The following is a 205,561-nucleotide window of genomic DNA, read 5'->3' on the forward strand; positions in this document are numbered from 1 at the left end:
AGCTCAGCTGGATAGAGTACTCGGCTACGAACCGAGCGGTCGGAGGTTCGAATCCTCCTGCGCCCACCACTTTCATAAATAAGCCGACATTAAGTCGGTTTTTTTGTGCCCGAAATAAAGTGAAATGTAGATTACTACCCAGTAGATACCATCTCTCATTTTATCCTGTGTAGCCGCAGAGCTTGCTAGCGTGAGAAGCACCAGTTTCTATTCCCCCCTTAAAAATATAATTTATAAGATTTTATTCGTTGGCAACGCCAAAAATAAGTAATTTATTCACAAAGAGGTTAAGAGGCGCTGCGCTTTTAGAGATAGTAATAAAGCTAAGCTAAACTAATAAACCCGGGCTTATGTCTTCTCATTTACTTCTCTTTCGCTCCTCTTCGTGTAATAGATCTTTAAGTGGTTCATTGGCCAATAAATTAAATAACTAGAAGCGTTTAGCTCTAAGAAGGTTAAATACGGTCTTTAAGCTTAAAATGAGAGGTGGTATTTTAAAGTAAAACCAGCTCTAATCCTTAAATCCACACCCGAGTTTATTCATTTGTTGTAGACGCTGAGCTTGCTCGCGTGAGAAGCGCCAGCTTCTAATCACTATATCTAAGCCCACTTAACCTTTTCTAAAGCTGCTCTTTAATATTACCTATGTTATTTTAAACGCCTTGTTTAAAAGGATATTGCAGTATGTTTAAAACCCTATTTATTACGTTATTTTTTATTTTTAGCGCCATTTTTATTCCAAGCGTGCAAGCCAACGAAGCTAATAACTCTCTTGTGGTAGGTGCGCAGCAATACGCTAAATATTTTCCGCAATTAAAAAATAAACGTGTAGGGCTAGTAGTCAATCAAACATCAATTATAGGGCAAACTCACTTAGTAGATGCTCTGCTGGCTAAAAGCATAAACATAACTAAAATTTTTGCACCAGAGCATGGCTTTAGGGGCGATCACGATGCGGGCGCACATGTAAAAAATGCCGTTGATAGCAAAACGGGTATTCCGCTTATTTCTATTTACGGTAAAAATAAAAAACCAAGCCAAGCTGTTTTAGCCGATGTTGATGTCATTATTTTTGACATTCAAGATGTGGGAGTGCGCTTTTATACCTACATAAGCTCTATGCACTACATGATGGAAGCTGCTGCAGAGCAGAGGATAGAATTTTTAGTACTCGACAGACCCAACCCAAATATTGCCTACGTTGATGGACCAATATTAGAGCCAGAATTTAAATCGTTTGTAGGCATGCACCCAATTCCTGTATTACACGGCATGACGGTTGGCGAACTTGCCAAAATGATCAAGGGCGAGGGCTGGATCAATAAAGCGCCCGATTTAAAATTAACTGTGATCCCTGTTGATCATTACACTCGCAAAAGTGCTTATAGTTTGCCTGTAAAACCCAGCCCTAATTTACCTAACGATCAGGCGATTGCACTTTACCCATCACTTTGTTTTTTTGAAGCAACGCCTATCAGCATTGGTAGAGGCACCGACTTTGCATTTCAAGTAATTGGCTATTCGCCAGTTGCATTAGGTGATTTTAATTTTACACCGCGCGCAATTAAAGGCGCTGCTTTAAACCCTAAATTTAAAAACCAAACCGTGCAAGGGCTCGATTTAAGGCAAGCAAATATTTCAGGCCTAAATTTAACTTACTTAATAAATGCGTACACGGAGCTTAGTAAAAATAACATCTCGTTTTTTGAGCGCGCTGACTTTATGGATAAACTAGCGGGTACTAATAAATTGCGCTTAGCTATTGAAGCAGGGCAATCAGAAGCGCAAATAAAACAAAGTTGGCAGGCGGGGCTTGTGCAATTTAAAGCGCAAAGAGCGCCTTACTTGTTATATAAATAAGGGCTAAGCATGTTTATTGCTTTTAAAAATCAAAGGTGTAGTTATATAAAAAATGCATTTATAGCGGCGTTAAGCTTTATTGTTGTGGGTTGTAGTACGCCACCTGAGCCTATTAGCTCGGTGCTACCACTTACAAAAAGCCAACTTGTAGAGCTGCCTAGTGCACAAGTGGTTGTAACGTTTCCTGAGGTAAACCCAAGTAGCCGGTTTTATGTAAATAATCGAGGGACGTTTAAAGCTTACAAAGGGCGCGGGCAATTATTAATACAAAACCACAACGCACAAAGCGCCGATATTTATATTAATAATCAAAAGCTCGACGTTAGCCAACTGAGCGCCAACACCTTATACAATTACAGTTTGGCAAAAAATACTCACAATGGTGTTAATACCTTTAAAGTTGAAAATATTCTCCCTGCTGGCGCAAGCTTAACACTGCGTTTTGCATTTCCTACTTTAAGTGATGAACCAAAAAAGCATATAGATTTTACTGAAGTAGACACATTAATTGGACGCGATGTAAAAGCGGGTTTTCCTGGGGCTGTGTTGGCTGTTGTTAAAAATGGTGAGCTAATAAAATTAACCGCTTATGGCGATGCAAAGCAATATCAGCAAAGTGATTTAATGCTACTTCGTCCAGAGCTAATGCAAACTAATACCTTGTTTGATCTTGCCTCAAACACCAAAATATTTGCCACCAACTTTGCACTTATGAAATTAGTAAGCGAAGGGCTGTTAAATATTAATAAACCCGTGCAAAGCTACCTAAGCGAATATAAAGGCGAAGGGCGAGCAAAGCGCACAGTAAAAGACTTACTCACTCATAGCGCCGGATACCCGCCAGTATTTGACTTTCACCGTAAAGATGGCAGCAATGGCGACGCGTTTTATTCGCAAAACAGTAAAACCACCAAACAGCTATTACTTACCAGCGTGCCTTTTAGTAGTAAATCATCTGGGCAGCATGTTTACTCAGATATTGATTACATGATTTTAGGCGTACTCATTGAGCGCATTACAGGGCAGCCCCTTGACGAATACCTAGAGCAGCAAGTGTACGCGCCACTAAAATTAACTAACACGTTATTTAATCCACTTAAAAAAGGCTTTAAGCCGCAGCAATTTGCAGCCACCGAGCTTAGCGGCAACACACGAGACGGGCGCATTAAGTTTGATAATGTTCGAACTGGGGTTTTACAAGGCCAAGTGCATGACGAGCGCGCTTACTATTCTCTTGATGGTGTAGCAGGGCATGCGGGATTATTTAGTAACGCTCACGACTTAGCCGTGCTTTGCCAGCTATTACTAAATAATGGTGGCTACGGCGACCAACAATTATTTAGTGCAAGCGCCTTAGCGCAATTTTTAACGCCGCAATCAAGCGATGAAACCTACGGGCTTGGCTTTAGGCTTGCCGGTAATAACCAAGCAAGGCGTTGGCACTTTGGTCCTTATGCAAGCGCGCAGGCTTATGGCCACACCGGTTGGACAGGCACAGTAACCGTAATAGACCCCGCTTACGACTTGGCTATTGTTTTACTTACTAATGCTCGCCATAGCGCAATTAAAGGCTCGCAAAAACGTTACGAATTTACAGGCAAACAATTTGAAACCGCGCAGTACGGATCGGTGGTCTCGCTTATTTACGAAGCGTTACTAAATCAATAAGCTATCGTATAGGTTAAAACGTACTAACTGTGCCACCTTAAGTGATTTATTTACAGGTGACTTGAGTAAGCCAATCCATTAAGCTAAGCGGTCTATAAAACTAAGCCGGTTTATGTTGTTAGGCTTAACAAATAAGCGTTAAAACGCGTACAAAGCGAGGTTTACTCGCTAATAACTAAGGTTAACTTTTTATGCATTGGTATTCTATTTTACCGCCGCTAATTGCGATTGCTATCGTGTTTTGGCGAAAAGAAGTGATTATGGCACTACTTGTTGCCGTTGCTTCTTCTGAGTTTTTACTCGCCTTTCAGGGCGAAGGTAATAGCTTGTTTGATACTTTTTTAAATACCATTGAACGTATTATTTCGGTTGCTAGTTCGCCAGGTAATACACGCATACTAATATTTAGTATTTTAATTGGTGCATTGCTTGCCTACATTCGCGAATCTGGCGGCGTTGCAGCAACTGTTAATATGCTAATGAACAAAGGCATTGCAAAAAGTAAGCGCCAAGTGGGCTTTTTAACCATGTTTACCGGTATTGCGGTGTTTATAGAATCTAACTTGAGCGTACTTACCTCGGGTATTTTATCGCGTGGCTTGTTCGACAAATTTAAAATGAGCCGAGCGCGTTTAGCGTACATTATTGACAGCACCAGTGCGCCAGTGTGTATTTTAATACTACTTAACGGCTGGGGTGCATTTGTACTTGGTTTGTTAGGTAACTACGAGCTAGGTGAGTCGGCTGTATCGGTATTGTGGGGCAGCGTGGGGTATAACTTTTACGCCATAATTACCCTTGCCATTGTTTTTTATACAATCGCGTTCGATAAAGTGCACGGCCCAATGAAAGAAGCCGAAGAAAAACTAGAGCTTCAAACAACTGACTTAAAAGAAGAAGTAAAAGGCTCTAAAGCGCGTTACATGTTAATCCCGCTTATTACGCTTATTACCAGCATGGTTGGCTTTATGTATTACACCGGAAATGGTGTACTGGCCGAGGGCAGCGGCTCTAAATCAGTATTATATGCAACGGTTTTAGCCATTGTTGTCGCTTACTTTTTAATGATTGGCTCACGTAAATTTACGCATCATCAGTTAGTTGATACCGGTTTTAAAGGTATGGGCGAATTAATGCCGCTAGTCGCCATTGTACTGCTTTCGCTTACACTTGGCGCAAGCTTAAAAGAGCTGGGTACTGGCGTATTTGTAGCGTCACTTGTTGGCGACTACTTACCTATTTACTTAATCGTACCGGTGCTGTTTTTAACTGGCGCGGTAATGTCGTTTACTACAGGTACATCGTGGGGCACGTTTGCTATATTAATCCCAATTGGTGTGCCACTTATTCAAGCGCTAGGTTTACCGCCATCGCTTGTTGTTGGTGCTATTTTGGGTGGTGGTATATTTGGCGATCATTGCTCGCCTATATCCGACACCAGCGCTGTATCGGCTATTGCATCGGGGTGTGACTTACTCACCCACGTTAAAACGCAGCTACCGTACGCCTTATTTGGTGGTGGCCTTACATTTTTAGCGTACTTAGTAACAAGCATAATTGTTTTGTAAAATTTGATTATTTAAATACTCAAAAGCCTGCTTATTGCAGGCTTTTTTGTTTTTAAATTAAGACCGAGCCGAGTAATACCAAGCTTAACGACGCTCTAGATATTAAATAAACTATTTAAATATAGACTTAAGTACCCGTATTTATATTTTTTAGGTTATTGTATAGCATGAGCTTTAAGCTTTTTAATAGCTATAAATTCTTACTTTTTAATACCAATTCGCTTAATTAAGTGATCTATTTTGAGGCTGGAAAAACGTGTTGATAGCTAGGCAAAAAATTTGCTATTTAGTTGTTCTAAATGAGAATTTTTTAACGCCGGTAGCGACATGTTTAGCCCCGTAAAATGATTAAGTATTATTGCGGATTGGTATAACTCATATAAGGCTGTAAATCCACACTATGTTTGCAATTGATAATATCATTCTCGTTAGTGCCATTTTAATTTTACTAGGAGTGATCTCGAGCAAGTTATCTGCACGCGTTGGCTTACCAGTGCTGGTGCTATTTTTACTTGTAGGTATGCTCGCAGGTGAAGACGGTATTGCAGGTATTTCGTTTGATAACGCAGAGGCCGCACATGCTCTGGGTACTCTAGCGCTTGCCATTATTCTATTTGATGGCGGCTTACAAACGCCTACCAGTTCAATTAAACAAGTGTGGAAACCCGCGTCTGCTTTAGCAACCGTTGGGGTGTTATTTACCGCAATAATTACAGGCCTTGTGGCCACTTATATTTTAGACTTGCCCATATTACAAGGTGTATTACTTGGCGCCATTGTTGGCTCTACAGATGCCGCAGCAGTGTTTGCGCTCTTACGAAGTGCGGGCATTCACTTAAATAAAAAGCTTAAATCTACGCTTGAAATAGAAAGCGCATCGAACGATCCAATGGCTATTTTTCTAACGGTTGGATTGCTCGAAATGCTTGTTAACGACATGCCAATAGGGCTGGATTTACTACAGTTATTTGCTCAACAAATGGGTGTTGGCGCTATTTGTGGTCTTTTAATTGGTAAGGTATCGGTTTGGTTTATTAATCGAATTAAACTAAATGCATCGGGTTTGTATTTAGTGATGGTAACCGCATTTGGACTGCTTTCTTTTGGCCTTTCAGCAACGCTCGGCGGTAGTGGATTTTTAGCTGTATTTATAACGGGTGTTATTTTAGGTAACAGTAAATTTGTATATAAACGCGGTATTTTTCTGTTTCATGACGGCTTAGCCTGGCTTGGGCAAATAACCATGTTTGTTGTATTAGGACTCCTTATTAACCCGTCGTCGTTGGTTGACGTATGGTTAGAAGGGTTGCTTATTGCACTGGCACTTATTTTTGTTGCTCGCCCATTAGCGGTAGCGCCTATTTTAAAACTGTTTGGTTTTAACAATCGCGAAACCTTGTTTGTATCTTGGGTTGGGCTTAGAGGCTCAGTGCCCATTATTTTAGCTATATTCCCATTACTATTTGGTCTTTCAGGGGCTGAGCTTATTTTTAATGTTGTTTTTTTCGTGGTGTTAATTTCAGCCACGTTACAGGGCTCAACAATGCCGTGGATGGCTAAAAAACTAAACTTAGTAGAGCCACCGCCCGACCTAGCCGCTGCAACACTCGAAATCACAGCGCTAAACGATATTGATATAGAAATTGTAGAATACACCTTAAGTGACGTTTCTCGGGTTTCTGGGCGCAGTTTGTCACATGCGGCACTTCCTGAGAGTGTGGTTGTTGCTATGATCACACGGGGCCCGTCAATCATCCCGCCACGAGGCTCAACTAAGTTAAAAGCAAATGACCACTTATTTGTTGTTTTAAAACCAGATAACAGACCTTTTGTTGATTTAGTTTTTACAGCAACCGATAAAACAAACCATCAAGATAGCCACTTAGCCCACAACGAACTTAAAGTGAAAGGGGTAACGTTGGTAGGCGATATATTTTACTCTTATCACATGCACATAGACGCCCCAGAAGAGATAAGCTTGGAAGAAGTGATTAACCAAAAGCTTTCAGGAGAAGTCAGTAAAGGCGCTATTGTTGTTATTGGCAATGTGCAAATACACGTTATAACAATGGTACATACACGCATAGTTACCATTGGCTTAAAGTACTTAAACAATCCAGAAAAGCGGCTTTTAAAGCAGTAATCATGAACAATGATTTATTTAGCGCTAGGCTCATGTTTATAGCTGCGTAGGTTGGGTTGAGTGACACGAAACCCAACAGATCGTCAATGCAATGGGCATACCCAAAGCTAAGTATGTGTCGTGTTTATTGTAGGCGCCTAGCTTGCTGGCGCGTCGGGCGTTAGCTCGGTGAACTCAGCGGCGATCGTTTTATATTGCACTATGAAAAAAAGATTACTTAAAAGGAATTAAATGAAAGAAATTAAAGAATTCAATTGGAGTAAAGCAACTAAGCCTCCATTAGAAGAATATTTCCCAGCAGATAAATTAGACAGAGCGCGCTATGCTATGTTTCTATCAAAACTTTTGGTTCAAGAGGGTTTTGATGAGAGTCGTACTGAAGCAGAACAGAAGCGAAATTATGTATTAAATTTAAATGCAGAGTGGGGCGCGGGGAAAACATATTTTCTAAAACGTTGGTCACAGGATTTAGCCGTAGATTATCCCATTGTTTATATTGATGCATGGCAGCAGGATTACTCGGACGACCCGTTTTTAACTGTAATTGCCGCAATAATTGAGCAACTAGGTAAACAAGCTTCATTTACTATTAAAATACCTAATAAAGCAGCATCAATATTTAAGGCTGTAGCACCTGCAATAGCGCAAGGGTTAACCAAAAAAATATCAGGCATCGATCTAGCAGAGCTTAATACATTATTATTTTCTGAAGAAGATGAAGAGAGTGAGGACAAAGATTCTGTAAAGCAAAATAGCTCCGAATTTTCACCAGCTATAAAAGCTTTAGCACAAAATTTGATTAAAGATCATGAAGCTAAAAATAAGAGTATTGAAGTAATAAAATCTAAGTTAGCTGATTGGGTAAGTAAGTTTGAAGAGCAGGAAGATAAATCGTTACCCATATTTATTTTTATTGATGAATTAGATCGTTGTCGCCCAAGTTATGCAGTAGAAATGTTAGAGACGATTAAACATATTTTTGATGTTAAAGGTATTGTGTTTGTTGTAGCAACAGATACAGGACAACTCCAACATACAATCAAATCAATATACGGTGAAGGGTTTGACGCTAAGGTTTATTTAGGCCGTTTTTTTAATAGTCGTTACAGTTTAAAGCGTCCTGTTTTAAAGGATTTTTTATTAGTACATAGCGATACGACTAAATTCGAATCTACGTACTTAGAAAGTAAAAAAATTGAGATACTTCCCCGAACAGAAACACCCGAAACCGCTTTAGCTAATATCTCAGTTGTATTAGATGCATTCCAAGTATCTGCAAGAGCAGCTATTCAAATTACTGAGCGTATAACCGCCATTATTGTTCATTTACAAAGTGGTAAAAAAGTAGATGTGCTTGTACTAGCTATTTTGTTTTGTATCCATGAAAAAGACCACCCACTTTATGAAGAGATAATTAGTGGACTATTTCAGCGGAAAGAACCAAATAGTAAGGGTAATATGCAAAATATAAGTCTAAGCAGCTTTTTACAAAAAAATATTTCGGAAGAACATTTTTCGGCCGAGTTAACCTATTTTATTGACCCTGACTCATATACGAAACAACTTTACCATAAAAATTTGGGTACAAAAGTAAATAATTACTACGAAGGTGATTACCCTATTTCACTATCTAAATTTATTGAGAATATTTTTTGCAGTATTTTTGTCTCAGAATCAAATCCTTATAATGTTTGGATTTCTGATAGCGATGACGGTTTAACTGAGTTGCAAAACGCAGAAAAGAACCTAGCTCAGCATTCAATACGAATTTCTCCAGAAGTTACTTTATTATGGCTTAACTATATCTATATCAAAGATGAATACAACAAAATTACCAAAGAGCAATATCGTGATTTTATAGAGCTTTCCTCACCATTAGATTACATGGGAGATAGTTAACTATCTCTGTGCAGCGCGAAGCATCTCTGTGTTCTCGGTGGTAATATTTATCTAAATTACCACCAACCTCAACTGGACCAAACCACCTAAGCCCCACATTGCCTAACCCCAGCACCCGCATGTTTAAGCGCTATAATCTGCCCTTTGCCGTTATGCGCCATAGCCAACATGTCCCCCGTATTTAGATCACTTTCTACCGCATGTTTACCCTTTAAATCACTCAACAGCGAATGCTTAATTTGCACTAGCACCTCGTCATTACAACTGGCTATGTACCAGTCGTTATCTACCTTCACTAGAGTGCCGTATTCTATATGGCGTTGTTGGTGGCGGCGTAAATCGTTAGCTAATTGGCTATCGAGTGCGTATTTTTGCTCTGTAAAGGTGCTTGCGTAGCTACCTGCTTGATTTATTTCGTGTGTTTTAATAATTGAATAGTCGTGAATGTCTATAGTATTAAGCACGGTTTTAGGCGCGTGGTTAATGCCATCGTTATTATCAAAAACAATAAAAGCAAACACACCCAGTGCGCAGGCAAGGCTGGTAAGCTGCAGCGTAAAGCCGAGCTTTTTAGGCTTTGTGTGCGTGGCCTTTTTAAGTAAAGATTTTTGCTGAGCGCTTGTAAGTGTTGTGCGCTCTTTTCGCTCTTTGTAGTGTTGTGTGAGCTTTTGATCAAACGGCTCATTAGGCTTGTTCATTGTTTGCTCCTAATAAACGCTTAAGGTTTTGTTTGGCGTAGCGCAACCTTGTTTTAATGGTCTCAAGGCTGCTTTGCGTTATAAGTTCTATGTCGGCGAGCGAAAAGCCTTCTTGTTGCAAGGTTATGGCTTCGCGCTGTACAAAGCTAAGTTGTTTTAGGGCGGCGTCGAATGCGTCATAACTTATGTTTGAGCTGCCTATAGTTAAGTCTCTTTCGTTTTTATCATTTTGTGCTGCTAAATGCGTATTTTCGTCAAGCTCTACAAAGTGCTGTTGCCTGCGGTATTCGTCAATGAGTGTGTTGCGGGCAAGTTTAAATAACCACGCTTTGGGTGTGGTTTGTGCTTGGTAAAGGTGGCGTTTTTCGATTACTTTTAGCCATGTTTGTTGGCTTACGTCGTATGCTAAATGCGTATTAGATTGCGTAACAAGGTAGTGGTATAAGTCGTTACTGTAGAGGGCAATAAGCTGCTCTAAGTAACGATTGTCGCCACTTTTTGCGTAACTTGCCATGCAGTCCTTGCTTGGCGTTTCAAATAACCATGACTTAATACTTAGTAGCATAGGCGTTTAGTCCGTTAAATAGAGTTCTCTAATTTAAAATCGAGCTGTACAGTTTGACCTGTTTGTAATTGTGCCACACCTTCAATTACTTTGGGGCGATATTTCCAGCGTTTAATGGCTCTTATTGCTTCGCGATCAAAGGTACGTTTTGGCTCGGCGTTAATAACGACTGGGTCGATTACTTCCCCCGTTGGCGAAATACTAAAGCTTAGTTGCACCCAACCTTCAATGCCATCGCGCGCTGCTGTGGTTGGGTATTTAGGGGTTATGCGCACTATGGGAGTTGCATCCCCTGTTGGGCGATTAATGGTGTTGTTAATGTCGCCACCAAAATCGTCAATCGTAACTGGCGTAAAGTCGCTAATTGCCAACACAGGATCCGCTGATGTATCAAGCGGTGGAGCTTTTTGCGGCACTTTAGGCATAGGTGGTGGCGGCTGTATTTTTTGTATATGCCTTACTTTTGAATCCTCAGGCGCTTGAAAAATCTCTACTATAATATCGCCCCCTGGTTTAACCGGTGCGCGTTGCTCGCCACTTATTAAATATTGCATAAACGCAAAAGCTGCAAAGGTCATCGCGGCGCCACCAATAACGGCGGTCGATGTTTTAATAAATATTGGGTTGTTAGGTACTTCAAGTGTGTGCATAAGCCGCTCCAAGTTTTATTGACCACTACTATTAGGGTGTTTTCAAAGCTATAACGGGTGGCAAATCAAAAAGGGGTGAAATAATTTTATAAAAAATGTGGGGTTTAGTTACAATAGCCATTCGCAAATATTAAAACTTAACTTTTTAGGCTGTTATGCAACTCATTGAAATAAATAAAGCGCGTTACCGTAAACATTTAAACCGTGTTATTGCAGGTTGTGGTATTGGTTTGGCTGTAGGCAGCTTGGCTATATCGCAAACGCTGATTGCTTTATTTCCTGATGAAAGTGGTAGCCATTTTCATTGGAACTTAATAGGTGTTGCTATTACTAGCGTTGGGCTTGCATGGTTACTTCATAAATATCGTACACATACGTTTATGACAGAAGTTGTTTATGTGTGGGAGCTTAAAAAAGCACTTAACAAAATAACCCGTAAAATGGCTAAGTTAAAAGCCGCTGGCCGTGAAGGCAATGCCGATGCGTTATTAGCGATTCATTATAGTTATGCGGGCTCTCGGTTATTGTGGCAGCTAGACGATAACCTAATCACTATGGACGATTTAGCCATTAAACAAGCTGAGCTTGAATCTGTTGCAGCGCAACATAATGTAACGCTTAATGTTGAAGATTACGACGCAAGTATTTTAAAACAGTTTTAAAACAGTTTTAAAACATAGGTTTTTAAATTAGTGAGAGGAGCCTTAATGAAAAAAGTACTCATAGTGTGTTTAGGTAATATTTGTCGCTCGCCAACAGCAGAAGCGGTATTAAAAGCCCGAGCTAAAAAGCTAGGTGTTAACGTTAAAGTTGATTCGGCGGGCACTATTGGTTATCACGAAGGTAAAACGCCTGATAGTCGCTCAATGGCTGCAGGGGTGAAGCGCGGTTACAGCTTTAAAGGTATTTTTTCACGTAAAGTACGTACAAGCGACTTTACTGAGTTTGATTTAATTTTAGCGGCCGATACGCAAAATTTAGCTGATTTAAAAGCCCAATGCCCTGAGCATCTACAGTACAAATTAGCGTTGTTTTTAGAGTTTGGTGAACAGAGCGTTAGTGCGATTCCCGATCCTTATTACGGCGGCGATGATGGCTTTGAAAATGTGCTCGATTTAATTGAAGCGGCTAGCGATAAAATACTCGCTAAAATTTAATTCCTATTTTATTACTAAAGCTAAATTTAACGAGCTTTTTGTCGTATTGCACAGTGTTCCTAAAGTAAGTACATTTTATGCTTACTCAAAGGGAGTTTTATGAAAATAAAAATATTACTACTGACTTTATCTATCGCTTCTTGTTCTACTTTTGCTAATGATGTTAGTTTTTCTATTGGGGGTGGCTATCCTTATTTGGTTATTCCTGAGGTGTCTTTATCGGCTAACGACGACACACAACGCTGGTATGCAAACTATAAACTAGGCCTTGATGATGGATTTTCAGCAGGTTTTGAACAAGCAGTAAGCGATAATAAAAAACATGCTTTTGGCGCGCTTGTGGGCGCTATTGGCGCAAGAGATACAGACCAAGAGTGTGAAAGTTCAACAAATGATGTAGCAACTGACTTTGCTAATACGCTAGGTTGTGTAATTGGCGGTATTTTTGATGAAGAAACAACAAACGGCATAGGGCTTACGTACAGCTATAACTTTAACGGGTTGAACAGCGCTGGTTTTAGATTAGAGCTAGATGTGGGCTATGGTAAAGCAAGCGACAGCAACGAAAAAAGAGCTGATGGTGGTATTAGCGTAAGTTACGAATTTTAACTACGTGAGTTTTGTATTTGTTGGTATTAAAAAAGGCGCTTAAAGCGCCTTTTTTAATGAGCCGCTTTTAGTGGCGGTTAATTTTAAAGTCGAGCTGGACCTGAGAAATAGCGCTAACGGGTTTGCCATTTTCAAACTTTGGCGCGTAACGCCATTGCTCAAGCGCTGCTTTGGCTGACTTTTCAAATGCGCTGCCGCCTTCAGAGCTAAGTACTTTTGGGTTTTTTACAAAGCCAGCGGCGTCTACCTCAAACTCCATAATAACGCTACCATCGGTACTAAATCTGGCTTTGTGCACTGGGTATTTAGGATTAACACGATAGAGTGGTGTTTGCTCTTGCGATTCTTTCCATGGCACCATTTGAGCGATAGCGAGGCAATGTTTAGTTGCTTCCTCGCTTTTGCCTTGTTTTTCGTACAGACCTACAAGTTTAGAATGAGCGGTTAGCTCAGCACTGTGATCGTATTTTAAGTTATCGTCAAACGCGGTAACTATGTTGTTTAAGCGCTCAATTGCTCGGTTATATTTTTTACTGCCTTCGGCAAATGCGGCTATTAAAAAATTGGCTTTAATTTGCTCTACCGAGCTACTAGGCAGATTTTCACGGTAGTACTCGTCGGCTTCTTCTAGGTAGTTTTTAGCTTCTCGATATTTTTTAGAGCTATGCTTTTTAGCCAGTAGCGTTGCCGCTTCTAGTTTCATATCGGCTACAAACTTAGGGTTATTTTGTGTTTTAGCTATTTCGATTACTTGTTCTAAAAAGTTAGCTGCTTGATATGCCGATGTTGTGTAGTTGGCTTGGCCAAGTAGTGCATCAAGTGTTTCTATTGATAGTTTACCGTGGTTTGCAGCCAAAATAGTGTGTGCTTCATTATAAAGGGTATAACGCTGTTCGTTTAGCTCATCGCCGTAGCCTTTAATCGCTTTAGCGTAATTAATAGCTAAGTTAGCGGTGTTATCTGAGCTTTCACCATAAACGGTTTTACCTGATGTGTAAGCAAGTTTGGCAGTTTGTAGTACGTTTTCGTCTGCTTCAACTGCTGCTAAATAGCTTTGGTATGCTTGGCTAAATACCGTTTGAGGATCGCTGGCTTGGCTGGCGAGTGCTGTAGTGCTTAAAGTTGTTGCGCTTACAGCAGATAAACTTAAGCCTATAAATAAAGCGAGTTGCTGACGTTTCATAATAATCCCTATCGTTGTTTAAAATACAAAATACCAAACGTGCCTGTAAGTGTCACTGATTAAGGTAAATCAAAGTAAATAACATTGGCTGTTATTTGTATTAATTTATTGCTAACAATCATTGAAAATAACGCCTGTCGTCGCCATATATTTGCCATAAACAGTCTTGTACTACGGTGTATTTATCCTATTTTGTGATATTATCACTTTATTGTCGTGTCGTAGTTATTTAAATATTTGGATTTGTCGTGGCGCAAGTAAGAGCAAGAGTCCAGCTTAATGTTGGCAGAAATAGTGATATCCCTGCAGAAATAATCTCATTTACTGATTTAAAAGATGGCAAAGAACATATTGCTATGGTGTTTAACAACGCTGATACAGAGCAAGATGTACCGCTTATTCGTATGCATTCTGAGTGTTTAACGGGTGATGTATTTTACTCATCGCGTTGCGATTGCGGCGAGCAGCTAAATGAATGTATTGAAATGATGCACGAAAAAGGTGGTATTTTATTGTATTTACGCCAAGAAGGTCGTGGCATTGGTTTATACAACAAAATTGATGCTTACGTATTGCAATCGCAAGGTATGAACACCTACGAAGCTAATAATCATTTAGGCTTTGCTGATGATTTACGTGATTTTTCGGATGCGGTATTAATGCTCAATGCGCTTAATTTAAGCCACGTTAAATTAATGACCAATAATCCTAAAAAGCTTAACGCATTAAAAGACGCCGGTATTAATGTTGACTCGGTTGTGGGCACGCATGCGCACATTAAAGCGGGTGTTGCGGGTAATAAATCGTACCTAGAAACAAAAATTAAGCATGGCGCGCATATGTTAGATATTAAGAAAATTAAAAAACCTTAATCATTTAATTACGTTTCGTCTATTAATACCCCCTCACGCCAAGTTATACTTGGCGTGTTTCGTTTTAAATTAAGAGCAAGTATGTCTACACAATTACGAATTTTTAAAGCCGATGCAGGGCTAAAGTGGTTAAAAGCCGGATGGCTTATTTTTAAAACCCAGCCAGCAACCTTTATTTTTATGCATTTATTTATTGGCATTGTAGGGCTGCTGTCTTTATTTTTACCTTTACTGCAAGTGGTAGCAGCGCTAGCTACGCCATTTTTAACCGCAGGGTTTTATCAAGCGGTGCTTAGTAAGCAGCAGGGCGGAAAAATTATGCTGGCCGATATTCTCAAGCCATTTACGGCAAAAGGGAATCGCTTAGGGTTATTGCGTTTAGCACTTTACCAAATGGGTGCGGGCATTTTAATGGCATTACTTGCTAATGGCTTATTTGCCGATGCAGTGGCTGTTATGAGCCAACCAGGGCTTGATCCAAACGTAGCACTTGAACAAATGCTTGATAGTATTTCGGGCGCAAATGTAATTTTATTTTTTATGGCAATGCTAATTTATTTAACAGCATTTGCGTACGCCGTACCGCTTGTTTATTTTAGTAAAGAAACACGTATTTTAACGGCACTTAAAAAATCGTTAATGGTGTTTTATCATAACATTTTGCCACTTGGCGTTTTTGGCCTTATTTGCGCATTATTTATGGCGCTTTCGATGTTCTTATCGTTCTTACCACTGTTGATTTTAATGCCGATTTGCTACATTAGCTTTTTTGTATCTTATCAAGCCATTTTTATGCCTGTTGTACCACCAAGTGACGACATTAATGTTAAGCCACTTAGCAGTGAAACAAGCGGACGTTTTGACGCTTAATGGATGATAAATTAAAGCAAAAACTAAAAAACTATGTACTTTGGTTACTAGGGCGCCAAGAATATTCGCGTCGTGAGTTAACGCTTAAGCTACAGCAAAAAGAAGCCACAGAAGAGTTTATTGAAACGCTGCTTGATTGGTGCGAAAAGCACAATTTTATCAACGAGCAACGATACTGTGAAGGCTTTGTAAGAAAACACATATTTAAATGCCACGGGCTTAAGCGAATACAAAGCGAAGCTATGGGCAAAGGGATTGATCGTTCGCTACTTGAAATGGTAGTTGAGGAGCTTGAAGTAGATTGGTTTGAGCTTGCGCAGGATGCGTACAATAAAAAATATTCAAATACACCGCCAGATCTCGATTACAAAGATAAAGCTAAGCGCGTGCGCTACTTAATGTATCGGGGTTTTAGCTACGATGAAATTAATTTTGCAATGCAAGCACAGTAAATACAGGTGAGACTTTCAAATGCAGCACATGACTACCGCACAAATTAGGCAACAGTTTTTAGACTTTTTTGCCAGCAAGCAACATCAAGTTGTACCTTCAAGCTCGCTTATACCGGGTAATGATGCCACGTTGTTATTTAACAATGCCGGCATGGTGCAATTTAAAGATGTATTTTTAGGCGCAGAAAGCCGCCCTTATACACGTGCGACTAGCTCGCAGCGTTGTGTACGTGCTGGCGGTAAGCATAACGATTTAGAAAACGTAGGCTACACTGCTCGCCACCATACATTTTTTGAAATGTTAGGTAACTTCAGCTTTGGTGATTACTTTAAGCAAGAAGCTATTAAGTTTGCATGGGAGTTTTTAACTGAAGAAGTAAAACTACCAAAAGAAAAACTTTTAGTAACTATTTACCACGATGACGAAGAAGCATTTGAGTACTGGTCAAAAGACATTGGCTTAAGTGAAGATCGTATTATTCGTATTGCTACCTCAGACAACTTTTGGTCTATGGGCGATACCGGTCCGTGTGGTCCGTGTTCTGAAATATTTTATGACCATGGCGAACACATTTGGGGCGGACCTCCGGGCTCTCCAGAGGAAGACGGCGACCGTTTCATTGAAATTTGGAACTTGGTATTTATGCAGTACAACCGTCAAAGCGACGGTACTATGCTGCCACTGCCTAAGCAATCTGTTGATACGGGAATGGGCCTTGAGCGTATTTCTGCTATTTTGCAGGGTGTGCATTCAAACTACGAAATCGATTTATTCCAAGGCTTAATTGCCGCTGCTGCAAGTGTTACTAACGCGCAAGATATGGACGACAAGTCACTACGCGTAGTGGCGGATCATATTCGTTCGTGTGCGTTTTTAATCTCAGACGGTGTTATGCCATCTAACGAAGGCCGTGGTTATGTACTACGCCGCATTATTCGTCGTGCTGTGCGCCACGGTAATAAGTTAGGTGCACAAGGTTCGTTTTTCTATAAATTAGTTGCTGCGCTAATTGAGCAAATGGGTCAAGCGTATCCTGAGCTTGCTAAGCAACAAGAAATTATCGAAAAAGTATTACGCATTGAAGAAGAACAGTTTGGTAAAACACTTGAGCGTGGCTTAGCTATTTTAGAAGAAAGCTTAAGCGACCTTAAAGGCGATATTATACCAGGCGACTTAGTATTTAAGCTTTATGATACGTACGGTTTTCCAGCTGATTTAACGGCCGATGTTGCGCGTGAGCGCCAGATGACGATTGATCATCAAGGCTTTGAAGAGTGTATGGCTGTACAACGTAAAACAGCGCAACAAGCGGGTAAATTTGGTGCTGATTACAACGAGCAATTAAAATCAGAAAAGCTTACTGAGTTTAAAGGCTACGACAGCACACACCATAGCGCGACAGTGGTTGAAATTTTTGCCGGTGGCGAAGCTGTTCAGTTATTAGAAGATGGTCAACAAGGTATTGTAGTACTAGATCGCACACCGTTTTACGCTGAATCTGGCGGCCAAACGGGTGATACGGGTACTATTACAGTTGCTGGTGGCGAATTTAATGTTACTAATACCACTAAGCTTGGTAATGCTTTTGCTCACCACGGTACTGTACAAGGCCGTATTGGTGTTAACGATAAAGTGGACGCAACTATTGATGATACGCGTCGCGATAGCATTAAGAAAAACCACACAGCTACGCATATTTTACATGAAGCACTACGCCAACTATTAGGTGACCATGTAGGCCAAAAAGGCTCACTTGTTCAGCCTGATCGTTTACGTTTTGACTTTTCACACTTTGAAGCGGTTACTAAAGATGAGCTACGTGAAATTGAGCGCGTAGTTAATGACGAGATTCGTCGTAACTTTGCACTTAATACTGAGCTTATGGCTATTGATGATGCTAAAGCAAAAGGTGCAATGGCGTTATTTGGTGAAAAGTACGATGACGAAGTACGTGTAGTTACTATTGGCGACTACTCTATTGAGCTTTGTGGTGGTACTCACGTTGAGCGCGCTGGTGATATTGGTTTATTCAAAATTGTATCTGAAAGTGGTATTGCCGCAGGCGTACGTCGTATTGAAGCCGTAACTGGTGCAGATGCTGTAGCGTACGTTAGCGAGCAAGAGCAACAACTTAGCGATGTTGCAGCTTTAGTTAAAGGCGATAGCGCATCGGTACTTGAAAAAGTTACTGCGCTTCTTGAAAAATCAAAGAGCTTTGAAAAGCAAATTGCACAACTTAGCGATAAGCTAGCAAGTGCAGCGGGCGCGTCTTTACTTGACTCAATAGTAGAAATTAATGGCGTTAAGCTGTTAGTTGCAAACGTTGAAGGGACTGAATCTAAAGCGCTTCGCGGTATGGTTGATGACCTTAAAAACAAGATTGGCTCAGGTGTTATTGCACTGGGTGTTGCCAGTGGCGACAAAGTAAGCCTAATTGCTGGTGTAACTAAAGACTTAACAGGCAAAGTAAAAGCCGGTGAGTTAGTTAACCACATGGCAGGCCAAGTAGGTGGTAAAGGTGGCGGTCGTCCAGATATGGCACAAGCCGGTGGTAGTGAGCCACAAAACTTGGCTGCTGCACTAGATAGCGTAACAGCTTGGTTAACTGAGCGTACTTAAGCCTAAGTGGCGCTTATTGTTCAAAAATTCGGTGGCACTTCGGTAGGCTCAATAGAGCGAATTGAAGCAGTCGCCGACCTTGTTGTTAAGACCAGACAACAAGGGCATCAAGTGGTTGTGGTGCTCTCGGCTATGTCGGGAGAAACCAACCGCTTAATTAATCTCGCCAAACAAATCGATACTCGCCCGAGTAGCCGTGAACTAGACGTACTTATTAGCACCGGAGAGCAGGTTTCTGTTTCGCTGCTTGCTATGGCTATTATTAAACGTGGTCATTCAGCTGTAAGCTTGTTAGCCGATCAAGTTAATATTCTAACCGATAACATGTTTGGCAAAGCCCGTATTGCAGAGGTTGCAGCTACGCGCTTAAAGCATGAGCTTGAACATAACCGTATTGCTATTATTGCTGGGTTTCAAGGGCGTGATGTTGAGGGCAACATTACAACGCTTGGGCGCGGTGGCACCGATACATCGGCTGTAGAAATAGCAGCGGCTATAAAAGCCGACGAATGCCAGATCTATACAGACGTTGACGGCGTATATACTACAGATCCTCGTGTTGAACCTAACGCGCGCAGAATGAGCCAAGTTACCTTTGCCGAAATGCTGGAGCTGGCAAGTTTAGGGGCGAAAGTTTTGCACATTCGCTCAGTAGAAGCTGCAGGTAGACACAATGTGCCACTTAGGGTGCTTTCGAGCTTTAATCCTGATGAAGGCACATTAATAAGTTTTGAGGAGAACGATATGCCAAGCAAGGTGGTATCGGGGATTGCGTTTAATCGTGACGAATGTTTAATTAAAGTCGATGGTGTGCCAAGCGGTACACAATATCTTTCAAAAATATTGAAACTTTTTGCTGATAATGGCATCGAAATAGATATGATTAATCAAGTTAATCATATCTTTGAAAAAATAGACTATGCTTTTACTGTGCACTCGAATGATTATCTGCAAGCACTTGAATTATTGAGCGAAGATCAAGCTCAACTCAGTGCTCAAAATATAAGCGGATTACCAACAGTCGCTAAAGTGTCTGCTGTTGGAATGGGTATGAAATCGCATTCTGGTGTAGCAAGTTTATTTTTTGATGCATTAGCGCAGGAAAATATTAATGTGGTTTTAGTCTCGACTTCTGAGATCAAAATTTCAGTTTTAATAGATGAAAAGTACCTAGAGTTGGCTGTTCGTGCATTACACAAAGCATTTTTAACAGAAAATGGATAGATTGAGAGTTTTTACTTACTTTTCAGTCTAATTTTCATTAGTATGTTTAAGCGGAATCTTATAATTTTTATTGGAACATGGGAGCAAGAGAATGCTAATACTAACTCGTAGAGTAGGTGAAACCCTAATGATTGGTGACGAAGTAACAGTTACTGTTCTAGGTGTTAAAGGAAATCAAGTTCGAATCGGTGTTAATGCACCAAAAGACGTATCAGTGCATCGTGAAGAGATTTACATGCGCATACAAGCTGAAAAGTCGAACCCTAATCCGGGCAATGCTTAATCAACACGTATACGTAGCTGAGTAATTAACTCAACTAGTCAAAAGCCACTCACTGAGTGGCTTTTTTGTTTATAAAAGCGAGTGTTTCTGGGGTTAATATTTGTTTTGAAATATACTGCATGCCGCTTTTATTTTTAATAATAATACCTTGCTGCGTATCTATTACTTCGCTTATGTCTTGCCAAGTTAGCTGAAAGCTTTTGTAATGATTAGCCGATTTAATACCTTCTTCATCAAAGGTAAGTGTTACTTCTGAGCCTGATGCTCTGCTGAGCATTTGTCTGGTTACCCACCAAGGTCTGCGATAGTAAAAAGCGACGCACTCTAGTACACCTAGCATGATCATAAACGATCCTAAGTAATGATCGTTTAAAACATAAATGCCAAATAAACCAAGCGCAACCAGTAGTACAAGTAAAAAGTACTTAGGTTTGGCGCGTTTACTGTACGGGAGTGACTCATCAAAGCACTCATAAAAGTAGGGTTTATCTAGCGTGTAGGTTGTTGTAAATGCCATATTGCCTTGCTTTAAATATCGTTTTTTTTATTTTAACAAGCTAATCGCTAAATGAGCAGCTTTATAGTCAGCGATTTTATTACAGACACAAAAAAACGGCCCTAAGGCCGTTTTTTAGCGATAAAAGAAGAATTAACAGTTAGTTTCTTCAGCGTTTACGCCTTCTTTAACATTTTCACATGCATCTTCTACTTTGTTTTGCACGTCAGTTACTGCTTCGTCAATACGTTCGCCTGCGTCTTCTGCATGGTTGTCTTCACAACCCATGATGAAAAAACTTGCGAATAGACCGATTAGTGCTGCTTTTACAGTTGTTGAATTCATAATGTAATTCCTTGTAAGTTTTAATTAAATTTTAGTGTGTTAGTTGAATGCTTTATCTACCTGGGCGATTTACCACGTAGTGCACCTGAAACTAATGAAATCACTAAAAGTACTAAAAAGATAAAAAATATAATTTTTGCTATACCAGCTGCGGCACCTGCGATGCCACCAAAACCTAACACTGCAGCGATTAAAGCAATAACTAAAAATGTAATTGTCCAGCGTAACATTGTTTTCTCCTTGGTTATCAAATTTGCTCATAATAACTAATGCCAGTTACATGCCAAAGTTTATTTTTTATTAATATCAATGACTTATGTTTTTTGGTTATGTGTTTAGTTATTTGTTAGTTAGTAACTTTTACGCTTTGTTATGTAAGTTATTCACACTGTTACAAATTGCTGGCAAAAATCTACTGAGAATAAATTTTTTGGTAAGACCAATTAACAATTGGTGCGTGTTTTTGTACTTATTATAAAGTTTGGTGTGTATTTTTATTAAGTTGAATAGTTAATTAACAACTTCTATATAACTATTAGCTATAGTCGTTATTTCCTACGTGTATTGTAGGGCGCATGGTTGCTGGGTTATGGCATGTAAATAAGTTGAGTGTTATGTTGTTTATAGTTTAATTGGTTTTACCAATTTACAAGATGTAGACAAAGCGACTAGTTTTGTTATCATCCAGTGAATAAATATTTAATTAAATCGATTTTTTATTTTCGATATGGGTTTCAAGGGGGAGAAAAATGGATATAGGTGCTCTACTCACAACGGCTGGTAGCTTAATGCTAACTGGTATGGTTGGGGTGTTTGTATTTCTGTCGATATTAATTGGTGCAGTAACGCTTATGTCTAATTTGGTGACGCGCTTTAGCGAACCAGAGGCATCACCAGCTAAATCACCGTCTTTTAAATCTCAAGGTGTGCCTAATGAGCACATCGCTGCTATTAGTGCTGCCATTGCTCAGTACAAATCAAATAACAAATAAGGGGCACACACATGGCTAAATTAAAATTAACAGAATTGGTATTACGCGATGCGCACCAATCATTGCTCGCAACACGTATGCGCTTAGACGATATGCTACCTATTGCTAGCAAGCTAGATGATGCAGGTTATTGGTCTATTGAATCGTGGGGCGGTGCTACATTTGATTCGTGTATTCGTTATTTAGGCGAAGATCCTTGGGAGCGTATTCGTGCGCTTAAAAAAGCGATGCCTAATACTAAACAGCAAATGCTATTACGCGGTCAAAACCTATTGGGTTACCGCCATTACGCTGATGACGTAGTTGAAAAATTTGTAGAACGCGCACACAAAAATGGCGTTGACGTATTTCGTATATTCGATGCAATGAACGATGTACGCAACCTTGAAACAGCGATTAAAGCGGCTATAAAAGTAGGCGCACACGCTCAAGGTACTATTTCGTATACAGTTAGCCCTGTTCATACGCTTGAAATGTGGCTAACTCTTGCTAAGCAATTAGAAGATTTAGGTTGTCACTCAATTTGTATTAAAGATATGGCGGGTTTATTAAAGCCATACGATGCTGAAAAACTAATTAAAGCACTTAAAGAAACTGTATCGGTTCCTATTGCTATGCAGTGCCATGCTACAACGGGTTTAAGTACTGCGACTTATCAAAAAGCGATTGATGCAGGCATTGATATGCTTGATACCGCTATTTCATCTATGAGTATGACTTACGGACACACTGCTACTGAAACTATTGTATCGATAGTTGAAGGTACCGAGCGCGATACTGACCTTGATTTAAATCACCTAGAAGAAATTGCTGCTTACTTTAGAGATGTACGTAAAAAATATGCGGCATTTGAAGGTAGCTTAAAAGGGGTTGATGGTCGTATTTTACTAGCTCAAGTACCTGGTGGCATGCTTACAAACATGGAAAACCAACTTAAAGAGCAAGGCGCGGCAGATAAGCTTAATGAAGTTTTACTTGAGATCCCACGTGTACGTGAAGATCTTGGCTTTTTACCTTTAGTAACACCCACGTCGCAAATTGTAGGTACTCAAGCAGTACTTAACGTGCTTACGGGTGAGCGTTATAAAACAATCACTAAAGAAACTGCTGGCGTATTAAAAGGTGAATATGGCTTAACACCAGCACCAATGAATAAAGAGCTACAAGAGCGTGTGCTTGATGGAGCTGAGGTTATTACTTGTCGCCCTGCAGATAACATTGCACCAGAGCTTGCAACGCTTGAAGCTGAATTATTAAAAGAAGCGCAAGAGCAAGGTTTAACACTTGCTGATGATCAAATTGATGATGTACTAACTTATGCATTGTTTCCACAAGTTGGTTTGAAGTTTATTAAAAACCGCAACAACCCAGATGCATTTGAGCCTATTCCTACCGTTGAAGATAAGAGTAATAAGGCAGCACCAAAATCGGGATCAAATAATAACAGCGTAAAAGCTGAGCAGTACAGCGTAAAAGTAGATGGTAAAGTTTACGACGTAGTAGTGGCGCAAGGTGGTGAACTTAAAGAAGTAACCTTAAAAGACTCTGAGCACATTCCCCAGTCGGCTTCGGTAGCATCAGGCGAAACGCTTAACGCACCTCTAGCCGGTAATATTTTTAAGATTAAAGTAAAAGCTGGGCAAGTTGTTAACGAAGGCGATGTAGTGATTATTATGGAAGCCATGAAAATGGAAACTGAAATACGCGCTACGCATACCGGAACAATTGCTGAAGTGTTAGTTAGTGAAGGCGATGCTGTAACTACCGGCGACGCTATGATTGCATTAGCTTAGGAGTAAATAGAGGATGGACGGTATTTTAAACCTCTGGAATGCGACAGGCATTGCTAACTTTACAATCCCATCGTTAATAATGATTACGGTAGGGTGTTTATTACTGTTTTTAGCGATAGCTAAAGGCTTTGAACCACTATTATTACTACCTATTGGTTTTGGTGCGATTTTAACAAATGTACCAGTGGCAGGATTGTCAGACCCTGGTGGGCTTTTGTACTACGTTTATTATGTGGGTATTGATACGGGGATTTTTCCGTTATTGATATTTATGGGAGTAGGGGCGCTAACCGATTTTAGTGCGCTTATTGCTAATCCACGTATGTTGCTATTAGGTGCGGCTGCACAGTTTGGTATTTTTGCGACTCTGTTTGGTGCGATATTATTAAACTATGTGCCAGGCTTTGAGTTTACTTTACAGGATGCATCGGCTATTGCGATTATAGGTGGAGCAGATGGACCTACTGCAATATTTTTAGCGTCAAAACTGGCACCTGATTTACTTGGTGCAATAGCGGTAGCTGCATACTCATACATGGCACTTGTGCCAATTATTCAGCCGCCAATTATGCGTGCGTTAACAACTCCAGAAGAACGTAAAATAAAAATGCCAGAGCTTCGTAAAGTATCTAAAAAGGAAAAGATTATTTTCCCTCTTATGGTGCTTAGCTTAACGGCTATGTTTTTACCGGCTGCTATACCGCTGGTAGGTATGTTTTGTTTAGGTAACTTAATGCGAGAGTCAGGTGTTGTTGATAGATTAAGTAACAGTGCTCAAAACGAAATCATCAATGTTACAACTATATTTTTAGGCTTAGCTGTAGGCTCAAAGCTTGCTGCAGATAAGTTTTTAACTGTTGAGACGATTGGTATTTTAGTACTTGGCGCACTCGCGTTTGCAATTGGTACGGCATCTGGCGTATTTATGGCAAAAGGACTTAATCGCATATCTAAAACACCTATAAACCCATTAATAGGGGCGGCAGGTGTATCGGCTGTGCCAATGGCGGCACGAGTAGTAAACAAAGTAGGCCTTGAAAGTAATCCTCATAACTTTTTACTTATGCATGCAATGGGACCAAATGTTGCGGGCGTTCTTGGTAGTGCAGTTGCTGCGGGTATTTTATTAGCACTTGTTGGTTAAATTAATTTTAATCCAACCGATTAGCGCAGTTTACTGCGCTTTTTTTTGTTCTTAATTTCTTCGCCGCTAAATGGTTTCTTGTTCAGCGCTTTTTGTTTACAGTAACAGCTCTTCAAAATTTTAAGGATAGTTATCATGCTTCACACACCTTTAGCAAAGCACTTACCTCATGTTAGTAAACTTGTATTCGGATGCATGGGTCTGGGCGGCGGTTGGAATAAAGACGCAATTACTGATGCACATGTTAAGCAAACTCATGAATGTATAGATAATGCTATTGAAGGTGGCATTAACTTTTTTGACCATGCTGATATTTATACTTTTGGTAAAGCTGAGCAGGTTTTTGGTCAAGCATTAAGTGAGCGACCAGAGCTTAGAGAGCACATGTATATTCAATCTAAGTGTGGGATTCGTTTTGAAGATGACTTAGGACCAAAGCGCTATGATTTTTCGGCTAAGTGGATTGAGCAATCAGTTGAAGCATCCTTGAAGCGATTAAATACAGAGTATTTAGACGTACTTATGCTACATCGTCCTGATCCTCTCATGGAAGTTAACGAAATTGCTCGTATATTTAGTTGCTTAAAAGAAAGCGGTAAAGTGCGCAATTTTGCAGTATCTAATATGCAGCAGCACCAAATGAATTTTTTACAGCACGCACTTGATATGCCTATTGTGGCTAATCAAATTGAGGCTAGTTTGCAAAAGCATCAGTTTGTTGATGAAGGTGTATATGCCGGTAACAGTGACGGTAAAGATCTTAATTTTACACCAGGTAGTATTGAGTACTGTCGCCATTTTGAAATTCAAATTCAAAGCTGGGGCAGTTTATGCCAAGGTTTATACAGTGGTAGTGATTTATCAAACGCATCGCAGGCCGATATAAACACCAGTCTTTTAGTTAATAAACTGGCTGCACTTTATGATACTTCTGCTGAGGCGATTGTAATTGCCTGGTTACTTCGCCACCCCGCATCTATTCAGCCTATTATTGGAACAACTAATGCCAAGCGTATTAAAGCCTCTTGTGATGCTGTCAACGTAGAGCTAACTCGTGAGCATTGGTATGCACTTTATGTAAGCGCTAAAGGGCATGAGCTACCATAAGTAGGGCGCTAATATGAATATATTCGTTATTTTAATTGGATTGTTTGTCGCGCTGGCGATACTCATTCCATTACTTGAAAAATATCAAAGTAAAATAGGGCTTGATGGCGCAACCAAATACCGTAAATATATTTGGCCGCTAGTGATGGTATCTTTAGTTATTCAGCTCATTTATGTATTAATGAATTGATGGTTGATAGCGTATACAAAAAAGCCTCTGCAGATTTAACCTGCAAAGGCTTTTTTAATGTTTATTAATAAGCTTTATTTTAGTGCTAACTGTAGCTCGCGATTGCGCTCAAGTTGGGCAATAAAGTTATCTGCAATCGGTTTAAACTTAGCCAGTTCTGAGCGAGGTAATGGCTCTGACTTAGGAAGCTTAACGGTTTTAGGATTACGATGAACGCCATTTACTAAAAACTCATAGTGTAAATGCGCCCCAGTAACACGACCAGTAGAACCTACAGTACCAATTTGTTGGCCCTGTTTAACTTTTTGGCCTGTTTTAACTAGTTTCTTATTTAGGTGTAAGTACTTAGTTACATATTGTGTGCCATGGCTGATAAATACGTAGTTACCGTTGTACTTGCTGTAACCCGCTTTAACTACCTTACCGTTACCTGATGCGACTACTGGTGTGCCAGTGCGTGCTGCAAAGTCGATACCACGGTGCGCTCTAACTTGCCCAGTAACAGGATGAAGTCGCTTAGGATTAAAGCTAGAACTAATATACTTAAAGCTTACAGGTGCACGTAAAAAGGCTTTTTTCATGCTACGCCCTTCAGGCGTATAAAAATTGCCGTCGGTATGGCGAATCGCTGCAAAGCGCTGACCTTGGTTTACAAATTCAGCGGCAATAATTTTACCGGTACCAATAAACTCGCCATCAACATAATGAGATTCGTAAATTAAGCCAAATAAATCGCCTTTACGAATATCATTTGCAAAATCAACATCCCAACCAAATATGTCAGCAAAGTTCATTATTTGGCGCTCGCTTAAACCTGCCGCAATTGCTGAAGTCCAAAAGTTATTAGATATTTCGCCGCCAGCGGTTTTAGTTAGCGTTTCAATTTCTTTACTATCGATAGCTGTATCGTAATTACCTTCGTCGTTTAAGGTAACAAATAAAGTATCTGTTTTTGAAATTACATAACGCAGTTGAGCCAAAGAGCCATCTTCAGCAGTAGCAAAACTGAGTACTTCACCTGGATGAATTTTAGTTAGCTTGCGAGTCTCTGCATTAGTGTTAATTAGTTTATGAAGCGTTTGAGCTGAAAAACCAGCACGCTTAAAGATAATTGCTAAATTGTCGCCATTTTTAACTTTATGATCGACAAAGTCGTATTCTGGTAACTTTTCTGCTGCTTGCTCTGAATTTAGCTCAGTTAATTTTTCGTTGTCATCAACTTTAACTTGTAACTCATAGCGCTTACCAATTTCTAGTGCATTTGCACTATTGTCTTTGGATGCAGTGGCTTTTTCAGAAGGAAGAAAGGCTAAGCCAACAATAGCAGAAACCAAACCTAAAATAAGCAATTTGTGTTTTTTGGGGAGCGTGTGAACCACGTGAACCATAACGTGCCTTTTTCTGCTGTCAAGATAATAAATACGTAATATTGCAGGATATACTTAATAATGTGCGAATACTAGTGTTTTGTAGATTTAAACTACGCTAAAATCAGGGGTAGAAAGCCTTTTTTAACGTCCTATCTAACTAAGACTCAATTCATTTAGTTTAGTTGCCCTAATAACTTAAAAAGTTATTTTAATTAGATAGAAATTTGTTATGTTAGCTACATATATATGTTCGGTTTAAACCTTAATAAAAACCGTGATTACAAGTAACTAGTCGCCCCTTCGTAGGCAGAATTTTGGAGTAATACAAAGTGGATTTACAAACCGCTCTAGCAGAGATAAAACGCGGTGCAGAAGAAATATTAATTGAAGACGAACTAGTTGAAAAACTAAAGTCGGGCAAAAAGCTAAAAATAAAAGCAGGCTTTGATCCTACAGCACCTGATTTACATTTAGGGCACACTGTACTAATTAATAAAATGAAAACCTTTCAGGATCTAGGTCATGAGGTTATTTTCTTAATTGGTGACTTTACTGGCATGATTGGTGACCCAACAGGTAAAAACGTAACGCGTAAACCACTTACTCGCGAAGACGTATTAGCCAATGCTGAAACGTATAAAGAACAAGTATTCAAAATTCTCGACCCTGCTAAAACCACTGTTGCATTTAACTCTACTTGGATGGAAAAGTTAGGCGCTGCAGGTATGATAAAACTTGCTGCAAACCAAACCGTAGCGCGCATGCTTGAACGTGATGACTTTAAAAAGCGTTATGGCAGCGGTCAACCAATTGCAATTCATGAGTTTTTATACCCTCTGGTACAAGGTTGGGATTCGGTTGCACTAGAGTCTGATGTGGAGCTAGGTGGTACTGATCAGCGCTTTAACTTACTAATGGGTCGTGAGCTACAGAAAGTTGAAGGCCAAAGGCCGCAAACAGTATTAATGATGCCATTACTTGAAGGTACTGACGGCGTTCAAAAAATGTCTAAGTCACTTGGTAATTACATTGGTATTACTGATGCGCCAAACGATATGTTTGGTAAAATAATGTCAATTAGTGATGTGCTAATGTGGCGTTATTACGATTTATTAAGCGCGCTTTCTATTGAAGAAATTGCAGCTCAAAAAGAGCGTGTTGAGCAAGGTACTAACCCGCGCGATATTAAAATAGAACTAGCTAAAGAGTTAATTGCTCGTTTTCATAGTGAAGCTGATGCACAAGGTGCACATGATGATTTTATCCAGCGTTTTCAGAAAAAAGCGTTACCAGATGAAATCCCTGAGCTGACAATCACTATTGCAGAAGATACTATTTTAATTGCTAACTTGCTTAAAGAAGCAAATTTAGTAGTTAGTACGTCAGAAGCAATGCGCATGATTAAGCAAGGTGCAGTTAAACTTAACGGTGAAGATAAAATCACTGATACCAAACTTGAAGTAGCGAAAGGTACAACGGCTATTTACCAAGTAGGTAAACGTAAGTTTGCAAACATCACTGTAGCTTAAATACAGTATGAAACTAAAAAACCAGCCTAGGCTGGTTTTTTAGTGCTTGTATTTTGGGTCTGTAAATAGTTACGAGGTAGTCACTAAATAGTCACTAAATCACTTTTAATATTTCAATACTTACAATTACTAACAACCAAAATGCACGGGCCTGATTTAACCTATTAATTATAACGGGCACATCCTCGGGGGTAGGTAGTCTATCAGCACCAATACGCATTTTATTAAAGCGAGTACCCAAATAAACCGCAGGCCCGCCTAGTTGTACTCCAAGTGATGCAGAACATGTACTGAGTAGCCAACCAGTATTAGTTTGATAAAAGTGCCTGCCGTAATGCTTTACGTAGTGCATGCTTTGTTTGCTCGCTCTACTTGCTGCAATGGTTAAAGCCAGCAAGCGCATTGGAATATACTCAATAATAAACAAGAGAATTTTAAGCGGTTTTAAAAAGTAGCTATTTGGGGATATATCACTACGCCAGGCTTGTTGTATTAAAGTAAGTAATCGATAGGCGAGAGCAGCAATAGGGCCAAAGGCTAAAAATATAAATATAACTACGAAATAGTATCGAGCAGTGCGCAGTATTAAACTCTCAATTAATGCTTTGATAATACCAGGAGATGAAAGCCTATTAACTTCACGGGCAAGCAGTGGTTTTAGTAATTCGCGTGCCGTCGATTTTTGATTTTTTTTAGTTAGCTTTGCAATACGGAGCGCTTTTTTATCAATACTCTTACTTTCTAAGCATAAGTATAAAATAAGACCTGCGAGTAATTCAGGGTAAAAAGCAAACTCAAGCAATAACACGACAATAATGAGAATAACACTTAAAATGAGCGTGCTTGCGAGTATAGCTGCTAAATATTGATAGCTTTTAGGTTCTTTGCGTTTGTATATACGCTTGCCAATAGCACTAAAAACCGCGCTTAACGCTGTATTAGGATGATACCAGCTAACAAGAGGAATAAAGCGCTCAGCAAGGAGCGCTAGTATGAAGGCAATAAAGTCCAAGTGGTTTTGAACAATATTGCTAAGCATTTAAAGAGACACTGCAGTTAGCTTTTCTAAAAGTGCGACAACCATTTTAGATGAGTTGATTGATGCTGTTTCTAGGTATTCTTCAAATGATTGTGGTGACTCTTTACCTGCAATATCAGACATTGAGCGAATAACAACAAATGGCGTGTTAAGCGTAAAACACGTTTGTGCAATTGAAGCGCCTTCCATTTCAACGGCAAGCATTGTAGGAAAATCACTGCGTGCTTTATCAATACGTACCGGATCACACATGAAGGTGTCGCCAGTACAAATTAAGCCAACAAGTGTTTTAACATCACTGATTTGTTCGATTGTTTGTTGTGCTGCTTCTACTAATTTTGGGTGAGCTGCAAAGCCTGCTGGCATTTGAGGTACTTGGCCAATTTCGTAGCCAAAAGCAGTAACATCTACATCGTGGTGACGTACTTCTGACGAAATTACTACGTCGCCAACACTTAGTGATGGATCGAATCCACCGGCAGAGCCTGTGTTAATTACGCAATCAGGTTTGAAGTTATCAATCAGTAAGGTGGTTGCAATCGTTGATGCTACTTTACCAATACCAGATTGAACAAGTGTTACTGTGTTACCAGCCAATTCACCAGTATAAAAAGTGAAACCTGCTTTAGTTAAAATTTGTGGGTTTTGCATCGCTTCACGTAAAATTTTAACTTCTGGCTCCATTGCGCCAATAATACCAACATTCATAATGTTTAATTCCTGAGTTTGAATCACTTGATTATACGTGAAGTTAGCAATAAAAAACAAAAAAGCGAGCTTGTTTATGAGCTCGCTTTAAATACTTTTTAGGAGAGTATTTAATTTGGTTTTTAAATTTCAGCTAAAGCAGTTGTTTGTGCTTTAGCTTGAGAAGGTGAAAGTACCGCTGGCTTATGTGAGCGATTACGAACAGGGCGCTGCGTTTGTGTTGCTGCAGGCTTACCAAGTTTAAACATAATTGCATCGCGTACTTCAGAAGGACGGTAGCCCGATTTAACTTTCATACGAATATGTGGAATACCCGCAGACTCTAATGCACCGTTTACAAACCAGTCGCGTTGAGCTTTGTGGCCATCTTTATTGGCATTGTTAACTAGGTCAACAGCCGCAACAATAGTAAGTTTTTCTTTGTCGATTAATACAAAGTCGAGTTGCTTATTTTTAGCTTTAGCTAAAGCAGCACGTTTAGATTTAACTGAAAGACCTTGCTTACAGTCAATAACGTCAATTAACTTAACGCGACTAACAACTTTATATTGATCGCCAACAGCACGCTCGAGAAGATTTAAAAAAGCGCCTTCAACCTGAGTGAAAACAGTTTGCTTGCGGGTAAAAGGATACGGGTTTCCGCCATCGTCATTAAATTTTGACGCAACAACAGAGGCCCCGACAACTAACACTAAGATTAATAATAAAGCGAATTCCATACGGTAACTCCATAACAACAAATTGACACTGCTCAAATAAAGCAATTTACGTGCCTAAAAAGTATGGGTTATAAAATAAATACCGTTTGTTTTAAAAGTAAAACTACGCAGCAATTAAGCTTTGTAGCCACTTTCAATGCCTTTAACCGCAATAGCTACAGCATCGTGTGCATGTAGTGATTCATAATGGTTTATTTGCAGCCAGTAGTCACTGTAATTACCATCCTCCAGCAATGCTTTTATTTTACGTGCGGCATCTTCACAAAACATAAGGTTTTGGCCATTTAAACGGGCAAATTCTTGCTCGTCTTCGCGTTTTACTGCCGCTTGTACAGGCGTTTTAAGTTCAGCTTCAAGGGTATTAATTAGCGTCACAACGTCAAACTCTTGAATATTGCTATCAAGCTTTACTTTTACGTTTGCAATAGAGCGCTGCGAGTGAGGTGTCGCTACAATACCTTGTGTAGTGCCTAGCCACTCGTGGACATCTTTTTGGCTTAAGGTTTCTTGGTTAAACTTTTCGTTAAACGCGTTTTGTATAAGCTGTCGCGCAAGTGCCGCAGAGCATGGGCACGTTGAAGAATAGGTAACATCTACGGTTAGCTCGTAGCTAATAATGTTATTTTCAATTGTACTGGTAAGTACAACTGGGTAGCTTTTCCAGCCCGCTTTACCACTTAATAGTGATTTACGGCGGAGCGGTAATTCAAATTTAAATTCAATTTGTGCTTTATCGCTTAGCCCTTCGTGGCTAGTTATAAAGGTATCGAGTGCTTGCGCTATTGTTTGCGGATTAACTTGCTGCTCGGTTGAAAGCAGGTCAAGTGCCAAAAATAGGCGTGACATATGAATGCCTTTGGCATCTTCTTTATGCAAATTAACAAATGCACGGGCTTTAGCGTTTACCGTTACCGGTGATAAGTCTCGCGATTCAAAAATAAATGGCAGTTCGATTTCGCCCATGCCAACCCAGTCTAATTTACCTGTTTGTAAAGCGGGTGCTGTGTCTGCTATATCTGGCATATTGGTTTGCATGTGCGCTACTCGTATTTGGAGATAATAAAGCGGGGCATTTTACACTAAATAATTTATTGCTGAAATGAAGAGTTGAGGAGAGAAGCAAAATCAAACATGAAAATTTTTGTTTTTATCGCACAACATGGGTAGTGGTAGGATAAAAATGCTAAAATCTGGAAAAATGGTATGTTTGCGCATACGCATTGCCTTCTTTATATATAAGTACACAGCTAAGAGATAAAATTACGTATGACCGATTATTCTTTGAGCCCTTGGGCTCGGGTACTTTCCAGCTTAATAACGCGATTTGGTGAATTTAAAACAGCAGCTATTTGTTACACTTTATTTTTAACTGTATCTCTTATTTTATCGAGCATGTTTTATTATGTTGCGATAGGCGAATTGAACCTTGTTGATATTTTGGCTGTGGTGTTTTTTACTGCTGTAGTTTCTCCTTTAATTATAAGTGTATTACTTAATTCAATTCGTCAATTAGATGCCTCGTATGCTTATTTAGATAGTGCAACCAAACAAGAAAAGCTATTAAACCAAACCTTAAAAGACAACATTAGCCGTTTAAATATTGAAATTGATGAGCGTAAAATGGCGTTTCATGCCAAGCACCGCGCTATCGAAGAGTTGCGCCGAGAAATTGCTGAGCGTAAAAAAACTCAACAAGAACTTGCTCAACAAAGCATGTTGCAACGCTCAATAGTTGATTCATCTCCCGATTTATTTTATTACCGCGATAACAACGGTGTATTTGCAGGCTGTAATAAAATGTTTGAAGAAGTAATGGGTAAATCAAGCAGCGAACTCATTGGTAAAACGGTTGAGCAAATATTTCCGAGTCATTTTTTAGCTGAAGTTTTGGCAACCGACAAAGAGGTAGAGCAGAGCCATAAAGCACTAACTATAGATGTAGGCTATGAAGTGGACGGTGAAACACGTTGGTTTGAGCTGCGTAAATTACCTTTTATAAATGATGACGGTGACTACATTGGTTTATTGGGTTTTGGTCGTGATATCACTAGCCGTAAAGAAGCAGCTCAAGCACTTGAAACTGCCTATAAAGACAAAGGTAAGTTTATTGCTACGCTGAGCCATGAACTACGTACACCATTGAATGGTATTGTTGGTTTAACGCGTATGCTATTAGATACAGAGCTTAATAAGCAACAGCGTAGTTGGGGCAATACTATTTTTTCGAGTGCTGAAACACTCGGTAATATTTTTAACGATATTATTGATTTAGATAAAATAGATAGAGATCAGCTCGATATAGCAACCAACTCTATAAATGTGTCAGACTTTATAAACGATGTAGTTAACTTTGCGGGTTTAATAGCAGAGCAGAAAGAACTTGAATTTGATATTAAGCGCAATGGCATGCTGGATATTTATGCGCAGCTCGATCCAACTCGACTACGCCAAGTTGTTTGGAACTTAATTAACAACGCAGTTAAGTTTACTCAACAAGGAAAAGTAACACTCGAATGTAGCCGAGAAAATCGTGTAGAAGGCCCATGGTTAGTTATTAAGGTATCGGATACTGGTCAAGGTATTCCACCCGAGCAGCTTGCCCATATATTTGATATGTATTACAAAGCACCGGATTTAAAAGGGACTAACGCGATAGGCTCAGGTATTGGTTTAGCTGTAACCAAGGCACTTGTAAGTGCAATGAAAGGGATAATCACAGTCAATAGTACTGAAGGTGAAGGAAGTTGTTTTACAGTGCAAATACCGCTTAGTTTATGTATTGCACCTACAGAGCAAAGTTATGTTGGCCGAGGCTTGTATATTTTACTAGTGGAAGATGTGCCTCTTAACGCCGAAATTGCTACAAACTTATTAGAGCAACGCGGCCATGAAGTTTTATGGGCTGAAACCGGTGAGGATGCACTTTCGTTTGTTGAAACCGAAGATGATCTCGACTTAGTTCTACTTGATATGCAGTTACCAGATATAAACGGTGACGTGGTTGCTAAGCAAATACGTTCAGATAGCCATTTTGATAAATTACCAATAGTTGCTTTAACAGCTAATGTACGTAGTGCTGAAAAAGAGCTTGAGGGTATATCAATACAAGGTGCGTTGGCTAAACCAATTAACACAGTTAAGCTTGATAAAATGCTGGCTGACTTATTTGGCATTAAGCAAAGTGAATGCTCAGAACCACAACTTAAAGTGAGTGAAGAAGCACTTGAAGGTATTGATGCACACCTATTAGATATTGAAACAATAGAAGACTTTGTAAATTCAATGGGTTTGGTCGTATTTAGGCGCAGTAGTCAGTTATTCGAAAAGCTAAGTCCACAATATCAGCAAGAATTACTTACTTCATTAACTGCCGGTGATAGAGAAGAATATGAATCAGTGGCACATAAACTTAAAGGTGCGGCTGGCTCAGTAGGTCTTAATGATGTGCAGCTTCATGCCAAAGTAATGGAGCATGGTGCAATAGATGAATCTGATGAAGTATTAAAGAAGTGGTTAGATGTTCTAGCAGATAAAATAAATGAAGGACAAAAAGCCCTTCATTTATTTTTACAGCAATTAGAGTGAAACTAATTAGCTCTCATTAAGCGTCAATTTTACCAATGAAACGGTAACCTTCACCATGGATGGTGCTGATTAACTCTGACGTTGAGTTATCACTTTCAAAATGCTTACGAATTCGACGAATAGTAACATCAACAGTACGGTCATTTGCACGAAGCTCACGTCCTGTCATGTGTTTAATTAATTGCTCACGGCTAAAGATACGACCTGGAGAATCAAGCATTAAACGAAGTGCTCTGTACTCACCTTTTGGTAAACGCTTAGCGTCGCCATTTGGAGAAGTAAGACAACGGCTATTTTCATCAAGTTCCCAGCCGTTAAATGTAATAACACCATTTGTTTCTAGTGCTGACTCTTCACCGCCTAAAGCAGTACGAGTAATAAGGTTGCGAGCTCTAATAGTTAATTCACGTGGGTTGAATGGCTTAGTAACGTAGTCATCTGCGCCAATTTCAAGACCTAAAATACGGTCAACATCATTGTCACGACCTGTTAGGAATATAAGGCCCACTTTACGCTTTTGGCGTAATTCACGGGCTAAAATAAGACCGTTTTTACCAGGAAGGTTGATATCCATAACTACAAGATTAACGTCATCGTTATTTGTAAGCTTGTCATGCATATCATCGCCATCAATGGCTTCAATAACTTTGTACCCTTCAGCTTCAAATAAACTAACTAGGTTCAGTCGAGTTACGTCTTCATCTTCTACGATTAGAATGACTGGCGTTTGCATTATTAATTAACCTTTTGGAATATTTTATTTATAAAAAACCGGTGACGAATTTATAACCGATTACTAGAGATTATAGGATTATACCCATTTGTTAACAAGGAAAAAACAAATTGGATAAAAATAAAACAGTAGGGTGTCCAAAGTCTACTAAAAAGGGCAGTGCAAAAACTACTGTTTAATTGATATATACGTGGATGTAGCTATTTGAATCATAAAGTCGAAGCCATTTTCCTTTAATAATTGATACATCATTCAATCAAACAAGGTACTTAAAATAATCAGACTAATTCAAAGCAAAACTATATCACTTTCTAACCTTTCATCAATGTATGTGATACAGCAAAGATAAAAAAGTTCATAAATCGCTTAGTAATATTTATTTAATGTAATTAAATAGTATTACACGCTTATCACATGCCTCATTAATGAGGTCATTAAATGCGAATTCAAGGATAAATTTTAAATATATGTACTTTTTAGTGATCTTTATTTAAGGAATAGTAATTATAAAGCGAGCACCGTGTTTTTCTTCAAGATCAAACATAACTCTTCCGCCGAGAGCCTGTGTTACTAAGTTGTATACTAAGTGCATCCCTAGGCCGCTTGCGCCTTGTCCTCGCTTTGAAGTTACAAAAGGGTCAAAAATTCTATTTTTAATATTTTTATCAACGCCTTGACCATTGTCAGAATAAACGATTGTTAATTTTTTCCCTACCAGTTCTACATCAAAGCGAATTTCATTATTTTCTTTACCTATAAATCCATGGATTACCGAGTTCATAAGTAACTGCTGAAACACCTGCTGTAGAGGTTCGGACTTACTATGAATGGCCAAATCGATCGGGCAGTTAATGATAACGACAGGCTTTTTAGGCAGTAACTCAGATTGTATTGATATTAAAACATCGCTAATTAATTTATGCACATTAATGTAGGTATTAACACCGTCGTCTTGAATAACGGCCACTTTTTTAAAATTAGAAATAAGGTCAGCGGCACGATTTAAGTTACGATAAATTAAGTCTAAGTTTTCAATACCTTCATCTATAAATCGTTTTAAGTGGTTAGAGGTTAGTTTTTTATCATTAAAGCTTTGTTGTATATCTGCTAGCTTATCTCGTAGTAATGTAGAACCTGTAATACCAAGCCCTATTGGTGTATTCACTTCATGTGCAACACCTGCCACCATTTGCCCTAAAGACGCCATTTTTTCGTTTTCAACAATTTGTGTTTGATACTGGTGCATTCGCTCAAGGGTTGATAATAGCTCTTGATTTGCCTCTCTGAGAGCAATAGTTCGTTGACTTACTTTTTCTTCAAGACTTTGGTTGAGCTGTTTTATTTCTTGTTTATCTTTTTCGTGGCGCTCAAGCTGCTTTTTGGTACGTGCAAGCATGATATTTAAACTATTTGAAAGAGCGGTTATTTCTTTTACATCGGTTCCTGGCGCGCGTGCATCATAGTTATGATTTTTAGATACATCCTGCAATAGCATGCTTAGCTGTTCTATTGGCTTAGCTATACGTCTTTGAACTTTTATAGCAATAAAGTAAACAACTACCAAAATTAATAGTGTTAATAGCACATCTATTAATATTTTCCTTTCAATATAAGTTTCTAAACTTTCCAGACTTCCTCGCATGTATACATAACCGACCAACTGTTCGTTATCGTAAATAGGGCGGGTTAGTTCAATATTATCGCTCGTAATTCGTGGTGTTTTTAGTTCATCAACACTGTCTATTCTTAGCGGTACTGGAGGCGTTTTTTTTGCATTGAAACTAATAAAAAAAACAGGTTTTTTTGATGCTTTTTCTATTGAATAAATATGTATGTTTTTGACAAGAGGGATGTTTTCAAATGACTTGAGGCGTTTTTCTTCTGTTTTTCTATCATCTTCAGCTACTGATTTACCAGCATCAAAAGCTACAATTTCAGAAAGTATGACGAGTTTATTAATGATTAATTGCTTTTGCTCTTTTACGCTTAAATACGTAGAGATCGAAATAGATAGCGACAAGCAAATAGCTGTAATAAGCATAATTAAGTTAATGAGCGCTTTACGAATGCTACTTTGATGAACTTTTTTAGGCATTATTTCATTATCGCCTGAGTTAATTTTAATTATTTAGAATTTTAGTTTAGCAAAGACAGGAGAAAATGAAGGAAAAAAGCTAAATTAATTCTTATATTTATACGAAGGTTAGCTTGAGTACAGTTGGACTCAAGCGTTTTAAAAAATAATATTAGCTGCTATATACGGCAAATTTGTTATTTTTAAATACAGTTTGGTAGCTTTCAAATTGCGTTTCTAAAATAGGCGGGTACTTTAGAAAGCTGTTAGCTACAATATTCAGCTTTCCTGCTTTAGTTAAATGCTGTTTTGCATTTGCTAAAAATGTCTCTGCTACTGTGTAGTCGGTTGCAATACCCGTATGAAAAGGTGGATTGCTAATAATTAAATCAAACTTACCGGTAATGCTTTTAAGGCCGTCACTTAATATCGCTTCGCCTTTGATGCTGTTAAGCTTTAGGGTTTGCTGTGTTGCGTAAGTTGCCAGTGCACTTACATCACTACACACAAACTCAAGTGCTGGATTATGCAGCCCTAAAAAGGTTGCTATTAAACCTGCGCCACAACCAAAGTCGAGAACTCTACCTTGCTTAATTGTCGGTGCGTTTTCGAGTAGAACTTTCGTTCCCATATCTAAACTACCGTGATTAAACACCCCAGGGACACTAATAGCTGTAAACTCGGTGTCAGCAACATTAACAACAAACTTTTTATGGTAGGTCGTAATATCAAAATTAGGGTGCTGGGTAATCTCAGCAAATGAGTAAAGAACGCAGTGCTTAGCCGAATCTATTTTGTTACTAAACTCTGCTTTGCCAGCTAATTGCTTTTCAATTGATTTAACACCACTTTTATTTTCACCTACCACTAATAGCTCGGCATCATCAGTAATAGCAGCTCGAATATTATCAAGCGCCATTAATAACTCTGGTTTTGATTTAGGATAGTAAAGAATAACTAAATCATAGCCGTTACCAGGTATTGTGTGATTTACGTGGATTTCAACGTCTTTGCTGTTTTTAGCAAACTCACCGTTAGCATGGTTGTAGCTAAATGCAGTTACCTTGCTTTGCGGGTTAAGCTTTTTAAGCTCTGTTAAAAAGCCATCTTGAACAAAGTTGACCACCAAGATAGATTTGCCCGTTAATGCCTCGCTATTACGAAGTAACAGTAAGCTTGGGTTGGTTAGTACGCTCATAAATGGCTTTGCCTTACAGTATGTTTAGTTTTATCAAAAATAAAAGTGAGTGCTTAAAGTTACAAATTACTTAGTACGTTCAAACATTAAATCCCACACGCCATGACCTAGGCGATGTCCGCGCTGCTCAAACTTAGTAAGCGGGCGCAAATCTGGACGTGGAACATAATCGTTAGTTTCTGATTGGTTTTTAAAACCAGGAGCTACATTCATTACTTCAAGCATATGCTCTGCATAGTTTTCCCAATCTGTTGCCATATGAAAAACGCCACCCATTTTAAGTTGGGCTCTTAGTTTTTCAACAAACTCAGTTTGTACAATACGGCGTTTGTGATGGCGCTTTTTATGCCAAGGATCAGGGAAAAACAATTGTAGAGTTGTTAAGCTTTCATTAGGTATACAATCTGCAAGTACTTCAACTGCATCGTGTTCAAAAACACGTAAGTTAGTAATGCCTGCTTCATCGGCATCCATTAAACAAGCACCAACGCCTGGGCGGTGTACTTCAATACCAATAAAGTTTAGGTGAGGGGCATTTGTTGCCATTTCGACAAGCGATTTACCCATACCAAAACCAATTTCTACTACTACATCGTTGTTATTGCCAAAAACTTCGCTCAAATCAAGCATACCGTTTTTATGCTCTAGGCCCATTGTTGGCCAGCATTTTTCGATTGCAGCGGCTTGGCCTTTGGTTAATCGACCTTCGCGTTTTACAAAACTGCGAATGGTGCGGATGTATTTACCTTCTTGCTTAGCTTGCTCAAGGTTAGTGTTGCTTGATTCACTCATATTATTGGCCTGACAAAAACAATGTGTTTAAAAATGGTTGCATATTATCCCTGACCGAGCCCGCAATCACAAGTATTAGCTGGTTTTACACGCCCTATAGCTTGATCTTTTTATTAACTACAATAGACTGAGCCGCCATTGAGCATCAGTAAAAGTACAATATGTTGGATTTAAATAAAGAACAGTCTAATTCGTTTTCTAACCAAGTTGTTGATTGGTATCACCTTCATGGGCGTAAAACACTTCCATGGCAGTTGGGTAAAACACCTTATAAAGTGTGGGTGTCTGAGGTGATGCTCCAGCAAACTCAAGTTATTACTGTTATCCCATATTTTGAAAAATTTATGCAAAGCTTTCCAGATATTATTGCTTTAGCTGATGCTGATGAAGATTTAGTACTGCATCACTGGACCGGCTTAGGGTATTACGCTCGTGCGCGTAACTTACATAAAACAGCTAAAATAGTACGTGACAAGTACCAAGGCGAATTTCCGCAAACGCTTGATGAAGTAATGGATTTACCGGGAATAGGGCGCTCTACTGCCGGAGCTGTTTTATCATTGTCGCTTGGACAGCATCATCCAATTCTAGATGGGAATGTTAAGCGAGTCTTAGCGCGCTACTTTATGATAGAAGGTTGGTACGGTGTTAAAAAAGTCGAAAACCAACTTTGGCATTTATCAGAGCAATTAACACCTAAAAATAATGTCACCGAATTTAATCAAGCTATGATGGATTTAGGAGCGAGTGTTTGCTCACGCAGTCGCTTTGATTGCGAGGCTTGCCCATTAAATTCAGGTTGTGGTGCCTTTAATGCAGGTAAAGTAAAAGAGTTTCCACATTCTAAACCTAAAAAAGCAGTGCCAAAGAAGAGTTGTCATCAGTTAATTGTTCAGTGCGGCGATAAAGTGCTTATGGAAAAACGCCCTAACAGCGGTATTTGGGGAGGACTATTTGGCTTTTTTGAATTTAATGAGTACGAGGAGCTTCAAACGTTTTTAGCTCAGCAAGGATTAGAAGCCGACTTAGTAGAGCTTGAAGCATTTATTCATGTGTTTTCACATTTTGAGCTGAAGATTAATCCGCATGTACTCAATGTTAAGAAAATTCCTGATGTAGTAAATGACAAACAATTAGTGTGGTATCCGCTTGATCAATCAATAGAGGTTGGCCTAGCAGCGCCAACTAAAAAGTTGGTTAAACAAATTACAGCAATAGTATAGAATAGTCCCATATTTAGCGTTAGAGAGAATCAATCATGGCACGTACAGTATTTTGTCAAAAGTTACAAAAAGAAGCCGAAGGGCTTGGCTTTCAGTTATACCCTGGTGAAATTGGTGAAAAGATTTTTAATAACATCTCTAAAGAAGCGTGGGGTCAGTGGCAGCATAAGCAAACAATGCTTATTAACGAAAAGCATTTAAATATGATGGACCCAGAGCACCGCACATTTTTAGAAGAGCAAATGGTTGGCTTTTTGTTTGAAAATAAAGATGTGGAAATTGAAGGTTATCGACCGCCTGAAAAATAATATTTTAAACATAAAAAAAAGGGCTAAATAGCCCTTTTTTTGTGTACGATTATTTAATCACTTAACTCATCTTCTTGCTCAGAAATTTTAATTTGTTCTTTTAAAAATTGAGCTGCCTTAGAGTATTCAATTTCTAACTTATCTCTTAAGTCTATTAATTCATCGGTAGTGAGTTCACCTTTTTTACATTTATCTTCAAATGCACTTGAAAGTTCTGCCACCGTTTGGGCACCAATTGTTTTGGAGATCGATTTTAATTGATGACACCCTTCAATAATCTCATCTAAATCGTTAACCATAACGCCTGAATTAATCCCCTTAATTAGCCCTTGGCTTTGTTCTAAATACATTTTGAAAAAGCGTAACTGTTTAGCTTCGTCACCATTTACATATTTAGCAACTGCTTCCATATCAATAGGTAGCGCCATGGTTTGATGGATAACTACATTTGGGTTTTGGCTTTGCTTATCGCTCCAGCGTTTTAAAGTGTCCTCTAACGCGTTTAGCTCTATAGGTTTGGTAATGAAGTCGTTTATACCTACGGCTAAACAACGCTCTTTTTCGCCTTTAAGTGCGTTTGCTGTTACAGCAATAATGTAAGGCTGCGCATCAATTGATTCTAATAACTCTGCTTCGTTACGGATTTTTTCGACCATATCGTAACCCGACATTTTAGGCATGTGTAAGTCGGTTAAAATAAGTGAGTAATCACCTTTTCTCCACATATCTAAGCCTTCTTCACCGTTGTTTGCTATCTCAACGCCAAAACCTAGTATGTGTAATTGATCGGTTAGCACTTGTTGGTTTAGAAGGTTATCTTCAACAAGTAAAACCAATTTGTTTGATTGACGAGCCTGCTCAACATTTAAATAATTATTAAGTGTTTTGGTTTTTTTAATTTGTTTAGGTGTATGCAAACCTGCAGCTACTAAAATAGACAGCATAAAGTTAGACTTACATAGAGGAGAGGCATTAATATAAAAAATATTATTATGATTTATAGCCGCTTCATCAAGCTTACTTAGTACAACAACTTGTTGGTTATAATCCTCTAATGAATAAAATAAGCGTCTTAGCAGCGCGTTTGTTTTATCCATATTGTCTATGCCATCAGCCACCCAAATAATATCTTGCGAATGTTGATGCTCTTCAATTTCTTCTTCTGTGTGTGCATAAACTATTTTAGCGCCCATAAACGATAAATAACGGTACATTGTTTTTTCACGTTCTAGGTGATTACTAACTACAACAATTTGCTTGCCATTTAATGCACCTTTGTGTGCGTACTTAATTCTACCCGATGTGCTAAACGGCAGTTCAACAGTAAACTCACTGCCAATTCCTGTATGGCTAGTTACATGAATAGTCCCTAGCATAAGCTCAGTTAAGCTTTTACAAATAGAAAGACCTAAACCTGTCCCTCCATATTCTCGGGTAATCGAATTTTCGGCTTGAATAAACGGATTAAATATTTCGCGTAGTTGTGCCTGCGACATGCCTTTACCGTTATCAGTTACGCAAAAGCGTAAGGTAAAGTGATCAGTTGTGTTATGCACCACCTCTACTGATATTTTTACATGACCTTGGGTTTTTTCATCAGTGCTCGTAAATTTAATTGCGTTGCTACACAGGTTATAAAGAACCTGACGTACACGTACGCTATCACCGGTAAGATTTATAGGAATATCTGGTGCTATTGCTAGCTCTAAATCAAGCTCACGTTTTTTAGCAACAGATGAGAGCACACGAGCAACTTCTTCTATGGTATCGGTTACTGAAAAGGGGATAGGGTCAATATTTAGCTTTCCAGCCTCAATTTTAGAGAAATCTAAAATATCATCCAAAATACTCAATAACGAGAACGCTGATTCACGAATAATCGTACTTAAGCGATGCTGAGCACCATCAAGTTCGGTTTGGCGAAGTAAATCAATAGTACCTATAACACCATTCATTGGCGTTCTAATCTCATGACTCATGGTTGCTAAAAACGTTGTTTTAGTCTCGCTTGCTCGCTCTGCTTTTAGTGTTGCTTGCTCAAGCGCTAAAGTACGATTTTGTACTTCGGCCTCTAGACCATTTTGTAATTTATAAAGCTCTTTTTGGGCTGCGTCATTCTCGCTCATTGCAGTTTGTACTTTTTGTAGCAATAAGTTGATGTTTTTTGCTACTACACCTAAACCAATATCAAGTTGTTCATCAACATTACTATTGTAATTAGCATCTTCAGTGATTGTCTGTAACTCTTGAGTAAGAGTGTCAGTACTTTTACGCAAGCGCGTATTAATGTACATATTAAACATTAAAGTAAGTATGAATAATGTAGCAACACTTGCTATCGCAATAATATAAGCAATGACTTGAGAATCTTGAGCGCTCAAAGGAGTGGGTGGTAGGTTTTGCTTAATAATAAGCTCACCAATGGGTTGATCGTTTAACAATAGTAAGTGGTGAAGAATGCCTTGCTCTACTAAATGCTTTTCTGCTTCAATAGAGGCTATAGCAGGCTTACTGCTGCTATACACCAACTGAGTGGCAGATGCTGGATTGAAACGATATAAAGTATATTCAAAGTTATCATCTAATAAAGCCGTTAAATCAAGTAACTGTTTTACTTTACCTTGACCATACATAGTTAATGCATCGACCATAGGTAAGTCTAATCTATCGGCAAGCGTTACGATATTAACAGATGATGCAGGTTGGGCTGTCTTAACTTCAGTTTGTGTATAAAATGAGTGGGCAACAATAGCGAGCGCTGTTACAGCAATATTAATGATTAAAAAAAGTGGCAGTAAGCCTTTTACTGGCGATGAGAATTTACTCTGCATTGATTGTTTCCAATTGATGTGTTTTTACTACGATAAGTCCCTATCGTACGTATCTAAGTTAATCGTAACATTTACAAAAAATAATTCACTACGGTTTTAGTCTGATTTAGTTATATTTATTTATAGTTATAGTCCGATTTGTGGTAAAAATGAACGTTATTAATAAAAAATGTACTGAGTTGTCTGAAAACCGTTCAAACAGTTATAAAGAATAAAAAAAAAGTTGACTTGTAAGGGCAAAACTCGTTTAATACGCCGCACGCCCAGATAGCTCAGTCGGTAGAGATGAGTGGGAATTGCATTAAAAATCCTTTAGATTTTTAATTAGCACTGTTTAAGTGCCTCGATAGCTCAGTTGGTAGAGCAGAGGATTGAAAATCCTCGTGTCCCTGGTTCGATTCCGGGTCGAGGCACCATTTATTAAAGTAGTGGTGTTTAATCAACAATTTAAACATTATTACGCGTGCCTTAGCACATAGTTTTGTGTGCCGACTTAGCTCAGCTGGTAGAGCAACTGACTTGTAATCAGTAGGTCAACCGTTCGACTCGGTTAGTCGGCACCATTTATTTAAAGTAGTTTGAAAAGAAAGCTGTAATCAGTAGTCTGTTCAAATTACCCGTCGACTCAGTTAGTCGGCACCATTTATTAAGTTAAAGGTTAATTTTATTAATCGGTAACTAGCACAGTTTATGTGCCTCGATAGCTCAGTCGGTAGAGCAGAGGATTGAAAATCCTCGTGTCCGTGGTTCGATTCCGCGTCGAGGCACCATTTACTTTAAGTTCTCAATCTTTAAAATTGAACGTGCCTTAGCACACAGTTTTGTGTGCCGACTTAGCTCAGCTGGTAGAGCAACTGACTTGTAATCAGTAGGTCAACCGTTCGACTCGGTTAGTCGGCACCATTTATTTAAGTTAATTGTAAAGTATCACAATTAATTAGCACAGTTTATGTGCCTCGATAGCTCAGTCGGTAGAGCAGAGGATTGAAAATCCTCGTGTCCGTGGTTCGATTCCGCGTCGAGGCACCATTTATTGAAAAGCCTTGCTTATGCAAGGTTTTTTTATTTTAAGTGCTTTATAAAAGTTCTCAATCTTTAAAATTGAACGTGCATTAGCACACAGTTTTGTGTGCCGACTTAGCTCAGCTGGTAGAGCAACTGACTTGTAATCAGTAGGTCAACCGTTCGACTCGGTTAGTCGGCACCATTTATTTTAGGTAACTTGAAGCAACTGACTTGTAATCAGTAGTCTATATAAGTTATCCGTTCGACTCGGTTAGTCGGCACCATTTATTTAAAGCCTCGCTTATAGCGGGGCTTTTTTGTTTTCGATTTTAGAATTAAAAATACCCATAGTTAAAAGCGAAACAACTGGCTTGTAATCAATAGCCTGTACAAGTTATCCGTTTGACTCGGTTAGTCGGCACCATTTATTTAAAAGCCTCGCTTATAGCGGGGCTTTTTTGTATCTGTAATTTATTCAACGTCATTATGGATAAAATGTTCCATATTAATTGGATTGTTTCTCTCTTTTTCTATTGTCGTATTTTTTGCACAATTACCTCACCGAAAAGCAAGTACCTTTGCTTATGTGTTTTCAACCCAAGATAGGGAAAGTTTATGACTCAAGATATTACTCATTACGCAAAAAATAGACAGTCAGCTAAAGCGTACAATCCAACTAAAAAGATCTCTGCTGACAATATTGAAAAAATTAAAGAGTTACTTAGATTCAGCCCTTCAAGTGTTAACTCACAACCTTGGCATTTTATATTAGCGTCTAGTGACGAAGCTAAAGCTAAAATAGCTAAATCAACAGAGCGCTTATTTCCATTTAACAAAAAATCAATTTTAGATGCATCACATGTACTCGTGTTTGCTAGTAAATTAGATATTGAACAAGACTATTTATTACGTGTTTTAAAGCAAGAAGAAAAAGATGGCCGTTTTGTAGCAGACCCAGTCGTGTTTAAAGAGCGTATGCATGGTGGCCGTAATATGTTTATTAACTTGCACAAACAAGATTTTAAAGACGTACAGCATTGGATGGATAAGCAAGTTTATTTAAACCTTGGCGCATTTTTATTGGGTGTATCTACCTTAGGAATTGATGCAACGCCAATGGAAGGAATTGAAGTTAGCGTACTTGATGAAGAATTTGGTTTACGCGAAAAGGGTTATTCAAGCTTAGTTGTTGTGCCTTTGGGATATAGCGATGATAAAAATGACTTTAATGCCACTCTTCCAAAGTCGCGTTTAGAGTATTCAGAAATTTTAACTGAAGTTTAATTTTTACTTACTGCATTGGCTTAACTGATGCAGCGCTAATCTCTTTGGAGTTAATTATGATCACGCAAATAGTTAAATTTAATATTAAAGACGAATATATCAATCAATTCAAAACGCTGCTTGAAGATGACAAGCAAGGCGGGAAAGCCGAAACTGGATTACTAGAAATGCGCTTATATCAGGATAAAAATGCACCAGGAGTATTTTTTGCCTACGAACGTTTTGAAAACCAAAACGCGGTTAATTACCACGGTGCACAGCCTTATACGCAAGCTCTATTGCAAGCATTGCCTAACATTAGCGAGTCTGCACCAGAAGTTATTAACTTAAAAGATACAGCGCCTGCACCTTTGCATGAGCGTAATCTTAAAACGCCAAACTCACAAGACGATATATTTATTATCTTCTTTATATTCAAAATTAAACTGCAGTATAGAGCGCAGCTTTTAACTCAGTTTGAAACTCATATTACACAAACGCGTAGTCAAGAAGAGGGTAACCTTATATTTGATTTATACACTATTGAAGGCCAAGACGACACGTTGGCAGTGTATGAGCATTGGCGCAAAGAATCAGACGTGTGGGATATTCACTTTAATCAACCATACGCAATTCAAACTGGCAAATTAATGCATAAAGCGGTAGTAGGCGACCTCGAGCAATATATGAGCTTTGTAACTGAGCTATAAATTACTTTTTGTAATTTATTAAAACGACTTCCCGTTTAGCAAATAGCAGAAGTAACGCTATTTGCTTTTTTTGGTAGTTAAGCGAAATGCTTAGCTACCTTTTTTATTTTGGAAATACCATGAAACCATTTTTTATCAGCGTTAGCTTTTTAGCCTTATTTACACTTAACTCAGTGGCTTTGGCAGCTCCAACTGAAAATGTAATAGAACAATATGGTTTTCCGCTTGCGTTAGTTAATCAGGTGTATACAGGCGATATTACACCTGCAGAAATGCTAGAAAAAGGTCAATTTGGATTAGGGACTGCCGATAATTTAGATGGTGAGCTTGTTGCGTTCAACGGTGTGGTTTATAAAATAGAAATTGATGGCTCATTAATTAAGGCCCCATCTAATTTAGCAGCGCCTTACATGACAATGTTTAAGTTTAATCCAAAGAAACATATTACTTTAAAAAATGTGAGTTCGTTGGCGCTATTAGACGAGAAACTTAAAGCAACTATGAGCTCTAAAAATAGTTTTTATGCTTATAAAATCACAGGTACATTTAACTCTTTAAAAATGGCATCTGCACAAAGAGTTAAAAACGACAGTGTTCCGCTTATGGAGTATTTAAAAACGCGAGTTATGTACACTAAGCAAAATATTAAAGGTACTTTAGTGGGGTTATATACACCAGACTATTTAGGCAATATTAGTATTCCGGGGATGCATTTTCACTTTGTATCAAACGATTACAAATTAGGTGGCCACTTAGAAGGGATTAGCTTTGATGAAGTGACTGTTGAAATTGAAGAAATAAATAAAATTAATTTAACCCTTCCTCAAGTTGAAAAATTCAGAGCTATCGAATTAAAACAAGCCTCTGTGCCTGCTGCAAACAAGCATAAGTAATAAGTTTAAAATGCATTAAATGCCAATGTTGGTTAAATACCCCATTGGCATTTTTTATTCTAGTGTTAAAAATTCCTGATCATTTACTCACTTTTACCGTATAACTGGCTATTATGTTAGTTCATCGCTAGCTATGTAATGTTATGTAAAGTAGGTTGAGCAAAAGTTGCCAAAGTGCTTGAATTACGTTCATAAATAGCAGTAATTTAGGTTTAATTATGATTTGGCAATGCAAGCCAACCCTATTGGCAATTAGTGTGATGCTGCTTAGCGGCTGTGCGAGTGATTTTAACTCGTCGCAGCGTATGCAAGCCCCTAAGGATATGCCACAGCAATGGCAGCAAGAAGCATCAAGCTCGGTATTAAAAGTACAAGAGCAATGGCTTACACAATTACAAAATCCTACGCTTAACAAATTTGTACAACAAGCACTTAAAAACAACCAACAGCTTTTGCAAACTAGCTACGATGTAGAGATCCAAAAACAACAGCTTATAGTATCGGGCTCTGCACTTTGGCCAAGCCTCGATTTATCAACGCGTACAAGTCGCAGTAAAGACAACCGCCCAGTAAGTTATGACAACGCAAGTTCAGCTAGTTTAAACTTAACTTACGAGGTTGATTTATGGGGTAAGCTTTCTGACTCAAAGCGCGAAGCTAATCTTAACTATTTAGCGCAGCAAGCACGGTTTGAACAGGCTAAACAGCAACTCGTTGCTGATGTAGTAGCAGGTTGGTTTGATGTAGTAAGTGCACAGCAGTTGCTCGATTTATTCAAACGCCGTGAAGCCAACGCACAGCAAAGCTTGGATATTATTGAGTCAGGCTACCGCCAAGGTATAAATGAAGCTCTCGATGTATATTTAGCCCGTAATGAGCTTAATAATGAACGATCTCGCATTGCTACTCAAACGGCGAACCTATCGGCATCAGCACGTGTACTTGAGCGTTTACTAGGTGAATACCCAAAAGGCGCTATTACTGCTAGTAGCGACTTACCCGTTATTAATACCGATATTCCATTGGGCTTACCTTCAGAGCTTATAACACGTAAACCTACGCTGCGAGCAAGTTGGTATGAGCTTCTAGCTACTGACGCTTCATTGGCGTATGCGCACAAACAACGCTTTCCAAGTTTAGACTTAACAGCAAACTTAAGTGATAGCACTGACAGAGTAAGCGACTTGTTTTCTCCATCAAGCCTTGCATGGTCGTTATTGGGAAGTATTTCTGCGCCACTTTTTGAAGGTGGACGCTTAAAAGCGAATGAAGAAATAGCGCGTCTTAATACTCAAAAGCAAGAGCAACTTTATTTGCAAACGCTTTACGATGCATTTGGTGATGTAGAAAATGCCATTTCGCAGCAGCAGTCTCTTAAATCACAATATAGCAGCACCCTCGAAGCGCAAGAAAATGCACTTGCAGCAGAGCAGTTATCGTTTGAGCAATATCAAAGTGGCTTGGTAACTTACACTACCGTGCTTGATGCACAAGATCGCTCTTTCGATGCGCAAAGCTCCTTAATCGAAATTAAAAACCAATTAATAGCTAACAGAATTAACTTACATGTTGCCCTTGGTGGTGATTTTGCAAAGCCCTCAAGTGAACTAAAGAGCAATAACGATGAAAACTAAAACAGCAAAAATTATTATTCCAGCGGTGGTTATTGTTGCCACTATTTTAATTGTTATGTTTATCAAAGGTAATCCGCCAGAGGCCAAACGCTTTGGCTCACCTCCTAAAGTATCAATAAGTGTAGCTGCGCTTGAGCTTAAACCACAAAACTACCAAGTGATGATAGATAGCTACGGTACGGTCAAACCACGTACACAAAGTTTATTAGTTGCTCAGGCATCTGGGCAAATAATTGAAGTAAGCGATGACTTTAGAGAAGGCGGTTTTTTTGAAAAAGGCGATGTCCTTTTAAAGCTAGACGATAGAGATCACCAAGCTGAAGTTAAATCTTCTCAAGCCAATTTATTAACCGCAGAGCAAGGCTTACTGGAAGAGAAAGCGCGTGGGCAACAAGCTATCACAGATTGGAAGCGTCTTGGTGGCTCAAATCAGGCAAGCAGCCTAGTACTGCGTGAACCACAACTAGCCGCAGCAGAAGCTGAAGTTTTATCTGCGCAGGCAGTACTTGAAAAAGCAATGCTTGATTTAGAGCGTACTAAAGTAACGGCGCCATACGCCGGGCGTATACTCAGCCGTAGTGTTGATTTAGGGCAAGTTGTTACTAACAATACCCAGCTTGCCACTATTTACGCAATCGATAGCGTTGAGATTCGTTTACCAATTAAAAATAAAGACCTTCCGTTTGTAAATTTACCAGAACAATATCGCGATGGTGCTAAAAACCAAGCGGGTTCAATTGTAAAATTTACCTCAGACTTAGTGGGCGAGCAAACGTGGCAAGGGCAGCTGGCACGTACTGAAGGTGCCATTGATGAAGGCGCACAACAGCTTTATGTAGTTGCTAAAATTAACGACCCATACAAAGCAACAGCTAATAACCAATACCCAATAAAAATAGGGCAATACATAAAGGCGCAAATTACCGGTAAAACAGTGTCTAACGCACTTATAATCCCTAACAGTACAATCTATCAAGGAACCTACGTTTACATTGTTGAAGAGGGCGTACTTAAGCGTAAAGACATTACACTCGCTTGGCAAAATGCGACACAAGCGATGATTAAATCGGGATTAAACCCAAATGATAAACTCGTCATTACTCCACTTGGGCAAGTAAGTTCTGGGACTCCGGTAAGGATTTTAGGAGAGCAAAGCGCAGAGCAACCTAAAAGCCGCGGAGCTAATGGGCAAGGTAAAGGAAAGCGCCCATCTCCTGAGCAGCTTGAACAAAAAGCGAAAGAGCTGGGTATTAGTGTAGATGAGCTGAAAAAACGTCGTGCAGCAAAGCAAGGAGATAAACCATGATAGCTTGGTTTGCCAAAAACCATGTTGCTGCTAACTTACTGCTAGTAACGTTGTTACTGTCGGGGCTTTTTAGTCTATCGAGTAAAATACCGCTTGAGGTATTTCCTTCATTTGAAACCGACATGATAAGTGTAAACGTGAGCTTGCGTGGTTCAACACCAGAGGACGTAGAGCAAGGCGTAACAATTCGTATAGAAGAAGCCGTGCAAGATTTAGAAGGCATTAAGCAAATATTTAGTCGCTCTTCTGAAGGTTCCGGCTCTGTAACAATAGAGGTTGAAAGCGGTTACGACCCTCGTGAGCTTTTAGCTGATATAAAAAGTCGTGTAGACGCAATTAATACTTTTCCTGCTGATGCCGAAAAGCCGATAGTAGCGCTTGCTGAGCGAATCCGTGAGGTTATAGCGGTTACAGTATCGAGTGACTACGGCGAAAAAGAAACCCGCGAATACGCAGAAACAGTACGCGATCAAATTCTACGTTTACCTAATGTGACGCAGGTAGAGCTAAGTGGCGTGCGTGATTATGAAATTGCTATAGAAGTAAGCCAGGACGTTCTTCGCCAGTACGATTTAAGCCTTGCACAAATATCGAGTGCTATTTCTAACTCAAGTTCAGATATTTCTGCTGGTAACTTAAAAACAGAAGGGGGGGACGTACTTATAAGCTCTAAAGGGCAAGCATATCGTAAAGATGAATTTGCCAATATTGTTGTTAAAAATCAAGCAGACGGCACGATTATTCGTTTAGGCGACATAGCGATAATTAAAGACGACTTTGAAGAAACACCAGTACGTACTCGTTTTAACGGTAAGCAAGCAGCATTTATCGACGTATATCGAATTGGTCCACAAAGTGCAATTACCGTTGCTGACGATGTTAAAAACTATATAAAAGAGCAACAAAGCTCAATACCACAGGGGTTTGAACTGAGCTATTGGGATGATGACTCAGAACTTGTTAAAAGCCGTATTTCGACCCTTACTACCAATGCTTTACAAGGCGGTATTTTAGTACTGGCTTTACTTACTTTGTTTTTACGCCCTGCAATTGCATTTTGGGTATTTATTGGTATTCCGGTTTCGTTTATGGGCGCGTTTATAGCGATGCCTATTTTTGGCGTAACCCTTAATATTATGAGTTTATTTGGCTTTATATTGGTATTGGGGATTGTTGTTGATGACGCCATAGTTACCGGCGAAAACGTTTATACCCACCTAAAAACAGCTAAGTCGGGCGAGCAAGCTGCAATTTTAGGAACTCAAGAAGTAGCAACGCCAGTAACCTTTGGTGTATTAACTACCGTCGCTGCATTTTTGCCTCTTGCCTTTATTGAAGGTGCGCGTGGTGCTTTATTTGCCCAAATACCCGTAGTAGTTATACCTGTATTACTGTTTTCATTAATTGAATCTAAATTTGTACTGCCAGCACATTTAAAATATATAAAACTGCGCCATGAAAAAGGTGAGCCTTCAAAGCTTGATGTTCTTCAACAGCGTTTTGCAGATGGATTTGAAAACGCGATTTTAAAATATTATCAACCCACTTTAAATTTAGCGCTGCGCCATAAATTGGCTTCGGTAAGCTTGTTTATTGGTGTATTTGTTATAATTTTAACCATGATCACCAGCGGTTGGACTAAGTTTGTATTTTTCCCGCGTATACCAAGCGAAACAGTCCGCGTTAACTTAACACTACCAACTGGTACACCGTTTGAAGTAACTAATAAATACGTAATTGACATGTCGCAAAAGGCGCAGCAATTACAAGAAAAATACCGCGACTCAGATACGGGTGAAAGCGTTATTTTAAATATATTAGCCACAACAGGCGGGCGTGGTGGTGTATCTAATTCAGGCTCTGTACGCTTTGAAATTACACCAGCTGAAAAGCGTGAATCAGATATAGGATCACGAGAACTTGCCAGCGAATGGCGCGATTTAATAGGTGTCATCCCAGGCGCTGAAAGTTTAACGTTTAGAGCCGAAATTGGCCGAAGTTCAGACCCAATTGATGTTCAGCTTAGCGGTACTTCGTTGACTATTTTACAAGACGTGGCTGATCATATTAAAACCCGTTTATCGACCTACCCAACAGTATTTGATATTGCTGATAGTATGTCCGACGGTAAAGAAGAGTTACAAATAGAGCTTACACAACAAGGTTTAGCGCTGGGCTTAAATAGAGTTAATGTAGCAGGGCAAGTACGTAACTCGTTCTTTGGCTCGCAGGCACAACGTATTCAGCGAGGCAGGGACGATGTACGTGTAATGGTGCGCCTACCTATAGACGAGCGCCGCTCTGTAGCCGATTTACAAAACATACTTATAAATACACCTGATGGTGGCTCTGTGCCTTTATCGCATGTGGCAACACTTACTGCTGGGCAAAGTCCATCAACTATTAATCGAATAGATCGTTACCGCACATTAAACGTAACAGCAGATATCGAAAAAAATAACACCAACATGACAATACTTCAGGCTGACCTAACGGAGTATTTAGATGAATTAATGCAGCAATATCCTGGAGTAGATTACAAGCTAGAAGGTGAGGCTAAAGAGCAACGAGAGTCGTTTGGTTCGTTGGCTTGGGCACTTGTGTTTGTGTTCTTCATTATATATGCATTACTAGCTATACCGCTCAAATCTTACTTACAGCCAATTATAGTAATGAGTGTAATTCCATTTGGCATGATAGGTGCTGTAGTAGGGCATTGGATTATGGGCATGGACTTAACTATTATGAGCTTACTCGGTATGCTTGCGCTAACCGGGGTGGTAGTAAATGACTCGCTTGTACTAGTTGATTTTATTAATAAAAAGCGCAGTGAAGGTGGAAAAGTTCTCGATGCTATAAAAATTGCAGGTGCATCGCGTTTTCGCCCTGTAATGCTAACTAGTTTAACGACCTTTATTGGCTTAATGCCATTACTGTTTGAAAAAGCGACTCAAGCACAGTTTTTAATACCAATGGCGGTGAGCTTAGGGTTTGGGATTATTTTTGCGACTTTCATTACTCTATTACTAGTACCAATAAACTACATGCTAATGGAGCGTTTTCAAGGTTGGTTTAAATAACCTGAGTTCAGGTTAAATAGTTTTTCAAATAAAACATTGTGATAATTAAAGCTGTAGGTAAGTAATTACCTGCAGTTTTTTTATTTTAAAGGTGCTTGTTTTAATAAGCTAGAATGATTACAGCAATGTTTTGCTTAACTTTGTAGGAATTAACAAAAATTTAGGTTTAACAAGAAAAGAAAGAGTATACGCAGAGCTTAATTTTAAGCTTTAAGAAAGGTGTTCCCCAAGATATGGTACCCGGTTTCAGTCCTGAAACCAGAAGGTCTCAGGGCGGAAATCTGCGGTTTACCGTAGGCTTCTCGGTACATGCCAAGCTTGCACAATAGTAGACGAACAGAAATCCTGGTATAAAATTTATCGGCTCAGGGACTTAACCAAGCTCCGATATCCCAGGGAACAATTTAAGTATATAAGACATAATCCAATCCTTAAACCCCAAACGCAAAAAATTAAACCGTTCGCTTAGTTTTTCCGCACCTTTAACTCGTCATTTACTTTATCGCATGGTTTTTGAGCTTGATCATACAATTAATTGGAGTTGCTTTTTATCGAGTGGTAGCATTGCCTTAACTTGCAAAGCGAAGATTCGATTATGAACGATTTACCCGATTACGAAAAAGCTCAACTGCTTTTAGAAAAAAACGAAATATTTGTATCACCTGCCGAAGCGCATGGTGTGATTAGTGGTTTACTTGCGTGTGGTTTAACCATTGACGACAAAGAATACTTAGGTCTTTTGAGCGATGTGTTTAACGATGGTGAATCGTTTAGTAACGATTTAAAGCAGTTTTTTGGCACTATTTATAAGCAAGTAGTCGCGAGCTTTAATGATGATGAATTTCAGTTTGATTTATTTTTACCAAGCGACGACGAAACACTCATCGATCAGGCTAATGGCCTCGTATCATGGGTAGCAGGTTTTATGCTTGGTTTTGGTTTAAAGCAAAAAGACTACGGTAAGCTATCAAGCGATGTTAAAGAAGTTATTACTGACTTTAGCGAAATCACTCGCCTAGATACCACTTTTGAAGAAACCGAAGAAGACAGCCAAGCGCTGCACGAAGTGATTGAATATGTGCGCGTATCAGCACTACTTTGTTTTGCAGAGCTTGGTAAAGAGCAGAGCACGCAAAGCACTAAAAAAACACTTCATTAGGCATTCACTTTTAAAAAAGTAAAACGGGTTGGTTAACAATGGTTGAAGTACAAAAGTCAGAATTTAAAGCACGCCGCGAGCGTTTACTTGCTCAAATGGATGAAAATAGCGTTGCTATTATTCCCGCTGCAAGCGAAGTGACGCGTAGCCGCGATACCGAATATGCATTTAGACAAGATAGCGACTTTTTTTACTTAACTGGCTTTAACGAACCCGACGCCGTACTCGTACTATGTAACAACAGCGATGCACCCTGTACTTTATTTTGCCTAGATAAAGACAAGCTTGCAGAAATTTGGCATGGCCGCAGAGTTGGCTTTGATAAAGCTAAAAGTGACTACTTGTTTGATCAAGCTTACCCGCTAAGTGAATTGAACGATAAGCTACTGGATATGCTAAATGCAAAAAATGCGATCTATTTTGCACAAGGTGCTTATTCTTCATTTGATACCAAAGTATTTTCGTTACTAGGTACACTTCGAAGTGGCTCTCGAAAAGGACTCAAAGCACCGAGTACTTTAAAAGAAATACGCGGCCTTATTCACGAAATGCGTTTGTTTAAATCGCCAAGTGAGATAGATGTTATGCGAGAAGGCTGTGAAATTAGTGCGCGAGGGCACATGCGTGCCATGCGTTATTCGCATGCGGGTGCCACAGAGTATCAGCTAGAAGCAGAGCTACATCATCATTATGCTATTAATGGCGCTCCACATCCTGCGTACGGCACAATTGTTGGTAGTGGCGACAACGCCAATATTTTACATTACACACAAAATAGCGACGTATTAAAAAATGGCGACCTAGTACTTATAGACTCTGGTTGTGAACTGCAAGGTTATGCCGCCGATATTACCCGTACTTTTCCAGTAAATGGACAATTTAGCGAAGAGCAAGCCGCGCTTTATAATATTGTTCTTAAAGCGCAAGAAGTTGCCTTTGATGAAGTAAAACCAGGTGGTTACATGTCGCATGCTAATAAACGTGCAATGGAAGTAATGACCCAAGGTTTACTCGATTTAGGTATTTTAACCGGCGACTTTGACGAGCTAATGGCAAAAGGCGCGTGTAAAGAATATTACATGCACGGGCTTGGGCATTGGCTTGGTTTAGATGTACATGATGTTGGCGATTACAAAGTAAATAACGTTGAGCGTGCATTTGAACCCGGCATGGTACTCACCATAGAGCCAGGGCTTTATATAAGCGAAGACTCAAGCGCACCGCAAAAATATAAAGGCATTGGTATCCGTATCGAAGATAACTTGCTAGTTACCGAAACCGGCCATGAAAACTTGACCCTAAGCGTGCCTAAAAAAATTAGCGATATAGAAGCACTTATGCAAAGTGCTAAAAACGTATAAAGCTCGGAGAGTAAAGTGGCTAAGCAGTTTGATGTAGTTATTATTGGCGGTGGTTTAGCGGGAGCAAGCTGCGCATTAAGTGTGGCTAAAACTAATCCCGCGTTAAATATTGCCGTTGTAGAAGCGAATCAAGTAACCGGCGACTACCACCCAAGCTTTGACGACAGAAGCATTGCACTTGCTCAGCAATCGGTAGAGTATTTACAAAGCCTCAATTTATTTGAGCAAAATGCCCCTTACACTGCAGCAATCAAAAAAGTGAGCGTGTCTGATAGAGGCCACTTTGGCAAAGCGCACATTAATTGCGACGAATTTGCTAAGCCCTCACTTGGTTACGTAGTAGAAGTAAATCCATTTGGCCGAGCGCTTCACCTACGTTTAACGCAGTCAAATATTACGCTTATGTGCCCCGATAGCGTAACTGCCATTGAGCAAACTTTGCATAGCAATACACTCACTCTACAAAGTGGCGAGCAATTAAATGCAGCACTATTGGTTATTGCTGATGGCGCACAATCACCAACACGCAATTTACTCGGGCTTGGTTTTAATACCCAGCCTTATGAACAAGGCGCTATTATTGCTAATGTAGAAGTGGCTGGTGGGCATAATAATCATGCATTTGAGCGCTTTACACAAAACGGGCCTATGGCGTTATTACCCATGAGCAATAACCGTTATTCGTTAGTATGGTGTATGCGTCAAGATCAGATTGAACAACACATGGCACTTAATGAGCAAGACTTTATAAGTGTACTGCAAAGCGCGTTTGGTTATCGCGGAGGTCAATTTACTAAAGTAGGCATGCGCACGAGTTACCCGCTCGTTTACGGGCAAGTCGAATCTTTAACTGCGCACCGTACAGTGGTTATTGGTAATGCTGCACATGCTATTCATCCTATTGCAGGGCAAGGTTTTAATTTAGGTCTTCGCGACGTACAAGTACTTAGTAATTTAATAGCAAATAGCCAACACGATTTGGGCAGCTATGCGTTTACACGTGAATATTCAAAAAAGCGCAGTGATGATATAAACACCGTAATGAGTTTAACTGATGCATTGGTTAGGCTTTTTTCGAACTCATCGCGAGTGCTCGCATTGGGGCGCAGTATTGGGTTGTTTTCGATGGATTTATTTCCCACATTAAAAGCGCCATTAGCCAAGCAGTTAATGGGGCAAGTTAAACAAGGTAGGCGTTTATGAAGCAAGCACAGGTTTGTATTGTAGGTGGCGGCTGCGTAGGGCTGACACTGGCACTTGGATTGGCAAAAGCCGATATAAGCGTCGTTGTGATTGACGCTACATCAACACAAGCATTACCAACTGACGAATATGGTTTGCGCGTAAGTGCGCTAAGCATTGCAAGTCAAACCTTGCTTGAGCAATTAAACGTATGGCCCGAAATTATCGCACAGCGAGCGTGCGCTTATACACATATGGACGTACGTGATGCCGACAGCTTTGGTAAAATAGCCTTTAACAACGAGCAGCTTGAGCTTGAACATTTAGGCCACATTGTTGAAAACGATATTATTCGCTATGCACTTATAAAAGAGCTAGAGCAGCAACCAAGCGCCACACTAATGTTTGATACCGAGTATCAGCAAATACACCAAAGTGAGTCCGACGTATTTATAACCCTTAAAAGCGGCGAGCCTATTATTGCTAAGCTGCTGGTGGCGGCCGATGGCGCAAATTCGGCTATTCGTAAACAATTTAATATGGCGCTTAGCTTTAAAGATTACGACCACCACGCGCTAGTTGCTACGGTTAAAACCAAAGAGCCACATGCAAACACCGCGCGCCAAGTGTTTTTACCAACAGGGCCACTGGCGTTTTTACCATTAAGCGATGCCAACACCCATTCAATTGTGTGGTCTACCAGCCCAAACCACTGCGATGAACTCCTTGCAATGGACGACAGTGCCTTTAATAAAGCTGTTATGGCTGCAATAGATGGACAATGCGGGCTATGTGAAGTGCAAAGTGCGCGCGCAGCTTTCCCACTTAAAATGCGCTACGCCCAACAATGGGTTTCAGGCAAAGTGGTACTCATTGGCGATGCTGCACATACAATCCACCCACTTGCAGGGCTTGGTATGAACCTAGGCCTAAAAGATGCGGCTTATTTAATTGAGCTTTTAACAAGCGATAGTAAGGAGTTTGCAAGCACCCGCACACTTCGTGATTACGAGCGCACCCGCAAGCTCGACGCACAAAAGCACATAGCCATGATGCAAGGGCTCAAAGAGTTATTTGAAGGCGCAAACCCGGTTAAAAAGCTTATTCGCGGAGTAGGGCTATCACTCGTTGATAACCTAGGCCCAATAAAGCATCTATTCGCCAAAGAAGCGATTGGTAAGTAACGCAGATACCATCTCTTCTAATCAGCCTCAAGCTTTCTTTAAATAGCTTGGGGCTGATATTCAGTTTGATTCTTCACAACACCAAAACAGATATGTGTCAGCTTTCTCATTGCAGCACCAATTGCCTGCATTTTTGTTTTACCTTGCTCCACTAATCGCTTATTTTGGGCTTTTATATCTGGATTATGTTGTACAGCTACTACAGCAGCCATATACAATTTAGCCCTTATATACCCAGGCCCTTCTTTGCTTAAGGTTGTTTTTCCAGCCCGTTTGCCTGACTCATTAAGCTTAGGTATTAAGCCTAAGTAACAAGCTAATTGCTTGGCATTTTTAAACTGTTTACATGCCATCAAGGACACCATCATACGTGATATTACCTCTCCAACACCTTTGATACTTTGAAGCAATTGGCGGTTCTTTTTTAATTGTGGGTGTCTATCAATATGCTCATCAATGTCATTTTTTAGCTTACCCATCTCAGTTTTTAGTACAGCTATCATATCTTCAATTGACTGAGTAACTCGAGTAGATGCACCTGAGAAACCAACAGCTTCATAACGATTTACTTCGCGACGTAAGTCTTGCTCAAGTGCTTCAAGTCTACGCGTCATTACTTTTAACTCTCTCGCTTCAACAGGCTCAGGCTGCCAACTTAAAAGTGAGTGCTGTTGGTCATGACCATAACGAGCAAGCATTGTGGCGTCTGACTTGTCTGTCTTATGGACAAGCCCTAATGAACTTGCGTACTGTTTTGCTTTACCAGGATTTACATGTAATAAAATAAATCCTTGCTCATATAGGAAATACATCAGCGGCTCGCTATAAACACCTGTGGGCTCTGTTGTAATAACAATATCTTGTGCTTCTAAATTTGTATTCTTTATCAACCAGGCAACTAACTCTTGATAGCCCTTCGGGTTATTTTTAAAAATCTTCGTTTTCTTTTTACTTTTGACTAAATCGCGTAGCCAGGAAATATCTAACTTTTCTTTACCCACATCAATGCCAATAAAAGCTTTCATCTCTATCTACTCCCCTTGTACATGCAGCGTCACCCTTAGTTGGGGCGCTAGGATACCATTCAGTTTAATGGAGGTTAGGAAGTCAGGGCTCAATCTACGTCACAGCATTTTCACACTCTGGTTGGGTACGAGCTCACTGTCTTCCCGATGTGACAAGTGCTAGCTAAACACTCATCAAGAAGAGATACAAGGTTGGGTTGAGTGAAGCGAAACCCAACGAAAAAAAGCAGCTAATTATTCGCTTTTACTAAAAAAACCGATGTTTAATTTAAATATCGGTTTTTTATTGGAATAAATTAAGTACTTCCTTTGTATGTTTTTTCGGTAAACTTTGTTATTTTTATATTAAATATAATAAAAAGTTTTTACTAGATTTTAAGGAAGAGATAAATGATAAAAATAACACTCTTATTTTTTTTATTAACTACATCTGTAGTTCATGCAAAAGATAAACCTTGGGAGTCCTACGCCAAACTTCCAATGGTAGAGCAGCCTCAAATATCGCCAAATGGAGAAATGATAGCAACACTTTACAACACTGCTGAAGGTCCTACTATCAGCTTGGCTAAATTTCCTAGCATCGAATTTAATATATTAGCAAGTCTCAAAAAAGATCAAGACAGAGTCGATTTTATTCGTTGGTCAGGTAATAAATATATCATTGTTTCCGCCAGCTACCCTGAATATGTCAATGGTCAATACGTGAGAGTTTCAAGGTTATACGCCATTAATGTTGTAACCAATGAAAGTAAAATGCTAACTACGCGACGTTTTTCTGAATATAGATGGTATAGGTATCAGAGTTTTAGACTCGTTTCCTCACTTAAAAATGAGCCAGATTTCGCGTTAGTGTCAACGTTTGATGAAAAAGATAAAGCTTATTCTGTTTTTAAAGTTGAGTTAGGTGATTCTAGTTTTGATAAAATTCAGAGGAATAAAGAAAATATTGAAAGTTGGTATGCAGACCCTAAGGGAGTTTTACGCTTGGGGATCGCAATTGATAAAAAAGATGATAAGTTTATTGCTTCAATATGGTATCGAGCAAAGAAAGATGAAGCATTAAAAATGATTCATACCCATATTCTGGGCGAAGACAGCACTTTCTCCATCCAAGGCCTTAATGAAGATGGTACAAAAGCTTACGTCCTGTCTGATCGTGTATTACACAGACAAGCCTTATGGTCATATGACATCGAGTCAGGGGAGTTTGAAGAACTTGTTTATAGCAATGACAAATACGATATAAATAATGCAATCGTTAATAGTGAGGGCGATTTTATAGGGGTTGGCTACTATGATGATTTCTACAAAAGCCATTATTTTTCAGAGGTAGACGGTAAGCAAGAGCGTATGGTTACTAATTTATTTGGTGATAAGCAAGCTAGTATTGTTAGCCGCAGTAAAGATAGAACACGAATTCTTGTAAATGTAATAAGTGATTCAGTCAGCCCTACTTATTATTATTTTGATTTAAACACAAAGAAGGGCGGCGCTTGGTTATCTAAATTTCCTTATTTAGCACGTAATAAATTTGTACCAGTGCAAAACTATAGCTTTAAAGCGAGCGATGGAGCTAAAATTTCAGGCTATTTTACAAAACCAGAAGGCATTAAAGCACCTCCGCTAATTGTAATGCCTCACGGAGGACCTCATAGTCGAGACTACAAATACTTTAATCGAGAGCTTCAATATTTAGTTAGTTTAGGTTATGCGGTATTGCAAGTGAACTTCAGAGGCTCAGAAGGTTTTGGTAGTGCCTTTGAAACTGATGGTTATTATCAGTGGGGTAAACGTATGCAACAAGATGTATATGATGCAATGGATTGGGCTACTAAAACTGGATTAACATCAAAAAATAATGCATGTATTTATGGCGCAAGTTATGGTGGTTATGTTGCATTAACAGCTGCATGGCAAGAGCCCGATCGTTTTAAATGCATTATTAGTATTTCTGGAATATCTGATCTAAAAGAGTTGGTTGAAGATGAAGAACGACAAGATGCTTATCTAGGTAATATTGTTGATATGACTGATAGTAAAGCCGTTGATGCATTATCTGAGGTTTCGGCAATCAATATGATTAACCGAATTAAAGCTCCTCTCCTACTTATCCATGGGACAAAAGATACGAGAGTTGACTATCGACAATCAAAATATTTTTATGATAAAGCAAAGCGAAATCTAGATATAAAGTATGTCGAAATTGATGATGGAACACATTTTTTTGATGATCCTGAAAGCTTAAAAGTACAATACAAAGAGGTAACTGAGTTTCTTAAAAAACACTTGTAAGTAAATGAAATGAGCGTTTTTTTAATTCAAAATCTATTCTAAATTTATTAGTTATTACAAAAAACCAATGTTTAATTTAAGCATTGGTTTTTTGTTTTTAAATAGTTTTGTACATATTAAAAGCTGCGCTTTTCACTCGAGCAAGCTCGGCGACTACATGCAAAGTTTAACACTGAGCTTAATTTTACCTGTAGGCGTTTAGCTTGCTGACGCGACGAGCGTAGCTCGTAATTACTATAGTTAGTTAAAAAACGCTTTGCGTTAAATCAATTATAATTTCTTTTGTGCTTCATTCACCATGTCTTGTAGCGCATCAACTAACATTGGGTCTCGCGAGTTTTGTTTAGCAAGCTCTAGTGCGTGTTTCATGCTGGTAACTGCTTCTTTAAACTGTTTGTTAGCAGTGTAGCCTTGCGATAGTCGCATATGGGAGTAAGCAGCATTAGGGTAGTGGGTAGTAAAGTGCTTAAGTGTCGTTATCGCTTTTTTAGTGTTACCAAATTTTTGCTGGCTATGCGCAAATTCTACGTACACATCTTGTGGAATTTTAAGCTCAAATCCGTACTTATCACTCAGTGCTTGATAGTAACCGGTAATAAGCGATACATCAGCAAATCTTCCGTGCTCATCAGTTACTTTAAATATTAGGTCGCCAAATAAGTGAATTAGGCTATCGCTAAGTGCTGGTAGTATGGTGCCCATATGAGAAAAAGTAGGGTAATGCTTATATTCCCATTTTAGCTGCGTAGGCATTTGTTGCTCTAAATTTACTAAAGCATTTAAAACACCTGTATAAAAACGGGCGCCTTCACTCGCTACACTAATAAATAACGATTGGCTGCCTTTAGGGTTTTTAGTGTATTTAATAATATTATTTTTTAACTCTTCATCACTCCACCAACTGTTTGGGCTTATAGCTATGTAGTTATTAAATAACTCAGGCTGATTAACTAAAGTATAAAGCGTTAATGTACCAGCATTAGAGTGACCAATTAAGGTGCTGTAGCCGTTAGTTGAGTAATTACTGTTTATATAAGGCATGAGTTCATCAGACACAAACTTTAAAAACTTGTCGGTTTGTCCTGCGTCAGGCCATTTGTTTTTAACAAAGGTTTGAAACTCTGTTTTAGGCTCGCCTTGTACTTTTGGTAAATAATCGCGAACGCGGTTAGTTGTATCAATACCAACAAGCATGGCATTGGGTATTTGCTCGTAATCTACAAGGGATTTAATAACACCAGATGCTGTATGAAAGTGCTCAACACCATCAAGTAAATAAATAACATAAAGGGGCTGTTCGTCTTTTACAGTGTCAGGTATGAAAATTTTAATGGGCCTGTCTTCGTTGAGTATTTTTGATTGCAGAATGACTTTTTTACCAACGGTTATGTCAGTTGTATTGGTTTTTGCGTGGCTTAAAAATGGTGTACTAAAAGTAAGTATTAATACAAGCGATAGTAAGAGCTTCATAAATATCCTTATTTAATAATGTATTGATTAATAATTGCACGGCTTTAAGCTTGAGTAAATGTTTATATTTTCGGGGTAAACATAAAGCTTAAGCAATTAAAAGCTATCGTTTTTCACGCGAGTAAGCCTGGCTTCTAAAAGAGGTATTACACTCTGCGCTTAACTTTTGCCGTAAATACAAGGCGTGCAGCTTGTTAACGCGATAAGCGAAATGCGTAATTATTACTTTTAAACACTTATCTATAAAAGCTTAAAAACCTGCTTGCTTAATTATCCGTCTAAGCGTAAAATGCGCGCTCATTTCGGCTTTTAAACTATTAATTCCTTGCCTTAAACCGACCGGCCGAAACGGTAGAAGGCTCTATTAACCGTAAGGAATATCCATGCGTCATTACGAAATCGTATTCATGGTTCACCCAGATCAGAGTGAGCAAGTTGCTGGTATGATCGAACGTTATACTGGTTCTATCACTGAAGCTGGTGGTGTTATCCACCGTCTTGAAGATTGGGGCCGTCGTCAATTGGCTTACCCAATTAACAAGCTTCATAAAGCTCACTATGTTCTTATGAACGTTGAAGCACCAACTGAAGTAATCAGCGAGCTAGAAACTACTTTCCGCTACAACGATGCAGTGCTTCGTAACTTAGTTATCCGCACTAAAACTGCTGAAACTGAAGCGTCTCCTCTTGCAAGAGAAGAGAAGAAAGAAGCACCAGCTGCTTAATTGTTTTGAGTCCTAGCATGGCGTTTAACTGGCGGTAAATATAAATGGTTAGCCCTTTTATGAATCAGCTGGTTATATCTGGGGTAGTTTGTAAAACTCCCAAGTTTAGCCAAAGCCCTGCTGGCATCCCGCATTGTATTTTTGTTGTAGAACATAAATCGATGCAAACCGAAGCAGACCTTAACCGTAATAGTTACGTGAGGCTTCAGGTAGTTGCCAGTGGAAAGCAAATGCAACAACAGACTCAACATTTGCACGTTGGGCAGGCATTGCAAGTGAGTGGTTTTTTAAATCGCCACGAAGGTCGTAACGGCCTTAGCCAATTGGTTTTGCATGCTCAGCATATAGAAAGAATTATTTGAGGAATTAATCTCATGGCACGTTATTTCAGACGTCGTAAGTTCTGCCGCTTTAAAGCGGAAGGCGTAAAGCAAATCGATTACAAAGATCTAGCTACTCTTAGAAACTATGTTACAGAAAGTGGCAAAATCGTACCTAGCCGTATTACAGGTACTAGCGCTAAATACCAGCGCCAGCTAGCAACTGCTATTAAGCGTGCTCGCTACTTAGCCCTTCTTCCATACACTGACTTACATAAGTAAGCAGCGGATTAACAGTTTTTAAAAGGTGTAGAAACATGCAAGTTATTCTACTAGATAAGATCGCTAACCTAGGTAGCCTAGGTGAACAGGTTGTAGTTAAATCTGGTTTCGCACGTAACTTCCTTTTCCCTCAAGGTAAGGCAGTTCCTGCGACTAAAGCTAACATTGAAACGTTTGACGCTCGTCGTGCAGAACTTGAAGCGAAAATCGCTGAACAGTTAGTTGCTGCACAAGCACGCGCTGAAAAACTAGAAGCATTAGCAGAAGTTACATTAGTATCTAAAGCTGGTGACGAAGGTAAGTTATTCGGTTCAATCGGTACTCGTGACATCGCTGACGCTATCTCAGCTGTTGGTGTTGAAGTTGCTAAGTCAGAAGTTCGTTTGCCTCTAGGTACTATCCGTGAGACAGGTGAATTTGACGTATCAATTTCAGTTCACTCAGACGTAACGGCTACTATTAAAGTAATCGTAATCGCTGAAGCTTAATTTTTTAATTAAGCGACAAAAGCCGTGCTATTAGCACGGCTTTTTTGTGTCTGTAATTTGGCTAACTTCGTTTATTAGTCACTAGTTAAGGGCACAGTTAAATAATCCCAATCCGCAATAATACTTAATCATTTTGCGGGGCTAAACGTGTCGCTACCTGTGTTAGAAAATTCTCATTTAGAACAACTAAATAGCGAATTTTTTGTCTAGCTATCAACACGTTTTTCCATCCTCAAAATAGATCACTTAATTAAGCGAATTGGTATAAAGCCTCGTACAAGCCCTTTTTTATTCAATTATTTTTCATTCCCTTTAAACCTTTTCGAACTGTTATTACGTCTAACTTATCAATACACTAACTCAATAATAATAATTAAAAGGCGACATCACGGATGTTACACGTTAAACCCGAACAAACGCCTTTATGCGAAGCTACACTTATTGAACGTGTTAAGTCGGGTGAGCAGGCGGCATATACAACGCTTTATGAGTTACATATAAAACGAGTCTACGGTTTATGCTTACGTTTATTAGCCGACCAAGCGCATGCTGAAGATGCAGCGCAAGAAGTGTTTGTACAGGTGTGGCATAAAATAGCGCAATTTGACGGTCGCTCGCAGTTTTCTACTTGGCTTTACAGTGTTGCCAGCAATATTGCGATTAACTACCTACGCAAGCAAAAAAATTGGCTACAAAAAGTTGTGAGCATTGAACACAGCGGTATGGATGAGCAATCAGCTAATGATTGCGAAGGCTTAAATGGCCTTGATAAATTAATAGTAAGGCTTCCTGAGCGTGCACGTATGGTGTTTGTGTTGTTTGCAATTGAAGGTTACAGGCATGAGGAAATAGCCGAACAGTTAGGTATGGCTGTTGGTTCAAGTAAATCGCAATATCATCGTGCTAGGCAGTTATTACAAGAGTGGTATGAAAATGAATAAACCAAATTTTGACGATTACTTAAACAAATCATTAAATACGCTTGATAAAGAGATACCACCACAAAAAGATTTATGGGCAGGAATTGAGCGAGTAATTGTTAATAATAAGCAAAACCCAAAAAATACTGGCACTTGGCCAAAACTAACGGCAATAGCTGCCTGCACATTAGCTACTTTAATTGCTGTAAATATATTTTTTATAGCGCCCGAGCCACAACCCGTAGTGGCTATAAGTGATTACTTTTCGGCGAAAAAAAACAGTTTGTTAGTTGAATACGAAAATAAAGAAGCATTGACCACTAATTGGCAAACACAACTACAAGAATTAGAAGAGGCTGAACAAGCAATAATGCAAGCTCTTGAAAATGAACCACAAAACCAAGCGCTTCTGACAATGTTAGCGCAAATATATCAACAACAACTTGATTTAATTAACAAGGTGCACGCGCCACGTTGGCAGCACATTTAGGAGTACGACATGAAAGCGATTTTATTAGGACTAAGCTTATTTCCATTGGCGGTATTTGCGGGTGAAAAAATAGATAAGCAAATAGACGTACCAAATGGCGGCACTATTTTTATTGAAAACCAACGCGGTGATATACATATTACAGGCTGGGATAAAAACGAATTTAAAGTATCTGGCGAGCTTGATGACAAAGCAGAAGGTTATGAGCTTAAAACAAATGGCGATAAAACTCAGTTTATTGTAAAAATGCCACGTAAATCAAATTGGAGTAATAATGGCGATGGCTCAAGCCTAACCATATTTATGCCTAAAAGCAGCAGTTTAGAGTTTGCTGGCGTTAATGTATCGGTGACTGCGAAAGAGCTAAAAAACGGTGCTGAAGTTGACGTGGTTAATGGCGAAATTACGGTAGATGATATTACTGGCAACATTAAGCTCACCACCGTAAATGGTGATGTGAACGCTGACAACTTAAACGGTAATATTCAATTTGAAACCGTAAATGGCGAAATTAACGATAGAGAATCAAGTGGTGAACTGCGTTTTAGTGCTGTTAATGGCGATATTAAATCAACCTCAAGCGCCAATGATGTGCGCCTTGAAAATGTAAATGGCGATATAAATTTTACGCTATCGTCAATTAAAAACTTACGTATTAACACGGTAAATGGCGAAGCCGAAGTACACATTAAAGAGCTTTTAAAAGGTGGTGATGTACGTTTTGAATCGGTAAGTGGCGATGGTGATTTTTACTTTCCTGACAGCGTATCTGCAAATTTTGAAATTAAAGCCCATGCTAATGGCAAAATCATTAATAAAGTTACTAGTGACAAAGTCAGTAAAGCTAAATATGGCCCAGCCAGTGATTTAGAATTTAGTATCAATGGCGGTAATGCTAATGTTGAAATGGATACCATTAGTGGGCGCATAGAGCTTCGTATTAAATAACGCTCTCACCTTCACGATTACAAAAAGCAGGAAAAGATTTCCTGCTTTTCTATTTGCACAGCCCCTTCAAGTCGATAGAATAGAGCCATTCAATTTTACCACTGTGAAGTTATGGCCAAACCAGATAAGCAAGTCGATACTCTTAAAGTTCCTCCCCATTCAATAGAAGCTGAACAATCTGTTTTAGGTGGCTTAATGCTTGATAACCAAGCTTTTGACCGCGTAGCTGAACTTGTTGTATCACAGGATTTTTATACCCGCACGCACAAGTTAATTTTTGAAGCGATGACGGCACTTGCTGAGATTGGCGATCCGATAGATTTAATCACTATTTCTGAAAGTTTAGAAAAAAATAATAAGCTTGCAGGAATTGGTGGTTTTGCTTATTTAGCTGAAATAGCTAAAAACACGCCAAGCGCTGCTAACATTGACGCTTACGCAAGTATTGTACGCGAACGCGCTGTTGTACGTGAAATGATTGGCGTAGCGAACGAAATTGCAGAAGCGGGTTTTAATACTGAAGGGCGTACTAGTCACGATTTACTTGATTTTGCCGAAAGCAAAGTGTTTAAAATTGCTGAGCAACGAACAAAAAGTAATGAAGGTCCGCAGAGCATTCATAGCATCCTTGAAAAAACCGTTGATAAAATAGAAGAGCTTTATCAATCGCCACAAGATGGTGTAACAGGTGTAAGTACAGGTTATGCCGATCTTGATAAAATGACGACGGGCTTACAGCCATCCGATTTAATTATTGTAGCAGCACGTCCATCGATGGGTAAAACCACCTTTGCGATGAACCTTGCAGAACATGCTGCAATGACTCAAGACAAACCAGTATTAATTTACTCTCTAGAGATGCCTTCTGAGCAAATTATGATGAGGATGCTAGCGTCTCTTGGTCGCATTAACCAAACTAAGGTGCGTACTGGCCAGTTAGATGATGACGATTGGGCACGACTTTCATCAACTATGGGTTTGTTGATGGAAAAAGGCAAAATGTACGTTGATGATGCATCGGGCTTAACACCTACCGATGTGCGCTCACGTGCAAGGCGTATAGCCCGCGACCATGGCGGTATTAGCATGATCATGGTCGATTACTTACAGTTAATGCGTGTACCAAGCCTTGCCGATAACCGAACGCTCGAAATTGCCGAAATCTCGCGTTCACTTAAAGCATTAGCAAAAGAGCTAAAATGTCCGGTTGTTGCGCTTTCACAGCTTAACCGTACGCTAGAGCAACGTGCGGATAAACGCCCAATTAACTCAGATTTACGTGAGTCAGGGTCGATAGAGCAGGATGCCGATTTAATCATGTTTATTTACCGTGATGAAGTGTACAACGAAGACAGTACCGATAAAGGTATTGCCGAAATTATTATAGGTAAACAACGTAACGGCCCAATTGGTAAAGTGCGTTTAACATTCCAAGGTCAATTTTCTCGCTTTGATAATTACGCGGGACCAGCGGTAGATGACGATTACTAATGCGCTTAGCCACTGCTGAAATTAATTTAGCTGCACTTGCGCATAATTTAGCGCAAGTTAAGTGTTTTGCACCTAATAGCAAAGTAATGGCGGTGCTAAAAGCAAATGCTTACGGACATGGTTTAGTAACGATTGCGCAGCATTTAAATGATGCTGACGCATTTGCTGTGGCGCGGATAGATGAAGCGTTAGCTCTGCGAGCGGGGGGCCTAACAAAGCCAATAGTTTTACTCGAAGGCTTCTTTAATAAAGCCGACATACCTATTTTACTTGCTAATAATTTTCAAACTATTATTCACGATGAGTACCAATTAGCCGCGCTTGAAAAAGCAAAGCTTGATGCGCCAATAACATGCTGGTTAAAAGTAAATACAGGTATGCATCGACTAGGTATTGCGCCAGAGCAGTTTGAAGAATTTTATAGCCGTTTACAAAAAACACCTAACGCTAAAAATACTGTTAATCTGATGACCCATTTTTCGTGTGCTGATGATGTTGATAATGCTAAAACGGTTCAACAAATTACGTTATTTGATAACTTAGTGAATGGTATTGACCAAGCGCATTGTTTATCAAATTCAGCGGGTATTATCGCGTGGCCAAATGGACATGGTGATTGGGTACGCCCTGGTCTAATGCTCTATGGTGTATCGCCTATGGCAAATAGTATTGGGCAACAACATAAATTAAAACCAGTTATGCGCTTAACTACGCGCGTAATTGCAGTGCGAAATGTGCCTGCTAATGAGGCGGTCGGGTATGGTGGTCGTTGGAAAAGCGATAAACCAACCAAGTTAGCTGTTGTGGCTATGGGTTATGGCGATGGTTATCCTCGGCACGCTAAAGAGGGGACCCCCGTTATAATTGGCAAGCAGCGTTATGGTATTGTCGGTAGTGTAGCAATGGATATGATTAGTGTAGATATAGGCACTAATGAGCATAATATTAAAGTTGGCGACAGGGTTACTATGTGGGGCCCTGAGCTACCAGTTGAAGAAATAGCACTGTGCGCTGATACTATCCCCTACGAGCTTTTATGTAATATTACACCGCGCGTAAGTTATGAGTATCAGCGTTGACACAGCTATAAAGCTGTATTTACTCTTTTATAAAGTAAATATCGCTAAAGCCCATACGGGCAAATTCTTGGTCGCGAAAGTTACGAACAGAGGCAGACCCTTTTGAGGTCATTTCTATTTGCTGTACCATGCTTAAGTAATTAGTCAGATCAATACCTTCAGCGGCAGCAATTGCTTGATACATGTCGTGGTATTTATCTTTAGCGAAATTAATCTCGCGCGGTTCGTTTTTATATTTGTAGGTTATTCTACGTGCCATATTAAGCTCATTTCAATTGAGTGTTGCAGCGATTTTACACTGTATTTAATAACGGCTCTAGCATTGAATGACTTGTTGTAATCGGTAATTAAAATAAAGAGTCGAAAATGAAATTATCAGTAGAGATCAGTAAATACCCACTTCACCAAGACTATATCCCGTTTATACAAGGGTTTATTGACAGATTAAACGAATACGATGATTTAAAAGTGATTACTAACACGTTATCAACGCAAATTTTTGGTGATTACGATTTAGTAATGCAGGTATTAAATACCGAAATTAAGCGCTCATATGAAGAATTTGGTAAAGCTATTTTTGTATGTAAGTTTCTCTCTGGCGACTTATCGCCTGAATAGCCTATAATACCAACCTGCATAAATATTTGATCAATTTAACGAATTAAATTGCACTATAACGTCGTTAAAAATTTTTATTTAGAACAACTAGATACAAAAATTTTTGCCTAGTTCTAGCGTAATTTTCTTAACGTTAAATAGACCCCGTATATAAGCAGGTTGGTATAACAATCGGCACAACTAAACGGTAACTGCATAATATGGACTTTTTAACACAAACCTTAAGTGGTTTTACAGCAATGTCGCATTGGGAGTATATTGCGGTAGGGTTGTCGATGGCTTATTTATTATTAGCAATAAAAGAAAGCTTATGGTGTTGGCCTGCGGCGTTTTTTAGTACGCTCATTTATACAATAATGTACTGGAATGGTGCATTACTTATGGAGTCATTACTTAATTTTTATTATATGTATATGGCTGTATTTGGATGGGTTGTATGGCGTAAAGGCAAAGCTGCAAATTTAAATATTACATCGTGGTCGATAAACCGCCATGCTGTTTTAATTAGTTTAACAACTATAGCTGCAATAGCTATAGGTTACGTTATGCAAAACTATACTCATGCTGATTTTGCTTATCTTGATAGCTTTACAACGTGCTTTGCAGTAGTAACTACTTACTTAGTTGCTAAAAAAGTCCTCGAAAACTGGCTGTACTGGATTGTTATAGATGCAGCTTCTATGTATTTATATTACGAAAAAGGCTATTACCCAACGCTAGCACTCTTTATATTTTATACCATTATGGCAGCGTGGGGCTTTAAAACCTGGTACGAAGAGTACGAACAAAGCCAAGCTAAGCCTCTAGCACAGCTTTAATCAATGATTGCCCATACTCAGTTAGTAAAAATGTGTAGTGCGTTTATAGAGCCTACAAGCATTGTTTCAAGCGAGCGATTACTTAATGGCTTTAGTAACGATAATTTTTTAATACGTACCGAGCAACAAGGGTATTTATTAAAATGTTATAAAAGTCATTGGCCAAATATTGGCCTTGAAGCGCAGCGCTTTTTAAGTGACTTTAATATATGTCCAGCGCCTATTTGGCTTGATAAAGAAAACGGTCGTGCGGTATTTAATTATATTGAAGGCAAGAGCGCGCAATCGGATATAACGCTTAGCTTTATTAATAAACTTGCTCAAGTGCACAATTACAAAGTGTCTACCGCGCCAATGGATATAGCTAAAGAGCTTCATTTTTATCAAAACACCGGCGTATATACGCAATATAAACTTCAAATAGAGCAGGCACTCAAAGCAGTTACAGCTATGTCATTTAATGCAGGTTTTTGTCATAACGACTTAGTAAAAGACAACATTATTGTAAATGCTTCAGGTATGTATTTAATTGATTTTGAATACGCACAAACTAACGATGTGTATTTTGATTTGGCAGCCCTTGCAGTGAGCTTTAATTTTAATGAGAGCAGTGAAAGTGCATTGTTAAATAACTATAAAAATAGCATCGATAAAACAAAAACGTTTGATCTTTCAATAGATAAGCTGAATTACTATAAGCTGTTTTTTTTAGTGTTATGTATTGGCTGGTACGAAGAGCGCGGCATAACTAATAAATCTGTAATGTTACGCGCGCAGCTAACTAAACTCGTTAATAATACTTTTTATAGATGTTAAAGGCCACCAAAGCGCTCGGCTAGCTCTTTGTATTTAGTTACTTCGGCTGTATCAAATTGTGGTTCGCCATTTTCATCTTCTGATTTAGCAATTAATAAACTCTCTCTAGAAAGACGTTTTACACGCTCTACTTTTACACCTAAAAACTCAGCAACTTGCTCAGTAGACATTAAACTCATCATTATTTCCTCGTATTAAATTAATCCGCACAGCGACAATCGTAGTTTCAATGTTGCTAAACCGTTACTGTTTCTTATTCAATAAGAATAAATAGCGTGTTTTTAAGCCATTGTGAAGTGTTTTATTTAAAAGAGTTTAATTAATAAGCATATAAGCTGATGTTACTGGTATTTATTTAAAGATCTCTTTATCATTGCTGATGCTAAAGCACTGATATCGCGAGTTGGTGTGGAGGCAACAAATGTGCTCTCGTGGTGAAATGGATATCACGTGGCCCTCCGGAGGCTGAGTTGTAGGTTCGATCCCTACCGAGAGCGCCATTTGCTTTTACATCTACTAATATCCCTCTCTATATTATCTAGCTTTTCATTAATTACTTTTGTATATAAAAATGTATTACTGCATAAATTTTGAAATTTTATTGTAAGAACAGCTTTCTAGTTATTTATACAATGCAAAATTGCATTATTCAAAATGTTATCTAACGTTATGTATGCATATACGACGAAATTATAAATGAGGAAAACCGATTCAATGTTAAATAGTCAGTTAGAAATACTCGCTCAAGGTCATACTTATCTTGAAAGTGTAACTAAAGAGGATTATTCGCAAATCGTTGCTCCTAATTTCATTAGTTCAGCTGGGTCACATATGCGCCACATTATCGATCATTACCAATCTTTAATGACGGGTTTTGATATAAATAATATTGATTACGATAGTCGCCTACGCGGCAGTAATATTGAAAGTAACCCCTGCGAAGCGATAAAAAAAATTGCCGAGATAGCATCGTGGATTGAACAGCTAAGTACAGATGATTTTAATAAACCGCTGTTACTTTCAAGCGAAGTATCAATTAAAAGTAAAAATGTACAAACTGTAACAACCTCATTAGCACGAGAGCTTATATTTGTAGGAAGCCATGCAGTACATCACTATGCGATGATTTCACAAATTACCTTTGCACAAAAAGCATCATTCGACCAGAGCTTTGGGTTAGCACCAAGTACAGCCACTTTTTTGAGAGAAAAAAGCCAATCAAAATCACTGCAAAGTTAATATGTGCACTTTAAGTTACTTCTTAACTGATGATGGCTACGAGTTGTTTTTTAATCGTGATGAGCAAAAAACGCGAGAAATGGCAATCGCCCCGAGTAAGCACACAGGTAACGCAATTTACCCGATCGATCCGCAAGGGGGAGGTACTTGGCTTGGTGTATCGCATTGGGGGCAAACATTAGCTTTATTAAACGATTATCAAAGTGTATTTGATATAACTGCCGTAAAGCACAGTAGAGGTCTTTTAATCCCACATTTACTGAGCAACAAAACCCCTGCATTGTCTCAATTACAAAATATGGATTTATCAGGTTATGCGCCTTTTAAATTATGTATTTTTCCGGATAAATTATCCCTAAATAATAGTCACATCGTTTTTGTTCGGTGGGACACAAAACAATTAATCGATTGCCAAGTTGAATCGCTTGCAACGTCATCTGGCGTTGAGCTAGAAACAGTTACACAAAAGCGTAAACAACAATTTAAGCAACTTATTGACGTAAGACATCCCGCAAGTGAGCAGTTTTTAGCATTTCATTACAGCAAAGCCGAGCAAGGCCAATATGGTGTAAATATGCAAAGAGAAGACGCAATGACAGTCAGTATTAGTCATATTAAAGTTGGTAAGACTATACGTTTTAATTATTTTGATAAGCAATCTCAGCTCATCAGTAGCATTAGTTGTTTAAAAGTGGCTGCAGCTTAACTAGGTATTCGTATAGCTATTACATAACTAAAAAAGTCGACGCAATTAATTGCGTCGACTTTTTTGTTGCTTTATTTTTACCTGCTGTATTAATGCAGCAGATAAAATTATGAGTGATTTATATAATCATCTTTTTTATCACCAAGGTAGAGCTTAAGTAGCTTTTCAGGCGCACTTGGTAGGTGCACACTTAAAAGTAATCCTGGGGTGTGATTAAAGTTACTGTCAATTCCCATACAATGAAATTGAGCGCCTAGCTTATGATATTGCTTTAATAAAATCGGTATGTCTTTTTTATCTTCTTCTATTCCCATAACCAATGTTGATACATGATCTATGTTTAACGTGTGATCGCTAATGAAGTCTTCAAACTCAGGGTGAATTTTATTATTAAAAGGCGTATTGGCGTTAACACCTTTTTTATTATTAACCATTGCATGATCAATAATTGCGACAGAACGAGGGTCATAAAGTTTACTTAGTGAAACTGTGCCGTATAAAGTCCTATAACGTGGGTTTTGCGCCATAAACGCACCGATCCCTTTAAATAACAGCAATAAACCATGGTAACTGCCTTGATGTTTTTGAACTATAAACGAGCGACCCATTTCCAAGCACGGCTGTTGTTGATTAATAAAAGAGGGTTTAAAATTAAACATTTGCGATAAGTAAAGGGCGCTCACGTCGCTATTTTTTTGTAATAAATCAGTTTGTCCAATTCGATAAGCACCAATGATCTCTTCATTTTTATGATCAAAAATAAATAAATGCATGTAAGTTGCGTCAAACTTATCGGTATCACATGGCTCGCCGCTTCCTTCGTTTAATGTACGAAAGGTTATTTCTCTAAGGCGTGTTATTTCAGTAACACAATTAGGTATTTGATCTTGATAACCGTAATAAACGGAGTAACTTTTAAAGTCTAATAAGTGCTGCTCGTTTGGTAAGCTAGCAAGTTCACTCGTCATTTTTGTTTTATCAACATCCTGCATAATCGCTTTTAGTTGCATTGATTGGGCATCGTCTTGCCAAGGTGTTACAAAGCGTTCATCGTTTAAATAACAAAGCAGACGCGCAATATCGTTAATGTCGTCAGTTTTCTCAAATTTATTTAATAACTTGGGTGTAAGTAAATTACTAGCACCTAAATTAATGGACCTTTTTTGAATTTTAAGTAATTCACGTATTAGCATTAATAATCTAAATCGGTAGTAAATGCGTCCCAAGTTGTAAAACATAGGGCTATTTTGACCACTAATAAACACAGGTAATAAAGGGGCTTGTGTTTTTAAGGCTAGTTGAGCCGCTAAGCGATTCCATTGTCCGTCGGTTACACGTTGTTTTTTTGATTGAAAAAACGAAACCCTGCCAGCAGGAAAAACCACAAGTAAACCATCGTTATTTACATGTTTAAAACACTGTTTAATTGCACTGGTATTAATGGCTGCTTTTGGCTTTAGCGGATTAGCAAAAATAAAATAGTCTTTAATTTCTGTAAATATTTTTAAACCAACGTTAGCCATTACTTTTGTATCGCTACGATAATGGGTGAGCAATTTTGCAATTATTACGCCCTCAACCATGCCGTAAGGGTGGTTACATACGACTATGCAAGGGCCTTGCTTTGGTATTTTGTTAATAACACCTTGTGCGCCAAGTACATTAATACCCAATACATTTAAAAGCTTTTCACTAAACTCTTGTTTATCCAAACCCGATAAATTATTAGAGAGGTAAATATCTCGCAGTTTATTTATACCCAATAGGCTATCAAGCAGTGGAGCGGCTATTTTTAATATATGACCCAAAGGCGAGGCTGTGTTTATTGCAGCCACACTTAGGTTTGATAAGGGTTGGTTTAGTTTTGTCATATATTAGTACTCTTAAGAATTTAAAGCAGTTGTTATTAAGTGCTGTGTATATTGAGACCGAGGCAAAACAATATTATGTTCAAGAAAGGTTAATAAAGTTCGCTTTTTTATAATGATTAGATAAATTATATAGCTAAATCACATGTTTTTTAGTGGTAAACACTTCAGTGTAGTTGAGAGAAAGCATTTAATTATTAAAAATTAAGATAATCAGAATTACATTACAGCTCTAATAAGGCTGTAAATTATAGTTTTAGTTATATATAACTACTTACAACTCAAAAACTAGACTTTTAGGCTTAATTAATGCTATTTAAGGTACATATTCCTTAATAGAAAAATCCCGCCTTTATGCTAATTACTTTGCCCGTGTCCGAGCTTACTCCTGGTATGTACGTTGATAGCGTTACTAAGCAACATGAAGGGATCAATAGCATAAAAATTAAGACCAGTGGCTTGGTACGCGATAGATCTATTATTAAGCGTTTAGTCTCTGAAGGTGTGCTTGAGCTACTGATTGATTTTACTAAAGGTGATGCGCCAGTTCCTGCCAAATATAAACCTCAAAGCAAACCTAAAACATCTAATAGCCAACAAAAAGCAGAAAAAACACCTATAGCAATCTCAATCGAACAAGAATTTGCTAAAGCGAGTGTAAATTACGATCAGCACGGTCGAAAGCTACAGTCGTTATACGGTGACTTAACATCTGGCCTGAGTGTTAATATAAAAGTGCTTGATGAAATAGCCAGCGAAATAGTCAGCTCAGTTTTTCGTAACGCTAACGCCATGACTATTCTTACTCGTATAAAAGATAAACACAGCTATAACTGGCGGCATATGATCAACTGCGCCATTTTTACCGCTGTATTTGCTAAATACTTAGGGTATGAGCAGGCTGTTGTACAAGAGCTTGCAATGGGGGCGTTACTTCATGATTTAGGCCAAGCTAAATTACCCCAAGGTATATTTTCAAAGCCAACTAAGGTTACTAATAATGAGCTCTTAGCCATTAAAAAGCATGTAGCACAAGGTTTGGGTTTAGTTAAAGGCGAGAAGGGTATAACACCCCTTATGCTTGATATGATAGTAAATCATCATGAACGCTTAGATGGATCTGGTTATCCGCGAGGCCTGCAGGCTGAAAAGTTAAGTCGCCCGGCGCGTATAATGGCAATTGTAGATGTGTACGATGCAATGACTGCCGATAGAATGCATCAAGATGGTGATGAGCCTATTAATGCATTACGTTATTTATTAGCCAATAAACACTTGTTTGATGGTGAGTTAGTGCAGCGGTTTATAAAGTGTTTAGGGGTTCATCCGGTAGGGACTATTGTAAAATTAACGAATGAGCGTTTAGCGCTAGTGCTTGAGGGAAATGTACTTAATCCTATTAAGCCTAAAATTAAGCTATTTTATAACGCTAAGCACAATCATCATGTCACACCAAAAGATATTGATTTAAGTGAGCACACCCAAGAGCTTAAAATACTATCAAGCGTTAAGCCCTTAGATTATCAGATTAATTTGTCTCGCCTGCTAAAAGAGCATTTGTTGAATTAGCCTTACTGCATTGCCTTTTTTTAGTTTGTTTTGCTGAAATAAATGCACCCAAAAAGCAACTTCCCATCAGTGTTAACCATAGCAAAGTGCCTAGCTCTACGTGCAATGCAAAACAACACAGGGCTAAAGAGATCAACGCATTTAACATTGCCCCTAGCCAATAATGGTTTACGGGATTATCGCATTGTCCTGCTTGAGTACAGGCGCAGTAGTTTGCTTTGTAAAAGCAAAACACACTCGCCCCACAAAATATTAGCCCTGTAATAATAAATAAAATGATCACAGTTTCACTTCCTTTGCGATTTTATAATAAGTGTAAGTGGCCGCTAAACCCAAGTCAATCTAAATGATAATTAATTACAGTTAGAGTGTTTGCTCTAATAGCACATTTCTAGTCCGATGAGTTTTAAATTGCCGTTAATTTGTCGTTAAAATGTGGTTAAAAACCGGGTTTTTTGCTGTTTTTTGACACTTTCATAGAGTTTTTTACAAAAAATTAAGGTAGTGTAGCCAAGTTTTAAATCCTAATAACAACACACATAGTACCCAGACGGTCAGTTTGGTTAAGGACTCAACAATGAAATTTTCTAAAACTATTATTGCAGCTTCGCTTGCATTTGTTTCAGCTGATAGCTTTGCAGCTGCGTTTCAATTATCAGAGCAAAATGCATCGGGTTTAGGCCGTGCATACGCTGGTGAAGCTTCTATCGCAGACGATGCGTCTGTAGTTGCACGTAACCCAGCACTAATGACTTTATTTAAAGACAAGCAACTAAGTGTTGCTGCTATTGGCGTAATTCCAGATGTAAGTATTGAAGGCGAAAGTACTAATAACGGTATTAACCCAAGTGCATTAGATGACGACAGCATTGCACCAAGTGCTGTAGTACCTGCTATTTACTTTACTATGCCTTACAACGATAAAGTATCGATTGGTTTTGGCGCATTTTCTAACTTTGGTTTATCTACAGAGTTTAACGACGAATATGTAGCTGGCCAAATTGCTGGCGAAACAGAAATCTTTACTGTTAACCTTAATGCAAGCGTTGCTTATAAAGTAACTGAGCAATTCAGCTTTGGTATTGGTTTAAACGCTATCTATGCTGATGCAACTGTTATTCGTAAAGTGGGTGCTAATGCAAGCGGTATTGATTTTGGTGCTGATGCTGTAAACCTTCAAGGTGATGATACTGGTTTTGGTTTAAATGTTGGTTTAATGTACCAGCTAGATGATAACAGCCGTTTTGGTTTTAACTATCGCAGCGAAACAGACATCACATTTGATGGTGATTTCTCAAACGAGTTACCAGTAGGCGGTACTGGTGGTGCTAAGTTTCCAGGTGCTGTTGATCTAACACTACCAGCTATTGCTGAGTTTTCTGGCTCACATCAGCTAGATGACAAGTTAGGCTTACATTACAGTGTATTATGGACAGGTTGGAGCAGTTTTGAGTCACTAGAAGCACAAGTGACACTACCAACTGGTGATAAGTTTGTTGCGTTTGAAAAGCAAGAGCAGTTTGATGACTCTTTCAGATACTCTGTAGGTGCTGATTACCAATACAACGAAGATTTACTACTTCGTGCCGGTGTAGCATTTGATGAGTCTCCAGTATCGCAAACACACCTTTCGATCTCTATCCCAGATACAGATCGTTTTTGGTTCTCGTTTGGCGGTAATTACACAATTGATCAAAACTCTAACGTTGATCTGGGTGTAAGTATCATCCGTGGAAAAACACAAACGTTCACAGAAGCTGATGACTCGGGCAGCCAATGGGGCTTCGAGTCTAAAGGCCACGCGGTATTACTTGGCGCTCAGTACAACTACAAGTTCTAATATAGAAGTGCTTTGTAGTTAAATGCAAGGCACAAAAAAGCCGCTCACTTATTAAAGTGAGCGGCTTTTTTAATGCCTATTAAATGATGTTAATAGGCATTCTTATGAAAGCTTATAAGCTTTCTATTTTAGTTTTTTGTTCAAGTAACTTAGTTTTAGCATCGCTAAACTCAGCCAGTTTTGCATTTTCTTTAGCAAGTACCGCTTCAGGTGCGTTATTAACAAACTTTTCGTTAGCGAGTTTGTTTTGCACTTGTGCTAGGCCTTTTTCTGCTTTTTCGAGTTGCTTATTAATACGCGAAAGCTCGGCTTCCACATCAATTAAGCCCGCCATTGGGATCATGATCTCAAGGTTGCCAACATAAGACGTTGCACATGCTGGTGCGTCATCTTTGTTTTCAAGCATTGTAAACTCTTCAATTTTTGCAAGTGATGCTAAAAATGATTTGTTTTCTTCAATGCGGCGCACGTCGTCGCTTGATGCATTAGCAAGTAATACGCTAAGCGGTTTACTTGGGCTAATATCCATTTCACCACGAATATTACGAATCGCTAAAATGAATTGTTTAACCCACTCTAAGTCGTCCATTGCCTTAGCATCAACGCTTGCCTCGTTATATACAGGGAACGGCTGAACCATAATGCTGGTGTTCTCTGTTTCAAGGCCTGCAAGTGGTGCAACACGCTGCCAAATAGTTTCAGTAATGTATGGCATCATTGGGTGCATTAAACGCAGTAAGCTTTCAAGTACCGTTATTAACGTATGGCGTGTACCACGTTGCTGTGCTTCATTGCCTTTAAACAATACTGGTTTAGTTAGCTCTAAATACCAATCACAAAATTGATTCCAAGTGAATTCGTAAAGCGTGTTAGCAGCTAGGTCAAAACGGTAGTTATCTAAGTGCTCAGTGTAGGTTTTAACGGTAGCTTCGTATTGACCTAAAATCCAACGGTCAGCTAATGAGAACTCTTTATCAGCATCGTTTGCAAAACCACAATCGAGCTCTTCTGTGTTCATTAGCACGTAACGGCTTGCGTTCCATAATTTGTTGCAGAAGTTACGGTAACCTTCAAGGCGGTTCATATCCCAGTTAATATCACGACCGGTAGACGCCATTGCAGCAAGGGTAAAACGAAGTGCGTCGGTGCCGTGTGCTTCAATACCGCCGGCAAATACTTTACGCGTATCTTTTTCGATTTTGGCGGCAAGTTTTGGCTGCATCATGTTACCGGTACGTTTTTGTACTAGGTCTTCAAGTTCAATGCCGTCAATCATGTCTAGTGGGTCAAGTACGTTACCTTTTGACTTAGACATTTTATCGCCATTGTCGTCACGTATTAAGCCAGTTACATACACGGTTTTAAACGGAACTTGTGGTTTGCCATTTTCGTCTTTCACAAAGTGCAGCGTCATCATAATCATGCGCGCAACCCAGAAAAATATAATATCAAAACCAGTTACCAATACATCAGACGGGTGGAAGGTCTTTAAATCATCGGTATTTTCTGGCCAACCTTGTGTAGAGAACGTCCAAAGTGCTGATGAGAACCACGTATCAAGTACGTCTTCGTCTTGGCTTAACGTTACGCTGTCTGCAATGTTGTTTTCACGGCGTACTTCAGCTTCGTCGCGACCAACAAATACGTTGCCTTCATTGTCGTACCAAGCTGGGATGCGGTGACCCCACCAAAGCTGGCGTGAAATACACCAATCTTGTACGTCGTTCATCCACGAGAAGTACATATTTTCGTATTGCTTAGGTACAAATTGAATATCGCCGTTTTTAACAGCGTCTTTTGCAGGTTCTGCAAGTGGTGCAACACGTACATACCATTGGTCGGTAAGTAGTGGCTCAATTACAACGCCAGAGCGATCGCCGTAAGGAACAGTTAAACCATGGTCTTCAATTTTTTCAAGTAGGCCTAGTTCTTCAAATTCTGCCACAATCGCTTTACGCGCAGCAAAACGATCTAGTCCATGTAGGCGCTCAGGAATTGGCGCATCAAACTCAAGCTCTTTACCGTCAAAGGTGTATGTTTCACCTTGGGTAAGAATAGCGGCGTCTTTATCGAAAATGTTGATCATCGGCATTTGATGACGCTTGCCCACTTCGTTATCGTTAAAGTCGTGCGCTGGGGTTATTTTTACACAGCCCGTGCCTTTATCTTTATCGGCATGTTCATCAGCAACAATTTTAATACGACGATTAACGATTGGTAATAAAATCTCTTTACCAATTAAATCTGTGTAGCGTTCGTCATCTGGGTTTACTGCAACACCCGAGTCGCCAAGCATGGTTTCAGGGCGAGTTGTTGCTACTACTATGTAGTCTTTTCCGTCTTGTGTTGTAACGCCATCAGCCAGTGGGTAACGTAAGTTCCACATGTGGCCTTTTTTGTCTTTGTTTTCAACTTCAAGATCAGAAATAGCGGTGTGTAATTTTGGATCCCAGTTTACTAAGCGTTTACCACGGTAAATTAGGTTTTCTTTATGAAGGCGTACAAACACTTCTTTAACGGCTTCAGATAGGCCATCGTCCATTGTAAAGCGTTCACGATCCCAATCAACCGATGCGCCAAGGCGACGAAGTTGTTTGGTGATAGTGCCGCCAGATTCTTTTTTCCATTCCCAGATTTTATTAATAAAATCTTCGCGGCCTAAATCGTGGCGTGTTTTACCTTCTTCGGCATGCAGTTTACGCTCAACCAACATTTGCGTTGCAATACCTGCGTGGTCAGTACCTACTTGCCATAATGTGTTGTTACCTTGCATACGTTTAAAACGCGTTAGGGTATCCATTATTGTGTCTTGGAAGGCGTGGCCCATGTGTAAGCTACCAGTGACATTTGGCGGCGGAATCATAATTGAATATGGTACGCCTTTGCCAGATGGCTTAAAGTAGCCTTTTTGTTCCCAGTCTTGATATAGAGACTGTTCAATATCTTGCGGATTGTAGGTTTTATCCATTACACAGAACCTTAAATAAGTACTTAAATTAGTTGGTTAGTTTGCCTGATTGGCTAGCTATTAATATCTTGCGTGGTGAGATTGGCACCGAGTTGGCGTAGCTTTTTAAAACGCTCGCGGGCTGCCTGTTTAGCAGCTGCTTCTACGGGTACAAAATCAAAAACTTGGTTAAACCGACGAATGTAATCCGGTAACTGAGTAGCCAAGTTAATTAAAACTTTACGATTGCCAACAGGTGGCGTAATACCAATTTCTACAGGTGCGCCGCCTTTAGGGCCTTCACCTTGTAAATTATGTGGCACAAAACTATCTGGATCGAATGCCCAAATTATTTCATCAATGGCACAGGCTGCTTCATTATCGTTAACACAAATAAACACACGCTGCCCATTTCGATACTGATCGGCCGCAATTTGAGCAGCCAAAGCAAAATGATCGTCAGCCTTAGCTGTTAACTCATCTAGTTGCTTTAGAACGAAAAATTTAGCGTTCATGTTCATTGTATCGGGGTTTCCCATGACATTGAATGTATACCAAATTGATATACATAAATTAAGAGGCAGATTTTGCCATATAACGAGGTTTGCTTCAATTAATACACAAATAAATAAGGCGCCAAACGGCGCCTTATAAACAGATATTAATTTAAACTAAACGTTTAATCTTGAGCTGCTTCACTTACACCAGCTCTATTTAGTAAATACTGAGTAAGCATTGGAACAGGGCGACCCGTTGCGCCTTTTTTAGCGCCACTGCGCCACGCTGTACCAGCAACATCTAAATGCGCCCAATTATACTTTTTAGTAAATTTAGACAAGAAACATGCCGCAGTAATTGTTCCTGCAGAGCGTCCACCTAAGTTTGTAAAGTCAGCAAATGGGCTATCTAGTTGATCTTGATAGTCATCCCATAACGGTAACTGCCATGCACGGTCGCCACTTTGCTCTGACGCTTTTAACAAATCGTGTGCAAGTGGGTTATGGTTTGATAGTAAACCAGTTGCATGCGCGCCAAGGGCTACAATACAAGCGCCTGTCAGTGTTGCCACGTCAATAACAGTATCTGGGTTAAAGCGCTCAACGTACGTTAGTGCGTCGCACAATACTAAACGACCTTCAGCGTCGGTGTTCAACACTTCAACTGTTTGGCCCGACATTGTTGTTAAAATATCACCCGGGCGATATGCGTTTGAGCCAGGCATGTTTTCACAGCCAGCTAAAACACCAATAACGTTAATTGGCAACTGCATTTGTGCAAGTGCGCGCATTGCACCAATAACACCAGCAGCGCCGCCCATGTCATATTTCATCTCATCCATGCCTTCGCCTGGTTTTAATGAAATACCGCCTGAGTCAAACGTCAAGCCTTTACCAACAAGTACAATAGGGGCTTGGTCGTCAGCGGCGCCTTTGTAGTTAATAATCGACATAATTGATTCGTTATCACTACCGCGGCCAACAGCTAGGTATGAGTTCATACCTAGTTCTGCCATTTGCTTTTCGCCAATAATATCAACGGTGATATTGTCAAAATTAGTTGCCAGCTCTTGTGCTTGTTCCCCTAAGTACACTGGGTTACAAATATTTGGTGGCATATTAGCCACGTCTTTACACAGCTTACTACCTGCAGCAATGGCTAAACCATGCTCAATAGCACTTTCGCCAATCGTTAGTTCGCGTCGAGTTGGTACGTTAAACACCATTTTACGAAGTGGACGACGAGGGTCTACTTTTTTACTTTTTAATTGGTTAAACGTGTATAAGCAATCTTGTGTTGTTTCTACTGCTTGACGTACTTTCCAGTAAGTGTCGCGACCTTTAACGTGTTGCTCTGTTAAAAAGCAAACTGCTTCCATAGAGCCCGTTTCGTTTAAGGTATTAATAGTTTTAGAAATAATTTGTTTATATTGCTTATCGTCAAGCTCGCGCTCTTTACCACAACCAACAAGCAATATGCGCTCGCTTAATACGTTTGGTACATGATGCAATAATAAAACTTGGCCTGGCTTACCTTCTAAATCGCCACGGCGAAGTAAATTAGAGATATAACCATCGCTAATTTTATCGAGTTGTTCACCAATGGGGGATAACCTACGTGGCTCGTAAACGCCAACCACAATACATGCGCTGCGCTGTTTTTCTGGGCTACCACTTTTTACGTTAAATTCCATTGTCACTCCTGATTTTGAGTCATTTAAGTTAGTAAGTTGGGGCTAAAAAAGTATTTTCTAGTCTTATCTACGTAACTTATGTAAGGATAATTCTTATTTTAGCTGATTTTGCTAGACTCTTACTGTGTAATTGAACTTTATATGCTTAAGGGCTACTAATGCAACATTATATCGTGCACTTAGGTAGGATAATTAAATTTGATGGCTTATAATAATAGCCTATTTGCCGGTATTAATTGGGTAAAATAGCTATTTAACTATTCAATTCTCACTATCGTAGTGAAATTCCATGTTTAACAGGGGCGAGCATTGCTAATTTTCCGTTATTTGACCGCTGAGGTTATAAAATCGCAGGTCGCCGTATTTTTAACTTTAATGACAATATTTTTGTCACAAAAGTTAGTTGGTATTTTAGGTGATGCCTCTGAGGGCAGCATTCCTGCTAAATTAGTGCTATCGATGATTGCACTAAAGCTTCCACAACTAGCCTCGCTAATACTTCCGCTGAGTATATTTTTAGGCATTATTTTGGCTTACAGCCGTATATACGCCGATAGCGAAATGACCGTACTTAAAGCCTGTGGCGTAAGTGAATGGTATGTTGTGCGCGTAACGCTTATATCAAGCGTTGGACTTGCCATACTAGCCGCTGCATTGACTATGTATATAGCGCCGTGGGCAAGTGAGCAAGAGTACCAATTAAAAGAACAAGCTAAAGCCGATGCGGGGTTGTCTGCACTCAGGGCTGGGCGGTTCCAAGAAACCGGTAACGAAAAAGCCGTGGTGTTTATTCATAATATTGAAAAGGGCGGCAAAGAGCTCAATAAGGTATTTGTTGCGCAGTTACCTGATAGCGAAAAAGGCAATCTAGCGCGCTTAGTATATGCACAGCAAGGTGTTGTGGTTGAAGCCGTAAATGGTGAGCAACAGCTAGTACTAACAGACGGTAAACGTTACGAAACAGATGGCACAACGCCTGCACTTAATTTAACAGAATTTGATGGTTACAGCGTACAAATACGAGAACAAGAAATAGAGCATCAACGCCGTAAATTAGAGGCTGTGCCAACTAACCAATTATTGGCTATAAATACACCTGAATCTATTGCTCAATGGCAATGGCGACTCGCTATTCCGCTATCAATCCCACTACTTACCTTACTGGCAGTACCGCTAAGTGTGGTTAATCCTCGCCAAGGTAAATTTGCAAAACTAGTGCCTGCTATTAGCTTGTACTTAGGCTACTTTATTTTACTAAATGCCGCTAAATTTGCAGTTGAAGATGGCAAAATCCCGCCTTCAATCGGCTTGTGGTGGATTCACCTAAGTGCCTTGTTTATAGGTGGGTTATTAATTATAAAAGGGCGACCACTGGGCGCTTGGCTTAAAGCCGTTGTAACTAAGCGGGAGTTAGGCTCATGATGAAAACGCTTGATTGGTATTTAGGCCGCAGTATTTTACAAACTACCGGCTTTGCATTATTGGTACTTGTTGGTATTAGCACCTTAATTAAATTTATCGACCAGTTAAAGTCGGTAGGGCGCGGCAGTTACGACTTAATGACCGCAATGCTTTACACGCTTTACACAATACCTGGCGATTTAGTGGTGTTTTTTCCGATGGCTGCGCTAATTGGTGGCTTAACGGGTTTAGGGGCACTTGCTTCAAACAGCGAGCTTGTAGTAATGCAAGCCGCTGGTATGTCGCGCTTACAAATAATTGGCTCAGTGATGAAAACCGCCGTATTTATGGCTGTATGTATGATGGCACTTGGCGAATGGGGTGCACCTGAAGCGCAATTACACGCTAAAGAAATGCGTAACCAAGCAATACATGGCGGTGATGTGTTTAATACACAAAAGGGTGTATGGGCTAAAGACGGCAGCAATTTTATTAATATTGAAGATGTAGACGAAAACGGCAGGCTCAACGGGGTACACATGTACCACTTTGATAAATCGTTAGAGCTTACCCAAATTACTAAAGCAAGAGATGCACTGAGCCGAAAAGATGGCTGGCTACTTCGTGACGTAAATAAGGTTATTATTACTAGCGAAAAAACCACAACAGAGCAATTACCAGAAGAGTTTTATTCTTCGCAATTGACCGCTGAAAAGTTAGGGGTTGTGTCGGTAAAACCGGAGTCACTTTCATTTACTGGGCTTTGGTCGTATTTAAGTTACTTAGAGCAAAACGAACAAGACACAAGTACCTACGAGCTTGCCCTGTGGCGTAAGTTGATGCAGCCAGTATCTGTTGCGGTAATGCTGCTGGTGGCGCTCTCGTTTATATTTGGCCCGCTGCGTACCGTTACTATGGGAGCGCGTATTATTATGGGCGTTGTAACGGGGATTGTGTTTCACTTAACTAATGAAATATTTGGCCCTGTAGTTATGGTTTACCAAATACCAGCCATTATAGGTGCGGTATTGCCCAGTATTATATTTATAGGCTTTGCGACATATTTGATGAATAAACGGGTATAGAGTACTTATTCAAAGCATGAAAAAGGGTGACCACGGGTCACCCTTTTTGCTTTTTAACTACCGATTAACCACCGCGTAATTCACGATTTGGAAAGTTGGAATTAATCAAGCTCACTATAAATACGTCTGTTTTCTTCTTTAGTAAGCGCAATAACTTCTGTTTTAGAGATGTAATCTTGCAGTGCTTTTTTGTTTTTAAAATCGACTAACACCACCAAATTACCTAAACCGAGTAAAGCGCTAATGCTGCGGATAATTGATTGCGGCCAGCTAATTAAATTACCCTCAAGAGTTTGCACTTTTAAACGCCATGCACGCATGCCAATGGTTTGCCCGCTTTTAGTCCAAAAGTAACCAAAAAATACTAAGGTAACAATAATTAAAAGAGCGGTACGAATACCCGAAAGAAGATTTGAATTTTGAATAAAGGCAGATACATCCTCTGCGCCATTTAAACTAATTACATCGAGAGAAATAAGCCCTTGTACAGCAAATAAATACAGCACTACAGTTAACATCGCAAACGCAATAATGGCTAACGTATCGTAAACTAACGACGCAAAACGGCGCCAAAAACCAGCACGTGGAAACTCACCCGACATAAATACACTCTCACTATTAATATGCGAGCTAGTTTAGCAAAAAAGCTTACAAATACTAAGACATGTTAATGCTTAGAGGGGGAATTGATTTTATTGCTTTGGGTTATTACCTACAGGAAAAATGAAAAAGACCCTTCTATTGGTAGCAAGGCCTTTTAATTTATAGCGGATTTAACCTAACTTAATAGCAAGGTATTTTATGTCGTCACCACTTATTTGCGGTAAAAAATAAATATCGCCGTATTTAAAATACTGCTGCGAGTTAATTATTACGGCCTGTGCTGCCTGAGGTAATGAGTCGTATATTTGGCCCAAGCTATAGTCATTCACATTACCCACTTTTATTGCCTGGTTAAGACGGGTTGGTGGCTCATCAACGACCGTATAACCATTATTATCAGCAATGTAGTACACATTTTGATAAGTGTAGTAAGTCGTATTATGGTGTTTAAAGTGCCTGTAATTTCTTGGTAGTGTATTTATACGCAGGCCTCTAGGTGGCGTAACTACGTGGTAGCCTCTTTTAGCTTTACGGTAGTAAAGGCCGTCGTTAAACGTAAACGAAATACCATTAAATCTAATCGATGCGCTATTGCGTGGTAAATGGTTTATAAATCGATTTTGTCTGTAAGCGACTGAATTATTATGGTTTGTTAAGTAGTTATATTTGCGCTGGTTGTAGCGGTATTGTTCACGCTTTTCCTGCTTGTACTTAGCGAGTCTACGTTTTTCTTGCTTACGGTCTTCTCGTTTTTCTTTTTTATGCTCAATGCGCTGCTTTTTTTCATGGCGGCGTTCATCGCGTTTATATTCAACACGTTTGTCGTGATCACGTTTAAAGCTTTTATCATTCTCTCGCTCGTTTGGTGCTCCAAGCGCAGAGCCTGATACTGCGCCTATAGCGAGCAGTGCAGGTAGTAAAAAAGTAAGTTTCATAGTATGCCTCGTTTATGTTGTTACATAACTAAGTTCAATATTAACGCCTTAAACTGAATGACAACTGATATGTGGTAGTTTCAGAGACGGTCCTTACAGCTTTTTACATTTTACTGACAGTTATTGACATACTTAGTTGTTTTTGACGATTTTAGAGGGGTATTTGTTCTTTGTAAGTTTATATATTATGAGAAATATTTTAATAATATTGCTATTAAATTATACACTTGGATTCTTTTGCTGGGTCTTAAAAACGTTATTTCTGCGTGTTTTAGATGGGGTAATACCAATAATAGAATTTAAGTGGTGTAAAAAGCTGAGTTTGCGGCGCGTTGTTTATTGCCGCAAACATGACTTTATATTTTAAAGGGTGCATTTATCTTTTAATAAACTTAAGGCTTGGGTGATAGGTTATGACATTAACTTTAACAAATGCTGTGTTATTAACGTTTCTTTTAACAACTTTAGCTGGCACGTACTTGATTACCTTAGTTTGGTTAATTTTTTTCAGTTCTCGTTTTAGCTGAACCTTTTTATATTCTTGCTTTGTATATCTATCATGTGGTGCTGCAAATGCAGAACTAGATAAAGTGCCAATAACTAATAGTGCAGGTAGTATAAATGTAAGTTTCATAATATTGCCTCGTTTGTGGTTAACATGGCTAGTATTGACGTTTGAAACTGAATGCCAACTGCATGTAAGGGCAACTGTAGAGAGGCTTTACACCCTTTTACTTATCTTTACTGTTCTTGACGCTAATACCAATTCACAGTAATACTTAATCAATTTGAGAGATTAAATCTAACGCTCACTTTATTAATAAATGACTGATATATGGCTGTATAGATGTAGAAGGTAGAGCAATAAAATAGCAATTGTAGAGAGCAACTAATAACAAGATTTTAGCTGTGTTATCAACATAGTTGTCTCATCTCAAAACAGGTAGCTTAATTAAGCTACCTGTTATAAAGCCGTATCGGTTCTATACCAATTCCATATATAGTTTAGAGCTTAGGATAGGGTCTGTTGATCTTTGCGGATTAAAATTTGTTCAAACTAGGGGCTATTTAATCGCGGCGCGAGATTTGTAACCTAGTGGGCTAAGTAAAAACCGAGCAACAAAGAGTAAGTAGCCCCTAGGAAGAACCCTTTGGGCAGCGCCTGTTTGGCATTAATGCTACGTTATCGCCCATTTATGGGGAATAACCACACTGCATAGGCTCAGCCTTGCCTAAATACCAAATAGGCTGCTGCAAATTTAACCTTGAAAGATCAACAGACCCTAGTTACTTTTGATAAAACGGGTAATCGCTATAACCCACTTCGGTGCCGCCATACATAGTGGCTGCATCGGCTTCGTTAAACGTCCAATTATTTGCTATACGCTCTGGTAAATCAGGGTTCGCTATAAACGGGCGACCAAATGCAAATAAGTCACCGTAACCTTCACCTAAAATACGCACCGCTTTTTCTACTGTGTATTTGCCAGCATAAATAATGCGACCTGAAAATTCAGCTCGTACTGCTTTATAAAATTCTTGTGGTAAATCGGGAGCGTTATCCCAATCAGCTTCAGCAATCGATAAGTAAGCAATACCTGCTTGCTCAAGCACTTTAACAGCTTGTACATAAGTATGATGAGGGTTTGATTCAACAAGTCCTAAATACACTCGTGTTTCATCAGTGCTTTCAAATAAAGGAGCAAAGCGAACACCTAAACGATCAGAGCCTACAACGTCACTTACCGCTTCAACTATCTCTTTTAAAAAGCGCAGGCGATTACTAAGCGTTCCACCGTATTGATCGTCACGGTTATTAGTATGCTCAGAAATAAACTGATTAACTAAATACCCGTTAGCGCAATGCAGCTCTACACCATCAAAGCCGGCTTCAAGGGCATTACGTGCAGCTTGCGCATACATATTTACCAGTTCACCAACCTCGATAGTGCTTAGTGCGCGGGGCTCACTTGGTTCTGCTAATGCGCCTTCACCAGGTGCGGTTTCAATAAATACTTTTACATTGTCAGCAATAATATCTGAAGGGCCAACCGGTTTACCTGAATTTGGTTGCAGTGTGGCGTGCGATACGCGGCCTACATGCCAAAGCTGAGCAAAAATAACGCCGCCTTTAGCGTGTACTGCATGCGTTACTTTTTTCCAACCTTCAATTTGTGCTTGCGAGTGAATACCTGGGGTCCAAGCATAACCTTGTCCACGAGGTTCTATTTGTGTGCCTTCGGTAACCATAAAACCAGCCGATGCGCGCTGCGAGTAATACTCAGCCATTAATTCATTAGGAATATTGCCAGGTTGTGTACTGCGAGAGCGAGTAAGAGGAGGCATCACAATACGGTTTTTAAGTGTAAAAGGGCCAAGCTCAATTGATGAGAATAAAGGGGCGGTATTAACTAATTCTGATTTCATTTTTAATTCTCTTATAAAGCAAACAAAGGCTTAAATAGTGGTTAAGCAACATTGGCAGCATAGAGATTTAAGGATACAATTTGAAACAACACTTTTTTGTGCAGCATACAATTATGAATGGTATTAGCCGGCTCGATATAAAACAGTTAAGAGTACTCAGTAGCTTATTAGAACTGCAAAATCTTTCGCAAGTAGCCAAGAAAATGGGGTTAACGCAACAAGCTATTAGTGAGCAACTGCGAAAGCTACGAGATTTATTTGACGATCGCTTGTTTATTCGCCAAGGCAACAACATGGTTGCTACTCCTAAAGCGCAAGGACTCAAGGCGCCTGTTAATCATATTTTAAAGCAATTAGAATCGTTACTAGAGCCCGAGCTGTTTAGTCCGCAAACTTATAAAGGTGTGTTTACCATAAGCGCAACCGACTACGCCACGCAGGCTTTATTGCCGCAATTATTTAATATTACCCGCCGCGAAGCGCCAGGTTTAAAGCTGATTGTGCGCGACTTTGCGTCTGACAACGTTAATCAACTTATAACGGCAGGCGAGCTTGATTTATTGATTAGCTTTCCAGAATTTATACCCGACAATCTTTCTTATATCACTTTGTTTGAAGAACAGCATTTGTGTATTACCGGTATAGGTAACACTACTTACACCGAGCCTTTGAGTTTGGCGCAATTTGCAAAGCATTCACAGCTAGTGGTGTCGCCATCGCGCGCTAATTTGCGCGGATCGCACGATCAGTGGTTTGAAAGCCAAGGGCTAAAACGTAATATTGTAATGTCTGTACCTAGCTTTTCAGCGGTGCCCGACATTTTGCATACAACCGATATGTTGGCGTTTTACCCATCAAGATTATTACCAAATAGCAAAGTTAAACAGCTAAAAATAGAAGCTCTGCCTCCTACATTTAAAGTAATAGCCGCATGGCATCCGCGTACCAATAACAGCCCAATTCATAAATGGTTGATAGAGCAGCTACAAAATTTATAACGATGTAAAACATCTAAAGTGATTACTTTTTACTGTTAAATTAGCAACCCAATATTTAGATTTAATCATTTAACCCCTCCTTAACCCTCGACCTAATAAGCTATGTGTAATAGTACGGATTAGGCATAGTTAAATGGTTTATTTAAAAAAGCGCTCAACCGGTTTTTTACTTGCACTTAGTTGCACGCTTGCTGCATGTAGCAGTCAGCCAAGCTATCAAGGTAATGGCATATTGCACAGCGAGATCTCTATAAGTAAATAGCAGCGTACAAACGGATACACCACACACTGCTAATAACACAAATAAGCCCGCCAATACTGGCTACGGTTTAGGATTAGAGTTAAGCGAAAAAATAATAAAACGACACGGTTGGGTATACGAAGTAAACGACATGTCTGGGCGTTATGAAGTGGTGGTCGATTTTAGTTAATACGCTTTTTAGTACTTAGATTTGAAGTCTAAAAACCGAGCTAAGGCACTTTTAAAAGAGCTTTAGCGCGGTTTTTTATACTCAAAAATATTTAATTTAACGCTGAGAATATAAAAACTTAGTGATAGTAATATCTTAAGCAATTTGTTAAAGCTATAAATAGTAAAGAGTATTAACGATAGACTTACATGGAGTGTTAATTCATATGTTCAAATTCATAATTATTTTAATCTCAATTACTTCTTTCAACGCCTTGGCTGCAGAGAAGGTTAAACTTGGAGTTTTAGGGAACGTTGGATCTGATGGTTTTTTTAGCCCGACGATAACGTCATTTATTATTGAAAAAGTAGAACCTAATTCACCCGCTGAAAAAGCAGGGATTGTTGCTGGGCAGAAAATAATTTCTATAGAAAATTGTAAAATCCCAGGTTGCCCTGCTAGTGAAGCAAAAGAGTTAATGCGCAAGGAATCTGGAGAGATTTTACAATTACTTTTAGAGAATGAAGATGGTAGCCGAGTACCTTTAAAAATACCTATGAATGCTTGGTAAGCCTACTCAATTTTAAAATACCTAACCATCCTATAAAGCATGGTTATTCCCAAAGCGTGGGTTTGTGTAAATGAACTAGGCGCAATGAATATTGGCAACGTTAGCGCTGCCAATATCACTCAACTATGTATTAATAAAAAGCGCAATTTACTTCTTTTACCTAAGCGAATTTACTTAAAAAAGCGTTTTTTATCGAGTCCTGCAATGCCAATGATCATCGTGTTTAGTGCAGGCTTGTTTTGTGGGCTTGGCTTTTACGATAATAATGTTGGGAGAGTTGTGCTCAGTTACTAAGGCAGGAGTAACCACTTTAACGACTTTTTTATGTGGTTTATGTGCACTGGGATCATGTTGATATACGGTGCAGCCACTCATGGTAAATACTATTGCTGCTACGCTAATAATTTTTAAAGATAAGTTCATAGGTATTTATCCTCTTTGGCTTTGTATAAGCTTTAAGATAAACCTTTTTTTGTATAGTGCTGTCAATAAACGTAAGTTGAGTGTAAATGTTGCTAATGTTTACTAAGGCAATAGCGCATTTAAAGCTAATGCCTTTGTATTTGAATATTAGATTTGCACAAAAAAGTAAGGTCTAAAAAACCTATAAATCGCTGCGCCAGCCCATACCAGATTCTTCCATTAAACGCTCGTACACGCCTTCTATGTTAAGTGGTAACCATGCATCAAACTGTTTAAAGTCACTAAATTGATCTAACTTTACATTTTTCTTTATTTCATCAAGGCTTTGCCCTGCAAGTGCGCCTGCGGTTACTTGGCTGTAAAGTTGCTCTATATAACTTAAGTAACGTGTTACGTCAGCTTTGTTGCCAATGTCGGCATGTCCGCCAACAAAAGTATCAAAGTCATATTTGAGTACCGCTTGGGTTGAATTAATCATGCCCTGAATATCGTAACTCCAGAGTTTTTGCCACGGCATTCTGCCAATAACAATCCAATCAACTACAAACAACGTTTTTTGCTTTTCGAATAATATACTAACCGAACCCCGCCCATCGTTTGGACCATGGTAATTTAGCTTTACCGTTGAACCACCTAAATTAAGAGTCAGCTCATCATCAAAGGTAAGAGTGGGCATGACCGTTTTCATTTGTGTGTTTTTAATATCTTGCGCAGCGAGTTTATGCGCTACAAACGTGGTGTGCCGGCTTTTAAACACCTCGGCGCCGTAAATATGATCGCTGTGATTATGGCTATAAATTACGTATTTTACCGGTACGTTAAAGCGAGTTTTAATTTGCTTGTTTAACCAGGTGGCTGCTTTTTTATTAAGCGGGTCGGTAACAATTGCACCCTCAGGAGTGATTAAAAATACTGAGCGGTGTCTGTCGTCTATAAAGCGGTGGAGGCCATCGCCTAAGTCTTCAATTTCGTAACTTTGAGCCATAAAACCAATAAGTAAAAGGCTGGTAGCGATTAGTGTTTGTAATAAGCGAGACATGCACATTCCTGTTTAACGTTTTTTATAGGTTAGTTAAGTAAGAAAGTGCCAATAAGTAAAAAATTTCAATTTTTATAGGAAAGATTGCGGGTTAAGAATAACTTAACCCGTTAATGGTTTTAACGAACTAGCTGATCGAGTAAATGTATTACTTGCTCACTGGCTGATTCCATTAAGTGTATATGTTTAACTGCTTCTACTTTTTTACCTTGCTTAATTAGTTGTAGCGCTTGTACACCGTTTTTATGTACTTCGCTATGCGGTTTATCTATTTGTTTGAATGCATTTAACGATTTGTATTCATTAGAGTCATCAGACTTATACCACTTACCTAAGCGGCACATAGTGTGATTGGTGAAATCGTCTACCGATTTATTGCTTTTGCCATTAGCAACCGCATAAACTTCACCTTTCCATACAATATGATCTAACTTAACAGTTTGAATAAATGAGCGAATAGAAGCCTGAGATATAGTGTTCTTCATGTTTGTGCAAAAACTAATAATGGATGCGTAATCGCTATTTAGTGATTCAAAGTTACTTGAAAGCTGTGCATTGTTTTTTTGTATATCGTCGGCTGAATTAACGGTTACATCTGTTTTTTCTATTATTTCTTTAACAAGATCTGCAACCTCTTGAGCTGATTTATTGGTGTTAGTTGCCAGTACTCTTACTTCATCAGCTACCACGCTAAAGCCTCTACCAGCTTCGCCTGCTCGAGCGGCCTCAATGGCTGCATTTAATGCTAATAAATTTGTTTGATCAGATATTTTTGAAATGGTCGATACAAAGGTGTTTATACTACCTGCAAGGCTTGAAAGGCCAGATATATTTTCACTCATGCTACCCATTTTATGGGTCATAAGTTCCATCTCGCTGGCTATATGCATTAATGATTCGTTTGAGTTATTTAAAAGGTCATTTATTTTATAGCTAACTTGGCTTTCTTGCTCAATGGTTGAGTAAGACTCAAGCACAGTTTGGCGAACACCTTCAATTTGGCTTATGCAATCTATAGAACTTGAAAGTAAGTTTTCGGTAAATTGTTCATCATTTTCGGTTTGAGTAAAGCTTAATTGTTGTTCTAAGTGTTTGTTTTCTTGTGCTAGGAATTCGTTATGCGCAGTTAATTCTGCAATTTTTTTTGCAAGTTCTTCGTTATCATTTTTAGCCGATAGATACTTTTTACTTAAAACAAACATTCATAGTTCCTAAAATGTTATGGGTATATTTTTATTATAGTTGCTATTAATACTTTACTTTAAATATTTGTAATTATCTTATTTTTATACAAAAAAAAGCCATTTTTAAAAATGGCTTTATGAGAGCTTGTTGGATCAACGTAGTGAAATTTGTTGGTTTATTTCTTCAAAAATACCTGCATCGTCTATGGTTGAAGGAATTTGCAGTTTGTCGCCATCAATTAGTTGGCGTAAATTTTTACGCAGTATTTTACCTGAGCGTGTTTTGGGTAATCGCTCTACGCTAATAATGGTTTTAAGGCACGCTATAGCGCCTATTTGGTTTCTTACGGTTTGTATAAGTTCTTGCTCTACATCGGTACTTGAGCCCATAAAGTCATTTTTAAGCACGATCATTGCCATTGGTAGTTGGCCTTTTAGTGTGTCGGTTACCCCAAACACGGCGCACTCAGCAACAGCAGGGTGCGCGGCTACTATTTCTTCCATTTCACCGGTAGAAAGTCTATGGCCTGCTACGTTAATTACATCATCGGTGCGTCCCATAATAAATAAGTACCCATCTTCATCTATGTAGCCGCCGTCACCTGAAAGATAATAGCCAGGGTACTGCGTTAAATAGCCGGCTTTAAAGCGCGGGGTATTTTGCCAAACGGTTGGCATGCACCCTGGCGGCAGTGGGAGTTTTATTACTACAGCACCTTGCTCGTTTGGTGCACATTGCTCGCCATGCATATTTAGTATTTGCACATCAAAGCCAGGTGTTGGGACTGTTGAGCTGCCTGGTTTTGTTACTAATTCTTCAATGCCTACGGGGTTGCAGGCGATGGCCCAGCCGGTTTCGGTTTGCCGCCAGTGATCGAGTATTGGCAGGTTAGTTTTTTCTTTAAGCCACTCATAAGTGGGAGGGTCTAGCCGCTCGCCTGCTAAAAATAAACGTTTTAAACTGGAGGTATCGTATTGGGTAAAACCATCAGCATTTGGATCTTCTTTTTTTATTGCTCTAAAGGCGGTGGGGGCACTAAATAATGCATTTACTTTATATTCTTCAACCACGTGCCAAAATGCACTGGCATCGGGCGTTTTAACCGGTTTACCTTCATATAATACAGTTGCGCAGCGATACATTAGCGGCGCATAAACTATATAAGAGTGCCCAACTACCCAGCCAGTGTCAGACGCTGCCCAAAATACGTCGCCGGGCTTCATACCATAAACGGTTTCCATGCTGTATTGCATTGCCACTGCGTGACCGCCATTTTCGCGCACTACGCCTTTGGGTGTGCCTGTAGTGCCTGAGGTATATAAAATATAAAGCGGATCGTCACCATTTACAGGCACCGGATCTGCGCTTGTAGCGGTTTGCATTGCCTGAGTCCAATCTATGTCTCGTTTAGGCTTAAGAGTGGCCCTGACTTGTGGACGCTGATAAATTATGCAGTGTTCTACTTTGTGCATAGCTAAGTCTATCGCGTTATCAATAAGTGGCTTGTATTCAATAACGCTGTTTACTTCAACACCGCATGAGGCGCTAAGTATAAGTTTGGGCTTGGCATCATCAATGCGTACAGCCAATTCGTGTGCAGCAAACCCACCAAATACCACAGAATGAATAGCGCCAAGGCGAGCGCACGCCAACATACCAATAACAGCTTGTGGGATCATTGGCATATAAATAACAACGCAGTCGCCTTTTGTAACGCCTAACGATTGTATTACGCCTGCAAATTTAGCAACTTCTTGTTGTAGTTGTGAGTAGCTATAAGTTTGCTTTGTATTAGTGACTGGGGAGTCGTAAATCAGTGCAGTTTGCTCGCCAAATCCGGCAATAACGTGCTGGTCTAGCGCTAAAAAACTGGTGTTTAATTGCCCGTCGCTAAACCAATGATAAAGCCCATCGTCGTCTTGTGTGTATGCTTTTGTGGGAGTTTTATACCATGGAATATTTTTACTTTGTTCGAGCCAAAATTGGGCTGGGTTTTGTTTAAATGCATTATATTGCTGTTGATATTCGCCTGACATATAAGGCTCCTAGGCTAGTGTGTGAGAGAGACCTTACAAAATGTAGGCTTTTTTTAGCAAGCAAGCTATTCGACCTTGGTCGGCTAAAAGTTAATCAATATACTGGTTTTAAAAATACCAAATTGACAATACAAAGCGTGTGGTTCAGCATGGCGGGCAGTAAAAATAAGAGAAAAGACGATATGAGTAATGTAGTAAGAGTAGGGGTTGCGGTTATTATAAAGCATCAAAACACAATTTTACTAGGTGAGCGCATTGGCGCGCACGGTGCTAATACATGGGCAACACCTGGAGGGCATTTAGAGTTTGGTGAAAGTGTTGAGCAATGTGCAATACGTGAAGTGTTTGAAGAAACAGGTTTAAAGGTAAGTAAAATTACTAAGCTTGATTTTACCAATGATATTTTTACAGCAGAGAACAAACACTATATTACGTTGTATGTAAAAGCTGATTTTGAGGGCGGAGAGCCTGAGCTTAAAGAGCCTAATAAATGTTTAAAGTGGCGCTGGTGCGATATTAATAATCTACCAACGCCACTTTTTACATCACTAAAAAATTACTTATCTGAGGTTATACTAGCCTAGTTATTTTGTTGGCGGTGTCGCAGGGCTCAACTCTAGTTTACTAAAGCTTACTTGAGCGTAATCGCCATTTTTTTTATCTTTAGTCCAATCGCCAGTACCTAAACAACCAGGGTACCAAATACCTTTCGCGCTTTTAGTACTACATTGGTTATAAGCGCCGGCTTTAAAGTAATGCCAATCTGCAGCGTAACCATGTGGATGGTCTTTTTCATCTACTTTGCCATAAGCATCTACGTTATTACCTAAGTTAATAGAGTAGTTAACGTCTTCTTTGCCTTGTGCGCTAAATGTAAGGTGCATAACATTTTTATACACATTTACCGTGTAGCTAAATTCTTCACCTAGTGCAATACCGGCGCTGCCTGGCTCGTTAGGGTTTTCCCATGTATTACCCCAAACAGGGTAAGTAATGTCTGTACGGTCAGGATTTGTTTTAGCTAAGTTACGTTCGTAGTTCCAAAAAACTGAGCCTGTTTTATGTCCTGGCCATTTTTTGTAATATATTTTAAGTGGTTCATTGCCCCAGCCATAACCAAGCTTGGTATCAATAAGTGCCTGATCTTTACCTGCGTGAATTTGCCCTACAACAACCGAGTAAGCCGCTTTTTTATCAGGATCAGTCGCACGAAGTGCAACGTGATCTACTTTTAACGTTGCTTCCATTTTTCCACCAACAGAACCAAATCGGTCAGATAGCGGGTGAACAGCTAAAGCAAAGTTGTTTTTAGAGTGTTTAGTTTTAATTTTAGTATTTGATCCACGGATCATTTGTCTAAGTTCACTACGGGTATTAGTAGAATTGGCACTTGTAAGCGCTTTATTAGGGGAGGTAAATACCATGTAGCCTTTATCATCAAGATAGAAAAAATCAGGGTGTGCGTAAGTCTGAATTTCTTCTACATCTATTTCATCAATTTTACCGTCGTTGTTTAAATCAACTGGTACATTTATTTTCCAGTGAGATAAATCAAACTTTGTTGCAGGTACAGGCGCATCGCTTTGCTGATTAGTGCTTTGGGTACTTGAACAAGCGGTAAAAAGTAAAGGGGTGATAACGGCTAAAGCCGTAAGTTTAAATGTGGATGTATTTTTTATCATTATTGTCTCTGTGTGATGAAGTAAAAATTGTGCGGTATAGGCATAGTTTAATCTCAATTTAGCATACCAATTTAACAATTAAAACTTACCAATTAGTGAAATTAAATATTTTTTAAATGATTTTTTGTTATACCAATTTGGTTAGGGTGTTTTTTAACGGCTTTTATGGAGGTGTTTGCGGTATGTATTTTTTATGTGCTTGGCTATTCTCTTAATGATGTTTAACGTGGCCTTTGGCGCTAAAGTGTAGTTTTTTTGGGGGGTATTAATTTTGTAGTTTGCCTTGCAGCGTTTAGCAAATAACTAAATAACCACTGCCAATAATTAATGTCGGGCTTTAACCATGGTTAGTGCTGCAAGTTAGTCGTGTTTGGTAATAAAAGTTGCCACTTGTTTAAAATGGTACGGTATTCACCATTTTCTTTAATATTATTTAATGCGTCAGAGAGTGCTTTAGCTGTTTTAGGATTAAGTTGGTTACTTGCTGCAAAATTAAGTGAAGAGGGCAGATCGCTTAAATGAATTCGTTTTGTTATTAGGCTAGGATCGAGTTCTAGGCTTTTTAACTCGTTATCAAGTGTAAGTGTATTAGTTACTACAAAGTCGATTCGGTTTTTATAAAGCATTTGCCAAAGTTGGTTATAGTAGCTGACCAGTATCAAGTTTTTGTTTTCGGTAAAGCCTTTTTGCTTTAAGTAGACTTCACTCAGGTAGCCACGAATGGTTGCTACTTTATACTCTTTAGCAAAATTTAAGTGAACGACTTCATCTACATGGTTTTTTAAACTAATTAAATAGGCATCTGCGAAGTACACTTCGCCTAACCACGTATATTTATTAATCCGCTCTGGAGTTTTTAACAAAGACAACATTATGGCGTTGGTACTTGTTTGATGCTCCTTAAAAACGCGGGCCATAGGCATTATTTCAAAATTAGCGGTTAAGTTTGTTTGCTTCACAACTGCTTTGGCAATGTCGACTAAAGCGCCGCTTACTTCACCTTGCTGATTTTTAAAGTGATAAGGAGGAAGCTCTTCAGCTATAAATGTGACGTGGTCTGCGTTACATATGGCGCTATAAAACATAAATACACAGGCACTAAATACAACACGCACTAACATAAACAAATCTTTTTAAATAATATTATCGCTAGTGTAAAGAGTGCTGCTTAAAAGGTATACATTTTATGTTTATTTAATGTAAATAAACAGCATTAGCACCTTACTTTGATTTAGCGTTTTTTGTAAATTTTAATGGCGAGCACTTATGCCAGCGTAAAAATGCGCGATTAAAAGAGCTTTGATCTTTAAATCCTAAAATATTAGATAAATCAGCAAGTGGCATGCTGGCTATTAATGTATCTGCACGTTTTTTACGTTCTTTTTCAAGTAACTGAGCAAAGGTTAAGTTTTGTTCTTTTAAGCGTCGTTGTAGCGTTCGGGGTGTTAAATTAAGCGCATCAGCTATGCCTATTAAGTTACAGTTTTGCAAGGTGGTTTTAGCTTTAAGTAACTGATTAACTTTATCGTCAATACGCTGCTGGCTTTTAAAGTTAGAGAGTTGCTGCTCTGACAATTGCTTAAAAGTAGAATTAATAATGGCGTTATCGGTTTTAAAGGGCAGCGTTAAATAATGGCTCGGAAAGCTAATTTGATTATATTCAGCACTGCTTTTTACAGGGCATTTAAACCATGATTCAAGGGCGCGTCTTTGCAATGGCAACCAATTATAAGTGAAACTAATACTACTTGGCGAAAGCGTTAAGTTTATTAACTGGCGAATTACACTTACCCACGCGGTCATATTTCGTAAGACAACGTGCTCATTACAACTTTGATGAGCAATCCAACGAATAGTTGCTGTATCAGTATTTAGTTCAAACTTGGCCTTACCAATATCAGCCACCAAGCTGTCGTAGCTTAACAATGCTTTAATGGCACTGCTTAAGTTATCGCTTGATTCAATTAAGTAACCTAAAACGCCGTAGTCAGCAGTGCGAATTTGCTGACCTAGGGTAAAACCAAAAAGAGGGTCGTTAAGTGTTTTCTTGCCATAAACTAATAAAGCATTGTAACTATTTAAACTAATACGCGGCGCTAATTGATGGATATACTGATTACTAAACTCGTCAAAGCTAATAGCGTGCAAAGCCGTTTTAGTATTAATGCCTTGCGCTTGTAAGTAATCAAGAATACTTGAAAAGTAATGATCAGCTAATGTGTGCATTTGTCATCTAAAGCTAAAAAATAGTCATGTATTAGCAAGTTTGCCACGTTAAATTTTTATATGCTAGTTGAATGCCTAATAACCTCTTGCTGTAAAAATGATACTTATAACAATTAAACAAACGCTTAATGCACAGCCAAAGCAAATAATAAGCACACTATTGGATCATCAACAGTTGCATCGATTTTTTAATGCCAAATTTAAGCTGCTACAAGCACAAAACGAAGGGCAAATAAAAGGCGGGAAAGGATCTGTTAGGCAAGTAAAAATAGGTAAAATAACGTTTTCAGAGCAAATAATCAGTGCCGATCAAAATCATATCAGTTATCAAATAGTAGGCGATAAACCAGTAGCTAATCATCGAGGCGATATATACCTCATTGCAAATAAAGACATCAATACTTTAGTTACCGAACTTAACTATTGCATAAGCTGCTCAGCTCCGTGGTGGATGCCAAATGCATTACTTAAATATGTTATTACAAAAGATATAGCCCAAGCGTTAAACAATTTAAATAATTATTTTTTGGTGGGTAAAGCATGAACTCAGAAATTATTTTACTCGCTCTGAGCCCATTATTTTTGATATTTGTTTGCTCTGAGTTTATTAAGTTTAAGCGCTATTACGACATAAAAGATAGCTTAGCAAATACAGTGTTAGCGCTATTGCACCAAGGCGCCGATGCTATTGCGTTACTGCTATTAATGCCTTTATTTAATTGGTTGTATGACTATAGATTGTTTGATATTGAAATGAGTGTATTAGGTATTGCATTTGCATTTTTACTGCAAGATTTTTTGTATTATTGGTTTCATAAAGCATCGCATCATATTCATTGGTTGTGGGCTGCACATGTGGTGCACCATAGCTCAACTAAAATGAATTTCACTACCGCATTTAGGCAAAGCTTAATGTACCCTGTAGCGGGTATGTGGGTGTTTTGGCTACCTATGATTTTAATTGGATTTGAACCGCTAACAGTATTTAGCGTGGTTGCATTAAATTTGGCGTATCAATTTTTTGTACATACTCAAATAGTGGGTAAGCTAGGCTGGTTTGAAAAAGTATTTAATACGCCTTCGCATCATCGAGTTCATCACGCAATAAATGCAGGTTACCTTGATAAAAATTTTGCAGGTGTACTTATTATTTGGGATAAGTTATTTGGCACCTTTGTAGAAGAAGATAAATCAAAGCCTTGTAAATACGGCATTATAGGGCAGCTTAATAGCAATAACCCAGTCGTTATTACGTTTCATCAGTGGGAGCACTTATTTAAAAGTGTTTATAAGGCATCAGGAATAAAAGCTAAATGTAGAGTGCTATTTGGCTACCCTACAAGTAGCATTAAACATAAATAATGTTGAATAAGTTAAAAGTAAAACTGCATAGCTAAACTCATTGATGAATTATGGCTATGCCATTGAGCATGCTGTAATTTGCTGCGCAGCGATACATTGCGAGAAACAGCGTAATTCCATGTTATAGCTATTTCGCTGTGCTTACTTGCTGCGTTATCAGTTAGCCATAATATATTGCCAGTTAAAGCGAGTTTATGGTTATTGTTTATTTGCCAAATTACACCGGCTTCGCTGCCTATTCCTGTACTAAGTCGGTCGGTTATATCACCTGTATTTAGCTCAAATTGACTAAGAATATAGCCGTGTACATTATTAGGATCGCCATAAGATTTACCATAACCCCCTTTTGTAAAAAAGCGGCCTAAACGTTTACTGTCACTTGGTTGTCGGTCAAAGCCCATTTTAAAGTTCCACGACCAGCTATCAAATACGCGGTTATCGGGTGCAAGCGACATAGCATCTAATAAGTAAAAATGTTCAATATCTGCATTTCCTTCGTCAGTAATAGAGGTTTCCAAATCAAAAAAACTAATTTGTGCACCCGCTATAAAACCTTCAGGTCTATCTAGTAAGTCATGATACGCAAGCCTATAACCAAAATTTGTAAGGTTTGCTTGGTTATTATTTTGTACCCTACCTAGCGATACTTTAGAAGAACCATGACCTTGCTCTGGAGAAGCAATAGGGCGGCTTGGCTTAGTAAATGGCGAAGCTACTTTATATTTGCTGCGCATTAGGAGTAGCTTAGTTAGTCGCGGGGCAATTTCTTCACGATTTAATGCTTTATCGTAAAATTCAAAATTTAACCATTCATACGCCATTTCTAATATAGCGACTAATTGCGACTGTGAGTAATTACGAGTATTGAGAGAGCCACCTTGCATTAACTCTCTTGCATCATCAAGTTGTTCGTCAGTCATCTGAGTAGAGTAATGGTTTAGCTTAGTACCAAAAGCAGGGCGGTAATTAGGTGTTTGTAATAAGTTGTTATTTCTTAGTACTGCAACGGTATCTGATGGAATAGCTTGCATATTAAATGACGATGTTAAATCAAGGTCCTCTTGCGCAAGTTGTAATAATGCAAGTAATTGGTAAGAGCAGTTTTCATCAATAAAAAAGTAATCGAATGTAGCTAATTGTAGTTCCCACAAGTGCAATAAAATGAGCTCTACCTGTGGCTCTGATAAATTAAGTTTATATTCCCAAATATCACGAGATTCTAAGTCATTATATTCGCGTACTTTTTTATAGTACGGCATAAGTGAAAACTTACCTGGGTAGCTGCCAATCAAGCCTTTTAGTGCATACATAGCTGCGTTATCTGAGCCGTCTGGTTCTGCTGCAAAATTAACTGCGAATGCGAGCAACTCTTTATGGCGAGTCTGATCTTTTGCGTCAATACGAAGTAAAGTGTGGCCAAACATTGATGATGGGCTATTCATAAATGCAGTTGGAAAAACTAACGTAACCCCTTTAGGGTTTATTATTTTTTGCCACGCCTGTAGCTCTGGGCAATTAAGTTCGGGCCAGTTATTTTTAATTTTTGTTTTTAGCCATTTATAACGTGCAGGAAACTGACAACGATATTGTGTTGTTTTTGGGTCAGTATTTTTACCACTAAATGTGGCTATAGTTGCTTTAAGTTCGTCATATGGACTTGTTTTACCTGTAGGAGATAAAAAAAACTCAGCACTGTCTACTTCACTTTTCCAATCACCTAATGTGGCCCCGCGGTAGTGACCTAATTTAAGCCAGTAAGGGTCTGTTGCTAATGTATTTGTTTCAATACTTTGAGCGTTTGAGTAAGTACTAAAAAGTGCGAGCAGTAAACCAAATAATATTTTTTTCATAATCACTAAATTACAAAAGCCGCTAGAGAAATACTCCAGCGGCTTTATTTATACGTATAAAACCGGCTAATTTAGCTGATTAAGAAAGAGTATAAGAAGCAAGTTGTGCGTTACTTGCAAGAACAGTGTTTAGGTTTTCTAAAACTGTTTGTGAAGTCACGTTTTCAGAAGTAAATACTGAAGAAAACTGTGCTTGAGCAAGCTTATTGAACGCTGCTTTATCTTGATCTGCAACACCCCAAGCTTCAGCTAGAGTAGCTAAAGTTTCGCCTTCACCTTTTGACATATCACGAGCAAGTTGCTCCATGTTACCGTCAATGAATAAAGCGATTTTTTCTGAAGAAGTTACTGTACCAGTACCATCACAACCAAGAGTACCAAAAGTGATACCAAAAGTTTGGTTACCAGATGTACCGTTTGTTGTAGCGCCTAAAATTTTAACGCCTTTACCTTGCTGACCAGCAAATAACATAGAACCAAGACCACAACCAATATCTTGGTCAGCCATTGCGTTTGAGAAAGGAAGTAAAGATAGTGCAGCTACTGCGATTAGTTTTTTCATTTTCATAAATCCATATATGATTGTCTTTATTTAGGGTAAATAAAGTTCGCGAAAGATTCTAACAGACTTGCAGAGAAAAAGAACAGCTTAAAACATGAATATTTTACACTCTAATTTCTCTACTATATTAAAGCGAATGCTGGGAGAAACTAGACCAGCTCAATAATTTTTTATTGAACTGGTGGCGGCTTTTTACTTCTTGGGGCACCTAACAAAATACAAGTATGGCAGATACATACAGATAAAAATGCACTAATACCCAATGCACCACCGTAACCGTCAAGTTTTGGTACAAGGAACTCAAATAATATTGAAAACAAAATAGATGAGCTTGCTACGGTATAAATACCAAATCGATGTGGGGCGCTCATACCTATGAATGTGCCGCCAAAAAATACAATTGCGTATAAATCGGGGTTTAAATTTAAAGCGCTAAAAATTAAATAAGCAATAATAGAAAGTGAAGACGACGCTCTAACCCCATCAAAGCGGCTATGTTTAGCCAAGTAAAATGTTAAAAAGGCACCAAGCAGTACAAGTAACGGGTATTCAATACTCATAATACAATTCCTTTAGCTAATACAAAAAGTGCCACACTAGCAAAGGCAACACTGCCAAGCTTACCACCAAAGCCTGTAAACATATTCATAGTAAGCACATACAAACTTGAGCCAATAAGCGAAATAATAGCAATTTCCCAGTAACTGGTAATTAAATGGGTTGAACACATACCGGCAAAGCTACCAGCATAAATTGCAGCATAAGGATGATTTTTATAACGCGCAGGAAAGGGAATAAACGAGCCTATAAGCCCCGTTAGCGCAGCAGAAATTACTAAAGGCAGTGCAAAAGTAGTGTGCATAGCAAAGCAAGCTACAAAGCCTAAAAAGAAAGTAATGAATTTTAAAAGTAAGAATTTAATCATAGCGGCGCATTTTAAACTAATCCTTTTGCGCTTTCTAATACTCTCTAACAAATAAATGTTATAAGTAATTACACATTTAAAAAGCATGTTTTTTAAACGACTTTTAGGTATTAAATATGCTTAATAGCGTTGCTGTTAATGTTCTATAAATCACAAATTATGTATAATGGCGATAATTTAATGTATTAAAGTGTTAACCAAGGGTTATTTATGTCTAACTGTTTGCATCTGGCTATTCCAGCTGGCGATTTAAAAGTGGCTAAAGCGTTTTATTGTGACGTACTAGGCTGTAAAACCGGTAACAGTGAAGAAGGTCGCTGGGTAGATATAGACTTTTGGGGTAATGAACTTACCTTGCACCAGAGTGTTGAGCGCTTACCAACAGTTCGCCATGATGTTGATATGGGAGCTGTAGCAGTACCTCACTTTGGGATTCACTTATCTGAAGATGAATTTAATGGATTAAAAAAACGTATTGAAGATGCGGGTATTGAATACCTAGATAAACCATACCGCCGTTTTATTGGTGATGAGTTTGAGCAAGAAACGTTTTTTATTGAAGATCCAAATGGCAATGTGCTTGAAATGAAAACCATGGTAAACCCAGAGGTTTTATTTAAAAAAGTATAAATGCTGTTGTTTAAGTTAAGCTAAAAAACCACTTTAATAAGTGGTTTTCTTATAACTATTAATCAGTGTTTTGATAAATTACTTAATATTTACAGGTGAAAAAAATTACACTACATGCATGATTTTTATTCACTCTACAATGTAGGTATAGCCACGTAAACTCGATTCCAACTCTCATACTTTATTGTTATTTATGCTGCTTAAACTCATAATTGCACCTTTGCTTATTTTACTAATAACATTCGCCCAAAAACGCTTTGGTAGTTTTGTTAGCGGCATAATTCCTGGCTTGCCTATTACCTCTGGGCCTATTTCTTATTTTATAGCATTAGAGCAAGGTAAATTATTTGCAGCTAACTCAGCGGTGGCCTCTCTTTATGGTATGAGCGGTATAGGCTTATTTTGTTTTAGTTACTTGGTTGTATCACGAAGGTTTGGAATGCTTAAATCGCTTTTTACAGCGTTAAGTATTTGGTGTGTATTTAGCGTTATTACTTTATTTTTACCAGTGAATATTATTGTGGCGAGTGTGGTTTCGCTTTGTATTTTACTCGGTTTAACTATTATCTCTACAAAGCTAAATATATCAGCTGATGCAAAACCATTAAATGCCCGCTGGGAGCTTCCGGTAAAAATGATATTAGTGACAAGCTTTATCGTGCTTGTTACGTTTATATCACAGCATATAGGGTCTGCGTGGAGCGGATTAATCTCTACCTTTCCGGTTATTTTGGCGGTAATGGGCAGTGTTGCCCACTTTAGTGACAAACAAGCCTCAACGTTTAAAATTCTTAATGGGGGTATTATTGGTTCATTAGGTGGGTGTGTATTTTTTGCGGTGATTGCGTTTATGTTAAAACATAACTTTATGATTTGGCAGGTGTACGCAACAGCTGCCATTTGCTCAACGTTATTTACTATTATTTTTAGCCAATTTATCAATCGTCAATTTGCTAAGCAAGCTATGCTAAACACCAAAAAAGCAGTGTTTAAGATTGACTCGCTCGGTTAATTTATATCTCTCAAGTCATAATTTTTAGCTAGTTAGTTAGCTGTGTAGTTGAGTTAACATTTCACTAGGTGTTTTATTAAAGTGGCGTTTAAATTCGCGGCTAAATTGCGATGGGCTCGTATAGCCAACCTTTAATGCAGCTTCGTTGGCTTTACTTCCACTAGTGGTTATAAGCTCTTTAGCCTTAGCTAAGCGTACTTTTTTTAAATACTGCAAAGGTGACTCAAACGTTACTTGCCTAAAAGCACGATGGAACGACGATACGCTCATGTTTACATCTTCAGCTAATCCTTCAACTGTAATTTGATTGGCATAACTACTGTGCATAGTTGAGAGCGTACGGGCGATACGCGCATAATGCCCATCATGCATAGCAAGCCCTATTAAAGTATGTCCTTGTGGCCCACAAAGTACACGATATACCAATTCTTTTACTATATCTTCGCCAAAAACGTCAGCCTCAATGGGGTTATTAAGTACGCTAAGTAAACGGTGGGTTACTTGCTCCATTGCACCATCTATTTTAGCCGATTGAACGCCACTCATTTGCCCAGTGATGAATGGCTTATGTGTACCAATTTGGTTTACTAATTTATTTAACATTACCGGGTTTATATCTATAACAATACCCATAACAGGTAGGTTGTTATCGGTAAAAGCTTCGCATTCAAGTGGCACAGGCACACCTAAAACAAGGTAGTCGCCTTCACCATATTTTATTTGATGATCAGGAAAATGAATTATCTTATGTCCTTGCCCAACAATAATAATACCTGAGTTATATATAAGTGGCTGGCGCGGCGAGCTTTTACTTGCACGATGAAAATACACACCTGGAATAATGGTTTCCATGTTGCCTTCAAAGTTAAGTAAATTATTGTGCTCTGCAAATTTTTGCATCATGTTGGCTATTGAGGACATTAAAGCATCTACTATCGTACGAATTTTGCTTAAAATATCAATGTTGACAGTTTTAGGCAAGCTTTTGCGAGTTATTGGGCTTTTTTTATGTTTGTTTTGCCACTAATATGCACTCATTGAAGTTTAGCTTAGTGAGTAACTAAGCATTATATTTAGTATTTAACCGTCACCTAGGAGCAAAATAATGAAATTTAGCTACGTAAACCCAACACTTATCCAGTTCGGCCAAGAACAAATTGCCTCACTAACTGATTTGATCGCAAAGGATCAAAAAGTACTTGTAGTGTACGGCGGCGGTTCAATTAAAAAGAACGGCGTGTACGACCAAGTTGCAGCAGCACTTGAAGGCTTTGACTGGGTTGAATTTTCGGGTGTAGGCGCTAACCCAACAATTGAAGTGTTAGATCAAGCAGTAAAAATTTGTAAAGAACAAGGCATCGACTTTGTACTAGGTGTAGGCGGCGGTTCAGTAATCGACGGCGTTAAATACATTGCAGCATCTGCAGTTTATGATGGCGAAGGTTGGGATATTCCTACTGGTAAGCATACTATTACTAGCGCATTACCAATTGGCGCAATATTAACATTGCCAGCAACGGGTTCAGAGTCTAACCAAAACTCAGTTGTGAGCAAAGAAGCAACGAAGCAAAAACTACCGTTTGCATCAGCAGAAGTACTTCCTAAATTTGCGATTATGGACCCTGATGTAATGAAAACATTACCACAGCGCCAACTTGTGAATGGATTAGTAGATGCATGGGTTCATACCTGTGAGCAGTACCTAACATTCCCTGAAACAGCATTGGTTCAAGAAGGTTACGCAGAGGCACTATTAAGAACGCTTAAAACACTGGGCGATAACTTTGAAAACCAAGACGATGCATGGCGTGCAAACCTTATGTGGGCAGCTAACCAAGCACTTAATGGTTTAATTGGTTCTGGTGTATCGCAAGATTGGGCAACACACATGATTGGCCACGAACTTACAGCTGCTTACGGTGTTGATCATGCCCGTTCACTTGCTATTGTTCAGCCTTCTTTACTACGCAACCAATTTGCAGTTAAAAAAGCAAAGCTTGAGCAAATGGGTAAAAACGTATTTGGTCTTGAGCAATCTGCCGACTTAGCTGAGAAAACAATTGAAGCAATTGAAGCGTTTTACCACAGCCTTGACGTAGCAACTGTGCTTACTGAGCATGGCGATGATAAAGCCGCTGCGATTGACAACATTATTGGCAAACTTGAAGCGCATGGCATGCTAGCACTTGGTGAAAACCAAGCTATTACGCTTAAAGAAAGCCGCGAAATTTTAGAGCAAGCTGTTGCTTAATCATTTTAAAGTAACTTAAAACTTAAAGCCGCTAACGTTCAAAGCTAGCGGCTTTTTTGTGAGTTATACCAATCCGCAATAATACTTAATCATTTTGCGGGGCTAAACGTATCGCTATTTGCGTTAAAAAATTCTCATTTAGAACAACTAAATAGCAAATTTTTTGCCTAGTTATCAACACGTTTTTCCATCCTCAAAATAGATCACTTAATTAAGCGAATTGGTATTAAATAAATTAAAAACACTGCATTGATAATTAACCAATAATGCTGGTGTTAATGTTTGCAAATGATGATAGTAAACTGTGCTCAACGGTTAGAAGAAATCTAACGCTCAAATAAATTAAACAGGACTAAAACTCATGAAATTACTAAACACATTACTTAGCTCAAAAGCAGGCGCAGCAGCATTAATTTTACGAGTGCCTGTGGGCCTTATTTTAGCTGCGCATGGTGCACAAAAATTATTTGCTTGGTTTGGCGGTTATGGCCTTGAAGGTACAGGTCAATGGATGGCGAGTATTGGTTTAGAGCCAGGCTACTGGTTAGCAATGATGGCCGGTAGTGCAGAGTTTTTTGGTGGTATTGCCTTGGTTATTGGTTTATTAACACGCCCAGCAGCGGTTGTTGCTGGCTTTACTATGCTAATTGCTATTTTTAGCGTGCATATTAGTCATGGTTTGTTTATGGCAAACAATGGCTACGAATATGCGTTAACGTTACTTGTTGTAATGGCTGCACTTGCCATTCAAGGAGCGGGAAGTTTTTCGCTTGATAACGTATTAGCTAAAAAACTAGCTAATAAATAACGTTTATAAATTTAAAAAACAGCGGCCAATTTGGCCGCTATTTTTGTTTAAATTATTTAGCAGATAATGTTAAAGAATAGCTGTACTGTTTTTGTTCGAGTAAATATTCTTTATGTGTACTTGGGCTCCATGAATCATCGCCACCAACCCCCATATGTTGATGATCAATATGTACATGTACGCAATCATCAGCAATTAGTTCGTTAGTGTGTTTCGCCTGAGTTAACATGCTTTGAGAATACTCGCTAGCTGCAAACAAAAACGCGCCAGTCACGGTTAAGTTATTAATACTCAGTAATTGGCAATCGCTACGCAGACCATTATCAGTTGGGAATATATACGGTGTATGTAGCTCATTTAAGCTCAAGCTGTAATAACCTAAACGTGCTGCGGCTTTGCGATCTGGGTAGTTTTCGAAAGGCCCTAAACCTAGCCAGTTTATTTTTGTATCGCTTTGCTTATTAAGCGTTGTACTTAGCCCTATACGCGGCATTGGCGGCAGGATATCGTTTAAGTGCACGTTAATATTTAGGCTAATATTACCGGTATTATTTAGTGTATATAGCCACTGTGTTTGAGCCTGTAGCACGCCGTTAAACTCGTAATTAAATACACAAGTAATACGTACATCAACACTTGATTGCACTGCGTGAATTGAGCTACATGTGCGCTGCCATTGCCCTATACCTGCACGCAACCAACGAGCCTCCCACGCATTAGGATCTAGGTTATCTACTTCGCTTACACCAATGTCGTTATCAAGTGGCGCACGATAAAAGTTATCAACCAGTGGGCTACTAATAACCTGAGTATCGTTTTGTAACCACTGCTCTATAAGCCCTGATTGCTTGCTAAAAATAAGTTTAAACTTATCGTTTTCAATATTTAGTTGAGAGTCGGTTTCATTAACACTTATAGCGCTTTGCTTAGAGGTTGGTGTAAATGATTTATCGTTTAAATTATTACTGTTCATTAGCTTAAACTGCTCGGTATCCATAATATGTTGAGCGTTTGCAAAGTGTGAGTCGTTAATTAGCGCTACATCTAAATTAAGGTAATATTGCGCACCTTGCTCAAACGCTGTTTTAGTTTTAATCGTTAACGTGTGCGTACTTTGCGGCGCTATATTAAGTACTTGCTCGCCTTGCTCAACACACACGCCATTTTGCATTAATTGCCAAACGAGCTTTTCGTTATCGGTGTGCCTAAATACGTAATCGCTAAATACCTCAATGGTGTATTGGTTTTGATTTTGCTCACGCAATGTAAATTGTAAATGCTGTTGGCTGTATTTAGCTTCAAACAGGCTAGGGTGTGGTGTTCGGTCTGGGAACAATAACCCGTTTATACAAAACTGTCGGTCATTTAGTTCATCACCAAAGTCGCCACCGTAAGCCCAGTAATGCTCACCGTTTTCGTCAGTTTTAGATAAACCTTGGTCTACCCAATCCCAAATAAAGCCGCCTTGCAAACGCGGGTATTCTCTAAATGCTTGCCAGTAATCGTCAAAGCTACCTAGGCTGTTACCCATTGCGTGAGCGTATTCGCATAAAATAAGCGGGCGAGTTTCACCCGGTAGGCTTAACCATTTTTTAATTGAATATTTAGGTACGGCGTCGTCGGCAACATGCGTATCTACACGGGCGTACATTGGGCAAATAATATCGGTAGCCGTTGTATTTGCGCCGCCACCTTCGTATTGCACTGGGCGAGAAGGGTCAAAGCTTTTTGACCAGCCATACATAGCATCGTGATTTGCACCGTGCCCACATTCGTTACCCAATGACCAAATAATAATTGAGGCGTGGTTTTTGTCGCGCTCAACCATTTGCGTATAGCGCGACATAAATGCACCGGCCCACTGCGGATCGCTTGCCAAACGCCCCATAGGAAACATGCCGTGGGTTTCTATATTGGCTTCATCTACTACGTATAAACCTAGCTCGTCACATAACTCGTAAAAGCGTGGATGGTTAGGGTAGTGAGCAGTACGCACGGCGTTAAAGTTATTTTGCTTCATCAGCTTAATATCTTCAATCATATCGGCGGTAGTAACTGCATGACCGTTTTCAGGGTGGTGCTCGTGGCGGTTAACGCCGCGAATAAGTAGCGGCTTGCCGTTTAGGCAAAGCTGCCCGTTAAGCATTTCTACTTTTCTAAAGCCAATGTTGTAGGCTTCTACATCTACAGTGTTGCCTTGCTCATCAAGCAGGCTTACGACGCAGCGGTACAAGTACGGCGTTTCGGCGGTCCATTTTTTAGGGCTTTGTATATCAATTGTTTGAAATACAACATCGCTCCAGCCACCTTTTTCATCAACACGTTTATTGTTAGTGCTTTGAATCTGTGGCTCACATAGCGCCTGTTCCCCATCAAAAACTTGCACTGCTACTTGATAGTTATTTGGCGCATTAATCGCGGTTTTTATATGTAGCGTTGCATCACGGTAGCAAGCGTCTAAATCGGGGGTTATAAACACATCACGTATTTGATTTTGTGGTTTTGTAAGTAAGTTAACATCGCGAAAAATACCGCTTAGCCACCACATGTCCTGATCTTCTAAGTAACTGCCATCGCTCCAGCGAATAACCATAACGGCAATACGGTTGGTGCCTGCAACTAACAGTGCGCTTAAATCAAACTCGCTTGGCAAGCGGCTATCTTGTGAATAACCCACCCATTGCCCGTTACACCAAAGGTGAAACGCCGAGTTAACGCCTTCAAAAATAATATGATTACGCTGAGCTAATTTCTCCGGCGTAATAGTAAACTCAGTGCGGTAACAGCCTGTAGGGTTATCGCTTGGTACAAAAGGCGGGTTAACTGCAAACGGGTATTTAACATTGCAGTAAATAGGTTTATCAAAACCGTGTAATTGCCAGTTAGAAGGCACTGTAATGCTTTGCCAGTCGCTGTTTAGTGTTTCACTTAGCAATGACTCATCGACCGCTTCGGGTTTATCAAATAATTTAAAATCCCACTGACCGTTTAAACTTTGCTTTTGCGATTGTGTGTTAGTACGGGCATGTTCAACGCTTTTAAAACCATTGAGTGGGCTGTGCGCTTTTACTTGATTAACTTGTACTGAAATTGGGTTTTCCCAATCGCGGCGATTAATTATGTGCTCTAAAGAGGTCATGTTTATCCTATTGCATAAGCGGGCAATTATAATGCGCTAAATATAGCTAAAAATAATCACAGGGGTTATGCTTAAAGCTCTCCTTTATTTATCCAAAACTATCATTGTAATTATGCGCTATAACATTAAAGACATACTCGATATTGGTCCGCGCTGTATAGAACGCTTTATTGATTCACAAACGCTCGCGCAAATGCCAAACCTTGAAATAGCACTTGCGGGTTGCTCAAACCTATCGGGTCGTTATTGCGTAGCACGTACAGCACCGCTAGAACATACACTTTTTTATACGCTTGCAGGGCAGGGTAAATTAACAACACAAAATGAGCAATACACACTTAATGCCAATACACTTATTGTGCTACCAGCAAAGCAAAGCTTTGAAGTTAAAATTGATGCTGAACATTGGGATGTTATTTGGTTAAACCTTGCAAACTCTAAACGTTGGCAGCATTTAAATTTAGCGCAAGCATTGGTGTTAACCGATCAAAAGCTTGAGCCGTTACACCTTGCTATGGAGCTTTTATATAGCGAGCCTAATGCTAATTTACGCGAAAGCGTCATGCCTATTTTAAGTCATTACTTAAATGCTACGCTCCAAAATAACTCACAGGGTGCGGCGCATAACCGTTTAATTAGTTTGTTTGAAGAGGTAGATAAGCGCTTACAGTTTGATTGGACAATAGAGGCAATGTGCGAGCATGTGCATTATTCACCGCCGCACTTACATCGTTTATGCCAAGCGCTATTTGGTAAAAGCCCAATACAACAACTTATTCATTTACGTATTGAGCGAGCTAAAAACTTACTGTTAAACACGGCTTGGCCAATTTCTCATGTGGCAAGTTATGTGGGGTATTCTAATATTTTTATTTTTTCCAAACGTTTCAAGAAGTCGGTAGGTATGTCGCCATCAATGTATAGAAAGTAGCTCGTTACTTTTTGAAGTGTTTAATGTATTGTGCGTGCGTTGTTAATTGTATTTTTGGATTTTATAGGTCGCAATGCGCTCAAATTACTTTTTAGTCGTGATACTCCTAGTGCTTGTACACAGCTTTATTAGCTGTGACGCGGCCGTGTATCATTTACAAGAAGAAGTTGATCACGTTACCCATATTCATTCTCAAACAAGTTTAGAAGATGAAGACGCTCAATCACCTACTGAAATTCATGCCCATCAACATTGCCACTGTGGTTACTACAGTACGCTAAATCATCCAATAAGTCCTGAGCAAAGCCAAGCAACGCAGCCAGCTTGTTACAAAGGCTTAAATTATCCGCCAGATGTTCCGCCACCTAATTCACTTAGCTAGTTTAATTATTTTTTAGATAATTTCAGTGCATTTTATTGCCTGCGCTTATATGCGTTAAAGGTACTATTTTGCCTATTTAGGGTGCTTACGATTTGTAACACACCCACTGTTTGTTAAAAACGGACACGCTATATGAATAAAAAACCAATAACGCTGGTGGCGCTACTGTGCGTATTGCCTGTATTTAGCGCATTTGCTAACAGCGAAAATCAAAAAGTATTAACCCTTAAGCAAGCGCTTACAAATACTGAGCAGCAAAACTTACAGCTTAAACGCTACCCTTATCATCAAAAAATATTGAGTGCGCTTAAAACCCAGGCTGCGCTTGCACCTAATCCAGAGATGAGTTTTGAAGCTGAAAATTTTTTAGGGACCCACGGCTCCCATGCATTTTCGGGGGCGCAGTACACACTTGCACTGAGTCAATTAATAGAGCTTGGCGATAAACGGCAGAACCGCGTTAATTACGCGACTGCAAATATAAAAGCGCAAACAATTGAGTATAAAAATACGCGCTTAGCGCTTTTTGCTACTACTACTGAGCGTTATTACCAAGTACTTAAATTTCAGGCGTTAATAGCTTTAAATAGTGAGCGTAAAAGTACTGTTAAGCAGGCGCTTAAGGCAATAGAAAAACGCGCTGAAGCGGGCGCAGTTTCACAAGCTGATGTAACACGTATGCGCTACGCATTAAGCCAAGTAGATTTAAATACTGCAATGCTACAAAGTGAATTTGAGCGCTCGCGCTTAGCACTAAATGAGCTTTGGCAAGAGCAATTACTCAGTGATTATTATGCTGGGGATTTATCTACAGTTACAGAGCTTAAAAATGAGCAAGCATTACTTGATGCGGTAAATACAGCACCAGACTTTGCTTTGTTACAGCAGCAATATATGCAGCAAACGGCTAATTTATCGCTACAAAAATCAAACGGGGAAAGTGATTTAACACTTAGCGGCGGCGTACGTTATAACCAACAAACAGATGCTAGCTCGTTTGTATTTTCGTTTTCTATGCCGCTACAACTGAGTAATTCTAACAGCGGGAATATTGAGGCGGCTCAAAGCCAGCTTGCACTGCTGAATGAGCAGCAAGGGCAGTTACGTATTCAACTTCGCCAGCAAATACGCACCTTGTACGCGTATTACCAAGGTAAAGCTGCGCAAGCAATGCTGTTAACGCAGCAGGTTATTCCACAGGCGCAAACGCTTATAAAGCAAAGCTTAAAAAGTTATCAGCAAGGGCAAATTTCGGTATTGCAATTACTCGACGCTCAACAAGCTTTATTTGATTCTAAACGCGCACTTATCACCACTCATAGCGAGCTATATCAAGTGCTACTTACTCTAGAGCGTTTAACTGGCCAACCTTTAATCGAGACTCATCAATCATGAATAAAACTCTTATCGCATTATTAATTACCCAGCTGTTTGCATTCCCGCTATTTAGTAGCACGGCTATAGCATCTGACGACAATCACAAAGAAGGTCATGAAGAAGGTCATAAAGATGAACACGCAGAAAAAGGTCCTCACGGCGGATTTTTACTAACCAATAACAAACTTGATTTAGAGCTTAAATTAACGCAATTTGCAGGTAATACGGAGCTGCGAATATATGGTTTTGATAATAATAAAGCCGTTGATATAAACCAGTTAAGCGTAACTATTAATGTGCAGCGTTTAAGTGAAAAACCACAGCTTATTCGCTTTAAAGCAGAAGATGACTATTTAGTAAGTACCGTAAGTGTAAACGAGCCGCACTCATTTAAACTTGACGTTATGGCACGCTATAAAGGGGCTAAAATAAATTATCATTATGAGCAAGAAGAAGGGCGCACCACACTAAGCACCCAAGCAATTGAGCGCGCAGGTATTAAAACCCAACTTGCTCAGTCAGGCAGTGTTGAGCTGATGGATACTTTATTTGGTGTAATAGCACCAACCGCGCACGGCACTGTTGAAGTAATGGCGCCTTACACCGGTTTAGTTAACGATATATTTGTCAGCATTGGTCAAAACGTTAAAAAAGGTGACAAGCTTGCAAGCGTAACTAACCGCGAAACGCTGCAAAATTACATCATAAAAAGTCCCATAACAGGTGTTATTACCGAGCAATATTTAAAGCGCGGTGAACTTGCAAATAGTGCGCTAATGCAAATAGTAAACTTAGAAACCGTATGGGTAGAGCTATCGGCATTTCCTGAAAATATTGAAAAGTTAGCCATAGGGCAAAACGCTAAAGTGTACGACTTACACCATCATTTAAACGCGCAAGGCGAGGTGTTTTTTATCGCGCCAATGATGAGCGGCGGGCATATTGCGCGCGCTCGGGTTGAGCTTAAAAATCCAGACGGGCATTGGCGACCAGGCATGCACGTTAATAGCGATATTAGCACTGCAAATATAAATGCGGCTGTACGCGTTAAAGCGACTGCTATTCAGGAATTTAACGGTAAATCTAGCGTGTTTATTAAAAGCGGTAATGTTTTTGAAGTACGCGCTGTAAAGCTCGGTGCTAAAAATAGTGAATGGGTTGAAGTGTTAGAAGGACTTTCTGTTAATAGTGAGTACGTAACTGAGAACAGTTATGTAATAAAAGCAGATATTTTAAAAAGCGGCGCTAGCCACTCACACTAGGAGACAGCATGATTAACTGGATAGTTTCTTTTGCGGTTAAACGCCGCATGATGGTGCTTGCACTAACGCTTTTATTTGCAGGATTTGGCGTATACAACACACAAAACTTAGCGGTTGACGCCGTACCCGATATTACTAACGTGCAAGTGCAAATAAATACCAAAGCGCCTGGTTTTACCCCGCTTGAGAGCGAGCAGCGCATTACCTATTTAATCGAAACTGCGATGGCGGGCATACCAAAGCTTGATTATACTCGTTCGATTTCGCGTTATGGGCTCTCGCAAGTAACCGTTATTTTTAACGAAGGCACCGATATTTACTGGGCGCGCCAGCAAATTAGTGAGCGTATTCAAAGTATTCGCTCAGACTTACCTGCCAATATTGAGCCAAACTTAGGGCCAATTGCCAGTGGCCTAGGGGAGATTTTTACTTACTCGGTGCATGCAAATAAAGACGCATTAAAAGGCGATGGAACCCCATTTAGTGCAGAAGACTTACGTACTTTGCAAGATTGGGTTATTCGCCCGCAGCTTTTAAAAGTGAAAGGCGTTACCGAAATAAACAGCCAAGGTGGCTTTGAGCGCCAGTACCAAGTAGCGCCAATGCCCGAAAAACTACTCGCTTACAAGCTCACGCTAAGCGATGTTATTACTGCTCTTAAATTAAATAACAGTAATCAAGGTGCCGGATTTATAGAGCGCTTTGATGGGCAATATTTAGTGCGCTCACCAGGGCAATTAAAAAGCATTGATGATATAGCCAACACGGTTGTTGCTAAGCGAGATGATGCACCCGTTCGCATAAAAGATGTGGCCAACGTGCGTTTAGGAAAAGAGCTCAGAACAGGCGCAGCCACTTATAACGGTGAAGAAACCGTACTCGGTACTGCCATGATGTTAATTGGCGAAAACAGCCGCATAGTTGCAAAAGCCATGGCAGATAAACTCAAAGACGTACAGCTAAGCTTGCCTGAAGGTGTTGTGGTTGAGGCTGTTTATGACCGTACAACTCTTGTTGATAAAACCATAGAAACTGTAAAAACTAATCTGTTTGAAGGCGCGGTGCTGGTGGTTGTTATTTTACTGCTACTACTGGGTAACGTAACTGGCGCATTGATTACGGCAATGGTTATTCCACTCAGTATGTTATTTGCCATTACAGGCATGGTGGGTAATCGGGTATCGGGTAATTTAATGAGTCTAGGCGCAATCGACTTTGGTTTAATTGTTGATGGCGCTGTTATTGTGGTTGAAAACTGCCTGCGTCAACTCGGTATGGCTCAGCATAAACATGGCAGGTTGCTTACATTAAACGAGCGTTTAAATGTGGTAACCGCCGCCACTAAAGAAGTGTTCAGCCCTGCAGTATTTGGCATTTTAATTATTATGCTGGTGTATTTACCGTTATTTGCACTGAGCGGGGTTGAGGGCAAAATGTTTCAGCCAATGGCATTTACCGTTGTAGCCGCACTAGTTGGCGCACTTATTTTTGCCGTTACCTTTGTACCTGCCGCTATTGCGGTATTCGTACGTGGCAAGGTGAGTGAAAGCGAAAATGCAGTTATGCGTGGTATTAAAAAAGGCTATAAACCGCTACTTGGTCTATCGCTTAAGTTACCGTGGGTGATGGTATGTATTGCGGGTATTTTAGTGATTGCACTTGGCTTTAAAGTTAAAAATATGGGCGCTGAGTTTTTACCGCAGCTAGATGAAGGCGATATAGCCATGCATGCACTGCGTATTACCGGTACCGGTATTGAGCAATCGGTAAAAATGCAAAAAGAGCTAGAGCAAGCCATTTTAGCCATACCTGAAGTTGAAAAAGTATTTTCAAAAATTGGTACGCCCGATGTAGCAAACGATCCGATGCCACCTAACGTTGCCGACACTTTTTTAATGTTAAAACCGCGCGATCAATGGCCAAATCCTACTTTATCTAAAGAAGAACTCGTTAAGCAAATTCGCCATTTAGTAAATGAAGTGCCAGGTAATAACTATGAATTTACGCAGCCGATAGAAATGCGCTTTAACGAGTTAATAGCCGGTGTGCGCGCCGATGTTGCAGTGCGTATTTATGGCGATGACTTATCAACATTAAAACAGTACGGCGAAAAAGCCACAGCCTTGGTGCAAAACATAACCGGTGCAACCGATGTACGCCTTGAACAAATGGAAGGTTTGCCAACGCTTTCTGTAACGCCGCTTCGCGACCATATGGCGCTACTAGGTTTAACCGTAACCGATATACAGCAAAGTGTGAGCGCTGCGGTAGGCGGTGTGCAAACAGGGCTTATTTTTGAGGGCGATAAACGCTTTTCGTTATTAGTGCGTTTGGATGAACGCTGGTCTAGGGATATAACACAGCTTGCGCGTTTGCCGGTGGCAGTGCCAAAAAGTGCTAACCCAGACCTTGCATTTGTACCGCTTGGCGAAGTGGCGACAATCAGCATTGAAAAAGGGCCTAATCAAATAAACCGTGAAAGCGGCAAACGTAACGTAGTGGTAACTGCAAATGTAGAGGGGCGCGATTTAGCAAGCTTTGTAAGTGATGCGCAGGCGGCTTTAAATTCAGATCTTAATTTACCAAGTGGTTATTGGATTGAATATGGCGGCACGTTTGAGCAATTAGAATCAGCAAGTAAGCGTTTATCGCTGGTGGTGCCGGTTACTTTATTACTTATATTTGGCTTATTGTACAGCGCCTTTGGATCGCTGCGTGATTCGTTAATTATATTTAGCGGCGTACCACTTGCGCTTACCGGTGGCGTGCTTGCGTTATTGCTACGCGATATGCCGTTATCAATATCGGCAGGCGTTGGCTTTATCGCGCTAAGTGGCGTAGCCGTATTAAACGGTGTGGTTATGCTGTCGTTTATTAAACAATTAAGAGCCGATGGGCTTAGTTTAATTGATGCGATACAAACCGGTGCACTTTCGCGCTTGCGTCCAGTATTAATGACCGCTTTAGTGGCAAGCTTAGGGTTTGTCCCTATGGCGCTAAATACAGGTACTGGCGCTGAGCTACAAAGACCACTGGCAACCGTGGTAGTTGGCGGTATTATTTCATCAACTCTACTTACGCTATTAATATTGCCTGCACTTTATAAATTAGTGCATGCGAAGTTTAATAAGCAAAAAGAGGCTGAATTAGCTTAAGTATTAGCTATTAATAGTGTAATCAAAAAAGCAGCTATAATTATAGCTGCTTTTTATTTGGGTAATTATTTAGCAAAAATACTACATTAATTATACTGAAACAGGTTATCCCAACGTTCATCTAAAATAGCTTTTGCATGGTCTAAACTTAGCGCGTTATACACTTCATTACCTTCTATTTCGTTACTACATGTTACCAAACGCATACGTACCAGCTTTTCAAGTGCATCGCTAATTTCAAAATCAAGATCGCACTGATATTTGCTTTTAAACCAATGCTCTATTTGTTCATCAAGCGTTTGTGCGGTTAAGCCACTTTCTGATTTTAATAAAAAAGTATAAGCAAGCAGGGCTTCTTTTATGTCTTCTTCTTCGGCAGCATCAATAAGCGTGTGAAAAACACCCGCGTTGTTATCGAGGTTTTTAAAGTAGAGATTATCGCTAAGCGCTTTCATAAATTTAATTTTACGGTTTTTAAACTTACTCCATTCTTTAAAAATAAAGCTGCCAAATACTCCCATGCCAATAGCAAAGGTAATAAAATGTTGTTGGGTCATTTCTACAGCTTCACTTCTAAAGCCACCCCAAAAAGCAAACAGAGCAAGCAATAATACAATTGATGCACCAAGTTTGGTAATAAGTACCACTGCACCGCCAACTAAAGCCGATGAGCCAATAATTGCTTTATCGATAGGGCGCATGCGTACTTCACTATTAGGAAATAGCATTTCGAGATCGGCCTTTGGTACATTTTGAAACAGCTTTACTATGGTTGAACTTGGCTCAAATCCCATTGGCGTTTTATTTTTAGCTTTAAAATAAGCGCTATCTTTAAAGCGAATAAACACAGCAACACGGTCGTAATTAGTAAAGTGCAGCGGCTTTTTACGAAGGCCCCAAAAGCTGGTAATCGTTTCAGTGAGTTGCGACTCGCCACGGCGATAAAATACGACTTCTTCAAAGTCGTCAAATTCAACTTCAAGGCGCACCTTAAATAGCGACTCTTCATTTAATGCATCTTGTAAGTCTTCATTGGTGATCACTTCAAAATTAGCGGCATTAAGCACCTTGGCAAAATCTTTAGCAAACTCACGTTGGCACTGCGCTTTTTGATCAGCCGATACTGGCGCTAACGATCGCGTGTCACTGTTGGGATCAAAAGGGGCGTAGTTGTTTTTAAGTGATTCAAGTGTTGCGTGGTAATCGTAATGAATAAGGCTTGCTAGTAAATCGCAAAATTGTTTAAACGATGTTTGTTGTGTGTTGTTATTGAGCTCTTGGCTACACATATCAACAATATCTTGCTTTCTAAAGGGAATAAAACGCGCACTTTGCATAAATTAATAACTACTGTGATAGGGAATCTAACTACATGCGCACATAATAAAATATTATTATAGATATTACTAATTTGTTAATGCATTAGAACCTGATAAATTTAGTACACTGTTTTCAGCGTGTATTAACCTAAATATGTAATTATTAGCTCATTGAATACTCTTGTTCTTATTTATAAGTGAAAAGGATTTACTATGGCCATTCAAAAAAAGCTAAAAGAAAAAACACGTAATTTTATTGATTCTAAGCATATGCTTAGCGGTATTACAGTGGCGTCGTTTTTAGAGTCAACCATAGTTCCTATTCCACTTGAGGCTGTATTAGTACCGCTAATGCAAGCTCGTAGAGAGAAGCTATGGCTTATCGCGTTAATGGCGACTTTAGGTTGCATAGTGGGTGCATTGTTTGGCTATGCGTTAGGTTATTATTTATTTGATGCGGTTGGCGATTGGATTATTAATACGTTTTCGAGCCCTGAGCAATTTGAAAACGTTAAACAACAAATGCAAGATCAAGGTTTTTGGTTTGTAATAACACTGGGCATAGTGCCTATTCCGTTTCAAATAGCGATGCTTGCAGCAGGCGCGACTAAGTACTCTATTTGGCTATTTTTATTGGCTTCGGGTATCGCGCGTTCTATTCGTTACTTTGGCTTGGCCATTATTGTTTATTATGCAGGTAATGAAGCAGAGCGAATCATTAGCAAACATAAAACTAAGGCTATGATTGGCATTACTATTTTAGTGTTGGGATTGTGGGGACTTAGTACCGTAGTTTAAGTATAAATTTGGGGGTTATTGTGGGTTTTATCTTCGCGAGGGTTTTTATTATTGTGCTATAGTTTTTAAATGAAGTACTGAAAAACCTAGCAATTAATATGATTGAAACTGTAAAACTTACCGTTAAACTTTCTAATTTTTATAAAATGCCTTTGATCAATAAAGTTTTAAGTTTAGCTTTATTGATCTATATTGCTATTTTTTCAGCCTACTCCCTAACTAACTTCCCTCCCTTGCAAGTTCAAAATAATGTTTACGGTTTTACTACCGATTTTATTAATTTAATTGTACTTGTATTTTTATTTTGGATGGTCCAATGCTCTGAACTATCTAAGCAGGCATATATTTTTTCTAGTTTAGGTTTATTACTTTGGAGTATTGGAGCTACTGCTGATGTACTAGATGAGTTAGTTGTGCAGCCTTACTGGGTAAGTATTTATTTTGAAGACTTATGCAGAACCAGCGGCATGCTTTTAACTTCCTATGGTTTATTTAAAACGATGCGCTTTGTACAAAGTATCAATAACCGATTAGCACGTGAGCTAATTATTGACGATTTAACTAAGGTGCATAACAGACGTTATTTTTATCAGCACGCTAAAGATGCTCAGCTCTCACCTTTCGTTATTTTAATTATCGATATAGACCACTTTAAAGCAATTAATGATGAATTTGGTCATGATGTAGGTGATGCAGTGCTTAAAGAACTAGCAACTAAATACGACAATGCTTTTACGTATAAAAATAAATTTGCTCGCCTCGGCGGTGAAGAGTTTGGCGGCTACTTGCCTACAAATAATATGATGCAAGCGTGTAATTTTTCAAAACAATTAATTACCATTGCGCACACCATAAGTGTTAAAAATTCTCGCCACTTAACAGTAAGCATAGGTGTTGCAATGCAAACGCCTAATGAGCCTTTAGATAAAGTAATGAAACGCGCTGACCAAGCTTTATATTTAGCTAAAAAGAATGGTCGAGATCGTTTTGAAGTTGCCCCGTAAGCGTTTTTAATTATATAAAAACACGTCCTTATTCTTTGCACATTTACTACACTTTTTAACGTTTTCGTAAGGAAATGTCAGTGAGGGTAATGCTTTGTAAATCATGAAATTAAAATAGAATGTTTGGGTCATAATGGAGATATTAATAATAAGGAATAACCTTAATGACCAACTCCCTTTTAAAAGCTGCATTACCCTTAAGTCTAATTACTATTTTGTCGGGCTGCGGCTCTGATGATAGCTCAAGCTCTACAGGTTACATCCAATTGTATAACGGCTCTTACAATAGCCCATACACGCGTTTGTTTGTTGAAGAAACAGAGCGTTCAGGCGCTGATTTTGCCGATGTAACTACTCGCCATAACTACAGCACAGGTACTTATGATGTAAGTTTTGAATACCTAGATGCTAACGACAGCTATATAACAATTAGCGACCAAGAAATTTCTATTAAAGGTGACAAAACACAGTTAGTAGTAATGAGCGGCAACTTCGATGAACCTACATTTACAGAGCTTAGCGTACCTATCACAAGCGATACGGGTGAGTTTAACTTAGGGTTTTATAATATTGCAGGGGAAGACACTAACTACGATATTTACTTAGCAACTGATGATGGCGTATTTGAAAGCGCGACACTTTTTTCATCGGCTCAATATTTAAGTGAGTTAGACCTGCAAAGCATTGATGAAGGTTATTACACTATTTATATAACTCAAGCGGGCAGCAGTGATGTTGTGTACGAGTCGTCATCTGTTTATTTATACGACGAAGCAAGCTATGTAGCAATGATCCGCCCAAGTTATGCAACAGAAGAAGGCGGTATTACGCTTGATGTAGTAACCGATAATAATTACGTTACTGAGCTTAAGCACCAATCTGCGTTGGGGCAATTACGTTTTATAAATACGATTGATGACTACTCGCCAGTTAGCTTTTCGGCTACACGTGGCACAACTGTAAATACAACAAATACAGTCGCTAGTGATTCGTATACAGACTATGTTGAACTTTCGCCTAATAGTTACAGCGTAGCGATGTACGACGAAGAAGGCACAAAGCTTGCCGATAACTTTTTAATGACGCTAGAGCGTGAGCAAAGTGCGGTGGGTATTTTTTATAACGACGTTGATAACGGTCTACGTATGATGAGCGTTGAAGAAAACCTAACGCCAAGTAGTTACAGCCATACGGTATCGGTTGTAAACCTAATTGAAAGCTATGCAGGACAATCGGTTTCAGATGTTGATGTGTACTTTACACTTAACGGCGAAACGGTAGATGACACCAGTAACGTAGTTGATGGTTTAGATAGATACGATCAAGAAGAGCAGGTTGTAGATAACGAAGTTTACACTGTTTATGCTGTATATGAAGACAACGGTCAGCAAATTGTGCTTATTCAACAAAGCGATATGGACTTTACACAAGAGGGTAATTACATATTGATTTTAGAGCATGATGAAACAACAAGCTCAGGTTATAAAATGACCCTAGAGCGCACTATCACCGATAGTGTTGAATAACCCTAAATATATTAAGTAGCGTAAAGCCTAAGTACTTTAAGTGCTTAGGCTTTTTTATCGAACAAAATTTACCTACTTATTAATAATTAGGTACACTCAGGGCATAATAATTAATAAGAGTGTGCCATGGATGATTTAGTTGGGTTAGCCGTTATAGTAATACTGGTTGTAGTTGCCGGTGCTATTTGCGGCTTAATAGCGCTAGTGCAGTTAAATGGATTAAAACAAGAAGTTGCTGTTTTAAGGGCCAAAGTAACACACTTACAAACACATAAACCGATATCGCAAAGTGAACCTCAAAGCGAAGCATCTACTGCTCAGGCAGCGCTTTCAAGGTCTGAGCCAATCGCTGCTTATAAAGCACGGTCAAACTTAACGCCCCAAAGCGTGTCACCACCTGTAATAAATCAGCCATCAGCACCTCCTAAAAAAGCCAAACCAGCTAAAGCATCAGCCATAGAATTACTCTTTAATAAACTACGCGCAGGGTTTGAAGAGAACTGGATGACCTGGATAGGCGCAATAGCGCTTGCGTTTGGGGGCATATTTTTAGCTAAATACAGCCTAGAAGCTGGATTACTCTCGCCAGTAATGAGGTTGAGTTTAGGCGGCTTATTTGGGCTTAGCTTAATTGCAGCCGCGGCTTATTTACATCATAAACGCATTGTATTTGAAGGCTTTAATAATTACATACCCGCAGCGCTTGCAAGCGGCGGGTTTATTACCTGTTTTGCTTTAACGCTTTTAGCTTACAGTAGCTACGATATGCTTAGTCCTACCGTGGCATTTTTTGCACTGGCAGTTATTGCGATTAGTGCAAGTGCGATGGCGCTTAGGTTGGGGCCATTATTGGCTGTATTAGGTATTATTGGCGCTTATAGTGTACCAATATGGGTTAGCACTGGCAGTGGTAACTTGTTTGCATTATTTATGTATGTTGGCTTTGTAAGTTTGTCGGCTGCGTTAGTTGCACATAAAGTACAGCGAGCTTGGTTGTGGTATTTATTATGGGCGGGGCACATTGGCTGGTATTTAGTTGGTTTTACGCTACTTAAAATTAATACCGTTTGGTTAATGGGGACGTTTGCTTTACTTAGCATTGTAGGGCTAATTGCTATACCGCGATTGGGCTTAAAATTGAGTGTTATTGAGCACCGCCCGCACAGTTTAAAACGCTTAATTAAAGTGCTTCCAGATCACCTCTTATTACTCGCTTTTATAGCGCCCTTAATATTTACCATGTTAATAAGTCACTTTGATATGCAGTGGCAAACAATCGGCGTGTTATGTATTGTATTGGTGTTGTTTTTAGTACTTAAAAATAGCCGCTGGGATATTTGGCAGGGCGTAGCATTAGTTATTTCAACGCTATTAGTGATAGGCGCTGAACGCACGCATCTTTCGCCAAACCTATTTGATGACGCACTCTTTATATTCAAAAATGAGTATGGTTTGGGTTTATTACTCGGATTGTTACTTACCGCTTTTGGGCTCTATTACGGCAAAAAACAGATTAAGCGTTTAGCCTTTCATATTACGGGGGCATTTAGTGCATTTGTAATGATAGCTACTTTATATACGCTTATTCCTAATTCTGCGTTAAGTACTGCATATCCACTTTGGGCCGTTGTATTGTTTGTAGTAGCGGCTATTTTAATAAAGCTCGCGCAGCATAATACAACGCTATTTCAGCGTTTTACTTATTGGGTAGGCGCTAATGCCAATATTACGTTAGCAATTACTATGCTACTAAGTGACAGCGGATTAACCATCGCACTTGCTGTGCAAGTATTACTTATAAGCGTACTTATTAAACGCTATAGCGTGCCTATGCCGCATTGGCCTATAAAAGCCTTGGTTGCTGCGTTATTACTGCGCCTTACGCTTTCATCTTGGACGCCAAGCTACGATGCGCTAACCGTATTTGGTTTGCATTGGAGTATTGTGGTTTATCCGTTATGTATTGCGTTATTTTTTGCCGCAGCTAAGTGCTTTGACTCATCAAAACTTAAAATATGGCTGGAAGGTGCAGCGCTTCATTGTTTAGCGCTTTTTATTACCACCGAAACAAGTTATCAGCTAGTAGGGCATTATCCGCAATTTGATTCACTTAACTTTTACGAACAAATACTCCTTACCTGTAACTGGCTGGCATTAGGGTGTGTGTACTTACACAGAGCAAAACTTGCCGGTACTTTAGCTAAGTTATACCAAGTGGCGGGCTTTGCACTTGCGGGGTTAGCAGGGGTTTTTGCTATTAAAACACTGCTTGACGACAACCCATTATTCGAATCCCTTTACATAGGTGAGCTGCCAATATTTAACTGGTTATTACTATTGTGGCTAGTACCTGCAGGATTAACGCTTTGGCTGGCCAAGCTTGTAAAACCAATAAATGCTAAAGCTACGCCATTTATATTGGCCGTTGCGGGTGGCTTTATATTATTGGCAATAAACAGCTTTATTCGTCAATACTGGCAAGGTCCTTACATTTACTTATCAAAAGGCGCAAGTAATGCAGAGCTTTATAGCTACTCTGTCATTTGGTTAGTAATGGGTGCGGGTACTGTTATTTTTGGTCATTTAAAAAACCAGTTATTAATACAAAAAGTAGGCTTAGGCTTACTAGCTGCAGTTATTGTTAAAGTGTTCTTAATTGATATGGCTAATTTGGAGGGGTTGCTTAAAGCGCTTTCGTTTATTGGTTTAGGGCTTTCGTTGGTGGGACTAAGTTGGTTGTTCCAAAAGCTTAGAAGCCGAGTAAATCCAGTTTAACTTTATGAACACTTTATAATGCAAAGCCCAGTGAAGATACTGGGCTTTTTGTTTTACGCTATTATTTGATAGCTTTTAACTAGAATACTTTTAACTAAAATATTATGTACTGTGATTAAGCAGTGCCTTTAGTTTGCCCGGTTTAATTGGCTTACTTAAATAATGAATATTAGCGGCTTTGGTTTCTTGTTTAAGCTCGGTGTCGCGCACTGCGGTAATTAAAATAGCGGGTACCTGGCTTTGCCAAATTTCGCGCAGAGTTTTAATTAGCGTTATGCCATCGCAGTCGCTACCTAATTGATAGTCCATTAAAATAACATCGGGTGCGCGGTTTTGCTTAGCATGCGCCAGTACATTATCTACGTTATCAAACAGGGTGTAATTAGCTTGCCACTTTTTAAGTAAGCTTGCCATTGCGGCTAGGTTTTCAGGGTCGTCATCCACGGCAACAATATTAATTGCTGCACGGTTTTCTATTAGGCTGTTTGTCGTACTTTTTTGTTGCACAAACTGCTCATCGCCATAAGGTACTTCAATACTAAAACGGCTACCTTTATTAGGCTCAGAATGAACATCAAGCGGCAAACTTAATAAGTCAGCCATACGTTTTACAACACCCAAGCCTAAGCCTACGCCTTTGTTATCGCCCGACTCAACACGGTAAAAGTCGTTAAATATTTTAGCTTGCTCAACTTCGCTAATACCTGGGCCTGTATCCCATACTTCTATTCGTAAATTGTGTTTACGGTTTCTACAGGCAATTAATACACGGCCGTTATCGGTGTATTTTACTGCATTAGAGACCAAGTTTTGAATAATTCGGCGCAAATAGGTTATATCGCTGTGCACAATTTGCTGGTGTGAACGCACACTAAGTTTAAGCCCTTTATCACTTGATAAAATAGCGTATTCACTTTGCAGTGGCGCTAAAATATCTTCGATATAAAAGTGGCGAGGGGTTGGGGTCATAGCGCCTTGTTCTAGCTTGGCTATTTCAAGTAATGCCGACATTAAATGCACGGTTGAATCGAGACTGTCGCCTAGTTTTTCAAAGCTGTTTTGGTTAGTGCTGTCGAGTTGCTTTTCGTCAATGGCAGCAAGGTATAAACGTGCTGCGTTTAACGGCTGTAAAATATCGTGGCTCGCCAGTGCTAAAAAGCGCGTTTTACTGTCGTTGGCTTGCTCTGCTTCTCGTTTGGCTAAAGTAAGTGCTTGCTCGGTTTGTACACGGCTATCTATTTGAGCTTGTAAGTCTCTATTAATGGTTTGCACTTCTTGAGTTCGCGCTTCTATGCGGTTTTCAAGATCCATGTTTACTTCTTCAAGCGCATTTTGCGTACTTATGTGATTGGTAATATCCGAAAAGCTGGTAACAAATCCGCCATCGGGCAGCGGATTCCCAATCATTTCGTATACTTGGCCATTACGACGGTGGCGAATAAAGTGATGCGAGCTGCCGTATTTTAAATGCTGCACACGTTTTTCTACTTGGCGCTCTATTTCGCCAGGGCCACATTCGCCGCGCTCTGCGTTGTATCTAATAATATCCTCTATGGGTTGGCCTACTTCTAAAAACCCTTCAGGGTAGCCGAACATTTCGCTGTAGCGCTTATTCCAAGCCACTAGCTTTAAATCTTTATCAACAACCGAAATACCATGACTTAAATTTTCGAGTGAGGTAAATAACAGGTTTTGATTAAACTGCAGCGCTTGTGTGGTCTCGTCAAAAAAGTTTACAACTTCTTCAAACGCCATGCGCTTACCCGACGATACCGTGTGTATTAATGCTTGAGCCGACGATGCGCCCAGCACGCCTGTTAAAGCGCGTTCGCAGTAGGCTATAAATTCAGGCTCTGGGTGTGCGTTATTATCGCTTAAGTGATGGGCGAGTGCGTAATGGGCCAATACTTGTTGGCTGCGCTGAATACCTAAAAAGGTTTGTAGGAGTATTTTAAAGTCGTAAACAGTGGCTTTTACGTCTTTATTTAAGCGCCTTGATAAAATAGCCTGATCTTTAGGATTAACAAAAGCAGCTGCCTGAATTTTATCAATTAAGCGCTCCTCAGCCCCTAGTGAAAAACTAATATAACAACCAATATTGGCAAACAAAGCTATTAAGGTTCCACGCGTGATAAGTGTTTGTTGTAGCTCGCTATCAAGGGTTGTGCCGGCATCGAGTATTGGCAGCATTAGAAATAGTATCCAGCAAATAAAGCCAGCCACTAAACCTGCATAAACCCCATAAGCATGACCTTTTCGCCAATATAAACCACCCACAATAGAGGGCAGTAATTGTGTAACAAGTGAAAAAGCCACCAAGCCCATACTTGCCAGTGCACTGCTGTGGCCAAACCATTGTTGATAGAAATAAGCCAAAATTAATATGCCTGCAATAGCAAAGCGCCTTACTAGTAAAATACGAGACTTATAACTGGTGGTAATTAAGTTGCGTTTAAATTTACGACGTAGCATTAACGGTAATACCACATCGTTTGAAATCATCGTGCTCAACGTTAGCGTGGCTACCACTATCATTGCAGTAGCGGCAGATAAACCGCCTATAAATACAAAGGTGGTTAAAAAGGCATTGTCGTTAATTAAAGGTAGGGCAAGTACAAAGCTGTCGGGTGAATAGCCACTGCCAATTTCAGGATGAATAGCCGCTGTGGCAATAGGTAAAATCATTGCGGCGGTTAATAGTAAATACAGCGGAAAAGCCCAGCGAGCGGTAAGTAAGTGACGTTTATTTTGATTGTCGACCACGGTTACATGAAACTGACGTGGTAAACATATAATAGCCGCCGCAGCCATTAAAGACTGACCAATAAAGTTAAAACTAAAAAAGTTAAAGTTAGTCCAGTGATCCCACATCGATTCGGTTACCTTATTTGCAGCGGTTTCGGGCAAGTTAAATAGTGTAAATACTGCAAGTCCAGCAACAGCAATAAGGGCAATCAGTTTAATCATTGATTCAAATGCAACAGCAAGCATTAACCCAGAACGATATTCAGTTACATCAACCTTGCGTGTACCAAAAAATATGGCAAACAAAGCCATAATTAATGTGGCAGAAAGCGCGAGCATATCACCGGATATTTTAGTACTACTTTGCAGCAGTAAAAAGCTGGTACTGAGCGCTTTTAATTGCAGTGCAATGTAGGGAATAGTCGCTAGTAACGCGATTACAGTAACCATAATCGCCGTAGTTTGGCGTTTGCCGTAACGAGCTGAAATAAAATCGGCAATAGTGGTTATATTTTGCTTTTTACTTACTAATACCAGTTTACGTAAAAACCCTTGGCCGAAAAAAAACAACAATGCAGGGCCAAGTAAAATGGGTAAATAACTCCAACTGCTGGTGGCCGCTGTACCTACCGAGCCGTAATAAGTCCACGACGTACAATAAATGCCTAATGACAGTGAATATACAAAAGGATGGTGGCTAATACGCTTTGCCAAAGGTGTTGTTTTATCGCCCCAGTTGGCAAGCCAAAACAGCACACCTATATAACTTAAAGCAACAATAATGAGTACGGCAGTCATGTTGTTATTAAACCTTATTATTTTAAATAGTGCCTCAACCCTATGAGGAATTAACACAATACCAGAACTCCTAGCGAGTGTGCGTGCAGATTTTTATTTCCAAATGGTATTTGTTTTTCAAGTTGTTGAATTTAATTGGTTAAATTTAAATTTGTAATTATATTAGACTAATGTCGCAGTATTAACTAATTTGTAACATTTCCTGTATTTTAAATATCCATAAATGATTAACTTTATGTAATTAAAAGGTTTTTGGTTTTTTAAATAAAATTCAATCTGCAGTTTACGTAAACGTTAACAGGCTGTTACGACTATGGTCTCAATTCAATATTTAACCAGCGTTGCTAAATTGGTAAGCGAAGATAAAAAACCACTCATCGCGATATTGCGGTGCTTAAAGGGGAAAACAAAAATGGCTTTTAAAGATGAAGAACAAGCAAAAGCTTATTGGGCTGAAAACATTTCACTGTTATTTAAACTATTAGCAGTGTGGTTTATCGTGTCTTTCGGCTTTGGCATATTACTGGTTGATGTACTTAATGAAGTGCGTTTTTTTGGGTTTAAACTTGGCTTCTGGTTCGCCCAGCAAGGCGCGATTTATACCTTTGTTGCTTTGATTTTTGTGTACGTTTTCAAAATGAATACGTTAGATAAAAAATACGGCGTAGACGAATAGGAGCTAAGCAATGGATGTTCAAACACTCACGTTTATAATTGTTGGTTTAAGCTTTGCGCTTTATATCGGCATAGCAATTTGGGCCCGAGCGGGTTCAACTAAAGAGTTTTATGTAGCAGGCGGCGGCGTACCTCCTCTTGCTAATGGTATGGCAACGGCTGCCGATTGGATGAGCGCCGCGTCGTTTATTTCAATGGCGGGTATTATTTCGTTTGCAGGTTACGATGGCAGTGTTTACTTAATGGGGTGGACAGGTGGTTATGTACTATTAGCCATGTGTTTAGCGCCTTACTTACGTAAATTCGGCAAGTTTACTGTGCCAGACTTTATTGGCGACCGTTACTATTCACGTACCGCGCGTTTAGTGGCAATTGTATGTGCCATATTCATTTGTTTCACTTACATTGCAGGGCAAATGCGTGGTGTAGGCGTGGTATTTTCACGCTTTTTAGAAGTAGAAATTGAAACCGGTGTTTACATTGGTATGGTGATTGTATTTTTCTACGCCGTACTTGGCGGTATGAAAGGCATTACCTACACGCAAGTAGCGCAGTACTGTGTACTTGTATTTGCATACCTTGTACCAGCCATTTTTATCTCGATGATGATGACGGGTCACTTCTTCCCACAAACAGGTTTTGGTGCCACATTAATTGGCAGCGATGGCGTGTACGTACTTGATAAACTGGACGGTCTAAGCGCTGAGCTTGGTTTTGCACAGTACACCGAAGGCTCTAAGAGCATGATTGACGTGTTCGCTATTACTGGTGCATTAATGGTAGGTACTGCTGGTTTACCACATGTAATTGTTCGCTTTTTCACTGTACCTCGCGTAAAAGACACGCGTATTTCTGCAGCATGGACTCTTGTGTTCATCGCGATTGTTTATACCACAGCACCAGCGGTTGCCTCGTTTGCTCGTGTAAACATGATTGATACCATAAACGGTAAAGATGGCAGTGGTACAGAGTATGCAGAAGCACCAGGGTGGATTAAAAACTGGGAACGCACAGGTTTAATTACATTTGATGATAAAAACGGCGATGGCAAAATGTTCTACACGGCGGGTAAAATCACCGATCCGAACAGTGCTAACGAAGTAAACGTAGACCGCGACATTATGGTATTAGCTAATCCAGAGATTGCTAACTTACCAGCGTGGGTAATCGCACTTGTAGCTGCGGGTGGTATTGCCGCTGCACTGTCTACAACAGCAGGTTTACTACTGGTTATTTCAACCTCTGTTTCGCACGATTTACTCAAGCGAACTCTCAAGCCCGATATTACCGACAAGCAAGAGTTACTTGCAGCGAGGTTGGCAGCCATGGTCGCTATTGTTATCTCCGCGTACTTTGGTATTAACCCGCCTGGATTTGTGGCATCGGTAGTGGCATTTGCATTCGGCTTGGCGGCAGCGAGTTTCTTCCCAGCAATTATTATGGGTATATTCTCTAAAACAATGAACCGCGAAGGCGCAATTGCAGGCATGGTAACGGGTATTGGCTTTACCGCTGCGTATATCATTTTCTTCAAGTTTGTTAGCCCAGAGCTAAACAGCCCTGAAAACTGGTTCTTAGGTATTTCACCTGAAGGTATTGGCTTAATTGGTATGATTATTAACTTTGCAGTAGCTGCAATTGTTCTTAAGTTTACTAAACCTACACCAGTTGAAATTCAACTAATGGTTGAAGGTATTCGTAACCCTAAAGGATCGGCTGAAGCGCATGACCATTAGCCACAATTTATAAGTTACAGTTTAGAAAACATAAAGCACCAAAAGCCCGACTTTAGTCGGGCTTTTTATTTGTTTAATAAATAAGTACATTGGTGTTGTGTATACTTTTTAATGAGTACAACAATGAGTGTAGAGCAACAAGAAATAGCCCAATACGTTTGTTTGCAAGCGCCTTTTACACTGCTTGATAGCAGCGCATACGAATATTTTGTAAATCATCTTGATATTATTTACCTCACCCGCGAAAACCAAACGCAGTGGTTACAAAGTGAAAACCCTAAACTATTTTTAATTCGCTCTGGTTTGTACGACCTAGTTGATGGCAAGGGGGATGTTGTTACACGCTTAGCGCAAGGTGATTATTTTGGTTTTCCGTCGCTGTTAACCGGCGAAGCAATTCAAAATAGGTTAGAGGTACAAAAAGAAGGCATAGTGTATATGCTCTCTCAAACGCATTTTGATTATTTACGCCGAGAATACAAATCGTTTGAGCAATATTTTGTACGCGCTCATGCTAACCGGTTGTTGTCATCGCATTATAAAAGTAAAAACGATAGTTGGTCTGAACGTAAAATATCAGAGCTGATGACCCGCACAGCAATTACACTTTCGCCCGATGCAAGTATTAGGCAAAGCGCTAAAAAAATGAAAGAGCATGGTGTCTCGTCAATAATGATAACGCAGCACGCACACTTAGTGGGAGTTGTGACTGACCGCGATTTACGTAATCGAGTACTTGCTGACGAGGTAGACCCACAAGATGCAGTCAGCAGTATTATGACCGCCAAGCCCAAGTTTATATTTGAAAATAACCGGGTGTTTTCGGCGCTGCACTTAATGCTTAAATACAATATTCATCATTTGCCCGTGCTCGACGAAAACCATAACCCGATAGGAATGATAACCAGCACCGATTTACTGCGCCAACAAAAAAGTGACCCCGTACAGCTTATTGGGCGCATATACAAAGCGCATACTGTTACTGATTTAAAACGCTACGCAAAAGAAATCCCCGAACTTTTGCGTGGTTTTTCGTACAACATTGACGACATATCGCTAATTGGTAAATTACTGAGTGGTTTAACTGATGCGCTTACATCGCGCCTTATTCATTTATTTCAAGAAGAGCATGGCGCAGCGCTAACCAGCTTTAGTTTTATTTGCTTTGGCTCGCAAGCACGAGAAGAACAAACCCTGCATTCAGATCAAGATAACGGCTTATTACTTCCAAACGACTTAACTCCCGAGCAACACGCTTACTTTAAAAGCATGGGGGAGTTTGTATGTGAAAACTTAGTTGAATGCGGCATTAGGCGTTGCCCAGGTAATATTATGGCAAGCAGCGATGAGTGCCGTATGAGCGTAAACGACTGGAGCGAGCGATTTTTTAAATGGATAAAAAGCCCAACGCCTGATGCAATGCTTAACTGTAAAATATTTTTTGACCTGCGATTTATTGAAGGCTCAAATACTTTATACACCGCTTTTTGCGAGCAATTAATTCGTATATCGCGTAACGACTTATTCTATGCCGCAATGGCAACCGACATAAGCAGCAACAGCGTGCCAATTGGTTTATTTAATAAATTTAAAACTGAAAAAACAGATCAAAATAATAAATATATAGATTTAAAAAAACGCGGTGTCGTAATTATAAATGACATAGTGCGGTTATACGCTTTAAAAGCGGGTATTAGGCGCGCCAACACACAAGAGCGGTTGGACGCACTACTAAAGCATAAACTGATCAGCAAAGAAGATATATACAACCTAAAAGACTGCTGGCGGTTCTTAACGCAGCTTCGCTTGAGTACACAAATAAACGAAGAGGGTTTACCGAGTAATTGTATTAACCCTAATAAATTAAACTCATTAGAGCGCCATCAACTAAAAGAAGCGTTTTACCTTGTTAAACAAGCGCAGCAAGCCGCCGCGTTTAAGTTTGCTCGCGGCAGTTTATAATGATGGATTACTAACATGGTAAAAAAGCTGCTCACTCGGTATTTAAAGCGCCGTAAATTACTAGGCAAAAATGCCTTACAACAACGTTATTTGGTGATTGATTTAGAGCTCACTGGCCTTGATGCAAAACAGCACGAAATTGTATCACTAGCGTGGGTGATAATAGATAACCAATGTATAAAAATGAGCGAGTCGCAGCACCTTATAAATAAAGACGTAAAAAGCCTTGAGCAAAGTCCTGTTTTTCATGGGATTAGTGATGATGCTATAGCAAAAGGGCAAAGCCTAAATAGTATATTAACGCAGTTAAGCAGACATTTTAGCGACTGTATTTTAGTGTTTCATAATGCCATGCTCGACTGGGGATTTTTAAAAATAGCGCTTAAAAATGCCAATATAACGATACGTCCCAAACTCATAATCGACACACTCCATATTGAACAAAAGCGCTTACTTCATCATTCAACTGAAATAAAACAAGATGATTTAACCCTAAATGCCTGTCGCACACGTTATGAGTTACCGAGCTATCATTGCCATCATGCCCTTACTGACGCACAAGCGACCGCCGAGTTACTGCTAGCCCAGTGCCATCAAATAAGCCGTGGCAAAGAGTTGCAGTTGAGGTCAATAATTTAACAAAACTACAGCATTTACTAATTACTTTGTTAAGATAAAAATTTTAAAAGGATTTATTATGGTAATTGAAGCCGCCAGTAAGTATTACAACCAGTTAAACAATGACCTTAAAGCAGTTAAAAAATACATTCATAATAATTTTGGTGTGTTTCTTACTATTCTTTACTTACTGGGTAGTTTGTCAGGTGTCGTGTATCTTTACGTTTTACTTAATAACTTCTCGATTGATGTATTCAACTTCATTGAAATAAGTGACTTTTTACTGGCACTGATTTCAAATCCTTTACTTATTACTCTTTATACTACGCTCATCGTTATAACTGCTATTTATTTCAATTGGCGCTCAGGACACACACCAGACCCTAGTAAAACAAACATTTTAAAAAGACTTTATTATGGCTTTTGTTACCCGTACTATTTATTAAAACCTAGTTATACAGCGGTATTATTTTTAGCACTTATAATACCTACATACCCTACTATATTGGCGCATTTTCATAGTAAAGATATAGTAAACGAAAAAACAATGAGTTATCACTTATCATTAAATTATCCAATTGCTCAGAGTAAAGTAACTCAACTTCAAAATGTTCAAATAGTAGCCTCAACAATTGGGAATTTATTTGTTTATGATAATAAACAAGATAAGTTACTTATTATTTCACAAGAAAATATTTCAGCATTAATACCTAACCTACACCAAGAAAAAACGATTAAGCCAAAGTCAAAAGCTGCATCAAGCACACAGTAATTAAACATTCGCAGAAATACTATTGACTGTTATTTATTAACGCATAACTCAGCATGGCACTTTATTCAGGGCAAATTATGAAACTCATTACCACTATTTTTCTAACCTTATTTCCTCTTATCACTTTTGCCAATTCAAGCTTACCTATAAGCCGTCAAATTTCGGTTCAAGGGACTGCAGAGGTGATTGCCAATCCTGATATCGCTAAAATACTATTTCAAATTATAAGTATTAAAAACGAACCTTTAGCAGCTAAGAACGATCTTGATAATAAAGTTAATTTACTAATTGACGGACTAAATCAATTTGAAATAACTGCCGATGATGTAGCTGCCTCAAGTGTTAAAGTTGAAAAAACGGGTATGGATTACATTGAAACAGGGCATCAAGCTCCCGCTGAATACGCAGCTATAAGGACCTTTGAAGTAACACTAAAAAACATTGAAAGAGTGAATGATTTAAGTGATTTTTTATTGAATTTAAAAGTAAATGCGATTCAAAATACTGAGTTTTTATCTTCAAAAGCTGAGCTGTTACAAGCACAAGCCACACAACAAGCACTTAATAACGCAAAAGAAAAAGCAAATGTACTTGCTAAGTCCTTTGGTACAAAAGTGGGTGAAGTACGCACTATTAGCTCAACTCAAAAAAGCGTTTACAGTGGCTTTGGTGCAGCGGTTAAAAAAATAGATAGAGTAAATCCAATGAGCGATTCATTTCCTAAAGCTTGCAAAAATTATTTACAGCAAACGATAAGCTTTAAATCATCAATAAACGTGGTGTTTGATTTAGAAGTAAATGATTAAGTTAGGGCGTGTTTTTCTTTCGATGTTGAATTTGCAGCGGTATGTTTGGTATTAAAGCAAGGCAGAGCCTATGGTGTGTGGTTATTCCACATAAGTAGGCGATAACACAGCATAAATACCAAACATGCGCTGCCCTTTGGGTTCGTCCTAGGGACAATTCACTCTTTGTTGCTCGGTTTTTACTTAGCCCACTAGGTTTCAAACCTCGCGCCGCGATTAAATAGCCCCTAGATAGAACAAATTTAACCCCGAATGGTCAACACGCCCCAAAATTTTCATTTCAAATACATTTTCATAATGTAAGCTGGCTTTAAGTTTTTGATTAATTTAAAGGTAGCCATATTATGAGCGATGAAAATAACACGTTAAAAGCCCAAACTGAGGCAAAAATAGCAGCAGGGCGTAAAGGTAATCCTGATTTTATGAAAGGTGTTGATGAAACGATTGCACAGGCAAAAGCGTTTCAACAAGGTGCTAATGCACTTGATTTAAACCAAAGCGCACCAAGTTTTGAGTTACCAAATCAACATGGTCAATCGGTGCAGTTAACCGAGTTACTTGCTAAAGGGCCTGTAGTTGTTACTTTTTATCGTGGTAGTTGGTGTCCGTACTGCAATTTACAGCTCAAAGCGCTTCAAGCACGCTTGCCTGAAATTCATGCGTTAGGCGCACAATTGGTGGCTATTAGCCCGCAAGTACCCGATGGCTCACTTAGTGATGATGAAATAAGTAACATGGATTTTTTAGTACTGAGTGATCAAAATGCCGATGTAGCAGCAAGCTACGGCGTAGCATGGCAAGTACCTACATTTTTACTAGAACATATGCGAGTAGACCGAGGCCTAGATTTAGAGTCGGTTAATAATGGCAATAGTCGTGTTTTACCGATCCCTGCCACCTTTGTTTTAGATGAACAAGGTAAAGTGACTTGGCGTTATGTTGATGTTGATTACCGTACTCGTTCTGAGCCAGAAGATATAATTAACGCATTAAAAAATTTAGTATAAAAACTTAATTTAAAAAGTCAGAACCATCAAAGAGCTTGCAATGCGTAAGCTCTTTAACCTTAATTTAAAGTTTCTAATGCTACCCTCTTATAATAATGCTCAAGGTCGATTACAATACAGCCATCTAAAAGGCGTATTGCCTTTATCTGCACGCTAAAAGAGTGGATTTTATATTTCATGGCAATCAAACTTGCAATTAATGGTTTTGGTCGTATTGGTCGAAATATTGTCCGCGCGTTATACGAGTCTGGTTTGAGCGACGATATAAAAATTGTTGCGATTAACGAACTTGCTGATCCTGAAGCTATTGCTCATTTATTAAAATACGACACATCCCACGGTCGTTTTTCTTTTCCTGTAAAACTTGGTGAAGACACCATTAGTGTTGCAGGCGATACCATTGCACTTTTTTGTGAAGAAAACCCAATTGAATTACCTTGGCAAACGCTCGATGTAGACGTTGTACTTGAATGTACGGGTGTTTATCACTCGCGTGAACATGCGCAGCTACATATTACTGCAGGCGCTAAAAAGGTGTTGTTTTCACACCCGGCTGATAACGATGTTGATGCTACGATTGTGTATGGCATTAACGACGATGAGCTTAAACGCGAGCACACAATTGTGTCTAACGGCTCGTGTACAACTAACTGTGTTGTGCCGGTTATTAAAGTATTAGATGATGCATTTGGTATTGAGTCGGGCGCTATTACAACGATTCATGCGTCGATGAACGATCAACAAGTGATTGATGGTTATCATCATGATTTACGCCGTACACGCGCTGCAAGCCAATCAATTATTCCAGTTGATACAAAGCTCGCCCGTGGTATAGACCGTATTTTACCTAAATTTAAAGGCCGTTTTGAAGCCATCGCCGTACGTGTTCCTACTATAAATGTAACGGCAATGGATTTAAGTGTAACGGTTAATACCGATGTAGATTTAAACGCAGTAAATAACGCACTTAAAGCACAAGCAAAAGACCGCTTAGAAGGTATTTTAAGTTATACCGAAGAGCCGCTTGTATCGGTTGATTTTAATCACGACCCACATTCTTGTATTATTGATGGCACACAAACACGTGTTAGTCACAAACGACTGATAAAGTTATTAGTATGGTGTGATAACGAATGGGGTTTTGCTAATCGCATGCTCGACACAGCGCGTGCTATGATGGCAGTGAATAAGTAATTTATTAATATAATAATTTTAAACGTATTTTTCAGGTTCAGTATCGTTAACTAAGGAGATGTTCATGTCGGTCATAAAAATGGCAGATTTAGATTTAAACGGCAAACGCGTATTAATTCGTGAAGATTTAAATGTACCAGTTAAAGCAGGTAAAGTGACGTCAGATGCGCGTATTCGTGCAGCACTACCTACTATTAAATTAGCGCTTGAGATGGGTGCTAAAGTAATGGTTATGTCACACCTTGGCCGTCCTACGGAAGGGGAATATGATGAAGAGTTTTCGCTAGCACCTGTCGCTGATTACTTAAACGATGCCCTTGAGCAAACTGTACGTTTAGAAAAAGATTACCTAAACGGTGTTGATATTGCTGATAACGAAGTTGTTGTTTTTGAAAATGTGCGCTTTAACAAAGGCGAGAAGAAAAACGACGAAGCGTTATCTAAGCAACTTGCAGCACTGTGTGATGTATATGTAATGGATGCATTTGGTACGGCTCATCGTGCACAAGCATCTACCCATGGCGTTGGCTTATTTGCTGATGTGGCATGTGCAGGTCCATTGTTATCAGCTGAGCTAGAAGCGTTAGGCAAAGCACTTGATAACCCAGCGCGTCCATTAGTAGCGATTGTTGGTGGTTCTAAAGTATCTACTAAGCTAACCGTTTTAGATTCACTTTCTAAAATTGTTGACCAATTAGTTACTGGCGGCGGTATTGCAAATACCTTTATTGCTGCATCAGGTAGCCCAGTTGGTAAATCGCTTTACGAACCTGATTTAATGGATGAAGCGAACCGTTTATGTGCAGCAGCAATTGCTAATAATGGTGAAATTCCGGTACCGACTGACGTAGTTGTTGGTAATGAGTTTTCTGAATCTGCTGTAGCTACGCTTAAAGATGTAAGCGAAGTAACAAGCGACGATATGATTTTTGATATTGGTCCTGATACAGCGAGCAAGCTTGCAAAAATTATTGCAAATGCGGGCACTGTTGTATGGAATGGCCCTGTTGGCGTGTTCGAGTTTGACCAATTTGGTAATGGCACACGTGCTATTGCACAAGCAATTGCTAACTCAAATGCGTTTTCGATTGCTGGTGGTGGTGATACCTTAGCCGCAATTGATAAATACGGCATTGCCGATAAAGTTTCTTATATTTCTACTGGTGGTGGTGCGTTCTTAGAGTTTTTAGAAGGCAAAAAACTTCCAGCAGTTGAAATGCTAGAGTCGCGCGCTAAGTAATTTTAGTAGCGTAAGGTGAGGGTTAATAGCCCTCACCGACAATTAATTATTAAATACCTCTCACCCTAATTTAATAGTTAATTTAGACGGAATATTACTGCAAAGCAGTGGTTTTTCGTGGCGTTGTTATAACGCCAAACTAACACATCCGTTCAAACTAGATGGTAGGGAACTACTGTCGATAAATTGGAGAATACCCAATGGCTTTAATCAGTATGCGACAACTTTTAGATCATGCAGCAGAGCATGGTTACGGCGTACCTGCTTTTAACGTTAACAATCAAGAGCAAATGCGCGCAATAATGGAAGCGGCTGACAAAACAAACAGCCCAGTAATCGTTCAGGGATCCGCTGGTGCACGTGCTTATGCTGGTGCTCCATTTATTCGTCATATGATTTTAGCAGCCGTTGAAGAATGGCCACATATCCCCGTTGTTATGCACCAAGATCACGGCACATCGCCAGGTGTATGTCAGCGTTCAATTCAGCTTGGTTTTTCATCAGTAATGATGGATGGCTCGTTAATGAGCGACGGTAAAACCCCTTCAAGCTACGAATACAATGTAGAAGTAACGCGCGAAACTGTTGCTATGGCGCATGCCTGTGGCGTATCGGTTGAAGGCGAGCTAGGTGTGCTTGGTTCACTAGAAACAGGTGAAGCTGGCGAAGAAGATGGTGTTGGCGCAGAAGGGTTACTAACCACTGAGCAAATGCTAACAGATCCTGAAGAAGCGGCTGACTTTGTAAATAAAACACACGTTGATGCACTTGCAATTGCCTGTGGTACTTCACACGGTGCTTATAAATTTACTCGCCCACCAACCGATGACATTTTAGCGATTGATCGTATTAAAGCGATTCATGCGCGTATTCCTAACACGCATTTAGTGATGCATGGTTCGTCTTCTGTTCCACAAGAATGGTTAGAAATTATTAATCAGTATGGTGGCGAAATTCCAGAAACTTATGGTGTGCCGGTTGAACAGATTGTTGAAGGCATTAAGTTTGGTGTTCGTAAGGTAAATATTGATACCGATTTACGTTTAGCATCTACCGGTGCAATTCGCCGTCATATGGCGCTAAACCCATCTAATTTCGATCCACGTAAATACCTAGCTGAAGCTACAAAAGCAATGACAGAGATTTGTGTTGCACGCTATAACTCGTTTGGTACTTCTGGTCAGGCTAGTAAAATTAAGCCAATTTCACTTGATGAAATGCACCTTAAATACTTAAGCGGCGAACTTGATCCTAAAATTAGATAATAAGTCTATTTTAAAATAAATAGTTTAAAAGCCAGTAACCCAGTTGCTGGCTTTTTTAATGCCTGTACTTTTATATTACAGGTTACTGCCTCTGTTGATCAGATCACTGTATTACCAACACCTTACTTTGGGATCACGCATTTACTAACACAGCCTTTTCGGATCATTACTTTACTAAGCCAAATACACTTTTGCGCTATTTTAGCCTCTGAGATAATTTGATCGTTATTTATTTGTACAAACAATCAACAACTTATGGCTTTGACTAGGTACAACTCTGATCTGAGGGTAGATCGGCTTGGTAAAAATCTGATCCTTTATTTGGGGCTTAGTAAAATTTAGATCTATTTTTAAACGTATTGATTGTTACACAGGCGGGTTTGTTAATTTTAAAATAGCTTTAAAGTTACTTTTAAACGATCGATCTGTAAAAAAGTATTGGTTAGTAAAACAATGATCCCAGCTAATTTTGTATTATTTAATGATTAAACTAGCGACAAAAAGTAGATAATTTCAAAAATTAGCTATTTTATAAATTTATCGTAAATCTCTAATTATTACGTTAAATATTAAAAAGGTTTTAAAAATATGACGTTAATGAGGTTTTTTGTCACTAATTTGTGTTTTTTTTACCACCATTTTAATTTACACGTTACACTTTCATAAAAATGTCATACTTAGTCATAATAATGAAAACTAATTCGATAGCGTAAGAGATAAATTGGAATGTCACGTAAAGTACTAGTCGTAGATGACGAAGCTCCTATCAGGGAGATGTTGGTTTTTGTTTTAGAGCAAAATGGATTTCAAGCAATTGAAGCAGAAGATTACGACTCTGCTATTGCAGCTATGGTTGAACCTTACCCAGATATGGTTTTACTTGATTGGATGTTACCAGGTGGAAGCGGTATTCAAATTGCTAAAAAGTTTAAGCAAAACGAACACACCCGCCAAATCCCAATTATTATGCTTACAGCCCGTGGCGAAGAAGAAGACAAAGTACGCGGCCTTGAAGTAGGTGCTGACGACTACGTCACTAAGCCATTTTCTCCTAAAGAGCTTATGGCACGTATTAAAGCGGTTATTCGCCGTGTATCGCCAACCTCATTAGAAGAGGCTATTGAAGTACATGGCCTGCGTTTAGATCCTATTTCGCATCGTGTTACCTCAGAAGGTAACGAGCTTGATATGGGGCCAACCGAATTTAGATTACTGCACTTTTTTATGACCCACCCAGAGCGTGTTTATAGTCGTGAACAACTGCTTGATCATGTATGGGGAACTAACGTTTACGTAGAAGATCGCACGGTTGATGTGCACATTCGTCGCCTACGTAAAGCAATTGGCCCACTTGGACACGACCGTTTAGTGCAAACTGTACGTGGTGCTGGGTATCGTTTTTCAAGTAAGCTGTGATCAGCTTAAAGCTTAGCTAATGTGTGAAATATGCATGTATTACTACTCTAAGGTAAAGTGAGTGTATGTATCGAGTTGTTAATAAGCAGGCGTTAGTAAAGCGCCTGTTTATCTATTTTTTACCCTTACTATTAATTGGTGTGCTGGTTGGCGCGCCATTTTTGCTTTTATTTTTAGGATCTTTTTCCCTCCTTATTTGGCACTACCATCAACTTTATCGTTTGAGCGATTGGCTACTTAATCAACGTAGCTTTAATCCACCAGAGGGCGAGGGTGCATGGGAGCAAGTGTTTGAAGGTATTTATCATTTGCAGCACCGTAATCGTAAAAAACGTAATGAGCTTGCTGATTTAATTCGTCGCTTTCGCGATGGAGCTGAAGCAGTACCTGATGCGGTTGTGGTATTACAAAACGATTTAAGTATTGTGTGGTGTAATCAATTAGCGCTTAAAGTGCTTGGCCTGCAGTGGCCAACCGATCATGGTCAGCGTCTTGATAATTTAATTCGCGAACCTAAGTTTGCTAAGTACATGCACAAAGGCGAGTTTGATGATGCGCTTGAGCTGGATAATGGTCATAGCGTTGAACAGGTACTTGAGTTTAGGGTAATGCCTTATGCAAGCACGCAACTTATGGTTGTTGTGCGTGATGTAACGCGCTTAAAACAGCTAGAACAGATGCGTAAAGACTTTGTAGCCAATGTGTCACATGAACTACGTACGCCGCTTACAGTGGTTACAGGGTATCTTGAGATGATGGAAGGTGACATGATGCCGCCGCCAGCAATGTGGAACAAAGCGCAAAATACCATGCTTGAACAATGTAAGCGCATGGATAGCTTAGTCAGCCAGTTACTATCGCTTTCACGTATTGAGGGTGCACGGCGTCAAGACAACGATAAAGCTATAAACGTACCGCAATTACTTGGTTATATTCACACTGAAGCAAATTCAATTAACCAAGACAAAGGCCATGAGCTTATTTTTAATATTGATAAAACCCTTGATATTAAAGGCTCTGAGGATGAACTGCGTAGTGCGTTTTCTAATTTAGTATTTAACGCGATTCATTACACAAAACCCGGTGGCAAAGTGGAAGTATGTTGGCAGCGCAAAAACAATAAAGCATGTTTTAGTGTTACCGATAATGGTGATGGTATTGCGCCTGAGCATATTAACCGTTTAACTGAGCGTTTTTATCGTGTTGATAAAGCCCGCAGCAGAACAACAGGTGGCTCAGGTTTAGGGCTTGCGATTACAAAACATGTACTAACGCGCCACGATAGTAAATTAAATATTAGTAGTGAAGTTAACAAAGGTTCGTGTTTTTCTTTTGAATTTTCAATAGATAAGATAGTTTCGCTGGCTAAGTAATTAGGCTGAAAAGCAAAGTCATAAAAGTGTCATTTAAGAGTAATGTAACTGTCATGTACTCACTTTAGAGTGGGCAGCAGTTAGAAAATGGGACGAACAAACCGGAGAACCCTACATGAAATTTAAAAACTTAGTTGCCGCAATGGGTGTGGCTGTTACAACTTTCGTATCTGCACAAGCAGTTGCTTTAGACCAAGATATTCCTGAGTATCAAAAAATTAGTGGTGTTTCAGGTAACTTCTCATCAGTAGGTTCTGACACTTTAGCCAACATGATGACGTTCTGGGCTGAAGAGTACAAACGTATTTACCCAAATGTAAATATTCAAATTCAAGCGGCAGGTTCTTCTACTGCGCCACCGGCACTTACCGAAGGTACAGCTAACCTAGGTCCAATGAGCCGTAAAATGAAATCTAAAGAAATCGAAGCGTTCGAAAAACGTTACGGTTACAAACCAACAGAAGTACGTGTAGCTATTGATGCACTTGCAGTATTTGTACATAAAGATAATCCAATTGAAGGTCTTCGTATTGACCAAGTAGATGCGATTTTTTCATCTACTCGTAAATGTGGCGCATCAGAGCAAGTTAACCGTTGGAGCGATGTTGGTTTAACAGGTGACTGGGCAGCTAAAGACGTTCAACTTTACGGACGTAACTCAGTATCAGGTACTTACGGTTACTTTAAAAAGAAAGCACTGTGTAAAGGTGATTTCCGTAATAACGTAAATGAGCAACCAGGCTCTGCATCGGTAGTACAGTCAATTTCATCTTCATTAAATGCAATTGGTTACTCTGGTATCGGTTATAAAACATCGGGCGTACGTACAGTACCGCTTGCTAAAAAAGGCGATAACTTTGTTGATGCAACACTTGATAACGTTGCGCAAGGTAAATATCCGCTATCGCGCTTTTTATATGTTTATGTGAATAAACACCCGAATAAGCCGCTATCACCTATGGAAGAACAATTTTTAAGAATGGTACTTTCAAAAGATGGTCAGCAAATTGTAGAAAAAGATGGTTATGTACCTCTTTCTGCAAAGCTAGTAAAAACAGAACTTAAAAAGCTTGGTTTAAATAAATAAACTATAAGCAATAAAAAACCGCTCATTGAGCGGTTTTTTTGTGTCTAAAACTAAAAACTTTAAGGAATTAAATATTACCTAATTTTTCGGCTTGCACTTTACACTGATTGTAGCTCTCAACACATTTACCAGAGCATACTTGTTGCTTTAAGCTATCAGCTGTTGTTTGCTGTTCACATGTACTTTCACATTGGTAATTTTGTTGAGCACACTGATTCATTTCAGGGTTTTCAACTTGGTTTTGGCAACCTACTAATAGTGCAAAAGTAAGGGCGACTACGCTTGTTTTTATTAAAGTGTGCATGCTTCTTATCCTTAAAATGGAGTCGCAATAATATTAAATTTCGACTTGAATATTGTCGATCAATCTAACACCACCAAAATAGGCTGCGGCTAAAATAACAAATTGAGTATCTTCGATTGTAGCAGTTTTTAATGTATCTCGTTGAGCAATCTCAAAATAGTCTGGCTTTAGGCCTGCTTGCTCTAAACTTTGTTTAGCTAAGCTTTCAAGTTTTACGAAGTCTTTTTCGCCACTTTTAAGTTGCTCAGCGCATGTATTAAGTGCTTTGAATAATACGGTTGCTGTCGCTTTTTGCTCGTTCGATAAGTAACCATTACGCGAGCTCATAGCAAGGCCAGAAACTTCTCGCATTGTAGGTACACCAATAACTTCAACCGGAATTGATAAGTCGCGTGCCATGGTTTTAATTACTTGCAGTTGCTGAAAATCTTTTTCACCAAAGCAGGCGTAGTCTGGTTGTACAAGGTTGAATAACTTAGTCACTATTGTAGCAACGCCTCTGAAGTGGCCAGGACGTGAGCCACCGCAATAGCCTAATGAAATATCAGGCACATCTACAAAGCTTTGTGCACCAAGTCCATTTGGATAGATTGTATCTACACTTGGAGTAAACACAATATCAGTGCCTAGTTCAGCAAGGCCTTGCTTGTCTTCATTTAGCGTACGAGGATAGTTATCTAAATCTTCGTTAGCACCAAATTGCATTGGGTTAACAAAAATACTCACAACGACTTTATCGGCTAAGTTTTTTGCTTTTTCTACTAGCGAAAAATGCCCACGGTGCAAGTTGCCCATTGTTGGCACAAGTGCCACGCTAAGGCCAGCTTGGCGCCATGCTTTAATTTGACTACGTAACGATCTAATTTCAGTAATTGACTGCATTATTTAAACTCGTGTTCAGCGCTTGGAAATGCGCCATTTTTAACGTCTGTACAATACTTTTGAACGGCTGTAGGCATATTGCCTGTTTCGAGCAAAAAGTTTTTAGAAAATTTAGGAATGTAACCTGCGGAAATACCAACAAGGTCATGCATTACCAGTATTTGGCCATCAGTTAGGCTACCAGCACCAATACCAATAGTTGGGATACTTAGAGCGTCTGTAATGCGTTTAGCCAATGCACTTGGAATACATTCAAGTACTAATAATTGTGCGCCAGCGGCTTCTAGGGCTTTTGCATCATCAATCATTTTTTGTGCTTTGTCTTCTTCGCGACCTTGTATTTTAAAGCCACCAAATACATGTACTGACTGTGGTGTAAGGCCTAAATGCCCGCAAACTGGAATACCTTGTTGAGTAAGCGTTTTAATGCTCTCGTAAAGCCATTCTCCGCCTTCAAGCTTAATCATGTTCGCGCCAGCGCGCATAAGCTCAGCTGCATTTTTACAAGTATCACTTACGCTTGAGTAGGTCATAAACGGTAAGTCAGCAATTACAAATAATTCGCGGCTACCAGCGCGTACACAGCGGGTATGATATGCAATATCTTGATTGGTTACGCCAAGAGTGTCATCGCCGCCTTGTAGTACCATGCCCAAAGAGTCGCCCACTAAAATAACTTCAACGCCGTTATCATGAAATAACTTTGCAAAACTAGCGTCATAGGCTGTTAATGCAGTAATTTTGTTATTTTCTGCTTTCATTTTATTTAAAGTAGAAACGGTTATTTTAGACATAATATCCTCGCAGGCAAAAGCCTAGGTTAATTACAGAGGTAATTGTTGTAAGTCGTTGAGCGGTAAGTTATTTGCAATGGTTTTTAATGCAATGCCGCTTGGTAAAATAAGTTCAGGTGCAAGCTCTAATAGTGGATAAACCACAAACTCGCGATTATTCAAACCATAATGAGGCACAGTTAAGCGCACCGTATTTATAATTTGATCACCAAATAATAGAGTATCTATATCAAGAGTGCGTGGACCCCAACGCTCAGCTTTTCTTACTCGACCATGCTCAAGCTCAATGCTTTGTGTTAAATCAAGCAATTGCTCTGGCTTAAGGGTCGTTTTAATACACGCTACTGCATTGATATAGTCAGGTTGATCTTGTGGGCCCATAGGCTTACTAGCATAGTAATGCGATACGCATATAAATTCACAATTGGGCAGCTTTTTAAGCGCGATTACCGCGTTATCAAGCTGCTCTTTTGGTGAGTTTAGGTTGGCACCTAAACCCAAATAAACACAGTACATGTTATTACTCAGCTGGCTTTTTAGTAGGTCGACGGCGCCTTCGCGGCTTAGGACCACCTTGATGACCTAAGTTTTTAACCATCTCTTTTTGGCCATTTATATCTTGGCTTAAGTATTGTGTCCACCACTGGGCAAGCTCAGTATGCTGTGTTTCGCCTGCGTCTACGCGTAAGAGTAAAAAGTCGTAGGCGGCTTTAAAGCGAGGTTGCTGCGTTAGTCTGTAAGCACGTTGGCCTGCGCGTTTATCTAAGCGGTGCTGAATATGCCAAATATCGCGGGCGCCTAGAGTAAAGCGTTTAGGAACCGCAATGTGTTGTGAGTTATCGCTGAGTACTTTATTCATTGCTTGTGCGAAAGCGTCGTATTCTGCAAGTTGCTCTTGGCTTTGAATCTTTTTAGTACGTTCAAGCAGCGGAAACCAAAGTAGTGCGGCAAAAATAAACGCGGGTGTTACTTTTTTATCAGCATTAATGCGCTTGTCAGTATTTTGAAACATTTGCTGAATAAGCGTGTGTTCTAAGCCACTTGGGTTTTTATCTAAGATTTTATCAAGCTCAGGAAACAGTGAGCGGAATAAGCCGTATTTACGCAGCATTAAAAAGTTAGCTTCGGCCTTGCCGTTTAAAAACAGCTTAAGAATTTCTTCAAATAAACGTGCTGGCGGAATGTTATCAAGCAAACTTGCAAGCTCGCTAATTGGCTTTTCACTTTTAGGCGCAATGCTCATATCAAGTTTAGTAGCAAAGCGAACTGCACGTAACATACGAACAGGGTCTTCGCGGTAACGCGTTTCAGGGTCGCCGATTAGCTCAATTTGTTTAGCTTTAATTGCCGCTAAGCCGTTGGCGTAATCGTGAATACTAAAATCTTTGATTGAGTAATAAAGTGCATTGATTGAAAAGTCGCGGCGCTCTGCATCTTCTTCAATACTGCCAAATACGTTGTCACGTAGTAATTGGCCTTCATCGCTTGATTGGCTTATTTGATTTTTGTCTTCTTGCGCTTCGTGATGGCCACGCATAGTCGCCACTTCAATAATTTCACGGCCAAATACAATATGTGCTAAGCGAAAGCGACGGCCAATAAGGCGACAGTTTCTAAATAGTTTTTTTACTTGATCTGGCGTTGCGTTAGTAACTACGTCAAAATCTTTTGGCTGTTGGCCTAACAATATATCGCGAATACAACCACCAACAAGGTAGGCATCGTAGCCACCGTCTTTTAAGCGGTATAATACTTTGATTGCATTTGGGCTAAATTGTTTGCGAGAAATACCATGCTCACCACGAGTGACAACAATAGGTTCACTGCTTACAGAAGCGCTTTCGGCACTGGTATTCGGGCCGATTATTTGTCGGCAAAATTGAAAAAGCTTGGAAATAATAGTCTGTCTCCTAGAAGGTGTGATTGACTCTGCATTGCAATCAAAAGTTACAGCAAATAAGGCGGTTATAGCCCAGTACTAGCTGTTTGACGTAATTAGCATATATTTAGGCGGCTATCATATACCAGCAGGGTTTAAAAATTAAGTTGATGTGTTGAAATTAAGCCGTTTTTAGCTATTTTATTTACTTAAATGTGTAAATTGGACTTTCTGACTACGTGGATGCTGAGAAATTTGTATTTCGGATACTTGTGGTACCTGTTTTAAGCTAAAGTTTTTAATTCCCCAAGCGATTAATTGTTCAATATTTAAATCGATTAAATCAGCTATAACAGGCAACCCTAAAAACTCAAATGCACTAATTAAAGCTGGCTTTGGATTTTGTTTGCTAATGGCGGGAGCATAGTTTTGTTTAGATAATTTGAAACCAGGCTTGGCAACCGCTAAAGGTAAATGAGCAAATTCAGGCACAGGGCTATTTAGTTGTTTAAACAAACTAATTTGCCTTGCGGTTGGCTCAATCAAATCAGCGCCTCTTACAATTCGATTAATCTCTTGATCAATATCATCGACGACCACAACAAGTTGATATGCAAATAAGTCATCGCTGCGTTTAATTAAGTAATCTTCATGGGAAAGGGCGCTATTTACTGTTATATCACCTTGAATTAAATCATTAAATTGAGTAGTTGGATGTTGCTGAACTAAGCGAAGCGCACCGGACTCCGTATTATGGCTAAGTGCTTGGCAATGCCCTTGATAAATACCGCCAATGGCTTTTATTTGTTTGCGAGTACAAGTGCAACCATAAACAAGCTTTTGTTTTAAAAGTGAGTGGGTAATATCTTGGTATAAAGGCAGACGCTGCGTTTGATACACAACAGGTTCGTCCCAGTGAAGGGCGTAGGCATGTAAGGTATTCAGAATATCGGAGTCGGCGTTTTTAACCACGCGCGTAGTGTCAATGTCTTCTATACGAACTAACCAATCTCCTTGGTTAGCTTTTGCATCTAGATAACTACCCACAGCCGCTACAAGTGAGCCAAAATGTAATGGCCCAGAAGGAGACGGTGCAAAACGACCGCGATATTTACGCATAGGCGCAGTAACGGCTGTAGGAGACATAACTAATTAATAAGTATTAATTAGCCGCGTCCAGATTGCTTTTCTTTGATTTCTGCAAGTGTTTTGCAGTCTACGCATAAATCGGCAGTAGGACGTGCTTCTAAGCGACGTATGCCAATTTCGATGCCACAAGACTCACAAAAGCCAAAATCATCTTCTTTAATCAAATTAATTGTTTTTTCAATTTTTTTGATTAATTTACGTTCGCGGTCACGAGTACGAAGTTCTAACGAGAACTCTTCTTCTTGTGCCGCGCGGTCAACTGGGTCAGGAAAGTTAGCAGCTTCGTCTTGCATGTGTGATTTAGTACGATCAACTTCGTTACGTAAGTCATTACGCCAAGTTTCTAAAATCGCTCTAAAATGAGCACGTTGTGCATCATTCATGTACTCTTCGCCTGGTTTTTCTTGGTATGGTTCTAAACCGGCTTGAGCCAATAAACCATGTTTCTTTTGGTCTGGCATAACTCTCTCCTAAATCCTTAATTTAATGCCTCAGCATTAGCCGGCGGTATAAATAACAGAATCTTATACCCTAGGCAAATTTATTTTTAATTAATCGAATTAGCTTCAACCATGCTTACTGAGTAAAAAGTGTATTAATAGTTTATTTACACTTTTAATTAATTCACATATTCGCTTTCTAAAACTTGCCTTGTTATGTGGGCAAAAGCTTTAAAAACAAGTTAATTTTTATAATTCACTTTTTATAACTTTCTTTAATTTGAGTACTTTGCTTATTTTGCAGATTACGCTTAGTTCAATCCCTTGGTTTAATACATTATTGTGCAAATACTATTTTTTTATGAAGTAAAACTTCATTAGCAGAAATAGTGGCCTTGTATGCTAATACTTCAACGCCGGCTATTATTGCTTGGCTTAATAGCGTGGCGTATTTTTTATCAATATGCGCAGCTGCACTTACTGTATTTATTCCTTCATGCAAAACAGCGAACAGTAATACTGCTCGGTGGCCTTGTTCGATCATTTCTATTAGTTCGCGGATATGTTTTTGTCCGCGCAGTGTTTGCGCATCAGGAAAGTAGCCTTGCCCGCTTTGTGGTGCATCCTCGCTTAATAATGTGACTGATTTAACTTCTACGTAGCAATCAGGCTTATTTTCGTCTGTGAGTAAAAAGTCGATTCTGCTGTTTTCGCTGCCGTACTTTACTTCGCTTTGCAATTGACTGTAGTCGAGTAGCTCGCTTATTACATTATTGTTTATTGCTTCTTCTACTACTTTATTAGCCACTGCTGTATTTACACAAATAAGCTGAGATAAGTTATTTTGCGTAAGCTCTAATGAATGCGGGTATTTTCGTTTTGCGTTATCGCTTGTTGAATAAAAAGCAGCAAAACCCGGCTCTGCGCATCCCGTCATTTTACCTGTATTAGCACAGTGGGCGGTAAATTCACTGCCATCACTTAATTGTAAATCAGCTAAAAAACGTTTGTAGCGTTTTAATAAGGTGGCAGGTTGCAGAGTTGGCGTGTACTTCATGATAACTTCCAAAGCGTAAATACTGCACAGCAGTGTGGTTTATGTTATTTATCTCAAGCTGTTGGGAACTTAAGCGCTCTATAGTAAACTCGGTGGCACATTTAAGTGCAAGAGTATTCTAACATGAGTGAAAAATTTGTTGTTCAACTAAGCGAACAAGCAGCAGCGAGTCATTGGGGCGATAATGCGTCATTGTCTTTTAATGAGCGCGGTGCAACTGTTCATTTGTCTGAGCAAGAAACATTGAAAAATGTTCAAAAAGCTGGTCGTACTATTGCAATTCAAGGTATTAAAAACGTTGAATTAGCAGGCGATGCTTGGTGTACAGAAAGCCAGTGGGCTTTTTATCAAGGCTTTGTAACACCAAAATCGTTAAACGGTGTCGAGTTTGTTGATAACGCACAATCAGATATTAAAGAACTTGCTCACTTAAAAACGTCAGCAATTTGGGCACGTGAAATGGTTAACGGGACTGCCGATGACATTTACCCAGAGAGCCTAGCCGAAAAAGCAGCTGAGTTTATTCAATCATTAGCGCCTGAACACGTAAGTTACCAAATCATTAAAGGTGATGCGTTACTAGAACAACAGTGGATTGGTATTCATGCTGTTGGTCGCGGTAGTGTTCGCCCACCAGTATTGCTTGAGCTTGATTACAACCCAACAGGTGACGAAAATGCACCAGTAAGTGCTGCGCTTGTAGGTAAAGGTATTACGTTTGACTCAGGTGGTTACTCAATTAAATCAAGCGAAGGTATGCTTGGTATGAAGTGTGACATGGGCGGCGCTGCAACAGTAACTGCAGGTTTAGCATTGGCTATTAACCGTGGTATTGAAAAACGTATTAAGCTGTTTTTATGTTGTGCTGAGAACTTAATTTCGGGTCATGCATACAAATTAGGTGATATTCTTACTTATAAAAATGGCACGACAGTTGAAATTGTAAACACGGATGCTGAAGGTCGCTTAGTACTTGCTGATGGTTTAATGGCAGCTGGGGAGACTGGCGCTCCACTTATTATTGATGCAGCAACACTAACCGGTGCAGCGCTTGTTGCAGTTGGCCAAGAGTACAATGCATTATTTGCACTTGATAAAGAGCTTGTACGTGAAGTTGAGAGTTTTGCATCTCAAGAAATGGAAGCTGCTTGGCCACTGCCTCTTGAAAAATGGCATCAACAAAACTGCCCATCTCCTTATGCTGATACGGCAAATAGCCGTGCACAAAAGGGTGGCGGTTACGGCGGCGCATCGAATGCGGCAGGCTTTTTATCGCGCTTTGTGCCAAATGATGGCAAAGGCTGGGTACACATCGATTTAGCGGCTGCATTTAACATGGGCAGTACAAGCCAATGGGCAGCGGGCGCAACAACGCAAGGTATGCGTACGGTTGCTCGTACTTTACAAGAAAAAGCATAATATTTACTAAATTACGCTTTTTACACTAAAAATAGGCACCCTCGGGTGCCTATTTTTTAATTTACAGACAAGCAATTTTATTTCATTTACGGTAAAATCCGTCGCCAATACCTGTTTGAGTTTAATTTTTGCTTAACTCTAAGCTGCGCTCAAATCTTATATCCACCACTGGGGTTTCTAATTATGTCAGATAAGTGCTACATCACAGCTCAACAGCTGCTTGAAGATTCGTTCCGCGTAGCGGCACAAGTATACCAAGATGGCTTTCGTCCTGATTTTATTATTGGTATTTGGCGAGGTGGTGCACCGATCGGTATTGCTGTTCAAGAGTATTACGATTACAAAGGCATTGAGACTGACCACATTGCAGTACGTACATCGTCTTATTACGGTATTGGTAAGCAGTCGAAAGAAATTAAAGTACACGGCTTACATTACATTGTAGAGAACGCAAATGCAGGTGATTCATTACTAATTGTTGATGATGTGTTTGACTCAGGTCGTAGTATTGTTGCATTAAAAGAAAAGCTTTCAGAGCTTATGCGCTTAAACTTGCCACGTGATATTCGTATTGCATGCCCGTACTACAAGCCAAAAAACTCAAAAGTAGACACTGTTCCAGATTATTATATTCATGAGTCTGAAGAGTGGTTAGTGTTCCCGCATGAACTATCGGGTTTAACACCGGATGAAATTATTGCTGGTAAATCTGATCTTGCGAAAATTCATGACATTTTGCTAGAGAAGTAATTAGTAATTTGTATAAATAAAAAAAGGCCGTTAAGGCCTTTTTTTATTTTAAAGCTGATCAAAGCTATCTACATATTCACTTAGCCTTGGAATATCGACGGCTTGTAAGCCATCGTTACTTCTAAGTACCAAGCCTTTTTCTACGAGTTCTGTAACAACGCGTCTGTAAGCTCGCTCAGTGGTAGCAAAGCGTTCTGCTTCAGCATTCACGGTAGGGTAGGCCCTAAGTAGCGTAGGGTTGTTGTTCTCGGCCCTTAGCAAGCAATCTTTAGCTATGTTATAGCTAAGTGGTAGTAATAACTTGTCTAGATTGATTTTTTGGTTTTCCTGAAACTTAGCCGCAATGGTTTGTGCGGTGTATAAGCTCAGTTCTGGTTTTTCAAGTAGCAGAGCACGCCAATGCCTTAATTCAATAAGGTTGTAAGTTACATCGCTAAAGCACGTAACTGTATAAATACATGGATTATTATTTAGCGCTTCTATTTCACCAATAAGGGTATTGTTACAATCCAATTGACCTAACAGCAGGCGTCGTCCATTACCTACGTCGTAACTAAACGACACAGTGCCACTGCGTACAAGCACAAGCTTGCTTAAAGGCTGATCTTGATGGATCAGGACTTCTTTTTTTGATTGTTGATAGCTACTACCGGCAAAGGTTAAAAGCTGATCAACAAGGTAACTAGAAAAATGGTATTGAAACATCAATGTGCTCTTCGGACATTTGTCCTATTTATTACATCTTAATGACGTTAGCATTAAGACACTAAGAATTTACGCTAACTTGCTATTAATATTATTAGCTTTGCTAAGAGTATTATTTTACCTTCATTTCCCGTGTAATGATTTAAGAATTTGCTGGTGTTTTCCGGCAAACTTTTTCAGGTTTTTTAAGCAGGTTAGCTTTTTTATTTCGTTGTAACTTTGCAATACTTATAAGTGCCATAAGCTAGCAGTACATGTAATGCTAACCTAAAGGCTAGGAGAGAACAATTGAGTTGGGAATATTTAGGTTATATTGCATCAGCTTTATTGGTTGCATCGTTAACAATGACAGATGTAGTGAAACTACGTTGGTACAACATGTTTGGTTGTATTGTATTTACTGCATACGGTGTTGCCATTGGCGCAGTGCCTGTTATTTTTACCAATGGCTTATTGTCGCTTGTAAATTTATACCACATTATAAAAATATATCGCCAACCTAAAGTTGAAGACGCTAAAAGCTAAAATAAGTTATCTGCATAAAGTAAGTTAATGGTTTTAATTAAAATCAAAAACTTCAGTTTTTGTGCAGTCCAGCTTGAAGCGTATATAGATAACTTCACACCACTTTATATAACTTACCTTGATGATCCTTTGAGCCATTCTGTAACCTCCTATTTGAAAGGTGATCACCATAGGTTTTAATACGTCGAACGTTAGCTAATACCAACCTGCATAAATATTTGATCAATTTAACGAATTAAATTGCACTATAACGTCGTTAAAAATTTTTTACTTAGAACAACTAGATACAAAAATTTTTGCCTAGTTCTAGCGTAATTTTCTCAACGTTAAATAGACCCCGTATATAAGCAGATTGGTATAAACTCTGTTCGCGGTTAATAAATATATAAATAAGTGCTTCAAAAAATTCCATAAAAAAATCCGATAGCAGTAAACTGCTATCGGATTTTTATCTGTTATAACAACCTGCTTATATATGGGGCTATTTAACTCGTTAAATATTTACGCAGGTTGGTACTATGGTATTTAGGTATTTACGCTTTTTCTAAATCTTCAACGTCACCTAAGCCAGCAGTTAGTTCTTCAAGTAATTGCTTTATCTCTTCAGAAGCTAAAATAAAGTCAGCATCAAGTTTTAAAGCCATATCTTCTTTAGGAATATCTGCGTTTTCTTCTTTTAGAGTTTCAGAGTAGCTTAAACGTTTGATAGAGCCATCGTTTTGTAGCATAAACTTAAGACGCTCTTGCCAATCAAGTGCAAGTTTAGTTACGCGTTTACCACTTTCTAAATGCGATTTAACTTCATCACACGATAGGTCATGACCTTTGAGCTTTACTTGTGCGCCGCTGTCGTCTGCTTCTTCAAGTTCAGCGTCTGAGCCAATAGCAAAGCCTTCTGGTGTACTAAAGTTAGTTAACCAATCAGTTAAAAACACATCTAAATCGTAGTTAGCAAACGCAGGTACAACCGGAAGCGTTCCTAGCGATTTACGAAGTAGTGCTAGTAGCTCTTCTGCTTTATTAAAGCTGCCACTATTTACAACAACCCAACCGTTTTCTTGGTCAATAAAGGCAAATTGTAAGCTCGACTTTTTAAATGCTTGAGGTAGAAGAGTATGAAGAATGTTTTCTTTTAATTCGTCTTTTTCTTTCTTTTTAACTGGGCGGTTTTCTTCAGCTTCTATCAGATCAACTTTCTCAGCGACTAGTTCGTTGATAACAGAAGCAGGGAGTACTTTTTCTTCACGTTTAGCGCAAACTAAAATACTTTTTTGAGAAAAGTGAGCTAGCGTTTCGCCGTGTTTTCCAAATGCTTTTGTCCAACCAAATGTTGCAAGCTCTTGACCAGTACATGGGCGAAATAAATCTTGCTCTAATGCTTTATCAAAATCTTCTTGAGTGTATGAAACGTCTTGCTTAAAGCGGTAACAAATAAGGTTACTAAACCACATAGGGGAATTGATCCATTTAAAAATTTGTACAATCATAGCAATAAAAACAGTATCTCGAAATGACTGATTTGTTACCGTTGAATATGAACAAATTTAACGCATGTAGTTTTATTTATTCATATTTATCAAAAATAGGCAGTGGCTTAGCCATGTTCTTCGGAAATTGAATATAGTAACGCAGACCTCTGCCTGGTTCACTCGTTGCATCAATCGATCCACTTAGGGTTTGCTTAACTAAATTAAGCATTATATGGGTACCTAATCCGCTACCGCCTTCATCGCGCTTGGTAGTAAAAAATGGGTCGAATAATTTTTTCAATTGCTCGTTGGTAACGCCATTCCCATCATCTTTGTAATCAATAGTTAAATTGGTGTCATCTGCGCTGATTTTAATATCCATTACACCGTTACTTTTACCTTCAAAGCCATGAATAAGTGAGTTCATAATTAGGTTAGTAAAAATTTGGCTTATAGCCCCTGCGGGTAAATTTAAAACTAAATCATCTGGGCATTCTAATTTTATAGTATGAGATGTCTTTTTTAATTTTGGGTGTAGTGAGCGTATGACTTCGTTAGTGTAATCTTTGAAGTTAATTGTTCTCACTGCCTCACTGGCCTGATCGACCGCTATTTGTTTAAAGCTAGCAATAAGTTCAGAGGCTCTATCTAAATTAGTTGTTAGTAAGCTAGCGCTTTGCTTAGCTTCGTTAATGAATTCTTCTAGTGCTTTTGGCGAAAGCGTTTTTTCGGTATAAGCGTTTTCGAGTTTATTTAAGCGTTCTTGTAAAAATGATATTGCCGTTACACCTATACCAATAGGGGTGTTTATATCGTGTGTAATACCTGCGACAAGTCCACCTAGCGCGGCCATTTTTTCTGTGCCTAATAAACGTTCCTGTGCAAGGCTCAACTCTTCTATATAACGCTGAGATTCAGTTTGCTTTGTAATTAGTTCTTGTTCTGTACTTCGGCGTAAATCAACTTCTTCTGTGAGTACAATTTTTTGTTTTTCGAGTTCGTACTTTTGCTGCTGTAAATCCATCATTGCTTGGCTTAAATTTGATGTTTTACGGGCTACATCTTGTTCAAGTTGTATGTTGTGCTGATCGAGCTTTTCGTTACTTATAATGAGTTCTTTTTGGGTGTGTTCCAGCTCTTTTCTATACTGAACTACTTTATCAATTAGTTTGTTAAACGACTGCTCCATCACTTTTAGTTCGTTATGCTCCTCTGTTTCTATTTCTATGTGTTGACCTTCTAGCTCATCCAGTTCTAAATTTTCTAGCTGCTCAGTGAGCTCAGCTAAAGGGTCTGTAAGAAGTTTTCTAAATGCCATTAAAAATAAAATGATCAAAAAAGTGGTTTTAATCATTGCGTTACCAATCAAAAAGTAGATTGATACCATAATTCGGCTAAAAACAACTTCTCGACTTGAGAATAAGGTAACGTCGCCAACTTGGGTTGCACGGCCTGAAAATTCGAAAATAAGTGGAAAGGTATAACCAAATAAACCCGATTTACTATCTTCTAAAATTACTTCTTCTTGTACTAATTGTTGGTTATATAGTTTATGTATATCGAGCGAACGTCCTAGCTGTGAAATAATTTCACCGCTGTCATCTCGAACTATAATCCCTTCAATCATGGGGATGGCGAGTAGACCTTCTGCTGTTGTAATTGTTTGCTTGGTATTAAGTTCCCAAATAGCGCGTGTTAAGCTGCGACTAAAGGTTTTTTGTAATGTACTCAATTCATCACGGATATAGTCTTTAGTATTAACGTATTCAGCAAGCACTTGTCCGCAAGTCACTACAAAGGTAAGCAAAAAATAGACGGATAAAACGCTAGTCAGCAGCTTCTTAGAAAGACTTTTTTGTAACATGAGTGACTTGTTCATCCTTTATTATTTTTGTAACGTTACGATAGTAATTTAAAAGTTAGTCAATAAACCTCTAAAAATAAATAAAAAAGTTAAAATTTAACAAGATAAGCCCAAAAAGCAGGCGTGTAGCATCAAAGCAATTAAAACAAGCTATGAGTTAGTAAGTTTGTTATCTATTAAGTATTTAAGGTTTTATTGGTATTTGCCTTGGTTAATTATATCTTAAACGGATTTATTCTATATTTATCATTGTATTAAATTATTAATGCGCTGAGTGCTTGGAGGCGTGTTAAAGTGTCTAAAATGCGAAGGAAGGTATTTTAGTAACCTTTTAATAAATTTGATGGTTGTGTAGTAGTAAACATGATGAAATTTTCGATATTAGTCTGTGACGATTCTGCAGTCGCCCGTAAACAAGTTGTGCGGTGTTTGAATGAATGTATAGACGCTCAAATACAACAAGCTACAAATGGAGCGCATGCTCTAGAACTTTTACGGGCACAAAGCTTTGATTTGCTATGCTTAGACCTCACGATGCCCGAAGTTGATGGTATACAAGTACTCGAGACTATAAAAACAGAAAAAATAGAGTGTTTTGTTTTAGTTATTTCCGCCGATATACAAGAGAAAATGAAGCAACGAGTCGCTCAACTTGGCGCAATAGACTTTATCGATAAACCTATCAATAAATCTAACTTAAACGAAATATTGCATAAATTTGGCATTCATTAGGTTTTTTCATGTTAAAAAAGGATGTTTTATCTTTTGATTTAGGGTTGACAGCATAGCCTTTGTTAGGGCAGTCTTAACATATGAAAACAATTAATCGCGTACTGACCATAATTATTACAACCATCATTCTTACTGGATAGTGGCATAGGTCGGTGCAACAAATTTAAAGGCCTGTGTTCACTTAGAACACAGGCCTTTTTTCGTTTTATGGGATGAGGAACATAAACAATGCGAGTTTTAAAATTTGGTGGGTCTTCGCTTGCCGACTATGCATGCTTACAACAGGTAGCTCAGCTAGTTAAAGCACAATTAAAAGATGAAATGTTATTGGTACTTTCTGCTCCCGGTGGAATGACCGATTCGCTAGTTGCACTTGCAAGTGCCGCAGAGCAAGGCTCAGATTTTTCGCAGCAATGGCAAGCATTGGTTAGCCGCTGTGAAGGTTTAAAAGCTGACGTTGAAAAAAGTGGTGTAGTAGTTACAAGTTGGCCAAACTTAGGCGAGCTTAAAAATAAACTAGATGGCGTGTCACTTATACAGTGTTGCCCTGATCAGGTTCGCGCATTTGTGATTAGCTTTGGAGAGCGCGTTAGTGTTTCTTTAATGCAGGCTTTATTGAACTCGCACGATGCAAGATACTTAGAAGCAACCAGCTGTATTGCTTCAACGGGTGGTTATATCGACGCCGAGGCTGATTTAGTAACAAGTAAAGCGCGCTTTCAAGCTGTGCTTAAAGAAAGCCCTGCAACTATTTATATCATGCCTGGTTTTACAGCTAGTAATGATAAAGGTGAGCTTACAACGCTTGGTCGTAATGGCTCAGACTACTCAGCAGCAATTGCAGCAGCATGTTTAGAGGCTGAAATTTGCCAAATTTGGACTGACGTTGATGGCGTATATAGCGCTGATCCTCGTTATATTAAAAAAGCGACTAAAGTAGATTTTTTATCTTATAAAGAAGCGATGGAGCTTTCTTACTTTGGTGCAAAAGTACTTCACCCTAAAACAATTTTACCATGTGCTAAAGCAGGCGTGCCATGCGAAATAAAAAATACGCATAACCCAGATGCACAAGGCTCATTAATTGGTAACGATTATTCATCAGATGAGCCAGTAAAAGCACTTTCGAGCTTACAAGAACTTGCAATGTTGACTGTTTCAGGGCCAGGCATGAAAGGCAAAGTAGGTATGGCGTCTAAGGTATTTAACGCGCTTGCTCACGATAACGTATCAATTGTATTAATCACTCAGTCATCATGCGAGTTTAGCATTAGCTTTTGTGTGCACGAAACAGACCTAGCACTTGCACTTGACGCGCTACAAACTGCATTTGAGCTTGAGTTACAAGCAGGGCTTATTGAGCCTGTACAAGTGCAGCGCAATCTAGCCATTGTTACTTTAGTGGGCGATAACATGCGCGCGCACCGTGGCTTAGCGGCTAAGTTTTTTGCATCTCTTGCACAAGCGCAAGTAAATATTGTGGCAATTGCACAGGATTCTACTGAAAGCGCTATCTCTGCGGTAATTGATGGTGAGTTATGTAACGACGCCGTAAAAATATGCCATGAAAACTTTTTCACGCATGTGCCGTCAATTGATGTGTTTTTACTAGGTTGTGGCTTAGTAGGGCAAGAGCTTATTAATCAGCTTGAGCGTCAGCAAGCGTGGCTTGAAAAACGTAATATTAAACTTAACTTGTATGGTGTTGCTAACTCTCGTCAATTACACCTAGATAGTGAAGGTATTGCTTTTGGCGATTGGCAGCAAAAATTGGCCTCATCTGAGCAAGCATTTGATTTAAAACTAGTAGAGCAGTTTGTTAAGCAAAATCATTTAGTAAATCCTGTACTTGTTGATTGTACGTCGTCGGATGCACTTGCTGCGCAGTATGTAGACTTTTTAAATGCAGGTTTTCATGTGGTTGCTGCCAATAAAAAAGCAACAACAAGCTCATACACGTATTACCAAGATTTAATTGCAGCAACGCAAAAGAATAATCGTAAATTTTTATACGAAACAAACGTAGGTGCAGGCTTACCAGTAATCGACAACTTACAGTCATTATTTGGTGCGGGTGATGAGTTATTAGAGTTTAGCGGTATTTTATCAGGCTCACTTTCGTATATGTTTGGCGCACTTCAAGATGGTTTATCACTTTCTGAGGCAACTATTAAAGCCAAAGAAAGCGGTTTTACTGAGCCCGATCCTCGTGATGATTTATCGGGTACCGATGTAGCACGTAAGTTATTGATCATTGCTCGCGAAGCCGGTATGAAATTAGAGTTAAGCGATATTGAAGTTGAGTCTGTATTACCACCAGGTTTTGCACAGGGCGATAGCGTTGATGAGTTTATGGCAAAACTACCAAGCTTAGATACTGATTTTAACAAGCTTATCCAAAGTGCTGCTAGTGAAGGCAAAGTACTTCGCTATGTAGGCACAATTAAAGAAGGCCACTGTAAAGTAGGTATTGAAGCTGTAGATGCCAAACATGCACTTAGTGTCATTCGTGATGGTGAAAACGCGCTGGCTATTTTAAGCCAATATTACCAGCCACGTCCGTTTGTAATTCGTGGTTATGGCGCTGGCTCAGAAGTAACAGCCGCAGGTGTATTTGCTGATATTTTAAAAACGTTATCGCGCTAGGAGATCGTTATGATTGAAGTATATGCTCCTGCGTCTATTGGTAATTTTGCAGTAGGTTTTGATGCACTTGGCGCAGCACTTGCGCCAATTGATGGCAGTTTATTAGGCGATGTAGCCGTTGTAAGGGCAGCACCAAGCGACGAATTTATTTGCACAGGCGAGTACGCTCACAAGTTACCAAGTGATGCTAATGAAAATTTAGCGTACCAGTGCTTAGTGCATTTTAGAGCGCATGTTGCGCCTAATATGCCAAGCGTAAAGCTCGAGCTTAAAAAGAACTTACCAATTGGATCTGGACTTGGTTCTAGTGCGTGTTCGGTTGTGGCTACTTTTGCTGCCCTTGATAAGTTTGCAAAAACTAATTTAAGTCAGGTTGAGCTTATTGAACTGATGGCTGACTTTGAAGCAGTAGTAAGCGGCGGTCGTCATTACGACAACATCACGCCATGTTATTTAGGTGGTTTGCAGTTAACTGGTGATTTAATTCCTGATAAATCAATTGCACTGCCTGTTGATGAAAACTGGTACTACGTTGCTGCGTTTCCAGGTTTTTCGCTTAATACCGCAAAAGCGCGCTCTGTTTTACCAAAAGAGTTGAGCATGCATGCAAGTGTTGAGTTTGCTCAGCGTTTATCGGCGTTTAGTAGCTTATTGTTAACTAATCGTTTTGACGATGCGCTAAGCATAATGAAAGATGAAATAGCAGAACCTTACCGCGCACCGCTTATTAAAGGTTTTAGTGAAGCCAAAGCAAGCTTGCCAGCGCTGGGCGCTGAAATAGTCAGTATTTCGGGCGCAGGACCCACCTTGTTTAGCGTATGTAAAACACTTGAAGCTGCACAGCAATGCGCGCAGTGGTTAGAAACCAATTACATTAACGAGCAAGGCTTTTGCCACATTTGTAAATTAGATAACGACGGCACGCGTCAATTAACAGTTTTATAGGATAGGTAGTCATGCAATTACATAATTTAAAAGATAGCTCACAAAAAGTGTCGTTCGTTGAAGCCGTAAAAACAGGTTTGGGTCGTAACCAAGGTGTATTTTTTCCAGAATCACTAGCCCCACTGTCCGATGTTGATGCATTGCTTGATATGGACTTTGTTACGCGCAGCGGCAAAATATTATCTCACCTAATTGGAGATGAGCTACCAAGCGATACTGTGGCACAAATGGTTAAAAATGCATTTAACTTTCCCGTTAAGCTGGTGGAAGTACAAGAGAACACATACTGTTTAGAGCTGTTTCATGGTCCTACACTTGCGTTTAAAGACTTTGGTGGTCGCTTTATGGCAGAGTGTTTAACGCAGTTTAATAAAGATGAAAAAGTAACTATTTTAACAGCAACATCGGGCGATACCGGTGCAGCTGTAGCGCATGCTTTTTACAATAAACCAAATATCGACGTAGTAATTTTATATCCTAAAGGCAAAATTTCACTTGCTCAGCAAAAGCTATTTACTACGCTAGGTAACAATATTCATTGTTACGCAGTTGAGGGCAGCTTTGATGATTGCCAAGAGCTAGTTAAAAATGCCTTTTTAGATGAAGAAGTTAAATCGAAACTTGGGCTTAACTCAGCTAACTCAATTAATATTAGCCGTTTAGTTGCTCAGGTTTGTTACTACTTTGAAGCCATTGCACAGTTACCGAAAGAAAAACGCGCAACAGCGCATATATCAGTGCCTAGTGGTAACTTTGGTAATGTGTGCGCCGCAATGATTGGTGCGGTTATTGGTTTACCTGTAGGTAAATTAAGTGCAACAACAAACCAAAACGATACTGTGCCGCGCTTTATGCTTGATAAAAACTGGACGCCAAATGCAACACTTGAGTCGCTTTCAAATGCGATGGATGTAAGTAAACCAAACAATTGGCCGCGTGTACAAACAATGTTAGATAATAACTGGTTTAGCTACGATAATTTTTATTCAACAAGCGTAAACGAGCAAGACACGCAAGCCGTGATGAAAAAAATTCAACAAACTGGCTATATTGCAGAGCCTCATACTGCTATTGCTTACCAAGGTCTTGTTGAAAATCGTGCACCTGGTGCCGCGGGTATCTTTTTAGCGACCGCTCATCCTGCTAAGTTTAAAGAAAGCGTAGAGGGTATTCTAAATATTGAATTAGGTATGCCAAAACCACTTGCTGATGCACTAGCAAAACCATGCCTAGCAAGCGATATGAACGCCGATTACGACGCGTTACGTACCGAAATACTTGATAAACTAGGCTAAGTTAAATTACAAGAAAAAGCGGCTTGAGCCGCTTTTTTTATAACTTTAAACGGATGAATACATTTAGTTATATTTACTAATTAAATGTAGTAAATATAATTCATTTAAAATTATTATGGCTTTATAAAAAAATATCATCTTAAAAGGGCTGTGAAATAGTTTCAATCCCTGTTTAAATATCCTCAACTTAAGAGCGTAGGCAAAGAGTCGTTTAAAGCGTACAATAAAGCCTCTAAAAAACACCATACACGTTGCCCTAGGAGACCCCAATGTTAGAACGTAGCATGAATATTTCGGATTTTGATCCAGAGTTATTTGACGCGATAACCAAAGAAACTGCTCGCCAAGAAGAGCATATCGAACTAATCGCTTCAGAAAACTACTGTAGCCCACGCGTACTAGAAGCGCAGGGTTCACAGCTTACAAACAAATACGCAGAAGGTTACCCTGGCAAACGTTATTATGGCGGTTGTGAGCATGTAGATGTTGTTGAGCAATTAGCAATTGACCGTGCTAACGAATTATTTGGTTCTGACTACGCTAACGTACAGCCACATGCTGGTTCGCAAGCAAATGCAGCTGTTTTTCTAGCATTATTAGATGCTGGCGATACTGTACTAGGTATGAGCTTAGCTCATGGTGGTCACTTAACTCACGGTTCTCACGTAAGTTTTTCTGGTAAGCTTTACAACGCAATCCAATACGGACTAGATGAAGCTACGGGCGAAATTGATTATGCACAAGTTGAAGCACTAGCACTTGAGCACAAACCAAAAATGATCATTGGTGGTTTCTCAGCGTACTCAGGTATTGTTGATTGGGCTAAATTCCGTGAAATTGCTGACAAAATCGGTGCTTATCTGTTTGTTGATATGGCTCACGTTGCGGGTTTAATTGCGGCAGGCGTTTACCCAAGCCCAGTTCCTCATGCACACGTTGTAACTACAACTACGCATAAAACACTTGCAGGCCCTCGTGGTGGTTTGATTATTTCTGCATGTGGCGACGAAGCAATCTACAAAAAGCTTAACAGCGCTGTTTTCCCTGGTGGCCAAGGCGGTCCTTTATGTCATGTTATTGCAGCAAAAGCAGTGGCATTTAAAGAAGCACTTCAACCAGAGTTTAAAGTATACCAAACACAAGTTGTTAAAAACGCAAAAGCAATGGTCGCAGTTATGCAAGAACGTGGCTACAAAATCGTATCTGACAAAACTGAAAACCACTTATTCTTACTCGATTTAATCGACAAAGATATTACTGGTAAAGATGCAGACGCAGCCCTTGGTAACGCTAACATCACAGTTAATAAAAACTCAGTGCCAAACGATCCACGTTCACCGTTTGTAACATCTGGTTTGCGTATTGGTTCTCCTGCAATTACTCGCCGTGGTTTTAAAGAAGCAGAATCAAAAGAGCTTGCTGGCTGGATTTGTGACGTACTAGATAACATCACTGATGAATCTGTACAGGCGCAAGTTAAAGAAAAAGTTAAAGCAATTTGTGCAAAATTACCTGTTTACGCTTAATTGCATAAGCAGCAGTAATTTAGATCACATAGGCTAAGGGCCTGTTTATCTTTCGAGGTTTAATTTGCAGTAGTATGTTTGGTTTTTAGGCAAGGCAGAGTCTATGTAGTGTGGTTACTCCACACAAATAGGCGATAACGCAGCATAAATGCCAAACATGCACTGCCCTCGGGTTCGTTCTAGGGGCGATTTACTCTTTGTTGCTCGGTTTTTACTTAGCCCACTAGGTTACAAACCTCGCGCCGCGATTAAATCGCCCCTAGATAGAACAAATTTAATCCTGAAAGGTCAACAGGCCCTATTTTTTTGCTAAGATAAAAGACCGCTATTTAGCGGTCTTTTTTGTTTTAAAACGGAAGTACCGAGCTATGCATTGTCCATTTTGTACCGCAAAAGATACTAAAGTTATTGATTCACGCCTTGTTGGCGGAGGCCATCAAGTTCGCAGGCGTCGTGAGTGTAACGACTGCCACGAGCGCTTTACTACATTTGAAGGCGCTGAACTGGTTATGCCTCGTGTTATTAAACAAGACGGCAGCCGTGAACCATTTAACGAAGATAAATTATTAAATGGCTTAAATCGCGCACTCGAAAAGCGCCCAGTGAGCACAGAGCAAGTAGATGAAGTAGTGAATATAATAAAATCGCAACTACGCGCAACGGGTGAGCGAGAAATTTCAAGCCATTTGGTGGGTGAATGTATTATGGAAGCCCTCAAAAAGCTCGATAAAGTAGCGTACGTAAGATTTGCCTCTGTTTATCGCTCGTTTGAAGATATACGCGAATTTGGCGAAGAGATTGCCCGCTTAGGGGAGTAATACCAATTTTATTAAAACATGATCATTCTATCGCATTAAATAGCGCACTCACTGCGTTAAAAATTATTTATATAGAATAACTATATGTCATAATTTTCGCCTTGTTATTACGCTATCTTCTTAGCGCTATAATAGAACACTTATTTAACGCAATTGGTATAACAATGCAAAGCCAAACTACTTTTACCGAACATGACGAAATGTATATGGCACGCGCCATAGAACTTGCCAAAAAAGGCGAATTTACTACCACGCCTAACCCTAATGTTGGCTGTGTATTAGTTAAAAATAATCAAATAATTGGCGAGGGTTTTCATCAATTAGCAGGTCAAGGCCATGCAGAAGTAAATGCTCTGGCGATAGCGGGTAATAATGCACAAGGTGCAACGGCTTATGTAACGCTTGAACCTTGCAGTCATTATGGGCGTACGCCACCGTGTGCTGAAGGCTTAAAAAAGGCGGGCGTTGTAAAAGTAATTGCCGCTATGGTTGATACAAACCCACAGGTTGCGGGCAAAGGCCTTAAAATACTGAGCGATGCCGGTATTGAAGTTGCTTACGGATTACTTGAATCACAAGCACGCGCACTTAACGTTGGCTTTTTTAAGCGAATGGAGCAAGGCTTACCTTATGTGACCTGTAAAATGGCAGCAAGTATAGATGGTAAAACAGCACTTAAAAATGGACAAAGTAAGTGGATCACAAGTCCAGCTGCTCGCCAAGACGTACAATTATACCGAGCGAAAAGTTGCGCTATTTTAACTGGTGCCGACACCGTGTTAGTAGACGATGCTAAACTTAATGTGCGACTAAGCGAGTTGCCTTGCACGCTACCTACCAATTTACCGCTTCGCCAGCCCGTGCGTGTTATAATTGACTCTCAAAACCGTTTAACGCCCAACCTTGCTTTATTTAAAATCCAAAGTGATGTAATAATATTTACGACTAAGGTTGATAAATCATTGCAATGGCCGCATTTTGTAAAACATATTGAAGTAAGTGAAAGCAATGGCAAAGTTGATTTACAGGCTGTTTTAGAAAAGCTTGGGCAACTAGACTTTAATAATGTTTGGCTTGAAGCTGGGGCAACACTTGCTGGTAAAATGACAGAGCTTGATTTAGTTGACGAGTTTGTTTTTTATTTGGCGCCTAAATTAATGGGCCATGATGCAAAATGTTTAGTTAATTTTCCTGAATTGACGAGTATGCAAAACACCGTTGATTTAACATTTAATGAATGTGCGCGCATTGGTGACGATTTACGTATCACCGCGTTAAAAACTCATTAAAATCACTTAATAAAAAAGAGTAGCGCTATGTTTACTGGGATAATAGAAGCCACAGGCAAAATTGCTTTATTACAAAAAAAACAAGGCGACTTAGCCATTCGTATCCAAAGTGCTGATCTTGATATGAAAGACGTAAAGCTAGGCGACAGCATTGCAACCAATGGCGTTTGCTTAACCGTAGTTGATAAACATATTGACGGTTTTAGTGCTGATTTATCTAACGAGACGATTGGTTTAACCGGTTTTGCTCACTATGCTTTAGGGCAAACGGTGAATCTTGAAAAAGCCATGCAACCTGTATCGCGTTTGGGCGGTCATTTAGTGTCTGGCCATGTTGATGGCATAGCAACTATTACAAGCATTACAGCAAACGCTCGAGCAACAGAATATTGGCTTACAACCGAAGAAAGTTTAATGAAATACATTCCGTACAAAGGTTCGGTATGTATTGATGGTATAAGCCTGACAGTAAACGCTGTAGAGGGCAATAAATTCAAATTAACAATTGTCCCACACACGAGTGAGCAAACCACAATTGCTCATTTTAAAGTAGGTACCCAAGTTAATTTAGAAGTCGATCAAATTGCACGTTATTTAGAGCGCCTTATAAAGGGTGCAGAGCAACCAACGGGCTCTGATATTTCGATGAGCTTACTCGCTAAAGCGGGTTTTATTAAATAACGAAACTGACAACTTACACGAGCAAATTTATGAATTTACACAGCGCGCAAGAAATCATCGATGATATTAAAGCCGGTAAAATGGTTATTTTAATGGATGATGAAGATAGAGAAAATGAAGGCGATTTAATAATAGCTGCTGAGCATATTAGCGCAGAAGCGATTAACTTTATGGCCACTCATGGCCGTGGTTTAATATGTTTAACCATGACGCAAGAGCGTTGCGAGCAACTTGATTTACCGTTAATGGTTAAAAACAATGGTGCTGCATTTTCGACTAACTTTACAATGTCGATAGAAGCATCAAAAGGTGTTACAACCGGTATTTCAGCTGCAGATAGAGCGCGTACAGTACAAGCGGCTATAGCTAAAGGCGCAGTCCCAAGTGATATTGTTCAGCCTGGTCATATTTTTCCTATTATGGCACAACCTGGTGGCGTGTTAACTCGTGCAGGACACACTGAAGCAGGTTGTGATTTAGCGCGTTTAGCTGGGCTTGAAGCATCATCTGTTATTGTTGAAATACTTAATGCCGATGGCACCATGGCACGACGCCCTGATTTAGAAGTTTTTGCGAAAGAGCACGGTATTAAAATTGGTACTATTGCTGATTTAATCGAATACCGTAACTTAAACGAAACAACAATTGAGCAAGTTGCAAAATGTAAGTTACCAACTATTCACGGTGAATTTGATTTAGTTACTTACAAAGACACAATTGACGGCCAATTACATTACGTTTTGCTTAAAGGCGATATAAAAGAGCAAGAGCCGACAAATGTACGTGTACATTTGCAAAGTACCTTTAACGATATTCTACTTTCAGATAGAAGTGCTGACCGTAGTTGGGGCCTTTCAGAAGCAATGGCTTATATTGCTAAAAATAAAGGTGCTTTAGTTATTTTAGGTAAACAAGAAAGCACTGAAGAATTAGAGGCGACTGTAAAAGCATTCGCAGCAGCTGATGCTGGCGAAAGCGTTACGCCACGTAAATTTAAAGGTACATCGCGTACTGTTGGCGTAGGCTCGCAAATACTTGCAGATCTTGGAATTAAACAAATGCGATTAATGAGTCGGCCTAAAAAGTACCATGCACTTTCGGGCTTTCATTTAGAAGTTGTTGATTACGTTGAGCCGCAATAAGCGCTCTGCTTTTAACTAGTCTATTATTTTATTTTTATGGTATGATGCGCAGCAATTTTTGCGCAATCGCAACCGCTTGAACTTATTTTTAGGGTTATCAAATGAAAATTATTGAAGGTAATAAGTACGCTCCAGGCAAGAAGTTTGCCATTGTCATTTCTCGTTTTAATGACTTTATTGGTAGCAGTCTCCTTGCAGGTGCTGTTGATGAGCTAAAACGCACTGGTGGCGTATCTGATGACGACATTACCGTTATTTATGTACCAGGCGCGGTAGAATTACCTTTAGCGGCTAAACGCGTTGCGGCAAAAAAAGAGTATGATGCAATCATCGCATTAGGCGTAGTGATCAGAGGTGGGACACCACACTTTGACCTAGTTGCTGGCGAATCAAACAAAGGTCTTGCGCAAGTATCACTTGAGTATGATATCCCGGTTGCATTTGGCGTATTAACCACAGAAAGCATTGAACAAGCAATTGAGCGTGCTGGCACCAAAATGGGCAACAAAGGCGGCGAAGCTGCTTTAGGCGCGCTTGAAATGGTTAATGTGTTAGATAAAATTTAAGTTTAAGGAATTTTTGTGAAACCAGCAGCAAGACGTAAAGCACGTATCTTAGCACTCCAAGCCGTTTATTCTTGGCAAATAAGTGGCAATCTAATTGCCGATATCGAACAACAAATGTTGATCGAAACAGACGTTACTAAAATAGATGTTGAATACTTTAAAGATTTAGCGACAGGGGTTGCTGTAAATTACAAGCAACTAGACGAAGCTGTATCGCCACATTTAACACGTCCGTTTAATGACTTAGATATGGTTGAGCGCGCAATTTTACGTTTAAGCAGCTATGAACTTAAGTTCCGTGACGATGTACCTTACAAGGTTGCTATCAACGAAGGTATTGAGCTGGCCAAAATATTTGGCGCTGAAGATAGCCATAAATTTGTAAACGGTGTACTTGATAAAGCTGTTAAGCATTTACGCAAGTAAGTAACCGTTAAAGAGGGGAGCCGGCATAGGCCGGCTTTTTTGTGTATGAAGGAATTTGAATTAATTAACCGCTACTTTAAAGGTCGCGGGATCACCCGTCGTGATGTAAACCTAGGTATAGGGGATGATTGCGCTTTAGTAACCGTTCCACAAAACTGCCAACTTGCCGTTACAACAGATACTCTAGTTGCTGGCGTACACTTTTTCGATGATATTTCCCCTCGAGCATTAGGTCACAGAGCGCTTGCTGTTAACTTAAGTGACTTAGCGGCAATGGGCGCTGAGCCAACATGGGTTTCAGTTGCGTTAACCTTACCAAGTATTGACCCACAGTGGATTGAAGAATTTACTGAAGGCATGCATGAAATTGCAGAATACTTTAATGTGCAAATTATAGGTGGCGATACTACTCAGGGTCCATTAACCATCACTATTTGTGCTAAAGGGACTGTTCCAGAAGGGACTGCACTTCGTCGTAGTGGTGCAAAAGTAGGTGATTGGATTTATGTTACGGGTCCGCTAGGTGATGCTGGACTTGCAATTGAATCTCGCAAGCAAGGTATAAATATTGAACCAGAGCATTTAAAGTACTTAAATAAACGCTTTGACTTTCCAACACCACGAGTTGCTGCAGGGCAGGTGTTACGAGGCCTTGCATCATCCGCTATTGATGTGTCTGATGGTTTAATCGCAGATCTAAGTCATATACTAGATATGTCGCAAGTAAATGCAGTGGTAAACATTGAAAGCATTCCGACCTCAGATGCAATGCAAGCAAGCCTTGATTTTAATCAGCAACTTCCATTTATTCTCAGTTACGGTGATGATTACGAATTAATTTTTACTGTACCTGATAGCAATAAAAGTATGCTAGATATAAAACTGCGTCAGTATGGTGTAGATGCAACTTGCATAGGCCAAATTAAAAGTGGCGATGGCCAAATTGAGCTTTTACACAACGGTGAAAAGTTTGATTTTAAGCAGCAAGGTTTTGAGCATTTTGCAAAGGAGCTGGTTTGAACAAAAACCGAAAGTTTAATTTAAAGCGTCCACATCAGTTTTTTGGTCTGGGCTTTGGTACTGGGTTAGCCCCTAAAGCACCTGGTACATTTGGTACATTTGCTGCACTACCATTTATTTTTATGACTATGTATTATCCACTATGGCTGCAAATTGTGTTTGCTGTAGTGATCAGTATATTTGGTATATGGGCGTGTGGTAAAACAGCTGATGATTTAGGCGTACATGACCATCCTGCTATTGTATGGGATGAAGTGGCGGGTTATTACATTACAATGATTGGCGCAGCACTTAGCTGGCAAACATTACTCGTCGGTTTTTTGTTATTTCGCTTTTTTGATATAGCTAAACCGGGCCCAATCCGTATGCTAGACAAGCGAGTACATGGTGGTTTAGGTATTATGGCCGACGATATACTAGCGGGCATTTTTTCGCTTATATGCTTACAGGCGTTAATAAAAGTGGGTTTACTACCCTTTTAATTTTTTATATTTGATTTGTTTAACTAGGTGGCAGCAATATGATGCGATTTTTACTGGTTTGTGTACTGATGTTGTGCGCGACACCAAGTTGGGCTTCAATTACTGATTACGTAGTTAAGCAATGGAATATAAAAGATGGTTTACCTTCGCAATCGCTTAAAAGCGTAGTACAAGACCAGCAAGGATATATGTGGCTTGGTACTCAGTTTGGCTTAAGTCGTTTTGATGGTACAACATTTACAAACTACAATACGCAGAATAGCCCATTCTTGCCTAGTAATGGTATTAATAAACTTTTAGTCGATTCAAGTGGTTTGTTGTGGGTGGGTACCAAAAGTGGTTTAGTAGTTATTAATCCAGCCACATTTGCAGCGCAAGAGTTTAATATTAAAGGTCCAGTAAGAGATATTCTTGAGGACTCTAAAGGCAGCATATGGATTGCAGCCAATGGTTTGTACTATGTAGATAGAGGGCAAGTTGATTTACGCACTCAAGTAAATGGACCCCTACCTATTGTAAATGCTACCGTAATTACCCAAATTGTTGGCTCTGTTAGCCAAATGGCACTCTCTCCTGAAGGTATTTGGCTGGTTAACGATCGTCATTTATTACGCCTTACTAAAAATTCATCTGATTTTTCTAAACTACGTTTAGAACTTACCGCTAAAATATCGTTACCAGAGCGCTTAGCGCAAACCATAGTGCACGATTTATCATTCTTAAATGGTAATTTGTATATAGCCTCTGAGCTAGGTGCATACTTTTTAGATTTAGATGACGAACTAAGACCTTTTCCTTTACCTAATGCAAATAACTCAGCCGTTTATAAGTTTATGAGTGATACCGATGGTGGCTTGTGGGTCTCAACTTACGGGCGGTTATTGTTCAGAGATAAAACTGGTGAGTGGCAATGGGTAGAGCCAAGCCAACTTGATCAAAGCATATGGTTTGCTGATATTTTTAGAGATGATAAAAATAACGTTTGGTTAGCAAGTTTTAGTGAAGGCTTATGGCTTGCCCACGAAGGGCGAGTAGAAAGGCATTCAGCAGTTTCAAATATGACCGAATCTGTTATGGCTATTAGCCAAGCTCCCGATGGAAAACTGTGGGTTGCTAACAAAAGTGGCATTGGTTATTTCGATTTAGATAAAAGTTTTATTAATTTAGTTCCAAGTAGTAAATATGGATACGCGTCAGTACACGATCTCCAATTTGACGGTGAGCGATTATATATAGCCACGGGGCGCGGCTTATTTGTTTTTGAAAACAAGACACTCTATACCGTGCCTGGTCGAGCGCTTCGCGATAACCCGGTATTTGCAATAAGTCGCTCTAGTAAAGGCGGTTTTTGGATTGGCACCGGACGTGGTTTATACCGATTAAATTATGCTGGTTTAACGCCTTTTGCATATAACGCTTTTTTAGGTAGTAAGTTTATTACCTACGTATTGGATAAAACAAATTTTGGTGTGATTGGTACTAGTAAAGGCGCATATTACTTTACGGACCGTGGCATTGAAAAAATTGGTGACCAAACAACACTTGAAAGTGCATACGTAACTAGCGTGCTACATATAGATGGCGTGGGTATTTTAATTGGCTCTCTTAACGATGGGCTTTTTTACAGAAGTACACAAGGGCAGTGGCGCCAACTCGATGCAGCCAATGGTTTACCGTATGGTTCTATATTCAGCCTAGAATATGATGAAAAGTTAAAACATGTTTGGGTAAGCACCATGAAAGGTGTTTACAGAATGCCTGTAGCGCAATTTAAAACAGAGATAAAAAGCTTAAAAGTTGAAGAAGTAATTTCATCTTTTGACCGCCAACTCGATGGTAAAGCGAATCAATGTTGTAGTGGACTAGGGCATGATGCAGTAGCTGACACTGGCAATTCTATTTGGTATCCAAGCTTACAAGGTGTTGTTGAAATCCCTAAAAATGTAGAGCTATTTGGCGTGCTGGCATTAAAGCCAACAATTGAAACAATAACAACACCACTTCGTCATTTAACCACCGCTGCACTTGGTAAAAAACCATCATTAGAGACAGACGAACGTGATATAACGCTTACTTACACTGCTATTGATTACTATGCACCAAACAGTATTGAATTTAGATATAAACTAAGTGGCTTAGATAGTGACTGGCGCTATGCTAATACTCGACGTGAAGCTATTTATACTAACTTACCTCCAGGTTCGTTTTTGTTTCAATTAGAAGCAAAACGCCAGGGTGAAGACTGGGCTAAAGCACAAGAGGTAGAGTACGGTTTTGTAGTGCCTGAGCGCTTTGATGAAACCATTTACTTTAGGCTTTTAATTACCAGTGGCTTTATTTTGCTTTTTTATCTCATTTTTTGGGTGTTTAGAGCGCAAGAGCGCAGAAAACAAGAAGCATTAGAGGGCTTGATCACCGAGCGTACCCTAGAGCTTCGTCAAGCTAATGATAAATTAGGCCAAGTGAATTCACAGCTTAAATTAGTTAGTCACTCAGATGAGCTAACAGGGCTTCGTAGTCGTCGCTTTTTGTTTGATCAACTCCCTAAAGATATTGAACACTTTCAACGTAATTCACAATCGCTGCAGGCACAAGGCAAGTCACTGGTGCTGGTAATTATTAACTTTGATAACTTCAGTCGTATTAACGATGCCTACGGCCCAATTGCTGGTGATAGCTGCTTACAACAAATGGCTGCATTATTAAATTCACGTACGCAGGGCTCTGACTATGTGGCGCGTTGGAGTGGTGATGAGTTTTTATTATTATTACGTGACTTCAAATGTAATAAAATAGACAGCTACGCAGCGGATCTTTGTAAAGTAATCGCGGCTAATTCATTCCAATTACCAAATGGAAAAACAACTAATATTACAGCTTCAATTGGATGGTCATTCTATCCGTTACCACTTCTAGGTGGGCAGGTAATTAGTTGGGAGACATCTATTAACCTAGCGGATATTTCACTGCACCAAGTAAAAAAACGCGGTGGTGATGGTGTTGCAAACATTACGTTTGATGATCAGCTTGATGCATTTGAGTTTGAACAAAATTCTAACGTTGATCAACAATTGGGTATTTTACAAAGCAATGGCCTAGCTGATATTAAAGTGTGGATGCGCTGATCAGCAATATATTTGATATTAAAAAAGGAGCCTAGGCTCCTTTTTTAATATGCTCAACTTTAGATGTATAGGAAGTTAATTAATAAACGCTTTAATAGCGGTTAATATTCCTTGCTCGCCTAGTCCCATTTCATTGTGCATTTCATCTTGGGTGCCGTGTTTAATAAACTCATCAGGAATACCTAAGTTAAGAATATTAATATTAGCTTTTAGCGTTGCTAAGAATTCGTTAACTGCAGAGCCGGCACCGCCAGCAATCGCATTATCTTCAAGCGTAACAATTACATCGTGGCTAGTTGCAAGCTCATTTAAAAGTGCGGTATCAAGTGGTTTAATAAAACGCATATTAACAAGCGTTGCATTTAATTCATCTGCAGCAAGCTGTGCATTTTCAAGTAATGTACCGAACGATAAAATGGCAATTTTACTGCCTTTCTTAATTGTATCTGCCTTACCTATTTCAAGCAGTTGCATAGTGCTTTCAATGTCTGCAGTACCAGCACTACCGCGAGGGTAACGAACTGCAACAGGGCAGTTTGCTTTATAGCCGGTGTACAGCATTTGACGGCACTCGTTGGTATCGCTTGGTGCCATAATTACCATATTTGGAATGCAGCGCATAAAGCTTAAATCGTACGCACCTTGGTGAGTTTCACCATCGGCTCCCACAATACCAGCGCGGTCAATGGCAAATAATACAGGTAAGTTTTGCAGTGCAACATCATGTATTAATTGGTCATACGCACGTTGTAAAAAGCTTGAATAAATAGCAACAACAGGTTTTAAACCTTCACAGGCAAAGCCAGCGGCTAAAGTAACGGCATGCTGTTCAGCAATAGCTACATCAAAGTATTGATCTGGATGCTCTTTAGAAAAACGTACCATGCCTGAACCTTCGCGCATTGCAGGCGTGATAGCCATTAACTTGCTGTCTTGTTCGGCCATATCGCATAACCAATCGCCGAATACTTTTGAAAAAGTGGCAGCACTAGGTTTAGATTTAGGCAGGCTAGTTGTGCTCGGATCGAATTTTGGTACACCATGGTAGCCAATTGGATCGGCTTCAGCCGGTTTGTAACCCTTACCTTTTTGCGTTTTTATATGTAAAAGCTGTGGGCCTTTTAAATTACGCATATTACGTAATGTATCTACAAGCATGTTTACATCGTGGCCATCAATGGGGCCAATGTAATTTAGGCCTAATTCTTCAAAGAAGGTACCCGGGATCATCATACCTTTAATGTGCTCTTCCATTTTACTGGCAAGTTGCTTTACCGGAGGCACACCTGAGAGTAACTTTTTACTACCTTCACGAATGTTTGTATAAAAGCTACCTGATAAAATTCGAGCAAAGTGATTTGTTAATGCGCCAACATTTTCAGAAATCGACATTTCGTTATCATTTAAAATAATAAGCATGTCTGATTTTACATCACCTAAATGATTCATTGCTTCAAATGCCATGCCTGCGGTTATAGCTCCGTCACCAATAATGGCTACAGACTTTCGACCTTTACCTTCTTTTTGTGCGGCAATAGACATACCTAAAGCAGCTGAAATAGAGGTGCTCGAATGGCCTACGCTAAACGTATCGTATTGGCTTTCATCACGAAAAGGAAAAGGGTGCAAACCGTCTTTTTGGCGAATAGTGTGCATTTGGTCGCGACGACCAGTAAGGATTTTATGCGGATAAGCTTGATGACCCACATCCCAAACTAGGCGATCATCTGGAGTGTTATAAACATAATGCAGCGCAACGGTTAGTTCAACCGTCCCTAAACCAGAAGCTAGATGACCGCTACTTTGCGATACTGAGTTGAGTAAATAATCGCGCAGCTCATTGCTAAATGCAGGGAGTTTGTCTTGCGCTAAGTCGCGCAATTGGGCTGGCTCGTCAACCAAATTAAGTAATGGATACTTGCTACTATCAAGTGTCATGGTTTTATTTATATCCTTCGCTAACATTAATTTGATTCAAAGCTATTACGAATAATTAATGTTGGGTAATAATGTCAGTGCTAATTGCAATACGTATGAGCAAAAATTAGTGGTCACGCTCAATTAGATAATTTGCTAGCGACGCAAGAAGTGTTGTGTCAGCATCTATATTTGCCAACGCTTCATGGGCTTGTTGTATTAAATTCTGCGCCTTTACTTTAGCGCCTAGCATACCTAATAACGCCGGATATGTCGCTTTATTCGCGGCAATATCGGAGCCTTGCGGCTTACCTAAAGTAACCGTATCGCCTTCAACATCTAAAATGTCGTCGTGTACTTGAAATGCTAGCCCTATAGCATACCCAAAAACACTTAAATTTTCTAAGGTTTGTTGATCTGCCTTTTCACTGCACAGTGCACCAAGTGTAATTGCGCAATTAATTAGAGCCCCGGTTTTTAGTTTATGTATTCGCTCAAGCTCTTGTACGGTAATTACTTTATCCGTTGCAGCTATATCGAGGCCTTGTCCGCCAACCATACCTTGTAGACCTGATGCTTGGGCTAATTGTGCAATCATTTTTACTTGTGTTTGTGATGAGCATTCAAATTTGTGATTTGCAATAAGCTCAAAGGCAAGAGTTTGTAGAGCATCACCGGCTAAAATTGCGTTTGCCTCGCCAAATTCTATGTGGCAAGTAGGGCGTCCGCGACGTAAATCGTCATCGTCCATTGCAGGTAAGTCGTCATGAACTAACGAATAGCTATGAATGCACTCAATTGCAGCAGCCAGTATGTTTAAGTCTTGTTGGTTTGCGCCTAGCATTTTACCTGTGGCATAAACTAAAAATGGACGTAATCTTTTACCGCCATTAAATAATCCATACTGGGTGGCGTTCTTTACAGTTTCTTCTGTATCGAGAGGCTGTTTAAAATGCAGTTGTAAAGTTGCTACTACATCTTTTTGAGCACGTTCAATATGATTTTTTATGCTCACAGCTATTCCATATCACTATCAAAATTTGTAAGTACTGACTTTTCGCCATTCCCCATCAAAATTGATACTTTTTGCTCTGCTTGCTGTAATTTCCCTGATGAAGCACTTGCTAATGCAATTCCACGCTCAAATTGCTTTAACGATTGCTCAAGCGATAAGTCACCTTGTTCCATGTCACTAACGATTGTAGATAATTCTTCTAGTGCTTGTTCGAAACTTAAGTTTTCAGGTTTTTTAGTCGCCATCTTTATTTCAGCTTACATAATAAATTTAGGGGTCAATTTTAGGGGGAATGCTAAACTAGGTCAAAGGATGATATTGGTTTTTTACCTTTATCACGTTAAATTATATTTCAAGTGCATTAATAAAGCCTTAATAGCGGTCTGTTGATTTAATAAATCAATTGATAATTAGGTAGCCTCTATAACTTGATCTAAGATAGTGCTAAAGGCTGCTTTTTATGTTTATTTATAAAAATGGCTTAAGCAATTCAATATGTTGCCGATAAGCAGTTAATAATAAAAGTTTATGATAAGGCCATTAAGCATGAAACTTCTGGAGGAAATGTGGATTTAGCAACCATAATTGGGATCCTAGGCGCAATTGGCTTAATTGTCATGTCTATGTTTATGAGTAGTAGCGGCGAAATGGCTATGTTTGCCGATGCCCCTTCAAGTGTAATTGTATTTGGTGGTTCGCTCTTTATTGTTTTATCAAACTTCACCATGTCGCAATTTTTGGGGATAGGTAAAGTTGTTGCTAAAGCGTTTATGTTTAAAATTGAAACGCCAGAAGAACTTATTGAAAAAGCTGTAGAGCTTGCTGATTCAGCTCGTAAAGGAGGCTTTTTAGCACTCGAAGAAGCTGAAATCCCAAATCCATTTATGCGCAAAGGCGTCGACATGCTTGTTGACGGACATGATGCAGATGTAGTTCGCGCTACACTTCAAAAAGATATTTCTCTAACCACGACTCGCCATGAAATGGGCGCAGGTTTATTTAAGTCATTAGCCGATATAGCACCAGCAATGGGAATGATTGGCACCCTAATTGGCTTAGTTGCAATGTTATCTAACATGGATGACCCAAAAGCAATTGGCCCGGCAATGGCGGTAGCACTATTAACAACTTTATATGGCGCGTTTTTAGCTAATGTTGTAGCAATCCCAATTCAGGTAAAACTTGAACTGCGTAAAGACGAAGAAGCTATGAATCAACGTTTAATTTTAGATGCTATTTTAGGTATTCAAGATGGTCAAAATCCAAAAGTAATCGAAGGTATTTTGAAAAATTACTTAGCTGAATCTAAGCGCAAAGTAGATACCGAGGAGTAACTATGTCTGATCAAGAGTGCAAATGTCCACCACCAGGCTTACCTGCATGGATGGGAACTTTTGCCGATTTAATGTCATTATTAATGTGCTTCTTTGTACTCTTGCTTGCGTTTTCAGAAATGGATGTACTTAAATTTAAACAAATAGCAGGCTCAATGAAGTTTGCTTTTGGTGTACAGAATAAAATTGAAGTAAAAGATATCCCCAAAGGTACCTCTGTTATTGCCATGGAGTTTACCCCAGGCAAACCAGAACCAACCCCAATAGAAACCATTCAGCAACAAACTGTAGAAATGACCCAGCAAATGCTTGAATTTCAAGCGGGAGATGAAAGCTCCGCTGGTGGTAGGCAAGAGCAGCGAGGAGATAAACGAGGGGGGGAATCTCGTAGCACATCGCAAGAACAATCGTCAGAGCAAGCAACTTCAGCTGCCGATCAGGAACAAACTAACGAGCTTGTTAAAAAAATAGCGCAGCAGCTTGAAAAGCAAATAATCGATGGCGCAATTGAGCTTGAGTCTTTAGGGCAGCAAATAATTATTCGTATTCGTGAAAATGGCTCATTTCCCTCAGGGAGTGCATTTTTACAACCAAAGTTTAAACCCATAATTCAAGATATTGGTGTGCTGTTAAAAGATGTACCTGGCGAAATTACTGTATCTGGCCATACCGACGATTTTCAGGTATCGAATGAGCTATATATTAATAATTGGGATTTATCGTCAAAGCGTGCTGTAGCAGTAGCAAGCGAACTGCAAACAGTGCAAGGGTTTGATAAAAATCGGATGATGGTAGTAGGGCGCGCTGATACTCGTCCACTTGTTCCAAACGATTCAAATGAAGATCGCCGAAGAAACCGTCGAGTAGAAATATCAATCCTGCAAGGTAAGGCTAAAGAGTCTGCTCCTATTGATGTGCGCTAAGTTATTGCTTGTGTTATATTTCACTATGTTTGTTTTAATTTAAGGTACTTAATTGCCTTAAGTATCTTGGCAATTTCATCATTTTAGCTTACAGTACATTTCCTTAACATATGTAATGGAGTGCCTGTGAAAATAATCAATAAATATTGCGACATGCCGGGTAATGGTGATGGTACTGATGACGATAAAAAAACAAAATAGGGCAGAGTATTTTGCCTGAATGGTTTTTATATATTGTTAGTATTTTAAGCAAAAGCTGGGTTTTAATGCTAAGTCCGGCTATTTTTATATTTTTTGTATTTAAAGATCGCCTAGCCTTTCGATTTGTATTACTTACCGCAGCTTTTTTCCTCTTTGGTAACCTAACTGCTTCAAGCCTGCGAGCGTTTGATGACATTTATATTTATCGTTATTTAGTTTGGGCGATCACAGATATTATTTGGATGGCACTTATAGCTTACTGGGGTATAAAGGATAAAGTTTATTTATGGCAATGTGTTATTGGGCAACTAGTTGTTATTGGCGCACCTATATTACAACTATTCCGATTAGTTGATCGCCATTTGTGGGATTTAGCTTACAGTACCGTTATTTATCAGACCCTAATGCCATTTATCAATATTGCCACGGTGGTTGTATGCTATTTACCTTTAATTATCCTTTTCACTAAGCAAGGTAGTGTAAGGTCAAAAATAGAAAACTCCCCACCTTCAAAATAGCTGTGCTAAACTACTGTTTATATAAACAGTGAGTGAGCGACTCCCATGAAACTCTACATTGCAGAAAAACCATCACTAGGCAGAGCAATTGCTGATGCCTTACCAAAACCACATAAAAAACATGATGGTTATATAGAAGTCGCTAATGGCGATTGTGTATCGTGGTGTATTGGGCATTTGCTAGTTTCCCCTTAAAGTATATGTTGTCAATTAATATAATTCATTGTTTTAAAATGGTTTTAATTTAATTCTATGTCATTATGTTAATTGACAATTGTCAAAGAAAAAAATCTTAACATGCAAATCAAATATATAGGTTTACGACTATGAATCTTGTTGCAATTGAAGGCTTTTCTTCTGTAAAAAATGTACTTTCAGAACCACTGAAAAAGTTAATTTTGGCTAAGAGCGAAGAAGGGGGGTACGCAAAGGCCTCTAATGTGATACTGAATATTTATGCAACTTTTGTTGATACTCAATGCTTAAGTGTCAAGCATGTTATTAATTACTCGGCTATTGATGTTTTAAATGATGAAAACACCTTTCAAAATCATTTCTATCTACTTATAGGTTTTGTGTATGAGGAATTTAACGAATTTAGTAACGCGAGAAAATATACAATAACATTAAAAATCGGTAAGTTATTTTCAAGCATTGCATTAGATTTAAGTTTTCATACCTTTAATCCTTCAGTAGTTTTACAAAATAAAATTTCAAAAGATGCCATGAGTTGTATAGAACGATATAAGGCTTCTCTTCAAAATATAGATAAAATTAAACTGTTTTGTGGTTGGAATGTAACAAGTAAATTTGGTGATATGTACTTTATTCATTTGGAAACTATTCATGCTACTTATGGACCAACATTTACAAATGAAGTCTTACTGGCAATTCAGAACTATGGAGCTAAACAAAAATCAACGTCCTTATATAGAATTATTGGCAATATAATGCCTTTGCTCAACACTATTGCTAGATTGTATCCAAGTGAAGTAAGGATTAGAGAAGCACTATCAGAAAAACAAAGCAACAAAACATTCCTAGCTGTTTTAGGGTGCATGATTGCAGATCAAAGACTTGCGGGTAATTCTATTGAAAACTTTTTGAATACAGTTTGGACCCAAGCAATTAATGTTTATATGAAAATTTTTGTCGACACTAATTTTTTTGGATTACCACAATTTGAAATTGTAAAACCAAAGTATAAAGTACAACCAAAAAGTAGTTTTTCAGTATCAACTGGTGGTGGATTCAATATAAAAAACACTCAAAAGCTTCTTTCAGGGATACCATTATCTATATCTGATAGTGAGGCAATAGAGGCTATCACGTCTCGTATTAATCGTGATATTGAGCATATTAAGTTAGTTGCACTAAATAGAGTGGAGGAGCTTGTTTCCCGTCGGAAGCGCAATAAAGTATTTATTAATGAAGGAGTGGTAAGAAATTTCCCAGCCTGTAACTCTGGAACCAGTGCTCCTGTTGGGGTTGATAATTTACCTAATATAGTCGCTACATTTGAACACTATAAATGGAGCAAACCCTCACATAACTTCCCCATGACTCTTCAGGCTCCTGCGGACTTCTTAGTTCGGGAGTTAAATATACCCACTAGTACAAATATTTTATGTTTTTTAACTTTGTTAATCATCGAGCACCCCCAAATAACTCCCTCATGGATTGCAAATTGGGAGTTATTTAATCGCGATGGAAAAAAAGTAGGTTTCGTACAAGTAGGAAGTCAATATGCGATTGTCAGCTGTAAAATGCGTAAGGGAGTCAATAATGCTGAGCAGATTCTGATACTTAACGATAGATCAATTAGTCTTGTTAAAAATCTTATTGAATATACTGATATTGCAAGGCAATGGTTAAAGCGCCAAGGTGATGATAATTGGAGATTTATGTGTTTACATTGCTTATCTATTGGCTCAAAGCCTACAACAATTGCATATGGCAACAGGAAAAAAATACAGCCCTTACCTCAATTTTATGCTTTATTTGATCAAGCTTCTCTTAATAAGAAAGGAGAGGTTATTTTATCAAAAGAAGAAGCTAATGATTTAGCGTGTAATATCAATCTGCGGCCAATTAGGTCGAGTCGAGCTCTACAAGTTTATTTTGAAACATATTCTGTTGTTGCTATGTCTGAAGCGTTAGGACATAAACAATTAAAGCCTGATTTACTAAGTAGTTATTTACCTGATGTAATACTTGAATATTTTAATAATAGGTGGATTAGAATTTTTCAAAATGCAGTTATTTGTAAAGCAATGAAACATTCACCATACCTAAGTAATGCAGCAGATTTAAGTGTAAATGAGCTTGATACTTTTATGACAAATCATGGTATTGGCGATCTTCCTGAGCACCTTTACAAAGGTAAGCAAGTTGCAACAAGTATAAATGCTGAACCTGATGAGATAAAAGGAGATTTTGATAAGCTAGTCATACCATTTTCTATTCCCCTCATTCAAGTTCTGACAGCCATAATTACTGTAGTGGAATCTTCTACTGAAGAAGTATCTGATTTTTTTATTAAGTGGTATGAGTCTGCATGTTTTTTAATAAAACAATTAGAAATAAGTGTAGGGGAAAAAGCTAGTTTTGTTTCAAAGGAAATTGAATCACTTTATAAAGAAGCTAAAGCTAACCCACTTTGCCCATTTAAATTCAAGGATGCACTATGTCATTAAGGCTTGTTAGTCATTCAAAAATATTATCTAACATTATAAATAGAAAGCAAAAATTCAATGAGTTGAGTGCGCTTGACATGGAAAGTGTTATCAAACTTGCATCAACAGATATTGATAGACAGCATTTTTTTGAGTCAGTCTTAAATGAAAATACGACTCTGTTAGATAATGATAGTAGAAAGCCATATTGGTTAGACAATAACTTTGAAGCCCCTGATTGGATATTAAATTTATCAGAATCACCAAAACATATCCATTGGGGAGAGGTTATTTTATCTGACGGGAATAAGCTAACAGATGAAATACATAGGCCATTACTTAATACTTTTAAAACTTGGATACTAGCTACAGATGACCCATTAGTTAATGGGGGGAAATTCTCAAAAAAAATCACTGTTAAAATGAAAGTTACATTAGTGGTTAGCTTGATAAATGCAATATTAATAAACGGAGATAAAATAGGCTTAGCGAAGAATCACCTGTTCTCTATTAATCGTGATTTTATTATGTCTATCATTAATTCATTAGCATCTGCAGGTAGTAGCGAGGGAATTTATAGATATTCATCAAGAGTGAAAGACTTCATTGCTACTCACTGCAATACAATCACCAAAAAAGAAGTTGATATATTTAAGAAAAAGTATCCTGTCGTTATGAGGGATATTCAGCCAGAAAAAATGCTTCTGGGTTTAAGCATTGAAGAACGGTTGAGAGTATGTTGTTTCTTAAAAAGTAATGGACACTATTCAAGTAACCTCAATATGAATCGAAAGTTATCTTTGCTCATATATTCAGGAAAGATAATTAACCCATCAGATGTATCTTTTAACGCACTAAGTGAGCTGCAATTAATAGTCAAAAACCCAACCGAGTTTTTTGCAGTACCTGTTAGTGACGACACAGAAGAGTTTTCTGATAGATACATTAGCCGGGTTCTTTCTGTTTTTCGGTTAATATTAGCGTCCAATAGTAACAGTGATACTGCAAACATCTCGGATGACGCGTTTAGGGATATAAATGCGAGAACAGTATCACTAAATACTAAAGTCTATTCTGCAGGTCGTTATTTATCTCTTCCTGCATCACTTGTATTTAGTTCCATAAAGAATGCATTTGAATTTTGTTTTGGCTATATGGACGATATTTTAGATTCTGTATATAACGTTCTGGACAATGCACCAAAAGAGAATAAGTCACTTTCTTCTGTTGATCGCATTAATGGTTCAAGTATTTTCGAGCGTTGGAGAAATGTTGAAATACTTAAGTACATATCACCAGCACTTATTGATCTAGGTGTTGAATGTTACACCTTGAGGGGAAGTAAAGTCGGGCTAAACTTCGAGGATTTGAGGGCTAATAAAGGTTTGATTGAACTCCACTCTGTATTGATGGGAGCGATTCAAGTTTTAATAGGCGCGATAATGGCTAGACGAATTGGAGAGCTTATATCACTCAAGCCAGTTGGGAATTTAAGTCACTCCGCGTCTATAGTTTCCAACAGTAAAAAGTTTGTTGACCCTAACTCAATTGAAGGACAGAGTTTAGAGTATAAGCTCATTTTTATATTGAAAAAGTCAGGAAGTGGTGGCGACCATGGTGAAAATAAAATAATTGAACGACCTATACCTCGCGCGGTTGCAGGGTTTATTTTTAAACTAGAGCGCTTTAATCAAAAAATAGCAGATTCAGAAATACAAAAAGAAAAAATGTCACTGTTCAATTATGTAAACCCTCAAAGGTTTAAGCTAAGTAAGTGCAATGTATACTCATATAACCTAGCTTCCGATCTGTTCTGTGATTATTTTGAGACGGATTGTATTGAATATAAAGGAAGTAATCGGCGATATTATATTCGTACGCATCAACTTCGCCGCTTTTTCGCGATGGTATTTTTCTGGTCAAAAGGTTTCGATGGGATTGATGTTCTTCGTCATATGCTGGGGCATACAGACTTTGCTCATTTATATCACTACATCACAGAAAGTCTATCGGGTGAGGTACTTAATGGAGTTAAAGCAACTTACTTAGCTGAAAAAGTGCTAAATGACGATCTTGAAGATATTGATAAGCTGAGAAAAACTATCGCTAATCAATTTGGGGTTAACAAAGCAAATATTTTGTTCGATACAGTATCGAATGTAGTAGAAGACTATAGCGATGGCTATGATACATCCCCACACATATCTAAACTAAAAAAACAGCAAGAACTCGAATCTAGAATTATTACATTACTTGAAATTAAGGCTATTACCTTTGAGCCCGAATTTTTTACTATTTTAACACGCGATGGTGAAACACAGGATTTTAACCTCGTTCTTCGCGTAAAAGAACATGTTGAGGACTAAAATCATGAATTCAAAAGATGCTAATGAACATAAAGTAGTCAGCTCGCAAAAGCTACTAAAAGAAATAATTATGACTCCTGCTAATTTTATACATAATGATAAATTACAAATAGCTCTGAAGTCACAAGGGCGTTTTGCAAAATTTAATTTTCCTGAATATGAAATTTTACCTTGCTCACTGAATACATTAAAGACTGCTTCTAATGCTCTTTTAAACCGAGGTTTTATTGAGTTAGATGAGTTGAGAGCTAACGCTATAATTGCTATTGAGAAAGCTAAAGTTAGCAATGTAGCCAACACTAAAACTCGCATAGGCTTAAAATATAAGGTTGCCGAATTAAAAGAAAAAAATCTTATTCTGATGAACCGTCATAGTGAGATGAGGAATATCGTATCTCTGCTTAAAGCTGAGCTTAAAAAAATTGCAGTAATTGAAACTGAAGAGCAGCGACTTGAGCAATATGCTTTTATTACGAAGAAAACGGATGAAATGCTTAGTTTAGGAATATTTACGGAGAGTAAATAGATGGCAGTTTCAATCATCAATGAATATATGTTTTTTTCTTTTTACGATATTTTTGATGAAAAAGGTATTACAAAAAAAATAACTAATATGCCCTTTGTCACTTACCCTAATGATGTACCTTGTGATGAAGTTAATATGTTTTTGAGAAAGATTTTTGAAAATGGTTCGGCTAAAGTTTCAACGCTTACATCTTATGCATATAACCTTATTCATTTAGTTGATTTTTGTTATAAGAATAAATTGCCGTTCCACCGCCTGAGTGACAGTTCATTCACTTTATTTGTTCAGGGTCTACAAGCCGAAAGGGATACTTTTGGACAAGTAAAACGGGGAAGTAATAGAGTTCGAGATATTGCTACAAGATGCCTAATGTTTTTAGAAAGTGTTCAGATTGAACAAGATCTAAAAAACTTTATAGGAGAAGGTAATCAATATGCTATTAAAATAAAGTTTAAAGAAACTAAAGTAAAGCTTGAAGGTAGGCCTGATAAATTTACTATTGCAAGAACTCATACCTCAATGCCTTCACCAGAAACTAAAAGAAAGAATTATCCAGCATCTAACGACGATATGCTTACAGTTTGGGATTATATTTGTAGGCTTGAAAATCGAGAGTTAAGGGAAAGAAATAAAGCTCTATATCAATGTTTAGAATATCTTGGTGCCAGACGTTTAGAAGTCAGCTTAATGACTGTACAAGATATAAAAGATGCAATATTAACTGATGATGCTCCCAGCTTGAAAATAAATACAGTAAAAAGAGCTGAGGGTACACTGCGCTATATCCCAATCCCGTCAGGTATACTAGCCAACATAAATCAGTACATTACGATAAGAAAAAAAATAATTAATAGAACACTTAAAAAGCATGGTTTAAAAGATCATGGATTTCTTTTTGTCAGTAGTACAACAGGTAAACCTCTATCAGAAAAAACGATTACTTCTCTTTTAAATGACTGGGCAAAAGCGGTAGGTATTAAAGGAAAGTTCCATCCGCATCAATTCCGCCATTCATTTATCACAAGAAAGCTAGTTGAGATAATCTTAGCGAACAATATCAACAACACTGATGACTTTAGACGGACTCTTTTAAATCAAGAAAAGTTTAAAATACAACTTAAAGAATGGTCAGGGCACTCTAATATCTCATCATTAGAAACTTATATTCATTTGGCTTTTGCAGAGATTGTCGGCTATTCAAAAACATATAATGCAGTTCGCCTGAACGATGCAGTTAAGGCTATGGAGCAGACCCTCGCAGACCTAGAAGGTAGGATTGCAAACAAGTCAATATTAACAACAGAGGCTCTCATAAAATTAAAGCAATCTATAACATATTTCAAAAATGACTTGCATAAATCACTTGATGAAGTAGCTCACGCAGAGCACGTCTAGTTAGAAGAGTTTGATAAGTTTAGGTTATGTCTGGTAGGTATGAGCGAACCGGACGTTAAGTTTTAACTTTGACTTTCAGTAGGACATCTAAGTTTTTTAACAAAGTAAGCCATTTAATTACATCATTCTAAAACCTATCAGCGATCACATTTGAAATATGAACTCTTGTTTAAAATTATATTAATTTTAGCTAGACAGGATTTTTAAATGCATTGTAAAAACCTTGCTTATATGACTATAAAAAAGTTTCCTGTGAGGTTATAGTAGTTAAAATTTTTAGCTTTCAATATCATGGAATCGTAAATATGTCAGCAGGAGCAGCGTCAGCTATTCAACCAACTCAAATTTCCCATCAAGATAAAGTGATTACAGGACTTTTAGATACACAAGAGTTGGGATATTCCAACTACTTATTAAACAAGTCTTCCTTTTCAACTGCTGGTCGCTGGAATACCTTGAGCAATAATTTGGCCGATGATCTAAGTGTTGGCTGTACACTGCAATCGTTAGAATCTGTTGTTGACAGAGTTATTATTTCAGCGGATCACAGCTATCAAGTTGTTAGAATGTCCTTAAGTGAAGCCAAAAATATTCGTTATGCCATAAAGAAAGTTGATGTAAATTCATATAAGTCTATATATCGTGACAACTATCCAATGAAAACAGAATTTTTCTCAGGAGTTGTTTATCAAGTGGGTGAAGACTTATGTAAAATTACAGATATGGGTGATGGGTTAGCTTGCATTTTTAGCTCCGTTTTGAAAATTAAAAGAAATTCAAATTCCCCTTCAGAGTATCTTCAGAGTTTCCACACTGTATTTATACCCCACAAATCTGAACGTCTTGAAATTCGCATATCAAATAAGATACCAGCTAGTCAAATCAACTCATCTTTTGAAAAAGTGGAAAGGGAGTTCATTAACGTTGTTGGACAGTACTTGCGAGTAGGTACTTTGAGGTCAGTCAATTCATTCAAGGCTATAGCGTCATTGTTTGACGATAAAACTGAGGGCAGAGTTCAGTATGCTATGATGACCACTAACGAAGATGGGGATGATGCAGACTTAAATGGCCGAGCTAGAAAAGATTACTGTGCTCGAAAGGTTGAGGTTTCAGATCAGGTACATAAGCATAAATATATTTGTAGGTACCTCCGCATCAGATACGGCTATGGGAATAATATAGACATGGAGACAGAGCTATCTCTGACCCCACATAAGCGTGACTGGGAAAACGACGAGTGTTTATACTTCGGTATAAAACACCCTAAAAGCGCATTATTTCAATCAATTATGGTTGATAAAGTTTTATCTAGGTCTTGATATGCAAACATGCAGCCCATTAGAAAAACTAGTCCAGTCGGTAGAAAGTGACTTTAAAGATGATAGTGAAGTAGCTAATCAAAGTAAAATGCGCGCTTATTTACGTAACTTCATTAAGTATGTCAAAGAGCACCCTTCAACTAGCTACTATCCGATATCCAAATTATTTAAGGCATCACAATGTGATTCCCCGAGTGAAGTCCTCCAAGTTACCAGTTATTTAACTTCAGATGATGTCGGCTTTTTATCAATCACGTTTTGCTACTTTCCATTGGACAGAGAAGATCCAATAGAAATTTCAGCTGAGGAATATTTTTATTCTAAGTCTAAAAGTGAGCCACCTGTGGATAAGGTCTCAGGGATAGAGATAGTTGAATTTGATCCATCTAGACTGGGTTTCTACTGTAATACGAAGGTAAATGGTTAGTATGACTAGTAGAAGTGAAGCTGATATCTTTTATAAAATCAATAATGATGCTAAGGCAGACAAAACACTCAGGCTCTTGGCAAGTCGTTACCACGAGATTTCTTATAATGATTTCTTAGAGCTATTATTTGAGTATTTAGTAGAGTTTCTTGATGAAATAGAATCGCAGCCAGAGTCCTATACTGCAGCAGATGAAGATACTATAACGAGGTACATTGCATCTTTACTTAAAGCAACTAAAGTATTTCAGGCATCATCACAAACCTATAGTGGGGGGGCTGTTGATTTGACTGTAAAGCTTAGGCAACATGAGTGGATTGCAGAAGCCAAAATAGCCTATTCAAACGATAAAATTTTTGAAGGGTTATTACAGCTTCTTACTCGTTATAAAAAGAGCGCAACCCATAAAGGACTACTGGTGTACGTGCAAGCAGGAACTTTAAAGGATAAGGTAAACTCATGGACAGGATACTTATGCCCTGAAGAAGGGGGGTGGATAAATTATGTTGAGGTTAGCAAAAACCCAGAAAACCAAGATCTCATAAGAGAATTAATGCTCTCTTGTGGCGACTATAAAAAATTAGCCCATAATAAATTTGACTGTAATTTTTCTATCGATAATGGAATAAGAGTTGCTGTGCGGAACTTCTTTTTAGATTTGACTTTTAGACCTGCCGATATAAGTGGCAACAAAGCTAAAAAGCACCGCAAAAACAGAGCTATTAATGAATTGAAATCACTTTACTACGAGTATCTTCAGAACCCCCCAAAAGAGCTGGATACAGAAAAGGTACTGAAGTATTTAGAAATGCTCTGTAGGGAGTAAGGACCATGTAATTATTTACTTAATTCAGAGTCATATTATTTAATATTAGTAAGGCCTTGTTTAAAAAATGGATAATGCTCACCGATAAAGTTCGACATATCACATTGCCTTTTTACTTGGAAAGTTAATGTATAAAGAAACTCGATAGCTTATCAAAATGCTAGACTGAAAATAAAATTAAGGAGATTCATAAATAAATGAAAGAGTTATCTTTTAGTAATCTCCTTTGGGAGAGCACAGTAAAAAGTTGGGGGGGGATTCTTACTTTCCTAAGTTTTATTGGTGCATTTCTAGTTTTTTATTTAGTGCCCGAATCGACTAGTATTGAGTTGAAATACATTTTACCGGTTATAATAGTTGTTTTCTTTTTGGTTGTTGTTGCATTGAGAACTGCTTGGGTTGCATGCCAGGGATCAGATACAAAAATTCCTCGTGTTATGTATGTGAAAGATGCGCCAAAAGCCTATCAAGGCGCTTGTGCTTTATTTCTAGTTGAGCCAACACTTTTACTGTCTCATGATGCCATTATTTCTGTTTATTATCTGGAAGATGGTTTAGAAAGGCTTGTTGGTGTGGGTAAAGTAATAAATGTTCAAAATGACAAAAAAGTTCAAATAGTAATTACTGATAATTATGACTTTGGAGAAAAGTTAAGTCAAATTATGGCTAACTCTAAGGATGAGTTAAAAAAATTGATTGTTAAAGCATCTGTGCCTAGCTTTATTTTAGAGGATATTTCCAATGGCAGATAATACACAAAAAGCTAATTATCCTGCATTAGTTGCAAGGGTTAATGACGAATACACCCTTATAATCAATCGAGGGTCAGAGCATGGCATAACGAAAGGAGACCACTTTTTAGTTTATTCTATTGATCCACAAGAGTTGAAAGATCCTGAGACTGGAGAAAGCTTAGGAAACTTAGAAGTTATCAGAGGTACAGGTACAGCAACTCATGTTCAGCCGAAAATAACCACTATCAAATCTAATCGTGTCGTTTCAAGAGGTCGCATAATTCGTCGCCAAACAGGACTTCTAGCATCACTGAGTGGTGAGGTTGTTGAAGAGCCAGAAAAAGAAGCTATGCCTTTCGATGATCCTAATGTAGGTGACAAAGTTAAGCCTGTTTAGACAAAATATTTTTGTTCTCAGATAAATTACTTGCTGTTAATGTTATTTTATTGGTAAGCAACGGCACTCTAGGTCGGAGGTGGATTTGAATAATATAGATATATTTAATTGTGAAACAATGAAGATATTTCATATTTGCTTAGAGCACTTTTCAATATCAAAAAATATAAAACCATCGAAAATTGGAATTAATGTTTCTGCTTACTTTGAAATTTCAAAAGATAATACGGAACTCTTTAACAACTTTACTCATATTGACGAAATATGCCAACATTATTTGTGGTAGTTGAGGGATGAGAATTATATTCGTATAAGTTCATCAAATGATGGATGGTACTTGCTCAATTGTTTTAGTAGAAAAAGGGCTTGTTATACTTAATCAGAAACCTAGCGTACTGGGAAATAAATAGTCACTTAAAGATCTTTCCTTTATAGGTTTATCAACATTACCACTCGATGTTACATCGAGTGAAATAACTGAGTTTTTCAAAACTGCTAGCTAACAACACAGCTAGATATATATGATCTTCAAATGACGTCAACCTATTGAGCGCTATATCAATCCCTCGGTGCAAAGCCCGCTTCATTATATTGCTAATTAGAAAATAATATCTCCACATTCACCCCAAGCGCTTCAGATAATGTTTTTATCTCAATATCGGTAACTCTTCTTACTTTAGATTCTATTTTCGCTAGAGTGCTTCTGGTAATATTCCATTTTAACAAATTACACTTGGCTGCTAATTGCTCTTGAGTCCAGCCCTTACTTTCTCTCACTTTTTTTACGTTTTCACCAACAATATTCATTGCTTTACCTGCTCTGCTAGCGGAGCTTGATTGTCACAGAGAAAAGCCTTAAAATTGCTCCGATATGGGAGCATGTTGATTTGGTGTGTTAAAATTTATGAAAAATATAAAAATGAGTGTACTTTTAGCAGAAATCTTAAAGAATAAAGACTTCAATAAATTCACCGTAATGAAGTTAAAAGATGAATATTTAAATCGCTCGGAGAAGGTTTTGTGCTCCAGTGAAGCGCGGAGGTATGCTTATAAGCACCTCATTAAACTAGTTAAACTTGGTGCTTTAACTAGGATCGGGGTGAAAGGTTCACACAAAATGGTATACAAAAAAACAGCTTCATTTAATGACGTTGTATTTATACCTGAGCTTGAAGAACAAAAAAAAGACATAGTCGTATTTGATAAGGAAAAGTTAAAGAGCAGTGCCATTGAAAAATTAGAAGAAGCGCTCCAAAAGCATAAAGCTGACATGATGGCTGCTATTGGTGAGTCAGAAGAGTATATTCGTTTAATAGGCTCCGTACCCGAGATGGGAGACTCTCTTACAGAGAAATATTATTTGGCACGTGATAAAAGTGCTAAATTACTAGGGAAAATACAAGCAGTTGAAACAGTTATAGCTACTTATGGAAAAGTATAATTAAGCTTGCAAGACCTAGCTATGTTTAATAAATACCGCTTTCGACTCTTCAATATTTTGATGGCAATGTAACAAAGCACTCTAAAAATTTTTTAATTAATAAGACAATATACAATCTCTAGAATACTGTTAATATAAACAGTACTTATCTAATGTAGGGTTTAGTTAATAAACATAAGAAATGAGATTATTTATTGCAGAAAAACCAAGCTTAGCGAGAGCTCTCGCCGAAGCACTACCTAAACCATTAAAAAAGAAAGATGGTTATATAGAAGCGACTAACGGTGATATTGTAACTTGGTGTATAGGTCACCTATTAGAGCAAGCATCCCCTGAATTTTATGATGAAAAGTATAAAAAATGGGTTATTCAAGATTTGCCTATCATACCTACTCAATGGCAACTTAAGCCTAAGTCTCAAACAAAAAAACAACTCACGGTTATTAAAAAACTAATTAAACAAGCAAATACAATTATTAATGCAGGTGATGTGGATCGTGAAGGTCAAATTCTTGTTGATGAAGTGATTAATTATTGTGGTGCCTCTAAATCGAAGATCACTAATGCACAGCGATGTTTAATTAGTGATATGAATGAGGCTGCTGTAAAAAAAGCGGTTAATAATTTAAAGCCTAATAAAGATTATATTCCTCTAGCTGTTTCTGCCTTAGCTAGAGCAAGAGCTGATTGGCTATATGGTCTCAACATGACTCGCCTGTGCACACTACAAGGTCAAAAGTCAGGTTACCAAGGTGTATTGTCAATTGGTCGAGTTCAAACTCCTATATTAGGTTTAATCGTAAACCGAGATATTGAAATCAAAAATTTTGTCTCTAAATCATTTTATGAAGTCATAGCCAATCTTGAAACAGAGCAAGGTATCAAGTATCAAGGTAAATGGAAGCCTAGTGCGGCCTGTGAGCCTTATATGGATAGCGAAAATAGGGTTGTATCAAAACCACTCGCTATAAATGTGATAGAACGTATAAACGGTCAATCAGGAAAAGTTGTTAAGGTTATTGAAGATAAAAAAAAGCAGCAAGCACCTCTGCTATTTAGTTTGTCTGCTCTACAGATTTTAGCTGCGAAAGCGTTTGGTATGAGCGCAAAAAAAACACTTGATGTATGCCAGCAGCTTTATGAAAAGCATAAACTGATTACCTATCCACGCTCAGATTGTCAATATTTACCAACAGAACACCTTAATGATGTCCAAAGTGTTATTAAGGCAATTAGCACTGTATCGAGTAAATCATCAAATATAATTAAAGATGCAGATCTTAGTATTAAAAGCAGGGTCTGGAATGACAGTAAAGTTGGTGCGCATCACGCAATTATTCCGACAGCAAGAAATAAAGCAACAGGAAGTTTATCAACGGATGAGCAAAACATTTATGAGTTAGTTGCACGGCAATATATAGCTCAATTTTATCCTGCTTTCGAGTTTCTTGATAAACAAATACATACCGAAATATCAGCAGGGTTATTCATTAGTAAGCAAAAAGATATTGTCATAAATGGCTGGAAGGATCTATTTCCTACCTCAGCGAAGAATAAAGAAGCTTCTGAATTTTCTTCAATCAATCTCCCAAACGTGAAAGTAGGGGAACTAGTCCAATGTTTAAAAGGTGATTTAATAGAGAAAAATACAACAGCACCTAAATATTTTACTGATGCAACACTGTTAGGAGCATTAACTGGTATTTCAAGGTTTGTTACTGATGCTGCAATAAAAAAAGCTTTACGGGAAACCGATGGTCTCGGAACAGAAGCAACAAGAGCTGGTATAATTGATCTTCTTTTTAATCGAGAGTATCTAACCAAAAAAGGCAAAGAGATACATGCTACTGAAGTCGGTATTAAGCTGATTACAGCGCTCCCCAAGCAAATATCACAACCAGATATGACAGCAATGTGGGAGTCACAATTAGAGTCTATTTCTACAAAGTCTATGAGTTACCAATCTTTTATCGGGGGAGTGCAGAGTAATCTTGAACTTCTTATTAGTGAAGTTAAAAATATAAGCTTCACTGGTTTGCCAACTACAACCAACAAAAAAGTATTTCGAAGAAAATCAAAAAAATGGAAAAAATAAATATATCTACGAAAATTTAAATGCTATTTTCAAAATGAAATCCAGAAAAGAGCGCACTAGAGCTCGCTTTGCTTTTTCTGTATTAAAAAACTTTGTGTTATGAAATAGAATTTTAACTATAGGGAATAGAATGTTTTCTCCAAAACCGAAGTCAATTATAGTGGTTTATCCCAAAGAATATTACAAGATTGCAACATACCTTAAGCATAATATTTCTTTGAATGAAAACTTTGATAGCACTTTGTACACTATCGAGCATTATAAACAAAACCTTCCTGCTTTATCAGGTAAAAGCTATGTTGTTTTTTTGGGGACGGAAAAAGAATGCCCTGTAGCTGAACCTTTTCATAGTTTTATCGAAGAAATTACTTTTTATAAAGGGGCGTGTTTCGGAATGACAGGTACTAAGTCAATAGTTTTTGGTTTAGATAGTCAAACGGTCAAAAAGTTTATTGATAATAAACCAGAAAAAAAATACGTTGATTTAGATGGTAAGTCTATAAGCTTCTCTAATAACGGTAAGCTTAGTAAACTCGGATTTATATCTTCAAACTCCATTATTAAGGCTTCGTTGAGGAATCCGCTTTTCTTAACTTCTGCAATTATAGGTGGAGTTGGAATTTCTGCTGCAGGCCAGATTACTGATAGGGCTAAAGATATGTGGAATGCTTCCGAGCAGCGCATGGAAAATATTGAGATAGCATGCAACCTATTTATTGAATACGGCCTTTCTAAGTGGGCAGAATCATAGTCTGAGGATATTAAATTGAGCGTTTTTACTGATAACTTCCAATCTGTGCTTAATGCTATGGGAAGTGCTCATGCCATTCATGTTTCTACTGACTATATAAATAATGTTAATTTAGCTATTGATTCTGCATGTGAAACTATTAAATCTGAAGCTCTGCGGACAAGGAATGTTGATATCCAATTCGCTAAAGGTAATATTGCTGAAGCTTACCATACAGGAACCTTTAATGTTTCTGCAGCGGCTAAGGGTCAAGCTGACATTAGCGCAGAAATGATTTTAAATAATAAAACAGGTGAAGATATTCGCTATGGGAAGCTAGGATCTGATGAACATATCGCAGAGCTTAAGTATTATGCTACCGGTGAAAAAACAGCTAAGGCGTTAAATAATCCTGCATATTCGTCGGGAGATAAAATAGTTCCAGCGGATCAACTTGATGATGTTCGGCAAGCGGCTTCTCGAGAAAGTATAAGAAATGCTGAAATTCGACCTGATGTTTCTGATAATTATAATCACACTGCAGAACATTCATCGGATAGGTTAGAATACGATAATGTCAGTTCAACCCCATTATCTAATCAAGAAGCTATCGATTTAACAGCGGAACTTAAATCTGAAGAGTCTACTGATTATGATTTAAATATTGAAGAGTTTGTCGAGTGGTCAGATATAGCGCGTGAGTCTGGACAAGCAGCATTATCAGCAGCGGCTTTTTCTGCTGCTCTTTCCGCAGCTCCGTATTTAGCTAAAGCAATTATGAACGGAATCAAAGATGGCGAGCTTGATATTGTAAGCTTAAGTAAGGGAGCTTCAGCAGTTGCAACGTCAACACCTCAAATTGCATTTAGAGCATTAATAGCTGCTGCTATTTTGAACTCCTCAAAAGCAGGCTATTGCGGTGAAGTAATGAAGGAGCTCTCCCCTAATGCTATTGGAATGGCGACCTCAATGGTAATTAATACAATTAGCCATTCTTTGAAGTATGCTAGAGGTGATATTTCAGGTAGCGAAGTTGCTTTAAACTCAATTAAGGATGCCATGGCACTTGCCTCAGGGCTATATGGTGCAACTTTGGGCAGTTTTATTATTCCTATACCGGTGATGGGGGCTTTAATTGGGAATATAATTGGTTCTATGGTTGGTGCTACTGTATTTCAATATAGCCACTCAATTACACTTGGCATTTGTGTGGAGTCTGGCTGGACAATGTTTGGTTTTGTGGACCAAGATTATCAAGTATCAGAAGATATCCTAAAGCAATGTGGATTTGATCTGTTGAATTTACAGCGATTCAACCAAGCTAACTTTGAGCCACAAAGGTTTCAAGCTCAATCAATAGAAATCCAGACTACAAACATTAGCTTTCTGAGGAGGGGGGTTATAGGCATTAGTACTGTTGGTTATGTTTAAATATATACAAACGGCTCTACTTTGTTATTACCTTTAAAGCATAAATAAAAAACAACAATATTCATAATAGTGAATGTTTATTCAAGAAGCTTTTACTTTCTTGCTGTATCAAAATTAAGTATCAAGATAAGAGTAATTTATTATAATTAACTTTATTTAATTTTACTTTCTAACAATACTCTTAACCTTTGATAGAGTATTTTTTAACTATTTACCTAAGGGGCCGTTGACAATATTATTAACTAATCAGACTATTCGTCAAAATGCTAGAACAAGCAGAACCCGATGACTATGATGAGCGCTTTAAAAAATGGCAGTTTGAACACTTACCTATAATACCTGAACAGTGGAAGTTAAAAGCCAAAACCAAAACTCGCAAACAGCTCACTGTTTTGAAAAAATTAATTAAACAGGCCTCGCAACTTATTCACGCTGGCGATCCAGACCGTGAAGGCCAGCTACTAGTCGATCAAGTAATAGAAAAAGCCAAAATAAGTCAGGCTAAAAAGCAGAGTACGCAACGTTTACTCATTAGTGATTTAAATTTGTCCGCAGTAAAAAAATCACTGGGTACTATGCGTTCTAATCGAGATTTTATTCCGTTAAGTGTATCTGCTTTAGCGCGCTCCCGTGCTGATTGGCTATTTGGTATGAATTTAACGCGTGCATATACGTTAGCAGGGCAAAAAGCAGGGTTTGGTAATGTACTTTCGGTAGGGCGAGTACAAACCCCTATTCTAGGTCTTGTTGTTAATAGAGATAACGAAATAGCACACTTTGTGTCTAAGCCTTTTTACGATGTATTAGCGCATTTGCTTACTGCAGATAATCAACCTTTCGCTGCTAAGTGGATCCCTAGTAAAGCATGTGAGCCACACCAAGATGAAGAAGGGCGAATACTTAATAAAGCACTTGCAGAAAATGTTGCATCACTTATTACAAAGCAAAATGCTGAGCTTACGGCACTTGAGCAAAAACAAAAAAAGCAGAGTGCACCGTTGCCATATAACTTATCTGCTCTACAAATAGATGCAGCTAAAGCATTTGGTATGCCTGCTCAAAAAGTGTTGGATATTTGCCAAATACTTTACGAACGTCATAAATTAATAACTTACCCGCGTTCAGATAATCGTTATTTACCCAAAGATCACCATCAAGAAGCTTCTGCTATTTTTAAGGCAATAATTGCTAATGGTGGGCAAAGTAGTGAATTAGTAAATGGGGCTGATGTAAAAAAGCGTAGTAAATGTTTTAACGATTCAAAAGTGGCTGCGCATCATGCCATTGTGCCAACGGCTAAACAGTTAAAGTCAGTGAGTTTGAGCGGTGACGAAGCGAAGGTATATCAATTAATAAGCCGCCATTACTTAATTCAGTTTTATCCCGACTATATATATAACGAAACTAAAGCAGAGATAACAATTGCTGGCGGATTATTTAAAGCAAATGCAAAACAAGATGTAAGCTTAGGCTTTAAGGTATTAATGGGTAAGTCTGAATTAAAAGATGAAGCTACGTTACCTCCTTTAACAAAAGGTACGCCTCTTTTTTGTGAGCAAGGCGAAGTAGTCGAAAAGCATACATCACCCCCTGCTTATTTTACCGATGCTACATTATTGGCTGCGATGACGGGCATTAGCCGTTACGTTAAAGATCCACAAATTAAAAAAGTATTAAAAGACACAGATGGTTTAGGTACGGAGGCAACACGTGCGGGAATAATTGAGTTGCTATTTAAACGGCGTTTTTTAAAGCGTGAAGGTAAGTCAATTAGAGCGACCGAAACAGGGCTTGCACTTATTAGCGTATTACCGCAAGGTTTAGCGAGTCCTGATTTAACCGCAAAGTGGGAATCGAGTTTAGGTGATATTGCGCAGCAAGTAATGAGTTATCAGCAATTTTTGCAACCGTTACTGGCTGATCTAAATGGGTTTGTACAATTAGCAGCAAACTGTGATAACAATGCATTTGCAAGGTTGCCAAAAACCTCACCTAAAAAACGTTTTGCTAAACGAGGTGGAAAAGCGACCTTTAAAAAGTCGAGTTATAAAAAAAGCACTGTTGCTAGTTAACTACAGAGCTATTTTATTAAACGATATTGCTTAATGTTGAATTGGTATTACTTAACCTGACTGGCCTATTGTAAATAATTCAACGCAGTTAGCGCTGAAAATAGCTGCTTGAGATAGATTTATTATCCAGAATTTAGGTTACTTATTAAATAAACCAACAGCAGCGTTACTCATTGCTTTTATTCCGGTAGGAATGGCAACTTTGTAATCTGGTGCAAATTTACTAGAGTGTAGGGAAGGGAGTACTTCACCTGTTTTTATTGAATCTGCATATTGTGCTTGGTTTACGCCTCCTAGCCAAAATAAGGTAATAGGTATATTTTCATCGGTGCGTCCGTATAGGCCAAAATCTTCACCCGCCATTACAGCTTGTGTTTCAAGCACATTAGTATCACCAATTGCGCTGGCAATAGAGTGTCTAACAATATCTGTCTGTGCAGGGTTATTATAAGTAGATGGAATAGATTCATCTTCATGTACATATACTACAGGGTAGTTTGATTCATCCAATCCAGAGCTTTGTGCAATACCTGCCGTGATTCGTTTTATTGCTGCTATTTGAGCATTTCTAACATTTGGGTTATAGCTTCTGAGAGTAAGTTGTAGTTTTACTTCATCCGAAATCACATTATGTTTTGAGCCACCATGAATAGACCCCACTGTAATAACAGAAGGCTCAAGCGGTGAAAGTTCTCGGCTTGTGATTGTTTGCAGAGCAAGTACTGTGCGTGCAGCTATAATCACAGGATCTATAGTTGTATGCGGATAAGCACCATGACCACCTTTACCTTTTATTGTAATATCAACAGAATCTACACTTGCCATAGTGTATTCATTTTTCATTGATACCTTACCAGCGGGGACGCTAGCACTTACATGCAAAGCAATTATATGATCAGGTTTTTCATATTTACTAAATAGCCCTTCATTTAACATAGCTTTAGCACCCCCACCAACTTCTTCGGCAGGCTGTGCAACCATCATCAGAGTGCCTTTCCATTGAGCTTTGTGTACTATTAATTGCTCAGCAGTACCAATAAAAGAGCTCATATGAATATCGTGGCCACAACCGTGCATTACACCTACTTTCGCACCATGCTCGTCTATTACTTTAACTTTTGAGGCATAGGACTTTCCTGTCTGCTCTATAATAGGTAAGCCATCGGTGTCAGTACGGATCATTACGGTTGGACCGTTTCCGTTTTTGTAAATGCCGACAACACCAAAGCCACCTACATCACTTGTTACTTTAAAACCCAGCCGAGTTAATTTATCCGCTATTTTATTACCTGTTTCTTGTTCGTGATAAGAAAGCTCTGGCGATTGGTGTAAATCGAGGTAAAACTTTTCTATAGCTGGCATGGTTTTGCCTAAATTCAAATCGAGTCCATTTGCCTGTATAAATGGACTTGCTAATAAAAGTGCTGCACTTAGGTAAGTTAATTTCATGTTTTCCCTCATTGTTGAATATGTATACCGAGTGATTTAGGTATATGACTTGTAATTATTATGTTCACCACCATATAAAAACCTAAATAGATGAATATGGCAATCAATTCAATGAGCAACATAGTTAGTATTAATGCGCAAAACCTTCAACAAGTACTCGGTGAAACATCACAGCAAAAATTGGTGTTGCTTAACTTTTTCTCCCCTCAAAGTCCTGACTGCATCGGACAAGCTGCAATTTTAGATAAAGTAGCGGCTGAATATGCAAGCTATATAGTAGTAGCAAACCTAGATTGCGATACAGAGCAAGCACTCGCTTCTCAACTTGCGCAACAAGTTGGTCTCCAAACACTGCCTACGCTTGTATTATTAAAAGACTCTGCACCAGTAGATTTGCTTGCAGGTGTTCAAAGTGAGGCACAAATACGCGAAGCCCTAGCAAAGCATTTACCTGCGCAACAAGACTTACTGTTAGAGCAAGCAAAACAGGCGTTATTAAAGTCAGATTTAAATGCTGCATTTAATTATGCAAAGCAAGCTTATGAAATAGACAGCGGCAATGCACGCATCAAATTAGTGCTTGCAGACATATGTATTCAAATTCACAAGGTAGATGAAGCCCAAGCGCTTATAAATACTATAGATGCACAAGAGCAAGATGCTTACTTTAATAATATAAAAGCAAAATGCGAAGCTGCGCTTGAAGCAAAAGACTCACCAGAGATTAAAGAAAAGCAACAACAAGTAGAAAAGTACCCAAATGACCTAGAATTAAAAGAAGAGCTCAGTATTTTACTCAATGAAGCAGGCAGAAAAGAAGAAGCATTGGATATACTATTTACGGTGCTGCAAAAAGATCTGAATTTCAATGAAGCAAAACTAAGCTTTTTAGCCATTATTGCTTCTTTACCCGATGGTGATGCCCTCGCAGCAAAATATCGTCGCAAGTTATATAGTATTTTATATTAGATTTTTATACCTATTACTTTTAAGAAGCACCTACATAAGGTGCTTTTTGCATTTTTAGGGTATTAATTAAAAGCTTTAGCAATGTTTAACTATGTAAAAGTAAGAGTTATCAACAGCATTTTGTGGGTAACTTGTGCTTATCGTGTGTGCTTGCTTGGGGCTTAATTTTAATTACTATTTTGTGTAAATAACGCTTGCGTAAAATTCGCCGCTCCCTATAATGCGACCCCACTGAGACGGGAAACGCCAACGCATAGCGAGGCAGGAACTACTCAGAGAGTTAAATAAAACTTCGGTTTTAAATCTTCCAAAAGAAAGTTTAAAACAAAGTGTTGACTCGAAAAATAAAGGGTGTATTATTCGCATCCCTTGAGGCGCTAAAGCGACTCAAAACGTTCTTTAACAATATAAAGCAATCATCTGTGTGGGCACTCGTACAGATTGAGTTCTAACAGCCAACCTACTTCGTTCTTTATTGAGCAAGTAGCGAGGCAAACAAATTAGAGTCTCAATTGAAAACTGAGTGACCAACAGAATAGTTATTTCGATAATTATTCGGCACAGTCAATTCAATATCGAAAGATATTAAAATAAATTCAGAATTCATTGAGCTGTCGAAAGACATAAAACTTTTTAATTGAAGAGTTTGATCATGGCTCAGATTGAACG

At 39.0% G+C, this 205,561-nt stretch carries 180 protein-coding genes, 7 tRNA genes, 1 other RNA gene and 1 pseudogene; 127 read left to right on the top strand and 62 right to left on the bottom strand.

The annotated features are described in order from the left end of the window. Positions 1-684: 684 nt before the first annotated feature. The 5 genes from WNY79_RS09960 to WNY79_RS09980 all read left to right on the top strand — a co-directional run bounded on the left by WNY79_RS09960 (position 685) and on the right by WNY79_RS09980 (position 9,138). Entirely contained in the window at positions 685-1,860 is a 1,176-nt protein-coding gene (locus tag WNY79_RS09960) for a DUF1343 domain-containing protein (RefSeq protein ID WP_342875773.1), read from the top strand. Positions 1,861-1,869: 9 nt separating this feature from the next. Then, positions 1,870-3,528 (top strand): penicillin binding protein PBP4B, encoded by a 1,659-nt coding sequence (pbp4b, locus tag WNY79_RS09965; protein WP_342875774.1) that lies wholly within the window; start codon positions 1,870-1,872, stop codon positions 3,526-3,528. A 191-nt stretch (positions 3,529-3,719) separates the two neighbouring features. Next, the gene (locus WNY79_RS09970) at positions 3,720-5,096 is read left to right on the top strand and encodes a Na+/H+ antiporter NhaC family protein (RefSeq protein ID WP_149606911.1); all 1,377 of its coding nucleotides are present in this window, start codon (positions 3,720-3,722) and stop codon (positions 5,094-5,096) included. 400 nt (positions 5,097-5,496) lie between these two features. Continuing rightward, positions 5,497-7,239, top strand: a complete 1,743-nt coding sequence (locus WNY79_RS09975; protein WP_342875775.1) for a potassium/proton antiporter — start codon at positions 5,497-5,499, stop codon at positions 7,237-7,239. Between the two features lie 231 nt (positions 7,240-7,470). Beyond that, positions 7,471-9,138, top strand: a complete 1,668-nt coding sequence (locus WNY79_RS09980) for a P-loop NTPase fold protein (RefSeq protein ID WP_342875776.1) — start codon at positions 7,471-7,473, stop codon at positions 9,136-9,138. Positions 9,139-9,224: 86 nt separating this feature from the next. Here the strand turns inward: WNY79_RS09980 and WNY79_RS09985 are convergent, their stop codons facing one another. The 3 genes from WNY79_RS09985 to WNY79_RS09995 are packed head-to-tail and all read right to left on the bottom strand — an operon-like array spanning position 9,225 to position 11,051. After that, positions 9,225-9,836, bottom strand: a complete 612-nt coding sequence (locus tag WNY79_RS09985; RefSeq protein WP_342875777.1) for a hypothetical protein — start codon at positions 9,834-9,836, stop codon at positions 9,225-9,227. Continuing rightward, the gene (locus WNY79_RS09990) at positions 9,823-10,401 is read right to left on the bottom strand and encodes a sigma-70 family RNA polymerase sigma factor (RefSeq protein ID WP_342875778.1); all 579 of its coding nucleotides are present in this window, start codon (positions 10,399-10,401) and stop codon (positions 9,823-9,825) included. The genes WNY79_RS09985 and WNY79_RS09990 overlap by 14 nt, the downstream gene beginning before the upstream one ends. A gap of 14 nt (positions 10,402-10,415) precedes the next feature. Then, positions 10,416-11,051 (bottom strand): energy transducer TonB, encoded by a 636-nt coding sequence (locus WNY79_RS09995; protein ID WP_342875779.1) that lies wholly within the window; start codon positions 11,049-11,051, stop codon positions 10,416-10,418. A gap of 155 nt (positions 11,052-11,206) precedes the next feature. On the opposite strand from WNY79_RS09995, the gene WNY79_RS10000 reads away from it, so the two are divergent. The 3 genes from WNY79_RS10000 to WNY79_RS10010 all read left to right on the top strand — a co-directional run bounded on the left by WNY79_RS10000 (position 11,207) and on the right by WNY79_RS10010 (position 12,817). Further along, positions 11,207-11,713, top strand: a complete 507-nt coding sequence (locus tag WNY79_RS10000; RefSeq protein ID WP_007583795.1) for a DUF3087 domain-containing protein — start codon at positions 11,207-11,209, stop codon at positions 11,711-11,713. A 45-nt stretch (positions 11,714-11,758) separates the two neighbouring features. Continuing rightward, the gene (locus WNY79_RS10005) at positions 11,759-12,208 is read left to right on the top strand and encodes a low molecular weight protein-tyrosine-phosphatase (protein WP_342875780.1); all 450 of its coding nucleotides are present in this window, start codon (positions 11,759-11,761) and stop codon (positions 12,206-12,208) included. 99 nt (positions 12,209-12,307) lie between these two features. Continuing rightward, positions 12,308-12,817 carry a hypothetical protein gene (locus WNY79_RS10010; RefSeq protein ID WP_007583799.1) on the top strand — a complete coding sequence of 170 codons (510 nt, stop codon included), beginning with the start codon at positions 12,308-12,310 and terminating at the stop codon, positions 12,815-12,817. 67 nt (positions 12,818-12,884) lie between these two features. Here the strand turns inward: WNY79_RS10010 and WNY79_RS10015 are convergent, their stop codons facing one another. Then, a complete protein-coding gene (locus WNY79_RS10015) occupies positions 12,885-14,000 on the bottom strand; it encodes an energy transducer TonB (RefSeq protein ID WP_342875781.1) in 1,116 nt (371 codons plus the stop codon). A 248-nt stretch (positions 14,001-14,248) separates the two neighbouring features. Between WNY79_RS10015 and ribA the strand changes: the two genes are divergently transcribed. The 6 genes from ribA (at position 14,249) to csrA (ending at position 20,321) form a co-directional block, all read left to right on the top strand. After that, complete coding sequence (gene ribA, locus WNY79_RS10020) at positions 14,249-14,872, top strand: GTP cyclohydrolase II (protein ID WP_165735833.1); 624 nt, start codon at positions 14,249-14,251, stop codon at positions 14,870-14,872. An 81-nt stretch (positions 14,873-14,953) separates the two neighbouring features. Beyond that, the gene (locus tag WNY79_RS10025; RefSeq protein WP_024600767.1) at positions 14,954-15,742 is read left to right on the top strand and encodes a BPSS1780 family membrane protein; all 789 of its coding nucleotides are present in this window, start codon (positions 14,954-14,956) and stop codon (positions 15,740-15,742) included. Further along, positions 15,742-16,194: a regulatory protein RecX gene (locus WNY79_RS10030; protein WP_024600766.1), complete on the top strand. Its 453-nt coding sequence runs from the start codon at positions 15,742-15,744 to the stop codon at positions 16,192-16,194. Before WNY79_RS10025 ends, WNY79_RS10030 begins: the two co-directional genes overlap by 1 nt. 19 nt (positions 16,195-16,213) lie before the next feature. Further along, the gene (gene alaS, locus WNY79_RS10035; protein WP_342875782.1) at positions 16,214-18,814 is read left to right on the top strand and encodes an alanine--tRNA ligase; all 2,601 of its coding nucleotides are present in this window, start codon (positions 16,214-16,216) and stop codon (positions 18,812-18,814) included. A gap of 6 nt (positions 18,815-18,820) precedes the next feature. Beyond that, on the top strand, positions 18,821-20,038 hold the full coding sequence (locus WNY79_RS10040) for an aspartate kinase (RefSeq protein ID WP_169060588.1): 1,218 nt from the start codon (positions 18,821-18,823) through the stop codon (positions 20,036-20,038). A 91-nt stretch (positions 20,039-20,129) separates the two neighbouring features. Beyond that, positions 20,130-20,321: a carbon storage regulator CsrA gene (csrA, locus tag WNY79_RS10045; RefSeq protein ID WP_004587515.1), complete on the top strand. Its 192-nt coding sequence runs from the start codon at positions 20,130-20,132 to the stop codon at positions 20,319-20,321. Between the two features lie 49 nt (positions 20,322-20,370). Here csrA and WNY79_RS10050 read toward each other — a convergent pair whose 3' ends face one another. From WNY79_RS10050 to WNY79_RS10060, 3 genes are all read right to left on the bottom strand, one after another. After that, the gene (locus tag WNY79_RS10050) at positions 20,371-20,838 is read right to left on the bottom strand and encodes a YcxB family protein (RefSeq protein WP_007583811.1); all 468 of its coding nucleotides are present in this window, start codon (positions 20,836-20,838) and stop codon (positions 20,371-20,373) included. A 132-nt stretch (positions 20,839-20,970) separates the two neighbouring features. Beyond that, a complete protein-coding gene (locus tag WNY79_RS10055; protein ID WP_007378921.1) occupies positions 20,971-21,162 on the bottom strand; it encodes a hypothetical protein in 192 nt (63 codons plus the stop codon). A 56-nt stretch (positions 21,163-21,218) separates the two neighbouring features. Further along, positions 21,219-21,392 (bottom strand): DUF1328 family protein, encoded by a 174-nt coding sequence (locus WNY79_RS10060; protein ID WP_002961939.1) that lies wholly within the window; start codon positions 21,390-21,392, stop codon positions 21,219-21,221. A gap of 519 nt (positions 21,393-21,911) precedes the next feature. Between WNY79_RS10060 and WNY79_RS10065 the strand changes: the two genes are divergently transcribed. The 5 genes from WNY79_RS10065 to WNY79_RS10085 all read left to right on the top strand — a co-directional run bounded on the left by WNY79_RS10065 (position 21,912) and on the right by WNY79_RS10085 (position 26,388). Further along, positions 21,912-22,154, top strand: coding sequence for an OadG family transporter subunit (locus WNY79_RS10065; RefSeq protein WP_076925244.1), 243 nt, complete (start codon positions 21,912-21,914; stop codon positions 22,152-22,154). 11 nt (positions 22,155-22,165) lie between these two features. After that, the gene (gene oadA / locus WNY79_RS10070) at positions 22,166-23,947 is read left to right on the top strand and encodes a sodium-extruding oxaloacetate decarboxylase subunit alpha (RefSeq protein WP_342875783.1); all 1,782 of its coding nucleotides are present in this window, start codon (positions 22,166-22,168) and stop codon (positions 23,945-23,947) included. Positions 23,948-23,960: 13 nt separating this feature from the next. Further along, positions 23,961-25,091 (top strand): sodium ion-translocating decarboxylase subunit beta, encoded by a 1,131-nt coding sequence (locus WNY79_RS10075; RefSeq protein WP_342875784.1) that lies wholly within the window; start codon positions 23,961-23,963, stop codon positions 25,089-25,091. A gap of 135 nt (positions 25,092-25,226) precedes the next feature. Next, positions 25,227-26,198: an aldo/keto reductase gene (locus WNY79_RS10080; protein ID WP_342875785.1), complete on the top strand. Its 972-nt coding sequence runs from the start codon at positions 25,227-25,229 to the stop codon at positions 26,196-26,198. A 13-nt stretch (positions 26,199-26,211) separates the two neighbouring features. Continuing rightward, the gene (locus WNY79_RS10085; protein ID WP_342875786.1) at positions 26,212-26,388 is read left to right on the top strand and encodes a hypothetical protein; all 177 of its coding nucleotides are present in this window, start codon (positions 26,212-26,214) and stop codon (positions 26,386-26,388) included. A gap of 74 nt (positions 26,389-26,462) precedes the next feature. On the opposite strand, the gene WNY79_RS10090 is transcribed toward WNY79_RS10085, so the two are convergent. Beyond that, positions 26,463-27,776: a peptidoglycan DD-metalloendopeptidase family protein gene (locus WNY79_RS10090; protein ID WP_024600761.1), complete on the bottom strand. Its 1,314-nt coding sequence runs from the start codon at positions 27,774-27,776 to the stop codon at positions 26,463-26,465. Between the two features lie 311 nt (positions 27,777-28,087). On the opposite strand from WNY79_RS10090, the gene tyrS reads away from it, so the two are divergent. Beyond that, positions 28,088-29,287: a tyrosine--tRNA ligase gene (tyrS, locus tag WNY79_RS10095; RefSeq protein WP_076925247.1), complete on the top strand. Its 1,200-nt coding sequence runs from the start codon at positions 28,088-28,090 to the stop codon at positions 29,285-29,287. A gap of 94 nt (positions 29,288-29,381) precedes the next feature. Here the strand turns inward: tyrS and ampE are convergent, their stop codons facing one another. The 4 genes from ampE to folE2 all read right to left on the bottom strand — a co-directional run bounded on the left by ampE (position 29,382) and on the right by folE2 (position 32,788). After that, positions 29,382-30,326 (bottom strand): regulatory signaling modulator protein AmpE, encoded by a 945-nt coding sequence (gene ampE, locus WNY79_RS10100; protein WP_342875787.1) that lies wholly within the window; start codon positions 30,324-30,326, stop codon positions 29,382-29,384. Continuing rightward, on the bottom strand, positions 30,327-31,034 hold the full coding sequence (gene mtnN / locus WNY79_RS10105; RefSeq protein ID WP_024607949.1) for a 5'-methylthioadenosine/S-adenosylhomocysteine nucleosidase: 708 nt from the start codon (positions 31,032-31,034) through the stop codon (positions 30,327-30,329). Between the two features lie 122 nt (positions 31,035-31,156). Continuing rightward, positions 31,157-31,753 (bottom strand): DUF2726 domain-containing protein, encoded by a 597-nt coding sequence (locus WNY79_RS10110; RefSeq protein WP_024600757.1) that lies wholly within the window; start codon positions 31,751-31,753, stop codon positions 31,157-31,159. 114 nt (positions 31,754-31,867) lie between these two features. Continuing rightward, complete coding sequence (gene folE2 / locus WNY79_RS10115; RefSeq protein ID WP_076925249.1) at positions 31,868-32,788, bottom strand: GTP cyclohydrolase FolE2; 921 nt, start codon at positions 32,786-32,788, stop codon at positions 31,868-31,870. Positions 32,789-33,019: 231 nt separating this feature from the next. Between folE2 and arcB the strand changes: the two genes are divergently transcribed. Beyond that, positions 33,020-35,338: an aerobic respiration two-component sensor histidine kinase ArcB gene (arcB, locus tag WNY79_RS10120; RefSeq protein WP_024600755.1), complete on the top strand. Its 2,319-nt coding sequence runs from the start codon at positions 33,020-33,022 to the stop codon at positions 35,336-35,338. 16 nt (positions 35,339-35,354) lie between these two features. Here arcB and arcA read toward each other — a convergent pair whose 3' ends face one another. The 4 genes from arcA to trmB all read right to left on the bottom strand — a co-directional run bounded on the left by arcA (position 35,355) and on the right by trmB (position 40,135). Next, positions 35,355-36,071: a two-component system response regulator ArcA gene (gene arcA / locus WNY79_RS10125; RefSeq protein WP_002962549.1), complete on the bottom strand. Its 717-nt coding sequence runs from the start codon at positions 36,069-36,071 to the stop codon at positions 35,355-35,357. 490 nt (positions 36,072-36,561) lie between these two features. Beyond that, entirely contained in the window at positions 36,562-38,166 is a 1,605-nt protein-coding gene (locus WNY79_RS10130; protein ID WP_024600754.1) for an ATP-binding protein, read from the bottom strand. A 151-nt stretch (positions 38,167-38,317) separates the two neighbouring features. After that, complete coding sequence (locus tag WNY79_RS10135; RefSeq protein ID WP_170072955.1) at positions 38,318-39,343, bottom strand: methyltransferase; 1,026 nt, start codon at positions 39,341-39,343, stop codon at positions 38,318-38,320. 66 nt (positions 39,344-39,409) lie between these two features. Then, positions 39,410-40,135 carry a tRNA (guanosine(46)-N7)-methyltransferase TrmB gene (gene trmB, locus WNY79_RS10140; RefSeq protein WP_342875788.1) on the bottom strand — a complete coding sequence of 242 codons (726 nt, stop codon included), beginning with the start codon at positions 40,133-40,135 and terminating at the stop codon, positions 39,410-39,412. Positions 40,136-40,296: 161 nt separating this feature from the next. Here trmB and mutY point away from each other — a divergent pair, with 161 nt between their 5' ends. Both mutY and WNY79_RS10150 read left to right on the top strand, forming a co-directional pair. Further along, a complete protein-coding gene (mutY, locus tag WNY79_RS10145) occupies positions 40,297-41,358 on the top strand; it encodes an A/G-specific adenine glycosylase (protein WP_121954077.1) in 1,062 nt (353 codons plus the stop codon). A 35-nt stretch (positions 41,359-41,393) separates the two neighbouring features. Beyond that, positions 41,394-41,666, top strand: a complete 273-nt coding sequence (locus WNY79_RS10150) for an oxidative damage protection protein (RefSeq protein WP_024600750.1) — start codon at positions 41,394-41,396, stop codon at positions 41,664-41,666. A gap of 53 nt (positions 41,667-41,719) precedes the next feature. Here the strand turns inward: WNY79_RS10150 and WNY79_RS10155 are convergent, their stop codons facing one another. Beyond that, positions 41,720-44,497 (bottom strand): ATP-binding protein, encoded by a 2,778-nt coding sequence (locus WNY79_RS10155; protein ID WP_342875789.1) that lies wholly within the window; start codon positions 44,495-44,497, stop codon positions 41,720-41,722. Between the two features lie 340 nt (positions 44,498-44,837). On the opposite strand from WNY79_RS10155, the gene WNY79_RS10160 reads away from it, so the two are divergent. From WNY79_RS10160 to WNY79_RS10215, 12 genes are all read left to right on the top strand, one after another. Beyond that, a tRNA-Phe gene (locus tag WNY79_RS10160) sits at positions 44,838-44,913 on the top strand. Between the two features lie 71 nt (positions 44,914-44,984). Continuing rightward, positions 44,985-45,060 (top strand) — tRNA-Thr (locus WNY79_RS10165). A gap of 131 nt (positions 45,061-45,191) precedes the next feature. Further along, a tRNA-Phe gene (locus tag WNY79_RS10170) sits at positions 45,192-45,267 on the top strand. Between the two features lie 57 nt (positions 45,268-45,324). Then, positions 45,325-45,400 (top strand) — tRNA-Thr (locus WNY79_RS10175). Positions 45,401-45,450: 50 nt separating this feature from the next. Then, positions 45,451-45,526: transfer RNA gene (locus WNY79_RS10180), tRNA-Phe, on the top strand. 102 nt (positions 45,527-45,628) lie between these two features. Continuing rightward, positions 45,629-45,704, top strand: a tRNA-Thr gene (locus WNY79_RS10185). 413 nt (positions 45,705-46,117) lie between these two features. Further along, positions 46,118-46,786 (top strand): oxygen-insensitive NAD(P)H-dependent nitroreductase NfsB, encoded by a 669-nt coding sequence (locus WNY79_RS10190; RefSeq protein WP_024600748.1) that lies wholly within the window; start codon positions 46,118-46,120, stop codon positions 46,784-46,786. Positions 46,787-46,842: 56 nt separating this feature from the next. Beyond that, positions 46,843-47,475, top strand: a complete 633-nt coding sequence (locus WNY79_RS10195; RefSeq protein ID WP_342875790.1) for an antibiotic biosynthesis monooxygenase — start codon at positions 46,843-46,845, stop codon at positions 47,473-47,475. Between the two features lie 119 nt (positions 47,476-47,594). Then, positions 47,595-48,368: an acetolactate decarboxylase gene (gene budA / locus WNY79_RS10200; RefSeq protein ID WP_342875791.1), complete on the top strand. Its 774-nt coding sequence runs from the start codon at positions 47,595-47,597 to the stop codon at positions 48,366-48,368. 218 nt (positions 48,369-48,586) lie between these two features. Further along, complete coding sequence (locus tag WNY79_RS10205; RefSeq protein ID WP_342875792.1) at positions 48,587-50,002, top strand: TolC family protein; 1,416 nt, start codon at positions 48,587-48,589, stop codon at positions 50,000-50,002. Next, positions 49,992-51,308, top strand: coding sequence for an efflux RND transporter periplasmic adaptor subunit (locus tag WNY79_RS10210; protein WP_342875793.1), 1,317 nt, complete (start codon positions 49,992-49,994; stop codon positions 51,306-51,308). The genes WNY79_RS10205 and WNY79_RS10210 overlap by 11 nt, the downstream gene beginning before the upstream one ends. Beyond that, a complete protein-coding gene (locus WNY79_RS10215) occupies positions 51,305-54,388 on the top strand; it encodes an efflux RND transporter permease subunit (protein WP_342875794.1) in 3,084 nt (1,027 codons plus the stop codon). Before WNY79_RS10210 ends, WNY79_RS10215 begins: the two co-directional genes overlap by 4 nt. Positions 54,389-54,607: 219 nt before the next feature. Here WNY79_RS10215 and ssrS read toward each other — a convergent pair. Then, a non-coding RNA gene (ssrS, locus tag WNY79_RS10220) (6S RNA) lies at positions 54,608-54,790 on the bottom strand. Between the two features lie 193 nt (positions 54,791-54,983). Here ssrS and WNY79_RS10225 point away from each other — a divergent pair. Genes WNY79_RS10225 through WNY79_RS10240 form a run of 4 tightly spaced genes read left to right on the top strand, consistent with a single transcriptional unit; the run spans position 54,984 to position 59,274 of the window. Next, entirely contained in the window at positions 54,984-55,547 is a 564-nt protein-coding gene (locus WNY79_RS10225) for a UPF0149 family protein (RefSeq protein WP_007587323.1), read from the top strand. Positions 55,548-55,585: 38 nt separating this feature from the next. Then, positions 55,586-56,908, top strand: coding sequence for a Xaa-Pro aminopeptidase (pepP, locus tag WNY79_RS10230; protein ID WP_342875795.1), 1,323 nt, complete (start codon positions 55,586-55,588; stop codon positions 56,906-56,908). Between the two features lie 15 nt (positions 56,909-56,923). Beyond that, on the top strand, positions 56,924-58,111 hold the full coding sequence (gene ubiH, locus WNY79_RS10235) for a 2-octaprenyl-6-methoxyphenyl hydroxylase (RefSeq protein ID WP_342875796.1): 1,188 nt from the start codon (positions 56,924-56,926) through the stop codon (positions 58,109-58,111). Beyond that, complete coding sequence (locus WNY79_RS10240) at positions 58,108-59,274, top strand: FAD-dependent monooxygenase (RefSeq protein WP_342875797.1); 1,167 nt, start codon at positions 58,108-58,110, stop codon at positions 59,272-59,274. The genes ubiH and WNY79_RS10240 overlap by 4 nt, the downstream gene beginning before the upstream one ends. A gap of 38 nt (positions 59,275-59,312) precedes the next feature. On the opposite strand, the gene WNY79_RS10245 is transcribed toward WNY79_RS10240, so the two are convergent. Continuing rightward, positions 59,313-60,299 (bottom strand): IS110 family transposase, encoded by a 987-nt coding sequence (locus tag WNY79_RS10245; RefSeq protein ID WP_342875798.1) that lies wholly within the window; start codon positions 60,297-60,299, stop codon positions 59,313-59,315. Positions 60,300-60,689: 390 nt separating this feature from the next. On the opposite strand from WNY79_RS10245, the gene WNY79_RS10250 reads away from it, so the two are divergent. Next, positions 60,690-62,591: an alpha/beta fold hydrolase gene (locus WNY79_RS10250; RefSeq protein WP_342875799.1), complete on the top strand. Its 1,902-nt coding sequence runs from the start codon at positions 60,690-60,692 to the stop codon at positions 62,589-62,591. A 270-nt stretch (positions 62,592-62,861) separates the two neighbouring features. Here WNY79_RS10250 and WNY79_RS10255 read toward each other — a convergent pair whose 3' ends face one another. Continuing rightward, the gene (locus tag WNY79_RS10255) at positions 62,862-64,061 is read right to left on the bottom strand and encodes an alpha/beta hydrolase-fold protein (RefSeq protein WP_342875800.1); all 1,200 of its coding nucleotides are present in this window, start codon (positions 64,059-64,061) and stop codon (positions 62,862-62,864) included. A 383-nt stretch (positions 64,062-64,444) separates the two neighbouring features. Here WNY79_RS10255 and rpsF point away from each other — a divergent pair, with 383 nt between their 5' ends. The 9 genes from rpsF to alr all read left to right on the top strand — a co-directional run bounded on the left by rpsF (position 64,445) and on the right by alr (position 70,804). Next, complete coding sequence (gene rpsF / locus WNY79_RS10260) at positions 64,445-64,786, top strand: 30S ribosomal protein S6 (protein WP_007378473.1); 342 nt, start codon at positions 64,445-64,447, stop codon at positions 64,784-64,786. A 44-nt stretch (positions 64,787-64,830) separates the two neighbouring features. Continuing rightward, the gene (priB, locus tag WNY79_RS10265) at positions 64,831-65,148 is read left to right on the top strand and encodes a primosomal replication protein N (protein WP_033015549.1); all 318 of its coding nucleotides are present in this window, start codon (positions 64,831-64,833) and stop codon (positions 65,146-65,148) included. 12 nt (positions 65,149-65,160) lie between these two features. Further along, the gene (gene rpsR, locus WNY79_RS10270) at positions 65,161-65,388 is read left to right on the top strand and encodes a 30S ribosomal protein S18 (RefSeq protein ID WP_024600736.1); all 228 of its coding nucleotides are present in this window, start codon (positions 65,161-65,163) and stop codon (positions 65,386-65,388) included. A 35-nt stretch (positions 65,389-65,423) separates the two neighbouring features. Further along, positions 65,424-65,876, top strand: coding sequence for a 50S ribosomal protein L9 (gene rplI / locus WNY79_RS10275; protein ID WP_002962755.1), 453 nt, complete (start codon positions 65,424-65,426; stop codon positions 65,874-65,876). Positions 65,877-66,268: 392 nt separating this feature from the next. Continuing rightward, entirely contained in the window at positions 66,269-66,817 is a 549-nt protein-coding gene (locus tag WNY79_RS10280; RefSeq protein ID WP_024600735.1) for a sigma-70 family RNA polymerase sigma factor, read from the top strand. Then, positions 66,804-67,286: a hypothetical protein gene (locus WNY79_RS10285; protein ID WP_342875801.1), complete on the top strand. Its 483-nt coding sequence runs from the start codon at positions 66,804-66,806 to the stop codon at positions 67,284-67,286. Before WNY79_RS10280 ends, WNY79_RS10285 begins: the two co-directional genes overlap by 14 nt. Positions 67,287-67,295: 9 nt before the next feature. Next, on the top strand, positions 67,296-68,234 hold the full coding sequence (locus WNY79_RS10290) for a DUF4097 family beta strand repeat-containing protein (protein ID WP_342875802.1): 939 nt from the start codon (positions 67,296-67,298) through the stop codon (positions 68,232-68,234). Between the two features lie 111 nt (positions 68,235-68,345). Further along, positions 68,346-69,725, top strand: a complete 1,380-nt coding sequence (gene dnaB, locus WNY79_RS10295) for a replicative DNA helicase (RefSeq protein WP_024600732.1) — start codon at positions 68,346-68,348, stop codon at positions 69,723-69,725. After that, positions 69,725-70,804: an alanine racemase gene (gene alr, locus WNY79_RS10300; RefSeq protein ID WP_024600731.1), complete on the top strand. Its 1,080-nt coding sequence runs from the start codon at positions 69,725-69,727 to the stop codon at positions 70,802-70,804. The genes dnaB and alr overlap by 1 nt, the downstream gene beginning before the upstream one ends. 19 nt (positions 70,805-70,823) lie before the next feature. Here alr and WNY79_RS10305 read toward each other — a convergent pair whose 3' ends face one another. Further along, a complete protein-coding gene (locus WNY79_RS10305; RefSeq protein WP_024600730.1) occupies positions 70,824-71,063 on the bottom strand; it encodes a DUF2960 domain-containing protein in 240 nt (79 codons plus the stop codon). Positions 71,064-71,170: 107 nt separating this feature from the next. Here WNY79_RS10305 and WNY79_RS10310 point away from each other — a divergent pair, with 107 nt between their 5' ends. The 3 genes from WNY79_RS10310 to WNY79_RS10320 all read left to right on the top strand — a co-directional run bounded on the left by WNY79_RS10310 (position 71,171) and on the right by WNY79_RS10320 (position 73,056). Next, positions 71,171-71,422 carry a hypothetical protein gene (locus WNY79_RS10310; RefSeq protein ID WP_007587304.1) on the top strand — a complete coding sequence of 84 codons (252 nt, stop codon included), beginning with the start codon at positions 71,171-71,173 and terminating at the stop codon, positions 71,420-71,422. Between the two features lie 200 nt (positions 71,423-71,622). Beyond that, positions 71,623-72,240 carry a nicotinamide riboside transporter PnuC gene (gene pnuC / locus WNY79_RS10315; RefSeq protein WP_076925268.1) on the top strand — a complete coding sequence of 206 codons (618 nt, stop codon included), beginning with the start codon at positions 71,623-71,625 and terminating at the stop codon, positions 72,238-72,240. Positions 72,241-72,243: 3 nt separating this feature from the next. After that, positions 72,244-73,056, top strand: coding sequence for a phosphotransferase (locus WNY79_RS10320; protein WP_342875803.1), 813 nt, complete (start codon positions 72,244-72,246; stop codon positions 73,054-73,056). On the opposite strand, the gene WNY79_RS10325 is transcribed toward WNY79_RS10320, so the two are convergent. Further along, a complete protein-coding gene (locus tag WNY79_RS10325; protein ID WP_007587299.1) occupies positions 73,053-73,235 on the bottom strand; it encodes a hypothetical protein in 183 nt (60 codons plus the stop codon). The two genes, WNY79_RS10320 and WNY79_RS10325, sit on opposite strands and share 4 nt — an antisense overlap. 246 nt (positions 73,236-73,481) lie before the next feature. On the opposite strand from WNY79_RS10325, the gene WNY79_RS10330 reads away from it, so the two are divergent. The 3 genes from WNY79_RS10330 (at position 73,482) to WNY79_RS10340 (ending at position 75,001) form a co-directional block, all read left to right on the top strand. Then, positions 73,482-73,556, top strand: a tRNA-Arg gene (locus WNY79_RS10330). A gap of 214 nt (positions 73,557-73,770) precedes the next feature. Further along, positions 73,771-74,295: a hypothetical protein gene (locus WNY79_RS10335; RefSeq protein WP_024600726.1), complete on the top strand. Its 525-nt coding sequence runs from the start codon at positions 73,771-73,773 to the stop codon at positions 74,293-74,295. 1 nt (position 74,296) lies between these two features. Then, positions 74,297-75,001, top strand: a complete 705-nt coding sequence (locus WNY79_RS10340) for an NRDE family protein (RefSeq protein ID WP_197186123.1) — start codon at positions 74,297-74,299, stop codon at positions 74,999-75,001. Positions 75,002-75,108: 107 nt separating this feature from the next. Here WNY79_RS10340 and WNY79_RS10345 read toward each other — a convergent pair whose 3' ends face one another. Then, positions 75,109-76,872, bottom strand: a complete 1,764-nt coding sequence (locus WNY79_RS10345) for a GNAT family N-acyltransferase (protein ID WP_342875804.1) — start codon at positions 76,870-76,872, stop codon at positions 75,109-75,111. Between the two features lie 351 nt (positions 76,873-77,223). On the opposite strand from WNY79_RS10345, the gene WNY79_RS10350 reads away from it, so the two are divergent. After that, complete coding sequence (locus tag WNY79_RS10350; RefSeq protein WP_342875805.1) at positions 77,224-78,438, top strand: HD domain-containing phosphohydrolase; 1,215 nt, start codon at positions 77,224-77,226, stop codon at positions 78,436-78,438. Here the strand turns inward: WNY79_RS10350 and WNY79_RS10355 are convergent. Beyond that, complete coding sequence (locus WNY79_RS10355; RefSeq protein ID WP_024600722.1) at positions 78,398-78,721, bottom strand: hypothetical protein; 324 nt, start codon at positions 78,719-78,721, stop codon at positions 78,398-78,400. The two genes, WNY79_RS10350 and WNY79_RS10355, sit on opposite strands and share 41 nt — an antisense overlap. 294 nt (positions 78,722-79,015) lie before the next feature. Between WNY79_RS10355 and WNY79_RS10360 the strand changes: the two genes are divergently transcribed. Further along, on the top strand, positions 79,016-80,278 hold the full coding sequence (locus WNY79_RS10360; protein ID WP_342875806.1) for an outer membrane protein transport protein: 1,263 nt from the start codon (positions 79,016-79,018) through the stop codon (positions 80,276-80,278). Positions 80,279-80,390: 112 nt separating this feature from the next. Here the strand turns inward: WNY79_RS10360 and WNY79_RS10365 are convergent, their stop codons facing one another. The 3 genes from WNY79_RS10365 to pepA all read right to left on the bottom strand — a co-directional run bounded on the left by WNY79_RS10365 (position 80,391) and on the right by pepA (position 85,416). Next, entirely contained in the window at positions 80,391-83,246 is a 2,856-nt protein-coding gene (locus WNY79_RS10365; RefSeq protein ID WP_342875807.1) for a valine--tRNA ligase, read from the bottom strand. Positions 83,247-83,299: 53 nt separating this feature from the next. Then, the gene (locus tag WNY79_RS10370) at positions 83,300-83,746 is read right to left on the bottom strand and encodes a DNA polymerase III subunit chi (protein WP_342875857.1); all 447 of its coding nucleotides are present in this window, start codon (positions 83,744-83,746) and stop codon (positions 83,300-83,302) included. Positions 83,747-83,904: 158 nt separating this feature from the next. Beyond that, positions 83,905-85,416, bottom strand: a complete 1,512-nt coding sequence (gene pepA / locus WNY79_RS10375) for a leucyl aminopeptidase (protein WP_024604878.1) — start codon at positions 85,414-85,416, stop codon at positions 83,905-83,907. A 309-nt stretch (positions 85,417-85,725) separates the two neighbouring features. Here pepA and lptF point away from each other — a divergent pair, with 309 nt between their 5' ends. Together lptF and lptG are read left to right on the top strand one after the other, a co-directional pair. Further along, the gene (gene lptF, locus WNY79_RS10380; protein WP_342875808.1) at positions 85,726-86,838 is read left to right on the top strand and encodes an LPS export ABC transporter permease LptF; all 1,113 of its coding nucleotides are present in this window, start codon (positions 85,726-85,728) and stop codon (positions 86,836-86,838) included. Continuing rightward, the gene (gene lptG / locus WNY79_RS10385; RefSeq protein WP_076925275.1) at positions 86,835-87,902 is read left to right on the top strand and encodes an LPS export ABC transporter permease LptG; all 1,068 of its coding nucleotides are present in this window, start codon (positions 86,835-86,837) and stop codon (positions 87,900-87,902) included. Before lptF ends, lptG begins: the two co-directional genes overlap by 4 nt. Before the next feature lie 101 nt (positions 87,903-88,003). Here the strand turns inward: lptG and WNY79_RS10390 are convergent, their stop codons facing one another. The 4 genes from WNY79_RS10390 to WNY79_RS10405 all read right to left on the bottom strand — a co-directional run bounded on the left by WNY79_RS10390 (position 88,004) and on the right by WNY79_RS10405 (position 91,867). After that, complete coding sequence (locus tag WNY79_RS10390; RefSeq protein ID WP_076925276.1) at positions 88,004-88,504, bottom strand: RDD family protein; 501 nt, start codon at positions 88,502-88,504, stop codon at positions 88,004-88,006. Between the two features lie 171 nt (positions 88,505-88,675). Beyond that, the gene (locus WNY79_RS10395; RefSeq protein WP_342875809.1) at positions 88,676-89,440 is read right to left on the bottom strand and encodes a DUF6515 family protein; all 765 of its coding nucleotides are present in this window, start codon (positions 89,438-89,440) and stop codon (positions 88,676-88,678) included. Positions 89,441-89,816: 376 nt separating this feature from the next. Next, positions 89,817-90,074: a hypothetical protein gene (locus tag WNY79_RS10400; RefSeq protein ID WP_197186119.1), complete on the bottom strand. Its 258-nt coding sequence runs from the start codon at positions 90,072-90,074 to the stop codon at positions 89,817-89,819. Positions 90,075-90,727: 653 nt separating this feature from the next. After that, a complete protein-coding gene (locus tag WNY79_RS10405; RefSeq protein WP_076925279.1) occupies positions 90,728-91,867 on the bottom strand; it encodes an alkene reductase in 1,140 nt (379 codons plus the stop codon). An 80-nt stretch (positions 91,868-91,947) separates the two neighbouring features. Here WNY79_RS10405 and WNY79_RS10410 point away from each other — a divergent pair, with 80 nt between their 5' ends. The 3 genes from WNY79_RS10410 (at position 91,948) to WNY79_RS10420 (ending at position 93,846) form a co-directional block, all read left to right on the top strand. Then, positions 91,948-92,865: a LysR family transcriptional regulator gene (locus WNY79_RS10410; protein WP_197152594.1), complete on the top strand. Its 918-nt coding sequence runs from the start codon at positions 91,948-91,950 to the stop codon at positions 92,863-92,865. Between the two features lie 133 nt (positions 92,866-92,998). Beyond that, positions 92,999-93,127 carry a hypothetical protein gene (locus WNY79_RS10415; protein ID WP_342875810.1) on the top strand — a complete coding sequence of 43 codons (129 nt, stop codon included), beginning with the start codon at positions 92,999-93,001 and terminating at the stop codon, positions 93,125-93,127. Positions 93,128-93,501: 374 nt separating this feature from the next. Continuing rightward, a complete protein-coding gene (locus tag WNY79_RS10420) occupies positions 93,502-93,846 on the top strand; it encodes a PDZ domain-containing protein (protein ID WP_342875811.1) in 345 nt (114 codons plus the stop codon). A gap of 189 nt (positions 93,847-94,035) precedes the next feature. Here WNY79_RS10420 and WNY79_RS10425 read toward each other — a convergent pair whose 3' ends face one another. From WNY79_RS10425 to WNY79_RS10440, 4 genes are all read right to left on the bottom strand, one after another. After that, positions 94,036-94,269, bottom strand: a complete 234-nt coding sequence (locus WNY79_RS10425) for a hypothetical protein (protein ID WP_342875812.1) — start codon at positions 94,267-94,269, stop codon at positions 94,036-94,038. Positions 94,270-94,450: 181 nt separating this feature from the next. Continuing rightward, positions 94,451-95,308, bottom strand: a complete 858-nt coding sequence (locus WNY79_RS10430) for an MBL fold metallo-hydrolase (protein WP_342875813.1) — start codon at positions 95,306-95,308, stop codon at positions 94,451-94,453. Between the two features lie 119 nt (positions 95,309-95,427). Next, a complete protein-coding gene (locus WNY79_RS10435; RefSeq protein ID WP_076925288.1) occupies positions 95,428-96,510 on the bottom strand; it encodes a methyl-accepting chemotaxis protein in 1,083 nt (360 codons plus the stop codon). 135 nt (positions 96,511-96,645) lie between these two features. Beyond that, entirely contained in the window at positions 96,646-98,529 is a 1,884-nt protein-coding gene (locus WNY79_RS10440) for a propionyl-CoA synthetase (protein WP_342875814.1), read from the bottom strand. A 182-nt stretch (positions 98,530-98,711) separates the two neighbouring features. Here WNY79_RS10440 and WNY79_RS10445 point away from each other — a divergent pair, with 182 nt between their 5' ends. After that, a complete protein-coding gene (locus tag WNY79_RS10445; protein WP_294120467.1) occupies positions 98,712-99,113 on the top strand; it encodes an NUDIX hydrolase in 402 nt (133 codons plus the stop codon). On the opposite strand, the gene WNY79_RS10450 is transcribed toward WNY79_RS10445, so the two are convergent. The 3 genes from WNY79_RS10450 to WNY79_RS10460 all read right to left on the bottom strand — a co-directional run bounded on the left by WNY79_RS10450 (position 99,114) and on the right by WNY79_RS10460 (position 102,437). Next, positions 99,114-100,211: a polysaccharide lyase family 7 protein gene (locus tag WNY79_RS10450; protein ID WP_342875815.1), complete on the bottom strand. Its 1,098-nt coding sequence runs from the start codon at positions 100,209-100,211 to the stop codon at positions 99,114-99,116. Between the two features lie 347 nt (positions 100,212-100,558). Then, the gene (locus WNY79_RS10455; RefSeq protein ID WP_342875816.1) at positions 100,559-101,332 is read right to left on the bottom strand and encodes a transporter substrate-binding domain-containing protein; all 774 of its coding nucleotides are present in this window, start codon (positions 101,330-101,332) and stop codon (positions 100,559-100,561) included. 100 nt (positions 101,333-101,432) lie between these two features. Beyond that, complete coding sequence (locus WNY79_RS10460; protein ID WP_342875817.1) at positions 101,433-102,437, bottom strand: AraC family transcriptional regulator ligand-binding domain-containing protein; 1,005 nt, start codon at positions 102,435-102,437, stop codon at positions 101,433-101,435. Positions 102,438-102,534: 97 nt separating this feature from the next. Between WNY79_RS10460 and WNY79_RS10465 the strand changes: the two genes are divergently transcribed. Continuing rightward, positions 102,535-102,981, top strand: a complete 447-nt coding sequence (locus WNY79_RS10465; protein WP_342875818.1) for an SRPBCC family protein — start codon at positions 102,535-102,537, stop codon at positions 102,979-102,981. Continuing rightward, entirely contained in the window at positions 102,978-103,799 is an 822-nt protein-coding gene (locus WNY79_RS10470; RefSeq protein WP_342875819.1) for a sterol desaturase family protein, read from the top strand. Before WNY79_RS10465 ends, WNY79_RS10470 begins: the two co-directional genes overlap by 4 nt. An 11-nt stretch (positions 103,800-103,810) precedes the next feature. Here WNY79_RS10470 and WNY79_RS10475 read toward each other — a convergent pair whose 3' ends face one another. From WNY79_RS10475 to WNY79_RS10490, 4 genes are all read right to left on the bottom strand, one after another. Further along, on the bottom strand, positions 103,811-105,649 hold the full coding sequence (locus WNY79_RS10475; protein ID WP_342875820.1) for a DUF4105 domain-containing protein: 1,839 nt from the start codon (positions 105,647-105,649) through the stop codon (positions 103,811-103,813). Positions 105,650-105,728: 79 nt separating this feature from the next. After that, positions 105,729-106,211, bottom strand: a complete 483-nt coding sequence (locus WNY79_RS10480) for a DUF3015 domain-containing protein (protein ID WP_024589733.1) — start codon at positions 106,209-106,211, stop codon at positions 105,729-105,731. A 170-nt stretch (positions 106,212-106,381) separates the two neighbouring features. After that, positions 106,382-106,771, bottom strand: a complete 390-nt coding sequence (locus WNY79_RS10485) for a hypothetical protein (protein WP_007587227.1) — start codon at positions 106,769-106,771, stop codon at positions 106,382-106,384. Beyond that, positions 106,768-107,073, bottom strand: coding sequence for a hypothetical protein (locus WNY79_RS10490; RefSeq protein ID WP_002962854.1), 306 nt, complete (start codon positions 107,071-107,073; stop codon positions 106,768-106,770). Before WNY79_RS10490 ends, WNY79_RS10485 begins: the two co-directional genes overlap by 4 nt. A 273-nt stretch (positions 107,074-107,346) precedes the next feature. Here WNY79_RS10490 and WNY79_RS10495 point away from each other — a divergent pair, with 273 nt between their 5' ends. Both WNY79_RS10495 and WNY79_RS10500 read left to right on the top strand, forming a co-directional pair. After that, entirely contained in the window at positions 107,347-107,766 is a 420-nt protein-coding gene (locus tag WNY79_RS10495) for a VOC family protein (RefSeq protein ID WP_002962853.1), read from the top strand. 193 nt (positions 107,767-107,959) lie between these two features. Beyond that, positions 107,960-108,778 (top strand): hypothetical protein, encoded by an 819-nt coding sequence (locus tag WNY79_RS10500; RefSeq protein WP_076925328.1) that lies wholly within the window; start codon positions 107,960-107,962, stop codon positions 108,776-108,778. 36 nt (positions 108,779-108,814) lie between these two features. Here WNY79_RS10500 and WNY79_RS10505 read toward each other — a convergent pair whose 3' ends face one another. Beyond that, complete coding sequence (locus WNY79_RS10505) at positions 108,815-109,699, bottom strand: AraC family transcriptional regulator (protein WP_342875821.1); 885 nt, start codon at positions 109,697-109,699, stop codon at positions 108,815-108,817. 184 nt (positions 109,700-109,883) lie between these two features. Between WNY79_RS10505 and WNY79_RS10510 the strand changes: the two genes are divergently transcribed. Together WNY79_RS10510 and WNY79_RS10515 are read left to right on the top strand one after the other, a co-directional pair. Continuing rightward, the gene (locus WNY79_RS10510; protein ID WP_342875822.1) at positions 109,884-111,029 is read left to right on the top strand and encodes an iron-containing alcohol dehydrogenase; all 1,146 of its coding nucleotides are present in this window, start codon (positions 109,884-109,886) and stop codon (positions 111,027-111,029) included. A 361-nt stretch (positions 111,030-111,390) separates the two neighbouring features. After that, positions 111,391-111,837 carry a DoxX family protein gene (locus tag WNY79_RS10515; RefSeq protein ID WP_197186106.1) on the top strand — a complete coding sequence of 149 codons (447 nt, stop codon included), beginning with the start codon at positions 111,391-111,393 and terminating at the stop codon, positions 111,835-111,837. 52 nt (positions 111,838-111,889) lie between these two features. On the opposite strand, the gene WNY79_RS10520 is transcribed toward WNY79_RS10515, so the two are convergent. Then, positions 111,890-114,976, bottom strand: coding sequence for a beta-galactosidase (locus WNY79_RS10520; protein WP_342875823.1), 3,087 nt, complete (start codon positions 114,974-114,976; stop codon positions 111,890-111,892). Positions 114,977-115,088: 112 nt separating this feature from the next. Between WNY79_RS10520 and WNY79_RS10525 the strand changes: the two genes are divergently transcribed. The 5 genes from WNY79_RS10525 (at position 115,089) to WNY79_RS10545 (ending at position 122,083) form a co-directional block, all read left to right on the top strand. Continuing rightward, a complete protein-coding gene (locus WNY79_RS10525) occupies positions 115,089-115,907 on the top strand; it encodes an AraC family transcriptional regulator (protein WP_342875824.1) in 819 nt (272 codons plus the stop codon). A gap of 73 nt (positions 115,908-115,980) precedes the next feature. Then, a complete protein-coding gene (locus WNY79_RS10530) occupies positions 115,981-116,289 on the top strand; it encodes a hypothetical protein (RefSeq protein ID WP_024600694.1) in 309 nt (102 codons plus the stop codon). A 132-nt stretch (positions 116,290-116,421) separates the two neighbouring features. Continuing rightward, entirely contained in the window at positions 116,422-117,684 is a 1,263-nt protein-coding gene (locus WNY79_RS10535) for a TolC family protein (protein WP_342875825.1), read from the top strand. After that, on the top strand, positions 117,681-118,928 hold the full coding sequence (locus tag WNY79_RS10540) for an efflux RND transporter periplasmic adaptor subunit (RefSeq protein ID WP_342875826.1): 1,248 nt from the start codon (positions 117,681-117,683) through the stop codon (positions 118,926-118,928). The genes WNY79_RS10535 and WNY79_RS10540 overlap by 4 nt, the downstream gene beginning before the upstream one ends. Positions 118,929-118,936: 8 nt before the next feature. Continuing rightward, positions 118,937-122,083, top strand: a complete 3,147-nt coding sequence (locus WNY79_RS10545) for a CusA/CzcA family heavy metal efflux RND transporter (RefSeq protein WP_342875827.1) — start codon at positions 118,937-118,939, stop codon at positions 122,081-122,083. An 86-nt stretch (positions 122,084-122,169) separates the two neighbouring features. Here the strand turns inward: WNY79_RS10545 and WNY79_RS10550 are convergent, their stop codons facing one another. Continuing rightward, positions 122,170-123,420, bottom strand: a complete 1,251-nt coding sequence (locus WNY79_RS10550; protein ID WP_170072684.1) for a TMEM143 family protein — start codon at positions 123,418-123,420, stop codon at positions 122,170-122,172. 195 nt (positions 123,421-123,615) lie between these two features. Between WNY79_RS10550 and WNY79_RS10555 the strand changes: the two genes are divergently transcribed. The 4 genes from WNY79_RS10555 to WNY79_RS10570 all read left to right on the top strand — a co-directional run bounded on the left by WNY79_RS10555 (position 123,616) and on the right by WNY79_RS10570 (position 129,505). Then, positions 123,616-124,200: a VTT domain-containing protein gene (locus WNY79_RS10555; protein ID WP_024600650.1), complete on the top strand. Its 585-nt coding sequence runs from the start codon at positions 123,616-123,618 to the stop codon at positions 124,198-124,200. Between the two features lie 98 nt (positions 124,201-124,298). Then, positions 124,299-125,204, top strand: coding sequence for a GGDEF domain-containing protein (locus tag WNY79_RS10560; RefSeq protein ID WP_342875828.1), 906 nt, complete (start codon positions 124,299-124,301; stop codon positions 125,202-125,204). A 164-nt stretch (positions 125,205-125,368) separates the two neighbouring features. After that, on the top strand, positions 125,369-126,730 hold the full coding sequence (locus WNY79_RS10565) for a hypothetical protein (RefSeq protein WP_076925304.1): 1,362 nt from the start codon (positions 125,369-125,371) through the stop codon (positions 126,728-126,730). Positions 126,731-126,856: 126 nt separating this feature from the next. Continuing rightward, positions 126,857-129,505 carry a DUF2339 domain-containing protein gene (locus WNY79_RS10570; protein WP_342875829.1) on the top strand — a complete coding sequence of 883 codons (2,649 nt, stop codon included), beginning with the start codon at positions 126,857-126,859 and terminating at the stop codon, positions 129,503-129,505. A 102-nt stretch (positions 129,506-129,607) separates the two neighbouring features. Here WNY79_RS10570 and WNY79_RS10575 read toward each other — a convergent pair whose 3' ends face one another. Further along, positions 129,608-133,048 (bottom strand): PAS-domain containing protein, encoded by a 3,441-nt coding sequence (locus tag WNY79_RS10575; protein WP_342875830.1) that lies wholly within the window; start codon positions 133,046-133,048, stop codon positions 129,608-129,610. 412 nt (positions 133,049-133,460) lie between these two features. Here WNY79_RS10575 and WNY79_RS10580 point away from each other — a divergent pair, with 412 nt between their 5' ends. From WNY79_RS10580 to WNY79_RS10640, 13 genes are all read left to right on the top strand, one after another. Continuing rightward, positions 133,461-133,724, top strand: a complete 264-nt coding sequence (locus tag WNY79_RS10580) for a DUF4212 domain-containing protein (RefSeq protein WP_007377498.1) — start codon at positions 133,461-133,463, stop codon at positions 133,722-133,724. A 10-nt stretch (positions 133,725-133,734) separates the two neighbouring features. Beyond that, positions 133,735-135,459: a sodium:solute symporter family protein gene (locus WNY79_RS10585; RefSeq protein WP_076925307.1), complete on the top strand. Its 1,725-nt coding sequence runs from the start codon at positions 133,735-133,737 to the stop codon at positions 135,457-135,459. 123 nt (positions 135,460-135,582) lie between these two features. Then, positions 135,583-137,421 (top strand): putative nucleotidyltransferase substrate binding domain-containing protein, encoded by a 1,839-nt coding sequence (locus tag WNY79_RS10590; protein WP_342875831.1) that lies wholly within the window; start codon positions 135,583-135,585, stop codon positions 137,419-137,421. 15 nt (positions 137,422-137,436) lie between these two features. Then, complete coding sequence (locus WNY79_RS10595) at positions 137,437-138,060, top strand: 3'-5' exonuclease (RefSeq protein WP_024603713.1); 624 nt, start codon at positions 137,437-137,439, stop codon at positions 138,058-138,060. Between the two features lie 58 nt (positions 138,061-138,118). Next, on the top strand, positions 138,119-138,811 hold the full coding sequence (locus WNY79_RS10600; protein WP_197186096.1) for a hypothetical protein: 693 nt from the start codon (positions 138,119-138,121) through the stop codon (positions 138,809-138,811). 77 nt (positions 138,812-138,888) lie between these two features. Continuing rightward, a complete protein-coding gene (locus tag WNY79_RS10605) occupies positions 138,889-139,617 on the top strand; it encodes an SIMPL domain-containing protein (protein WP_342875832.1) in 729 nt (242 codons plus the stop codon). 344 nt (positions 139,618-139,961) lie between these two features. Further along, complete coding sequence (locus WNY79_RS10610) at positions 139,962-140,624, top strand: peroxiredoxin-like family protein (protein ID WP_342875833.1); 663 nt, start codon at positions 139,962-139,964, stop codon at positions 140,622-140,624. 177 nt (positions 140,625-140,801) lie between these two features. Next, a complete protein-coding gene (gene epd, locus WNY79_RS10615; RefSeq protein ID WP_024598978.1) occupies positions 140,802-141,818 on the top strand; it encodes an erythrose-4-phosphate dehydrogenase in 1,017 nt (338 codons plus the stop codon). 64 nt (positions 141,819-141,882) lie between these two features. Further along, positions 141,883-143,058 carry a phosphoglycerate kinase gene (locus WNY79_RS10620; RefSeq protein ID WP_024598977.1) on the top strand — a complete coding sequence of 392 codons (1,176 nt, stop codon included), beginning with the start codon at positions 141,883-141,885 and terminating at the stop codon, positions 143,056-143,058. A 200-nt stretch (positions 143,059-143,258) separates the two neighbouring features. Next, positions 143,259-144,323, top strand: a complete 1,065-nt coding sequence (gene fba / locus WNY79_RS10625; RefSeq protein WP_007587174.1) for a class II fructose-bisphosphate aldolase — start codon at positions 143,259-143,261, stop codon at positions 144,321-144,323. 726 nt (positions 144,324-145,049) lie between these two features. Continuing rightward, a complete protein-coding gene (gene phoB, locus WNY79_RS10630) occupies positions 145,050-145,739 on the top strand; it encodes a phosphate regulon transcriptional regulator PhoB (protein ID WP_006791869.1) in 690 nt (229 codons plus the stop codon). Positions 145,740-145,804: 65 nt separating this feature from the next. Beyond that, positions 145,805-147,112 carry a phosphate regulon sensor histidine kinase PhoR gene (phoR, locus tag WNY79_RS10635; RefSeq protein WP_024598976.1) on the top strand — a complete coding sequence of 436 codons (1,308 nt, stop codon included), beginning with the start codon at positions 145,805-145,807 and terminating at the stop codon, positions 147,110-147,112. Positions 147,113-147,227: 115 nt separating this feature from the next. Beyond that, positions 147,228-148,199: a phosphate ABC transporter substrate-binding protein PstS family protein gene (locus WNY79_RS10640; protein ID WP_342875834.1), complete on the top strand. Its 972-nt coding sequence runs from the start codon at positions 147,228-147,230 to the stop codon at positions 148,197-148,199. 67 nt (positions 148,200-148,266) lie between these two features. Here the strand turns inward: WNY79_RS10640 and WNY79_RS10645 are convergent, their stop codons facing one another. The 8 genes from WNY79_RS10645 to sfsA form a co-directional block, all read right to left on the bottom strand. After that, positions 148,267-148,503, bottom strand: coding sequence for a hypothetical protein (locus WNY79_RS10645; protein ID WP_024598974.1), 237 nt, complete (start codon positions 148,501-148,503; stop codon positions 148,267-148,269). A 33-nt stretch (positions 148,504-148,536) separates the two neighbouring features. Continuing rightward, positions 148,537-149,385 carry a pantoate--beta-alanine ligase gene (gene panC / locus WNY79_RS10650; protein WP_024603833.1) on the bottom strand — a complete coding sequence of 283 codons (849 nt, stop codon included), beginning with the start codon at positions 149,383-149,385 and terminating at the stop codon, positions 148,537-148,539. Beyond that, positions 149,385-150,179 (bottom strand): 3-methyl-2-oxobutanoate hydroxymethyltransferase, encoded by a 795-nt coding sequence (gene panB / locus WNY79_RS10655; protein ID WP_197186093.1) that lies wholly within the window; start codon positions 150,177-150,179, stop codon positions 149,385-149,387. Before panB ends, panC begins: the two co-directional genes overlap by 1 nt. A gap of 30 nt (positions 150,180-150,209) precedes the next feature. Beyond that, a complete protein-coding gene (folK, locus tag WNY79_RS10660; RefSeq protein WP_342875858.1) occupies positions 150,210-150,695 on the bottom strand; it encodes a 2-amino-4-hydroxy-6-hydroxymethyldihydropteridine diphosphokinase in 486 nt (161 codons plus the stop codon). Between the two features lie 4 nt (positions 150,696-150,699). Next, complete coding sequence (gene pcnB / locus WNY79_RS10665) at positions 150,700-152,043, bottom strand: polynucleotide adenylyltransferase PcnB (RefSeq protein WP_331459347.1); 1,344 nt, start codon at positions 152,041-152,043, stop codon at positions 150,700-150,702. Between the two features lie 216 nt (positions 152,044-152,259). Then, the gene (gene gluQRS / locus WNY79_RS10670) at positions 152,260-153,204 is read right to left on the bottom strand and encodes a tRNA glutamyl-Q(34) synthetase GluQRS (RefSeq protein WP_342875835.1); all 945 of its coding nucleotides are present in this window, start codon (positions 153,202-153,204) and stop codon (positions 152,260-152,262) included. Between the two features lie 20 nt (positions 153,205-153,224). Then, on the bottom strand, positions 153,225-153,668 hold the full coding sequence (dksA, locus tag WNY79_RS10675; protein ID WP_002962671.1) for an RNA polymerase-binding protein DksA: 444 nt from the start codon (positions 153,666-153,668) through the stop codon (positions 153,225-153,227). A gap of 316 nt (positions 153,669-153,984) precedes the next feature. After that, positions 153,985-154,704 carry a DNA/RNA nuclease SfsA gene (gene sfsA / locus WNY79_RS10680; RefSeq protein WP_007587160.1) on the bottom strand — a complete coding sequence of 240 codons (720 nt, stop codon included), beginning with the start codon at positions 154,702-154,704 and terminating at the stop codon, positions 153,985-153,987. 123 nt (positions 154,705-154,827) lie between these two features. Between sfsA and pepB the strand changes: the two genes are divergently transcribed. Both pepB and WNY79_RS10690 read left to right on the top strand, forming a co-directional pair. Beyond that, positions 154,828-156,123, top strand: a complete 1,296-nt coding sequence (pepB, locus tag WNY79_RS10685; protein WP_024589754.1) for an aminopeptidase PepB — start codon at positions 154,828-154,830, stop codon at positions 156,121-156,123. Between the two features lie 183 nt (positions 156,124-156,306). Then, the gene (locus WNY79_RS10690; RefSeq protein WP_007377478.1) at positions 156,307-156,873 is read left to right on the top strand and encodes a phosphoribosyltransferase family protein; all 567 of its coding nucleotides are present in this window, start codon (positions 156,307-156,309) and stop codon (positions 156,871-156,873) included. A 48-nt stretch (positions 156,874-156,921) separates the two neighbouring features. Here WNY79_RS10690 and WNY79_RS10695 read toward each other — a convergent pair whose 3' ends face one another. Continuing rightward, positions 156,922-157,578 (bottom strand): Crp/Fnr family transcriptional regulator, encoded by a 657-nt coding sequence (locus WNY79_RS10695; protein WP_342875836.1) that lies wholly within the window; start codon positions 157,576-157,578, stop codon positions 156,922-156,924. A 288-nt stretch (positions 157,579-157,866) separates the two neighbouring features. Between WNY79_RS10695 and WNY79_RS10700 the strand changes: the two genes are divergently transcribed. Further along, positions 157,867-158,103 carry a YgjV family protein gene (locus WNY79_RS10700; protein ID WP_002962663.1) on the top strand — a complete coding sequence of 79 codons (237 nt, stop codon included), beginning with the start codon at positions 157,867-157,869 and terminating at the stop codon, positions 158,101-158,103. Between the two features lie 533 nt (positions 158,104-158,636). Here the strand turns inward: WNY79_RS10700 and rdgC are convergent. Both rdgC and WNY79_RS10710 read right to left on the bottom strand, forming a co-directional pair. After that, the gene (gene rdgC / locus WNY79_RS10705) at positions 158,637-159,554 is read right to left on the bottom strand and encodes a recombination-associated protein RdgC (RefSeq protein ID WP_024599872.1); all 918 of its coding nucleotides are present in this window, start codon (positions 159,552-159,554) and stop codon (positions 158,637-158,639) included. Between the two features lie 112 nt (positions 159,555-159,666). Next, entirely contained in the window at positions 159,667-161,436 is a 1,770-nt protein-coding gene (locus WNY79_RS10710; protein ID WP_024599871.1) for an ATP-binding protein, read from the bottom strand. 363 nt (positions 161,437-161,799) lie between these two features. Here WNY79_RS10710 and WNY79_RS10715 point away from each other — a divergent pair, with 363 nt between their 5' ends. From WNY79_RS10715 to WNY79_RS10780, 14 genes are all read left to right on the top strand, one after another. Next, complete coding sequence (locus WNY79_RS10715; protein WP_007587152.1) at positions 161,800-162,168, top strand: response regulator; 369 nt, start codon at positions 161,800-161,802, stop codon at positions 162,166-162,168. A 228-nt stretch (positions 162,169-162,396) separates the two neighbouring features. Continuing rightward, a complete protein-coding gene (gene thrA, locus WNY79_RS10720; protein ID WP_342875837.1) occupies positions 162,397-164,814 on the top strand; it encodes a bifunctional aspartate kinase/homoserine dehydrogenase I in 2,418 nt (805 codons plus the stop codon). 9 nt (positions 164,815-164,823) lie between these two features. Then, a complete protein-coding gene (gene thrB, locus WNY79_RS10725; RefSeq protein WP_342875838.1) occupies positions 164,824-165,759 on the top strand; it encodes a homoserine kinase in 936 nt (311 codons plus the stop codon). An 11-nt stretch (positions 165,760-165,770) separates the two neighbouring features. Then, complete coding sequence (thrC, locus tag WNY79_RS10730; protein WP_342875839.1) at positions 165,771-167,054, top strand: threonine synthase; 1,284 nt, start codon at positions 165,771-165,773, stop codon at positions 167,052-167,054. 269 nt (positions 167,055-167,323) lie between these two features. Beyond that, positions 167,324-168,580: a serine hydroxymethyltransferase gene (glyA, locus tag WNY79_RS10735; RefSeq protein WP_024599866.1), complete on the top strand. Its 1,257-nt coding sequence runs from the start codon at positions 167,324-167,326 to the stop codon at positions 168,578-168,580. 368 nt (positions 168,581-168,948) lie between these two features. Then, entirely contained in the window at positions 168,949-169,398 is a 450-nt protein-coding gene (gene nrdR, locus WNY79_RS10740) for a transcriptional regulator NrdR (RefSeq protein WP_002961761.1), read from the top strand. A 164-nt stretch (positions 169,399-169,562) separates the two neighbouring features. Continuing rightward, complete coding sequence (ribD, locus tag WNY79_RS10745) at positions 169,563-170,687, top strand: bifunctional diaminohydroxyphosphoribosylaminopyrimidine deaminase/5-amino-6-(5-phosphoribosylamino)uracil reductase RibD (protein WP_342875840.1); 1,125 nt, start codon at positions 169,563-169,565, stop codon at positions 170,685-170,687. A 27-nt stretch (positions 170,688-170,714) separates the two neighbouring features. Further along, the gene (locus WNY79_RS10750) at positions 170,715-171,368 is read left to right on the top strand and encodes a riboflavin synthase (protein WP_024599864.1); all 654 of its coding nucleotides are present in this window, start codon (positions 170,715-170,717) and stop codon (positions 171,366-171,368) included. A 29-nt stretch (positions 171,369-171,397) separates the two neighbouring features. Then, positions 171,398-172,510 carry a bifunctional 3,4-dihydroxy-2-butanone-4-phosphate synthase/GTP cyclohydrolase II gene (gene ribBA, locus WNY79_RS10755; protein WP_076925320.1) on the top strand — a complete coding sequence of 371 codons (1,113 nt, stop codon included), beginning with the start codon at positions 171,398-171,400 and terminating at the stop codon, positions 172,508-172,510. Between the two features lie 101 nt (positions 172,511-172,611). After that, the gene (gene ribE, locus WNY79_RS10760; protein WP_002961753.1) at positions 172,612-173,076 is read left to right on the top strand and encodes a 6,7-dimethyl-8-ribityllumazine synthase; all 465 of its coding nucleotides are present in this window, start codon (positions 172,612-172,614) and stop codon (positions 173,074-173,076) included. 15 nt (positions 173,077-173,091) lie between these two features. Next, positions 173,092-173,502, top strand: a complete 411-nt coding sequence (gene nusB / locus WNY79_RS10765; protein ID WP_024599862.1) for a transcription antitermination factor NusB — start codon at positions 173,092-173,094, stop codon at positions 173,500-173,502. 45 nt (positions 173,503-173,547) lie between these two features. After that, on the top strand, positions 173,548-174,522 hold the full coding sequence (gene thiL, locus WNY79_RS10770) for a thiamine-phosphate kinase (RefSeq protein ID WP_024599861.1): 975 nt from the start codon (positions 173,548-173,550) through the stop codon (positions 174,520-174,522). Further along, the gene (locus WNY79_RS10775) at positions 174,519-175,004 is read left to right on the top strand and encodes a phosphatidylglycerophosphatase A (RefSeq protein ID WP_024599860.1); all 486 of its coding nucleotides are present in this window, start codon (positions 174,519-174,521) and stop codon (positions 175,002-175,004) included. The genes thiL and WNY79_RS10775 overlap by 4 nt, the downstream gene beginning before the upstream one ends. A gap of 38 nt (positions 175,005-175,042) precedes the next feature. Further along, entirely contained in the window at positions 175,043-178,129 is a 3,087-nt protein-coding gene (locus WNY79_RS10780) for a ligand-binding sensor domain-containing diguanylate cyclase (RefSeq protein WP_024599859.1), read from the top strand. 75 nt (positions 178,130-178,204) lie between these two features. Here the strand turns inward: WNY79_RS10780 and dxs are convergent, their stop codons facing one another. The 3 genes from dxs to WNY79_RS10795 form a co-directional block, all read right to left on the bottom strand. Continuing rightward, positions 178,205-180,067: a 1-deoxy-D-xylulose-5-phosphate synthase gene (gene dxs, locus WNY79_RS10785; protein WP_342875841.1), complete on the bottom strand. Its 1,863-nt coding sequence runs from the start codon at positions 180,065-180,067 to the stop codon at positions 178,205-178,207. Positions 180,068-180,173: 106 nt separating this feature from the next. Then, positions 180,174-181,061, bottom strand: coding sequence for a (2E,6E)-farnesyl diphosphate synthase (gene ispA, locus WNY79_RS10790; RefSeq protein WP_342875842.1), 888 nt, complete (start codon positions 181,059-181,061; stop codon positions 180,174-180,176). A gap of 2 nt (positions 181,062-181,063) precedes the next feature. Beyond that, on the bottom strand, positions 181,064-181,306 hold the full coding sequence (locus WNY79_RS10795; protein WP_024599856.1) for an exodeoxyribonuclease VII small subunit: 243 nt from the start codon (positions 181,304-181,306) through the stop codon (positions 181,064-181,066). A gap of 321 nt (positions 181,307-181,627) precedes the next feature. On the opposite strand from WNY79_RS10795, the gene pomA reads away from it, so the two are divergent. From pomA to WNY79_RS10860, 13 genes are all read left to right on the top strand, one after another. Next, positions 181,628-182,395: a flagellar motor protein PomA gene (gene pomA / locus WNY79_RS10800; RefSeq protein WP_024597197.1), complete on the top strand. Its 768-nt coding sequence runs from the start codon at positions 181,628-181,630 to the stop codon at positions 182,393-182,395. Positions 182,396-182,397: 2 nt separating this feature from the next. Then, positions 182,398-183,318 (top strand): flagellar motor protein MotB, encoded by a 921-nt coding sequence (locus WNY79_RS10805; RefSeq protein ID WP_024597196.1) that lies wholly within the window; start codon positions 182,398-182,400, stop codon positions 183,316-183,318. A gap of 212 nt (positions 183,319-183,530) precedes the next feature. Next, on the top strand, positions 183,531-184,037 hold the full coding sequence (locus WNY79_RS10810; RefSeq protein ID WP_024599855.1) for a hypothetical protein: 507 nt from the start codon (positions 183,531-183,533) through the stop codon (positions 184,035-184,037). A gap of 45 nt (positions 184,038-184,082) precedes the next feature. After that, on the top strand, positions 184,083-184,232 hold the full coding sequence (locus WNY79_RS10815) for a hypothetical protein (RefSeq protein ID WP_259399666.1): 150 nt from the start codon (positions 184,083-184,085) through the stop codon (positions 184,230-184,232). 131 nt (positions 184,233-184,363) lie between these two features. Continuing rightward, positions 184,364-186,733 carry a hypothetical protein gene (locus WNY79_RS10820; protein ID WP_342875843.1) on the top strand — a complete coding sequence of 790 codons (2,370 nt, stop codon included), beginning with the start codon at positions 184,364-184,366 and terminating at the stop codon, positions 186,731-186,733. Next, a complete protein-coding gene (locus WNY79_RS10825) occupies positions 186,724-189,078 on the top strand; it encodes a hypothetical protein (RefSeq protein ID WP_342875844.1) in 2,355 nt (784 codons plus the stop codon). The genes WNY79_RS10820 and WNY79_RS10825 overlap by 10 nt, the downstream gene beginning before the upstream one ends. 4 nt (positions 189,079-189,082) lie before the next feature. Continuing rightward, on the top strand, positions 189,083-189,604 hold the full coding sequence (locus WNY79_RS10830) for a hypothetical protein (RefSeq protein WP_342875845.1): 522 nt from the start codon (positions 189,083-189,085) through the stop codon (positions 189,602-189,604). After that, positions 189,605-190,999: a site-specific integrase gene (locus WNY79_RS10835; protein ID WP_342875846.1), complete on the top strand. Its 1,395-nt coding sequence runs from the start codon at positions 189,605-189,607 to the stop codon at positions 190,997-190,999. Between the two features lie 305 nt (positions 191,000-191,304). After that, positions 191,305-192,321 (top strand): hypothetical protein, encoded by a 1,017-nt coding sequence (locus tag WNY79_RS10840; RefSeq protein WP_342875847.1) that lies wholly within the window; start codon positions 191,305-191,307, stop codon positions 192,319-192,321. A 1-nt stretch (position 192,322) separates the two neighbouring features. Then, a complete protein-coding gene (locus WNY79_RS10845; RefSeq protein WP_342875848.1) occupies positions 192,323-192,748 on the top strand; it encodes a hypothetical protein in 426 nt (141 codons plus the stop codon). Between the two features lies 1 nt (position 192,749). Beyond that, the gene (locus tag WNY79_RS10850) at positions 192,750-193,574 is read left to right on the top strand and encodes a hypothetical protein (RefSeq protein ID WP_342875849.1); all 825 of its coding nucleotides are present in this window, start codon (positions 192,750-192,752) and stop codon (positions 193,572-193,574) included. 197 nt (positions 193,575-193,771) lie between these two features. Further along, complete coding sequence (locus WNY79_RS10855; RefSeq protein ID WP_342875850.1) at positions 193,772-194,326, top strand: hypothetical protein; 555 nt, start codon at positions 193,772-193,774, stop codon at positions 194,324-194,326. Further along, entirely contained in the window at positions 194,316-194,705 is a 390-nt protein-coding gene (locus WNY79_RS10860) for a hypothetical protein (protein WP_182784195.1), read from the top strand. The genes WNY79_RS10855 and WNY79_RS10860 overlap by 11 nt, the downstream gene beginning before the upstream one ends. A gap of 594 nt (positions 194,706-195,299) precedes the next feature. Here the strand turns inward: WNY79_RS10860 and WNY79_RS10865 are convergent. Next, positions 195,300-195,512 carry a helix-turn-helix transcriptional regulator gene (locus tag WNY79_RS10865; protein WP_342875851.1) on the bottom strand — a complete coding sequence of 71 codons (213 nt, stop codon included), beginning with the start codon at positions 195,510-195,512 and terminating at the stop codon, positions 195,300-195,302. A 97-nt stretch (positions 195,513-195,609) separates the two neighbouring features. Here WNY79_RS10865 and WNY79_RS10870 point away from each other — a divergent pair, with 97 nt between their 5' ends. From WNY79_RS10870 to WNY79_RS10890, 5 genes and pseudogenes are all read left to right on the top strand, one after another. Next, a complete protein-coding gene (locus WNY79_RS10870; protein WP_342875852.1) occupies positions 195,610-196,146 on the top strand; it encodes a hypothetical protein in 537 nt (178 codons plus the stop codon). 181 nt (positions 196,147-196,327) lie between these two features. After that, on the top strand, positions 196,328-198,241 hold the full coding sequence (locus tag WNY79_RS10875) for a DNA topoisomerase III (RefSeq protein WP_342875853.1): 1,914 nt from the start codon (positions 196,328-196,330) through the stop codon (positions 198,239-198,241). 130 nt (positions 198,242-198,371) lie between these two features. Beyond that, positions 198,372-198,992, top strand: coding sequence for a hypothetical protein (locus tag WNY79_RS10880; RefSeq protein ID WP_342875854.1), 621 nt, complete (start codon positions 198,372-198,374; stop codon positions 198,990-198,992). Positions 198,993-199,007: 15 nt separating this feature from the next. Then, on the top strand, positions 199,008-200,402 hold the full coding sequence (locus WNY79_RS10885; RefSeq protein ID WP_342875855.1) for a hypothetical protein: 1,395 nt from the start codon (positions 199,008-199,010) through the stop codon (positions 200,400-200,402). A gap of 263 nt (positions 200,403-200,665) precedes the next feature. After that, positions 200,666-202,474: pseudogene (locus WNY79_RS10890) on the top strand (DNA topoisomerase III); the annotation flags it as partial. A 138-nt stretch (positions 202,475-202,612) separates the two neighbouring features. Here the strand turns inward: WNY79_RS10890 and WNY79_RS10895 are convergent. Next, entirely contained in the window at positions 202,613-203,923 is a 1,311-nt protein-coding gene (locus WNY79_RS10895; RefSeq protein WP_342875856.1) for an amidohydrolase, read from the bottom strand. A gap of 111 nt (positions 203,924-204,034) precedes the next feature. Between WNY79_RS10895 and WNY79_RS10900 the strand changes: the two genes are divergently transcribed. Next, complete coding sequence (locus WNY79_RS10900) at positions 204,035-204,892, top strand: tetratricopeptide repeat protein (RefSeq protein ID WP_024599840.1); 858 nt, start codon at positions 204,035-204,037, stop codon at positions 204,890-204,892. Positions 204,893-205,561 lie beyond the last annotated feature (669 nt).

It is taken from the genome of Pseudoalteromonas sp. AS84 (assembly GCF_038900255.1).
GTDB lineage: Bacteria > Pseudomonadota > Gammaproteobacteria > Enterobacterales > Alteromonadaceae > Pseudoalteromonas.

Coding starts and splice junctions, on each gene's coding strand:
- WNY79_RS10000 (WP_007583795.1), top strand. CDS start 11,207: ATGCAACTCATTGAAATAAATAAAGCGCGTTACCGTAAACATTTAAAC.
- WNY79_RS10025 (WP_024600767.1), top strand. CDS start 14,954: ATGTCTACACAATTACGAATTTTTAAAGCCGATGCAGGGCTAAAGTGG.
- WNY79_RS10610 (WP_342875833.1), top strand. CDS start 139,962: ATGAGCGATGAAAATAACACGTTAAAAGCCCAAACTGAGGCAAAAATA.
- WNY79_RS10525 (WP_342875824.1), top strand. CDS start 115,089: ATGCGCTATAACATTAAAGACATACTCGATATTGGTCCGCGCTGTATA.
- WNY79_RS10715 (WP_007587152.1), top strand. CDS start 161,800: ATGATGAAATTTTCGATATTAGTCTGTGACGATTCTGCAGTCGCCCGT.
- WNY79_RS09990 (WP_342875778.1), bottom strand. CDS start 10,401: ATGCTACTAAGTATTAAGTCATGGTTATTTGAAACGCCAAGCAAGGAC.
- WNY79_RS10255 (WP_342875800.1), bottom strand. CDS start 64,061: ATGAAGCTCTTACTATCGCTTGTATTAATACTTACTTTTAGTACACCA.
- ribE (WP_002961753.1), top strand. CDS start 172,612: ATGAAAATTATTGAAGGTAATAAGTACGCTCCAGGCAAGAAGTTTGCC.
- priB (WP_033015549.1), top strand. CDS start 64,831: ATGGTTAGCCCTTTTATGAATCAGCTGGTTATATCTGGGGTAGTTTGT.
- WNY79_RS10580 (WP_007377498.1), top strand. CDS start 133,461: ATGGCTTTTAAAGATGAAGAACAAGCAAAAGCTTATTGGGCTGAAAAC.
- WNY79_RS10305 (WP_024600730.1), bottom strand. CDS start 71,063: ATGGCACGTAGAATAACCTACAAATATAAAAACGAACCGCGCGAGATT.
- WNY79_RS10280 (WP_024600735.1), top strand. CDS start 66,269: ATGTTACACGTTAAACCCGAACAAACGCCTTTATGCGAAGCTACACTT.
- WNY79_RS10710 (WP_024599871.1), bottom strand. CDS start 161,436: ATGTTACAAAAAAGTCTTTCTAAGAAGCTGCTGACTAGCGTTTTATCC.
- WNY79_RS10520 (WP_342875823.1), bottom strand. CDS start 114,976: ATGACCTCTTTAGAGCACATAATTAATCGCCGCGATTGGGAAAACCCA.
- thrC (WP_342875839.1), top strand. CDS start 165,771: ATGCAATTACATAATTTAAAAGATAGCTCACAAAAAGTGTCGTTCGTT.
- panC (WP_024603833.1), bottom strand. CDS start 149,385: ATGCAGTCAATTACTGAAATTAGATCGTTACGTAGTCAAATTAAAGCA.
- WNY79_RS10465 (WP_342875818.1), top strand. CDS start 102,535: ATGATACTTATAACAATTAAACAAACGCTTAATGCACAGCCAAAGCAA.
- WNY79_RS10840 (WP_342875847.1), top strand. CDS start 191,305: ATGTCAGCAGGAGCAGCGTCAGCTATTCAACCAACTCAAATTTCCCAT.
- WNY79_RS10860 (WP_182784195.1), top strand. CDS start 194,316: ATGGCAGATAATACACAAAAAGCTAATTATCCTGCATTAGTTGCAAGG.
- WNY79_RS10240 (WP_342875797.1), top strand. CDS start 58,108: ATGAAGCAAGCACAGGTTTGTATTGTAGGTGGCGGCTGCGTAGGGCTG.
- WNY79_RS10435 (WP_076925288.1), bottom strand. CDS start 96,510: ATGTTTGTTTTAAGTAAAAAGTATCTATCGGCTAAAAATGATAACGAA.
- WNY79_RS10855 (WP_342875850.1), top strand. CDS start 193,772: ATGAAAGAGTTATCTTTTAGTAATCTCCTTTGGGAGAGCACAGTAAAA.
- WNY79_RS10360 (WP_342875806.1), top strand. CDS start 79,016: ATGAAATTTTCTAAAACTATTATTGCAGCTTCGCTTGCATTTGTTTCA.
- thrA (WP_342875837.1), top strand. CDS start 162,397: ATGCGAGTTTTAAAATTTGGTGGGTCTTCGCTTGCCGACTATGCATGC.
- phoB (WP_006791869.1), top strand. CDS start 145,050: ATGTCACGTAAAGTACTAGTCGTAGATGACGAAGCTCCTATCAGGGAG.
- WNY79_RS10750 (WP_024599864.1), top strand. CDS start 170,715: ATGTTTACTGGGATAATAGAAGCCACAGGCAAAATTGCTTTATTACAA.
- WNY79_RS09970 (WP_149606911.1), top strand. CDS start 3,720: ATGCATTGGTATTCTATTTTACCGCCGCTAATTGCGATTGCTATCGTG.
- rpsF (WP_007378473.1), top strand. CDS start 64,445: ATGCGTCATTACGAAATCGTATTCATGGTTCACCCAGATCAGAGTGAG.
- WNY79_RS10600 (WP_197186096.1), top strand. CDS start 138,119: ATGGTAATTGAAGCCGCCAGTAAGTATTACAACCAGTTAAACAATGAC.
- ampE (WP_342875787.1), bottom strand. CDS start 30,326: ATGCTTAGCAATATTGTTCAAAACCACTTGGACTTTATTGCCTTCATA.
- WNY79_RS10365 (WP_342875807.1), bottom strand. CDS start 83,246: ATGGATAAAACCTACAATCCGCAAGATATTGAACAGTCTCTATATCAA.
- WNY79_RS10150 (WP_024600750.1), top strand. CDS start 41,394: ATGGCACGTACAGTATTTTGTCAAAAGTTACAAAAAGAAGCCGAAGGG.
- WNY79_RS10880 (WP_342875854.1), top strand. CDS start 198,372: ATGTTTTCTCCAAAACCGAAGTCAATTATAGTGGTTTATCCCAAAGAA.
- WNY79_RS10440 (WP_342875814.1), bottom strand. CDS start 98,529: ATGTCAGGCGAATATCAACAGCAATATAATGCATTTAAACAAAACCCA.
- phoR (WP_024598976.1), top strand. CDS start 145,805: ATGTATCGAGTTGTTAATAAGCAGGCGTTAGTAAAGCGCCTGTTTATC.
- WNY79_RS10430 (WP_342875813.1), bottom strand. CDS start 95,308: ATGTCTCGCTTATTACAAACACTAATCGCTACCAGCCTTTTACTTATT.
- WNY79_RS10130 (WP_024600754.1), bottom strand. CDS start 38,166: ATGCCTAAAAAAGTTCATCAAAGTAGCATTCGTAAAGCGCTCATTAAC.
- dksA (WP_002962671.1), bottom strand. CDS start 153,668: ATGCCAGACCAAAAGAAACATGGTTTATTGGCTCAAGCCGGTTTAGAA.
- WNY79_RS09985 (WP_342875777.1), bottom strand. CDS start 9,836: ATGAACAAGCCTAATGAGCCGTTTGATCAAAAGCTCACACAACACTAC.
- WNY79_RS10510 (WP_342875822.1), top strand. CDS start 109,884: ATGAAATTTAGCTACGTAAACCCAACACTTATCCAGTTCGGCCAAGAA.
- csrA (WP_004587515.1), top strand. CDS start 20,130: ATGCTAATACTAACTCGTAGAGTAGGTGAAACCCTAATGATTGGTGAC.
- WNY79_RS10320 (WP_342875803.1), top strand. CDS start 72,244: ATGATTGCCCATACTCAGTTAGTAAAAATGTGTAGTGCGTTTATAGAG.
- WNY79_RS10515 (WP_197186106.1), top strand. CDS start 111,391: ATGAAATTACTAAACACATTACTTAGCTCAAAAGCAGGCGCAGCAGCA.
- WNY79_RS10500 (WP_076925328.1), top strand. CDS start 107,960: ATGCTGCTTAAACTCATAATTGCACCTTTGCTTATTTTACTAATAACA.
- WNY79_RS10845 (WP_342875848.1), top strand. CDS start 192,323: ATGCAAACATGCAGCCCATTAGAAAAACTAGTCCAGTCGGTAGAAAGT.
- WNY79_RS10340 (WP_197186123.1), top strand. CDS start 74,297: ATGTGCACTTTAAGTTACTTCTTAACTGATGATGGCTACGAGTTGTTT.
- fba (WP_007587174.1), top strand. CDS start 143,259: ATGGCTTTAATCAGTATGCGACAACTTTTAGATCATGCAGCAGAGCAT.
- WNY79_RS09995 (WP_342875779.1), bottom strand. CDS start 11,051: ATGCACACACTTGAAGTACCTAACAACCCAATATTTATTAAAACATCG.
- WNY79_RS10050 (WP_007583811.1), bottom strand. CDS start 20,838: ATGGCATTTACAACAACCTACACGCTAGATAAACCCTACTTTTATGAG.
- WNY79_RS10590 (WP_342875831.1), top strand. CDS start 135,583: ATGAGTGTAGAGCAACAAGAAATAGCCCAATACGTTTGTTTGCAAGCG.
- WNY79_RS10290 (WP_342875802.1), top strand. CDS start 67,296: ATGAAAGCGATTTTATTAGGACTAAGCTTATTTCCATTGGCGGTATTT.
- WNY79_RS09960 (WP_342875773.1), top strand. CDS start 685: ATGTTTAAAACCCTATTTATTACGTTATTTTTTATTTTTAGCGCCATT.
- WNY79_RS10055 (WP_007378921.1), bottom strand. CDS start 21,162: ATGAATTCAACAACTGTAAAAGCAGCACTAATCGGTCTATTCGCAAGT.
- WNY79_RS10005 (WP_342875780.1), top strand. CDS start 11,759: ATGAAAAAAGTACTCATAGTGTGTTTAGGTAATATTTGTCGCTCGCCA.
- WNY79_RS10245 (WP_342875798.1), bottom strand. CDS start 60,299: ATGAAAGCTTTTATTGGCATTGATGTGGGTAAAGAAAAGTTAGATATT.
- WNY79_RS10545 (WP_342875827.1), top strand. CDS start 118,937: ATGATTAACTGGATAGTTTCTTTTGCGGTTAAACGCCGCATGATGGTG.
- folE2 (WP_076925249.1), bottom strand. CDS start 32,788: ATGCAAACCAATATGCCAGATATAGCAGACACAGCACCCGCTTTACAA.
- WNY79_RS10835 (WP_342875846.1), top strand. CDS start 189,605: ATGGCAGTTTCAATCATCAATGAATATATGTTTTTTTCTTTTTACGAT.
- WNY79_RS10135 (WP_170072955.1), bottom strand. CDS start 39,343: ATGAGCGTACTAACCAACCCAAGCTTACTGTTACTTCGTAATAGCGAG.
- WNY79_RS10395 (WP_342875809.1), bottom strand. CDS start 89,440: ATGAAACTTACTTTTTTACTACCTGCACTGCTCGCTATAGGCGCAGTA.
- WNY79_RS10620 (WP_024598977.1), top strand. CDS start 141,883: ATGTCGGTCATAAAAATGGCAGATTTAGATTTAAACGGCAAACGCGTA.
- WNY79_RS10870 (WP_342875852.1), top strand. CDS start 195,610: ATGAAAAATATAAAAATGAGTGTACTTTTAGCAGAAATCTTAAAGAAT.
- WNY79_RS10405 (WP_076925279.1), bottom strand. CDS start 91,867: ATGAAATCAGAATTAGTTAATACCGCCCCTTTATTCTCATCAATTGAG.
- WNY79_RS10195 (WP_342875790.1), top strand. CDS start 46,843: ATGATCACGCAAATAGTTAAATTTAATATTAAAGACGAATATATCAAT.
- pbp4b (WP_342875774.1), top strand. CDS start 1,870: ATGTTTATTGCTTTTAAAAATCAAAGGTGTAGTTATATAAAAAATGCA.
- budA (WP_342875791.1), top strand. CDS start 47,595: ATGAAACCATTTTTTATCAGCGTTAGCTTTTTAGCCTTATTTACACTT.
- WNY79_RS09980 (WP_342875776.1), top strand. CDS start 7,471: ATGAAAGAAATTAAAGAATTCAATTGGAGTAAAGCAACTAAGCCTCCA.
- WNY79_RS10815 (WP_259399666.1), top strand. CDS start 184,083: ATGAAACTCTACATTGCAGAAAAACCATCACTAGGCAGAGCAATTGCT.
- arcA (WP_002962549.1), bottom strand. CDS start 36,071: ATGCAAACGCCAGTCATTCTAATCGTAGAAGATGAAGACGTAACTCGA.
- sfsA (WP_007587160.1), bottom strand. CDS start 154,704: ATGAAGTACACGCCAACTCTGCAACCTGCCACCTTATTAAAACGCTAC.
- WNY79_RS10575 (WP_342875830.1), bottom strand. CDS start 133,048: ATGACTGCCGTACTCATTATTGTTGCTTTAAGTTATATAGGTGTGCTG.
- WNY79_RS10080 (WP_342875785.1), top strand. CDS start 25,227: ATGCTTCACACACCTTTAGCAAAGCACTTACCTCATGTTAGTAAACTT.
- ribD (WP_342875840.1), top strand. CDS start 169,563: ATGCAAAGCCAAACTACTTTTACCGAACATGACGAAATGTATATGGCA.
- WNY79_RS10595 (WP_024603713.1), top strand. CDS start 137,437: ATGGTAAAAAAGCTGCTCACTCGGTATTTAAAGCGCCGTAAATTACTA.
- WNY79_RS10690 (WP_007377478.1), top strand. CDS start 156,307: ATGTCAGATAAGTGCTACATCACAGCTCAACAGCTGCTTGAAGATTCG.
- WNY79_RS10535 (WP_342875825.1), top strand. CDS start 116,422: ATGAATAAAAAACCAATAACGCTGGTGGCGCTACTGTGCGTATTGCCT.
- WNY79_RS10645 (WP_024598974.1), bottom strand. CDS start 148,503: ATGCACACTTTAATAAAAACAAGCGTAGTCGCCCTTACTTTTGCACTA.
- WNY79_RS10455 (WP_342875816.1), bottom strand. CDS start 101,332: ATGTTAGTGCGTGTTGTATTTAGTGCCTGTGTATTTATGTTTTATAGC.
- WNY79_RS10065 (WP_076925244.1), top strand. CDS start 21,912: ATGGATATAGGTGCTCTACTCACAACGGCTGGTAGCTTAATGCTAACT.
- WNY79_RS10205 (WP_342875792.1), top strand. CDS start 48,587: ATGATTTGGCAATGCAAGCCAACCCTATTGGCAATTAGTGTGATGCTG.
- WNY79_RS10075 (WP_342875784.1), top strand. CDS start 23,961: ATGGACGGTATTTTAAACCTCTGGAATGCGACAGGCATTGCTAACTTT.
- WNY79_RS10560 (WP_342875828.1), top strand. CDS start 124,299: ATGATTGAAACTGTAAAACTTACCGTTAAACTTTCTAATTTTTATAAA.
- epd (WP_024598978.1), top strand. CDS start 140,802: ATGGCAATCAAACTTGCAATTAATGGTTTTGGTCGTATTGGTCGAAAT.
- WNY79_RS10555 (WP_024600650.1), top strand. CDS start 123,616: ATGGCCATTCAAAAAAAGCTAAAAGAAAAAACACGTAATTTTATTGAT.
- WNY79_RS10445 (WP_294120467.1), top strand. CDS start 98,712: ATGAGTAATGTAGTAAGAGTAGGGGTTGCGGTTATTATAAAGCATCAA.
- WNY79_RS10090 (WP_024600761.1), bottom strand. CDS start 27,776: ATGGTTCACGTGGTTCACACGCTCCCCAAAAAACACAAATTGCTTATT.
- trmB (WP_342875788.1), bottom strand. CDS start 40,135: ATGAGTGAATCAAGCAACACTAACCTTGAGCAAGCTAAGCAAGAAGGT.
- alr (WP_024600731.1), top strand. CDS start 69,725: ATGCGCTTAGCCACTGCTGAAATTAATTTAGCTGCACTTGCGCATAAT.
- WNY79_RS10400 (WP_197186119.1), bottom strand. CDS start 90,074: ATGAAACTTACATTTATACTACCTGCACTATTAGTTATTGGCACTTTA.
- WNY79_RS10110 (WP_024600757.1), bottom strand. CDS start 31,753: ATGGAATTCGCTTTATTATTAATCTTAGTGTTAGTTGTCGGGGCCTCT.
- WNY79_RS10850 (WP_342875849.1), top strand. CDS start 192,750: ATGACTAGTAGAAGTGAAGCTGATATCTTTTATAAAATCAATAATGAT.
- WNY79_RS10190 (WP_024600748.1), top strand. CDS start 46,118: ATGACTCAAGATATTACTCATTACGCAAAAAATAGACAGTCAGCTAAA.
- WNY79_RS10805 (WP_024597196.1), top strand. CDS start 182,398: ATGTCTGATCAAGAGTGCAAATGTCCACCACCAGGCTTACCTGCATGG.
- WNY79_RS10875 (WP_342875853.1), top strand. CDS start 196,328: ATGAGATTATTTATTGCAGAAAAACCAAGCTTAGCGAGAGCTCTCGCC.
- WNY79_RS10250 (WP_342875799.1), top strand. CDS start 60,690: ATGATAAAAATAACACTCTTATTTTTTTTATTAACTACATCTGTAGTT.
- WNY79_RS10900 (WP_024599840.1), top strand. CDS start 204,035: ATGAGCAACATAGTTAGTATTAATGCGCAAAACCTTCAACAAGTACTC.
- WNY79_RS10370 (WP_342875857.1), bottom strand. CDS start 83,746: ATGAACATGAACGCTAAATTTTTCGTTCTAAAGCAACTAGATGAGTTA.
- WNY79_RS10425 (WP_342875812.1), bottom strand. CDS start 94,269: ATGAACTTATCTTTAAAAATTATTAGCGTAGCAGCAATAGTATTTACC.
- WNY79_RS10640 (WP_342875834.1), top strand. CDS start 147,228: ATGAAATTTAAAAACTTAGTTGCCGCAATGGGTGTGGCTGTTACAACT.
- WNY79_RS10460 (WP_342875817.1), bottom strand. CDS start 102,437: ATGCACACATTAGCTGATCATTACTTTTCAAGTATTCTTGATTACTTA.
- mutY (WP_121954077.1), top strand. CDS start 40,297: ATGTTGGATTTAAATAAAGAACAGTCTAATTCGTTTTCTAACCAAGTT.
- WNY79_RS10015 (WP_342875781.1), bottom strand. CDS start 14,000: ATGAAACGTCAGCAACTCGCTTTATTTATAGGCTTAAGTTTATCTGCT.
- WNY79_RS10010 (WP_007583799.1), top strand. CDS start 12,308: ATGAAAATAAAAATATTACTACTGACTTTATCTATCGCTTCTTGTTCT.
- WNY79_RS10570 (WP_342875829.1), top strand. CDS start 126,857: ATGGATGATTTAGTTGGGTTAGCCGTTATAGTAATACTGGTTGTAGTT.
- WNY79_RS10345 (WP_342875804.1), bottom strand. CDS start 76,872: ATGACAAAACTAAACCAACCCTTATCAAACCTAAGTGTGGCTGCAATA.
- WNY79_RS10310 (WP_007587304.1), top strand. CDS start 71,171: ATGAAATTATCAGTAGAGATCAGTAAATACCCACTTCACCAAGACTAT.
- WNY79_RS10820 (WP_342875843.1), top strand. CDS start 184,364: ATGAATCTTGTTGCAATTGAAGGCTTTTCTTCTGTAAAAAATGTACTT.
- thiL (WP_024599861.1), top strand. CDS start 173,548: ATGAAGGAATTTGAATTAATTAACCGCTACTTTAAAGGTCGCGGGATC.
- WNY79_RS10695 (WP_342875836.1), bottom strand. CDS start 157,578: ATGTTTCAATACCATTTTTCTAGTTACCTTGTTGATCAGCTTTTAACC.
- WNY79_RS10060 (WP_002961939.1), bottom strand. CDS start 21,392: ATGTTACGCTGGACAATTACATTTTTAGTTATTGCTTTAATCGCTGCA.
- WNY79_RS10780 (WP_024599859.1), top strand. CDS start 175,043: ATGATGCGATTTTTACTGGTTTGTGTACTGATGTTGTGCGCGACACCA.
- WNY79_RS10550 (WP_170072684.1), bottom strand. CDS start 123,420: ATGCAAAGTGCGCGTTTTATTCCCTTTAGAAAGCAAGATATTGTTGAT.
- lptG (WP_076925275.1), top strand. CDS start 86,835: ATGATGAAAACGCTTGATTGGTATTTAGGCCGCAGTATTTTACAAACT.
- WNY79_RS10420 (WP_342875811.1), top strand. CDS start 93,502: ATGTTCAAATTCATAATTATTTTAATCTCAATTACTTCTTTCAACGCC.
- WNY79_RS10030 (WP_024600766.1), top strand. CDS start 15,742: ATGGATGATAAATTAAAGCAAAAACTAAAAAACTATGTACTTTGGTTA.
- WNY79_RS10450 (WP_342875815.1), bottom strand. CDS start 100,211: ATGATAAAAAATACATCCACATTTAAACTTACGGCTTTAGCCGTTATC.
- WNY79_RS10490 (WP_002962854.1), bottom strand. CDS start 107,073: ATGCACACTACTTTTGCACTGCCTTTAGTAATTTCTGCTGCGCTAACG.
- glyA (WP_024599866.1), top strand. CDS start 167,324: ATGTTAGAACGTAGCATGAATATTTCGGATTTTGATCCAGAGTTATTT.
- thrB (WP_342875838.1), top strand. CDS start 164,824: ATGATTGAAGTATATGCTCCTGCGTCTATTGGTAATTTTGCAGTAGGT.
- WNY79_RS10505 (WP_342875821.1), bottom strand. CDS start 109,699: ATGTCCTCAATAGCCAACATGATGCAAAAATTTGCAGAGCACAATAAT.
- dxs (WP_342875841.1), bottom strand. CDS start 180,067: ATGACACTTGATAGTAGCAAGTATCCATTACTTAATTTGGTTGACGAG.
- WNY79_RS10830 (WP_342875845.1), top strand. CDS start 189,083: ATGAATTCAAAAGATGCTAATGAACATAAAGTAGTCAGCTCGCAAAAG.
- WNY79_RS10215 (WP_342875794.1), top strand. CDS start 51,305: ATGATAGCTTGGTTTGCCAAAAACCATGTTGCTGCTAACTTACTGCTA.
- pepA (WP_024604878.1), bottom strand. CDS start 85,416: ATGGAATTTAACGTAAAAAGTGGTAGCCCAGAAAAACAGCGCAGCGCA.
- WNY79_RS10335 (WP_024600726.1), top strand. CDS start 73,771: ATGTTAAATAGTCAGTTAGAAATACTCGCTCAAGGTCATACTTATCTT.
- panB (WP_197186093.1), bottom strand. CDS start 150,179: ATGTCTAAAATAACCGTTTCTACTTTAAATAAAATGAAAGCAGAAAAT.
- mtnN (WP_024607949.1), bottom strand. CDS start 31,034: ATGAATGTTGGTATTATTGGCGCAATGGAGCCAGAAGTTAAAATTTTA.
- oadA (WP_342875783.1), top strand. CDS start 22,166: ATGGCTAAATTAAAATTAACAGAATTGGTATTACGCGATGCGCACCAA.
- rplI (WP_002962755.1), top strand. CDS start 65,424: ATGCAAGTTATTCTACTAGATAAGATCGCTAACCTAGGTAGCCTAGGT.
- WNY79_RS10155 (WP_342875789.1), bottom strand. CDS start 44,497: ATGCAGAGTAAATTCTCATCGCCAGTAAAAGGCTTACTGCCACTTTTT.
- folK (WP_342875858.1), bottom strand. CDS start 150,695: ATGTACTGTGTTTATTTGGGTTTAGGTGCCAACCTAAACTCACCAAAA.
- WNY79_RS10865 (WP_342875851.1), bottom strand. CDS start 195,512: ATGAATATTGTTGGTGAAAACGTAAAAAAAGTGAGAGAAAGTAAGGGC.
- WNY79_RS10540 (WP_342875826.1), top strand. CDS start 117,681: ATGAATAAAACTCTTATCGCATTATTAATTACCCAGCTGTTTGCATTC.
- WNY79_RS09975 (WP_342875775.1), top strand. CDS start 5,497: ATGTTTGCAATTGATAATATCATTCTCGTTAGTGCCATTTTAATTTTA.
- WNY79_RS10390 (WP_076925276.1), bottom strand. CDS start 88,504: ATGTCGGGTGAGTTTCCACGTGCTGGTTTTTGGCGCCGTTTTGCGTCG.
- gluQRS (WP_342875835.1), bottom strand. CDS start 153,204: ATGTCTCCTACAGCCGTTACTGCGCCTATGCGTAAATATCGCGGTCGT.
- rdgC (WP_024599872.1), bottom strand. CDS start 159,554: ATGTGGTTTAGTAACCTTATTTGTTACCGCTTTAAGCAAGACGTTTCA.
- WNY79_RS10605 (WP_342875832.1), top strand. CDS start 138,889: ATGAAACTCATTACCACTATTTTTCTAACCTTATTTCCTCTTATCACT.
- alaS (WP_342875782.1), top strand. CDS start 16,214: ATGCAGCACATGACTACCGCACAAATTAGGCAACAGTTTTTAGACTTT.
- WNY79_RS10480 (WP_024589733.1), bottom strand. CDS start 106,211: ATGAAAAAACTAATCGCAGTAGCTGCACTATCTTTACTTCCTTTCTCA.
- rpsR (WP_024600736.1), top strand. CDS start 65,161: ATGGCACGTTATTTCAGACGTCGTAAGTTCTGCCGCTTTAAAGCGGAA.
- nrdR (WP_002961761.1), top strand. CDS start 168,949: ATGCATTGTCCATTTTGTACCGCAAAAGATACTAAAGTTATTGATTCA.
- WNY79_RS10475 (WP_342875820.1), bottom strand. CDS start 105,649: ATGAAAAAAATATTATTTGGTTTACTGCTCGCACTTTTTAGTACTTAC.
- WNY79_RS10495 (WP_002962853.1), top strand. CDS start 107,347: ATGTCTAACTGTTTGCATCTGGCTATTCCAGCTGGCGATTTAAAAGTG.
- WNY79_RS10470 (WP_342875819.1), top strand. CDS start 102,978: ATGAACTCAGAAATTATTTTACTCGCTCTGAGCCCATTATTTTTGATA.
- dnaB (WP_024600732.1), top strand. CDS start 68,346: ATGGCCAAACCAGATAAGCAAGTCGATACTCTTAAAGTTCCTCCCCAT.
- WNY79_RS10085 (WP_342875786.1), top strand. CDS start 26,212: ATGAATATATTCGTTATTTTAATTGGATTGTTTGTCGCGCTGGCGATA.
- WNY79_RS10350 (WP_342875805.1), top strand. CDS start 77,224: ATGCTAATTACTTTGCCCGTGTCCGAGCTTACTCCTGGTATGTACGTT.
- ribBA (WP_076925320.1), top strand. CDS start 171,398: ATGAATTTACACAGCGCGCAAGAAATCATCGATGATATTAAAGCCGGT.
- pepB (WP_024589754.1), top strand. CDS start 154,828: ATGAGTGAAAAATTTGTTGTTCAACTAAGCGAACAAGCAGCAGCGAGT.
- arcB (WP_024600755.1), top strand. CDS start 33,020: ATGACCGATTATTCTTTGAGCCCTTGGGCTCGGGTACTTTCCAGCTTA.
- WNY79_RS10795 (WP_024599856.1), bottom strand. CDS start 181,306: ATGGCGACTAAAAAACCTGAAAACTTAAGTTTCGAACAAGCACTAGAA.
- pepP (WP_342875795.1), top strand. CDS start 55,586: ATGGTTGAAGTACAAAAGTCAGAATTTAAAGCACGCCGCGAGCGTTTA.
- WNY79_RS10285 (WP_342875801.1), top strand. CDS start 66,804: ATGAAAATGAATAAACCAAATTTTGACGATTACTTAAACAAATCATTA.
- WNY79_RS10530 (WP_024600694.1), top strand. CDS start 115,981: ATGCGCTCAAATTACTTTTTAGTCGTGATACTCCTAGTGCTTGTACAC.
- pnuC (WP_076925268.1), top strand. CDS start 71,623: ATGGACTTTTTAACACAAACCTTAAGTGGTTTTACAGCAATGTCGCAT.
- WNY79_RS10225 (WP_007587323.1), top strand. CDS start 54,984: ATGAACGATTTACCCGATTACGAAAAAGCTCAACTGCTTTTAGAAAAA.
- WNY79_RS10565 (WP_076925304.1), top strand. CDS start 125,369: ATGACCAACTCCCTTTTAAAAGCTGCATTACCCTTAAGTCTAATTACT.
- WNY79_RS10485 (WP_007587227.1), bottom strand. CDS start 106,771: ATGAGTATTGAATACCCGTTACTTGTACTGCTTGGTGCCTTTTTAACA.
- WNY79_RS10210 (WP_342875793.1), top strand. CDS start 49,992: ATGAAAACTAAAACAGCAAAAATTATTATTCCAGCGGTGGTTATTGTT.
- WNY79_RS10415 (WP_342875810.1), top strand. CDS start 92,999: ATGGTTTATTTAAAAAAGCGCTCAACCGGTTTTTTACTTGCACTTAGT.
- WNY79_RS10585 (WP_076925307.1), top strand. CDS start 133,735: ATGGATGTTCAAACACTCACGTTTATAATTGTTGGTTTAAGCTTTGCG.
- WNY79_RS10325 (WP_007587299.1), bottom strand. CDS start 73,235: ATGAGTTTAATGTCTACTGAGCAAGTTGCTGAGTTTTTAGGTGTAAAA.
- WNY79_RS10825 (WP_342875844.1), top strand. CDS start 186,724: ATGTCATTAAGGCTTGTTAGTCATTCAAAAATATTATCTAACATTATA.
- WNY79_RS10895 (WP_342875856.1), bottom strand. CDS start 203,923: ATGAAATTAACTTACCTAAGTGCAGCACTTTTATTAGCAAGTCCATTT.